The 195,193-nt window shown below is 70.2% G+C and carries 205 protein-coding genes, 1 rRNA gene, 4 pseudogenes and 1 riboswitch (1 of these 211 running past the window's edge); of the genes and pseudogenes, 99 read left to right on the forward strand and 111 right to left on the reverse strand.

Annotation, left to right across the window (positions count from 1 at the left end):
- Positions 1-379 carry the 3' portion of a class I SAM-dependent methyltransferase gene (locus ACZ5WG_RS06760; protein ID WP_468721170.1) on the forward strand. It extends 377 nt beyond the left edge of the window, so 379 of the gene's 756 nt are visible here — the last part of the coding sequence; its start codon lies beyond the left edge, outside the window; its stop codon occupies positions 377-379.
- A 164-nt stretch (positions 380-543) separates the two neighbouring features.
- Positions 544-1,053 carry a VOC family protein gene (locus ACZ5WG_RS06765; RefSeq protein WP_468721172.1) on the forward strand — a complete coding sequence of 170 codons (510 nt, stop codon included), beginning with the start codon at positions 544-546 and terminating at the stop codon, positions 1,051-1,053.
- Between the two features lie 78 nt (positions 1,054-1,131).
- Here the strand turns inward: ACZ5WG_RS06765 and ACZ5WG_RS06770 are convergent, their stop codons facing one another.
- The gene (locus ACZ5WG_RS06770; RefSeq protein WP_468721173.1) at positions 1,132-1,554 is read right to left on the reverse strand and encodes a hypothetical protein; all 423 of its coding nucleotides are present in this window, start codon (positions 1,552-1,554) and stop codon (positions 1,132-1,134) included.
- Positions 1,555-1,928: 374 nt separating this feature from the next.
- Between ACZ5WG_RS06770 and ACZ5WG_RS06775 the strand changes: the two genes are divergently transcribed.
- Positions 1,929-2,681, forward strand: a complete 753-nt coding sequence (locus ACZ5WG_RS06775; protein ID WP_468721174.1) for a hypothetical protein — start codon at positions 1,929-1,931, stop codon at positions 2,679-2,681.
- 81 nt (positions 2,682-2,762) lie between these two features.
- Here the strand turns inward: ACZ5WG_RS06775 and ACZ5WG_RS06780 are convergent, their stop codons facing one another.
- The gene (locus tag ACZ5WG_RS06780) at positions 2,763-3,188 is read right to left on the reverse strand and encodes a hypothetical protein (protein ID WP_468721175.1); all 426 of its coding nucleotides are present in this window, start codon (positions 3,186-3,188) and stop codon (positions 2,763-2,765) included.
- A 310-nt stretch (positions 3,189-3,498) separates the two neighbouring features.
- On the opposite strand from ACZ5WG_RS06780, the gene ACZ5WG_RS06785 reads away from it, so the two are divergent.
- The 5 genes from ACZ5WG_RS06785 to ACZ5WG_RS06805 all read left to right on the forward strand — a co-directional run bounded on the left by ACZ5WG_RS06785 (position 3,499) and on the right by ACZ5WG_RS06805 (position 14,169).
- On the forward strand, positions 3,499-5,832 hold the full coding sequence (locus ACZ5WG_RS06785) for an MMPL family transporter (protein WP_468721176.1): 2,334 nt from the start codon (positions 3,499-3,501) through the stop codon (positions 5,830-5,832).
- Positions 5,829-10,436, forward strand: a complete 4,608-nt coding sequence (locus ACZ5WG_RS06790) for a type I polyketide synthase (RefSeq protein ID WP_468721178.1) — start codon at positions 5,829-5,831, stop codon at positions 10,434-10,436. The genes ACZ5WG_RS06785 and ACZ5WG_RS06790 overlap by 4 nt, the downstream gene beginning before the upstream one ends.
- A gap of 11 nt (positions 10,437-10,447) precedes the next feature.
- Entirely contained in the window at positions 10,448-11,164 is a 717-nt protein-coding gene (locus tag ACZ5WG_RS06795; RefSeq protein ID WP_468721179.1) for a 4'-phosphopantetheinyl transferase family protein, read from the forward strand.
- 131 nt (positions 11,165-11,295) lie between these two features.
- Positions 11,296-13,731, forward strand: coding sequence for a SpoIIE family protein phosphatase (locus ACZ5WG_RS06800; RefSeq protein WP_468721180.1), 2,436 nt, complete (start codon positions 11,296-11,298; stop codon positions 13,729-13,731).
- Positions 13,732-13,938: 207 nt separating this feature from the next.
- The gene (locus ACZ5WG_RS06805; RefSeq protein WP_266669313.1) at positions 13,939-14,169 is read left to right on the forward strand and encodes a response regulator transcription factor; all 231 of its coding nucleotides are present in this window, start codon (positions 13,939-13,941) and stop codon (positions 14,167-14,169) included.
- 37 nt (positions 14,170-14,206) lie between these two features.
- Here ACZ5WG_RS06805 and ACZ5WG_RS06810 read toward each other — a convergent pair whose 3' ends face one another.
- Positions 14,207-15,226: a serine/threonine-protein kinase gene (locus tag ACZ5WG_RS06810; protein WP_468721182.1), complete on the reverse strand. Its 1,020-nt coding sequence runs from the start codon at positions 15,224-15,226 to the stop codon at positions 14,207-14,209.
- A 246-nt stretch (positions 15,227-15,472) separates the two neighbouring features.
- On the opposite strand from ACZ5WG_RS06810, the gene ACZ5WG_RS06815 reads away from it, so the two are divergent.
- Positions 15,473-15,895, forward strand: coding sequence for a hypothetical protein (locus ACZ5WG_RS06815; protein WP_468721183.1), 423 nt, complete (start codon positions 15,473-15,475; stop codon positions 15,893-15,895).
- Between the two features lie 73 nt (positions 15,896-15,968).
- On the opposite strand, the gene ACZ5WG_RS06820 is transcribed toward ACZ5WG_RS06815, so the two are convergent.
- Complete coding sequence (locus ACZ5WG_RS06820; RefSeq protein WP_323139609.1) at positions 15,969-16,427, reverse strand: Lrp/AsnC family transcriptional regulator; 459 nt, start codon at positions 16,425-16,427, stop codon at positions 15,969-15,971.
- 127 nt (positions 16,428-16,554) lie between these two features.
- Here ACZ5WG_RS06820 and ACZ5WG_RS06825 point away from each other — a divergent pair, with 127 nt between their 5' ends.
- From ACZ5WG_RS06825 to ACZ5WG_RS06840, 4 genes are all read left to right on the forward strand, one after another.
- Positions 16,555-17,535, forward strand: a complete 981-nt coding sequence (locus tag ACZ5WG_RS06825; protein ID WP_468721184.1) for a DMT family transporter — start codon at positions 16,555-16,557, stop codon at positions 17,533-17,535.
- A complete protein-coding gene (locus ACZ5WG_RS06830) occupies positions 17,528-18,721 on the forward strand; it encodes an amino acid aminotransferase (protein WP_468721185.1) in 1,194 nt (397 codons plus the stop codon). The genes ACZ5WG_RS06825 and ACZ5WG_RS06830 overlap by 8 nt, the downstream gene beginning before the upstream one ends.
- A 316-nt stretch (positions 18,722-19,037) precedes the next feature.
- The gene (locus ACZ5WG_RS06835; RefSeq protein WP_468721468.1) at positions 19,038-21,041 is read left to right on the forward strand and encodes a galactose-binding domain-containing protein; all 2,004 of its coding nucleotides are present in this window, start codon (positions 19,038-19,040) and stop codon (positions 21,039-21,041) included.
- A gap of 105 nt (positions 21,042-21,146) precedes the next feature.
- Entirely contained in the window at positions 21,147-21,776 is a 630-nt protein-coding gene (locus ACZ5WG_RS06840; protein ID WP_468721187.1) for a TetR/AcrR family transcriptional regulator, read from the forward strand.
- Between the two features lie 40 nt (positions 21,777-21,816).
- Here ACZ5WG_RS06840 and ACZ5WG_RS06845 read toward each other — a convergent pair whose 3' ends face one another.
- Complete coding sequence (locus ACZ5WG_RS06845) at positions 21,817-22,776, reverse strand: LysR family transcriptional regulator (RefSeq protein WP_468721188.1); 960 nt, start codon at positions 22,774-22,776, stop codon at positions 21,817-21,819.
- 177 nt (positions 22,777-22,953) lie between these two features.
- On the opposite strand from ACZ5WG_RS06845, the gene ACZ5WG_RS06850 reads away from it, so the two are divergent.
- Positions 22,954-26,433 carry a M28 family peptidase gene (locus ACZ5WG_RS06850; protein WP_468721190.1) on the forward strand — a complete coding sequence of 1,160 codons (3,480 nt, stop codon included), beginning with the start codon at positions 22,954-22,956 and terminating at the stop codon, positions 26,431-26,433.
- Between the two features lie 84 nt (positions 26,434-26,517).
- Here the strand turns inward: ACZ5WG_RS06850 and ACZ5WG_RS06855 are convergent, their stop codons facing one another.
- Positions 26,518-26,796, reverse strand: coding sequence for a hypothetical protein (locus ACZ5WG_RS06855; protein WP_468721191.1), 279 nt, complete (start codon positions 26,794-26,796; stop codon positions 26,518-26,520).
- Between the two features lie 151 nt (positions 26,797-26,947).
- Between ACZ5WG_RS06855 and ACZ5WG_RS06860 the strand changes: the two genes are divergently transcribed.
- Together ACZ5WG_RS06860 and ACZ5WG_RS06865 are read left to right on the forward strand one after the other, a co-directional pair.
- Positions 26,948-28,225, forward strand: coding sequence for a VWA domain-containing protein (locus tag ACZ5WG_RS06860; protein ID WP_468721192.1), 1,278 nt, complete (start codon positions 26,948-26,950; stop codon positions 28,223-28,225).
- Positions 28,225-29,055, forward strand: coding sequence for a hypothetical protein (locus ACZ5WG_RS06865; RefSeq protein WP_468721194.1), 831 nt, complete (start codon positions 28,225-28,227; stop codon positions 29,053-29,055). The genes ACZ5WG_RS06860 and ACZ5WG_RS06865 overlap by 1 nt, the downstream gene beginning before the upstream one ends.
- 147 nt (positions 29,056-29,202) lie before the next feature.
- On the opposite strand, the gene ACZ5WG_RS06870 is transcribed toward ACZ5WG_RS06865, so the two are convergent.
- Genes ACZ5WG_RS06870 through ACZ5WG_RS06880 form a run of 3 tightly spaced genes read right to left on the reverse strand, consistent with a single transcriptional unit; the run spans position 29,203 to position 31,906 of the window.
- The gene (locus tag ACZ5WG_RS06870) at positions 29,203-30,021 is read right to left on the reverse strand and encodes a DUF4097 family beta strand repeat-containing protein (RefSeq protein ID WP_468721196.1); all 819 of its coding nucleotides are present in this window, start codon (positions 30,019-30,021) and stop codon (positions 29,203-29,205) included.
- Entirely contained in the window at positions 30,018-30,671 is a 654-nt protein-coding gene (locus tag ACZ5WG_RS06875) for a response regulator (protein ID WP_468721197.1), read from the reverse strand. The genes ACZ5WG_RS06870 and ACZ5WG_RS06875 overlap by 4 nt, the downstream gene beginning before the upstream one ends.
- The gene (locus ACZ5WG_RS06880) at positions 30,659-31,906 is read right to left on the reverse strand and encodes a sensor histidine kinase (RefSeq protein WP_468721199.1); all 1,248 of its coding nucleotides are present in this window, start codon (positions 31,904-31,906) and stop codon (positions 30,659-30,661) included. The genes ACZ5WG_RS06875 and ACZ5WG_RS06880 overlap by 13 nt, the downstream gene beginning before the upstream one ends.
- 177 nt (positions 31,907-32,083) lie before the next feature.
- Here ACZ5WG_RS06880 and ACZ5WG_RS06885 point away from each other — a divergent pair, with 177 nt between their 5' ends.
- Complete coding sequence (locus tag ACZ5WG_RS06885; protein WP_468721200.1) at positions 32,084-32,482, forward strand: LPXTG cell wall anchor domain-containing protein; 399 nt, start codon at positions 32,084-32,086, stop codon at positions 32,480-32,482.
- 130 nt (positions 32,483-32,612) lie between these two features.
- Positions 32,613-32,885 (forward strand): hypothetical protein, encoded by a 273-nt coding sequence (locus ACZ5WG_RS06890; protein ID WP_468721201.1) that lies wholly within the window; start codon positions 32,613-32,615, stop codon positions 32,883-32,885.
- Positions 32,886-32,900: 15 nt separating this feature from the next.
- Here ACZ5WG_RS06890 and ACZ5WG_RS06895 read toward each other — a convergent pair whose 3' ends face one another.
- Positions 32,901-33,623, reverse strand: coding sequence for a DUF2278 family protein (locus tag ACZ5WG_RS06895; RefSeq protein WP_468721202.1), 723 nt, complete (start codon positions 33,621-33,623; stop codon positions 32,901-32,903).
- 84 nt (positions 33,624-33,707) lie between these two features.
- Here ACZ5WG_RS06895 and ACZ5WG_RS06900 point away from each other — a divergent pair, with 84 nt between their 5' ends.
- The 3 genes from ACZ5WG_RS06900 to ACZ5WG_RS06910 all read left to right on the forward strand — a co-directional run bounded on the left by ACZ5WG_RS06900 (position 33,708) and on the right by ACZ5WG_RS06910 (position 35,897).
- Positions 33,708-34,376, forward strand: coding sequence for a DUF6445 family protein (locus ACZ5WG_RS06900; RefSeq protein WP_468721203.1), 669 nt, complete (start codon positions 33,708-33,710; stop codon positions 34,374-34,376).
- A gap of 188 nt (positions 34,377-34,564) precedes the next feature.
- Complete coding sequence (locus tag ACZ5WG_RS06905) at positions 34,565-35,230, forward strand: molybdopterin-dependent oxidoreductase (protein ID WP_468721470.1); 666 nt, start codon at positions 34,565-34,567, stop codon at positions 35,228-35,230.
- Positions 35,214-35,897, forward strand: a complete 684-nt coding sequence (locus tag ACZ5WG_RS06910; RefSeq protein WP_468721204.1) for a cytochrome b/b6 domain-containing protein — start codon at positions 35,214-35,216, stop codon at positions 35,895-35,897. Before ACZ5WG_RS06905 ends, ACZ5WG_RS06910 begins: the two co-directional genes overlap by 17 nt.
- A 41-nt stretch (positions 35,898-35,938) precedes the next feature.
- Here ACZ5WG_RS06910 and ACZ5WG_RS06915 read toward each other — a convergent pair whose 3' ends face one another.
- The gene (locus tag ACZ5WG_RS06915) at positions 35,939-37,507 is read right to left on the reverse strand and encodes a hypothetical protein (RefSeq protein WP_468721206.1); all 1,569 of its coding nucleotides are present in this window, start codon (positions 37,505-37,507) and stop codon (positions 35,939-35,941) included.
- Positions 37,508-37,658: 151 nt separating this feature from the next.
- Positions 37,659-37,853 carry a hypothetical protein gene (locus ACZ5WG_RS06920; RefSeq protein WP_053790200.1) on the reverse strand — a complete coding sequence of 65 codons (195 nt, stop codon included), beginning with the start codon at positions 37,851-37,853 and terminating at the stop codon, positions 37,659-37,661.
- Positions 37,854-38,173: 320 nt separating this feature from the next.
- On the opposite strand from ACZ5WG_RS06920, the gene ACZ5WG_RS06925 reads away from it, so the two are divergent.
- Complete coding sequence (locus ACZ5WG_RS06925) at positions 38,174-39,130, forward strand: fibronectin type III domain-containing protein (RefSeq protein ID WP_468721208.1); 957 nt, start codon at positions 38,174-38,176, stop codon at positions 39,128-39,130.
- Between the two features lie 84 nt (positions 39,131-39,214).
- Positions 39,215-41,317, forward strand: a complete 2,103-nt coding sequence (locus tag ACZ5WG_RS06930) for an ATP-binding protein (protein WP_468721210.1) — start codon at positions 39,215-39,217, stop codon at positions 41,315-41,317.
- 144 nt (positions 41,318-41,461) lie between these two features.
- On the opposite strand, the gene ACZ5WG_RS06935 is transcribed toward ACZ5WG_RS06930, so the two are convergent.
- Positions 41,462-41,647 carry a DUF5999 family protein gene (locus ACZ5WG_RS06935; RefSeq protein ID WP_030300124.1) on the reverse strand — a complete coding sequence of 62 codons (186 nt, stop codon included), beginning with the start codon at positions 41,645-41,647 and terminating at the stop codon, positions 41,462-41,464.
- 448 nt (positions 41,648-42,095) lie between these two features.
- Here ACZ5WG_RS06935 and ACZ5WG_RS06940 point away from each other — a divergent pair, with 448 nt between their 5' ends.
- Positions 42,096-42,890, forward strand: coding sequence for an LppU/SCO3897 family protein (locus ACZ5WG_RS06940; protein WP_468721211.1), 795 nt, complete (start codon positions 42,096-42,098; stop codon positions 42,888-42,890).
- Between the two features lie 57 nt (positions 42,891-42,947).
- Here ACZ5WG_RS06940 and ACZ5WG_RS06945 read toward each other — a convergent pair whose 3' ends face one another.
- A complete protein-coding gene (locus ACZ5WG_RS06945) occupies positions 42,948-44,177 on the reverse strand; it encodes an acyl-CoA dehydrogenase family protein (protein WP_468721213.1) in 1,230 nt (409 codons plus the stop codon).
- A 191-nt stretch (positions 44,178-44,368) separates the two neighbouring features.
- Here ACZ5WG_RS06945 and ACZ5WG_RS06950 point away from each other — a divergent pair, with 191 nt between their 5' ends.
- Positions 44,369-45,013: a TetR/AcrR family transcriptional regulator gene (locus tag ACZ5WG_RS06950; protein WP_030300130.1), complete on the forward strand. Its 645-nt coding sequence runs from the start codon at positions 44,369-44,371 to the stop codon at positions 45,011-45,013.
- Between the two features lie 30 nt (positions 45,014-45,043).
- Here the strand turns inward: ACZ5WG_RS06950 and def are convergent, their stop codons facing one another.
- Entirely contained in the window at positions 45,044-45,607 is a 564-nt protein-coding gene (def, locus tag ACZ5WG_RS06955) for a peptide deformylase (RefSeq protein ID WP_468721214.1), read from the reverse strand.
- A 123-nt stretch (positions 45,608-45,730) separates the two neighbouring features.
- Here def and ACZ5WG_RS06960 point away from each other — a divergent pair, with 123 nt between their 5' ends.
- From ACZ5WG_RS06960 to ACZ5WG_RS06990, 7 genes are all read left to right on the forward strand, one after another.
- Complete coding sequence (locus ACZ5WG_RS06960; RefSeq protein WP_468721216.1) at positions 45,731-46,969, forward strand: MurT ligase domain-containing protein; 1,239 nt, start codon at positions 45,731-45,733, stop codon at positions 46,967-46,969.
- Between the two features lie 28 nt (positions 46,970-46,997).
- Positions 46,998-47,726, forward strand: coding sequence for a type 1 glutamine amidotransferase (locus ACZ5WG_RS06965; RefSeq protein WP_030158241.1), 729 nt, complete (start codon positions 46,998-47,000; stop codon positions 47,724-47,726).
- Positions 47,727-47,941: 215 nt separating this feature from the next.
- Positions 47,942-48,967 (forward strand): 6-phosphofructokinase, encoded by a 1,026-nt coding sequence (locus ACZ5WG_RS06970; protein ID WP_468721218.1) that lies wholly within the window; start codon positions 47,942-47,944, stop codon positions 48,965-48,967.
- A gap of 108 nt (positions 48,968-49,075) precedes the next feature.
- Positions 49,076-50,032 (forward strand): cytochrome c oxidase assembly protein, encoded by a 957-nt coding sequence (locus ACZ5WG_RS06975; RefSeq protein ID WP_468721219.1) that lies wholly within the window; start codon positions 49,076-49,078, stop codon positions 50,030-50,032.
- A 32-nt stretch (positions 50,033-50,064) separates the two neighbouring features.
- Positions 50,065-50,223: a hypothetical protein gene (locus tag ACZ5WG_RS06980; RefSeq protein ID WP_030300142.1), complete on the forward strand. Its 159-nt coding sequence runs from the start codon at positions 50,065-50,067 to the stop codon at positions 50,221-50,223.
- Positions 50,224-50,288: 65 nt separating this feature from the next.
- Positions 50,289-50,546: a hypothetical protein gene (locus ACZ5WG_RS06985; protein ID WP_468721220.1), complete on the forward strand. Its 258-nt coding sequence runs from the start codon at positions 50,289-50,291 to the stop codon at positions 50,544-50,546.
- A 15-nt stretch (positions 50,547-50,561) separates the two neighbouring features.
- Positions 50,562-51,272: a lysophospholipid acyltransferase family protein gene (locus ACZ5WG_RS06990; protein WP_468721221.1), complete on the forward strand. Its 711-nt coding sequence runs from the start codon at positions 50,562-50,564 to the stop codon at positions 51,270-51,272.
- Between the two features lie 75 nt (positions 51,273-51,347).
- Here the strand turns inward: ACZ5WG_RS06990 and ACZ5WG_RS06995 are convergent, their stop codons facing one another.
- The 7 genes from ACZ5WG_RS06995 to ACZ5WG_RS07025 all read right to left on the reverse strand — a co-directional run bounded on the left by ACZ5WG_RS06995 (position 51,348) and on the right by ACZ5WG_RS07025 (position 57,860).
- The gene (locus tag ACZ5WG_RS06995; RefSeq protein ID WP_468721223.1) at positions 51,348-53,012 is read right to left on the reverse strand and encodes an alpha/beta hydrolase; all 1,665 of its coding nucleotides are present in this window, start codon (positions 53,010-53,012) and stop codon (positions 51,348-51,350) included.
- A 192-nt stretch (positions 53,013-53,204) separates the two neighbouring features.
- Complete coding sequence (locus ACZ5WG_RS07000; protein ID WP_468721471.1) at positions 53,205-53,933, reverse strand: urease accessory protein UreD; 729 nt, start codon at positions 53,931-53,933, stop codon at positions 53,205-53,207.
- 131 nt (positions 53,934-54,064) lie between these two features.
- The gene (gene ureG / locus ACZ5WG_RS07005) at positions 54,065-54,760 is read right to left on the reverse strand and encodes an urease accessory protein UreG (protein ID WP_468721225.1); all 696 of its coding nucleotides are present in this window, start codon (positions 54,758-54,760) and stop codon (positions 54,065-54,067) included.
- A gap of 52 nt (positions 54,761-54,812) precedes the next feature.
- Positions 54,813-55,487: an urease accessory protein UreF gene (locus ACZ5WG_RS07010; RefSeq protein WP_468721227.1), complete on the reverse strand. Its 675-nt coding sequence runs from the start codon at positions 55,485-55,487 to the stop codon at positions 54,813-54,815.
- A gap of 30 nt (positions 55,488-55,517) precedes the next feature.
- Positions 55,518-57,239: an urease subunit alpha gene (locus tag ACZ5WG_RS07015; protein WP_468721228.1), complete on the reverse strand. Its 1,722-nt coding sequence runs from the start codon at positions 57,237-57,239 to the stop codon at positions 55,518-55,520.
- Positions 57,232-57,543 (reverse strand): urease subunit beta, encoded by a 312-nt coding sequence (locus ACZ5WG_RS07020; RefSeq protein WP_468721229.1) that lies wholly within the window; start codon positions 57,541-57,543, stop codon positions 57,232-57,234. The genes ACZ5WG_RS07015 and ACZ5WG_RS07020 overlap by 8 nt, the downstream gene beginning before the upstream one ends.
- A 14-nt stretch (positions 57,544-57,557) precedes the next feature.
- Positions 57,558-57,860, reverse strand: coding sequence for an urease subunit gamma (locus ACZ5WG_RS07025; protein WP_468721231.1), 303 nt, complete (start codon positions 57,858-57,860; stop codon positions 57,558-57,560).
- Between the two features lie 340 nt (positions 57,861-58,200).
- Here ACZ5WG_RS07025 and ACZ5WG_RS07030 point away from each other — a divergent pair, with 340 nt between their 5' ends.
- Complete coding sequence (locus ACZ5WG_RS07030; protein WP_468721233.1) at positions 58,201-58,590, forward strand: VOC family protein; 390 nt, start codon at positions 58,201-58,203, stop codon at positions 58,588-58,590.
- 7 nt (positions 58,591-58,597) lie between these two features.
- Here ACZ5WG_RS07030 and ACZ5WG_RS07035 read toward each other — a convergent pair whose 3' ends face one another.
- Positions 58,598-59,047: an ATP-binding protein gene (locus ACZ5WG_RS07035; protein ID WP_468721235.1), complete on the reverse strand. Its 450-nt coding sequence runs from the start codon at positions 59,045-59,047 to the stop codon at positions 58,598-58,600.
- A gap of 194 nt (positions 59,048-59,241) precedes the next feature.
- Between ACZ5WG_RS07035 and ACZ5WG_RS07040 the strand changes: the two genes are divergently transcribed.
- A complete protein-coding gene (locus ACZ5WG_RS07040; RefSeq protein WP_468721237.1) occupies positions 59,242-60,126 on the forward strand; it encodes a helix-turn-helix domain-containing protein in 885 nt (294 codons plus the stop codon).
- Between the two features lie 12 nt (positions 60,127-60,138).
- Complete coding sequence (locus tag ACZ5WG_RS07045; protein WP_266631458.1) at positions 60,139-60,363, forward strand: DUF397 domain-containing protein; 225 nt, start codon at positions 60,139-60,141, stop codon at positions 60,361-60,363.
- Between the two features lie 4 nt (positions 60,364-60,367).
- Here the strand turns inward: ACZ5WG_RS07045 and ACZ5WG_RS07050 are convergent, their stop codons facing one another.
- Positions 60,368-61,540, reverse strand: a complete 1,173-nt coding sequence (locus ACZ5WG_RS07050; RefSeq protein WP_468721238.1) for an 8-amino-7-oxononanoate synthase — start codon at positions 61,538-61,540, stop codon at positions 60,368-60,370.
- 156 nt (positions 61,541-61,696) lie between these two features.
- Here ACZ5WG_RS07050 and bioB point away from each other — a divergent pair, with 156 nt between their 5' ends.
- Genes bioB through bioD form a run of 3 tightly spaced genes read left to right on the forward strand, consistent with a single transcriptional unit; the run spans position 61,697 to position 64,977 of the window.
- Positions 61,697-62,950, forward strand: a complete 1,254-nt coding sequence (gene bioB, locus ACZ5WG_RS07055; protein WP_468721240.1) for a biotin synthase BioB — start codon at positions 61,697-61,699, stop codon at positions 62,948-62,950.
- On the forward strand, positions 62,943-64,256 hold the full coding sequence (locus ACZ5WG_RS07060; RefSeq protein ID WP_468721241.1) for an adenosylmethionine--8-amino-7-oxononanoate transaminase: 1,314 nt from the start codon (positions 62,943-62,945) through the stop codon (positions 64,254-64,256). Before bioB ends, ACZ5WG_RS07060 begins: the two co-directional genes overlap by 8 nt.
- Position 64,257: 1 nt before the next feature.
- Entirely contained in the window at positions 64,258-64,977 is a 720-nt protein-coding gene (gene bioD / locus ACZ5WG_RS07065; protein ID WP_468721242.1) for a dethiobiotin synthase, read from the forward strand.
- 67 nt (positions 64,978-65,044) lie between these two features.
- On the opposite strand, the gene ACZ5WG_RS07070 is transcribed toward bioD, so the two are convergent.
- On the reverse strand, positions 65,045-65,668 hold the full coding sequence (locus ACZ5WG_RS07070) for a hypothetical protein (RefSeq protein ID WP_468721244.1): 624 nt from the start codon (positions 65,666-65,668) through the stop codon (positions 65,045-65,047).
- A gap of 248 nt (positions 65,669-65,916) precedes the next feature.
- Between ACZ5WG_RS07070 and ACZ5WG_RS07075 the strand changes: the two genes are divergently transcribed.
- The gene (locus ACZ5WG_RS07075; protein WP_468721245.1) at positions 65,917-66,582 is read left to right on the forward strand and encodes a class I SAM-dependent methyltransferase; all 666 of its coding nucleotides are present in this window, start codon (positions 65,917-65,919) and stop codon (positions 66,580-66,582) included.
- 43 nt (positions 66,583-66,625) lie between these two features.
- Here the strand turns inward: ACZ5WG_RS07075 and ACZ5WG_RS07080 are convergent, their stop codons facing one another.
- Complete coding sequence (locus ACZ5WG_RS07080) at positions 66,626-67,051, reverse strand: GNAT family N-acetyltransferase (RefSeq protein ID WP_468721246.1); 426 nt, start codon at positions 67,049-67,051, stop codon at positions 66,626-66,628.
- Between the two features lie 196 nt (positions 67,052-67,247).
- Here ACZ5WG_RS07080 and ACZ5WG_RS07085 point away from each other — a divergent pair, with 196 nt between their 5' ends.
- From ACZ5WG_RS07085 to mug, 5 genes are all read left to right on the forward strand, one after another.
- Positions 67,248-68,588 carry a hemolysin family protein gene (locus tag ACZ5WG_RS07085; protein WP_468721247.1) on the forward strand — a complete coding sequence of 447 codons (1,341 nt, stop codon included), beginning with the start codon at positions 67,248-67,250 and terminating at the stop codon, positions 68,586-68,588.
- Positions 68,585-69,610: a hemolysin family protein gene (locus tag ACZ5WG_RS07090; protein ID WP_468721248.1), complete on the forward strand. Its 1,026-nt coding sequence runs from the start codon at positions 68,585-68,587 to the stop codon at positions 69,608-69,610. Before ACZ5WG_RS07085 ends, ACZ5WG_RS07090 begins: the two co-directional genes overlap by 4 nt.
- Positions 69,611-69,679: 69 nt before the next feature.
- Entirely contained in the window at positions 69,680-70,471 is a 792-nt protein-coding gene (locus ACZ5WG_RS07095) for an SGNH/GDSL hydrolase family protein (RefSeq protein ID WP_468721250.1), read from the forward strand.
- A 71-nt stretch (positions 70,472-70,542) separates the two neighbouring features.
- Positions 70,543-71,976, forward strand: a complete 1,434-nt coding sequence (gene purB / locus ACZ5WG_RS07100; RefSeq protein ID WP_468721251.1) for an adenylosuccinate lyase — start codon at positions 70,543-70,545, stop codon at positions 71,974-71,976.
- Entirely contained in the window at positions 71,973-72,515 is a 543-nt protein-coding gene (mug, locus tag ACZ5WG_RS07105; protein ID WP_468721473.1) for a G/U mismatch-specific DNA glycosylase, read from the forward strand. Before purB ends, mug begins: the two co-directional genes overlap by 4 nt.
- Before the next feature lie 223 nt (positions 72,516-72,738).
- On the opposite strand, the gene ACZ5WG_RS07110 is transcribed toward mug, so the two are convergent.
- The 3 genes from ACZ5WG_RS07110 to ACZ5WG_RS07120 are packed head-to-tail and all read right to left on the reverse strand — an operon-like array spanning position 72,739 to position 74,900.
- Positions 72,739-73,173, reverse strand: coding sequence for a hypothetical protein (locus ACZ5WG_RS07110; protein ID WP_468721253.1), 435 nt, complete (start codon positions 73,171-73,173; stop codon positions 72,739-72,741).
- 40 nt (positions 73,174-73,213) lie between these two features.
- Positions 73,214-73,963 carry an ABC transporter permease gene (locus ACZ5WG_RS07115; RefSeq protein WP_468721255.1) on the reverse strand — a complete coding sequence of 250 codons (750 nt, stop codon included), beginning with the start codon at positions 73,961-73,963 and terminating at the stop codon, positions 73,214-73,216.
- 25 nt (positions 73,964-73,988) lie between these two features.
- On the reverse strand, positions 73,989-74,900 hold the full coding sequence (locus ACZ5WG_RS07120) for an ABC transporter ATP-binding protein (RefSeq protein ID WP_468721256.1): 912 nt from the start codon (positions 74,898-74,900) through the stop codon (positions 73,989-73,991).
- A gap of 108 nt (positions 74,901-75,008) precedes the next feature.
- Between ACZ5WG_RS07120 and ACZ5WG_RS07125 the strand changes: the two genes are divergently transcribed.
- The 3 genes from ACZ5WG_RS07125 to ACZ5WG_RS07135 all read left to right on the forward strand — a co-directional run bounded on the left by ACZ5WG_RS07125 (position 75,009) and on the right by ACZ5WG_RS07135 (position 78,112).
- Entirely contained in the window at positions 75,009-76,184 is a 1,176-nt protein-coding gene (locus ACZ5WG_RS07125; RefSeq protein ID WP_468721257.1) for a sensor histidine kinase, read from the forward strand.
- 4 nt (positions 76,185-76,188) lie between these two features.
- Positions 76,189-76,839, forward strand: coding sequence for a response regulator transcription factor (locus ACZ5WG_RS07130; protein ID WP_468721258.1), 651 nt, complete (start codon positions 76,189-76,191; stop codon positions 76,837-76,839).
- A gap of 115 nt (positions 76,840-76,954) precedes the next feature.
- Positions 76,955-78,112 carry an ROK family transcriptional regulator gene (locus ACZ5WG_RS07135; RefSeq protein WP_468721260.1) on the forward strand — a complete coding sequence of 386 codons (1,158 nt, stop codon included), beginning with the start codon at positions 76,955-76,957 and terminating at the stop codon, positions 78,110-78,112.
- 228 nt (positions 78,113-78,340) lie between these two features.
- Here the strand turns inward: ACZ5WG_RS07135 and ACZ5WG_RS07140 are convergent, their stop codons facing one another.
- Positions 78,341-79,102 carry a GntR family transcriptional regulator gene (locus tag ACZ5WG_RS07140; protein ID WP_468721262.1) on the reverse strand — a complete coding sequence of 254 codons (762 nt, stop codon included), beginning with the start codon at positions 79,100-79,102 and terminating at the stop codon, positions 78,341-78,343.
- Between the two features lie 332 nt (positions 79,103-79,434).
- On the opposite strand from ACZ5WG_RS07140, the gene ACZ5WG_RS07145 reads away from it, so the two are divergent.
- The 4 genes from ACZ5WG_RS07145 to ACZ5WG_RS07160 all read left to right on the forward strand — a co-directional run bounded on the left by ACZ5WG_RS07145 (position 79,435) and on the right by ACZ5WG_RS07160 (position 85,495).
- The gene (locus tag ACZ5WG_RS07145) at positions 79,435-80,286 is read left to right on the forward strand and encodes an alpha/beta fold hydrolase (protein WP_468721263.1); all 852 of its coding nucleotides are present in this window, start codon (positions 79,435-79,437) and stop codon (positions 80,284-80,286) included.
- A gap of 106 nt (positions 80,287-80,392) precedes the next feature.
- Complete coding sequence (locus ACZ5WG_RS07150; protein WP_468721265.1) at positions 80,393-81,988, forward strand: alkaline phosphatase D family protein; 1,596 nt, start codon at positions 80,393-80,395, stop codon at positions 81,986-81,988.
- Positions 81,989-82,167: 179 nt separating this feature from the next.
- Complete coding sequence (locus tag ACZ5WG_RS07155) at positions 82,168-83,631, forward strand: GNAT family N-acetyltransferase (protein WP_468721266.1); 1,464 nt, start codon at positions 82,168-82,170, stop codon at positions 83,629-83,631.
- Between the two features lie 160 nt (positions 83,632-83,791).
- Positions 83,792-85,495: a DUF885 domain-containing protein gene (locus ACZ5WG_RS07160; RefSeq protein ID WP_468721268.1), complete on the forward strand. Its 1,704-nt coding sequence runs from the start codon at positions 83,792-83,794 to the stop codon at positions 85,493-85,495.
- Positions 85,496-85,593: 98 nt separating this feature from the next.
- Here the strand turns inward: ACZ5WG_RS07160 and ACZ5WG_RS07165 are convergent, their stop codons facing one another.
- Positions 85,594-86,121 (reverse strand): rhodanese-like domain-containing protein, encoded by a 528-nt coding sequence (locus tag ACZ5WG_RS07165; RefSeq protein WP_468721269.1) that lies wholly within the window; start codon positions 86,119-86,121, stop codon positions 85,594-85,596.
- 94 nt (positions 86,122-86,215) lie between these two features.
- Between ACZ5WG_RS07165 and ACZ5WG_RS07170 the strand changes: the two genes are divergently transcribed.
- Positions 86,216-86,662, forward strand: coding sequence for an Lrp/AsnC family transcriptional regulator (locus tag ACZ5WG_RS07170; RefSeq protein WP_053789735.1), 447 nt, complete (start codon positions 86,216-86,218; stop codon positions 86,660-86,662).
- On the opposite strand, the gene ACZ5WG_RS07175 is transcribed toward ACZ5WG_RS07170, so the two are convergent.
- From ACZ5WG_RS07175 to ACZ5WG_RS07185, 3 genes are all read right to left on the reverse strand, one after another.
- The gene (locus tag ACZ5WG_RS07175; protein ID WP_468721271.1) at positions 86,652-89,663 is read right to left on the reverse strand and encodes an AAA family ATPase; all 3,012 of its coding nucleotides are present in this window, start codon (positions 89,661-89,663) and stop codon (positions 86,652-86,654) included. The two genes, ACZ5WG_RS07170 and ACZ5WG_RS07175, sit on opposite strands and share 11 nt — an antisense overlap.
- Positions 89,660-90,826 (reverse strand): exonuclease SbcCD subunit D, encoded by a 1,167-nt coding sequence (locus ACZ5WG_RS07180; RefSeq protein WP_468721273.1) that lies wholly within the window; start codon positions 90,824-90,826, stop codon positions 89,660-89,662. Before ACZ5WG_RS07180 ends, ACZ5WG_RS07175 begins: the two co-directional genes overlap by 4 nt.
- A gap of 136 nt (positions 90,827-90,962) precedes the next feature.
- On the reverse strand, positions 90,963-91,589 hold the full coding sequence (locus tag ACZ5WG_RS07185; protein ID WP_054225047.1) for a YigZ family protein: 627 nt from the start codon (positions 91,587-91,589) through the stop codon (positions 90,963-90,965).
- A 101-nt stretch (positions 91,590-91,690) separates the two neighbouring features.
- Between ACZ5WG_RS07185 and ACZ5WG_RS07190 the strand changes: the two genes are divergently transcribed.
- On the forward strand, positions 91,691-92,095 hold the full coding sequence (locus ACZ5WG_RS07190) for a CoA-binding protein (RefSeq protein ID WP_468721275.1): 405 nt from the start codon (positions 91,691-91,693) through the stop codon (positions 92,093-92,095).
- Positions 92,096-92,114: 19 nt separating this feature from the next.
- Here the strand turns inward: ACZ5WG_RS07190 and ACZ5WG_RS07195 are convergent.
- Positions 92,115-92,640: pseudogene (locus ACZ5WG_RS07195) on the reverse strand (helix-turn-helix domain-containing protein); the annotation flags it as partial.
- Positions 92,641-92,681: 41 nt separating this feature from the next.
- Between ACZ5WG_RS07195 and ACZ5WG_RS07200 the strand changes: the two are divergent.
- The gene (locus tag ACZ5WG_RS07200; RefSeq protein WP_468721276.1) at positions 92,682-93,548 is read left to right on the forward strand and encodes an EamA family transporter; all 867 of its coding nucleotides are present in this window, start codon (positions 92,682-92,684) and stop codon (positions 93,546-93,548) included.
- A 45-nt stretch (positions 93,549-93,593) separates the two neighbouring features.
- Here ACZ5WG_RS07200 and ACZ5WG_RS07205 read toward each other — a convergent pair whose 3' ends face one another.
- Positions 93,594-94,367: an acyltransferase gene (locus ACZ5WG_RS07205; RefSeq protein WP_468721277.1), complete on the reverse strand. Its 774-nt coding sequence runs from the start codon at positions 94,365-94,367 to the stop codon at positions 93,594-93,596.
- A gap of 156 nt (positions 94,368-94,523) precedes the next feature.
- On the opposite strand from ACZ5WG_RS07205, the pseudogene ACZ5WG_RS07210 reads away from it, so the two are divergent.
- From ACZ5WG_RS07210 to ACZ5WG_RS07290, 17 genes and pseudogenes are all read left to right on the forward strand, one after another.
- Positions 94,524-94,733: pseudogene (locus tag ACZ5WG_RS07210) on the forward strand (gamma carbonic anhydrase family protein); the annotation flags it as partial.
- Positions 94,734-95,079: 346 nt separating this feature from the next.
- Positions 95,080-95,520, forward strand: a complete 441-nt coding sequence (locus tag ACZ5WG_RS07215) for a hypothetical protein (protein ID WP_468721278.1) — start codon at positions 95,080-95,082, stop codon at positions 95,518-95,520.
- 188 nt (positions 95,521-95,708) lie between these two features.
- Complete coding sequence (locus tag ACZ5WG_RS07220; protein WP_468721279.1) at positions 95,709-96,044, forward strand: WhiB family transcriptional regulator; 336 nt, start codon at positions 95,709-95,711, stop codon at positions 96,042-96,044.
- A 618-nt stretch (positions 96,045-96,662) separates the two neighbouring features.
- Positions 96,663-97,463 carry a RecB family exonuclease gene (locus tag ACZ5WG_RS07225; protein WP_468721281.1) on the forward strand — a complete coding sequence of 267 codons (801 nt, stop codon included), beginning with the start codon at positions 96,663-96,665 and terminating at the stop codon, positions 97,461-97,463.
- Complete coding sequence (locus ACZ5WG_RS07230) at positions 97,456-97,890, forward strand: hypothetical protein (RefSeq protein WP_468721282.1); 435 nt, start codon at positions 97,456-97,458, stop codon at positions 97,888-97,890. Before ACZ5WG_RS07225 ends, ACZ5WG_RS07230 begins: the two co-directional genes overlap by 8 nt.
- A gap of 88 nt (positions 97,891-97,978) precedes the next feature.
- Entirely contained in the window at positions 97,979-98,278 is a 300-nt protein-coding gene (locus tag ACZ5WG_RS07235; RefSeq protein WP_468721284.1) for a hypothetical protein, read from the forward strand.
- 20 nt (positions 98,279-98,298) lie between these two features.
- Positions 98,299-99,093, forward strand: a complete 795-nt coding sequence (locus ACZ5WG_RS07240; RefSeq protein WP_468721285.1) for a DnaB-like helicase C-terminal domain-containing protein — start codon at positions 98,299-98,301, stop codon at positions 99,091-99,093.
- Positions 99,090-99,521 (forward strand): RusA family crossover junction endodeoxyribonuclease, encoded by a 432-nt coding sequence (locus tag ACZ5WG_RS07245; protein ID WP_468721286.1) that lies wholly within the window; start codon positions 99,090-99,092, stop codon positions 99,519-99,521. The genes ACZ5WG_RS07240 and ACZ5WG_RS07245 overlap by 4 nt, the downstream gene beginning before the upstream one ends.
- Before the next feature lie 47 nt (positions 99,522-99,568).
- A pseudogene (locus ACZ5WG_RS07250) lies at positions 99,569-99,763 on the forward strand (CHC2 zinc finger domain-containing protein); the annotation flags it as partial.
- A 13-nt stretch (positions 99,764-99,776) separates the two neighbouring features.
- Positions 99,777-100,424, forward strand: coding sequence for a toprim domain-containing protein (locus ACZ5WG_RS07255; RefSeq protein WP_468721287.1), 648 nt, complete (start codon positions 99,777-99,779; stop codon positions 100,422-100,424).
- Entirely contained in the window at positions 100,421-100,660 is a 240-nt protein-coding gene (locus tag ACZ5WG_RS07260) for a hypothetical protein (RefSeq protein ID WP_468721289.1), read from the forward strand. The genes ACZ5WG_RS07255 and ACZ5WG_RS07260 overlap by 4 nt, the downstream gene beginning before the upstream one ends.
- Before the next feature lie 15 nt (positions 100,661-100,675).
- Complete coding sequence (locus ACZ5WG_RS07265) at positions 100,676-101,443, forward strand: hypothetical protein (RefSeq protein WP_468721291.1); 768 nt, start codon at positions 100,676-100,678, stop codon at positions 101,441-101,443.
- A gap of 11 nt (positions 101,444-101,454) precedes the next feature.
- Complete coding sequence (locus ACZ5WG_RS07270) at positions 101,455-102,057, forward strand: hypothetical protein (protein ID WP_136222497.1); 603 nt, start codon at positions 101,455-101,457, stop codon at positions 102,055-102,057.
- A gap of 238 nt (positions 102,058-102,295) precedes the next feature.
- Positions 102,296-102,661, forward strand: coding sequence for a DUF2493 domain-containing protein (locus ACZ5WG_RS07275; RefSeq protein ID WP_468721293.1), 366 nt, complete (start codon positions 102,296-102,298; stop codon positions 102,659-102,661).
- Entirely contained in the window at positions 102,658-102,828 is a 171-nt protein-coding gene (locus ACZ5WG_RS07280) for a hypothetical protein (RefSeq protein WP_468721295.1), read from the forward strand. Before ACZ5WG_RS07275 ends, ACZ5WG_RS07280 begins: the two co-directional genes overlap by 4 nt.
- A 249-nt stretch (positions 102,829-103,077) precedes the next feature.
- Positions 103,078-103,275, forward strand: coding sequence for a hypothetical protein (locus ACZ5WG_RS07285; RefSeq protein ID WP_468721296.1), 198 nt, complete (start codon positions 103,078-103,080; stop codon positions 103,273-103,275).
- Between the two features lie 169 nt (positions 103,276-103,444).
- Positions 103,445-104,104 carry a hypothetical protein gene (locus tag ACZ5WG_RS07290; RefSeq protein ID WP_468721298.1) on the forward strand — a complete coding sequence of 220 codons (660 nt, stop codon included), beginning with the start codon at positions 103,445-103,447 and terminating at the stop codon, positions 104,102-104,104.
- A 53-nt stretch (positions 104,105-104,157) separates the two neighbouring features.
- Here the strand turns inward: ACZ5WG_RS07290 and ACZ5WG_RS07295 are convergent, their stop codons facing one another.
- Together ACZ5WG_RS07295 and ACZ5WG_RS07300 are read right to left on the reverse strand one after the other, a co-directional pair.
- Complete coding sequence (locus ACZ5WG_RS07295; protein WP_468721299.1) at positions 104,158-104,559, reverse strand: hypothetical protein; 402 nt, start codon at positions 104,557-104,559, stop codon at positions 104,158-104,160.
- Positions 104,556-105,047, reverse strand: coding sequence for a CBS domain-containing protein (locus ACZ5WG_RS07300; RefSeq protein ID WP_468721301.1), 492 nt, complete (start codon positions 105,045-105,047; stop codon positions 104,556-104,558). Before ACZ5WG_RS07300 ends, ACZ5WG_RS07295 begins: the two co-directional genes overlap by 4 nt.
- Before the next feature lie 196 nt (positions 105,048-105,243).
- Between ACZ5WG_RS07300 and ACZ5WG_RS07305 the strand changes: the two genes are divergently transcribed.
- The 3 genes from ACZ5WG_RS07305 (at position 105,244) to ACZ5WG_RS07315 (ending at position 106,657) form a co-directional block, all read left to right on the forward strand.
- Positions 105,244-105,435, forward strand: a complete 192-nt coding sequence (locus tag ACZ5WG_RS07305; RefSeq protein ID WP_468721303.1) for a hypothetical protein — start codon at positions 105,244-105,246, stop codon at positions 105,433-105,435.
- Positions 105,436-105,562: 127 nt separating this feature from the next.
- The gene (locus ACZ5WG_RS07310) at positions 105,563-106,207 is read left to right on the forward strand and encodes a DUF2637 domain-containing protein (protein ID WP_468721305.1); all 645 of its coding nucleotides are present in this window, start codon (positions 105,563-105,565) and stop codon (positions 106,205-106,207) included.
- Positions 106,208-106,324: 117 nt separating this feature from the next.
- Positions 106,325-106,657, forward strand: a complete 333-nt coding sequence (locus ACZ5WG_RS07315) for a histone-like nucleoid-structuring protein Lsr2 (protein WP_468721306.1) — start codon at positions 106,325-106,327, stop codon at positions 106,655-106,657.
- A 461-nt stretch (positions 106,658-107,118) separates the two neighbouring features.
- Here the strand turns inward: ACZ5WG_RS07315 and ACZ5WG_RS07320 are convergent, their stop codons facing one another.
- Both ACZ5WG_RS07320 and ACZ5WG_RS07325 read right to left on the reverse strand, forming a co-directional pair.
- A complete protein-coding gene (locus ACZ5WG_RS07320) occupies positions 107,119-107,466 on the reverse strand; it encodes a hypothetical protein (RefSeq protein WP_468721307.1) in 348 nt (115 codons plus the stop codon).
- Between the two features lie 179 nt (positions 107,467-107,645).
- Positions 107,646-108,035, reverse strand: coding sequence for a hypothetical protein (locus ACZ5WG_RS07325; RefSeq protein ID WP_468721309.1), 390 nt, complete (start codon positions 108,033-108,035; stop codon positions 107,646-107,648).
- A gap of 1,179 nt (positions 108,036-109,214) precedes the next feature.
- Here ACZ5WG_RS07325 and ACZ5WG_RS07330 point away from each other — a divergent pair.
- The gene (locus ACZ5WG_RS07330) at positions 109,215-109,514 is read left to right on the forward strand and encodes a hypothetical protein (RefSeq protein WP_468721311.1); all 300 of its coding nucleotides are present in this window, start codon (positions 109,215-109,217) and stop codon (positions 109,512-109,514) included.
- 375 nt (positions 109,515-109,889) lie between these two features.
- Here the strand turns inward: ACZ5WG_RS07330 and ACZ5WG_RS07335 are convergent, their stop codons facing one another.
- From ACZ5WG_RS07335 to ACZ5WG_RS07465, 27 genes are all read right to left on the reverse strand, one after another.
- Positions 109,890-110,627: a hypothetical protein gene (locus tag ACZ5WG_RS07335; protein WP_468721312.1), complete on the reverse strand. Its 738-nt coding sequence runs from the start codon at positions 110,625-110,627 to the stop codon at positions 109,890-109,892.
- Positions 110,628-110,699: 72 nt separating this feature from the next.
- Positions 110,700-110,834 (reverse strand): hypothetical protein, encoded by a 135-nt coding sequence (locus ACZ5WG_RS07340; protein ID WP_468721314.1) that lies wholly within the window; start codon positions 110,832-110,834, stop codon positions 110,700-110,702.
- A gap of 586 nt (positions 110,835-111,420) precedes the next feature.
- Positions 111,421-111,591: a hypothetical protein gene (locus tag ACZ5WG_RS07345; RefSeq protein ID WP_468721316.1), complete on the reverse strand. Its 171-nt coding sequence runs from the start codon at positions 111,589-111,591 to the stop codon at positions 111,421-111,423.
- Between the two features lie 187 nt (positions 111,592-111,778).
- Positions 111,779-111,970: a hypothetical protein gene (locus ACZ5WG_RS07350; RefSeq protein ID WP_468721318.1), complete on the reverse strand. Its 192-nt coding sequence runs from the start codon at positions 111,968-111,970 to the stop codon at positions 111,779-111,781.
- Positions 111,971-112,064: 94 nt separating this feature from the next.
- Positions 112,065-112,913 (reverse strand): helix-turn-helix domain-containing protein, encoded by an 849-nt coding sequence (locus tag ACZ5WG_RS07355; RefSeq protein WP_468721320.1) that lies wholly within the window; start codon positions 112,911-112,913, stop codon positions 112,065-112,067.
- Between the two features lie 15 nt (positions 112,914-112,928).
- Positions 112,929-113,453: a DUF6879 family protein gene (locus ACZ5WG_RS07360; protein ID WP_136222521.1), complete on the reverse strand. Its 525-nt coding sequence runs from the start codon at positions 113,451-113,453 to the stop codon at positions 112,929-112,931.
- Complete coding sequence (locus ACZ5WG_RS07365; protein WP_468721322.1) at positions 113,428-113,667, reverse strand: hypothetical protein; 240 nt, start codon at positions 113,665-113,667, stop codon at positions 113,428-113,430. The genes ACZ5WG_RS07360 and ACZ5WG_RS07365 overlap by 26 nt, the downstream gene beginning before the upstream one ends.
- A 208-nt stretch (positions 113,668-113,875) precedes the next feature.
- Positions 113,876-114,103 (reverse strand): hypothetical protein, encoded by a 228-nt coding sequence (locus ACZ5WG_RS07370; protein ID WP_468721323.1) that lies wholly within the window; start codon positions 114,101-114,103, stop codon positions 113,876-113,878.
- Positions 114,104-114,111: 8 nt separating this feature from the next.
- Positions 114,112-114,921, reverse strand: coding sequence for an N-acetylmuramoyl-L-alanine amidase (locus ACZ5WG_RS07375; RefSeq protein WP_468721325.1), 810 nt, complete (start codon positions 114,919-114,921; stop codon positions 114,112-114,114).
- 11 nt (positions 114,922-114,932) lie between these two features.
- The gene (locus tag ACZ5WG_RS07380; RefSeq protein WP_453505532.1) at positions 114,933-115,262 is read right to left on the reverse strand and encodes a hypothetical protein; all 330 of its coding nucleotides are present in this window, start codon (positions 115,260-115,262) and stop codon (positions 114,933-114,935) included.
- Positions 115,263-115,280: 18 nt separating this feature from the next.
- Positions 115,281-115,829, reverse strand: a complete 549-nt coding sequence (locus ACZ5WG_RS07385; protein WP_468721327.1) for a hypothetical protein — start codon at positions 115,827-115,829, stop codon at positions 115,281-115,283.
- Between the two features lie 63 nt (positions 115,830-115,892).
- Positions 115,893-119,258: a LamG-like jellyroll fold domain-containing protein gene (locus ACZ5WG_RS07390; RefSeq protein WP_468721328.1), complete on the reverse strand. Its 3,366-nt coding sequence runs from the start codon at positions 119,256-119,258 to the stop codon at positions 115,893-115,895.
- 2 nt (positions 119,259-119,260) lie between these two features.
- Positions 119,261-122,440, reverse strand: a complete 3,180-nt coding sequence (locus tag ACZ5WG_RS07395) for a phage tail tape measure protein (protein WP_468721330.1) — start codon at positions 122,438-122,440, stop codon at positions 119,261-119,263.
- A gap of 127 nt (positions 122,441-122,567) precedes the next feature.
- Complete coding sequence (locus tag ACZ5WG_RS07400; RefSeq protein WP_468721331.1) at positions 122,568-122,909, reverse strand: hypothetical protein; 342 nt, start codon at positions 122,907-122,909, stop codon at positions 122,568-122,570.
- Positions 122,906-123,370: a hypothetical protein gene (locus tag ACZ5WG_RS07405; protein ID WP_468721333.1), complete on the reverse strand. Its 465-nt coding sequence runs from the start codon at positions 123,368-123,370 to the stop codon at positions 122,906-122,908. Before ACZ5WG_RS07405 ends, ACZ5WG_RS07400 begins: the two co-directional genes overlap by 4 nt.
- A gap of 60 nt (positions 123,371-123,430) precedes the next feature.
- On the reverse strand, positions 123,431-124,399 hold the full coding sequence (locus tag ACZ5WG_RS07410) for a phage tail tube protein (protein WP_468721334.1): 969 nt from the start codon (positions 124,397-124,399) through the stop codon (positions 123,431-123,433).
- The gene (locus ACZ5WG_RS07415; protein WP_168724161.1) at positions 124,399-124,563 is read right to left on the reverse strand and encodes a hypothetical protein; all 165 of its coding nucleotides are present in this window, start codon (positions 124,561-124,563) and stop codon (positions 124,399-124,401) included. The genes ACZ5WG_RS07410 and ACZ5WG_RS07415 overlap by 1 nt, the downstream gene beginning before the upstream one ends.
- A complete protein-coding gene (locus ACZ5WG_RS07420; RefSeq protein ID WP_468721336.1) occupies positions 124,563-124,943 on the reverse strand; it encodes a hypothetical protein in 381 nt (126 codons plus the stop codon). The genes ACZ5WG_RS07415 and ACZ5WG_RS07420 overlap by 1 nt, the downstream gene beginning before the upstream one ends.
- 38 nt (positions 124,944-124,981) lie before the next feature.
- Complete coding sequence (locus ACZ5WG_RS07425; protein ID WP_468721337.1) at positions 124,982-125,815, reverse strand: copper resistance CopC family protein; 834 nt, start codon at positions 125,813-125,815, stop codon at positions 124,982-124,984.
- A gap of 9 nt (positions 125,816-125,824) precedes the next feature.
- Positions 125,825-126,043, reverse strand: coding sequence for a hypothetical protein (locus ACZ5WG_RS07430; protein ID WP_468721339.1), 219 nt, complete (start codon positions 126,041-126,043; stop codon positions 125,825-125,827).
- Positions 126,044-126,106: 63 nt separating this feature from the next.
- Complete coding sequence (locus ACZ5WG_RS07435; RefSeq protein WP_468721341.1) at positions 126,107-127,291, reverse strand: phage major capsid protein; 1,185 nt, start codon at positions 127,289-127,291, stop codon at positions 126,107-126,109.
- Positions 127,292-127,308: 17 nt separating this feature from the next.
- Positions 127,309-128,004 (reverse strand): HK97 family phage prohead protease, encoded by a 696-nt coding sequence (locus tag ACZ5WG_RS07440; protein WP_468721342.1) that lies wholly within the window; start codon positions 128,002-128,004, stop codon positions 127,309-127,311.
- A complete protein-coding gene (locus ACZ5WG_RS07445; protein WP_468721474.1) occupies positions 127,988-129,277 on the reverse strand; it encodes a phage portal protein in 1,290 nt (429 codons plus the stop codon). Before ACZ5WG_RS07445 ends, ACZ5WG_RS07440 begins: the two co-directional genes overlap by 17 nt.
- Before the next feature lie 44 nt (positions 129,278-129,321).
- Positions 129,322-129,513 carry a hypothetical protein gene (locus ACZ5WG_RS07450; RefSeq protein ID WP_468721344.1) on the reverse strand — a complete coding sequence of 64 codons (192 nt, stop codon included), beginning with the start codon at positions 129,511-129,513 and terminating at the stop codon, positions 129,322-129,324.
- Between the two features lie 7 nt (positions 129,514-129,520).
- Positions 129,521-131,257 carry a terminase large subunit gene (locus ACZ5WG_RS07455; protein WP_468721345.1) on the reverse strand — a complete coding sequence of 579 codons (1,737 nt, stop codon included), beginning with the start codon at positions 131,255-131,257 and terminating at the stop codon, positions 129,521-129,523.
- A gap of 60 nt (positions 131,258-131,317) precedes the next feature.
- On the reverse strand, positions 131,318-131,650 hold the full coding sequence (locus ACZ5WG_RS07460; RefSeq protein ID WP_468721347.1) for an HNH endonuclease: 333 nt from the start codon (positions 131,648-131,650) through the stop codon (positions 131,318-131,320).
- A gap of 13 nt (positions 131,651-131,663) precedes the next feature.
- On the reverse strand, positions 131,664-131,930 hold the full coding sequence (locus ACZ5WG_RS07465) for a hypothetical protein (RefSeq protein WP_468721349.1): 267 nt from the start codon (positions 131,928-131,930) through the stop codon (positions 131,664-131,666).
- 389 nt (positions 131,931-132,319) lie between these two features.
- On the opposite strand from ACZ5WG_RS07465, the gene ACZ5WG_RS07470 reads away from it, so the two are divergent.
- Complete coding sequence (locus ACZ5WG_RS07470; protein ID WP_468721351.1) at positions 132,320-132,505, forward strand: hypothetical protein; 186 nt, start codon at positions 132,320-132,322, stop codon at positions 132,503-132,505.
- Positions 132,506-132,595: 90 nt separating this feature from the next.
- On the opposite strand, the gene ACZ5WG_RS07475 is transcribed toward ACZ5WG_RS07470, so the two are convergent.
- Positions 132,596-133,057 (reverse strand): phage terminase small subunit P27 family, encoded by a 462-nt coding sequence (locus ACZ5WG_RS07475; RefSeq protein ID WP_468721353.1) that lies wholly within the window; start codon positions 133,055-133,057, stop codon positions 132,596-132,598.
- Positions 133,058-133,447: 390 nt separating this feature from the next.
- Complete coding sequence (locus ACZ5WG_RS07480; RefSeq protein ID WP_468721475.1) at positions 133,448-133,786, reverse strand: HNH endonuclease; 339 nt, start codon at positions 133,784-133,786, stop codon at positions 133,448-133,450.
- A 458-nt stretch (positions 133,787-134,244) separates the two neighbouring features.
- Between ACZ5WG_RS07480 and ACZ5WG_RS07485 the strand changes: the two genes are divergently transcribed.
- The 4 genes from ACZ5WG_RS07485 to ACZ5WG_RS07500 all read left to right on the forward strand — a co-directional run bounded on the left by ACZ5WG_RS07485 (position 134,245) and on the right by ACZ5WG_RS07500 (position 136,259).
- Entirely contained in the window at positions 134,245-134,436 is a 192-nt protein-coding gene (locus tag ACZ5WG_RS07485; protein ID WP_136222569.1) for a hypothetical protein, read from the forward strand.
- Positions 134,433-134,555, forward strand: a complete 123-nt coding sequence (locus tag ACZ5WG_RS07490) for a hypothetical protein (RefSeq protein ID WP_468721354.1) — start codon at positions 134,433-134,435, stop codon at positions 134,553-134,555. The genes ACZ5WG_RS07485 and ACZ5WG_RS07490 overlap by 4 nt, the downstream gene beginning before the upstream one ends.
- Positions 134,556-134,613: 58 nt before the next feature.
- Positions 134,614-135,075, forward strand: coding sequence for a DNA cytosine methyltransferase (locus tag ACZ5WG_RS07495; RefSeq protein WP_468721355.1), 462 nt, complete (start codon positions 134,614-134,616; stop codon positions 135,073-135,075).
- Positions 135,076-135,611: 536 nt separating this feature from the next.
- Positions 135,612-136,259 carry a hypothetical protein gene (locus ACZ5WG_RS07500; RefSeq protein WP_468721357.1) on the forward strand — a complete coding sequence of 216 codons (648 nt, stop codon included), beginning with the start codon at positions 135,612-135,614 and terminating at the stop codon, positions 136,257-136,259.
- Between the two features lie 73 nt (positions 136,260-136,332).
- On the opposite strand, the gene ACZ5WG_RS07505 is transcribed toward ACZ5WG_RS07500, so the two are convergent.
- Positions 136,333-136,860, reverse strand: coding sequence for a hypothetical protein (locus tag ACZ5WG_RS07505; protein ID WP_468721358.1), 528 nt, complete (start codon positions 136,858-136,860; stop codon positions 136,333-136,335).
- Positions 136,853-137,854 (reverse strand): tyrosine-type recombinase/integrase, encoded by a 1,002-nt coding sequence (locus tag ACZ5WG_RS07510; protein WP_468721359.1) that lies wholly within the window; start codon positions 137,852-137,854, stop codon positions 136,853-136,855. Before ACZ5WG_RS07510 ends, ACZ5WG_RS07505 begins: the two co-directional genes overlap by 8 nt.
- 128 nt (positions 137,855-137,982) lie before the next feature.
- Between ACZ5WG_RS07510 and ACZ5WG_RS07515 the strand changes: the two are divergent.
- A pseudogene (locus ACZ5WG_RS07515) lies at positions 137,983-138,345 on the forward strand (gamma carbonic anhydrase family protein); the annotation flags it as partial.
- Positions 138,346-138,393: 48 nt separating this feature from the next.
- Here ACZ5WG_RS07515 and ACZ5WG_RS07520 read toward each other — a convergent pair.
- The 4 genes from ACZ5WG_RS07520 to ACZ5WG_RS07535 all read right to left on the reverse strand — a co-directional run bounded on the left by ACZ5WG_RS07520 (position 138,394) and on the right by ACZ5WG_RS07535 (position 142,603).
- Positions 138,394-139,041 carry a DedA family protein gene (locus tag ACZ5WG_RS07520; protein WP_468721361.1) on the reverse strand — a complete coding sequence of 216 codons (648 nt, stop codon included), beginning with the start codon at positions 139,039-139,041 and terminating at the stop codon, positions 138,394-138,396.
- Positions 139,042-139,098: 57 nt separating this feature from the next.
- The gene (locus ACZ5WG_RS07525) at positions 139,099-141,609 is read right to left on the reverse strand and encodes a beta-glucosidase (protein ID WP_468721363.1); all 2,511 of its coding nucleotides are present in this window, start codon (positions 141,607-141,609) and stop codon (positions 139,099-139,101) included.
- Between the two features lie 115 nt (positions 141,610-141,724).
- A complete protein-coding gene (locus tag ACZ5WG_RS07530; protein WP_468721364.1) occupies positions 141,725-141,925 on the reverse strand; it encodes a DUF2191 domain-containing protein in 201 nt (66 codons plus the stop codon).
- Between the two features lie 225 nt (positions 141,926-142,150).
- On the reverse strand, positions 142,151-142,603 hold the full coding sequence (locus tag ACZ5WG_RS07535) for a DUF4442 domain-containing protein (protein WP_189973593.1): 453 nt from the start codon (positions 142,601-142,603) through the stop codon (positions 142,151-142,153).
- Positions 142,604-142,699: 96 nt separating this feature from the next.
- Between ACZ5WG_RS07535 and ACZ5WG_RS07540 the strand changes: the two genes are divergently transcribed.
- Together ACZ5WG_RS07540 and ACZ5WG_RS07545 are read left to right on the forward strand one after the other, a co-directional pair.
- Complete coding sequence (locus tag ACZ5WG_RS07540; protein ID WP_468721365.1) at positions 142,700-143,728, forward strand: DUF8017 domain-containing protein; 1,029 nt, start codon at positions 142,700-142,702, stop codon at positions 143,726-143,728.
- Between the two features lie 108 nt (positions 143,729-143,836).
- Entirely contained in the window at positions 143,837-145,153 is a 1,317-nt protein-coding gene (locus ACZ5WG_RS07545) for an MFS transporter (RefSeq protein ID WP_468721366.1), read from the forward strand.
- A gap of 194 nt (positions 145,154-145,347) precedes the next feature.
- On the opposite strand, the gene ACZ5WG_RS07550 is transcribed toward ACZ5WG_RS07545, so the two are convergent.
- The 5 genes from ACZ5WG_RS07550 to ACZ5WG_RS07570 all read right to left on the reverse strand — a co-directional run bounded on the left by ACZ5WG_RS07550 (position 145,348) and on the right by ACZ5WG_RS07570 (position 149,393).
- Positions 145,348-146,139 carry a spermidine synthase gene (locus ACZ5WG_RS07550; protein WP_468721476.1) on the reverse strand — a complete coding sequence of 264 codons (792 nt, stop codon included), beginning with the start codon at positions 146,137-146,139 and terminating at the stop codon, positions 145,348-145,350.
- A 90-nt stretch (positions 146,140-146,229) separates the two neighbouring features.
- Positions 146,230-147,078 (reverse strand): patatin-like phospholipase family protein, encoded by an 849-nt coding sequence (locus ACZ5WG_RS07555; protein ID WP_468721367.1) that lies wholly within the window; start codon positions 147,076-147,078, stop codon positions 146,230-146,232.
- Between the two features lie 104 nt (positions 147,079-147,182).
- Positions 147,183-148,364: an elongation factor Tu gene (gene tuf / locus ACZ5WG_RS07560; RefSeq protein ID WP_468721368.1), complete on the reverse strand. Its 1,182-nt coding sequence runs from the start codon at positions 148,362-148,364 to the stop codon at positions 147,183-147,185.
- A 93-nt stretch (positions 148,365-148,457) separates the two neighbouring features.
- A complete protein-coding gene (locus ACZ5WG_RS07565; protein WP_468721369.1) occupies positions 148,458-148,598 on the reverse strand; it encodes a hypothetical protein in 141 nt (46 codons plus the stop codon).
- 78 nt (positions 148,599-148,676) lie between these two features.
- On the reverse strand, positions 148,677-149,393 hold the full coding sequence (locus tag ACZ5WG_RS07570) for a DNA alkylation repair protein (protein ID WP_468721371.1): 717 nt from the start codon (positions 149,391-149,393) through the stop codon (positions 148,677-148,679).
- A 49-nt stretch (positions 149,394-149,442) separates the two neighbouring features.
- Here ACZ5WG_RS07570 and ACZ5WG_RS07575 point away from each other — a divergent pair, with 49 nt between their 5' ends.
- The 5 genes from ACZ5WG_RS07575 (at position 149,443) to lnt (ending at position 153,598) form a co-directional block, all read left to right on the forward strand.
- On the forward strand, positions 149,443-150,168 hold the full coding sequence (locus ACZ5WG_RS07575) for a TVP38/TMEM64 family protein (RefSeq protein WP_468721372.1): 726 nt from the start codon (positions 149,443-149,445) through the stop codon (positions 150,166-150,168).
- 48 nt (positions 150,169-150,216) lie between these two features.
- Positions 150,217-151,095 (forward strand): undecaprenyl-diphosphate phosphatase, encoded by an 879-nt coding sequence (locus ACZ5WG_RS07580; RefSeq protein WP_468721373.1) that lies wholly within the window; start codon positions 150,217-150,219, stop codon positions 151,093-151,095.
- 124 nt (positions 151,096-151,219) lie between these two features.
- Entirely contained in the window at positions 151,220-151,396 is a 177-nt protein-coding gene (locus ACZ5WG_RS07585) for a hypothetical protein (RefSeq protein ID WP_099893904.1), read from the forward strand.
- A 69-nt stretch (positions 151,397-151,465) separates the two neighbouring features.
- Entirely contained in the window at positions 151,466-151,936 is a 471-nt protein-coding gene (locus ACZ5WG_RS07590; RefSeq protein ID WP_468721374.1) for a nuclear transport factor 2 family protein, read from the forward strand.
- A 69-nt stretch (positions 151,937-152,005) separates the two neighbouring features.
- Positions 152,006-153,598: an apolipoprotein N-acyltransferase gene (gene lnt, locus ACZ5WG_RS07595; protein ID WP_468721375.1), complete on the forward strand. Its 1,593-nt coding sequence runs from the start codon at positions 152,006-152,008 to the stop codon at positions 153,596-153,598.
- On the opposite strand, the gene ACZ5WG_RS07600 is transcribed toward lnt, so the two are convergent.
- On the reverse strand, positions 153,543-154,448 hold the full coding sequence (locus ACZ5WG_RS07600) for a Gfo/Idh/MocA family protein (protein ID WP_468721377.1): 906 nt from the start codon (positions 154,446-154,448) through the stop codon (positions 153,543-153,545). The two genes, lnt and ACZ5WG_RS07600, sit on opposite strands and share 56 nt — an antisense overlap.
- 83 nt (positions 154,449-154,531) lie before the next feature.
- Here ACZ5WG_RS07600 and ACZ5WG_RS07605 point away from each other — a divergent pair, with 83 nt between their 5' ends.
- A complete protein-coding gene (locus tag ACZ5WG_RS07605) occupies positions 154,532-155,056 on the forward strand; it encodes a DinB family protein (protein ID WP_468721379.1) in 525 nt (174 codons plus the stop codon).
- Positions 155,057-155,173: 117 nt separating this feature from the next.
- Positions 155,174-155,755, forward strand: a complete 582-nt coding sequence (locus tag ACZ5WG_RS07610; RefSeq protein WP_468721380.1) for a hypothetical protein — start codon at positions 155,174-155,176, stop codon at positions 155,753-155,755.
- Between the two features lie 5 nt (positions 155,756-155,760).
- On the opposite strand, the gene ACZ5WG_RS07615 is transcribed toward ACZ5WG_RS07610, so the two are convergent.
- From ACZ5WG_RS07615 to ACZ5WG_RS07650, 8 genes are all read right to left on the reverse strand, one after another.
- A complete protein-coding gene (locus ACZ5WG_RS07615) occupies positions 155,761-156,285 on the reverse strand; it encodes a hypothetical protein (RefSeq protein ID WP_468721381.1) in 525 nt (174 codons plus the stop codon).
- Between the two features lie 96 nt (positions 156,286-156,381).
- On the reverse strand, positions 156,382-157,050 hold the full coding sequence (locus ACZ5WG_RS07620; RefSeq protein ID WP_266673223.1) for a uracil-DNA glycosylase: 669 nt from the start codon (positions 157,048-157,050) through the stop codon (positions 156,382-156,384).
- 131 nt (positions 157,051-157,181) lie between these two features.
- On the reverse strand, positions 157,182-158,765 hold the full coding sequence (locus ACZ5WG_RS07625) for an ABC transporter substrate-binding protein (protein WP_468721383.1): 1,584 nt from the start codon (positions 158,763-158,765) through the stop codon (positions 157,182-157,184).
- Between the two features lie 152 nt (positions 158,766-158,917).
- Positions 158,918-159,688, reverse strand: a complete 771-nt coding sequence (locus ACZ5WG_RS07630) for an SDR family oxidoreductase (RefSeq protein WP_468721385.1) — start codon at positions 159,686-159,688, stop codon at positions 158,918-158,920.
- A gap of 21 nt (positions 159,689-159,709) precedes the next feature.
- Positions 159,710-160,471 carry a 3-oxoacyl-ACP reductase FabG gene (fabG, locus tag ACZ5WG_RS07635; RefSeq protein ID WP_468721387.1) on the reverse strand — a complete coding sequence of 254 codons (762 nt, stop codon included), beginning with the start codon at positions 160,469-160,471 and terminating at the stop codon, positions 159,710-159,712.
- A 179-nt stretch (positions 160,472-160,650) separates the two neighbouring features.
- Positions 160,651-161,034, reverse strand: a complete 384-nt coding sequence (locus tag ACZ5WG_RS07640) for a DUF3037 domain-containing protein (protein WP_266669160.1) — start codon at positions 161,032-161,034, stop codon at positions 160,651-160,653.
- The gene (locus ACZ5WG_RS07645) at positions 161,031-161,876 is read right to left on the reverse strand and encodes a HipA family kinase (RefSeq protein WP_468721388.1); all 846 of its coding nucleotides are present in this window, start codon (positions 161,874-161,876) and stop codon (positions 161,031-161,033) included. The genes ACZ5WG_RS07640 and ACZ5WG_RS07645 overlap by 4 nt, the downstream gene beginning before the upstream one ends.
- Before the next feature lie 18 nt (positions 161,877-161,894).
- Positions 161,895-162,509 carry a cysteine hydrolase family protein gene (locus ACZ5WG_RS07650; RefSeq protein WP_468721389.1) on the reverse strand — a complete coding sequence of 205 codons (615 nt, stop codon included), beginning with the start codon at positions 162,507-162,509 and terminating at the stop codon, positions 161,895-161,897.
- Between the two features lie 76 nt (positions 162,510-162,585).
- On the opposite strand from ACZ5WG_RS07650, the gene ACZ5WG_RS07655 reads away from it, so the two are divergent.
- Positions 162,586-163,044, forward strand: coding sequence for a pyridoxamine 5'-phosphate oxidase family protein (locus ACZ5WG_RS07655; protein WP_468721391.1), 459 nt, complete (start codon positions 162,586-162,588; stop codon positions 163,042-163,044).
- Positions 163,045-163,083: 39 nt separating this feature from the next.
- Here the strand turns inward: ACZ5WG_RS07655 and ACZ5WG_RS07660 are convergent, their stop codons facing one another.
- The gene (locus ACZ5WG_RS07660) at positions 163,084-163,986 is read right to left on the reverse strand and encodes a LysR family transcriptional regulator (protein ID WP_468721392.1); all 903 of its coding nucleotides are present in this window, start codon (positions 163,984-163,986) and stop codon (positions 163,084-163,086) included.
- Between the two features lie 74 nt (positions 163,987-164,060).
- Here ACZ5WG_RS07660 and ACZ5WG_RS07665 point away from each other — a divergent pair, with 74 nt between their 5' ends.
- On the forward strand, positions 164,061-164,993 hold the full coding sequence (locus ACZ5WG_RS07665; protein ID WP_468721393.1) for a DMT family transporter: 933 nt from the start codon (positions 164,061-164,063) through the stop codon (positions 164,991-164,993).
- 17 nt (positions 164,994-165,010) lie between these two features.
- Here the strand turns inward: ACZ5WG_RS07665 and ACZ5WG_RS07670 are convergent, their stop codons facing one another.
- From ACZ5WG_RS07670 to ACZ5WG_RS07685, 4 genes are all read right to left on the reverse strand, one after another.
- Entirely contained in the window at positions 165,011-165,445 is a 435-nt protein-coding gene (locus tag ACZ5WG_RS07670; protein WP_468721395.1) for a hypothetical protein, read from the reverse strand.
- Positions 165,445-166,740: an amidase domain-containing protein gene (locus ACZ5WG_RS07675; RefSeq protein WP_468721397.1), complete on the reverse strand. Its 1,296-nt coding sequence runs from the start codon at positions 166,738-166,740 to the stop codon at positions 165,445-165,447. The genes ACZ5WG_RS07670 and ACZ5WG_RS07675 overlap by 1 nt, the downstream gene beginning before the upstream one ends.
- Before the next feature lie 3 nt (positions 166,741-166,743).
- On the reverse strand, positions 166,744-167,067 hold the full coding sequence (locus tag ACZ5WG_RS07680) for a type VII secretion target (protein WP_468721399.1): 324 nt from the start codon (positions 167,065-167,067) through the stop codon (positions 166,744-166,746).
- A 131-nt stretch (positions 167,068-167,198) separates the two neighbouring features.
- Entirely contained in the window at positions 167,199-168,530 is a 1,332-nt protein-coding gene (locus ACZ5WG_RS07685; RefSeq protein ID WP_468721401.1) for an aminotransferase class I/II-fold pyridoxal phosphate-dependent enzyme, read from the reverse strand.
- A 37-nt stretch (positions 168,531-168,567) separates the two neighbouring features.
- Here ACZ5WG_RS07685 and ACZ5WG_RS07690 point away from each other — a divergent pair, with 37 nt between their 5' ends.
- Positions 168,568-169,269, forward strand: a complete 702-nt coding sequence (locus ACZ5WG_RS07690; protein WP_468721402.1) for a pyridoxamine 5'-phosphate oxidase family protein — start codon at positions 168,568-168,570, stop codon at positions 169,267-169,269.
- On the opposite strand, the gene ACZ5WG_RS07695 is transcribed toward ACZ5WG_RS07690, so the two are convergent.
- Together ACZ5WG_RS07695 and ACZ5WG_RS07700 are read right to left on the reverse strand one after the other, a co-directional pair.
- Positions 169,251-170,276 (reverse strand): DMT family transporter, encoded by a 1,026-nt coding sequence (locus tag ACZ5WG_RS07695; protein ID WP_468721403.1) that lies wholly within the window; start codon positions 170,274-170,276, stop codon positions 169,251-169,253. The genes ACZ5WG_RS07690 and ACZ5WG_RS07695 overlap by 19 nt on opposite strands.
- Positions 170,277-170,440: 164 nt before the next feature.
- Positions 170,441-171,412 carry an EamA family transporter gene (locus ACZ5WG_RS07700; protein ID WP_468721404.1) on the reverse strand — a complete coding sequence of 324 codons (972 nt, stop codon included), beginning with the start codon at positions 171,410-171,412 and terminating at the stop codon, positions 170,441-170,443.
- 171 nt (positions 171,413-171,583) lie between these two features.
- Between ACZ5WG_RS07700 and ACZ5WG_RS07705 the strand changes: the two genes are divergently transcribed.
- Positions 171,584-172,012, forward strand: coding sequence for a type II toxin-antitoxin system Rv0910 family toxin (locus ACZ5WG_RS07705; protein WP_468721406.1), 429 nt, complete (start codon positions 171,584-171,586; stop codon positions 172,010-172,012).
- Positions 172,013-172,097: 85 nt separating this feature from the next.
- On the opposite strand, the gene ACZ5WG_RS07710 is transcribed toward ACZ5WG_RS07705, so the two are convergent.
- Complete coding sequence (locus tag ACZ5WG_RS07710; protein ID WP_383519174.1) at positions 172,098-172,706, reverse strand: PadR family transcriptional regulator; 609 nt, start codon at positions 172,704-172,706, stop codon at positions 172,098-172,100.
- Positions 172,707-173,291: 585 nt separating this feature from the next.
- Here ACZ5WG_RS07710 and fxsT point away from each other — a divergent pair.
- Together fxsT and ACZ5WG_RS07720 are read left to right on the forward strand one after the other, a co-directional pair.
- On the forward strand, positions 173,292-175,571 hold the full coding sequence (gene fxsT, locus ACZ5WG_RS07715) for an FxSxx-COOH system tetratricopeptide repeat protein (protein WP_468721408.1): 2,280 nt from the start codon (positions 173,292-173,294) through the stop codon (positions 175,569-175,571).
- A gap of 262 nt (positions 175,572-175,833) precedes the next feature.
- Entirely contained in the window at positions 175,834-176,652 is an 819-nt protein-coding gene (locus ACZ5WG_RS07720; protein WP_468721410.1) for a PhzF family phenazine biosynthesis protein, read from the forward strand.
- A gap of 11 nt (positions 176,653-176,663) precedes the next feature.
- Here the strand turns inward: ACZ5WG_RS07720 and ACZ5WG_RS07725 are convergent, their stop codons facing one another.
- Both ACZ5WG_RS07725 and ACZ5WG_RS07730 read right to left on the reverse strand, forming a co-directional pair.
- Positions 176,664-177,461: a CPBP family intramembrane glutamic endopeptidase gene (locus tag ACZ5WG_RS07725; protein ID WP_468721412.1), complete on the reverse strand. Its 798-nt coding sequence runs from the start codon at positions 177,459-177,461 to the stop codon at positions 176,664-176,666.
- A 101-nt stretch (positions 177,462-177,562) separates the two neighbouring features.
- Positions 177,563-179,098, reverse strand: coding sequence for a glutamate-cysteine ligase family protein (locus ACZ5WG_RS07730; protein ID WP_468721413.1), 1,536 nt, complete (start codon positions 179,096-179,098; stop codon positions 177,563-177,565).
- A gap of 494 nt (positions 179,099-179,592) precedes the next feature.
- Between ACZ5WG_RS07730 and ACZ5WG_RS07735 the strand changes: the two genes are divergently transcribed.
- Both ACZ5WG_RS07735 and ACZ5WG_RS07740 read left to right on the forward strand, forming a co-directional pair.
- Positions 179,593-180,213 carry a hypothetical protein gene (locus ACZ5WG_RS07735; RefSeq protein ID WP_053789725.1) on the forward strand — a complete coding sequence of 207 codons (621 nt, stop codon included), beginning with the start codon at positions 179,593-179,595 and terminating at the stop codon, positions 180,211-180,213.
- A gap of 358 nt (positions 180,214-180,571) precedes the next feature.
- Entirely contained in the window at positions 180,572-180,778 is a 207-nt protein-coding gene (locus ACZ5WG_RS07740) for a DUF5999 family protein (RefSeq protein ID WP_030303831.1), read from the forward strand.
- A gap of 156 nt (positions 180,779-180,934) precedes the next feature.
- Here the strand turns inward: ACZ5WG_RS07740 and gcvP are convergent, their stop codons facing one another.
- The gene (gcvP, locus tag ACZ5WG_RS07745) at positions 180,935-183,820 is read right to left on the reverse strand and encodes an aminomethyl-transferring glycine dehydrogenase (RefSeq protein WP_468721415.1); all 2,886 of its coding nucleotides are present in this window, start codon (positions 183,818-183,820) and stop codon (positions 180,935-180,937) included.
- Positions 183,821-184,018: 198 nt separating this feature from the next.
- Positions 184,019-184,117: riboswitch (glycine riboswitch) on the reverse strand.
- A gap of 113 nt (positions 184,118-184,230) precedes the next feature.
- Here gcvP and ACZ5WG_RS07750 point away from each other — a divergent pair.
- A complete protein-coding gene (locus ACZ5WG_RS07750) occupies positions 184,231-184,602 on the forward strand; it encodes a PRC-barrel domain-containing protein (protein ID WP_037637096.1) in 372 nt (123 codons plus the stop codon).
- Here ACZ5WG_RS07750 and ACZ5WG_RS07755 read toward each other — a convergent pair.
- From ACZ5WG_RS07755 to rrf, 11 genes are all read right to left on the reverse strand, one after another.
- Positions 184,599-186,074, reverse strand: a complete 1,476-nt coding sequence (locus ACZ5WG_RS07755) for a DNA polymerase IV (protein ID WP_468721416.1) — start codon at positions 186,072-186,074, stop codon at positions 184,599-184,601. The two genes, ACZ5WG_RS07750 and ACZ5WG_RS07755, sit on opposite strands and share 4 nt — an antisense overlap.
- Positions 186,075-186,153: 79 nt before the next feature.
- Complete coding sequence (locus tag ACZ5WG_RS07760) at positions 186,154-186,792, reverse strand: MerR family transcriptional regulator (RefSeq protein ID WP_468721417.1); 639 nt, start codon at positions 186,790-186,792, stop codon at positions 186,154-186,156.
- A gap of 180 nt (positions 186,793-186,972) precedes the next feature.
- The gene (locus ACZ5WG_RS07765; protein WP_030009777.1) at positions 186,973-187,446 is read right to left on the reverse strand and encodes a bifunctional nuclease family protein; all 474 of its coding nucleotides are present in this window, start codon (positions 187,444-187,446) and stop codon (positions 186,973-186,975) included.
- Between the two features lie 64 nt (positions 187,447-187,510).
- Positions 187,511-188,275, reverse strand: coding sequence for a transcriptional regulator FtsR (ftsR, locus tag ACZ5WG_RS07770; RefSeq protein WP_468721418.1), 765 nt, complete (start codon positions 188,273-188,275; stop codon positions 187,511-187,513).
- A gap of 75 nt (positions 188,276-188,350) precedes the next feature.
- Positions 188,351-189,292: an FHA domain-containing protein gene (locus ACZ5WG_RS07775; RefSeq protein WP_468721477.1), complete on the reverse strand. Its 942-nt coding sequence runs from the start codon at positions 189,290-189,292 to the stop codon at positions 188,351-188,353.
- An 82-nt stretch (positions 189,293-189,374) separates the two neighbouring features.
- Positions 189,375-190,289 carry a DUF881 domain-containing protein gene (locus tag ACZ5WG_RS07780; protein WP_468721419.1) on the reverse strand — a complete coding sequence of 305 codons (915 nt, stop codon included), beginning with the start codon at positions 190,287-190,289 and terminating at the stop codon, positions 189,375-189,377.
- A complete protein-coding gene (locus ACZ5WG_RS07785; RefSeq protein ID WP_030158423.1) occupies positions 190,286-190,618 on the reverse strand; it encodes a small basic family protein in 333 nt (110 codons plus the stop codon). The genes ACZ5WG_RS07780 and ACZ5WG_RS07785 overlap by 4 nt, the downstream gene beginning before the upstream one ends.
- The gene (locus tag ACZ5WG_RS07790) at positions 190,615-191,523 is read right to left on the reverse strand and encodes a DUF881 domain-containing protein (RefSeq protein ID WP_468721420.1); all 909 of its coding nucleotides are present in this window, start codon (positions 191,521-191,523) and stop codon (positions 190,615-190,617) included. The genes ACZ5WG_RS07785 and ACZ5WG_RS07790 overlap by 4 nt, the downstream gene beginning before the upstream one ends.
- A 109-nt stretch (positions 191,524-191,632) precedes the next feature.
- Positions 191,633-194,128 (reverse strand): sugar phosphate nucleotidyltransferase, encoded by a 2,496-nt coding sequence (locus ACZ5WG_RS07795; protein WP_468721422.1) that lies wholly within the window; start codon positions 194,126-194,128, stop codon positions 191,633-191,635.
- Between the two features lie 100 nt (positions 194,129-194,228).
- Positions 194,229-194,819, reverse strand: coding sequence for a CDP-alcohol phosphatidyltransferase family protein (locus ACZ5WG_RS07800; protein WP_266631309.1), 591 nt, complete (start codon positions 194,817-194,819; stop codon positions 194,229-194,231).
- A gap of 117 nt (positions 194,820-194,936) precedes the next feature.
- Positions 194,937-195,053, reverse strand: a 5S ribosomal RNA gene (gene rrf / locus ACZ5WG_RS07805).
- Positions 195,054-195,193: the final 140 nt, after the last annotated feature.

Below are 195,193 nucleotides of genomic sequence, written 5' to 3' on the forward strand. Positions count from 1 at the left end.
CCTCGGCGCGGACGCCCTGCGGCGGACGTACGAGGAGCTGGCCGGGTGCATCCGGCCCGGCGGAGTCCTCGTCAACGGCGACCATCTGGAACCGGACTCCCCCAAGGTCCACGAGCTCGCCGTCGACATCGGCCGGCGGCGCGCCGAGCGCCAGCAGGCCCTGGCGCACGAGGACTGGGAGTCGTGGTGGTCGGGGGTGCGGGCCGACCCCGAGCTGACGCCCCTCCTCGCCGCCCGCGACCGCAGCGCCCACCCGCGGTGCGAGGGGAACGACCTGACCCTCACCGACCACCTCGCGCTGCTGCGCGAGGCGGGCTTCGAGCACGTCGGCACCGTCTGGCAGTTCGGCAACAGCCACGTGGTGGTCGCGGTCCGCTGACCCCGCCGTCCCGACCCGGCCGCCCCTGTTCTGCGTACGGACCCGGAAGCAGGCCTCCGGTGACCCGGATGGGCCCTTCGGGGCAACCGGTGCGGGGGTGCCGCGCGGCGCCGGAGCGGGCTCTGCGGGAGCGGGATATCAGTGGTCGCAGACGGCGGTCGGCGGTGACCGCCACTGTCAGGAAGGGCGGGAGCCCGGTGGCCGTCAACCCCATTCCCGAGGGATACCCGCGGGTCACGCCGTACCTCTGTACCGACGGAGCCGCAGCCGCGATCGACTTCTACGTATCCGTGCTCGGCGCGACCGAGCGGATGAGGATGCCGGCGCCCGACGGCAGGATCGGCCACGCCGAGCTGGAGCTGGGCAACTCGGTCATCATGCTCGCCGACGAGTACCCGGAGATCGGATTCCGCTCGCCCAAGACGGTGGGCGGCACGCCCGTCACCCTGCACGTGTACGTCGACGACGTCGACGCCGTCTTCGCCGAGGCCCTCTCCCGCGGCGCCACGGAGGTGTCGCCGGTCAAGGACGAGTTCTACGGCGACCGCACCGGGCAGCTCGAGGACCCCTTCGGCCACCGCTGGAACATCGCCACGCACGTGGAGGACATCCCCCCGGCGGAGATGGAGAAACGGGCGAAGGAGGCCCTGGAGTCCATGCAGGACGGTGGCTGAACCGCCGGACATGCGGACGCCGGAGAGGCTGTGGGCCTCTCCGGCGTCCGCATGTGGGGCTGTGGGGGCTGCCGGCCCTCAGTGGGCGAGCTTCGCCTTCAGGTTCTGCAGGACCTCCTGCTTGATGTCCTGTGTGGTGACGGCGCCGCCGGTGCCGGTGCCGTTCCCGCCCACGGCGGTGGCGTCGCCGGTGTTGACGGCGTCGGCGCTGGCGTTGCCGCCGCGGGCGACACCGGTGGTGACCGTGCACCCGCCCTCGCAGTTGCCGACTCCGGCGTAGGCGCCGCCGCCCCGGGCGGTACCGCCGACGGTGGTGTTGCCGGCATGGGCGTTGCCGCCGACGCCGATGCCGTCGGCGCTGTCCTGGGGGAGCGTGACGGCCTGCTGCGGGGCGGCGGTCGGCGCGGCCATCGCGGTCGCCGGCAGCGCGACACCGCCGCCGATCAGCGCCACGGAGGCTCCGGCCAGGACGATACGACGGGTCCAGAAACGCTCAGACATGAGAATTCTCCATTCGGTATCAAAAAGTTCGCATTCCGCCCCGCGGAAAGTTCCGGGATATATTCCGGCTTCGTGTTCTCCGGGGCGTTCCTCGGTGAGGGCGCACTTCAAATAAACCCTGCGGGAGAACATGCGTCACGCCACTCGAACACGTGACTTGACGCCCAGAATCGATCTTGATACCGGGAAGCGCCGGAACACGCCGCGCTTCGCCAGATCCTGCTCGCGGCATGATCCACACGCTAACGTCGGCCTCGCATAAGCCCAGGGATCCCCGGCGTCTGCACAGCACCGGGCGTATCCAACCGGCAGCCTCAGCGCCCGCCTGCTTGGCCACAGGCGAAGACCTCGCACAAGAATCCCGGAGAATTCCGATGAACGAGCGTTCCTGGACCCGTCGTATCGTGCTGACCGCGGCTTCCGTGGCACTGGCCGGCGTCGTGGCCCTGCCGGCGACCGCGATGGCCGCACCGGCATCCCCTCAGTACGGCTACGCCAGCATCACCACCGCCGCAACCGACACCGCACCGAGCGCGTGCAGGGGGCTCTGCCACGACAGCAGCAACACCGCCGCGGGCAACGGTACCTCCGGCGTGTGCGAGGGGATCTGCCACGACAGCACCAATACGGCCGTGGGCGACGGTTCCTCCGGCGTGTGCCGGGGACTGTGCGACGGCAGCACCAATACGACCGTGGGGGCCGGCGCGTTCAACGAGTGCGCGGGCCTCTGCGGCACCAGCACCAACACCGCCGTGGGTGACGGCGCCTTCAACGTGTGCAGCGGTCTGTGCCACGACGCCGTCAACACCGCCGTGAGCGGCGAGTCTCTGAGCGGCACGTTCGACGCCATGAACTCGGTCGGGCAGGGCACGCGGGCCATGGGTGACGACGACAAGGGCACGGGGGGTGACGCCAGCGCCGTCAGCGGCAACGCCATTGCCGCGATCACCACGGTCGGCGGTACCGCCACCGGCGGGAACGCCAACTCGGGTGTCGGCACCTGCATCGGCAGGTGCACCATCACCACGGGTGCCGCGACGGGCGGCGCCGCCAGTGCCGACGCCCTCAACAGCGGCAACGCAACGGCCGTGACCGGTGAGGCGACGGCCACGGGCGGCAACGGCTGACCAGCCGGAGAAGCACGAAACAGACGCCGGAGAGGCTGAGGGCCTCTCCGGCGTCTGTGGTGTGGGGTCGATTTCCTGCCCTCAATTGCCGAGCTTCTGCTTCAGGTTCTCCTTGACCTGCGCCTTGATGCTCTGCTTGTTCACCTGGCCACCCGTGCCCTTGCCGTCGCCGCCCACGGCAGTGGCGTCGCCGGTGTTGACGGCGTCGGCACTGGCGTTGCCGCCGGTGGCGTTACCCGTGCTGATCACACACTTGCCCTTGCAGTTGCCGACGCCGCTGTTCGCGTTGCCGCCGGTGGCCTCGCCGCCGACCGTGGTGTTCTCGGCGTTGGCGTCGCCGCCGGTACCGATGCCGTCGGCGCTGTCGTCCTGGACGAGGTTGACGGCCTGCTGCGGGGCGGCGGCGGGTGCGGCCATGGCGGTCGCCGGCAGGGCGATGCCACCACCGACCAGCGCAACGGAAGCTCCGGCCAGGAAGATACGACGGGTCCAAAAGCGCTCAGACATGAGAATTCTCCATTCGGGATAAGAAAAGGCTGGTAAACCGTCTCCGGGAGATCCCCGGTGAGGGCGTACTTCAAATAAACCCGAAGCGAGAACGCGCGTCACGCCACTCGAACACGTGACTTGACGCCCAGAACCGATCTTGATACAAGGCTGCGCCATGCCCGGATGAACTCCTCCGGCCCTGTACGCAGCGGCTGCTGTCAAGTAACGAATAGCCGGGGCTATGGCCCCGTCCCCCCTCCCGGCACGGTGGAAATCGACCGTCCTGCTCAAGAGCAGGAGCGAAACACCATCCGGACCGGAGCCATTCATGTCCCGTCGTGCAGGGGTCTTCGTGACCCGCCGTCCACGGCTCGTCCTCTTTGCCGCGCTCGCCTTCCTCGTGCTGTCCGCCGTGTTCGGTGCAGGGGCAACCGGCCGACTGAAGACGCAGGGGTACGACGACCCCCGATCGGAGTCCAGCCGCGCCGCCCGCGTGGCGGCAGAACACCTGGGGGCGTCCCCCAACCTGGTCGTCGTCGCGCAGGCCCGCGGCGGTTCCGTCGACGACCCGGCAGCCCGCAGCGCGGGCGAGGCCCTGACCGGACGCCTTCGTACGCAACCGCACGTGAGCGCCGTGACCTCGTACTGGACCGGCAACGCGGCGGAGCTGCGCAGCCGGGACGGCCACGCGGCGATGCTCGTCGCGCACGTGGACGGCGAGGGGGAACAGCTCGGTGCGCGGGTCAAGCAGCTGAGCAAGGAGCTCACCACCCCGACGGCCGCCACGACGGCCCTCACGGTGCACGCCGGAGGACCGGCGCTCATCGACGCCGAGCTCCAGGACCTCTCGGAGTCCGACCTGAAGCGCGCCGAGTCCGTCGTGCTGCCGGGAACCCTGATCCTGCTGGTCCTGGTGTTCGGAAGTGCGGTGGCCGCGGCTCTGCCCCTGCTCATCGGGGTGCTGGCCATCGCCGGGACGCTGCTGGTCCTGAGCGTGCTCGGCGCCGTCACCGACGTGTCCGTGTTCGCGCTGAACCTCACCACCGCGCTCGGCCTGGGGCTGGGCATCGACTACGGGCTGCTGGTCGTCTCCCGGTTCCGCGAGGAACTCGCCGACGGACACGGTCCGCGCAGCGCCGCCCTCCGCACCGTGCGTACCGCGGGCCACACGATCCTCTTCAGTGCCGCCACGGTCTCCGCCGCGCTCGCGACGCTGCTGGTGTTCCCGCCCTACTTCCTGCGCTCCTTCGCCTACGCGGGCATCGCCGTCGTGGCGATCGCCGCGGTGAGCGCCGTCACCGTGTTGCCGGCCCTGCTCGCGCTGCTCGGAAAGCGGGTGAACGCCTTGGCCGTGCCGTGGCGCCGCCGGGCCCACGCCGGCTCGGAGTCGCGCTTCTGGCGGGGGCTGGCGCAGATCGTCGTACGCCGCCCGCTGATCGCGGCGCTGCCGGTGATCGGTCTGCTCGTGGTGCTCGCGGGGCCGTTCGCACACGCCGGATTCGCCACCCCTGACGAGCGGGCGCTGCCCGTGAGCTCGTCCAGCCGTCAGACCGGGGACCTGGTGCGCGGTGCGTTCGACATGAACGGCCCGAGCGCGCTCACGGTCGTCATGACGGGTACGGCGTCCCCGCCGGCCCGGGAGGACTACGCCCGCCGGCTGTCCGCGCTCCCGCACGTCGCCCAGGTCGCGGGGCCCGAGGGCAGCTTCCGGCACGGTGCGCGGGCAGCGGTCTCCGGATCCGCCGGATCCGCGGCCGGGCCCGCGGGCGACGGCCCGGCCCAGCTCTCCGTGGTGCCGCAGGTGGACCCCCAGTCGGGGGCCGCCCAGCAGCTCGTGCACGCCGTCCGCGCGACTCCCGCCCCGGCGGGCACCGACGTCCTCGTCGGCGGACCGAGCGCGGTCCTGGTCGACGCCAAGGCCACCGTGGGAGACCGGCTTCCGCTGGCGCTCTCCCTGATCACGCTCACCACGTTCGTGCTCCTGCTCGGCTTCACGCGCAGCCTGCTGCTGCCGCTGAAGGCCATCGCGCTGAACGCCCTGAGCCTCGCGGCCGTCCTCGGCGCGATGGTGTGGGTCTTCCAGACGGGCCATCTTCAGCACCTGCTCCATTTCACGCCCGGGCCACTCAGCACGACCATGCCGGTGCTGCTGTTCTGCATCGTCTTCGGGCTCTCGGTGGACTACGAGGTGTTCGTCCTCGCGCGCATCAAGGAGGCGCACGAGGCCGGGGAGGACAACACCAGCTCGATCGTCTCGGGCATAGCCCACACGGGCGGCATCGTCACGACCGCCGGTTCCCTCCTCGCGTTCACGCTCCTGAGCTTCGGCACCTCCCAGGTCTCGCTCCTGCAGTTCTTCGGAATCGGCGCAGGCCTCGGCGTCCTCCTCGACGCCACCCTCGTACGGGGCGTCCTCGTACCGGCGCTCATGCGCCTGGCCGGCGGCCTGAACTGGTGGGCGCCATGGCCGCTCGGGCGCAGGGTGCCTCATCCGGCGGCCGTTCCCCGCCCGGCCACGGCCGACAGGGGTGACCTGCGGTCCGCACCGCCCCACCTGCCCCCGCACCCCCGCACCGCTGACTCCCACGGTGCAGAGCCCGTCCCCACCGCCCTGGTGGCCGTCCGCCCGGGGCACCACGCAAAGGAAGAAGACCCGTCATGACCGACATCGCCATCACCGGACTCGGCTGCCGCTACCCCGGCGCCCCCGACATCCGCGCCTACTGGAAGCTCCTGCTGAGCGGGGAACGCCAGTTCTCCGCCGTCCCGGCGGAGCGCTGGAACCACGGCACCTTCCACGAGCCCGACAACCCGTCGGCCCCCCATGCCGCGTACACCGACCAGGTCGCCTTCCTGGATGCCGTGGACCGTTTCGCCGCCCCGCACTACGGGGTGCCCCCCGCCCGCGCCCGGGCGATGGACCCGCAGCACCGGCTGATGCTCGACGTCACCCGCGAGGCCCTCGACGACGCGGGGCTGGGCCGTGGCGACTTCGACCGCGAGAACACCGGGGTCTTCCTCGGCATATCGGTGTCCGACTACAAGGACCTCATGGCGGCCCCCCTCCGGGTCATCGCCCTGGCCGACGAGTCACCCGCGGCGGACCACCCCGGCGGTCTCGACGCCGCCAGGGAAGAGGCAGAACGGCTCGGCACGGTCCAGAGCTTCACGCTGCCCGGGAGCCTGCTCAACATGGCGGCGGGCACGGTCAGCCGGCAGTTCGACCTCGGCGGCCCCAGTTTCGCCGTCGACGCCGCCTGCTCCGGCTCACTGGTCGCCCTCGACCAGGCGATCGCCCACCTGGGCCAGGGCACCTGCCGCATCGCCGTCGTCGGCGGCGTGTACCTCAGCCTCACCCCCGACAGCCTGGTCGGCTTCTCCAAGCTCCGCGCACTCTCCGCGACCGGTGTGTGCCGCCCGTTCGACGGGGCGGCCGACGGCTTCGTCCTCGGCGAAGGCGCCGGCGCCGTCGTCATACGGCCGCTCGCGGACGCCCTCGCCGACGGCGACCGCGTCTACGCGGTGATCAGGGGCATCGGCTCGGCCAACGACGGCGCGTCCCCCGGACCGCTGACTCCCACCCCCGAAGGCCAGCTGCGCGCCATGCACCGGGCCTACGACGACGCCGGGGTCGCCCCCTCGTCCGTGGGCTTCATCGAGGCCCACGGAACCGGCACCACCGTCGGGGACCGTGCCGAGGTGGAGGCGCTGCGCCGGCTGCGCACCGAGTTCCCCGACGACGATCCCGCACTGTGCTACCTCGGGGCGGGCAAGGCCCTCATCGGGCACTCGCTGTCCGCCGCAGGCATCGCGGGGCTGATCAAGACGGCCCTGGTCGTCCACCACCGCACGATCGTGCCGCAGCCGGAGACCGCGCCCCATCCGGACCTGGGCATCGCCGCCGCGGGCCTGCGCTTCGCCGACACCGCGCGGCCCTTTCGGGCCACGGGCACCCCGCGCCGTGCCGCCGTCAGCTCGTTCGGTTTCGGCGGCACGAACGTCCACGTGGTCCTGGAGGAGCAGCCCGCCCCTGCCGTCGGCCACCCCGCCGGACGGGCCGAGGCCACCGGACCCCAGCTCGTCCTGCTCTCGGCAGGCAACCCTGAACTGCTGGACGAGCACATCGGCGACGTTCTCGACGCACTCGACACGGCGGACCGCCCCCCGTTGGCGGCCGTGGCCCACACCCTGGGCGCACGTGAGCCCCTGACCGCCCGGCTCGCGGTCGTCGCCGCCGACACCGACGCGTTCGTCCGGCGGCTGCGCGACGCCCGTCGCCAGCTCGCCGACGGCGCCCGGGGCGACCTCGGCGACGGCGCCTTCGCCGCCGACGCTCCCCTGCCCCCCGCCCAGCGCCGCATCGCCTTCCTCTTCCCCGGGCAGGGCAGTCAGCGGCCGGGCATGATGCAGGACCTCTACGGGAGGTTCACCGGCTTCCGGGCCACCGTCGACGCACTCAGCGCCGTGGCCCGGCGGAACATCGGCTTCGACCTCACCGATCTGCTGTACGGCGAGGCCCCGGCCGGCGAGGGCGACGACCAGGAGCTCAGGCAGCGGCTCGCCGCCACCGACGTGTGTCAGCCGCTGCTCGGTACCGTCCAGATCGCCGCCACCCACCTCCTCGCCGACTGCGGCCTCGCGCCCGACCTCACCCTGGGCCACAGCGTCGGAGAGTTCGCCGCGGCCGCAGCGGCCGGAGCCCTCACCGACGAGGCCACCGTCCGGCTGCTGGGCCACCGCGGCGCAGCCCTCCGACGGGCCGAGACCGGCTCCCGGGGCGGGATGCTCGCCGTGCAGGGCGACGAGGAGACCTGCCGTCGGCTCATGGCCGGCATCGGCGACGTGTGGCTCGCGTGCTTCAACCAGCCGCGGCAGCTCGTGGTCAGCGGCTCGCTGCGGGGACTCGCCATCATGCGGCGCGCGTGTGCCGAGGCCGGTGTCGTCACGCTGCCCCTCGAGGTGTCGGGCGCCTTCCACTCGCCGCGGTTCGCCGCCGCCGACGAGGCCTTGAGCGCGTACCTCGCCGACCGGCCCCTCGGCAGTCCCGCCCTGCCGTTCGTATCGTCCGTGGACGGGGCGGTCTGCGCCGACGCCGACCGGCTGCGTGAGCTGTGGTCCCGGCACGCGTCCGCGCCGGTCCGCTTCGGCGATGCCGTCCGGACCGCCTACGACCAGGGGGCCCGCGTCTTCCTCCAGGTGACCGGCGGCAGCTCGCTGCTCACCTCGGTCCGCCGCAACCTCACCGGGCACGGCGATGTCCACGCCGTCGCCGCCGCAGAGGCGGAGCCGGACGGCGGACGCGGGTTCGTCCGGGCCCTCGCCCGGCTCGCGGTCCTGGGCGCCCCGGTCGACCCGCGCGCCCTGGTTCCCATGGAAGCCCGCCGTCTGCTGGACCTGCCGGTGGCCAGGCTCGACACCCAGTCCTACTGGGTGCGGGGCAAGCGTCCCGCACCGCAGGACACCCCCGCCGCCGTCCTCCCGCCCCGGCCCGCACCGCCCCAGGAGAACTCGATGAATGCCCCGATGCACGACCCGGTGAACGACCCGGTGAACGAACTGCTCCAGCTGGTCCGGCAGCAGGTGACGCTGCTCGGCCGCCTCACCGAGGCGCTCCCCGTGCAGCACCACGCCCCACAGGTCACCGCCCCGGCCGCGGCAGTACCCGTACCCGTGCCGGCTGCCCCGGCCAGTCCCGCCCCGGCCGACGAGGAGCCGTCAGCGGCCCCGGGTGCCGACGAGGTCACCGACGCCGTGCTCGCGCACGTGGCCCGGATCAGTGCGTTCCCGGTGAGTCATCTGCGGGGCGACCAGCTGCTGATCGACGATCTCGGCTTCGACTCGCTCATGCTGACCGATCTGTTCACCTCCCTCCATCGGCAGTGGCCGCAGTGGACGTTCGACGAGAGGGCTGCCGACCGGCCGACCGCCGGGAGAATCGCCGCGCTGATCTCGGGCGGCTCCGCGGACACCGCACCGGCGGCCGTCCCCGTACAGCGCGCCGACCACGGCGACGAAGCCCCGGCCCCGCCCCCCTGCGACCTGCCCGAGGAGCAGACGCGGATCGAGTGCTTCCCGGAGGTCACCGCCCACGGTGAGCGTTTCGCCACGCTCGCCCGGATGGGTCTGCCGAATCCGTACTTCCTCGTCCACGAGGGCGGCATCACGGACACGACCGTCGTCGACGGCCGGGAACTCGTCTCGTTCTCCAGCTACAACTACCTGGGCATGGCCACGCACCCCGAGGTGACCGGGGCGGCCAAGGAGGCGATCGCACGCTGCGGCACGTCCGTGTCCGCCAGCCGGCTGCTGTCCGGCAGCCGTCCGCTCCACCTGGAGCTCGAGAGGGAACTCGCCGGCCTGCTCGGATGCGAAGCCGCGATCACCCTGGCCAATGGGCATGCCACCAACGTCACCGTGATCGGGCACCTCGTCGGACCGGGAGACCTCGTCATCCACGACTCCCTCGCCCACGACAGCATCCTGCAGGGATGCAAGCTCTCCGGCGCGACCCGGCGTCCGTTCCCGCACAACGACGCCGCCGCACTCGACGCGGTCCTCGGCCAGGTCCGCCACCAGTACCGGCGGGTACTCGTCGTCATCGAGGGCGTGTACAGCATGGACGGCGACATCGCCGACCTGCCCGCCCTCGTCGAGGTCAAGCGCCGGCACGGCGCGCTGCTGATGATCGACGAGGCGCACAGCATCGGGACGATCGGCGCGACCGGGCGCGGCATCGGCGAGTACTGCGGCGCCGACCGCTCGGCCGTCGACCTGTGGTCGGGCACGCTCTCCAAGGCGCTGGCGAGCTGCGGCGGCTACGTCGCCGGGAGCCGCTCGGTCGTCGAGTACCTGCGCTACACCGTTCCGGGCTTCGTCTACAGCGCCGGCATGACCCCGGCCGACACCGCGGCGTCGCTGACGGCCGTGCGACTGCTGCGTGCCGAGCCGCAGCGCGTGGCGCGGCTTGCGGAGAACGCCGCGCTGTTCGTCCGCCTCGCGCGCGATGCGGGCGTCGACGTCGGGGACAGTCAGGACACCCCGGTGGTCCCGTGCATCGTCGGGGACTCGATGAAGACCCTGCGGCTCGCCGAGGCCATGTTCCAGCAGGGCATCAGCGTCAATCCCATCCTCTATCCGGCCGTACCCGAGGAAATGGCCCGGCTGCGCTTCTTCATCACCTGTGACCACACCTGCGACCAGATCCGTCACGCCGTGACCGCGCTGGGCCACGAGCTGCGGCACCTGGACCAGGCCGTGGCCGCCTGACCCCCGCTGCCATGGACACCACCTTCCCGCCGATCACGCCGGGCCACGTCCACCGATGGGGCGGAGCCGGCCTGGTCGTGGCCCACCGCCCGGGCCCGTGGCAGGCAGCGCCTGCGTCACCGCTTCTCCCGCCGCGCCTCTCACCGGCCGAACGGCGCGTGGTCCACGCGCTGCCGGCGTGGCGGCAGACCGAGTGGGTGGCCGGTCGCGTGCTCGCCAAGCGACTGGTCGCAGATGCCGTCGGCGCGCCGGCGGACGACGTGGAGATCCTCCCGCGTGACGACGGCAGTCCGTACGTCGTCGTCGGCGGCAGCCCGGTGCCGGACGTGAACGTCTCCATCAGCCACACCGCCCGGCACATCGCCGCGGCGCTCGCACCGGAACCGGTCGGAGTCGACCTGTGCGGGACGGAATCGGCGGCCGCGGTCCGCCGTGTCGGGGCCCACGTCTTCTCTCCCCCGGAACTCACCCTCATCGGTACGGACCGGCCTGATGTCCTGGCCGGAGCCTGGGCGCTCAAGGAAGCCGCGGTCAAGGCCGACCGCAGCGGCGTCTTCGGCGACGCTCCGCGCCGCATCCGCATCACCGGCCTTTGGCCTCCCGTACTCAGCGGACGGCGCCGCGCGATGCTGTGGCAGGCGGGGGACGCAGTCCTCGCCCTCGTCATCGCGCACCCCGCCCCGTCACCGAGCGTCCCGGCAGCCGCCTCCTCGCGGCCGGACGACTGAGCGCCCCCCTTGGCAGCACTGCGTTGGTGCTCATTGCCCTGCCGGATCATGCTTGTCAGTGGAGCGCCTGGCCGTGCAGGGGTTGCCGTGGGACAGCGGCAGAGGAACTAGCGAGGGCGAGATGAGCGGCGATGGAGCAACTTCCCAGCTTTCCTGGTGAGCGGCCGGAGGAAACGAACGCCTCCCTCGAGTCGGCATACACGGCCACGGCCACCATCAGCGAGCAGGGCATCGTGACGGAGTGGAGTGACGAAGCCCGTCGGCTGCTGGGGTACACGCCGTCGGAGGTCGTGGGGGTGCCCGCCGCCGACCTGCTCGCCGACGGCCCCGGGGGCGATGCGGCCCGGCTCCCGGCCGGCCGGGAGCGGTGGAGCGGCACCGTGGCACTGCGGCACCGGGACGGCCGGCGGGTGGAACTGGGACTGCTCGCGCACCCTCGGACGTCCACCGCAGGGAGCGCCCAGTGGCTCGTGGTGTCCGCCGTGCCGGGCAAGCCCGGCACACCCTGGGACGAACCGCTGCAGGAGTGGGCGTTCACCCAGTCCCCCTGCTTCCTGGCGGTCTTCGACGCGGACCTGCGGCTGGTCCGGGCGAATGCCGGCATGGAGCGCACGCTGTCCCTCACGGAAGCAGAGATGCGCGGGCTGCGGCTGCCGGAGATCGCGCCTGATCCCGTGAGCGACGAGACCGAGCGGAGGATGCGCCTCGTCCTGACGACCGGTGAGCCGCAGTACCTGGACTCCTTCGTCCGTTCCACGGGTGCGGGCACGGAGCACGGCTGGGCGACCTCGCTGGCCCCGCTGTGCGACCCGGACGGCCGGGTGCGTGCCGTGTCCTTGGCCGCGCACGAGAGGACCGCGAGCGAAGGTGACCGGCAGCGGATCCTCGTGCCGGACGTCGCGGACGCCCGCATCGGCACCACCCAGGACAACACCCGTACCGCGCAGGAGGTGGCCGACGTCGCCGTCCCCCGGCTGGCCGATTTCGCGTTCGTCGACCTGCTGGACCCTCCCCCGCGCGAGGACGAGCCGTCCGCCGGCCCCGCATCGGGGCCGGTCACCGTGTGCCGTACCGCTGTGCGGTCGGTCCTCGAAGGAAACCCGGAGTCCCAGGTCGCGGTCGGCGGGACGACCAGCTATCCGCCGCTGTCACCGCCGGCCGAGTGTCTGGCCACAGGGCGTGGCGCCGTGTACGGGCCGACCGACCCGGCCCTCGCCCAATGGGTGGCCGCGGACGAGAGGGCCGCCGCGTGGATCAGCGAGTACGGGACCCACTCCGTGATGGTGGTGCCGCTGCGGGCCGGCGGTGTCACCTTCGGCGTGGCGGTCTTCGGCCGTCACCGGCGCGGTGACCCCTTCCAGCCGGACGACCTGCGGCTGGCCGAGGAGCTCGCGACCAGGGCGGCCGTCAGCATCCACGAGGCGCGAGGGTCCTCGCGGGAGCACACCACCACGATGACCCTGCAGCGCAGCCTGCTGCCGCACACGCTGCCCACCCAGGCGGCACTGGAGATCGCCTCCCGCTATCTGCCCGCAGGTACGGCGGCCGGCCTGGGCGGCGACTGGTTCGATGTGATCCAGCTGTCCGGTGCACGGGTGGCCCTGGTCGTGGGCGACGTCGTCGGCCACGGCATCCGCGCCGCCGCCACCATGGGCCGGCTGCGCACCGCGGTCCGTACCCTGGCCGACGTCGACCTGCCGCCCGACGAGCTGCTCACCCACCTCGACGACCTCATCATCCACCTGTCCGCCGACGAGGCCGACGGGGGCGGCGTCGGGGAAGCCGCGGGAGGCATCGGCACCACGTGCCTGTACGTGGTCTACGACCCGGTCACCTGCCGCTGCACCGTCGCCCGGGCCGGCCATCCCCCGCCCGCCGTGGTCTCCCCCGACGGCTCCGTGTACCTCCTCGACGTCCCGGCCGGGCCGCCGCTGGGCCTGGGAGGCCTGCCCTTCGAGACCGTCGAGGTGGAGCTTCCCGAGGGGAGCATCCTCGCCCTTTACACCGATGGCCTGCTGCAAGCGCGCGAGCACGACATCGACGAGGCCCTGGACAACATGTTCGCGGCCCTCACCCGTCCCGCCACCACGCTGGAGACGGTGTGCGACCGCGTACTGACCGCCCTGCTGACCCACCGTCCCGATGACGACGTCGCCCTGCTCGTCGCCCGGACCCGGGCCCTGCATTCCGACAGGGTCGTCGTCTGGGACCTGTCCCCCGACCCCGCGATCGTCGCCGATGCGCGTCGGAGCACCACCGACCAGCTGGCGGCCTGGGGTCTCGAGGAGGCCTCCTTCGTCACCGAGCTCCTGGTCAGCGAGCTGGTCACCAATGCCATCCGCTACGGCGAGCCGCCCATCCAGCTGCGGCTGATCCACGAGAACAGCACCCTGATCTGCGAGGTCTCCGACACGAGCAGTACGGCCCCGCACATGCGGCGCGCCCGGACCTTCGACGAGGGAGGGCGGGGCCTGCTGCTGGTCGCCCAGCTTGCCCAGCGCTGGGGCACCCGGCACGCCCCGATCGGCAAGACCATCTGGGCCGAGCAGTCCCTCATCGGGTTCTAAGGACGCCGAGCACTCCGTGGTGGTGCGGTGTGCGCGGACGAACGGGAAGACGGGCCCTGTCACACGCCTGTGACAGTCGGCGGACACCGTCGTGAAGGTGCGGGCGCAGGATTTTAAACAGAACAAACCGGACATTCAGGTACATGTCCAACTGCTTCCGAGGGCGCGAGCAGAGATGACCGATCCGATCCGTCGGAGGGAAATCCCATGAGCCTCACCCTCACCACCCCGCAGACCGAGACCACCGCCCTGGCCCTCGCCCCCCGCGAGCAGGAGGCACTGGGCCACATCGCCGCCGGCCGCACCTACCTGCAGACGGCCCGCCACATGGGACTCTCCAAGCACACCGTCGACGCCTACCTCCGCCGCATCCGCGCCAAGCTGGGCATCAACAGCACCGCCGAACTGACCCGACTGGCCATCTCCCTCGGACTGTGACGCCCCGCCGCCACCCGCTCGCACGGAGGGCAGTCGCCTACAGCGCGCCGGGCGGGCGCGCGAAGACCGGCCGGGCCCAGAGCGGAGGATCCGGTGTCTGCACCGGGCCCTCCGCTCTGGGCCCGGCCGGCCGCGCATCCGCCCCGGACGGCGGGCCGGCGAGCTGGGGGACGCCGGTCGCGGTGGCGACGCGCAGGGCCGCGACGAATTCCAGGCAGGAGTCGTAGCGGTCCTCGGGGATCTTCGCCAGGGCCTTGGCCAGGACCTCGTCCGCGGCGGGCGGGATTCCCGGCCGCCGTTCGGTCAGGGGAGGCGGGGGGTCGTACTGGTGCGCCCACAGCAGCGCCGCATCCTCGTCGCGCTCGAAGGGCGGTCCGCCCGCGAGGGTCTCGTACACGACGCAGGCGAGGCTGTAGAGATCGCACCTGCCGTCCAGCGACCGGCCGGAGATCTGCTCCGGGGCCATGTACCCGAGCGTGCCGAGGAACTCGCCCGTCGTGGTGATTCCGGTGGCCGACCGCGCATTCTTCGTCAGTCCGAAGTCCGTGAGATAGACATGCTCGGGGTGCTCGCTGTCGGTGCCCGGGGCGATCAGGATGTTGCCGGGTTTGACGTCTCGGTGCACCAGATCGTGCTCATGGGCCGCATCGAGGGCTGACGCCACCTGCGCTGCGATGCGGACGGCGGTCGCCACGGGGAGCGGACCGTCCCGGTCCAGCATGGCCCGCAGGTCCAGGCCGGAGACGTAGCGCATGGCGAGGTACAGGACGCCGTCGGTCTCACCGGCTTCGAAGATCGGCACGATGTGCGGGTGGTCGATCGACGCGGCGACGCGCGATTCCCTGGTGAAACGGCGCCGGAAGGTTTCGTCGCGGGCGCGCTCCGGGGCGATCAGCTTGAGCGCCACCATGCGGTCCAGGTTCAGGTCCCGCGCGCAGTAGACGACGGCCATGCCGCCGCGGCCGATCATGCGCTCGACCCGGTAACCCGCGATCTGCTTCCCGATCAGGCCGGAGGGTCGGCCCGCGTAGAGGCTCAAGTCCGATGCCGTGCCCATCAGGCACCACCCTCACCCGGCCACCCGGCGACGGCTCGCCGGGGCGGCGGGCCGCTTTCCTACCGGGAATTCTATCCAGCGATCCGCACGAGCGCCCGGTCTATCAAGATCGATTCTGTGCGTCAAGCCACGCGTTCGAGTGGCGTGACGCATGTTCTCCCGTCGGGTTTATTTGAAGTACGCCCTCACCGGGGATCTCCCGGAGACGGTTTACCAGCCTTTTCTTATCCCGAATGGAGAATTCTCATGTCTGAGCGCTTTTGGACCCGTCGTATCTTCCTGGCCGGAGCTTCCGTTGCGCTGGTCGGTGGTGGCATCGCCCTGCCGGCGACCGCGATGGCCGCACCCGTCGCCGCCCCGCTGCAGGTCGTCAACCTCCCCCAGGACAGCGCCGACGGCATCGGTACCGGCGGCGACGCCAACGCCGAGAACACCACGGTCGGCGGCGAGGCCACCGGCGGCAACGCCAGCAGCGGCGTCGGCAACTGCGAGGGCGGATGCGACATCAAGACCGGCAACGCCACCGGCGGCAACGCCAGCGCCGACGCCGTCAACACCGGCGACGCCACCGCCGTAGGCGGCGACGGCAAGGGCACCGGCGGCCAGGTGAACAAGCAGGACATCAAGCTGCAGCTCAAGGAGAACCTGAAGCAGAAGCTCGGCAATTGAGGGCAGGAAACCGCCCCCGCACCGCATTCGCCGGAGAGGCCCACAGCCTCTCCGGCGTCCGCATGTCACGATGTCACGCGGGGCTCGGGTACACCCGTGACTGTTTCACGCTGCCGAATGCGAAACTCGACTCGATCGACGCGATGCCGGGGATTGCGTGGATCCGGTGGCGCACCAGGGCCTCGTACGCCTCCAGGCTCTCGATGACCACCCGGAGCAGGTAGTCGCTGCTTCCGGCCATTAGGTAGCAGTCCTGGATGTGCTCGATGACCGCGACGTGCTCCTCGAAGACCCTGACCGCTTCCTTCGTGTGCCGGTCCAGCCGTATCCGGACGAAGACGGTGATCGGCAGGCCGAAGGCGACCTGGTCGACCATGGCCGTGTAGCCGCGGATCAGGCCGGCCTCCTCCAGGCGCCGCACCCGGCGCAGGCAGGGCGACGGGGACAGCCGGACCCGGTCGGCGAGGTCCTGGTTGGACAGCCGTCCGTCGGCCTGCAACTCACGGATGATCTGCAGATCGACTGCGTCCATCACCACTCCTTGGCAGATTCTGCCTCAAACGTATGTCCGAGAGGCAGAACTGGCAATCGGCTGCCCCGGCAAAAGATCTAGCGTTGCTCCATGGCCGGATCCGGCCCCTGAGGCTGGAGGAGCCACCTTGGTCACCACGAACGCCGGGCCCGCGACGGCGCCCCCACGGGCCCGCGCCACAGGCCGTTTCGGGCTCTCCCCGCAGGCGCAGGGCACCCTGGCCCTGGTCGTGACCGTGCTGATCTGGGCCGCCTTCGCGCTCAGCGCCCGGGCCCTGAGCACCTCCTCCCTGCTGCCCGCCGACGCGGCCCTGCTGCGCTTCGGCGTCCCGCTCCTCGTCCTGGCGCCCGCACTGTGGCGTCGGCGCCGGCGGATCGCCACCGTGCGCCCGGCCGCCGCGCTCAAGATCGCCTGCGGTGCGGGGGTGCCGTTCTTCCTGGCCGCGATGTACGGCGGCTCCCTGACCTCGGCGGCGTTCGTCGGCTCGATCGTCCCCGGGATGGTCCCGCTCTTCGTCTCCGCGCTCATGGTCGCCGGCGGCCGCGGCGCGCCCCGGGGCACCCAGGCGGCCGGGCTCGGGCTGATCGCGGTCGGCGTGGTCGCCCTGGTCTGGCGCTACGTGGTCCCGCTGAACACACAGGTGCTGGCGGGCGCCGGCATCCTGCTCGTCGCCAGCGGGCTGTGGGCCCTGTACACCGTCGGACTGAAGGAGGTGGACCTCGATCCCGTCGGATCGATCGGTCTGCTGTGCCTGCCCTCGTTCGCGGTGATGGCCCTGCTGGTCCTGACCGGGGTGCTGCCCACCGGCCTGGCCTCGGCCGCGGGGAGCGACATCGCCCTGTTCCTCGTGGTGCAGGGGCTGGGCGTCGGCCTGTGCGCCGGCCTGCTGTACGCCTTCGCCATCCGCAGCCTCGGCGCGGAGCGCAGCTCCACCGTGGGCAGCCTCAGCCCGGTCGCCGTGGTCCTGCTCGCCATTCCCCTGCTCGACGAGTCACCGACCGTGGCCGTGCTCGTCGGCGTCCCCCTCATCACCGCGGGCGTCGCCCTCGCCAACCGGCGCCCCCGTACCCGCACCCGCACCCAGCCCGAGGTTCCCGTCCATGCTTGAGCTCCTCCTTCCGCCGCCCGTCGACCCGCTGTGGGACCTGACCGAGGCGTACGGCGCCGACGCGCGGCCCGAGCGCCTGAACCTCGTCCTCGGCGTCTACCGCGACCAGACGGGCGGCACCCCGGTCATGGCAGCCGTCCGCGAGGCCGAGATACGCCTGGCGGAGCGCTCCGCGTCCAAGGAGTACCGGGGGCTCTCCGGCAACACCGGCTTCAACCGGGCGATGCTGTCGCTGGTCCTGGGCTCCGGCGGGGCTGCCGAGCGGGCCGTGGCCGTCCAGACGGTCGCGGGCAGCGGCGCGCTGCGGCTGCTGGCCGATCTGATCTGCCGCACCCGGCCGGGCACGACGGTGTGGATCAGCGACCCCGCCTACGTCAACCACCGGCCCATCCTCGAGGCCGCCGGGCTGACCGTGCGGACGTACGGCTGGCTCGACGCCGAGGGCCGCTTCGACACGGCCGGCATGCTGCGCGACCTCGGGCGGGCGCGGCGCGACGACGTGGTCCTGCTCCAGGGCTGCTGCCACAACCCCACCGGGGTCGACCCCTCGGCGCAGGACTGGGAGGCGGTGGCCGAGCTGGCCGAGCGGGCCGGCTGGGTGCCGTTCGTGGACCTCGCGTACCACGGGCTCGGCGACGGCCTGGAGGCCGATCTGGCGGCCACGCGGCTGCTCGCGGAGCGGGTGCCCGAGATGCTGGTCGCCATCAGCTGTTCGAAGAACTTCGGGCTCTACAGCGACAGGACCGGCTGCGCGGTCGTGCTCGGCGCCTCGCGCCAGTCGCTGCGGCACGTGGAGACGGCCCTGCAGAACGCGGCGCGCACCCTCTACTCGATGCCGCCGGAGCACGGCGCCGCGGTGGTGACGGCGATCCTCGAGGACGACGGGCTGCGGGCCCTGTGGCGCGCGGAGCTGGACGGGATGCGGGCCCGGATCGAGGACAACCGGAAGGGCCTGACCTCCGAGCTGACCGCGCTGGGCTGGGACGCACAGGCCGATGTACTGGCGCGGCAGAAGGGGATGTTCTCCATGCTCCCCCTGACGCCACGTCAGATGCTGCGGCTGCGCAGCGGGTTCGCGATCTACGGGACGACCGCAGGGCGGATCAACATCGCCGGAATCCCGGCGCACCGCATCACCTGCCTCGCACAGGGCATCGCGGCGGTGCTCGGCGAGGGCGCCGAGTAGCGCCCGCGGACGGGTGCCGCTGCGGCCGTCATCCCGGCCGGCGGCGGCACTCCGAGCCCGGCCCCGGGCCTCCCCCGTGCACCTCGCACCACACCTGACATTCCATCAGGTCATCTGTCCCGGACTCTTGACTCTGCTCGCACCAGTCGCGATTCTCATCGCACTGCCTGCGCGGGACATGACAATTCACCGGCTCTCTCCGACGGTCTGCGTCCTCGACCGCGCCATCCACCTCCCGATGACGTGAGTGATGACCATGACCCGAGCCCCCCGCACCAGGCGCAGGCCCCTCGCGCTGCTCGCCCTGCTCTTCGCCATGGTTGCCATGGCCCTCGGCCCCGCACCCGGCGCCGCCGCGGAGGGCGAGCCCGGCTGGTGGAACCCCACCGCGCGGCCCGCGCCCGACTCCCAGATCAACGTGACGGGCGAGCCCTTCAAGGGCACCGACGCCCAGGGACAGGTACGGGGCTTCGTCGACGCCCACGACCACATCATGTCCAACGAGGGCTTCGGCGGCCGGCTCATCTGCGGCAAGGCGTTCTCCGACCTCGGGGTCGCCGACGCGCTCAAGGACTGCCCGGAGCACTACCCCGACGGCACGCTCGCGATCTTCGACTTCATCACCAAGGGCGGGGACGGCAAGCACGATCCCAACGGCTGGCCGACGTTCAAGGACTGGCCCGCCCACGACTCGCTGACACACCAGCAGAACTACTACGCCTGGATCGAGCGGGCCTGGCGCGGCGGCCAGCGCGTACTCGTCAACGACCTCGTCACCAACGGAGTGATCTGCTCGGTCTACTTCTTCAAGGACCGCAGCTGCGATGAGATGACCGCCATCCGCCTCGAGGCGCAGAAGACGTACGACATGCAGGCCTACATCGACAAGATGTACGGCGGCCCGGGCAAGGGCTGGTTCCGGATCGTCACGGACTCGGCGCAGGCCCGCGACGTCATCCAGCAGGGCAAGCTGGCCGTGGTCCTGGGCGTGGAGACCTCCGAGCCGTTCGGCTGCAAGCAGATCCTGGACGTCTCCCAGTGCAGCAAGGCGGACATCGACCGCGGCCTCGACGAGCTGTACCGGATCGGCGTCCGCAGCATGTTCCTCTGCCACAAGTTCGACAACGCCCTCTGCGGGGTCCGCTTCGACGAGGGCGCCCTGGGCACGGCGATCAACGTGGGCCAGTTCCTGTCCACCGGCACCTTCTGGAAGACCGAGCAGTGCACCGGCCCGCAGCACGACAACCCGATCGGTCTGGCGGCTGCCCCCTCGGCACAGAAGGAGCTGCCGGCGGGCGTGTCCGTCCCCTCGTACGCGGCCGGCGCGCAGTGCAACACCCGCGGTCTCACCGACCTCGGCGAGTACGCCGTGCGCGGCATGATGAAACGCAAGATGATGCTCGAAGTCGACCACATGAGCGTCAAGGCCGCGGGCCGGGCCTTCGACATCCTCGAGTCCGAGTCCTACCCCGGCGTGATCTCCTCGCACAGCTGGATGGACCTGGGCTGGACCGAGCGCCTCTACAAACTCGGCGGGTTCGCCGCCCAGTACATGAACGGCGCCGAGGGGTTCAGCGCGGAGGCCGCGCGCACGGATGCGCTGCGCGACAAGTACCACGTCGGCTACGGGTACGGCACCGACATGAACGGGGTCGGCGGCTGGCCGGGCCCACGCGGCGCAGACACCCCGAACCCGGTCAAGTACCCGTTCCGCAGCACCGACGGCGGCTCGGTCATCGACAAGCAGACCACCGGGCAGCGCACCTGGGACCTCAACACCGACGGAGCCGCGCACTACGGCCTGGTCCCCGACTGGATCGAGGACATCCGGCTCGTCGGCGGCCAGGGGGTCGTGGACGACCTCTTCAAGGGCGCCGAGTCGTACCTGCGCACCTGGGGGGCGTCCGAGCAGCACAAGGCCGGGGTGAACCTCGCCGCGGGCGCGCCCGCCTCGGCCAGCTCCGCCGAGTGGAACCCGTTCGTCAGCTATGCCCCCGGCCGGGCCGTGGACGGCAACACGAGCACCCGCTGGGCGAGCGACTGGAACGACGACCAGTGGCTCCGGATCGACCTCGGGTCCCCCGGCCTCGTCAAGCGCGTCACCCTCGACTGGGAGCGCGCGTACGGGAAGTCGTACCGGATCGAGGTCTCCACGGACGACGTGAACTGGCAGACGGTGTGGTCCACGACCTCCGGTGACGGCGGCCTGGACACGGCGCAGTTCGCCGGCGTCCCCGCCCGCTACGTACGCGTCCACGGGGTGGGGCGCGGCACGCAGTGGGGGTACTCCCTGCACGAGGCCGGCGTCTACAGCAGCTGACGGCGCCGAGGCGGCGCCGGGGCCGGGGCCGGTCGGATCGGATCGTTCGATCCGGCCGGCCCCGGCCGTCCGCCGCGGTACGCGAACGAAGGGAACCGAATCCGCATGGCACGGATGCCGTTGGCGCAGCGGCGCCGGCAGCTGACCGAGGCCGCGATCCGCGCGATGACCCGCGACGGCGTCCCCAGGACGACGACCCGGTCCATCGCCGCCGAGGCGGGCGTGTCGCTGAGCGTCTTCCACTACTGCTTCGACTCCAAGCAGGCGCTGCTCGAATCCGTCATCGAGACGATCACCGAGCACTACCTGACGGTGGTCAAGGAGGCGATCCGGCCCCGCACCACCCTCCGCGAGACCGTCCGGGCCGGCTTCCAGGCGTACTGGGACCACGTCTGCGCCCATCCCGCCGAGCACATGCTCACGTACGAGCTCACGCAGTACGCCCTGCGCGAGCCGGGGTTCGAGCATCTGGCCCGGCGGCAGTACGAGCTGTACTGCGCGACGTACGGCGAGCTCATCGAGCAGGTCCGGCTCGGCATGGAGTTCGAACTCCGCGTCCCCGTCCCCGTACTGGCCCGCTATCTGGCGGCGATGACGGACGGGCTGACCCTGAACTTCCTCGTGCTCGGCGACGCCGCCGCGGCGGCGGAGATCCTCGACATGGTCACCGACCACGTCGCGGGCCTGGTCCGCGCCGAGCGGCCCCTGCCGCACTCCGCCGGCCTCCCCGTCTGAGGGGCCGGCCCCGGCACGGCACCGGCAAGGGGGCCGGCCCTCACCCGAGGACCGGGTGGGATTCCGGGTGGGCGTTCCACCAGGTGCGGTGGAAGGCGTTGTTGTCCACGTTGGCCAGGTACGCGCCGGCCGCCGCGCGGTACAGGGTGTCCGCCTGGCCCGCGGAGACCGACGAGCGGTTCCAGGCGAGGCGGATGCGGCCCGTGATCGGGGTGCCGAGCAGCGGGCGCATCACCGTGCCCTCCACCGCGGGGGCCGTGGGCTGGGTGAGTGAGATGGCACGGCCCGCCGCCACCAGGTCGTGGCGCATCTTGCGGTCGGTGATCCGGTAGCGCAGGGAGGGGACGAAGCCGGCCTTCGCGCAGGCCTCGACCAGGGCTTCGGGGCCGCCGTCGTCGTCCTCCACCAGGGTCATCCACTGCTCGTCGGCCAGTTCGGCGAGGTCCAGGGCCTCCCGCCCCGCCAGGGGGTGCCGGGTGGACATCCGGATGCAGAACGGCTCCTTGGGCACCAGGGTCCGGGCCAGGACTCCCTGGGGCAGTGCGACCTCGTGGTCGTTCACCTCGCCGTAGACGATGACGTCGTACCGGCCCGCACCGAGCATCCGTACGAGCGCGGTCACCGAGTGCTCCACGTCCACGGTGATGTCCCGCCCGGACAGGGTCAGGTCCGTCCGCGTGAGCAGGCCGTCGATCAGGACCAGCAGGATGCAGCCGAGCCGCAGCGGGGCGTCGGGCGCCATGGCGCGGGTCTCGGCGCCGAGGGTCTCCATCTCGGTGAGCACGCGGCGCGCCTTGGCCAGGACGAACTGGCCCAGCGGAGTGGGCTCCACCCCGTGCCTGCCGCGGACGAAGAGCTCGCCGCCCGTGACCCGTTCGATCCTGCGCAGCTGCGCGGAGAGCGCGGGCTGGGAGACCCCCAGCCGGCGGGCCGCGCCGCCCAGACTGCCGGACTCCGCTATCTGGCACACGGCTTGCAGATGCCTCAACTCCAGCTGCATTCAGGCAGCTTACGCAGCGTGACCCCACGGCACCATAACGCGGGTCTTATGCACGCAGAGATGTCCCAATCTCGCCATGTCCACGCCCATACTCGGCGCGAACAGCCAGCCGCACCCCCCACACACGATCGGAGTGGACTCTTGCAGCCCACCAGATGGATGGCTTCCGTGGCGGCCATGGCGCTGACCGCGGGCCTCGCCGGCACGCTGGCCACCGCCGCGTCCGCCTCACCACAGGCCCAGTCCGCACCCTCCCCGCAGGCCAAGTCCGCCGAGCGCGCGGTCGCCGCCGCCGACGCGGCGGTCCGCAGCGGTCTCGACACCCTGGTCAACTCGCCCCAGCAGCAGTACGACCGGCGCCTGGTCACCCCCTGGGTGCAGGACCTGTACTCCGTCTCCTACGAGCGCAGCTACCGCGGCCTGCCGGTCGTCGGCGGCGACGCGGTCGTCCTCGCCGACGGCGAAGGGCACGTCCGCGCCCTCCAGTCGGCCTCCTCCACCGTGATCGACGTGGCGACCACCCCCTCCGTGACCGCGAAGGCGGCCGAGGCCACCTCGCGCGGGGAGCTGGCGAAGGTCGACCAGGTGCAGGGCAGCCGCCTCGTCGTCAGGCTCAAGGACGACAAACCGGTCCTGGCCTGGGAGACCGTCCTCTCCGGCAACACCAGGACGGCGCCCAGCAAACTGCACGTCTTCGTCGATGCCCGCACCGGCAAGGTCGTCGACCGCCACGACGAGGTCGTGGCCGGCAGCGGCACCAGCAAGTGGAACGGCCCGAACCCGCTCACCATCTCCACCACCGCCTCGGGCGGCTCGTTCTCGCTGAGCGACCCGAACCGGCCCGGGCTGAGCTGCGCGGACTACAGCACCGGCAGCGTGTTCACGAAGTCCTCCGACTCCTGGGGCACGGGCAACGCGACGTCCAAGGAAACCGGCTGCACGGACCTCATGTTCGCCGCCCAGAAGCAGTGGGACATGCTGAGCCAGTGGCTGGGCCGCAACGGCGTCAGCGGCAACGGCCGCAGCTTCCCCGGCAAGGTGGGTCTGGGCGACCTCAACGCGTACTGGGACGGCAGCTCGGTCACCATCGGGCACAACAGCGCCAACGAGTGGATCGCCGGGATCGACGTGGTGGGCCACGAGTACGGGCACGCCATCGACTCCAACACCCCCGGCGGCACCAGCGGCCAGGAGTCCGGACTCGGCGAGGCCACCGGCGACATCTTCGGCGCGCTGACCGAGGCGTACGCCAACGAGCCGGCCCCGTACGACACTCCGGACTACACCGTCGGCGAGATGATCAACCTCCAGGGCAACGGCCCGATCCGGAACATGTACAACCCGCCGGCCGTCAACAACGATCCGGCCTGCTACAGCTCCGCGATACCCGGCACCGAGGTGCACAAGGCCGCGGGTCCGCTGAACCACTGGTTCTACCTGCTGGCCGAGGGCAGCAGCCCGGGCGGCGGCAAGCCGAACAGCCCCACCTGCAACCAGTCCACGGTCACCGGCGTGGGCGTGCAGAACGCCGGCAAGATCTTCTACGGCGGCATGCTCCTCAAGACCAGCAGCATGTCCTACAAGAAGTACCGGACGGCGACCCTCAGCTCCGCCAAGTCGCTCGACCCGACGACCTGCAACCTGTTCACCAGGACCAAGGCCGCCTGGGACGCGATCAGCGTGCCCGCCCAGTCCGGCGACCCGACCTGCACCCCGAGCGGCCAGAACGACGACTTCTCGATGGCGCTGAACCCGGCGTCGGGCACCGTCCAGCAGGGCGCCTCGGTCACCACCACCGTGGCCACGAACACCACCACCGGCCAGGCGCAGCAGGTGACCCTCACGGCCACCGGCCTGCCGTCCGGGGTGACCGCCTCCTTCAACCCGGCCACCGTGCAGTCCGGCCAGTCCTCGACGCTGACCCTCTCCGCCACCTCCAACGCGGCGCCGGGGTCCTCCACCGTCACGGTCAAGGGCCAGGGCCCGAGCCTCGCGCACACCGTCGACTACACCCTGAACGTCGGCGGCACGCCGCCCCAGAACGACCCGCCCAACATCAACGTGGCCAACGTCCAGGCGCACCTGGCCCAGCTGAACACCATCGCCTCGCAGAACGGCGGCAACCGCCGGGCCGGAAGTGCCGGTTACACCCAGTCCGTGGCCTACATCAAGGGCAAGCTGCAGGCGGCCGGCTTCACCGTCACCGAGCAGAACTGCACCTCCTGCACCTACCCGTCCAACAACCTGATCGCGGACTGGCCCGGCGGACCGGCCGACCAGACCATCATGTTCGGCGCCCACCTCGACAGCGTCTCGGCGGGCCCGGGCATCAACGACAACGGCTCGGGCTCCGCGACCCTGCTGGAGAACGCGCTCGTCCTCGCGCAGAAGAACCCCACCCTGACCAAGCACGTGCGGTTCGCCTGGTGGACCGACGAGGAGCAGGGCCTGAACGGCTCGGAGTTCTACGTGGGCCGGCTCAGCAGCGCCGAGAAGGCCGCCATCAAGGGCTACTACAACTTCGACATGGTCGGCTCGCCCAACGGCGGCTACTTCATCAACAACCTCAACTCCGCCACCGCCGCACCGCTGAAGGCGTACTGGGCCTCGCTGAACCTCGCCCCCGAGGAGAACACCGAGGGCCAGGGCCGCAGTGACGACTACTCCTTCCAGCAGGGCGGCATCCCCACCTCCGGCTACGCGGCCGGAGCCAGCGCCCGCAAAACCTCGGCGCAGGCCACGAAGTGGGGCGGCACCGCGAACGCGGCGTACGACTCCTGCTACCACAGCTCCTGCGACACCACCGGCAACATCAACGCGACGGTCCTGGACCGCAGCGCCGACGGGGTCGCCTACACGATCTGGAAGCAGGCCGTCGGCGGCGACACCCCGGCGCAGGACTTCTCGATCAGCACCTCCCCGGCCGCCGGCTCCGCCGACCCGGGCGCCGGCGTCACCTCCACGGTGAACACCACCACCGTGAGCGGCAGCCCCCAGACGGTCGCCCTGTCGGTATCCGGCGCCCCGTCCGGCGTGACCGCGACGCTCAGCCCGACGTCCGTGCAGTCCGGCAGCTCCTCGACGCTCACCGTCCAGGTCGGCGCGGGCACCGCGCAGGGCACCTACACCCTGACCGTCACCGGAACCGGCACGGTCGGCCACAGCACCACCTACACGCTGACCGTCGGAGGCGGCCAGGGCACGTGCACCCCGCGCCAGGTCGTCGTCAACGGCGGCTTCGAGAGCGGCAGCAGCCCGTGGACCGCCACGGCCGGGGTCATCACCAACCAGTCCGGCCAGGTCTCGCACAGCGGCTCGTACATGGCGTGGCTGACCGGCTACGGGAGCTCCCACACGGACAGCGCCTCGCAGTCGCTGACCCTGCCCGCCGGCTGCGCCACGGCGCGGCTCGCCTTCTACCTCCACATCGACACCGACGAGGACGAGAGCGTGGTCTACGACCGGTTCACCGTCTCGGTGGGCGGCCAGACCCTGGAGACCCTGTCCAACCTGGACGCGGCCCCGGGCTACGTGCTCAAGAGCTACGACGTGTCCCGGTTCGCCGGCCAGACCGTCACCCTGAAGTTCCAGGGCGTGGAGGACCAGTCCCTCCAGACCTCCTTCGTCGTGGACGACGTCACCCTCCAGGCGAGCTGACGCCCGCCTGATCCCCTCCGGAGCGGCACGTGCCCCGGCTCCACGGCCGGGGGGCGTGCCGCTTCGCCGCGTCGCCGGCAGGCGTCAGTAGTGGCGCGGGGACATGACCTGGGGAGCGGCGTCCGGGGCCTCGAGGACGCAGCGCGGGAGGCCCGGGCCGGGTGTCGCGCGGACGGACACCGGAGTCGGCGGCTCGGTCGGCAGTTCCACCTGTACGGTGACGGGCCGGTCGTGGTGTGTGGTGCCGTGGCCGGTCTCCTTGCCGTCGACCAGGATCTCCACCTCGACGTGGTGGCCGGTCTCGACGGTGGCGCTGACGGAGTGCCCCGCATGATCGATGTGGAAATGATGACGTCGTCTCATGAGGTCGCCTCCGTCGGGGCACTGCGAACCGTCCCCCCTTCCAGCGTAACCGCGGCCGCCGCCGACAGCAGGTCGGCCACCGTGGCGCCGGGGCGGGCAGGGTTCCCCGGAGCGGTTTGGTTTGGGGGTGGATCCTCAATACGATCCGGCGATGATCACAAGAAAATGGGTGGCGGCCGGGGCCTGCGGCCTGTTGGCCACTCTGGCGGTCGGGCTCTTCCCGGCGAATGCCGTCGCCGGCGAACCGGTGGCGAAGGAGTCTCCCAAGGTCGAGCTGGTCCTCGACGTCAGCGGCTCGATGCGGGCGACCGACATCGACGGCAAGTCCCGGATGGCCGCGGCGAAGCAGGCCTTCAACGAGGTGCTGGACGCCACGCCGGACGAGGTACGGCTCGGGATACGGACCCTCGGGGCCACCTATCCCGGTGACGACCGGCAGCTCGGCTGCAAGGACACCAAGCAGCTCTACCCGGTCGGCAAGCTCGACCGGACCGAGGCGAAGACGGCGGTGGCCACCCTGGCCCCCACCGGCTGGACGCCCATCGGGCCCGCCTTGCTGGGCGCGGCCGAGGACCTCAAGGGCGGTGACGCCACCCGGCGGATCGTGCTCATCACGGACGGCGAGGACACCTGCGCCCCGCTCGACCCGTGCGAGGTGGCGCGTGACATCGCGGCCCAGGGCATCCACCTGGTCATCGACACGCTCGGGCTCGTCCCGGACGCCAAGACGCGCAACCAGCTGATCTGCATCGCCGAGGCCACGGGCGGCACCTACACCTCGGTGCAGCACACCGCCGAGCTCTCCGGCCGCGTCAAGCAGCTGGTGGACCGCGCGGCCACCCCGGTCGTCACCCCGGTGGCGACCGAGGGCGCCAAGCAGTGTGCGGGCGCCCCGCAGCTCGGCGCTGGCCTGTACACCGACCGTGAGACGTTCGGCGAGCACCGCTGGTACCGGGTGGACGTCAAGCCCGGCCAGGAGCTGCGCGCTTCGGTGAGCATCGCCGCCGACCGGGCCGTCAACAACGACTACGGCGTCCTGCTGCGTGCGACGACCGTGCACGGGCGGGAGATCGTCCGCGGCTCGGAGGCGGGCGACGGACGCACCGACATGATCTCGGCCGGTCTGCGCTATCCGAAGGCCGAGCTCGACTCCGACGCCGAGGAGGACGGCACGTCGGCAACGGAGACCGTCTGCCTGCAGATCAGCAACTCCTTCTCGGCGCCCGCCTCGGTCAAGACCACGCCGGGCCTGCCGGTCGAGCTCACCATCGACCTGGTCGACGGGCCCGACGACGCGTCCGACGCGGCGTCGTTCGGCCTCGGCCGCGGCTGGTGGCTGCTCGGCGTGCTGGTGCTCGCCGGTCTCGTCGCCGGTCTGCTGTGGGGATGGATCTCCCGCTGGCGTATCTCGGTCTGGAGGACCAACTGATGCGTACCGTACGCATACTGACCGCCGCCGCCCTCGCCGTCGGCGGTGTGCTCGGCATGGCCGGCGCGGCCGCGGCGGACACCCCGTCGGCGAGCGCGAGCCCGAGCCCCGGCGGCAAGGCGTCCGGGCCGACCGAGGCGGGCACGGCGTTCCGTACCGCCACGGCGATCCGGCCCGGCCAGCGGGCCACGGCCGACGCGTCCACCGGCGACTACCTCTACTGGGTGGTCCCGCTCGACTCGGGGCAGCGGGCCACGGTCAAGGCCACGGTGAAACTGCCCCCGACGGCGAACCGGCACGGCGCCTCGACCTGGCAGCTCGACCTCTACGACGGGCTGCGCCGCCGCCAGGCGTGCACGTACGGCACGCAGCAGGCCGCGGCGGCCAAGGAGGCCGCCACGGTCGAGCTCTCCTGCACCCTGCGCACCGTCCGCCCCGGTGCGGAGCCCTGGGCCAACGACCCGCTGCCCGGCAGCTACTACGTCCGTCTGACGGTCGTCGGCGTGGCGGAGGAGGACCTCGGTCTTCCGGTACGGGCCGAGGTCGAGGCCGTCACCCGGGACATGGGAGGCGCCTATGCGGTGGACGGCGCCCTGGCGGCGCCGCTCGTACCCGGCATCGGCAAGACCGCGCAGGCGGCCTCCGGGAGTTCGGCGAAGCCGCAGCCGGCGGCCGTCGGCGAGCCGGCCGACGGCTGGTCCGGCGGACGCTGGTCCGACCGCTGGGTCTGGACCGCGGCGGGCGGACTGCTCGGCGCCCTCGCCGGCATCTTCGGGTACTCCCTCACCCGCGGCACGGGCCGCCCCTCCCGGGTCCCGCCCCGCGCCTGACCGCCCCGGCGGCCACGGCATCCCGCCGTGGCCGCCCCTCGGGGGCAGACTCCCTGCCGCGGTCCGGCCGGACGGCTGCTCCCGGGGCTAAGCGGTCTCGGGGAAGTGGGGCACGCCCCCACGCCGCCCGGCACGGCACCTCGCCGCTCAGTAGCCCGCCTCGGCGCGGCCCGAGTCCGCCGAGACGTCCAGCCGGCCCGGCGCGGCGGGGTCGTGCATACCTGGGGCGACGTCACAGCGGCCCGTCCCGGCCCGGGCCGTGACCCGGAACCGGGTGGCCGTGGGCACGGTGAGCCGGATGTGGCCCGCGCCCGCCCGGGCGGTGACCTGTTCCGGCGGGGCGACGAAGCGGGCGACGGCCGAGCCCGCCCCGGCCCGGAGGTCGGCCTGCGCCGAGGTGAGCCCCGAGGCTTCGAGCGAGCCGGAGCCGACGCTCGCCCGCAGCGGTCCGCGCAGTGCGGTGAGCCGGAGCTGCCCGGCACCGACCTCCGCGTCGACGGCGCCGCCCAGCCCGCTGATGTCCACCGTGCCGGAGCCCGCGCTCACCTTCACCGGAATGCCGGCGGGCACGGTGACGCCCAGGTCGACCGAGCAGCCGAGGCCGGATTCCACCACGGCCCCGGCCGCCGGGCAGCGCGGCGTCAGCTTCAGGGTGTCGCCGAGCCAGCTCTCCTCGATCCTCGGAGCGGTGCGCGACCAGCGCACGTCGGCCCGGTAGACCACCTGCCGGTCGGAGCGGGGGGTGACGCGTACGTCGGCGCCGCCCGCATCGATCTCCAGGGCGGCCACCGGCCGTTCGCCGCTGCCGCCGCTCAGCGTGCCGCTCGCGGTGGACGTGTACCCCCAGACCTGCCAGGCGGCCGGGGCGACGACGAAAACGGCGCTCAGGGCCGCGGCCACGATCCACGCCACCCGCCGAGGACGCCAGCCGCCCGCGTCGCCGCTCCCGCCGCCGCCCCCGCTCACGAGGTCCCGTCCAGGAAGCGCAGCACCGCCAGCACCCGCCGGTGATCCCCGTCGGCCTGTGGCAGGTCGAGCTTGGCGAGGATGTTGTTGATGTGCTTGGCGACCGCGCTCTCGCTGATGACGAGCTGTGCCGCGATGCCCGCGTTGGAGCGCCCCTCGGCCATCAGCGAGAGCACCTCCCGCTCGCGCGGCGTCAGCCGCTCCAGCGGGTCGATGCCCCCGCCGCGCCGCAGCAGCAGCTGCGAGACGACCTGCGGGTCGAGCGCGGTGCCGCCGGCCGCGACCCGCTTGAGGGCGTCGATGAACTCCTCGACGTCGGCGACCCGCTGCTTGAGCAGGTACCCGATGCCCCCGGTCCGGCTGGCCAGCAGGTCGGCGGCGTAACGCTCCTCCACGTACTGGGAGAGCAGCAGCACCGAGGTCCCGGGCCACTGCCGGCGGATCATCAGGGCGGCGCGCACGCCCTCGTCGGTGAAACCGGGCGGCATGCGGACGTCGACCAGGGCGAGGTCGGGCCGGTGTTCGGCGACGGCGGCGAGCAGGGCCTCGGCGTCCCCCGTCTCGGCGGCCACCTCGAATCCGGCCATTTCGAGGACCTTGACCAGCCCTATTCGCAGCAGCACCGAATCCTCGGCGATCACAGCCCGCACGGCAGCTCCACAGTCACGACGGTCGGGCCCCCGAGGGGGCTGTTGATCAAGATGGTTCCGTCGACCGACCCTACGCGTTTGCGCAGGCCGACCAGCCCGGTGCCGCGGGCCGGGTCCGCGCCGCCCACCCCGTCGTCGGTGACGGTGATGCGCAGCAGGCCGGCGTCCCGGCGGGCCTCCACGCGACAGCGGGAGGCCCTGGCGTGCTTGGCGACGTTGGCGAGGGCTTCGGAGACCACGAAGTAGGCGACGGCCTCGACGGTGGGACCGGGTCGGTGCGCCAGCTCCACGGTCAGTTCGACGGGCAGGGGCGCCCGGGCCGCGATCCCGGAGAGGGCCGCATCGAGCCCCCGGTCCTCCAGGACGGCCGGATGCAGGCCTCGTACCAGGCTGTTGAGCTCCTCGATGGCCTCTTTGGCCTCGCGGTGGGCCTCGTCGATCACGGCCTTCGCCTCGGGCGGCAGGTCGGTGAGCGTGGCGCGGGCGATGCCGAGGTTCATGGCGAGGGCGACCAGACGCTGCTGGGCGCCGTCGTGCAAGTCCCTTTCGATCCGGCGGCGTTCGAGGTCGGCAGCGTCGAGGACACCGGCCCGGCTCTCGGCGAGGTCCTCGACGCGGCGCTCCAGCTCCTTGGCCCGGTTGGGTCCGAGGAGGGCGGCCGCGGCGAAGGCGTCGAGCCGGGCCAGGGCGGCGGCCAGCCAGGGGGTGACCAGCAGCAGCAGGGCGCCGAGCACGGTGACGACGTCGTAGCCCCGGGTCCAGCCCAGGTCGCGGTCCTCGACGGGCAGCAGCCACGACCAGGCGTAGGCACTTGCCCCGGCGACCCCGCACGCCCAGGCGAGGACGATCAGGGCCCCGCCGGTCCCGGCGAGCGGGCTGACCAGCAGGTGGTACCCGTACTGCCGCCAGGTCGACTCGGAGCGCAGCCGTTCGAGCAGCCCGCGGGGGCTCAGCGGCCGGTGCTCGTACGCGACGGCCGGTATCTCCCGCTCCAGCAGCTCCCGGAACCGGCTGCGCTGGAGCAGGGTGAGCAGCGGGCCGAGCAGCAGCATCACGAGCAGCCCGGCCGCCGCGCGGCCCGGCGCCGCGGCCGTGTACGTGAACGCGGCTGCGGCGGGGAGGGCCATCGGGATCGCGGCGGCGGTGAAGGCGGTGCTCCGCCAGGCCCACGCGGACCAGGGCGCATGGTCGGCGATCCAGCGTGTGGTCCGCCGCAGCGCCCCGGAAAGTCCCATGCCCGTACGGTAATCGCACTGATCAGGGCTGCTCCACCACGCTGGTGCCCGCCCGGGGGTGTAGCCAGTGCCACCCCCGGTTCGGACAGTGCCGCTACTGATTCCGGCCTGCCGCGCGGCCAGAGTGGTCGCCGTACCGGGGGACGGACCGCCGGGACCGGAAGGAGCTCCACCGCCATGACTCTCGTCGCCCCGCGCTTCCAGCCCCGCCGCATGCCCCGCCCGGCCACGCTGCTCACCGGTGCCGGGGTGGCGCTGCTGCCGTGGATGGTGGTGCTGGCCAGGACGCTGCCGCAGACCGCGGAGGTCTCGCACTGGGCCACCGCCTGGATCGGGCTGGACGCCCTGCTGGCCGCGGGCCTGACCGGTACGGGTCTGCTGCTGGGGCGCAGCGATCCGCGGGCGGCGCCGCTGGCCGCGGCGACGGCAGCGCTGCTGGTGGTGGACGTCTGGTTCGACGTGACGACCGCGGCCGGGGGCGGCGCCCGGGCGACGGCCCTGGCCCTGGCGGTGTGCGCGGAGCTGCCGCTCGCCGCGGTCTGTACGGCGGTGGCGACCCGCCGCCCGGTGCTCTAGCGTCGGAAGGGCGGGGGTGACCGATGCGTCGAGCCGGTCGCCCCCCGGAGTGCCAGCTCCACGCCGCCCCCGCCCGTGGTCCGGCGCGCCGGCGGACCACGTGCCCGACCTCGAGAGCAGGTGCATCCGCATGCGTCCGTCGGCCCGTATCCCCAGCCTCCTCGCCGGCTTCGTCCTCGCCGCCGGCGGCGCGTTCTTCGCCGCCCCGGCCGCCACCGCCGCCCCCGCCAGCATCCAGGACTGCGAGCAGTACCTCGTGCAGCACGGCAAGCAGATCACGGACGCCGTGGGGCAGGCGTGCTACGAGGGCCAGATCGGCAACCAGACCAGCTGCGCCGCGAGCCTCCAGGAGGCCGGATTCTCCGCGAACGACGCGAGCGGCGCCTGCCGCGCGGCCCGCTAAAGGCTGTCCCGTCGCTCAGGAGACCGGATGGCCGTCGGCGTCGGTGGGTTCCCTCTGGGTGGAGAACCTGGAGATGAACACGTCGAAGAGGCCGTCCGGGCGCCGGGTCAGCGTCGCCCCGTCCTGCCAGATGCCGTTGTCCGGCCACCACTGGCTGCCGTACGGGTCACCCTGGTTCTGGTGGATGTCGTGCATGCCGAGTCCCTCGCCGAAGGGCTCGCCGAAGATCAGGACCGGCCGGCCGGGCACGAGGATCGGCTCCAGCGCCTCGGAAGCCTCCAGGTAGGAGCCGGAGATCCAGGGCCGGGGAGGGTGCAGCCGGTCCAGGATGCGCTGGTACCACTGCGGTGGGTGTCCGCCGAGGAGACAGCCGGGGCGGTCCGCGAGCGCCGGGTGCCGCAGGTAGTCGAGCGCGCCCGATCCGGACGTCCGGGCGAGGTCGTGGTAACCGGGTGCGGGCGAGGCGACCGGGTCGAGCACCGAGGCGTGCAGGGTGAGGACCTTCCACTGCACGCCGGTCGTGGACTGCTTGCTGTCCACGTCGACGGCGCACGCGTAGCGGCCCGCGGGCGTGTCGACCTCCAGGTGGACGTGGAACCAGCGGCCCTGGTCGTCGGGCCGGTCGCGGAAGTGGCGGTGCAGGGTTCCGGACAGCACTCCGTAGTTTTCGAGCGGCATGCCGCCAGTGAACCACCCGGCCCGCTCGGCGACGGGCGCCCCCGGGCGTGTCCGCGTCATCTCGGCTCCCATGGAGAACACTTGACGGAACGTTGACCACCTCCGGAGCGAGCCGCACCGGGCCCGGTGGCTACGGTCCCTCCCATGCCCCTACCTCCTCCCCTCCCGGTCCTCCCGTACCGCAAGCCGACCCGCGGGCGCGACTACTGGGTACTGGACGACGTACTGCCGGATCCGGACGCCGTAAGGGAGCGCTGCCTGGCCAAGGACGACTGGACCGAGGGCTATCCGCACAAGCCCGAGAGCTGGCCGGGGCTGCGCGCCATGCCGGGTCTCGAGCCCGAAGAACTGGCCCTGGTGGAACGGCTGGTGCGCAAGTCGACCGGCGCCCCGAAGATCTGGGCCGAACGGCCCGCGGGCGGTGGCACGTTCAACCACAACTGCGTCCAGGTCGTCGGCGAGGGCGAATCCGAGCCCCGCCCGCACACCGACTCGCGGAGCCTGTGCCGCTACGCCGCCGTGCTCTACCTCAACCCGAAGGTCCCGAAGGACTGCGGGACGAGCTTCTACCGCCAGAGCCTGCCCGGCGGCGCCCTGGGCGGCAACCAGGTGATCGCACCGCACAACAACCTGGTCGACGCGCTGGGCACCCGCTTCGTGTCCCCCGACTCGTTCACCGAGGACGTACGGGTCCCCCACCGCGCCAACCGGCTGCTGCTCTACTCCGCGAACCTGATCCACAGCGCCACCGGGTACTTCGGCCAGACCCTGGAGGAGAAGCGGATGACGGCCGTCTTCTTCTGGAAGGCATAGACCGCGCGGCGGGGAAGGTGTGACGGAAGTCTGACGGACTGCCGCCGGGCCTGGTGCGGCGGCGCCGGCGGTGGTCGAATCGGCCCGTGAGCCCAGCACCCGCACCCGTACCCGCACCACCCCCACCCGGCCCCGGCCCCGACCCCGACGGCCAGGGCGCGCCGATCGGCCGCCGCCTGGTCCTCGGCATGGTCGGGCTCGGCGCGGCCGGACTGGTCGGCGCCCCGTACCTCCAGGGCGGTTTCGAGACCTTCCTCGGGGCGGCCGCCGACAAGGACCCCTCCGGCCTCACCGGCCTGCTGCCGAACGGCGGCGGGTTCCGCTACTACTCGGTGGCCGCCTCCGTCCCCCGACGCGGTCCCGAGAACTACCGGCTCACCGTCGACGGCCTGGTCGACCGCCCCATGGCGTACACCCTCGACGCGCTGCAGCAGCTCCCGCAGACCCGGGTCGTACGGGACGTCCAGTGCGTCACCGGCTGGCGGGTTCCCGGCACCCCCTTCGAGGGGGTGCCGCTGGCGCGGCTGCTCGACGCCGCCGGGGTGCGTCCCGAGGCCCGGGCGATCCGCTTCAGCTGCTTCGACGGCACGTACACCGAGAGCCTCACCCTCCCCCAGGCCCGCCGGGACGACGTCATGGTGGCGCTGCGCATGCAGGACAAGCCGCTGGCGCATTCCCACGGCGGTCCGGTCCGCCTGTACGTCGCCCCCATGTACTTCTACAAGTCGGCGAAGTGGCTCTCCGGCATCACCCTCATCCGTGACGTCGAACCCGGGTACTGGGAGCGCCTCGGCTACGACGTCGACGCCTGGGTCGGCCGGTCGAACGGACGCGACGATGCCCCCACCGTCTGAGCCCGCGCGACAGCGCCCCGGGCGGGTCCGCCGGTTCACCCGCGCCGAGCGGTGGATCCACCGGGCCACCGCCGCGCTGATGGGCCTGTGCGTCGCCTCGGCGGCCTGCCTGTACCTGCCGCCGCTCGCCGAACTCGTCGGCCGCCGCCATCTCGTCGTGACCGTCCACGTCTGGTCCGGGCTGCTGCTCGTCGTGCCGTTCCTGCTGGGGCTGTCCTCGCGGGCCTTCCGCGCCGATCTGCGGCGCCTGGGCCGGTTCGGGCGGCACGACCGGGTCTGGCTGCGGGCCGCCCTGCGGCGTGACCGGAAGGCTGTCCGGCCCGCCGGGAAGTTCAACGCCGGGCAGAAGGTGTACGCGGGCTGGCTGGCCGGGGCGGTGCTGGTGATGGCGGGCACCGGCGTGCTCATGTGGTGGACCGGCCTCGTCCCGGTCGTCCGGCGCACGGCAGCCACGTTCGTCCACGACTGGCTGGCCCTCGCCGTCGGCCTCGTGCTCGCCGGGCACATCGGCAAGGCCCTGGCCGATCCCGAGGCCCGGCGCGGGCTGCGTACGGGGTCCGTCGGCCGTGCCTGGGCCGAGCGCGAACACCCGCTGTGGCAACCCGAGCAGGCCCAGCAGGCCCAGCAGGTCGAGCAGGCCCAGCAGGTCGAGCAGGTCGAGAAGTAACCCGCGGGGCCGGCCGACGGCCCCGCGGGATTCCTCCGGTGTCAGCCGCCGTCGCGGACCGCGACGATGCCGTTGAAGACGCCTACGTACGCGGTGCCGTCGGGGCCGAGGGTGATCGGCGCCCAGTTGTTGTCGTACAGGGGCCCGGTCCCGGTCAGCTGCCGCCAGCGGCGCTCGCCGGTGCGGAAGTCCACCGCCGTCAGGTACCAGGCGTCGATCCCCCAGGCGTTGGGCTCCTTCTCGTAGAAGTAGAGCAGCCCGTTCGCTGTGGACAGCTTCGGGACGACGGAGGGCGCGCGGATGCCGCTCTGCCACACCGTGTCGCAGCCGCTGCCGTCTGCGCGGACGTCGATCCGGCTGACACCGCCGACGACCGACTTGCCGAGCAGCAGGCTGGTGAGGTTCTCGTAGCCGTAGTTGTTCTCGACGACGATGCTGTTGCCCCAGGTGATCAGGGAGTTGTCGGTGGTCGAGGCGCCGCTGCCGAACACCGGGACCTTGCAGACCAGCCGCCGGTCGGCCGGGACGTCCGCGCCCCGCCGGTAGACCAGGACGTTCATGCGGTCGTCGGCGTTGTCGGTGATGGCTACGTAGCCGTTGCCGAAGAGGTCCGGCGTGGTGCCCGAACCCTGGTTCACGGAGCCTGGTTTGGTCCCCGTGCCGCGGTCGTACGTCTGGCGCCACTGCACTTCGGGAGTGCCGTCGGCGGCGGCCCGGAAGCCGTAGAGCGCGTGGTCGGAGACGATCGACACGCCGTCCTCGGCGACCGAGAAGGAGTTCTGGATCTCCTCCCCCGGGAGCCGGATCGAGCGGATCTGCGAGGTCTGCGGATCCACGGTGCCCACGCGGCCCTGCCGTGTGACCCACCAGATGCGGCCGTTCCAGTCGGGCATCACGGAGGTGACGGGGTCGCAGGTGCCGCTGGGCCGCAGGTTGGTCCAGGTGACGCAGTCGTGCGGGACCTGGCCGGTGAGGTCCCAGTCGTCCTCGACGGCGAACGTCCAGCTGCCGTCCTGCTGTTGAGTGTGCGAGAGGCGCAGGATGTGCTGGCGGGAGTCGGCCAGGACGGCCCGGTCCTCGTTGTCGAGGTAGAAGTAGGCGCCGCCCGAGGTGTCCTTGAAGATCTTCGAGAAGTCGAGGGAGGTGATCGCCTCGACCGTCGAGGAACGCTGCGGGAGCTGGTGTTCCGCGAGTGTGGCCAGCGTACGGGGATCGAGGAGCTTGACCTTGAAGCCGGAGAAGGTGCCGCACACCGTGACCAGCCTGCCACCCGCGTCGAAGGTCGCGGTGGCGCATTCGCCGCCGAGGGCCGCGATCTTCTCGCTGGTCACCCGCGGGTTCCTGCCGAGCGGCCCGGACCAGGGGGAGGTAGCGCTGCCCCCGGCGTCGGAGTGCATGCCGCTGCGGCCGTTGGGCGCGAGGAAGGGGTGCTGGGGCGGGGCTTCGCCGGCCAGCGGGGCGGCGGTCGCGGGGGCGCCGTCGTAGTGGCTGACCAGGCGTTGGCCGGGGGCCTGGGGTATCTCCTCGGCCTGCGCCGGGGAGATCCCGTACATCGCGGTGAACACGATGAGGGCGGGGACCACGGCGCAGTTCAGCGCTCTTCGGAACATCCGGACTTCCTCCGTTCTCTTCAGTTTTATTGACAGTGCGTATGACATCGCGCCGCCGCCAGACGCTAGATCGCACTGCACGAGGAGTCCATGGAAGAGCCGGATGATTCACGAAGGCGCAACAGTCGATCAAGGCGGACCGGCCGCCGGCCTACGGGCGCAGGCCGGAGACCACCTGGGCCGTGGCCGACAGGCCGTCGTGGATGGTTGCCGCCATGCTGCTGCTCGCGAGGTAGAAGCCGAGCAGCGCGCAGACGAGGGCGTGGGAGAACTTGAGGCCGCCGCTGCGCATGAAGATCCACGCGAGGACGAGGAGCAGCACGACCACGGAGAGCGAAATCACCATCGATACCTCCTTAGGCCGCGCCATCGTGGCGCAGGAGGGGGTGCCTTCGGGCGAAACCCGTGTCCGCCGTACGGGTGTTGACCGTCCGTGACGGGCGATCGGTGCTTGACGATCTCTTCCCGGAGGGGTTCTGCGACGAGGCCGCGCAGCCGCGGGCGGGGGTCCGCCGAGAGCCTGGGCCGCTGGAACGCGAGGTGTCGGGCGCCGGCGCGACACCGCCGAGCGCGGCCCGGGCGCGCGCGGGTATTGCCCCGCCGCCCGCGCCCGTGCCATATATGTCTAGACCTTTACGAGGAAGCGGATGCCGAGGAAGGCCCCCCGTGCGACGCACCGCCCACCTGCTCGCCCTCTGCCTGGCCGCCACCGGGCTCGCCGCCTGCACCGCGGCCGACACCGCACCCCCGGCGGCCCCTGCCGGGATCACCGCGCAGGCCGGCAGCGCCACCTCCGTACATGTCATGTGGCAGGCGGCGGCTCCGGCCGACGGGGTGACCAACTACCAGGTGTTCCAGGCAGGCCGGCTGGTGCGCGAACTCCCGTCCGACAAGACGATGGTGGACATCACCGGTCTCACCCCGCAGACCGCCTACGCCTTCACCGTCCGGGCCCGGGACGCCGCCGGCAACGCCTCCGCCCCGAGCGCGTCGGCCGAAGCCACCACCCCGGCGGCCACGGCCGAGGACCGCCGGGCTCCCACCGCCCCCGCTCGCACCACGGGCCGGGCCGACGGGCCCCGGGCCGCCACCCTGTCCTGGGCTGCCGCGACCGACGACACCGGCGTGACCGCGTACGACGTCTACCAGGGAGGCGTCCGGATCCACACCGCAGGCCCCGCCGAGACCGCCACCACCCTGACCGGACTCCAGCCGGACACCGTCTACACCTTCACCGTCCGAGCCCGCGACGGCGCGGACAACTCCTCCCCCGACGGCCCGGCGGTGGACGTGACCACCCCGCCGTCCGCCGGCCAGGGTCCGGGCACCGCGCCCACCGAGTTCACCGCGACCGCCTCCCCCGGCGCCGTCACGCTGACCTGGACCGCCCCGGACACCGGCCGCCCGACCGCCGAGTACGAACTCCACGTCAACGGACGGCCCGTGACCGTCATCCAGTTCGGCGCCGGCGCGGTTCCCCCGTCCGGGGCCGCCCGGGTGGAGCACCGGCTCACGGTGACCGAGCCCGCCGGCACGCAGTGGACGCTCAAACTGCGCGCCCGGCTGCCCGACGGCAACTGGGGGGCGTTCTCCGCGGAACGGCGCATCGTACTCGTGGCATGAGGCGGACGGCGGATGCGCCGGCAACGTGACAGCAATACGGACCGAACGGCACTACCGGACAAGAAGATCGCGCACAATACATCCGTGTTCGGTGAGTACGCGTTCAACAGAAAAGAGCCGGATTCCGCGGAGGCCGACGGCGATCCCGAGCCGGCTCGCGGCGCCCTGCCGGGGAACCTGCCGCCCGACCCGGGGGGCTTCATCGGCCGGGAGGGCGAACTCGCCGCACTGCACTGCCTGTTGCGCTCCCGCAGGCTGACCACCCTCACCGGGGTGGGCGGCGTCGGCAAGTCCCGGCTCGCCCTGCAGGCCGCCACCGACCCCGAACAGGCCCGGCCCGACGGGGTCTGGTGGGTCGAGCTCTCACCGCTGCGCGACCCCGGCCTGCTCACCATGACCGTCGCCCACGCCGTCGGCCTGGCCGACCACTCCGCCCGCCCGCTCGACGAGGAGCTGTGCGCGTGGGTGGCCGACAAGGAGCTGCTCCTCATCCTCGACACCTGCGAGCACATGGTGGCCGAGTGCCGCCATCTCGTGGGCGAACTGCTCCAGTCCGCACCCGGGCTGACGGTGCTGGTCACCTCCCGGGAGCCGCTCGGCAGCACCTGCGAGAAGGTCGTCGAGGTCTGCCCGCTGCCCTGCGAGGGGCCCGAGAGCGACGCCCTCGCCCTGTTCCGTGCCCGCGCCGTGGCCGCGACCCCGCAGGCCGCGGCAGCCTTCGAGGACCCCGGACGGGCCGAGCTCGCGGCCGAGGTCTGCCGGCGCCTCGACGGGATCCCGCTGGCCCTGGAACTCGCCGGCGCCCGGCTGCGGCTGTGGACGCTGGAGCAGATGGCGCAGCGCCTCGGCGCCCGCTTCGCCGTGCTGTCCGACACACGGCCCGTGCTCCAGCCCCGGCACCGGACGATGCGGACCGCGATCGGCTGGAGCCACGAGCTGTGCGAGCCGGTGGAACGGCTGCTGTGGGCCCGGCTGTCCGTCTTCACCGGGGACTTCGACGTCGCCGCGGCCCGGGCGGTGTGCTCGGGCGGCCCGCTGCCCGCCTCCCGGGTGGAGCGGGTGCTGGCGGGGCTGGTCGCGAAGTCCGTCGTGCGGCGCAGCCAGGAGCGCGGCGCGGGCGCCCGCTACCGGATGCTGGACACGATCCGCGAGTACGGCCACGACTGGCTGACGGAGCTCGGCGAGGTGCAGACGGTCGCCGACCGGCACGCGCACTGGTACGCGGCGCTCTCCCAAGCCGCCGACCGGGGCTGGATGAGCCCGGACCAGGTCGACTGGTACCGCAGGATGACCGCCGAGCACGCGCAGCTGCGGACGGCGCTGGAGCACCTCCTGGGCGCCGACCCGGCGGCCGCGCTCGAGATGGCCGGTGCGCTGTGGTTCTTCTGGTTCTCGTGCGGGCACGTCCACGAGGGCCGGGGCTTTCTGGAACGGGCGCTGAAAACGGCCCCGGGCACGGGGGCCGCGTACGCCCAGGCCGTATGGGCCCTCGGGCTGACCGCTCTCCTCCAGGGGGACATGGACGCGGCCCGGGAGCAGGGTGCGGAGTGCACCCGTGCGGCGGCCCGGCTGGCGGATCCCGAGCCGGAGCTGCGCGCGGCCTATCTGCACGCGGTGTCGGTGCTGATGCCCGGGGATCCCGTACGGGCGCTGGAGTTGGCAGGGCCCCGGGCGCGGGCCGGCCACGGCGGCCGGACCAGCGGGCCGGGCTGGCTCCTGTGCCGGCTGGCGACCAGCTACGCCCTGTGCGACCTCGAACGCTTCGAGGAGGCCGCCGAGGAGGCGCGGCGGCTGCGCGAGGCGTGTGCGGAGCTGGGCGAGCGCTGGCTGCGGGCGTACGCGGACTACGTGCTGGCGGTCTCGGCGCTCGGGCTCGGCCACCACGGGGAGGCGGCACGCCACGTACGGGCGATGCTCTCGGGCAAGCGGCTGCTCGGCGACCGGTTCGGAATAGCGCTCGGCCTGGACGTGCTCGCGGCGGCGGTGGCGGCCCTGGGCGACGGGGAGCTCGCGGCGCGGCTGCTGGGCACCGGGCACGCCTGGTGGCGCACGGTCGGCCGGCCGCAGATGGGCTCACCCTCGCTGACGGCCCTGCGGGACCGGGGTGAGCGGCAGGCCCGCGCGGCGATCGGTGACGAGGCCTACGAGGCCGCGTTCCTGGGTGGGATGACAGCGCCCACCGGCTGAACTCCAGCCGGTGGGGCCGCGTAACGCCGGGGCTCCCGTCAGTACGGGAGGGGTCTGCCCGACGGTGTGCGCAGGTCCAGGTCTCGGGGTGCGGGCTTGGGGACGGGCTTGCGGATCAGCTGCTGGCGCATGCGGCCTCCTCGCTCAGACCAGGGCCGGGCGGCGGGGTTCCACCGCGCGGCCGTCGGGGAGCAGCTCACCGGTATCGTCGAAGATCACCAGGCCGTTGCAGAGCAGACTCCAGCCCTGTTCGGGGTGGAAGGCCACGGTGCGGGCGGCGTCGTGATCGGCGCTGTCGGCGGACGGGCAGGGGGGCTGGTGGGAGCACATGGCGCACCTCCTCGCAAAGTGGGGCGGGAGGGCCGGTGGTCACCCGGTCGAATCCGCGATCCACGGTGGCGGTGAGTATTACTGATCGCCGCCCCCGGACGGAACCCATTTCCTGGGTCCAGTTCAGGGTGTGTATGCCCGATTACCATGCGCTCATGCCCGGTATCCGGATCGTTCACCGAACGCTCCTGCCGCCCGCCGGGCGTGGCCGGCGCCGACGGACCGGGAACGCCACGGCGCACAGCTCCCGCCCACGCGGACGATCACCGGGGCGGCGCCGCCGACGCGCGCCGGAACGCCGTTCACTGCGTGCACGGGCGTGGGCAGGATCACGTTCGACGACCGCTCCTCCCGGGCCGTCGCCCGGCTGCCGCGGGAGTGAAGGCACGGGCTAGGGTGCCGTGATCACCGATCGCCCGGTGCTCACCGTCAGACCGAGGAGAGACCCGTGGCCACTCCGCCACCGCAGCACGGCGCCGGCCCGTACCACCCGCGCACCCCGCAGCAGGGCAGCCCCTACGCCCCGTACCACCCGCGCACCCCGCAGCAGGGCGGCCCCTACGCCCCGTACACGATGCCGCAGCAGGCGGCGGGCCCGTACGGCCACCACCCGCTGCCGCAGGCCGCGTACGGCTGCCGCCTGTGCGGGGGCCTGCCGGCCGCGCCGGCCACCGTACGCGGGCACCAGGGCATGCTCGTGCTGATGCGGTTCCTGCGCCAGGAGGGGCCGTTCTGCCGCGACTGCGGACTCGCCACCTACCGCAGGATGTCCGCGGACACCCTCTGGCAGGGCTGGTGGGGCCCGCTGTCCTTCTTCATCACCCCCGTCACCCTGCTGCTGAACCTCGGGCCGCGGGCGGCCTTCCTCAGGCTCGCTCCCCCGACGGGCGGCTTCCGGCCCGCACTGGAGCCGGGCAAGCCGCTGTTGCGCCGTCCGTTGGCGCTGGTCTTCCTCGCGGTGATCGTGCTCATCGCCCTGACGCCGCCCACGCTCGTGCTGATCGGGCTGACGGCCGGGGACGAGAAGCCGCCCGCGCTGATCACGGGGCAGTGCGTGCGCAACGAGGGCGACTGGCACGACGAGAAGCTGCTGACCACGGACTGCGGCTCGGCGAACGCCGAGTACCGGGCCACCCGGCCGGCGGACGCCCCCGGCGGCACCTGTGCCCCGCGCGACTTCCTCGCGTCCCTGAAGTACAGCGCCGACGGGAAGACGCTGACCTGTCTGACGCCTCTGCGCTGACGGGCCGGCGCCCCGGACACCGCGAGGTGTCCGGGGCGCCACCGATACGGCCCCGCGCTAGCGGATCGGCATCTGGGAGATCGTGCGGGCGATCACCAGGCGCTGGATCTCGCTGGTGCCCTCGAAGATCGTGTAGATCGCGCTGTCACGGTGCATGCGCTCCACCGGGTACTCGCGGGTGAAGCCGTTGCCGCCGAGGATCTGGACCGCCTGGGCGGTGACCTTCTTGGCGACCTCGCTCGCGAACAGCTTCGACATCGAGCCCTCCGCCGAGGTGAAGGGCTTGCCCGCGACCGCCATCCAGGAGGCCCGCCACACCAGCAGCCGGGCCGCGTCGATGGAGGTCCGCATGTCGGCGAGCTGGAAGGCGACGCCCTGGTTGTCGATGATCGGGCGGCCGAACTGCGTACGGGTCTTGGCGTAGTCGAGGGCGACCTCGTACGCGGCGCGCGCGGTGCCGACGGCCATGGCGCCGACCGCCGGGCGGGAGGCCTCGAAGGTGGCCATGGCCGCGTTCTTCACGCGCTCGCCGCCGCCCGCCCTGGCCCGCTCGTGGGCCCGCGCGAGGCGCTCGTCCAGCTTGTCCTTGCCGCCGAGCAGGCAGGAGCCGGGCACGCGCACGTCCTCCAGGACCACCTCGGCGGTGTGCGAGGCGCGGATGCCGTGCTTCTTGAACTTCTGGCCCTGGGACAGGCCCGGGGTGTTCGGCGGCACGATGAAGGAGGCGTGGCCCTTCGTGCCGAGCTCCGGGTCGACGACGGCGACGACGATGTGGACGTTGGCGATGCCGCCGTTGGTCGCCCACGTCTTGGTGCCGTTGAGCACCCACTCGTCCTTGGCCTGGTCGTAGACCGCTCGGGTCCGCATCGAGCCGACGTCGGATCCGGCGTCCGGCTCGGAGGAGCAGAAGGCGGCGACCTTCACGTCGTCCGGGGTGCCGTACATCTGCGGGATCCAGGTGCCGATCTGCTCCTCGGTGCCGTTGGCGACGACGCCGATGGCGGCGAGCCCGGTGCCCACGATCGACAGGGCGATGCCCGCGTCGCCCCAGAACAGCTCTTCCATCGCCATCGGGATGCCGAGGCCGGTAGGGTCGAAGAACTGCTGGGCGTAGAAGTCGAGCGAGTAGATGCCGACCTTCGCGGCCTCCTGGATGACGGGCCACGGAGTCTCTTCGCGCTCGTCCCATTCCGCGGCTGCGGGCCGGATCACGTCGGCCGCGAAGCCGTGGATCCAGTCCTGTACCTGCTTCTGGTCGTCATTGAGCTCCATGGTGAACTCCGCCATGTCCCCTCCAGCTGTGCATCCACCAGCGCGTTACTAGCGGTAACCCTTACGGTGGCCACAGTCTGTTACCGACGAGTAAGGCTGTCAAGCAGAGTCGTCCGCGGTACAGCCGATTCCTTCGCGAGGGTGTGCGGGGTGTTACGTTGCGTGGGCGTCACGCACCATCGCAAGGGCGGGGAGAGAAACACGTCATGGAGACCACTCAGCAGGCCGGCGAACCGGGAGCGGCCGAGCGCCGCAGGCGGGAGCTGCTCGAAGCGGCCGACCGGGTCGTCCTCCGGGACGGCCCCAAGGCTTCCATGAATGCCATCGCGGCGGAGGCCGGCATCACCAAGCCGATCCTCTACCGGCACTTCGGCGACAAGGCGGGGCTCTACCAGGCCCTCGCCGTGCGGCACACCGACGCCCTGCTCGACTCGCTGCGGGCCGCGCTCGACGCCCCGGCCGAGCGCCGCAGCCGGGTGGAGTCCACCCTCGACACCTATCTCACGGCCATCGAGGCCCGCCCGCAGGTGTACCGGTTCCTGATGCACCCGGCCGAGGACTCACACGCCGCCGAGCGCGGCTTCGACGTGGGCCTGCACTCGGCCCCGCTGCTGCGCCGGCTCGGCGAGGAGCTCGCGCAGGTGATCGGCGAGCGCGTGGACCTCGGTCCCGGCGGCGAACGCCTGGCCCGCATCTGGGGCCACGGCATCGTCGGCATGATGCACGCGGCCGGCGACTGGTGGCTCGGCGAGCGCCCGTGCGAGCGTGCGGAGTTGGTCACCGGACTCACCGACCTGCTGTGGGGCCGGCTGGCCACGGCCGGCAACCGCCTGGACGGTCCCGGCTTCTAGGGAGCGGGCTCCCCGGCCGGGGAGCCCGGTTCAGTTCTGCGCGGCCGCCCCGGCCCGCGCGCCCCACGGAGCCTTGCGGATCGCCCGCCGCAGCCGCCGGGCGCGCAGCCCGGTGACCCGGTCCGCATAGACCGTGCCGTCGAGGTGGTCGCACTCGTGCTGCAGGCAGCGGGCGAAGAACCCGGTGCCGGTGATCCGTACGGGCGCGCCGTCGGAGGTGATCCCTTCGACGACCGCGCGGTCGTACCGGACCGTGCCCGCCTCCAGACCCGGCAGCGACAGGCAGCCCTCCGGGCCGCGGAACTCGTCCCCGTCGGCCTCCACCAGCCGCGGGTTGACGATGTGCCCGACGTGGCGCACGTCCTCGTCGTCGGGGCAGTCGTACACGAACACCCGCTGTCCGACGCCGATCTGGTTCGCGGCGAGGCCGACGCCCTCGGCGGCGTACATCGTCGCGAACATGTCCTCGATGAGCCGGTCGAGGGCCGGGCCGAATGCGGTGACCTCCGCGCAGGCCGAGTGGAGCACCGGATCGCCCAGCAGGCTCATGGTGCGGACGAGGCCGGTGGTACCGGGAATGGGGCGCTGTCGCATGGCCGTAAGGGTACGACGGGCGAATATATGAGGAGATCTGCGGCGCCCTGGGGGCGCCGCGGTCAAGGCCCCGGCCGGTACTGGATAGGCTGGGGCCGACCGACGCAAGGAGGACAAGGGACGATGGCAGGCAACACAGAGCCGCTTTCGCCGCGGGCCAAGCTGGCCGTGACGGCGGGCAAGGCCGCGGCGGCGGTGTCGCGGGCCGCGGGACGCGGAAGCGGATCGGTGATCGGTGGCAAGGTCGCACTCAGACTCGACCCCGATCTCCTCGGAGCGCTCGCGCAGCATCTCGACGTCGTCCTCGTCTCCGCGACGAACGGCAAGACCACGACGACCCGGCTGATCGCCGAGGCCCTGCGGGCCAGCGGTCCGGTCGTGTCCAACGCCCTCGGCGCCAACATGCCGGCCGGCATCACCTCCGCCCTCGCGGGCGGCTCGGACGCCAAGTACGGCGTCATCGAGGTGGACGAGAAGTACCTCGCCGGGGTGGCCCGGGACGTCACCCCCAAGGTGATCGCCCTGCTGAACCTCTCCCGCGACCAGCTGGACCGCGCCGCCGAGACGCGCATGCTCGCGGAGAAGTGGCGCGAGGGGCTCCAGGGCTCCAAGGCCGTCATCGTCGCGAACTGCGACGACCCGCTCATCGTGTGGTCGGCCTCCTCCTCGCAGAACGTGGTGTGGGTCGCCGCCGGCCAGGAGTGGAAGGACGACGCCTGGTCGTGCCCCTCCTGCGGTGGCGTCATGCAGCGCCCCGGCGACGACTGGTTCTGCGGCGAGTGCGGCTTCCGGCGCCCCACCCCGAGCTGGGTGCTGTCCGGGGACCACGTGCTGGACCCGCACGGCTCGGCCTGGCCGATCCACCTCCAGCTGCCCGGCCGCGCCAACAAGGCGAACGCCGCCACCTCGGCCGCCGTGGCCGCCGTGTTCGGCGTCCCGCCGCAGGTCGCGCTGGAGCGGATGTACCAGGTGCAGGCCGTCGCCGGCCGCTACGACGTGGTCGACTTCCAGGGGCGTGAGCTGCGGCTGCTGCTCGCCAAGAACCCGGCGGGCTGGCTCGAAACGTTTTCGCTGATCGACCCGCCGCCGACCCCGGTGATCCTTTCGGTGAACGCGCGCGGCGCCGACGGCACCGACACCTCCTGGCTGTGGGACGTGGACTACCCGCGCCTGGCGGGCCACCCGATCTTCGTGATCGGCGACCGCAAGCTGGACCTGGCCGTCCGTCTCGAGGTCGCGGGCCTGGACTTCCGGGTGTGCGAGACCCTCGACGAGGCCGTGCAGCTGGCGCCGCCCGGGCAGATCGAGCTGATCGCCAACTACACCGCCTTCCAGGACGTGCGCCGCCGCGTCGGCAACTAGTACTCATACCTCCAGAGGACACAAGAGCATGAGCGACAACAGCCTGCGTCTGGTGTGGGTCTACCCCGACCTGCTGAGCACGTACGGAGACCAGGGCAACGCCCTCGTGGTGGAGCGCCGGGCGCGCCAGCGCGGCCTGGACGTGCAGCGCGTGGACGTGCGCAGCGACCAGCCCATCCCCACCTCGGGCGACATCTACCTGATCGGCGGCGGTGAGGACCGGCCGCAGCGGCTCGCCGCGGAGCGCCTGCTGCGCGACGGCGGTCTGGAGCGGGCCGTCTCGAACGGGGCGATCGTCTTCTCCGTCTGCGCCGGCTACCAGATCCTCGGCAACGAGTTCGTCAACGACATGGGCGAGCGCCAGGAGGGCCTGGGCCTGCTCGACGTGGTCACCGTGCGCGGCGAGGGCGAGCGGTGCGTCGGCGACGTCCTCGCCGACATCGACCCGCGCCTGAACCTGCCGCAGCTGACGGGCTTCGAGAACCACCAGGGCGTCACGCACCTCGGCCCGACCGCGAGGCCCTTCGCCCGCACCCGTCTGGGCCGTGGCAACGGCACGGGCGACGGCACCGAGGGCGCCTACAACGACACGGTCTTCGGCACCTACATGCACGGCCCCGTGATGGCCCGCAACCCGCAGATCGCGGACCTGCTGCTGAAGCTGGCCCTCGACGTGAACGCGCTGCCGCCCATCGACGACCGGTGGTACGAGGCGCTGCGCGCCGAGCGCATCGCCGCCGCGACGCAGCCCGCGTAGCGCCGCGCGGTCCGCTCATCGGGGCGGCCCCGCAATCATGTGTTCGGCCCGGTTTTCCCTTGGGGGAACCGGGCCGACGTGGTTTCGTATGACGAGTACGACCAGCATGTGGAGGATGGTTCAGTCCACCTCTCCACCGCTTGTAGGGTGGCCGTAGTTCCAACCGGACGACGTGGTCCGGTCGTCGGCCCACGTTGCAAAGGTCTGTTCCTGCCATGCGCATTGGTGTGCTCACTTCCGGTGGCGACTGCCCCGGTCTCAACGCCGTCATCCGCTCCGTCGTGCACCGCGCCGTCGTCGACCACGGCGATGAAGTGATCGGCTTCCACGACGGCTGGAAGGGCCTGCTGGAGGCGGACTACCGCAAGCTCGACCTCGACGCCGTCGCCGGCATCCTCGCCCGCGGCGGCACCATCCTCGGCTCCTCCCGGGTACAGCCCGCGCACCTGCGCGACGGCGTCGAGCGGGCCCGCGGGCACGTCGCCGACCTCGGCCTGGACGCCATCATCCCGATCGGCGGCGAGGGCACCCTGAAGGCCGCGAACCTGCTCTCGCAGGCCGGTCTGCCGATCGTCGGCGTCCCGAAGACCATCGACAACGACATCGCCTCGACGGACGTCACCTTCGGCTTCGACACCGCCGTCGGGGTCGCCACCGAGGCCCTGGACCGGCTGAAGACCACCGCCGAGTCCCACCAGCGCGTAATGGTCGTGGAGGTCATGGGCCGCCACACCGGCTGGATCGCCCTGCACTCGGGCATGGCGGCCGGCGCGCACGCGATCGTGGTCCCGGAGCGCCCCTTCGACATCGACGAGCTGACGGCGATCGTCGGCGAGCGCTTCTCCGCGGGCAAGCGGTTCGCGATCGTCGTGGTCGCCGAGGGCGCCAAGCCGCGCGCCGGCTCCATGGACTTCCAGGACGGCGGCACCGACCAGTACGGCCACGAGCGCTTCGCCGGCATCGGCAACCTGCTCGCGGTCGAGCTGGAGAGGCGGCTGGGCAAGGAGGCCCGCCCGGTCATCCTGGGCCACGTCCAGCGCGGCGGTACGCCCACCGCGTACGACCGGGTCCTGGCCACCCGCTTCGGCTGGCACGCGGTCGAGGCGGCGCACCGCGGCGAGTTCGGGATGCTGACCGCCCTGCGCGGCACCGAGATCGAGATGGTCCCGCTCGCCGACGCCGTGCAGACCCTCAAGACGGTCCCGGCGGAGCGGTACGACGAGGCGCAGAACGTTCTGTGATGTTTCCCCCCTTCTACGCGTCACTCCTTTAAGGGGTGCCCCCGGACGATTTCGCGTCCGGGGGCGGCACTACTGTGGTGGGGCACCACAGGTCAAGGGAGTGAACAGATGGATCACAGCGGTCACGGCATGGACATGGACATGGACCTGCCGCCGTTCACTCTCGGGCGCGGGCTGGAGTTCTCCTTCGACGCCTTCTTCCTGATCGGCTCGCTCGTGGGCCTCGGCCTGTACCTGTGGGGTGTGGTGCGGCTGCGCCGGCGCGGGGACGCCTGGCCGCTGGGCCGGACCATCGCCTTCACCGCCGGCGTGCTGAGCATCGCCCTCATGATGTGCACCAAGCTGAACGACTACGGCATGGTCATGTTCAGCGTGCACATGGTCCAGCACATGGTCATCAGCATGCTCTCGCCGATCCTGCTGCTGCTGGGCGCACCGGTCACGCTGGCGCTGCGAGCGCTGCCGCCCGCCGCCCGCGGCCGCAAGGGACCGCGCGAGCTGCTGCTGATGCTGCTGCACAGCCGCTACATGAAGGTGATCACCCACCCGGTGTTCACCATCCCGATGTTCATCGCGAGCCTCTACGCGCTCTACTTCACGCCGCTCTTCGACTTCCTCATGGAGAGCAAGCCCGGGCACATCGGCATGATGGTGCACTTCCTGGCCGTCGGCCTGATCTTCTTCTGGCCGATCATGGGTGTGGACCCGGGCCCGCACCGCCCCGGCTACGTGATGCGGATGCTGGAGCTCTTCGCCGGCATGCCGTTCCACGCCTTCTTCGGCATCGCCGTGATGATGGCGAGCGAGCCGATGATCAAGACGTACGCGAACCCGCCGGCCTCCCTCGGCATCGACCCGCTGATCGACCAGCAGTGGGGCGGCGGCATCGCCTGGGCCTTCAGCGAGATCCCGTCGGTGCTGGTGCTGATCGCGCTGGTCTACCAGTGGTACCACTCCGAGCAGCGGGCGGCGAAGCGCGCGGACCGGGCTGCGGACCGCGACGGCGACCAGGAGCTGGAGGCGTACAACTCCTATCTCGCCTCGCTCCAAGCGCGTGGCCAGTAGCGGAGGAGCACCTTCGCGGGCGACCATGGGGCATGACCGGATCCGTTAAGGCGATGGCCGTCATGACCTTCGCCGCTCTGGTGGCCGTCGCCACGTACTCCGTGGCCCTCGGCAGCAACGGCTGGCTGTGGTTCGCCTGGGTGGTCCTCGGCCTGCTGACCGCCGGCATGGCGGCGTCCCGCAAGACGTGAACCGGCGCACCCGCACCACCTGCCCCTCCTTAGGGCAAAAAAGTGCACCCCTGCTCGGATTCCTCATGACCGTGTCGGTCACCCTCCGGTTCGCCGGTCTCGCAGGCGCCGACCGGACCGTCCACGTCACCGCGCTGGTGCCGGTGTTCGGGGCGGTCGGCCTGCTGACCGCGCCCGTGGCCGTACTGCTGGTCCTCAGCCTGGCCCTGAGCCTGTCGCAGGCCGGGCTGCCGGCCGCCGTGGTCCTGTGCCGGCTGGTCGGATTCTGGTTCGTCATGCCCATCTCGCACCGTGTACGGCACACTGACCTGACGCCCAGGTGAAGGGAAAACGCCCCGGTGTTCTACCACTTGCTCAAGCACGTGCTGCTCGGTCCGCTGCTGCGGCTGCTGTTCCGCCCGCGCATCGAGGGACTGGAGAACATCCCGCCGGAAGGGGCCGCGATCATCGCGGGCAACCACCTGTCCTTCTCCGACCACTTCCTGATGCCCGCCATCCTCAAACGCCGGATCACGTTCCTCGCGAAGGCGGAGTACTTCACGGGTCCCGGGGTGAAGGGGCGGCTGACCGCGTTCTTCTTCCGCAGTGCCGGGCAGATCCCGGTGGACCGGTCGGGCAAGGATGCCGGCCAGGCCGCGCTGCGCGAGGGGCTCGGGGTACTGGCCAAGGGCGAGCTGCTGGGCATCTACCCCGAGGGCACCCGCTCCCACGACGGGCGGCTGTACAAGGGCAAGGTGGGCGTGGCCGCGATGGCGCTCGGGGCCGGGGTACCGGTCGTACCGTGCGCGATGGTCGGCACCTTCGAGATCCAGCCGCCCGGGCAGAAGATCCCGAACATCCGGCGCGTGACGATCCGCTTCGGCCGGCCGCTGGACTTCTCGCGGTACGCGGGGCTGGAGGGCGAGCGGGCCGTACTGCGGGCCGTCACCGACGAGATCATGTACGCCGTCCTCGAGCTGTCCGGCCAGGAGTACGTCGACCGGTACGCAGCCGAGGTCAAGGCGGAGGAGGAGGAAGCGCGGAAGAAGGCCCGGCGCAAGACGCGCTGAGCCTTCTCCCGTGCCGTGCCGGCCGTGCCGTGTTGTGCCGGCCGTGCTCAGTACTGCTTCATGCCACCGCAGCCCTTAGCGGACGGCGGGCAGTTCCTCCAGCGCCGGCAGGGCCGGCGCCGGGGCCGTCGCGAGCGACTTCGCGGTGGCCGGGGCCGGGGCGACCGGAGTGGCGTGCGGACCGCACTTCACGTCCGCGGAGTCGACCTTGCCCTCGAGCAGGTAGGCGTCCACCCGGGTGTTGATGCAGGGGTTCACCAGGCTGGTGACACCGTGCGAGCCGGCGTTCTGCTCGGTGATCAGGCGCGAGCCGGCGAGGCGGCGGTGCAGCTCGACGCCACCCTCGTACGGCGTGGCGGCGTCACGCTCGGACTGGACGATCAGGACCGGGGCCAGGCCGTGCTTGGCGCCGACCTCGATCGGCTTGCTCTGCTTGGACTTCCAGGTCGCGCAGGGCAGGTTCATCCACGCGTTGGACCAGGTCAGGAACGGGTACTTCTCGTGCAGCTTGCTGTTGTCCCGGTCCCACTTGGTCCAGCTGGTCGGCCACTTGGCGTCGGCGCACTCGACCGCGGTGTACACCGCGTTGCCGTTCTCCGAGGTGATGTTGCCCTTGATGTCGGACATGTCCGGGGAGATCGCCTCGATCAGCGGCTTCTCGTCACCGGCCACGTACGCGCTGAACGCCTGCGCGACGGGCACCCAGGAGGAGTCGTAGTACGGGGCGCCCTGGAAGAAGCCGATGAGCTCGGCCGGGCCGACGACCCCGCCGAGCGGGTTGGCCTTGGCCTTGGCGCGCAGCTCCTGCCACTTGGCCTCGACCTTGGCGCGGGTGTCTCCGATGTGGAAGACGTTGTCGTTCTTGGCGACCCAGTCCTGCCAGTCGTTCCAGCGCATCTGGAAGGCGACGTCCTGCTCGAGGTTCGCCTCGTACCAGATGTTCTCCTGCGCCGGGTTGACGACGCTGTCGACGATCATGCGGCGCACGTGGGTCGGGAAGAGGGTCGCGTAGACCCCGCCGATGTAGGTGCCGTAGGAGACGCCGATGAAGTTCAGCTTCTTCTCGCCGAGGGCGGCGCGGATGACGTCCAGGTCACGCGCGATGTTCGGCGTGGTCATGTACGGCAGCATGTCGCCGCTGCGTTCCTTGCAGCCGTCCGCGTACTCCGCGGCGAGCTTGCGCTGGGCGTTCTTGTCGGCCTTGGTGTCCGGGACCGGGTCGGCCTTGGGAGCCTTGACGAACTCCTGCGGGTCGATGCAGGAGATGGGCGCCGAGTGGCCGACACCGCGGGGGTCGAAGCCCACGAAGTCGTACGCCTTGGCGGTGTTCACCCAGAGCGGGGACTTGGTGGTGACCCGGCGCGGGAAGCGCATGCCGGAACCGCCCGGGCCGCCCGGGTTGTAGAGCAGCGCGCCCTGGCGCTCCTGCTTGGTGCCGGTGCTGACGGCGCGGTCGACCGCGAGGTCGATCGTCTTGCCGAACGGCTTCGCGTAGTCGAGCGGGACCTTGACCCAGCCACACTGGATCGGGGCCTCGAAGCCCCAGTCGGCGGGGCAGTCCTTCCACTCGACCCCGGTGGCGGCGGCGCGGGCCGCGGCGAGCTGGACGCCCAGCGCCTCCGGAAGCGGGGTGTTCTGGGTGGACGAAGCCGCGGCGGCCGGCGGTGCCAGCAGCAGGCTCGCGGCCAGCGCTCCGGTGATCAGAGTGGCAGCGCTCCCCAGCGCTGCAGTGCGTATCACGTGGTTGTTCCCCCTGCGTCAGGCCCGGCCGGAGGAGGCCGGGTTGGTCGGGTGCAGTCGGTCTCTGCAGGTGGATCCTTTCGTCTGACCTACACCTGACAACAGACCGAGGTCGTGTTCTTTGCCAACCCGATAACCGGAAAGGCGTGTACCGCTGAGCGGTGTCGCATTCGTCCCAGGTTTGCCCAGCAGTTACCAGCCGTAGGTGCGCCACGCCGCGTCGAGTACCTCGCGCAGCCGCAACGCGTCCGGTGCCAGAGCCGTCACGAGGACGGCGGGACCGGCCAGCGGCGTGACGGCCGCGAACTCTCCGAGCACCGCGGCGGCCGGCGGCGACACGGCGAATGCCGGGTCCACAACCAGGAGCTGACCGAGCGCCCGGTGGCCCGCCAGCCCCGCCGGCCCGTCCCAGCCGCCGGGCGCTCCCGGACCGCAGGCCAGCTCCTGGTCCAGCAGCGGGACGCCGCCGCGGGTCACGGCGAGCCTGCTGCGCAGCAGGCCCGGCTCCTCCCCCGTCCGGCCCAGCACCTGCTCCTCGCGCAGCAGCAGCCGCGCCGTGGGGGCGAGTTCGGCCCGGGTGTGCACCAGCAGGTGGCTGCCGCGCACGGAGACCAGCGGCTCCGGCAGCCACCGTACGGCCGCGTCCTCGGCGAGGGTCAGCCGTACGTCGTACCGCGCGGGCTCACCACCGCGGCCGGGCAGTGCCAGGGTGGCGGCCGCCGAGGCCAGGGCGAGGCGGGCCCCGGGGCCGGCGGCGGCCTCCACCGTGAGGTGGTCCCCGCCCAGCGGGGCGCTCATCGCGCCGACCAGCATCACACCGGCCTCGGCGGCCGTGCCCCGGGTGCGGCGCAGCGCGAGCGGTCCCTCACCGGCCAGCAGCGGCAGGGCGGTACCGCCGCGGCCGTCGGCGACCGCGGAGATCCGGGCGGTGGCCCGTACGCCGGCCGGAGCAAGGGCGGGCCCGACAGGAGCGGGCGCGGCGGAAGCAGGCGGGGCAGGGGCCGGAGCCGGGGCCGGCGGGGCGGCGGGAGGCGCGGGGGCCACCGTGGGGCTCACCGCGCGGCCCAGGCGGCGATCCGCTCACGCACCCATGCGGCCACCGGCGCCACGCCGTCCTCCGCGCGCAGCGACTGGAAGGCGACGGGGAGTGCGCCGCGTTGCTCGGCGGCGTCGCGGGCCATCCGGTCCAGGTCGGAGCCCACGTAGGGGGCGAGGTCGGTCTTGTTGACGACGAGCAGGTCGGCGGTGGTGACGCCGGGGCCGCCCTTGCGCGGGATGTCGTCGCCGCCCGCCACGTCGATGACGAAGATCTGGGCGTCGACGAGGCCGCGGGAGAAGGTGGCGGTGAGGTTGTCGCCGCCGGACTCGACGAGGATCAGGTCGAGCGGGGCGGTCTGCCGGTGGGCTTCCTCCAGCTCCTCGACCGCCTCCAGATTGGCGGAGATGTCGTCGCGGATGGCGGTGTGCGGGCAGGCACCGGTCTCCACCGCGCTGATCCGCTCGGGCGGCAGAACGGCCTCGCGGAGCAGGAATTCGGCGTCCTCCCGCGTGTAGATGTCGTTGGTGACGACGGCCATGGACAGTTCGGTGCGCAGGGCGCGGCAGAGGGCGGCGACGGTGGCCGTCTTGCCGGAGCCGACGGGTCCGCCGAGGCCGATCCGCAGGGCGCGGCGCGAGCCGTCCGGCCGTACCGGCTCGGCGCTGTGGGTGTGGCGCTGGGGATAGGTCACGCCGTGGTCGAGGTGCATCGGGGTCTCCGGGGGGAATCGTGGAGGTGGTCGGGAAGCAGTGGGGAACCGGTCACGAGGCGAAGAGCCGTACCGGCCAGTCGGCATGGCTCTCCGCCGCGATGTCCAGCAGCGGCGAGGAGGCCGCGGGCAGCGCGTCCGGGCCCTCCGACCGCGCCCGGTGCGCGGCCTGCGCGGCCTGGGCGGCGACGGCGTCGAGCTCGGGGGCGAGGCGGGCCAGGACCCCGCTCGCCTCGAAGGGGTCCAGGCCGAGCAGCCGCACGGTCGCGGTCGCCGGTCCGCCGACGCTCTCGTACGCCGCCACGTGCGCGGCATCCAGCGGCCCGAGCCCGGCCGCCCGGGCGGTGAGCCCGAGCACCACCGGCTGGTGCGCCCCGCGCGGGAAGGCCGCGGCGAGCGCGTCGAGTTCGGCGGCGGGCCAGGTGGCCCGGGCGGCCCGCAGCAGCTGCCGCCCCAGCCGCCGGGTCGCGGTGCGCAGCGCGGGCGACGGGGTGCGGGCATCGGCGGCCGTGTCGAGGACGGCCGGGTCGAGTCCGAGGGCTGCGGCCGCCGCGAGTGCGGCGGCGACCAGTCCGGCCGTGTGCAGCCGGCCGCGGCAGAACTCCTCGAGGGTGGCGGCGTCGTGGATCCGGCCGGCCTTGCAGGCGGCCTCGGCCCCGCCCGAGTGGGCGTGCCCGCCGGCCGGGAAGCGGCCGTCGGCGAGCACGAGCAGTGCGGCGAGGCTCATCGGGCTGCGCCCGTCGGAAGAGGCCTCATGTCAGAAGAGGAAGTAGCGCTGGGCCATGGGCAGTTCCGCCGCGGGCGCCGGCTCCACGGCCTCCCCGTCGATGGAGACCGTGAAGGTGTCGGCGTCGACCTCGACCCTCGGCATGGCGTCGTTGTTGCGCATGTCCGCCTTGCTGACCTTGCGGGTGCTCTCGATGGCCACGAACTGCTTGCCGAGTCCGAGCCGTTCGGGCAGCGCGTCGTCGAGGGCGGCCTGCGCGGTGAAGTTGACCGAGTTCAGCCCGGGAGCCCGGCCGTGGCCGCCGAACATCGGGCGGGGCAACACCGGCTGCGGGGTGGGGATGGAGGCGTTCGCATCACCCATCTGGGCGTACGCGATCTGGCCACCCTTGATGACCACTTCGGGCTTCACCCCGAAGAAGGCCGGCGTCCACAGCACCAGGTCGGCGAGCTTGCCGGTCTCCACCGAGCCGACCTCCCGCGCGAGGCCCTGGGCCACGGCGGGGTTGATCGTGTACTTCGCGACGTAGCGGCGGGCACGGTGGTTGTCCGCGGGTCCGTCGCCTGGCAGGAAGCCGCGCCGCTTCTTCATCACGTGGGCGGTCTGCCAGGTGCGCAGCACGACCTCGCCGACGCGGCCCATGGCCTGGGCGTCGGAGGAGATGATGGAGATGGCGCCGAGGTCGTGCAGGACGTCCTCGGCGGCGATGGTCGAGGGCCGGATCCGGGACTCGGCGAAGGCGAGGTCCTCGGGGACGGCCGGGTTGAGGTGGTGGCAGACCATCAGCATGTCGAGGTGTTCGTCGATGGTGTTGACGGTGTGCGGCCGGGTCGGGTTGGTGGAGCTGGGCAGGATGTTCGGCTCGGAGACCACGGTGATGATGTCGGGTGCGTGCCCGCCGCCGGCGCCCTCGGTGTGGTACGAGTGGATGGTCCGCCCGGCGATGGCGGCGAGCGTGTCGCCGACGAATCCGGCTTCGTTCAGGGTGTCGGTGTGGATGGCGACCTGGGCGCCGGTCTCGTCGCAGACGCTCAGGCAGGCGTCGATGACGGCGGGGGTGGACCCCCAGTCCTCGTGGATCTTGAACCCGAGGGCGCCGCCGCGCAGCTGGGAGTGCATGGCCTCGCGGGACATGGTGTTGCCCTTGCCCAGCAGGCCGATGTTGACGGGGTAGGACTCCAGGGCCGCGAACATCCGGGCGAGGTGCCAGGGGCCGGGGGTGACGGTGGTGGCCTTGGTGCCCTCGGCGGGTCCGGTGCCGCCGCCGACGAGGGTGGTGATGCCGGAGGCCAGGGCCTCGTCGACGACGGTCGGGGAGATGAAGTGCACGTGCGCGTCGATGGCGCCCGCGGTGACGATCTTCCCGTTGCCCGCGATGATCTCGGTCTCGGGGCCGATCACGAGTGCCGGATCCACCCCGTCCATCGTGTCGGGGTTGCCGGCCTTGCCGATGCCGCAGATGCGGCCGTCGCGGATGCCGATGTCGGCCTTGACGATGCCCCAGTGGTCGAGGACGACGACTCCGGTGATCACGGTGTCGGGGGCGCCCTCGGCGCGGGTGGTCCGGGCTTGGCCCATGGACTCGCGGATCACCTTGCCGCCGCCGAACACGGCCTCGTCGCCGGAGCGTCCGGGGCCGCCGCTGAGATCCTGCTCGATCTCGACGAAGAGGTCGGTGTCCGCGAGCCGGATCCGGTCGCCGGCGGTCGGTCCGAAGAGGTCGGCGTACGCCCTGCGGTCGAGCTCAGCCATCGAGCGGCCCTCCGGTCTCGCCGCGCAGGCCCGGTACGCTCCGCAGCCCGCCCAGCGGTACGAGTTCCACGGCGACCGGGATGCCCGGCTCGAAGCGCACGGCGGTGCCGGCGGCGATGTTGAGCCGCAGGCCGCGGGCGGCCCGGCGGTCGAAGTCGAGGCCGGGGTTGGCCTCGGCGAAGTGGTAGTGGGAGCCGACCTGGACGGGCCGGTCGGCGGCGTTGAGCACGGTGAGGCGGGTGACGGGACGGCCCTCGTTGAGGCGCACCGGGCCGTCCCCGTGGACGATTTCGCCGGGGATCATGCGGGTACTCCCCTTCAGACGATCGGGTCGTGGACGGTGACGAGCTTGGTGCCGTCCGGGAAGGTCGCCTCGACCTGGACGTCGTGGAGCATCTCGGGGATCCCCTCCATCACCTCGGCGCGGCCGAGCACGGTGCGGCCGGAGGCCATGAGCTCGGCCACGGTCCGCCCGTCGCGGGCCCCTTCGAGGATGTGCGAGGTGATCAGGGCGACCGCTTCGGGGTGGTTGAGGAGGACCCCGCGCGCCCTGCGCTTCTCGGCCACGTCGGCGGCCACGTGGATGAGCAGTCGTTCCTGCTCGTGCGGTGTCAGTTGCACTCGTAACTCACCAAGCTTCCAGGACAAGATCGAAGTCGCGCCGGGCCGACCCTAGCGACCTTCAACGCTTTGTTGACCTGCGCATATCCGAGCCAAGCATGTCTTGCCCAACGCAGAGAGAGGCTTTCCGTCCCGAGCACCGCCGTTTTACCCGCGGATGGGTGATCATTGACGGAACACCGTGGCCCGCCACGCTAGGCGTCGTGTTTTTCCGCCGCGTTAACCCACGTTTCGGGCAGGCACCCGGTTCAACTCCCGGGCCGCCCAAAACCGGTTCCGTATACGGCCCGGACCGACGGCCTCCCGGCCACCGCCGCAGGACCCGCCCCAGAGGAGATGCATGTTCGTCAACCCGGTCCGCCACATCACCTTCGACTCGCTCGAGCCCTACAAGACCGCCGAGTTCTGGTCCGCCGTGACCGGCTTCCCCATCCACCCGGACGACGAGGAGGGCGACGACGAGATCCTGCTGGACCCGGCGCAGCCCGGGGTCCCGGGTCTGCTGTTCATCCGCGTACCGGACGCCAAATCCGTCAAGAACCGGGTCCACCTGGACATCCAGCCGCCCACCGGCACCCGGGACGAGACCGTCGAGCGGCTCATCGGGCTCGGGGCGGAGCTGGTCGACGACCGGCGCCGGGAGGACGGCTCCGGCTGGGCCGTGCTCGCCGATCCGGAGGGCAACGAGCTGTGCATCGAGCGCAGCGCCGCGGAGCGCGGGCAGGGCTGAGCGCGGCTCAACAGCCGGTGACGCTCTTCGCGGGAGCCCCGACGGGCCAGGGCAGGGCGATCCAGACGGTCTTGCCGCCGTCCTCGGTGGGGCTGACGGAGAGCCGGCCGCCCGCTTCGGCGGTGAGCCAGCGGATGATCACCATTCCCCGGCCGTTGTCCTGCTGGACGGCGGCCGGGAGGCGCTTGGGCCAGCGCGGGTGACTGTCGGTCACCCCGACGCGGAGCCACTCCCCGCGTTCGAGGCGGACGTCCACGGTGAAGGTGGGCGACTGCCCGAAGGTGTGCTGCACGGCGTTGGTGGCGAGCTCCGAGACGATCAGCCGGACACTGTCGGCGGTGTCGGCCTCGTCGGGCAGTCCCCATTCGCCGAGCACGTCCGCGACGTAGCGGCGGGCGGTGGCGACCGAGGCGGGATCGCTCGGCAGAGTGACGGATGCTTCCTGGTGATCTGCCATGGCGACGGTCCCTTTCCCACCGGGGCGAAACCCCGGATCTGTGCTGGACGCCAGAGTGCCACCCATCGTCCCGCCGGTGCTGCCGTTCCCCCAAGATATGCATATATCTGTCGCTCAATGCAGTGAACTCTGCTACGGAAGAGCGTATTTGGACGGCAGACTGGTGCGAGCTGTGCCGGTGGAAGGAGGCGGGTATGCAGCACGGTCCCGCGGTGCGTCGGCGCAAGCTCGGCGAGGAACTGCGCGCGCTGCGCGACCGGACCGGACTCACCAGTGGTGAGGCGGCCCGGATCGCAGGGTGGCACCAGTCGAAAATCAGCCGCATCGAAACAGGGCGCAGTGGCGTGAAACCGGAGGACATCCGCCTCCTCCTCGATGTCTACGCCGAGGTTGTCAGCCCCGAACAGCGGGCGCTGCTGGAGGCCCTGTCGGCCTCGGCGGCGGGCCCCGGGCCGGGCGGGGACACCGGGCGCGGCCGCCAGTGGTGGCACGACTACCGGGGGCTGCTGCCGCAGGAGTACCGGGATTTCATCAGCCTGGAGGCGGGCGCCCGCTCGGCCCGTACGGTCGAACTCTCCGTGGTGCCCGGCCTGCTGCAGACCCCGGAGTACGCCCGGGCGGTGACCCGGGCCGCGCTCGGCGGGCTGCCGGAGCCCAAGGTCGACGCGCTGGTCGACGTACGGCTGGCCCGGCAGTCGGTGCTGCGGGCCGATCCCCCGCTGGAGCTGAGCGCCGTACTGGACGAGGCGGTGCTGCGGCGGCAGATCGGCGGCCCCGGGGTGATGGCAGCGCAATTGCGACATCTGATGCAGGTGGCCCGGCTGCCCCAAGTGCGGTTGCAGGTACTTCCGTTCAGTGTGGGGGGTCATCTCGGCCTGACCGGACCGTTCGTTATTTTCTCATTTCCGAACATCGCCGATCTGGATGTGGTGGTACTCGACCATTTGACGAGTAGCCTCTATCTGGAGCGGAAGGAAGACCTCGAGGCGTACAGCGCCGCATTCCGCACCATCCAGGCGCACGCCCTCCCGCCCCAGGACTCGTCGGATCTCATCAGCTCACTCGCTGACGACGCGTAAGGAGGCACCCCCGTGTCCGCAACCCCCCTCTCCACCAGCGGACTTCTGATCAGCGCGCGGTGGCGGCGGAGCAGCCGCAGCACCGGAATGAACAACTGCGTGGAAACGGCCGTCCTCAGTGGCAGCGGCCTGCTGGCCGTCCGCGACTCCAAGCGGACGGACGGCCCGGCCGTGCTCTTCACCGGGCCGGCCTGGGACGGCTTCCTCGCATCTGTACGGGCGGACGTGCTCGCGTGACGCCCTAGCGGTCCGTGGCTCCGGCCGGGGCGGTCCCCAGGATCGTCTCGACGGCCCGGTCGATCTCGTCCCCCGTGAGATCGGCCCGTGCGGTCAGCCGCAGCCGGGAGATGCCGTCCGGCACCGACGGCGGACGGAAGCATCCCACGGACAGACCTGCCTCGCGGCAGTCGGCGGCCCAGCGCAGTGCCGCCGAAGCCGACGGGGCCCGTACCGACACCACGGCCGCGTCCGGCCGGGCCGCGGTCAGGCCGGACGCGGTGAGCCGCCCGTACAGCCGGTCGGCCACCTCGCGGGCCCGGCCGGCGCGCTCCGGTTCCCGCTGGAGCAGGCGCAGGCTCGCCAGCGCCGCACCCGCGGCGGCCGGTGCCAGCCCGGTGTCGAAGATGAAGGTCCGCGCCGTGTTGACGAGGTGCCGGATCACCTTGGCCGGGCCCAGCACCGCTCCGCCCTGGCTGCCCAGGGACTTCGAGAGCGTGAGGGTGGCGACCACCCCCGGCTCGCCCGCGAGTCCGGCCGCGTGCAGGGCTCCGCGGCCGCCCTCCCCCAGTACGCCCAGCCCGTGGGCATCGTCCACGACCAGGGCCGCGCCCTCCTCCCGGCAGGCGGCCGCGTACGCGGCGAGCGGAGCGGCGTCTCCGTCCACGGAGAACACCGAGTCGCTGACCAGCAGCGCCCTGCCCTCGTGCGTGGCGAGCGTCTTGCGCGCGGCCTCCGGGTCGGAGTGCGGGATCACCTCGGTATCGGCACGCGAGAGCCGGCAGCCGTCGACGATCGAGGCGTGGTTGCCGGCGTCGGACACGACCAGGGTGCCCCGGCCGCTGAGCGCGGTGACGGCCGCCAGATTGGCGGCGTACCCGGAGGACAGGACGAGCGCGGCCTCGAACCCGCAGAAGGCCGCGAGCTCCCGCTCGAGCTCCGCATGGAGCTCGGTCGTACCGGTCACCAGGCGTGATCCAGTGGCCCCGGCGCCCCACCGTTCGGCCGCCTCGTGCGCGCCGCGCACGGTCTCGGGGTGCCGGGACAGGCCGAGGTAGTCGTTGCTCGCGAGGTCCAGCAGCGGTGAGGAGGCCGGGCGGGGGCGCAGCGTCCGGACGAGCCCGGCCTTCTCACGGGCCCGCTCCGCGTCGTCGATCCAGGCGAACACGTCATCGGGCTCGGGGCTGTGCTGGGGCATCGGCGGATCCTCGTGTTTTGTCGGCTGTCCACAGGCGTGCATGACCCTAACGGCCGTCACCCGAGTGCCAGGTGTGGCGATACACACACTCCGTTCCGGCCATGTTGTGCGATCTCTCCTTGGCCGGGAGTGCTCGTGTGGTCCAGGATCGGCGTCATGGACCTGCTGAACACCCTGGTGGACAAGGGGCTGCGGCGCGAGCTGCCGACCCGCGAAGAGGCGCTCGCCGTACTGGCGACCTCTGACGACGAACTGCTCGACGTGGTGGCCGCGGCCGGCAAGGTGCGCCGCCAGTGGTTCGGGCGTCGGGTCAAGCTGAACTACCTGGTCAACCTGAAGTCCGGGCTCTGCCCGGAGGACTGCTCCTACTGTTCCCAGCGGCTGGGATCGAAGGCGGAGATCCTCAAGTACACGTGGCTGAAGCCGGAGGAGGCCTCCCAGGCCGCCGCGGCCGGTGTGGCGGGCGGCGCCAAGCGCGTGTGCCTGGTCGCGAGCGGGCGCGGGCCGACGGACCGCGACGTGGAGCGGGTCGGCAAGACGATCGAGGCGATCAAGGAGCAGAACGAGGGCGTCGAGGTGTGCGCATGCCTCGGCCTGCTCTCGGACGGCCAGGCCGAGCGCCTGAAGGACGCGGGCGCCGACGCCTACAACCACAACCTCAACACGTCCGAGGCCACGTACGGCCAGATCACCAAGACCCATACCTACGCGGACCGGGTCGACACGGTACAGAAGGCGCACGCGGCCGGCCTGTCCGCCTGCTCCGGCCTCATCGCGGGCATGGGCGAGAGCGACGAGGACCTGGTCGACGTCGTCTTCTCGCTGCGCGAGCTGGACCCGGACTCGGTGCCCGTCAACTTCCTGATCCCGTTCGAGGGCACCCCGCTGGCCAAGGAGTGGAACCTCACCCCGCAGCGCTGCCTCCGGATCCTGGCGATGGTGCGGTTCGTCTGCCCCGACATCGAGGTCCGGCTCGCGGGCGGGCGCGAGGTGCACCTGCGCACCATGCAGCCGCTGGCGCTCCAGCTGGTGAACTCGATCTTCCTCGGCGACTACCTCACCAGTGAGGGCCAGGCCGGCCAGGCCGACCTCGACATGATCGCGGACGCCGGCTTCGAGGTGGAGGGCGCCGGTACGACGACCCTCCCGGCGCACCGCGCGGACGCGGTGGCCACGGCCGCCGCGGCCCACGGTCCGTGCGGCTCGTCGGCGGCCGAGGCGGGCTGCGGCTCGGCGTGCGGCGGCTGCTCGGGCCACGAGCACGAGGCCGTCCCGGCCCGGGCGGCGGCCCAGGCATCGGCGCAGACGTCGGTGCAGGCGCCGGCTCAGGCTTCGGCGGGCGAGGTCCGCTCGGACCTGGTGGCAGTCCGCCGCCGGGGCGCGGGAACGGACCTCGCGCCCAATGCCTGACCAGCACCACGCGATGCCGGCCGGGGAACTGCTCGCGCTGGACCGGCAGCACGTCTGGCACCCGTACGGCCCCATGCCCGGGCGGCAGGAGCCGCTGGTCGTCTCCTCCGCCTCGGGCGTCCGGCTGCGGCTGGCCGAGCCCTCCCAGGGACAGGACGAGCTGGTCGACGGCATGTCCTCCTGGTGGTCGGCGATCCACGGCTACAACCACCCGGTGCTGAACGAGGCCGTGACCGACCAGCTCGGCCGGATGTCGCACGTGATGTTCGGCGGGCTCACCCACGAGCCCGCCGTCCGGCTGGCCTCCCGGCTGGTCGAGATCACCCCGCCCGGCCTGGAGCACGTCTTCCTCGCCGACTCGGGCTCGGTCTCGGTCGAGGTCGCGGTGAAGATGTGCCTCCAGTACTGGCGTTCCATCGGCCGGACCGGCAAGACCAGGCTGCTGACCTGGCGCGGCGGCTACCACGGGGACACGTGGACGCCGATGGCGGTCTGCGACCCCGAGGGCGGCATGCACGAGCTCTGGTCGGGGATCCTCCCGCGCCAGTTGTTCGCCGACGTGCCGCCGAGCGGCTTCGACGCGCCCGTGGACCCCGCGTACGTCGACCACCTGCGCTCCCTGCTCTCCGCGCATGCGGACGAGCTGGCCGCGGTGATCGTGGAACCGGTGGTCCAGGGCGCGGGCGGCATGCGCTTCCACAACCCGGGCTACCTGCGGGTGCTGCGCGAACTGTGCGACGAGTACGACGTCCTGCTCATCCTGGACGAGATCGCGACGGGCTTCGGCCGCACCGGCGCCCTGTTCGCGGCGGACCACGCGGGGATGACCCCGGACGTGATGTGCCTCGGCAAGTCCCTGACCGGCGGCTACCTCACGCTGGCGGCCACCTTGTGCACGGAGCGGGTGGCGGACGGGATCTCCCGGGGCGCCGTCCCGGTCCTCGCGCACGGGCCGACGTTCATGGGCAACCCGCTCGCCACGGCGGTGGCGCTGGCCTCGATCGACCTGCTGCTCGGCCAGGACTGGCAGCGTGAGGTCAAGCGCATCGAGGCGGGTCTCGTCGAGGGCCTTGCCCCGGCGCGGGACCTGCCCGGTGTCCGGGACGTACGCGTCCTGGGCGCGATCGGCGTGGTCCAGCTGACCCACGAGGTCGACGTGGCCGCGGCGACGCGGGCGGCGGTCCGCGAAGGCGTGTGGGTGCGCCCGTTCAGGGACCTGATCTACGTGATGCCGCCGTTCGTCACGGGCGACGGCGACGTGGCCCGCATCTGCCGCGCGGTGTGCGCGGCGGCGGCGGAGGGCTGACATGACGGTACTCGTGGTCTCGGGCACGGGCACGGAGATCGGCAAGACGGTGGTCACGTCGGCGATCGCTGCGGCCGCGGTCGCGGCGGGCCGCTCGGTGGCGGTCCTCAAGCCCGCGCAGACCGGCGTGGACGCGACCGAGCCGGGCGACGCGGCGGAAGCGGTCCGCCTGGCCGGACCCACGGTCACGGCGGTGGAACTGGCCCGCTATCCGGAGCCGTTGGCCCCCGGCACGGCGGCCCGGCGCGCGGGCCTGCCCACGGTCTCGCCGAGCGCCGTCGCGGAGGCGGCGAGCCGGCTCGCCCGGTCCCACGACCTGGTCCTGGTGGAGGGCGCGGGCGGCCTCCTGGTCCGCTTCGACGAGGCGGGCCACACGCTGGCCGATGCGGCCCGCCTCCTCGGCGCCCCGGTGCTGGTGGTCGCCCCGGCGGCCCTCGGCACCCTCAACTCCACGACCCTGACGGCCGAGGCCCTCCGGGCCCGGGAGCTGGAGGCCATGGGCGTGGTGATCGGCAGCTGGCCGGCCGAGCCGGACCTGGCCTGCCGCTGCAACCTGGCGGATCTCCCGTCGTCCTCGGGGCTCCCGCTGCTGGGCGCCGTCCCGGAGGCCTCGGGGTCCCTGTCCCCGGAGTCCTTCCGTACGGCGGCCCCCACCTGGCTGTCCCCCGCCCTCGCGGGCACCTGGTCCCCGGAGTCGTTCCTGACGACCTGGCAGCCCTGATCCCGGACTTGGACCCCATCGGCCCGGCGGCGCCACCCGGCCCGCCGGGCTCGTGTCCGCGGTGCGTTCAGTGGCCGCCGCGGGGCTCTTTGCAGCCGCCCTCCATGTAGACCCCGTGGGCCTTCACGCTCATCGGCGGTGCCAAATGGCCCGTCACACACGGCCCGCTCTCCGGAATCGACAGGACGAAGGAGAGGTTGCCCGTGCTCGATGCGTACACGTCTCCGGTCTCCGGCTTGTAGCCCATCGCGGTCAGGAGCCCGCTGAGCTCCTGCGTCGACTTCGGTGCGCCCTTCCCGTCGGAGCCGTCCAGCGCCTTCTTGATGCGCGCGGCGTGCGCGTCGCCGCGGCACTTGGTCGCGGGCGTGAGCGTGGCCTCGTTCTTGTACGCGTGGTTCTCCGCGTACTTGCGCGCCGCGGGGTCCGTGGGCAGTTCACCCGGCGTGGCCGACCCTGCCGGGGCCGCACTCGCCTCGCCCTCGCACAGCTCGGCCACCTCGGGGAAGAGCTTGTCGTGGCGGGCCACCGCGGCGGCCGCCTGGGCGGCGTAGTCCGGGGTCTGGCCGGTTGACGGCACCGGGGACGGGTCCGCGGCCGCGCCGCTCCCGGCCACCGTGGTGCCGCAGGCGGTCAGTGCGAGCAGTCCTGCGGCGAGCAGCACGGCGCCGACGGGGGTGGTACGGGATGTCACTGGGTCTCCACTTTCCCTGGGCTGCCCCAACGGGCGGGGCGGATCCCCCGATTGTCCCCACCGCAGGTCCCGGGCTCCTGAGTAGGCGTACTCAATCCGCATGCGGATTGTCGTCCCCGACGCGCACCACGGCGGGGCCGCGGCAGGCGGTCCCGCGCCCGCCGGCGCCGGTTTTGCGGGCCGCCCGGACGGGGAACACAGCCCGGCAGGGCAACCGCACCCGCCGACACCCGCCCCGGAGGCCCGCCATGGCCACACCGCACCGAGACCCGGACTCCGTCGACCACCCGCTCTTCGCCCGGTTCTACGCCCGGTTCAGCACCACCGCCGACTCCCGTGGAGGTGTCGCCGCCCTCCGCGGCGAGCTCCTGCACGGGGTGTCCGGCCGGGTCATCGAGATCGGCGCCGGCAACGGCCTCAACTTCGCCCACTACCCACGCGCCGTCTCCGAGGTCGTCGCCATCGAACCGGAACGGAGACTGCGCCGGCTCGCGGCCGACGCCGCCCTGCGCGCCGAGGTGCCCGTCGACGTCGTGCCGGGTGTCGCCGAGGCCCTCCCGGTCAAGAGCGAGGCCTTCGACGCCGCCGTCGCCTCCCTCGTGCTGTGCACCGTACGGGACCTGCCCCGCTCGCTCGCGGAGCTCCACCGGGTGCTGCGCCCCGACGCCGAGCTCCGCTTCTTCGAGCACGGCCGGGCGCCCGGCCGCGGCATGGCCGCCGTCCAGCGCACGCTGGACCGGACCGTGTGGCCCCACCTCTTCGGCGGGTGCCACACCTCCCGGGATCCGGCCGCTGCGATCGAGGCCGCCGGCTTCCGGGTCGTCTCGTACCGCAGTTTCCGGCTGCCCGAGCGCGGACCGGCGTTCCCCACCTCGTACTGCGTGATCGGTTCGGCCCGCCGCGGTCGCGGGTAGGGGGTGTCCGGCGCCCGGCGGGCCCGGCCCGGGCGGCCGGGCCTCAGCCGCCCAGCGGCTTGACCCAGCGTGTCCAGGCGTCCTGGCGGTGGTACCCGGCCGCGTCCCACGCCCCGTGCGCCCGCTCGTTGCGGTCCAGCACCATCGCGTCCGCGCGCCGTCCGCCGAGCGCCTCGAAGCGCTCCTCCGCGGCGGCGAGCAGCGCCGATCCGATGCCCTGGCGGCGGTGTGCCGGATGGACCGCGAGCCGGTAGAGGTGGCAGCGCCAGCCGTCGAAGCCGGCGATCACGGTGCCGACCAGTTCGCCTTCGCGCCGGGCGAGCAGCAGGGCGTGCGGATCGCGGGCGTGGAGCTGCTCGACCCCGGCGAGGTCGTCACTGATACTCGTTCCCTCGGCAGCGGTCTTCCAGAAGTCGAGCACGGCGGTCAGATCGGTGACCGACGCAGGACCGATGTGAAGATCGCTCATGTCCGGATCCCATCATCCGGGTGCGCTCCGCCAAATGAATGATCCGATCTCTTTGCCCGTCCTTTACCCTTGTGGACGGCAAGCCGACCGACCTGATCGAAAGGTGTGAGCGTCCGCCCATGGGCGAGCCCCCCAGTACCCGACACCGCGCGATAGACCTCCTCCTGGCTGATCATGGAACGGAGGTGACCGACCGATGACCGAAGTGCTCCTGCTCCTCGTGGCGCTGCTGCTCTGCCTTGCCTGCGGAGTCTTCGTCGCGGCCGAGTTCTCGCTGACCACCGTCGAGCGCAGCGAGCTCGACCAAGCCGTCGAGCGCGGCGAGCGCGGGGCCGAGAGCGCCCTGGCGGCCGTGCGCAGCCTGACGTTCCAGCTTTCCGGCGCCCAGCTCGGCATCACCGTGACCGGCCTGGTCATCGGCATGATCTCCAAGCCGTCGATCGCCGCTCTGCTCCAGGGCCCCTTCGAGGCCATGGGACTGTCGGCCGGCGCCGCCTCCTCCACCGCCCTGATCCTCGGCACGGTGCTGTCGACCGTCGTCCTGATGGTCGTCGGCGAGCTGGTGCCCAAGAACTGGGCGATCTCCTCCCCGCTGGCCATCGCCAAGCGGGTGGCCACCATGCAGCGGATCTTCAGCCGCTCCTTCCGGCCGTTCATCAGCCATCTGAACAGCACGGCGAACCACATGGTCCGCCGGTTCGGCATGGAACCGGCCGAGGAACTGGCCTCCGCGCGCACCCCGCAGGAGCTGGTGGCGCTGGCCAGGCACTCCGCCAAGGCGGGCGCGCTGGAGAAGGACACCGCCGAGCTGTTCGTGCGGACCCTGAACCTGGCCGACCTGACCGCGGAGAACGTCATGACCCCGCGCGTCCAGGTCACCGCCCTCGACGTGCAGACCACCGCCGAGGACGTGGCGAACGCGACGCTGGCGACCGGCCTGTCCCGCTTCCCGGTCTACCGGGGCAGCCTCGACACCGTCGTCGGCACGGTCCACATCAAGGACGTGCTCGCGCTGCACGCCGAGGAACGGCACCGCCGGCCCGTCTCCCAGCTGCTGCGCCAACCGCTGCTGGTGCCGGAGTCGCTCACCGTGGACCGGTTGCTGGACCTGCTGTCCGGCCGCCAGACGATGGCCGTGGTGATCGACGAGTACGGCGGCACGGCCGGCGTGGTCACCCTCGAGGACATCGTCGAGGAGGTCGTCGGCGAGGTGCGCGACGAGCACGACCCGCACGAGACCGCGGACCTGGCCCCGGCCGGTACGGACGCCGCCGGGCGCCGCCTCTACTCCGCCGACGGCGCCGCGCGCACCGACCAGCTGGAGCGGATCGGACTGCGCGTGCCGGACGGCCCGTACGAGACGCTGGCCGGGCTGATAGCGACCGAGCTGGGCCGTATCCCGGCCGTCGGCGACAGCATGGAGCTGGGCGGCTGGCGGATCGACGTGGTGGACGCCAGCGGCCGGCGGGCGGCGCGGGTGCTGCTGCACGCGCCCGTCGAGCCGTCTCAGGACAAGGGTGGGGAGGGAGCGCGATGACGGTGCTCCAACTGCTGATCGGCCTGGCGACCCTGGTCGTCAACGCCTTCTTCGTCGGCGCCGAGTTCGCGCTGATCTCGGTGCGGCGCAGCCAGATCGAGCCGTACGCCGAGCAGGGCGACCGGCGGGCCCGCGCAGTGCTGTGGGGCCTGGAGCACGTGTCGGCGCTGATGGCGGCGGCGCAGCTCGGCATCACGCTGTGCACCCTGGTCCTGGGTGTGGTGGCCGAGCCGGCCATCGCACACCTGCTGACCCCGCTGTTCGAACTGTTCGGGGTGCCGTCCGGGCTGACGCACGCGATCTCGTTCGTGGTGGCGCTGGCGCTGGCGACGTACCTGCACATGCTCTTCGGCGAGATGCTGCCGAAGAACGTGGCCCTGTCCGAGCCGGTGCGCACCGCGCTGCTGCTCGGCCCGCCGCTGGTGACCCTGGCCCGGGCACTGAAGCCGGTGATCTTCGCGATCAACGCCTTCGCCAACCTCCTGCTGCGGCTGCTGCGGGTGGACGTGAAGGACGAGGTCTCGGCGACCTTCTCGGACGACGAGCTGGCGCGGATCGTGCGGGACTCCAGCGAGGCGGGGCTGATCGACGACCGGGCGAGCGAGCGGCTGCACGACGCCCTCGAGCTGGGCCGGCGGCCGGTCACCGATGTGGTGCTGCCGCTGGACGCGGTCGTGGTGGCCCGGGAGGGCATCACGCCCGCCGGACTCGAGCGGCTGTCGGCCGAGTCCGGGTACTCCCGCTTCCCGGTGATCGGCGCCCAGGCCAAGATCCTCGGATACCTGCACGTCAAGGACGCCCTGGACGCGGACGGACCGGAGCGGGACCAGCCGTTCGCGGTGTCCGTGCTGCGCCCGATCGCCCAGGTGCGGGCCGAGACCCCGTTGGACGACGTGCTGACCGCGATGCGGCGCAGCCGGACGCACCTGGCGGCGGTCATGGGCTCGGGCGGGGCGATGACGGGCCTGGTCACGATGGAGGACGTGCTGCGCGAGCTGTTCGGCAGGCCGGCCTCCGCCTGACGCGGCTGCCACCGCGGTGGTGCCCCGGCTCTCCGGGTCCGGGGTACCACGCGGTAACATCGCTGCGCCATGGAGATGAATGCGCCTTACACCAGTTTCGTCGCGGTCGGTGACTCCTTCACCGAGGGCATGTCAGACCTGCTGCCCAACGGCTCGTACCGGGGCTGGGCCGATCTGCTGGCCGCCCGCCTCGCGGCGCGCGAGCCCGGCTTCCGGTACGCGAACCTCGCGGTCCGCGGGAAGCTGATCGGGCAGATCGCCGAGGACCAGGCCCCGGTCGCGGCGGCGATGCGCGCCGATGTGGTGACCCTGGTGGGAGGCCTGAACGACGCCCTGCGGCCGAAGGTCGACATGGGCCGGGTGCGCGGGCACCTGGAGGAGGCCGTGGGGCTGCTGGCGCCCACGTGCAAAACGCTGGTGCTCATGCGCTCCCCGGGGCGCAACGGGCCGGTGATGGACCGCTTCCGGCCGCGCATGGAGGAGCTCTTCGCCGTCATCGAAGAGCTGGCCGCCCGACACGGGGCCCTGGTCGTGGACCTGTACGGGGCCGGCGTGCTGGCCGACCCCCGCATGTGGGACGTGGACCGGCTGCACCTGACGGCCGAGGGCCACCGCCGGGTGGCGGAAGCGGTATGGCAGACGCTGGGACTGCCTCCCGAGCAGGACTGGCGCGCCGAGCTCCCGCCCGCGGTGCCCCCGGGCTGGGCCCTGCGCCGCTCCCAGGACCTGAGCTTCGCGCGGCAGCACCTGCTGCCCTGGGTCGGCCGCCGGCTGACGGGCCGCTCCTCGGGGGACGGCCGCCCGGCCAAGCGCCCGGAGCTGCTGCCGTACGAGGCGGCCGCGGGCGAGCGGCTCTCGTAGCAAGGCACAATCCGGGGCGGGGTCGCGACCTGCGTAAACGCACAGCTGCGGCCCAAGTAGAATCCCTACACGTGACAGCCAAGCCCCGCATCCCCAATGTCCTGGCCGGCCGCTACGCCTCCGCGGAGCTCGCCGTCCTGTGGTCCCCCGAGTACAAGGTGACGCTGGAGCGGCGGCTGTGGCTCGCCGTGCTCCGCGCCCAGAAGGACCTCGGCATCGACGTCCCGGACGCCGCCCTCGCCGACTACGAGCGTGTCCTGGAGACGGTCGACCTCGCCTCCATCGCCGAGCGCGAGAAGGTCACCCGGCACGACGTGAAGGCCCGCATCGAGGAGTTCAACGCCCTCGCCGGCCACGAGCACGTCCACAAGGGCATGACCTCCCGCGACCTCACCGAGAACGTCGAGCAGCTGCAGATCCGGCTCTCGCTGGAGCTGGCCCGCGACCGCACGGTCGCCGTCCTCGCCCGTCTCGGCAAACTGGCCGGCGAGCACGCCGAGCTGGTCATGGCCGGCCGCTCCCACAACGTCGCCGCACAGGCGACGACCCTGGGCAAGCGCTTCGCCACCGCGGCCGACGAGCTGCTGGTCGCCTACGACCGCCTGGAGAACCTGCTGGGCCGCTACCCGCTGCGCGGGATCAAGGGCCCGGTCGGCACCGCCCAGGACATGCTCGACCTGCTCGGCGGCGACGCCGCCAAGCTCGCCGACCTGGAGCAGCGGATCGCCGCCCACCTCGGCTTCGCCCAGGCCTTCACCTCGGTCGGCCAGGTCTACCCGCGCTCGCTCGACTACGACGTGGTCACGGCCCTGGTCCAGCTGGCCGCCGCCCCCTCGTCGATCGCGAAGACGATCCGCCTGATGGCCGGCCACGAGCTGGTCACCGAGGGCTTCAAGCCGGGCCAGGTCGGCTCCTCCGCGATGCCGCACAAGATGAACACCCGCTCCTGCGAGCGCGTCAACGGCCTGATGGTCATCCTGCGCGGCTACGCCTCGATGACCGGCGAGCTGGCCGGCGACCAGTGGAACGAGGGCGACGTGTCCTGCTCCGTGGTCCGCCGGGTGGCGCTGCCCGACGCGTTCTTCGCGTTCGACGGCCTGCTGGAGACCTTCCTGACGGTCCTCGACGAGTTCGGCGCCTTCCCGGCGGTCGTGGCCCGCGAGCTGGACCGCTACCTGCCGTTCCTCGCGACCACCAAGGTCCTCATGGGCGCGGTGCGGGCGGGTGTCGGCCGCGAGGCCGCCCACGAGGTCATCAAGGAGCACGCGGTGGCCTCCGCGCTCGCCATGCGCGAGCAGGGTGCCGAGCGCAACGAGCTGCTGGACAAGCTGGCCGCCGACGAGCGGATGCCGCTGGACCGGGCCCAGCTCGACGCCCTGATGGCCGACAAGCTGTCCTTCACGGGCGCCGCCGGTGACCAGGTCGCCGCGGTGGTCTCCCGTATCGAGGCGATCGCCAAGCAGCACCCGGAGGCCGCCGGGTACGCGCCGGGGTCGATCCTCTGACTCCCGAGGAGCTGAGCGCCGCCCGTGACCGCGTCATCCCGGACGTGGTCGCGGGCGGTCTGCGCGTGCTGTTCTGCGGGATCAACCCGGGTCTCCTCTCCGCCGCGACGGGCCATCACTTCGCCCGCCCCGGCAACCGCTTCTGGCCCGTCCTGCACCTGTCGGGCTTCACCCCGCGCCGCTTCGCCCCGGCGGAGCAGGAGGAGCTGCTGACCTACCGGCTCGGCATCACCAACGTCGTCGCCCGTGCCACGGCCCGGGCCGACGAGCTGAGCGCCGAGGAGTTCCGCGAGGGCGGCCGCATCCTGACCGCCAAGGTGGAACAACTGCGCCCGCAATGGCTGGCGGTCGTCGGGGTCACCGCCTACCGCACGGCTTTCGGCGAGCGGAAGGCCCAGATCGGCCCCCAGGACCGGACCATCGGCTCCACCCGCATCTGGGCGCTCCCCAACCCCAGCGGCCTCAACGCCCACTGGACGGCGGAGTCCATGGCCCAGGAGTACGCCCGCCTTCGCGTGGCCGCCGAGGCAATCCCGTAGGGACTGTCGTCGAAGGGGCGTCGGCCTCCCGAAGGGCGGGGCCGACAGGGCCTGGTGCGTGCGGTCGCAAGGCGGAGGAGGGAAGCGGCACGGTGGGGGCACCTCCCAGCGGTAGCCGGGGGATGCCGGTGACCGACGACACGCGGCGACCGTGCGTGCCGGGCCCCGCCGGCCTGGGGGCACCTCCCAGCGGTAGCTGGGGGAGGTACTTTGGCGACACGATCTATGGCGGGTCGATCACGGTCACCGCGGCCATCAGCTGCGGTGAGTGGTCGGCCCCCCACCGGGCCTCGTAGACGGCGACCCAGCGGTCCCCGGCCCGCCACAGGTGCAGGTGGTCGCTCGTGTCCCCGATCTCCTGCCACGGCTGCGCCACCTCCCCGGACTCCGCCCGCAGCTTCAGGCTGTCGAGCGTGAACCGGTCGGGCTTCCCCCACCGCTCCTCCAGCCGCTGGCTCAGGGCCTCGTACTCGGCGGATACCTGGTCCTCGTGTGCCAGGCGGTCGGCCGCGTCCTCGTCCCCGTACCACCGGCTCCCGCCCAGCTCGGCGAGGTGGTAGCCGGGCCCGCTGGTGCCCACTTCGGACCTGCCCCGGACTTCGGGGAAGTCACGCGTCCGGAGCCGGTCGATCGTGTCGAGATGCTCTGCCGTGGTCATGCCGTCAGTATCCCGGGACCCACTGACAACTGGCTCGGCGTCACGCATCCCGCCGGCGCACCGCCGTCCAGCCGCCGGCCACCGCGGTCAGCGCCCACAGCGCCAGCACCCCGAGGCCGCTCCAGGGGCCGAGGCGACCGGCGGAGTCCAGGTGCATGACGAGCTGCCCCGCCTGGTCCGGCAGGAACTCGGCCGCACCGCCGGCAGCCTGGCCGATGATGAACGGAGCCATGACGACGAAGGGTATGAGCACACTCAGCACGACCGCCGCACTGCGCAGCACCGCAGTCAGCCCGGCCGCGAGCAGGGTCATGAGCATGAGGTACACACCGCTGCCGAACACGGCGCGCAGGACGCCCGGATCGCCCAGCGAAAGCGCGTACCGGCCCATCGGCGCCTGACCCAGGACGAAGGTGAGGAGGCCCGTGACCTGGCCGACGATGAAGGCGAGTGCGCCCACGACTGCGATCTTCGACAGGTAGAAGCGGGTACGGTTCGCCACCGCGGTCAGCGAGATGCGCAAGGCGCCGTTGTGGAACTCGGCGGACAGCGCGCTCGCCCCGAACGCGAAGGCCGCTATCTGGCCGAAGTTGATGCCGTAGAAGGCCCCGAGGAGCGGATCGTCCCCCATGCTGCCGGCTTCGGCCTGGCCTGTCGCCGCGGCTGCCAGCAGCTGGATCCCCACCGTCGCGGCGAAGACGGCGATCAGCGACCCGAATGTGCCGCGCAGGGACCGTATCTTGATCCATTCCGAGCGCATGACGGGGACTGTGGGCAGAGCAGTGCTCATGGCGAGCCTCCTGAGTCAGGGGAAGTCAGTGGGTGGCGGCGAACTGGGCGTGGTCGGCAGTGAGGTCGAGGTAGGCCTCCTCCAGTGAGGCGCGTTCGTCGGAGAGTTCCAGCACGGGGATGCCCTCACGGGCTGCCATGCCGCCGACCTGCTCGGCCCGTATGCCGTTCACGGTCCAGCGCCCGTCGTCGGCTGTCGCCATTTCGAAGCCGTCCCGGGCCAGGGCCGCCCGTAGCCGGACCGGGTCGGAGGTGCGCAGGCGCACCTTCGGGGTGCTGCGCGCTTCGATGAACTCCTCCATGGAGGAGTCGGCGAGCAGCCTGCCCCGACCGAGCACGACCAGGTGGTCGGCGAGCGCCGCGGTCTCGGACATCAGATGACTCGAAACGAGCACCGTGCGGCCCTCGGCCGCGAGGCTCCGCATCAGCTCGCGGATCCAGATGATGCCTTCGGGGTCGAGGCCGTTGGCCGGCTCGTCCAGCAGCAGCACCTCGGGATCGCCCAGCAGCGCGGCGGCGATCCCGAGGCGTTGACGCATGCCGAGCGAGAAGGTCTTGATCCGCCGCCCGGCCGCCGGGGCGATGCCTGCCTGCTCCAGTACCTCGTCGACCCGGCGCACGGAGATGCGGTTGGCGGCGGCGAGGAGGCGCAGGTGGTCCCGGGCGGTGCGCCCGCCGTGGGCTGCCTGTGCGTCCAGGAGCGCGCCGACCCGGTGGAGCGGTTCGGGGAAATCGGTGAACCGCGCGCCGCCGATGGTGGCCGTCCCCGAGGTGACCCTGTCCAGGCCCAGCAGCAGCCGCATCGTGGTGGACTTCCCGGCTCCGTTGGGGCCGAGGAATCCGGTGACCCGGCCGGGCAGTACGTCGAAGGTGAGGTGGTCCACGGCCCGGTTGCGGCCGTATTCCTTGGTCAGTTCCCGGATCTCGATGCTGTTCATGGCTCAAGACTCGCCGCCCGGCCCACCCCCTTCCCTCCCCCGTGCGAGGGTGCCGTCTCCCCCACGTGGGGGAGACGCGCCCGGGCCACGCACTGCCACGATGGGGGCATGTTCCGACTGCTCCGTGCCCCGCTCCAACCGGTGACCTACTCACGCTGGTTGCATCTGTGCGTGCCCATGCTGCTGCTGGCCCTGTGGATGTTCATAAAGCCTGCGTGGCCGTGGATGCCGTTGGTCATCGTCATACCGTTCGGCCTGGTGCCGTGGGTGCGGCTGGCGGAGGGGCTGCAGGCGCAGTTCCTGCTCACGCCGTACGACCGCGGCAACCCCGACAGCGGCATCTGTGCCGCGCCGTCGGCGCGGTGGGGCGACCGGTGGCGGACGCTGCTGTGGCTCGAGACACGCCTCGTCATCGCGCTCGCCGCCATGGCCGCGACCGTGTGTCTCCCGGTGATGACGGTCGAACTGATCGCGGCGGCGCTCGGACACCCGCTCGACTCGGACCTCATGATCCCCTTCGCTCCTCCGCGTTGGGCCGCCGCACTCCTCGTTCCGGTGCCTCTGGTCCTTCTCATCGTCACCGTGGTGCTGCTGGGCGAGCTGGTCACCTCGGTCGCGCGCCGGTTGCTGGGGCCTTCGGCCGCCGAGCGGCTCACCGCCCTGGAGGCCCGCACCGAGCAGCTGTTGGAGCGGACCCGCATCGCGCGGGAGTTGCACGACTCGATCGGGCACGCCCTGACGGTGGCCGTGGTGCAGGCGGGGGCGGCCCGGGCCGCCGGCGACCCGGAGTTCACCGACCGGGCTCTGGGCGCGATCGAGGAGACGGGCCGGGCGGCGCTGGAGGATCTGGAACGGGTCCTGCTGATCCTGCGGGAGTCGCCGCAGCCCGTCTCGCAGCGGCCGACGCTGGCTGAGGCCGACCGGCTGCTGGAGTCGGCCCGCGCCTCGGGGGCGGAGGTGGACGCGCAACTGACCGGGCGGCTGGAGCAGTTGCCGGGCCCGGTCACCCGGGAGGGTTACCGCATCCTGCAGGAGGCGCTCACGAACGTGCTGCGGCACTGCGGTCCGGTGCCGGTGCGGGTCCGGGTGGAGCTGGCCGTCGGGAGGCTGGACATGGAGGTCACGAACCCGCTTCCTGAGGGGCCCACCGTCACGGCCGGCGGCGGGAGCGGGCTGCGGGGCATGCGGGAGCGGGCCGCACTCCTCGGCGGGGAGGCCGAGACCGGGCCGTTCGAGGGCGGTTGGAGAGTGCGCGCTCGGCTTCCGCTGGAGCGAATACGCTGACCGGATGCCGGTTACCGTTCTGCTCGTCGATGACGAACCCCTGGTGCGTGCGGGTCTGCGTGCCGTCCTGGATGCCCAGCCCGACATCGAAGTGGTGGGTGAGGCGGCCGACGGGGCCTCCGTCGTCCCGCTCGTCCGGCAGCTGAGGCCGGACGTGGTGGCGATGGACGTGCGGATGCCGCTGCTCGACGGGATCGAGGCGACCCGGGCGGTGCTGCGGACCGTGGACTCCCCGCCGAAGATCCTCGTGGTGACCACCTTCGAGAACGACGAGTACGTGTACCAGGCCCTGCGGGCCGGGGCGGACGGGTTCCTGCTGAAGCGGGCCCGTCCCTCCGAGATCGTGCACGCGGTACGGCTCGTGGCGGAGGGCGAGACGCTGCTGTTCCCCGCGGCCGTGCGGGCCCTCGCAGCGGAGTACGGGAACCGGCAGGCGCGGGCGGCGCTGGAGCGCGCTGCGCTGACCGAGCGGGAGGAGGCGGTACTGCGGCTGATGGCCCGAGGGCTGACGAACGTCGAGATCGCCCGCGAACTGATCGTCGGCACGGAGACGGTGAAATCCCATGTGAGCGCGATTCTGGGCAAGCTGGGGGCACGGGACCGGACCCAGGCCGTGATCGCCGCGTACGAGTCGGGATTCGTCGCCCCGGCGTGAGTCGCCCGGCCTTAAGGGAACAGCCGGTTCCGGCCGATGGGGGGCTGGTTCTCGCCCCGGCCCCGGGGGCGCAGTACCATCCGGCAGACAAGCTCGCTAGCTGGGAGGACACACGTTGGGGCAGCTGACCGGCGGGGATCCCTCTCTGCTCCGGCGGATCAATTCGGCCGTGGTGCTGCGTGCGCTGCGCGCGGCCCAATCGCCGACGCTCACCGACCTCACCCGGGTGACCGGGCTGTCCCGGCCGACCGTCGAAGGCGTGGTCGAAGGGCTGATCGGGACCGGGCTCGTCGTCGAGGCGGGCGCGGAGGAGGGTGCGCGGCGCCAGGGGCGGCCCGCCAGGCGCTACCGGTTCCGGGCCGAGGCGGGGCACCTCCTCGGCATCGAGATCGGGGCGCACCGGGTTGCGGTGCTGCTGTCCGGGCTGGACGGGCGGGTGATCGGCGCCGGCACCAAGGATGTCGCCGAGACGGCGTCCGCCGACGAGCGGCTCGAGCGGGTGCGGGCGGCTGTGGCCGATCTGCTGCGGCGGGCCGGCGTACCGCGGGACTCCCTCCGGGCGGTCGGCGTCGGCAGCCCCGGCATCGTGGAGGCGGACGGCACCGTACGCCTCGGCACGGCCCTGCCCGGCTGGACCGGGCTGCCGCTCGGCGAGCGGCTGCGGCGCTCGTTCCGCTGTCCGGTACAGGTGGAGAACGACGCCAATGCGGCCGCGGTCGCCGAGCACTGGAAGGGCGCCGCGCAGGACACCGACGACATGGTGTTCGTGATGGCGGGGCTCAGCCCGGGGGCGGGTTCCCTGATCGGGGGCCGACTGCACCGCGGGTTCGGCGGGGCGGCAGGAGAGATCGGCGCGCTGCACCTGCTGGGCCGCGACGTCACGCCCGAGAAGCTGCTGTCCACGACCGGTGAACCGCTGCATCCGCTGGACGAGCAGGCGGTGGCCGAGGTGTTCGCCATGGCCAAGCGGGGCGACGAGCAGGCCGTGGCCGCGGTGGAGCGCTTCATCCAGCGGCTGGTGCACGATGTGGCGGCGCTGGTGCTGGCCATGGATCCGGAGCTGGTCGTGGTCGGCGGGTGGGCGGCCGGCCTGAACGGGGTGCTGGATCCCCTGCGCCGGGAGCTGGAGCGCTACTGCCTGCGCCCGCCGCGCGTGGCGCAGTCCCTGCTCGGCGAGGCCGCGGTGGCCACCGGAGCCCTGCGCCTGGCGCTGGACCACGTGGAGGAAGAGCTCTTCGCGGTGGAGAAGACGGTCACGACCCGCCGCCGCTGACCGCGGCCCGGCAGGCTTCCGCGGCCGCCGCCAGGAGGGCACTGTGCCTCCGCAGGCCTGGCCGCCCGGGCCACCGGTCCGGCGCCGGGCGCGGTGCGGGCGGCTCCGGCGGCAGGCGCCTGGAGATGTCCCGGCCCACCGCCGCGGGCCGCACATGCGGTCGTCCGGGAACGCCGAACGGCCCTGTTCCGGTTGGTGCCGGGGCAGGGCCGTTCGGGGACGCGGGGGTCAGGAGGCGACGCGGGCTTCGTGGGTGATCTCCACGTCTCCCGTGTCGCCGAAGGTCAGGCGGCAGGTGTCCGCGCGGTACGTGGCGACCGAGACGGCGGCCGTTCCCGCGGCGGTGAAGTAGCGGGTGGTGACCACGAGCACCGGGGCGCCCGGCAGCCGGTCCAGTTCCTTGGCGTCGTCGGCACGCGCCGAGCCGAGTTCCACCGAGCGGTCCTGGCCGTCCAGGGCGAGCCGCTGGAGCTCGCGCAGCACGGCGCGGGCCCGGGCGGGTCCGGCCGGGGCGTCGATGGCGGAGAGGCCGGGCACGGAGGCGGCCGGCACGTACAGCAGCTCGGCGGCGACGGCCTGGCCGTGGGAGACCCGGGTCCGGCGCACGGTGTGCACGGGCTGGTCGCCGGCGGCGCCGAGGAGCTTCAGGACGGCGGCGGACGGCAGGATGGCCTCGGCCACGTCCACGATCTCCCAGCCGTCGGCGCTCTCGCCGGGCCAGTTGTGCCCCGTGCTGCCGACGGCCACGCCGACCCGCGGCGGGGCGACGGTGGTGCCGACGCCGCGGCGGCGCTGCAGGCGGCCTTCGAGTTCGAGCTGCTCCAGGGCCTGCCGCAGGGTCGCCCGGGCGACTCCGAAGCGGGCGGCGAGGTCACGCTCGTTCGGCAGGACCTCGCCTACGGAGAAGTCGCGGTCGAGCGCCTCGCTGAGGACGGTCTTGAGGTGCCAGTACTTCGGCTCCGGCACCGTTTCGAGCTGCGTGGTCCCCACCCTGACTCCTCCTGCCATCGCTGCAATCGCCGTGTTCCAGCGGCAGTTCCGCGCCTTTGTTTATTAAAGGTTCCTGCACTATCCCTGCGACGATAGGACGGCACACCCCCTTGGTCAAGACCAATCCTCACCCCTTTACCGGGCAGATCGGGCATACGTATCAAGCCGTTCATGCGATGTTCTCGCTCGCTCCGGCACTCACGCCGACACGCACGCCGACAGATACGCCGACACGCACCGGAGGCTTGTCGCATCGGGCTACCGGGCGGTAATCATGGCCTTAGTCATTACTGACAGCCTGTCTCACACGCGTCCACCCGACGAGGAGCAGCATGACCGCCACGGTCTCCTTCCCGATCGAATCGCCGCTGGGCCCCCGCACCACCACCGTCGCCTACGAGCGCAAGGGCGCCGGCGCGCCCCTTCTCCTGCTGCACGGCATCGGCCACCACCTCCAGGCCTGGCACCCGGTGATCGACATCCTGGCCGCCGAGCACGACGTGATCGCCGTCGACCTGCCCGGCTTCGGCGTCTCGGCGCCCCTGCCTGAGGGGGTTCCGTACGACCTGGGAACCTTCGTCCCCGCACTCGGCGCGCTCTGCTCGGCCCTCGGCGTCGAGCGCCCGCACGTCGTCGGCAACTCCCTCGGCGGCCTCCTCGCGCTCGAGATGGGCCGCAGCAACCTGGTCCGCTCGGTCACCGCGCTCTCGCCCGCCGGTTTCTGGACCGAGACCGAACGCAAGTACGCGTTCGCCACCCTCCGCGCGATGCGCGTCGGCGCGCTCACGCTGCCCCACTCCACCCTGGAGCGTCTCGCGCGCAGCGCCGCCGGCCGGGCCGCGCTGACCGGCACCATCTACGCCCACCCGGCCCGCCGTTCACCGGAGGCCGTGGTCGCCGAGACGCTCGCCCTGCGCGAGGCCACCGGCTTCGACGAGACCCTGGCCGCGGGCCGCTCCGTACGGTTCACCTCGGACGTGCCCGGCCTGCCGGTCACCATCGCCTGGGGCTCCCGCGACCGGCTGCTCCTGCCGCGCCAGGGCGTACGCGCCAAGCGCGCGGTGCCCGACGCCCGGCTGATCCGGCTCCGCGGATGCGGTCACGTCCCGATGAACGACGACCCGGCTCTGGTCTCCCGTGTGGTTCTGGACACTGTGCGGGCCACAACCAGCCAGGTGGGCTGAGCGGCTGACGGCTGTTCATCCACGGTTCGGTTGCGCGACGCGGGCGGGCCGGTGTGCAGCGGCACACTGGTCCGACCCGTCCCCGCCGGCCCCTGGAGACGCTCCGATGGCACCGATTCCGCACTCCCGACGGTCCCTGCTCGGCGGTTCACTCGCCGTGCCGGTTGGCCTCGCCCTGTCCGGCGCGCTGGCCGCGCCCGCGCTCGCCGCGCCCACCACCGCTGCGGCGTTCACCCGCTCCGGGCGCCCGAGCGCGCCGTGGGGCACCCAGTCCGGTGAGATCACCGCGCACTCGGCCAGCGTCTGGACGCGCTCCGACCGGCCGGCCCGGATGTACGTCGAGACCTCCCCGAGCGAGTCGTTCCGCTACGGCGTCCGGCGCCACGGCGGTCCGTTCCTGGGCCCCGCCACCGACTTCACCGGCACCACCACCCTGCGCGACCTCCCGCCCGGGCAGCAGATCCACTACCGGGTGGTCCTGGCCGACCCCGACGACCCGCGCCGCACCGGCGAGCCGGTCCGCGGCACCTTCCGGACCACCCCGGTCTCCCGCCGACACGACGTGCGCTTCCTGTGGTCGGGGGACCTCGCGGGCCAGGGCTGGGGCATCAACCCGGACCTCGGCGGCTACCGCGTCTTCGACGAGATGCGGCAGCGCGACCCCGACTTCTTCCTCTTCAGCGGGGACACGATCTACGCCGACGGGCCGATCCAGGCCGCCGTCCCGCTGCGCGACGGCAGCATCTGGCGCAACATCACCACCCAGGAGAAGGCGAAGGTCGCCGAGACCCTCGACGAGTTCCGCGGGAACTTCCGCTACAACCTGCTCGATCGCAACCTGCGCGACTTCAACGCCCAGGTGCCGGTCCTCGCCCAGTGGGACGACCACGAGGTGCGCAACAACTGGTACCCCGGCCAGGTGATCGACGACCCCCGCTACGCCGTGCGGGACGTCGACACGCTCGCCGGCCGCGCCCGCCAGGCCTTCGGCGAGTACTTCCCCGTCACCGACCTCCGCGGCGGCCGCGCCGAGGGCCGGATGTACCGGGTGATGCGGTACGGGCCGCTGCTCGACGTCTTCGTCCTCGACATGCGCACCTACCGCGACGCCAACTCCCCCGGCCGCCAGACCGTGGACCCGATCGGCATCCTCGGCCAAGAGCAGCTGGCCTGGATCAAGCGCGAGCTGTCGCGCTCCCGCGCCACCTGGAAGGTCATCGCCGCCGACATGCCGCTGGGCATCGTCGTACCCGACGGGACCATGAACTTCGAGGCCGTCGCCCAGGGCGACCCGGGCGCCCCGCTCGGCCGCGAGCTGCAGATCGCCGAACTCCTGCGCCACATCAAGCACCAGCGCATCACGGGCACCCTCTGGCTCACCGCCGATGTCCACTACACGGCTGCGAATCACTACGCCCCCGAGCGGGCCGCCTTCACCGACTTCGCGCCGTTCTGGGAGTTCGTCTCCGGCCCCGTCGGTGCGGGCGGGTTCCCCGCCGGCAAGCTGGACGCCACCTTCGGGCCCGAGACCGCGTACGTCCAGTCGGCCCCGCTCGCCAACATGTCACCGTCCGAGAACCCCCCTTACTACGGGGAGGTCGACATCGACGGCGAGAGCGGGGAGCTCACCGTCCGGTTGCGCCGCCAGGGCGGCGGCGTACTCTTCACCACGACGCTCCGGCCCGGGCGCGTGGGCCAGTAGGACTGCAGGCGCGGGGGCCGGCGCGATCCCGGCTCCCGCGATCCCGGCTCCCGCGATCCCGGCTCCCGCGATCCCTCAATCCCGCCGGAAAACAGGGCGAAATCGACCAGACGGATACTTAACCAGTCGGTCACAGATCGTTCGTGATCACGCAACACCCCTGCGCCACAGTGGCATGCATGACTGAACGCATCCACACCGCCGCACACCGCCACCACCGTCACCACTGGCGCCGCGACATCGTCGAACTGGCCGCACTGTTCTGCGCCGTCGCGGTCGCCGACGGCATCGCCAATCTCGTCGTGCACGGCCCGAAGGGCCCGATCCTGCTCGTCGCCTCGGCCGTCGCGCTCCTGGTCACCGCGGCGTTCCACACCTGGTGGGCACGCCGCCACAGCCATGCGCCGCCGCCGCTCAGTACGGCACCGTCCGATACCGCCCCCGGCGCGGTCCGGGTCGGGGCGCAGTCCGGGTCCGCGCCGGAGTCCGCACCGGAGACCGCGACCGGCGCCACCGCCTCCCTGTGGCGGATGCGGACGACCGTACGGGACGAGCCCGGCAGCCTCGCCGCCGTGTGCACCGCACTCGCCCAGCACGGCGTCGACATCCTGACCCTGCAGACCCACCCGCTCCCCGAGGGCGGCACCGTCGACGAGTTCCTGCTGCGCTCCCCGCAGCAGCTGGCCGCCGCCGACCTCACCCGCGCCATCGCCGGCGCCGGCGGCCACAGCACCTGGATCGAGCGCGCCGACGCGCACGACCTGGTCGACACCCCGACCCGCGTCCTGGGCCTGGCCACCCGCACCGCCCTAGACGCCGCCGAGCTGCCCCTCGCGCTGCGCCAGCTGCTCGGCCGCTGCACCATCCACTCGATCCCGGCCACCACCCTCTCCGGCCGCCCCAACGCGGCCGCCCACGCCCCGGTCGAGGGCGTCCTGGAGTCGACGGCGATGCGCCTGCGCGACCCCTCGGGCGGTGCCATCACCGTGGAGCGCCCCTACCTGCCCTTCACCCCGACCGAGTTCGCCCGGGCCCGCGCCCTCGTCGAGCTCGACACCCGGCTCGGCCCGCGCGTCCCGCGCAGCCAGGACGTGCTGACCCTGCCCGAGGGCAACGAGATCACCGTGCGCCGCGCCGACGGGGCCGACCGCGCCGCCGCCCGCGCGATGCACGACCGCTGCTCCGAGCGCACCCTGGGCCTGCGCTACCACGGGCCCGTCGCCGACGCCGACCGCTACCTCGGCCACCTGCTGAGCCCCCGCTTCGGCCGCACCCTCGCCGCCACCACCGCCTCCGGCAAGCTCGTCGCCCTCGGCCACCTGCTGTGGGACGGGGACGAGACCGAGGTCGCGCTCCTGATCGAGGACGACTGGCAGCGCCGCGGCATCGGCTCCGAGCTGCTGCGCCGCCTGATCGCGATGGCCGTCGAGACCGGCTGCGACAGCGTGTACGCCGTCACCCAGGCCGCCAACACCGGCATGGTCGCGGCCATGCGCGGCCTCGGCCTCCCGCTCGACTACCAGATCGAGGAGGGCACCCTGGTGATCACGGCCCGGCTGGACGCCACGCCGGTCGTCTCCCGGGTCCCCTACGAACTGCCCCGCGCGCAGCACCCGTACGGGCAACAGAACCACTCCCACTGAACCCAGCCCAGCTGGATCCGGCCGGGTGGCGTGAAGTCGCCCCCGGGCGGACCGGCTCGGCGGTGCGGAGCAGGGGCCCGGTCCGCCGCTCCCGCGCACGTCAGCAGGCTGACAGCGAACGGTGATGACGCGGGGCGGTCCGCCGTACGAAGATGGCCGCATGTCAGAGACCCTTCGCAGCGACAGCGCCTCCCGGCTGCCCCGCCAGGTCGCCGACGCATATGTCGACGACCTCATCGCCATCGATCCGATCACGGGCACCTATCTCGGTGTCGCCGCGAGCTCCAGCCGGCTCCCGGACTTCTCCCCGGCCGGCCGTGCGGCCGCCGCCGACCTGTCCCGCTCCACCCTCGCCCGCCTCGAAGCCGCCGAGCGGCTGCCCGGCGCGGACAGCGACGCCGAGCGCCGCTGCGCCCGCCTGCTGCGCGAGCGCCTCACCGCCGAACTCGCCGTGTACGAGGCGGACGAGGACCTGCGGGCCGTCAGCAACATCCACTCGCCCGCACACTCCGTCCGCGACGTCTTCGCCCTCACCCCGGCCGACACGGACGAGGACTGGACGGCGATCGCCGAGCGGCTGCGGGCGGTCCCGGCCGCCCTCGCCGGCTACCGCGAGAGCCTCGGACTCGGCCTGGACCGCGGCCTGTACGGGGGCCCGCGCGCCACCGAGACCTTCATCGGCCAGCTCACCACCTGGGTGGGCGAGGACGGCGACGGCGAGGGCTTCTTCGGCGAATTCGCGTCCCGCGGCCCGGAGTCGCTGCGCTCCGGGCTGGAGGAGGCGGCCGCCGGGGCGACCGCAGCCCTCGCCGGGCTCCGCGACTGGATGCGCGACGTGTACGCACCCGCGGTCGCCGACGCCCCGGACCCGGTGGGCCGCGAGCGCTACGCCCGCTGGTCGCGGTACTTCAACGGCACGGACCTGGACCTGGACGAGGCGTACGCCTACGGCTGGTCGGAATACCACCGCCTCCTCGCCGAGATGAAGGCCGAGGCGGCCAAGATCCTGCCGGGCGCGGGTCCTTGGGAGGCGCTGAAGCACCTCGACGAGCACGGCACCCACATCGAGGGCGTCGAGGAGGTCCAGGCCTGGCTGCAGGGCATCATGGACGAGGCCATCGAGAACCTCGACGGCACGCACTTCGAGCTCGCCGAGCGCGTGAAGCGGGTCGAGTCCATGATCGCCCCGCCGGGCGGTGCGGCGGCCCCGTACTACACCAACCCCTCGGAGGACTTCTCCCGCCCGGGGCGCACCTGGCTGCCGACGATGGGCCAGACCCGCTTTCCGGTGTACGACCTGGTCTCCACCTGGTACCACGAGGGCGTTCCGGGCCACCACCTCCAGCTCGCGCAGTGGACGCACGTCGCGGACCGGCTCTCCCGCTACCAGGCCAGCGTCGGCCTCGTCAGCGCCAACGTCGAGGGCTGGGCGCTGTACGCGGAGCGCCTGATGGACGAGCTGGGCTACCTCAAGGACGCCGAGCAGCGCCTGGGCTACCTGGACTGCCAGATGATGCGCGCCGCGCGGGTCATCGTGGACATCGGCATGCACCTGGGCCTCGAGATCCCGGCGGATTCGCCGTTCCACCCGGGCGAGCGCTGGACGGTGGACCTGGCGCAGGAGTTCTTCGGCCTGCACAACGGCCGGCCGGCGGACTTCATCGAGAGCGAGCTGACCCGCTACCTGTCGATGCCGGGACAGGCGATCGGCTACAAGCTGGGCGAGCGGGCCTGGCTGCTCGGGCGGGACAACGCCCGCGCCGCGCACGGCGACTCCTTCGACCTGAAGGCGTGGCACATGGCGGCGCTGTCGCAGGGCTCCCTCGGCCTGGACGACCTGGTGGACGAGCTGTCGAAGCTCTGACCGACGGCAGACGGCAGACAGCAGACATGCGTACGGCCGCCCGCTCCCCCTGCGAGGGAGCGGGCGGCCGTACGGCGCTTCGGCGCGGGATCGGTGCGTCAGCAGCCGCAGTCGTCGGAGTCGGTCGGCGCGGTCAGCGGGTCCGCCTCGGCGCGCTGCTCGCTGCCCTGCCAGGTCTCGACCTCGAAGCCCTCGCGGATCCAGTACTCGATGCCGCCGAGCATCTCCTTGACCTGGAAGCCGAGCTGGGCCAGGGCGAGGGCGGAGCGGGCGCCTCCGTTGCAGCCGGGGCCCCAGCAGTACGTGACCACGGGAAGGCTCTTGTCGAGGAGCTGCTCGGCCTGCCCGGGGATCAGGGCGGTCGGCAGGTGGACCGCGCCGGGCACGTGGGCCTGGTCCCAGGCCGGGGTGGAGCGGGAGTCGACCAGCTGGAAACCGAGCTCGGCGCCCTGCTCGCGGTGGGCCGTGAAGGCGGCGGCGACATCGGACACGTCCGCGTGGAAGGCGAGGCTCGCGGCGAAGTAGGCGGCGGCCGCGGCCGGCGTGGCCGGGGGCACCCGGAGCACGGGGTTGGCGGCGGGAGCGGGAGCGGCGGCCGGGGCGTCGGTGTTCTGTGTCGTCGTCATGGCTCAGAATCTACGAGCCGCTGATGATCTCGGGAAGTGCCATTCCCCGGCCTTCCTCTTGTTCGGCCGGGGATTTCCCTGCTACATCTGCTCCATGACCGACTATTCCCCTGACGCCACCGACTGGCGCATCCTGACGGCCCTCCAGGAGGACGGGCGGGCCAGCTTCGCCGAGCTCGCTCGCGCCGTGTCCATGTCCGCGAGTGCGGTCACCGAGCGGGTGCGCCGCCTGGAGGAGGCGGGCGTGATCACCGGGTACACCGCCGTGGTGGACCCGGAGAAGCTGGGCAAGTCGATCCTGGCGCTGGTCCGGCTGCGCTATCCGCACGGCAACTACAAGCCGTTCCACGATCTGCTGGAGGCCACCCCGGAGATCCTGGAGGCCCATCACGTCACGGGCGACGACTGCTTCGTGCTCAAGGTCGCCGCCCGCTCGATGGGGCATCTGGAGGAGGTCGCGGGCCGGATCGCGGGCCTCGGCGCCGTCACCACCAGCATCGTGTACTCCTCGCCGCTGTCCCGCCGCCCGCTCAGTCCGTGAGGGCCGCGGTGCGGTGGCGCACCACGGAGCCGCCGCGCTGTTTGACGATCTCCAGCTGCGCCTGCACCCGGGTCCGCAGGTCGGCGACGTGGCTCACGATGCCGACGCTGCGGTCCCGTTCGCGCAGCGAGTCCAGGACGTCGAGCACCTCGTCGAGCGCCTGGTCGTCGAGGCTGCCGAAGCCCTCGTCGATGAAGAGGGTGTCCAGGCGCATGCCGCCCGCCTCGTCGGTGACCACGTCGGCCAGGCCGAGGGCCAGGGCGAGCGAGGCGAAGAAGGTCTCGCCGCCCGACAGCGTGGCGGTGTCCCGCTCGCTGCCGGTCCAGGCGTCCACCACGTGCAGCCCGAGGCCGGAACGCCCCCGTCCGCTCGCCTTGGCGTCGGAGTGGACGAGCGTGTAGCGGCCGCCGGACATCCGCAGCAGCCGCACCGTCGCGGCGGCGGCGACCTGCTCCAGGCGGGCGGCCAGGACGTACGCCTCCAGCCGCATCTTGCGCTCGTTGTCGGCGGAGGTGCCGGCGGTGAGCCCGGCCAGCCGGGCCACCCGGTCGTAGGCCTCGCGCAGCGGACCGAGCGCCCGCAGCTCCTGCTCCGCCTGCCGGGAGAGCCGGTCCAGCTCCGTGCAGCGAACCCGGGCCGCATCCACGGCGGACCCTGCCGTACGAAGCTTCGCCGCGGCCCGGGCTTCGTACGCCTCGGCGGCATCCGGCGCGGCCGGGGGCAGCGTCGCGGCGGCGGCGGTGTCGGTCTCGCCGAGGCGGTCCGCCAGCATGGCCTCCTCCGCCTGCCAGGCGTCCAGCCTCCGCTGGAGCGCGGTGCGTTCGTAGTCCGGGAGCACCGCGTCGGCGGCGGCCTCGACGGTGTCGAACCCGGCCTTGAAGGCGGCGTCGGCGAGCTGGGCGTCGGCCTCCTTCAGCCGGGCCGCGGTGTCCTCGGCCCGGCGCAGCGTGGCGGCCGCCCTGGTGACCATCCGTACCCGCTCCTCCAGGAGCCTGGCGCGCGCGGCGACCGTGGGCGCATCCCCCCGGACGAGGGCCAGCTCGGCCTCCAGTTTGGCCTGTTCCTGATCCAGGGAGTCGCGCAGGGTGGCCCGGGCGGCGGACCGGCGCTCGGAGTCGAGCCGGTCGGAGCTGCGTGCGGCGTGCTCGCGCTCGGCGCGGGCCAGCCGCTCCCGGGCGGCGTGCAGTCCGGCGGCCGCGGCGTGGGCGGCGGCGTGCCGGGAGCTCAGGTCCGAGGTCAGCGCGAGGAGTTCACCGGTGGTGGCCTCCCCCGCGGCGGCCGCGGCCTCGGCGCGGGCCTCCTGGACGGCGGCGAGTTTCCGCTCGACGGCGGCTCTGCGCTCCTCGGCCTGCTCGTAGCGGGCATGGGCGGCGTCCTCGGCGGCCCGGTCCACGTGCCCGGGGGCCGGGCGCGCCGGAGCGGGGTGCTCCGCCGATCCGCACACCGTGCACGCCTCGCCCGCCACCAGCGCCTCGGCGAGCTCGGCGGCGATCCCGCGCAGACGGGCTTCCTTGAGCTCCAGCCAGCGCTCCCGGGCGGCGGTCGACTCCTCGCGTACGGAGAGCAGTTCGCCCCCGGCGCGCTGCGCATCGCCGTCCAGCGCATCCCGGCGCTGGGATGCGGTCAGGTGCATCCGGGCCGGCTCCAGCCGGCCCGCGAGCTGCTCGGCCAGCGTCGCGGCCTGCTGGGCGGCGTCCACCCGCTCCGCCAGCGCGGTCCGGGTGGCCTGCCAGCGGTCGAGCCAGTCGGCGGACTCCCGCAGCTGCTCCTCGGCGTCGCGGGCCTCCCGCTCCAGGGTGGCCCGCTCGCGGCCGATCTCGGCGCTGCGCTGCTCGGACCGCTGGGCGGCGCCGAGCGCGCCGAGGTCCTCGCGCAGCCGCTGCTCCACGGCGGACAGCTGCTCGGTGCCCGCCTCGGCGAGGGCCGGCGGGAGCTCCGCGCGGGCGGCCGCCTCCGCGTGGGCGGCGGACAGGTGGGCCGCGGACGCGGCTCCGCGCAGTTCCAGGGCGGGGGCCACCAGGGCGCCCCGGCGGGCCCGGTCCAGCAGGGCGCGTACGCGGCCCCGCTCGGGCTCCGCCTCGGCGAGCAGGGCGGCCCGGCGGGCCGTCTCGGCATGCCGGCGCTGGAGGCGGTCCAGCTCCCGTGCCTCCTCGGCGGCCCGCCGGGCGGCGGCGTGCCGGCCCTCGACGGCGGCCAGTGCGTACTCGGCGACGGTCAGCCGCTCCCGGGCCGCACAGCGTGCGACGGCCGCCCAGGCCCGGATCGCCCCGGCCAGCCCGGGATCGCCGGGCTGGTGCCCGGGCAGCGGCCAGGCCCGCAGGTCGGCGCTGTCCCCGGCGGCCTGGGCGAGCCGCTGGGCGGTGCCGAGCACCTTCTCGTCGCCTGCGCGCACCTTGGCCTCGGCGGTACGGCGGCGCTCGGCGAGCAGGGTCTCGACGGCGGCGAAGCGGCGGGTGTCGAAGAGCCGGCCCAGCAGTCGGCCCCGCGCCACCTCGTCGGCCCGCAGGAACTTGGCGAACTCGCCCTGCGGCAGGAGCACGACCTGGCAGAACTGCTCGCGGCTCATGCCGAGCAGCTGCTCGGTCTCCTCACCGATCTCCTGGTGGGAACGGCTGAGCGCGAGCCAGCGTTCCCCGTCGTACTCGCGCAGCCAGCTCTGTGCCTTGTCCTTGGTGGTGCCGGTGCCGCGCTTCTTCGGCCGGTCCTGTTCGGGACGCCGGGTGATCTCCAGGCGCCGCCCGCCCGCGGTGAGTTCGAGGGTGACCTCGGTCGGCGTCCCGGCGTCGGCGTGGTCGCTGCGCAGGCTGGTGCCGGGGGCCTGGCGGGGGCCGGGCACCGAGCCGTACAGGGCGTAGCAGACGGCGTCGAGGACGGAGGTCTTGCCCGCGCCGGTGGGGCCGTGGAGCAGGAAGATCCCGGCTCCGGAGAGCGCGTCGAAGTCGATCTCCTGGGGTTCGGCGAAGGGCCCGAACGCGGTGATCCTGAGCCGGTGCAGCCTCATCGGTGGGTCTCCTGCCGGCCGTCGCCCGCCCTTACGTCCTCGAAGGCAGCCTGCAGCACGGCCCGTTCGGCCTCGTCGGCGACGCCGCCGCCGCGCACATGGGCGACGAAGTCCTCGGCGATCTCCTGGTCGCTGCGCCCCTTGAGTCGCTGGGCGTACGAGGTTCCGCCGTCGTCCTCGCGGCCCTCGGGGTCGAAGGCGAGGCTGAGGGTGTGCGGGAAGCGGGCGGCGAGCCGGGCCATGGGGTCCTCGGGCCGGACCGGGTCGGTGAGGGTGGCCTCGATCCAGGAGTCCTCGTACGCGGTGTACGACGTCTCCTCCAGCAGCTCCTCGAGCCGCCCCCGGATCCGGGCGAGCGGCCGCGGCACGGGGGTGTCGACGCGCTCGGCGGTGATCTCGCCGGCCGCGCCGAGTTCGACCAGCCACATGCTCTTGCGGTGGTCGGCCTCGGAGAAGGAGTAGGCGAGCGGGGAACCGGAGTAGCGGACCCGTTCGTTGATCGTCTGGCAGCCGTGGAGGTGGCCGAGGGCGACGTAGTCCACCCCGTCGAAGACGGTGGCGGGCACGGCCTCGACCCCGCCGACGGCGATGTCGCGCTCGCTGTCACTGGCCAGCCCGCCGGTGACGAAGGCGTGGGCGAGGACGACGGAGCGGGTGCCGGGGGCGCGGGCGGCGAGGTCGGCCCGGACCAGGTCCATGGCCGCGCCCAGCACGGCCTCGTGGCTCACCTTCTCCGCGCCGAACCGGTCCTTCACCAGGGCGGGCTCCAGGTACGGGAGTCCGTACAGCGCCACCTCACCGTGTACGTCGGCCAGCACCACGGGGTCGGCGCAGTTCTCGGGGTCGGTCCGCAGGTGGATCCCGGCCCGGCCGATCAGCCCGGCGCCGACACCGAGCCGGCGGGCGGAGTCGTGGTTCCCGGAGATCATCACCGTGGGCACGCCGAGGTCGGCGAGCCGGTGCAGGGCCCGGTCGTACAGCTCGACGGCGGGCAGCGGGGGCACGGCCCGGTCGTAGACGTCGCCGGCGACGAGGACGGCGTCGACCTCGTGCTCGCGGACGGTCTCGACCAGGTGGTCGATGAAGTCGGCCTGGGCCCCGAGCAGGTTCACGCGGTGGAAGGACCGGCCGAGGTGCCAGTCGGAGGTGTGCAGGAGCCTCACTCGCCGGCCCCGCCGGACGTCTCGCCGCACATGTTTCTTCCGTCCCCCTGGTCGTCCCGGTCGTCTCCCGCTCGCTGAGCCCTTCTACGCTAACCCGTCACCGGTGCCCCCAGGACTCGTCCGCGCATGCTCGTCCTCAGGACGCGTACGTCTCCCCGCCGAGGGTGAGGGTGGCGCTGCCCGCCGTACTGTCGGCGAGCCAGGCCTCGAAGGCGGGGAGGTCCGCCTCGGGCAGGGCGACCTCGATCTCGACCGCGGCCCCGTAGCGCAGGTCCACCACGGTCCGGCCCGTGGAGCGCAGGTCGTTCTGGGTCTTGCCGGCCCGTTGGTGGTCGACGGTGACGGTGGCCAGCCGGTAGCGGCGGCGGGTGAGCGTGCCGAGCTCGTCGAGGGCCTCGCCGACCACGCCGCCGTAGGCCCGGATCAGGCCGCCGGCGCCCAGCTTGACGCCGCCGTAATAGCGCGTGACCACGGCCACCGCGTACCGGATGTCGCGCCGCATCAGCATCTGCAGCATGGGCACCCCGGCGGTGCCGCCGGGCTCGCCGTCGTCGCTGGCCTTCTGCACGGAGGCGTCGGCCCCGATGACGTAGGCGAAGCAGTTGTGCGTGGCGGTGGGGTGCTCCTTGCGGATGCGCGCGATGAACTCCTGCGCCTCCTGCTCGGTCGCGGCGGGCGCGAGCGAGCACAGGAAGCGCGAGCGGTTGATCTCGGACTCGTGCACGCCCTCGCGGGCCACCGTCACGTACTGGTCTGACTTCACCGCTCCACCCTACGGGGAATCGGACATGTGTCCTTTCGGTTGATCACGGGTGCGGGCCGGAGCACCGGACCGCATCCGGAAGGCAACAGGAGGCGGCACCCGTGTACGGCGACCCGGCAACCATCCGCAAGATCCTCACCGAGCTCGGCGACACCTGGGCCGTGGTGGGCCTGTCCAACAACGAGGACCGCGCGGCCTACGGCGTGGCCCGCACGCTCCAGCGGTTCGGCAAGCGGGTGGTCCCCGTGCACCCGAAGGCGGAGACGGTGCACGGCGAGCAGGGCTACGCCTCGCTCGAGGAGATCCCGTTCAAGGTGGACGTGGTGGACGTCTTCGTGAACAGCGCGCTCGCCGGGGCGGTCGCCGACGAGGCCGTGGCCGTCGGTGCACAGGCCGTCTGGTTCCAGCTGGGCGTGATCGACGAGGAGGCCTTCGCCCGCACGCGCGGGGCCGGCCTGGACATGGTGATGGACCGCTGCCCCGCCATCGAGATCCCGGCGCTGTAGCCGGCCGCCGCACGTCGACGGGCGGGATCGAGACGGCCAGGGTCGTCTCCACCGGGAACGGGCCGTCGTTGCGGTAGGCGTGCGGGAGGTTCGCCTCTAAGGTGACGGCGCCGCCCGCCGGCACCGTGTACTGCTCGCCGGCGACGACGAGCGTCAGCTCCCCGGCCGTGACGTGCAGCATCTCGAAGGTGCCGGACGGGTGCGGGTCGGACTCCGTCCCGTCGCCCGGCTCGAGCCGGTAGCTCCACATCTCCACCGGCCCGCGCCGGTCGTCGCCGGTCGTCGCCGAGCAGCATGCTGGCGCCGCTGCCCGTGCCGGTGGACCACATGCGCACCCCCTGCCCCGGCAGCACGACGTGGACCCGCGGGGTCCGGTCGTGGTCGAGCAGGGTGGTGACGCTCACGCCCAGGGCGTCGGCCAGCTCGACCGTGGTGCCGACGCTGGGGTTCATCCGGGCCTGCTCGATCTGGATGATCATGCCGCGGCTGACTCCTGCACGGGCTGCCGGCGCATCCAGGGTGAAACCGCGCTCGGTGCTCCACACTGCACTCCACCGATTACTGCGCTGTACTGCGAGGCCCTGTCATGACCGCACTCTTCGCCTTGGCCAGCGCCGTGCTGTGGGGCCTCGCCGACTTCGGCGGCGGGCTTCTGACCCGCCGGCTGCCGGCGCTCACGGTGGTCGTGGTCTCGCAGATCCTCGCCGTCGTCGCGCTCGGCGCGGTCGTCCTGGGCACCGGGGCCTGGCGGGCGGCCGGGCCGCAGCTGTGGTTCGCGGTCGCCGCGGGCCTGGTCGGGCCGGTCGCCATGCTCAGCTTCTACAAGGCCCTGGCCCTCGGGCCGATGGGCATGGTCTCGCCGCTCGGCTCGCTCGGGGTGGTCGTGCCCGTCGCGGCGGGGCTGGCCCTGGGCGAACGGCCCGGGCCCGGCCGGTTCGCCGGGATCGCGGTGGCCGTCGTGGGCATCGTCCTCGCGGGCGGCCCGGAGCTGCGCGGTGCGCCCGTACAGCGGCAGGCGGTGCTGCTCACCCTGGTCGCCGCCTTCGGGTTCGGCTCGGTGATGGCGCTGATCGCGCACGCCTCCGCCGGCATCACCGGTCTGTTCCTCGCCCTGTTCGTCCAGCGGGTCACCAACGTGGCCGCGGGCGGCACCGCCCTGTGGGCCCGGACCCGGCGCGGCGCCCCGGCCCTCCCGGCCGGCGCGAGCCCGCGGATCCTGTGGGGGCTGCTGCCGACGCTGGCCTTCGTAGGCCTCGCGGACGTCGCGGCGAACGGCACGTACTCCATCGCCGCCCAGCACGGCCCGATGACCGTGGCCGCCGTGCTCTCCTCGCTCTACCCGGTGATCACCGCGCTCGCCGCCTTCGTCGTGCTGAAGGAACGGCTGCGGACCGTCCAGGCGGCCGGCGCCGGCCTGGCCCTCGCCGGCACGATCCTGCTGGCGGCCGGCTAGGCCGCGTCTTCCGGGCCAGGGCCAGGCCCCGGACCAGGACCAGGGTCAGGCGGGTTCCGCGGCCGCGTCGGCCGAGCCCTGCTCGGCCTCCACCAGCTGCGCCACCGCGCGCAGCTGCTCCGGCGTCATCCCGTCCGGGATCGGTACGGGCGCCGGGGTCCGCAGCGGCGGCTGCCAGCCCGTCTCCGGCTGCCACCGGCGGACGATCCGCGCGGGCGCCCCGGCCACCACGGCGTGGTCCGGCACCTCGCCGCGTACGACGGCCCCCGCGGCCACCACCACGTTGCGCCCCAGCCGCGCCCCCGGCAGGATCACCGCGCCCGTGCCGAGCCAGCAGCCGGGGCCTATCTCCACCGGTGCGCTGCGCGGCCACTGCTTGCCGACGGGCTCGTGCGGATCGTCGTAGCTGTGGTTGGTGGAGGTGATGTAGACCCCTGGCCCGCAGAACGTGTCGTCACCGATGGTGATCCGGGTGTCGGCGATGACGTGGGTGTCCCGGCCGAGCACCACGCCGTTGCCGAGGACCAGCACCGGCTCGGTACCGAGGTCGAGGCCGGGCATCATCCCGGCGGTCAGCGTGACCTGCTCGGCGATGATGCAGTGCTCGCCGAGGCGGATCCACGGCTCCCCGAACACCGTGCCCTGGGGGAAGGCGAGCCGGGTGCCGTGCCCGATCGCGCCGAACCGCAGCCGCCCGGGGGTCTGCGCGGTGACCGCGCCGGCCTGCTGCATCCAGCGCCAGCCGGCGTGGACCGCGCGGTTGGCGAGTCTGCGGCGCAGGGCCGTCAGGGATGAGAACGTGTTCTGGTTCTTCGGCACCGGGCCACCGTAACGCGCAGAGTGCCCCGAGCGCGCCGTGATCTTCACCCCATCGCCGGTCGCGCGGGTCACGTGCCCTAACGTGCCGGTAGGGCGACACGGCAGGGCACGGCAGACACGGCCCGACAGGGCAGGCACAGGACTGAGGAAGAGAACATGACGTATCAGGCGGACCAGGGCCGGGCACTCGTCGCGGGCCTGGGCGGCAAGAACCCGCAGATCGACCCCGCGGCCTTCACCGCGCCCACCTCGGTCGTGATCGGCGAGGTCACGATGGCCCCGGGCGCGAGCATCTGGTACTCGGCGGTGCTGCGCGCCGACTGCGGCCCGATCTCGCTCGGCGCGGACAGCAATGTGCAGGACAACTAGGATTTGCCGTCTGACCTGCGGAAACGCGGCTCTTATGCACCAAAGCTAGCCACCCCCGCAAGACTCGTCAAGGCATGTTCGAACACCTACATTCGAACACGTTTACGAATTAAGTGGAGGGTGACAATCCAGAATGTGAAAGGGTTGTACGCAACTTGGAATCAATCCCCTCTACGTGCGTATACTCAGATTGAACATAGATGCGGTGGCGTACCGGCTAGCTTCATTGACAGCTTCCAACTCCGCCGCTCGCGTCGTGTACCCCGTCTGAGAGGCAGTACCCATGCCGGCCCCCCGCCAGCTCCCCAGTAGCGATGTCCTTAGGGCACACCGCCGCGCGAACATGTCCTACGAGCAGATCGCCGAGATGTACGGCGTCACCAAGGGCGCGGTCTACTGGCAGCTTCGGGACTCGGGGCAGACGAAGAAGCGCCCCGATCACAAGCGGTTCATCCCGTGGAAGGTCAAAACCGAGCATGCGCATGCTCGCCCCGTGATGATGCTGCGCCTACTGAGCCGCCGGGAAAGCGGGGATGAGACGATCCCGGACGTGAAGGTCCGGATGCTCACGAAGTGGCTGGGCGAGGTACGGGAAGCCGACGTGGTTGTCTGCTACGACCGCAGCATGCCCCCGAATCCGGCTTCTCCGAGTACGGGTGGCTTCTACTACTCGAAGCGCCGTCCCGAGGACGGCGACAACATCATTCGCTTCGACCCTGAAGGCGAGAAGCAGTCGGCAGCCGACGCGCCGAAGATACTCGACTCCCCCACCACGGGGCAGTAGTTGACCTAGAGGCCGTCCTATCGATCGATAGGACGGCCTTTCTGTTTCCCTGAAGCTAGTATTTGACACCGCCAGGCGCGCGGAGGGAAGATGGACCTGTCAGCGAGGGGGCCACAGAGAACCGGCGGAATGCCGAGGCGTGACCACACCTAGCGGTCAGAAATACCCCGGCAAAGTAAGGCGGACTCTTGAGCATTCCTTGCGAGGTAAATCCCGAAGCCTGGTTCTCCGAAAGTGCCTCCGATGTGGCCCAGGCCAAGGAGGCGTGCGGCTTCTGCCCGGTTCGCACCGAGTGCGCCGAATTGGGCGAGGACGAGGAGTTCGGTATTTGGGGTGGACTGTCCCCTGATGATCGAATAGCCGCTAAGCGGTTCCGGCTGATCCTTCTCGAAGAAACGATCAATTCCCGAATCAGGATCATGCAGGAAGAAGGTACGTCGATCTCCGCCATGGCGCGCGAACTCGGCCTGCCTCGTAAGACCTTGGCTGATCGGCTTCGCCGCATGTCTGGGCTCGCCGCCTAATGATCAATAGCGAAAACGGCAACCCGGGACGCGCCCGCCTACTCGCCGGTTTACTTGAGGAGATCACAAAGCGGTCACAGATTGATCGGGGTTCAACCAATCTGTGCAGGTGGGGTGAAGGTCCAGTTACAGTCTTTATGTCGCCCTAACGGCCAGTGAGGCGCAAGGGTGGATCATGCGCGGAAGGAATGGCTCGGGAATCCCATGCTGACGGACAGTTCAACCGGGATCGACCTCAATGACGCTGGGGTGGACCTTCAGGAAGTTGATCTCCTCTGGGATATCCCCCAGGTGCTGACGCTTGCGCGAGTGCGGTACGCCAACGGAACCCGATACGAGTTCGCCTACTGTCGCAACAATGCGGAAGAGTGGGATTTCGAGGTAGCCCGAGAAATGGTCCCTCATGACGCCGTCCCGCTTCAGGGCTGGCCGAGCGACACTCTCGGATGCGGCCACAAGGACGAGATCACCTCGGCCTGTTGGGTATCTCTTAGGTAGTCACCACAGCTTCATACAACGAAGGGGCAGCTCACCGGCTGCCCCTTCGCTTTACCCTGAACCTAGCATTTGGAGAGATCGGCTTAGGTGAGCGTACGCGAAGCCATAACCCATCGGTCCGTGTCGCAGTACACCGCCTTCGTGCGGTGCGGTGAGGCGTACCGGCTAGAGAAGGTCGCCAGGGCACCGCAGAACCAAGCAGCATGGTTCATCCAAGGGACGGCCTACCACGAAGCCGTAGAGAAGTGGGAGCGCTCCAATCGGCGCTACGGCCCCGACAAGCTCGCCGAGTGGTTCGAGGAGGCCTGGGAACGCGACATTGCCGCCGCCCTGGCGGTCGAGCCCGATACTTCCCGATGGCTCACCGGGGGGACGACGAAGCCTGAGACCGACATTAAGAACCGCCGCAAGCGCGGACGTGATCAGGTAGAAGCCTACTTCGAATACGCATTAGAGGCCCCAGAGCGGATCTGGGAGCCAGTGGACGGCATGCCGGCCATCGAGCTTCCATTCACGCTCAACCTCGGCGGTGTCGAGATCCGCGGGTTCATTGATCAGGTAGTCGAATACCCCGACGGTCACCTTCGAGTACGGGACCTGAAGACCGGAACGCGACTTCCTGACACAGCCTTTCAGCTAGCCATCTACGACCACGCCCTAGACGACCTTTTCGGCGTGAAGCCTGGTTTCGGGGACTACTTCATGGCGAAGAACAACGCCCCGACCGAGCCGAAGAATCTTCAGGACTACTCGCGAGAGAAAGTCACTCGATGGTTCCGCAATATGGATAAGGCCGTTCGTCTCGGCCTGTTCCTTCCCAACCCTGGCGACGCGTGCCGTACCTGCACGGTACGGCGATTCTGCGACTTCAACGGAGTCGACGCACGCCAATACCCTTATGAGGAGAGTGTGAATGCCTGAGATCAGCGTGACCATGAAGGCCCACTCCGGCCATGACGCTTCGTGGGTCGTGGTGAAGGCGGAGAGTCTGACTGAGCTTGTGGACGTGCTCGACGGATACGGCCGCTCTGGAGTGTCCGCCCTCATCGGCGAGGCCGTCACTGCGCTGCGGGCCGAGGAGATCCTTGGCGCCCAGCTCGGGGCTCGGCCGGTGACTCACCCTGGCCAGTACGACAACGCCCCCCACAACGGCGCCCAGGGCGCCGCCCAGGCGCCCCCCGCTCCCTCTGCCGGCCCGACCCCCTACGGCAACGCACCGACGTGCCCGCACGGTACGAAGCGCTTCCTGGAGAAGCCCTACAAGAACAAGCCGGGCACCTGGAAGGCCTGGGCCTGCCCTGCACCGCAGGGCACCCCGGACGCGTGCAGCCTCGAATTCATTCGTTAGCTCCGAAACTAGTATTTGGAGCGGCAGGGGCGCGACTGCTGACCAACGCGCACCCCACCCGTTTAAACCCGCCGAGGGAGACACAGCCATGCCCACTCTGACCGCCGCAACTGCCGCGCGAGACAACGCTATTGCCCAGGTTGACGCGAACGCCGACGCTGCGTGGAAGAGCTACGCGCTCGGCTTCATCGCTGAACTGTCGGGCCGACTGGACCAGTTCACCACCGACGACCTGTGGGACGCCGGACTCGTCAAGCCCCGCGAACCGCGCGCCCTCGGCCCCGTGATGCGCCGGGCCGCGAAGCGCGGACTCATCACGACTACCGGTGACTTCCGAGCCAGCCGATACCGCAACTGCGCCCCGCTTCCTGTCTGGTCCGCCGCTTAAGAGCCTTCCAGGGAGCGCCCTTGTATACGATCGTTCGAGCTAAAGGCGATGCCGGGAAGACCGGCGAGCCTCTGCCTACCGTCTTCAAGACCTTTGCCGCGAACACAGTCCACTTTCGGCGAGGACAGTTCACCATCGTCTCCGCGGCCCCCGGAGTCGGTAAGTCGGCCCTGAGCATGGCACTTGCTCTTCATTCCCGCGTGCCGGCCTTCTACTTCAGCGCGGACACCGACCCGCAAACCATGTTCGTTCGCTGCGCCGCGAACGTCTCGGGTTGGTCGACCAGAGACATCGAAAACGCGATGGAGCACGGCAGAACGAACGCCGTTGAAGCGCAGCTAGACGGCCTCGATCATCTGCGGTGGGACTTCACCGCGTCGCTCACGATTGACGACCTCGAAGGCGAGCTGAAGGCCTTCGCGGCCACATACGGAGCCTGGCCCGAACTCATCATCGTGGACAACATCTCCAACGTCGTGCCGGACGCCGAGAGTGACAGCAATTCCTATGTCGCCCTCGAAAAGGTCTGCGAGTACCTTCACGAACTCGCGAGGACGACCAGCGCATGCGTCATCGCTCTGCACCATGTGAAGGGCGACAGCAACGACGGCAACCAGCCCGTGCCCCTGTCTCAGATCAAGGGACAGATCGGCCGCGTACCGGAAATGATCCTCACTCTTCACCGGATCGGCGACGACTCCTCTCGGCAGATGGGGGTTTCCGTGGTGAAGAACAGAACCGGTAAGGCCGACGCTTCCGGCGCGATGATTCTCTATCTCGATGCCGACATGGAACGAATGCGACTCGCCGGATGAGCGCCCTTGTCGAAATCGACGTTACGGGCGTTCCGGCCCCCCAGGGCAGTAAGAGGCACGTCGGGAACGGCGTGATGCTGGAAAGCTCGAAGAAGGTCAAGCCGTGGCGGACCGCCGTTGCGACCGAGACGAAGGGGCACACCTTCGAGGCCTGGCCGTTCGTGACCGTAGCCGTGTGGTTCCGCCTGAAGCGGCCGAAGAGCCACTTCCGCACGGGGCGGTTTGCGCACCTCCTGAAGGACACTGCACCCGCGTACCCGGCCCAGTACCCCGACCTGGACAAGCTGTGTCGGAGCACCCTCGATGCCCTTCGCATGGGCGGTGCGTTCAAGGATGACGCCCAGGTGGTCAAGCTCCACGCGTACAAGGTCTATGCCGGCCAGGGGGAAGAACCCGGCGCCCTGATTCGGGTTGCGTCCGCTCTTTGATTCCGCCACCCGCGCGAAACTAGTATTTGGAGCATAAGGGAGGGCGGATGGAAAAGCCCCCGATCTCGGAAGTTCTAGAGCACTACGGAGCGAGTGACGTTCCGGAAGGTAGCCGCTTCCGAAAGATGAAGTGCCCGTTCCACGAAGACCGAAATGCCTCGGCTTCCGTGTGCACCGAGGAAAACCGCTTCCGGTGCTTCGCTTGCGATATCTCGGGCGACAGCTTCGACGTTATCGCAGACCAGGAAGGATGCCGTGACTTCTCTTGTACCCGAACCTGCGCTGAAAAACTTCTTGGAGGAAGCTACGGCGCGGTATCAGGCGGCGCTAAAGAACAGTACCGACGCCGGGGCGTATTTGAGGAGTCGCGGCCTGTCCGAGGCCAGCGCAGCATCCTTCAGGCTGGGATACGTCGAAAGCCCCTTGCCGGGGCATGAGGTAGCCCGCGGAATGCTCGCCGTCCCGTACCTCACCCGCGCTGGGGTCGCCAGTGTGCGGTTCCGGCGCCTGGGCGACGGGGACGGCCCGAAGTACCGGAGCGTCCCGGGTGACCCACCTCGGATCTTCAACGCGAACGCCCTGCTGGTGCCCTCGGACCATATCGCCATCTGTGAAGGCGAGTTCGATGCGATAGCGGCGAACGAGGCCGGCATACCAGCCGTGGGCATCGCGGGGGTGAGCGCATGGAAGCCGTACTTCGCGCGGTGCTTCAAGGGGTACCGGGCCGTCTACATCCTCGCGGACCAAGACGACAAGGGGCAGGGGATGGAGTTCGCCGAGAAGGTCGCCGAGCAGATCAAAAACGCCCGAATATCCCCGATGCCCACCGGGCACGACGTGAACTCGTACGTCCTCGAAAACGGCGCCAACGCGCTTCTTGAACGACTGGAGATCAAGCGATGACTTCCGAGGAACTGGCCAACTATGTAACCGACTTCATCGGCGAGTGCCGTTCCCGAATCCTCGGGATTGGGGCAGAGCAGTACGACGAAGGTGACGGCCAGAAGTTCGAGCGGATGCCCCTGCATGAGCTGATCCGGTACGCCCGGGAAGAGGCCCAAGACCTGGCCGTGTACGCGGCCATGGTCGACATCCGCCTGTCTCGCCTCGAAGCCGCTCTTAATGCGGCCGATAACTAGTATTTGGAGCCGCATTTGAAGCGCATTGTCGTCCTGTCGGACATGCAGATTCCCTACCACGACAAGCGGGCCGTTCGGAACGTCCTCGGCTTCCTCGCCGAGTACAAGCCGGACGAGATAGCCAGTGTGGGCGATGAAGTCGACTTCCCCCAGATCAGCCGATGGACCCGCGGAATGGCCGGTGAGTACAAGGGAGACCTTCAGGCGCACTGCGATGCGGGCAAGCGCGTCTTGGCCGGCCTTCGGACCGTACACGACGGACCGATTCACGTAAGCCGCTCGAACCACATGGACCGCCCGCTTACCTACGTCCGGACACGCGCCCCCGGCCTTATGGGCCTGAAGGCCCTCGAAGTGCCCTCACTCCTCGACTTCGAGAAGTACGGCATCACCTACCACGAAGAGCCATACGAGATTGCCCCCGGCTGGCTTCTCGCCCACGGCGACGAAGGCGGAAGTTCTCGCGCCCCTGGGGGAACAGCGCTCGCTCTCGCACGTCGGTGGGGCTACTCCGTGGTGTGCGGCCATACACACAAACTCGGCATCCAGCACGAACACATGACCGTGAACTCTCGACTCGTCCGAGAGCGGTTCGGCTTCGAAGTTGGAAACCTAATGGACTTCAAGTCTGCCGGATACCTGAAGGCAGGTTCCGGCAACTGGAATCAGGGCTTCGGAATCCTCTACGTCGACAAGGGCCGCGTAACCCCGGCCCCCATCTTCATCAAGCCGAACGGAACCTTCGTGGTCGAAGGCCGAACGTACGGCGCCAAGACCGCCTAGGAGACTCGCAGATGATTGACTGGACGAAGTACACGAAGATCGCCGAGGGTGTGGCCCGCAAGCTCGCAGACGAGTACCCCGGCATCGATGCCGAGGACATTCGGCAGCAGATCCTTCTTCACGTCTGGGAGAAGCGCAGCACGTACGAGGCCGCCGCCTATCCGGACGGCCAGCTTCGGAACAACTTCCGGAAGATCGGCGTGAGCTATGCCGGCCGTGAGCGCTACGCGTACATCTACCACTCGGCAGAGTACGTTTACACGTCCTCGGAGATTCGACAGCTCTTCGAACGGGCCTTCTTCCAGCCGGAGTTGTGGGAGAAGGCTCCCACGCGGGATGACGGGGTCTCCGTCGCAGCAGGGGGCATCGTCGTTGCCCTGTGGGACCTCGACCGCGCTTACAGCGCTCTCGCGCCCCTCGATGCTGCCGTGATCGCGAAGCGGTACGAGCGTGGGGACGCACTTTCCCCTGCCGAGACCATGCGGCTTTCCCGCGCCATCGACAAGATCGCCCGAAGCCTGAACAACGGCGTGGTGAAGCGCCAGAACGAAGCGAAGGCGCACGGCGCCAACAACCGAGGTCAGACCGTGAACGCCGATTTCGCCCCGGCCTGAAACTAGCATTTGAAACCGCCACCTCCGGCGCCAGATACTACGAACGAAAGCGGACGGGGGCCGGTGAATTGGCCCGGCCCCCGCCGTCCACGCCCCGAGGAGTCCCCTTGAAGCACACCGTTTCCGTACTTCTGCTCACCGCCCTTCTGTCCGTCGTTCTGGTCGCGGGCGCCCCGGATGCGGCTTGCTCGACCCCCTCCGGCCCGCCCGCCCTGGCGAAGCCGGACGCGCCCCAGTCTTGAAGATCCTCGTCACCGGTTCCCGGGATTGGGCCAACGCCGAAATTCTCGAGCGCGCAGTCTTCCGAGTCCTCTACGAGACGAAGACCACGTACCGCGAAGCCGTCCTGATCCACGGAGCATGCCCGACGGGCGCCGATGCCCTGGCCGCCCGATACGCAACCGCCATGGGCATGCGGGTGCTCGCGTTCCCCGCACAGTGGGACAGGTGGGGGAAGAGCGCGGGCTACATCCGCAACGTCGAAATGGTCGACCTCGAACCTGACATCTGCCTCGCCTTCATTCGCAACGGAAGCCGCGGGGCGTCCATGACCGCCGATCTCGCCGAGAGGGCGGGAGTCGAAACCCGGAGGTTTCTTTCATGAGTCCGTACCGCAGGGCCGCCGCCCAGACGGCCAGCCTGATCACTGCCGCCGAGATGCTGCACACCTACTTCTCCGCGCTGAAGGCCGCAGGCTTCACCGACGGCCAGGCCCTCACCCTCGTACGCGACGCCCAGGCCAACGCGCTCGGGTCGGATCACGGCCGGTGAGGGGGCCGGGGGCCGATGGCCCCCGCCAGGGGCCGGCTGGTAGTCTCGACCGCGTTCCTTCCCCTTCTCTCGCTGACACGGTGAAGGATGGAACAGACGGCCCCCGCTTCGGCGGGGGCCGTTTTCGTATGCCCTGAACCTGGCATTGAACATCCCGCGTTTAAACGTTGCATCGCGTTCCAAATACTAGTATCGTTCCCTTCGTCAGCGAGAAGCGGGCCAGCTGGGCCCGACGTAAGGGGAGAAGCAATGAACGACCTTGTAAAGGTGACCGCCTACCACAACCAGTACGACCGCGAGCTTCGCTTTCTCGGCGCGGCCGTGGTGGGCTCTCGCGTAGCTCGGGATTTCGAGGAGTACGACGCGATCGTGAACTACTTCCGCTCCATTGCGGATACCGACTACATCACCACGCGCCCTGCCGTAGACCTCTACGACCGCGACTGACCCGCCAGACGCAAGCGGCCCCTTCGGGGGCCGTTTTTCGTTTGCCATGAACCTAGGTTTGAACCTACATCGTTTAAACGTTGACGCGTACTCCAAATACTAGTAACGTCTCCCCTGTCAGCGAGAACGGCGGCCGGATCAGCCGGCCACCGTAGTAAGGGGAAACATCATGCGAGAGATCACCCGCGAAGAGTGGCTTCACCTGGCGATCGAGGCCCTTCGCCCGGAGTTCGAGAAGATCGAGTTTCCGCTTCCCGAGAAGATCCACGTCTCGGTTGGCTTCGGCTACGGCGCGAAGCGAGAGTCCGCGACGATCCTCGGTCAGTGCTGGTCGAGTCTCGCGAGCGAGGACGGCGTGAACCACCTGTTCATCTCGCCCGAACTGCGCGACGAAGCCCGCGTCCTGGACGTACTGATTCACGAACTGGTCCACGCGGCCGACGACTGCAAGAGCGGCCACAAGGGCGACTTCGCGAAGGCCGCGAAGGCCCTCGGCCTCACCGGCAAGATGACCGCCACGGTGGCCACCCCGGAACTGACGGAGACGCTCCGGGAGCTCGCCAAGTCCCTCGGCTCGTACGCGCACGCCACCCTGTACCCGATGGGCCGCCCGGTCCGCCCGAAGCCCGAGGACAAGCCGGAGGAGTCCCCCGAAGAGCCCGAGGACACCCCGGTTCACTCGGGACCGAAGAAGCAGGGCACGCGCATGATCAAGGTGCAGTGCTCTACCGCGTGCAAGTGCGGCGGATACGTGGTCCGCACCACGGCGAAGTGGATCGAGGTAGGAATGCCCATCTGCCCCGCCGGTACGGTCATGGCGATTGCCTGATAGCCGGTCAACGGCCCTCTTCGGGGGGCCGTTTTGTGTTTCGTCGCTCGCCCTTAGGCCATGGTGAGCCTGCTTACCAGGTCGACAAAGATGAAGTAGTACGCGGCTGCCATACACAACATCTTGCCCCAGAAAAACAACCACGAAGGCAGATTGATGACGGCCTTGGCCTGCCCGGCCTCGCCATCGTTAAGCCTTGCGGCTGGCTCCTTGGAGCGCGCCCACAGGTACCAAGCGACAGTTTTGTACAGGTATTGAACCAGGTCACAGCTGAGTGAGGCTGCAAGAAGAATTAGCGCCCACAACTCATCTTCTGTCAGCTTTATGCCGGACGCTGTAAGGCCACCGGCGAGAAGCCATACGATGCCAATCCCTGCCAGGGCAAGGCTCCTGGAGATTTCGCTAGCCTTGTCGCTCGCATCGTAGTAGGCGGTCCGGGCGTCCACCAGTTTCATAGCGCGTCCTCCCCGGTGAACTTCGGACCCGTGTCGTCGGTCTCCCGTCCTCGGCGCTTCCACAATTCTCGCAGGAAGCCTACCGAAGCTGCGTCAGAAAGATGCCGAGCTACATCCGCCTCCGTCACTAGGCCGACCAGTCCCCCTGAATCGACCACAGGAAGTTTACGTACCCCGTGCTCGATCATTGTTGCAGCTACGCTATCCACGTCGGAGTCACCCTTGACCGTTGGATAGTGTGCGTCAGCTACTTTCTTTACCTTGTGGGTAAATCCAGGCAAACGGTGGTACAACTCTTGCAGAGCCATCTTCTGAGTAATGACGCCGACATAGGCGCCCCCTTGCTCCACGACGAGCACTAGGCCAACGTCGTTCGCGAGCATCAGCTCCACAACTCGGTCCACAGATTCGCCCGCGTCGATGGTAACGGTTCGCTCAGGAGGAATTGACGCCTCCGAGGCGTGGACAATCTCGCCAGCTGTAGCCATCTCCCACCAGCCTCTTAACCCGTTTGGGTCCAGCCCTCCAACTCCAAGCTAACTCGGTCCCGTTCTCCTCGCACGTCGACCCCCGGTCAGGGCGAGCGCGGGGAAGGTCGCCAATTGCCGCTTGCTCCAAATACTAGTAACGTTCCCCTTGTCAGCGAGAGGGGCCGGAAACTCTGGCCCGGCGAAAGGGGAAGCCATGCTTCACAAGTTCATCATCCTCGACGGTGGCGCCGATATCGAGTGCCAGAAGTGCGGAAAGGCTGCCGATCGGGGGCCGTCCGAGCTGATCGAAGAATGCCCGGCGCGGCTCGTATGTGCATGGCACGCGGCTTGCAGCCAGGACCCGAAGGAAGCGCACCGCTTCAAGTGGGTGAAGGTCGAGGTGTAGCGGGAAGGGCGCCCCGGATGGGGCGCCCTTTTCGCATCCAATCCAAGCTATAACTTGAAACTGATCCGCTCCCAGTGCTAGGTTCCCAATGTCAGCGAGAAACGGCCTTCGGGCCGGAAGGGGAACCATGCACAGAACCGATAGGGCCGCCGCCAGCGTCGTTGCGGGCATCGCGGCGGGCGCCTTCACGCTCTCGTACGAAGCTCTTCGGAGCGTGTACCTGGGGAGCGACGGAAACCACAGCCTGAGCCCCATATACCCGCTCATCGTGGAAGGGTTCGTAACGGTCGCCGTATGGGTGGCCTACCGCCTTCGCGACTTCGGATGGAAGGCCACGGCCTACCCCTGGACGCTGGCCGGAGTGTTCTTCGCTTACAGCCTCTGGTCTAACTCCCTGCCGGACACGGTCCCGGGCCCGGTAATCCGCGGAGTGCCCTCCCTGGCCGTACCCCTGGCCGTCCACCTGTTCACGCACCTCCTGAAGAAGCGTGAGCCCATGCCGGCCGAGTCCTTCGAGCTGGTCGTCGAGGACGACGAAGAGCCCCTGCCGGAAGAGCCGTGGGAGTTCTGGGAGCTTCCGCCGGTTCAGCGCCCGATCTTCGCGGCTGAGGGCGGGAAGGCGCCTAGCGTGAACGTGTCCACGGACTCCAGCGCCGTGATTCGCGCCTGGGCTCGCCAGAAGGGCTACGACGTGAAGTCGACCGGACGCATCCCCGAAGAGGTCCTGAAGGCGTACGCGAAGGCGCATGGCGGGGAACTGGTCTCCCCGTGAAGTTGGGGCGGTGCATGACGGGTACCCCGTCCTCACGCCGAGCAGAATCACTTGTGGCTGTCGCTGCCACGCTGATAAGAAGTCCGAGTAACCGAATTCCCGAAGAAGGAAAACACCATGGCCCAGAAGGTCGAAGTAACCCTGATTGACGACCTCGACGGTTCCGAGGCCACTCAGACCGTCGTGTTCGCCCTCGACGGGAAGACGTACGAGATCGACCTGAGCGACGGCAACGCCGAGAAGCTGCGCGGGGACCTGGCCCCGTTCCTCGGGGCGGCCCGTAAGACCTCTGGGGGCCGCACGGGGACCCGCCGCATGGGGTCTGCCAAGCCTTCCGAAGACACGGCCGCGATCCGGTCGTGGGCGAAGGCCCAGGGCTTGGTGGTGAACGACCGAGGCCGGGTGCCGGCCGACATCAAGCAGGCGTACGCGAACGCTCACTCCGCCTAGCTCGTCCGCGACCAGCGCAACCACGGCCCCCGCTTCGGCGGGGGCCGTCGTCGTTCACCACCACTCCGCCAATCCGGCTGCGGCCAGGAAAAGCGCAGCTGTTGCTACCAGGAGAAACGCTGCCCTGCGACGGTGCAGCCTGATCTTCTCAGGCAACTCCCTCGCCCCCCGGTCCGCGTCAAGTTCGTGACCGTGGTCTCTCACGACCTCGGCACGAATCCGCTGGGAGGCCTCCCATCCCAGTGCGAGGCACGCGGCAGTCAAGAAGGCACACGCGAGGAATGCGAAGCGAAGAACACCATGGTCACGAAAGACGGTATCGGCCAAGTCCCCCGCACCGAACAGCCCGAGACCGGCAAGGCCGGCCCCCATGTAGGTGAGCCGCGTGATCTCGTAGTCGGCCTGATTCTTCAGATGGCCCCAAGTCCCCTGACGCATGGCTCACCTCCGATCCCACAAGCCTAGGGCGCGCCGTTCCAGAAGCTGTTGGCGACTGCTAGATAGCTCTTCGCGAAGCTTGCTAGCTCATCCGTCGACATTTCCTCTTCGCCGTGATCGTGTCGTGCGAACGCTCCAACGGCAACAATTTCGACGTATAGCCCGATGGCAGCCTGGGGCGGCTCGAAGCCGCCAAGCCTTACCAGTGGGTGGTTCTCATCCATTGCTGCTTGGTGTAGAAGGTACAGCGCCTTTTCCAGCGTTGGCTGAATCTCGGCGATCCGAGCACCTTCGTAACCGGCGCGGCCCCACTCCCCGCTGAGTACACCGTGCGCGATGTCGGTCCAGCCCCTCACGGGGTCTTCTGTCATGTCGAGTCCCCCTCTGTTGGGGATGGCGTGGACTCGGCGGCTTGCCGCCTACTCCAAGGATGTGACCGGACCCGTTGCACGGCAACTCACGTCAACCGAGCAATGCTTGACGCCTCAATTAGTCGGTGGTCAGCGAGAAGGCCCCCGCCGAAGCGGGGGCCTTCTCGCACTCGGAACGTTTAGCAATCCCGACTGCCGATGTGTACCGATTGGGCTGCAACCTGGTAGGACTGGACCCATTTCCGCGGTTGGATGCACCAGTAATAGCTCGGCCCGGCGGCATTCGGATGCTTAACCGTCAGCTTGGCGGCGCCGTACCCGCGGGCGTTCACCACAGCCACGGGGTAGATCGCCCGAGAGAACGGCTGCGGGCTCGTAGTACTTTGCCCGAACATGCCGATGATGCGGGCGGTATTGAAGTTCGTGCCGTTGTAGACGCACACGAAGCCGGTCGGGCACCCGTACAGGGGTGGCAGCACGGCGTGGGCCGGCACTGCTGCGGTGGCCGGAACGGCCGTGGCAAGGGCGAGCACGGCAAGCAGGCGGGCAATGCAGCGTCGGCGGCGCATAGCTCCTCCTAAGGGTGGGCGTGCGTATCCCCGAGACGAAGAGTGAAGGGTTCGGCGATCCGCCTTCCGCGGCCGGACGGGAGTAAGAACCGTTGCAGCGGGTCAGCGACCGAATCCGCCTCCACCGTAGGCGTCCCTCAGGGTCTCCGCATGTCATAGCGGTGAGCCAGCCCGCACACGCTGCCATCCCGGCAGGTCACGCGCCCCCGCGCCCGCCCGTATCTCACATTGGGAAGCTGTGTAAACGGGTAGGCTTGATCACTCCAAGTCTAGCTTGCGCGTCTAGTTTCAATACTAGTAACGTCGCGTCCCTCGGCTCCGGCCGGGAGTCGCAGCTAGACGGCCTCACGGGTGGCACCGAGGGGAGACGACATGCCAAGGGAGAGCGGTCCCAGGAAACCGCCCTGCGGCCCCGTGGTGACGACACGGGGAGTCCAGGCAGTCAGCGGTAGGAGAACGGCTCCGCTTCACCAAAAGTCCGACCCCGTTAGCCCCGGGCGGTAGAGAACGAGAGGCTTACCGAGTAGACAGGCATGTCGGGTGAAGGTGGACCCGGACCGGCGCTCCCGCAGAGGGGGCGAGTAAGCGACGCTCTGACCTTCTACACATCCCGGTCCCACGGCGCGGCCAATTCCCGCAATGCCGGTCCTGAAAGCGAGAGCCCCGACGGGCGTACCGAGGTACGTAAGTCGTCTCCTAGGTCCCCTCTTGAAGTGAGCAACCTCCAGCAATGGGGGGCCTATTGCTTACTTCAAGGGGGGGTCCAACCCGCTCCCGCCCGCTCAGGGCACCCGAGGCATGGGGTAACGCAAAGACGAAAGACAACAACAACCGCCCACCCACCGGAGCGGCTAGACAGTGATTCCAAATACTAGTAACGTCTCCCTTGTCAGCGAGAGAGCAGAGGAAGGGCGACACAGTGGCAAAGGTGCAGCGGACTCCAGAAGGGTTGGCAAAGGCCATCGAAGCCCAGGGCTTCAAGGTTGAGCGGCGGAATCACGGTTGGCTGCGCTGGCCGAACGATCCACTGAAGCCCGCCGAATGGATTAGCCGCAACACCGGGGGTCGGGGTCAGCGAAACAATCTGGCGGTAGCAAAGCGGTTCGGGGCTCTGTAGCCTCGCCGGGGGCCGGGAGACCGGCCCCCTTCACCGTGTCAGCGAGAGAGAAGGTTTAAACCATGCAGGAATACCAGGCCATCATTCGTGTCCGTCATGAGGGCCTCGACCTGGCCGTGTCGGATGCGGCACTCGACAGGGTGACCGGTGCGCTGGTCGACTATGGCGCTACGGCGCAGTTCTGGCCGGGCGTGAGCGAGTGGACCATGACCGTTCGGGTGCCTACGTTGTGGGACGTGGCGGCCTATGCCGGCCGAGCCGTTCGGACCGCTTACTTCGAGGCTGGCCACGGCGTCAAGGTCGTGCGAGTGGACGCGTGGAACGTGGACGAGTGGGAGCAGGCCAAGGGGCTGGGCGAGTAGGACTGGGGCCGGGAGACCGGCCCTTTCGCTTTCCCTGAAGCTAGTATTTGGAATCTCGTTTAAACGCTGCTACTGTCTTCCTTGTCAGCGAGAAACGGCCTCGAAACCGGGGCCGGATGAAGGGAAGAGCAATGGCTGTATCGCTCCGTAAGGGCATTCACCGATGGGTCTACTTCTGCGAGGAGAGCGTGACCTTCTGCCGCTGCTGCGGAACGATCCTCGACCTGGGGGCCTCGCCCGCTAGCGACTTCTGCACCGTCCTGCATGACGCGCACTGCGTGTGTGACCGCTGCCGACAGCTGATCAACGGTTAGCCTGAGAACATGAGAGAAGGGGCGCCCACGGGGCGCCCCTTCTTCGTTCCTCACGCTGCGCTCACTCGGCACCCGCGGCCTTCAACCGCTGATCCAGCTCCACCATGCGCCGCACGTCCGGCCGAGGGTGGCGCCACTGGTTCTGAGGCACCTCGACCGCCTTCGCCGGACAAGCCGCCAGGAAGGCCGAGAACTGGTCGTCACACCATGGGGGCACCCAGGCCCCGGAACGGCAGAGAAACACCGCGTCGAAGACCACACTCGGCGCCTGGCCGTCGTCAATGGTCATGCTCACGGGGATCAGGGGCCGCTCAGCCGGCCGGGTCATGGACTCGCGCCACGGGGGGAAGTGCACGAAGACCTGAGAGCCGTTCCAGTAGTGCGCCAGAAGCCAGTTCTCGGCACTGATCGGCCCCCGCTGCTGCCAGTCCTCGAAGGTCCGGTGATTGAGCTGATAGCCGCAGTCATGGTGCGCGTCGTAGAGGTGGACCGATTCCCAGGGCCCCTCTCCCCCCAGGTTGGAAGGGAACACCTGACCCGCCCAGGCGTTCGAGTCGGCATAGAACACCCTCGCCTTCGGCGCGATGCGAAAGCGGTCCCAGAAACCCTCGAACCCCTCGCAGAAGGGCAAGGGAGCACCAGCCCCGAGGAACGCCCGGATACGACGGAGCCAGATCACCTCGACGTGCGTCACGTCCTCGGCCACCGGCCACGCGTACAGGTCGGCGTGCTCACCCACGGGGCCGCCTGCCGTCGGCGTCGAGAAGAAGAAGTCCCAGTCCACAACCAGGAGATGCATGGTCCGAACCTAACGAAGGGGGGAGCCCCCCGGCCGTAGCCGGGGGACTCCCTTCGGGGGATGAGCGGTTGATCAGTGGCCCGGGGAGCCCGAGCCGCCCTGCTGGTCGCCGTCCTCGATGTCCGTGTTGCTGGACCCGTGGCCGCCGTTGTCGTCCTCGTCACCCTTGGGGGTAGCCTTGCGGGTGAGTGCTTCCTTGAGCGTCATGGCTTTCGCCTCTCTCAAGACACGACCGAGGGCCTGTCCCACGGCCGTCGTGCACTTGCCACCCGCCCCGGTCACGGGCCCTTCCAAAGCAACGTGACCGGGGCGGGCTCTAGCCCCGCCTCCTGCGTCTCACGGGGTGACGTGGGGCCCGGGAGATCGGATCGGCTCTCCAGCAGGAAGCGGGAATCTGGGGGCGCCCTAACGGGCGCTGAAGGCCGCGGCGAGCACTAGGCCCATGCCGGCCGAGATTGCGAAGACGAACAGGGACCGCGCGGCGCGCTTCACCATCGCCGGATCGGCTCCTTCGTCCCCCCAGCGCATCGGGGGCAGGCGACCTTGAACGTCCAGCGGCAGAACACGCATCCTGCGAAACCGCAGCAGTCGGGGCACCAGATGCCCCGGGTGTCGGCACAGATCCCGCAGATGGTCCCGTTCTCGGTCATCCACTCAACGACGTTGGGACGCCCCAACGCGTAGGGGTACCCCGTGCGGCCCGCCCGAGGCTTCTCCTTCGCCTGTACCGGCAGCTCCGGGCCGCAACACCGAGGGGTCATCCGCGGCCCCTGGTTCACATCCACGGGAGGAGTCACAGCCACCGCCCGATCGAGCCGTGTTCGGCAACCCGCCGGTTGTCTTCCTTGACCTTCCGTCGGAGCCACGCGAACAGGGGGCTGTCCTCCTCGGCCGGCCTTTCGTGCTGCGGCTCCACTGTGTCGACCGTGTCCGCCGGGGCGAGCGCTTCGGGCTGCTCGGTCACTGCGCCCTCCAATCCGAAAACCGCCGGTGAGGATGGCGGCGCAGCTGGTCGTTCATGTTGGCGAGCGTCACCGCGTCCCCGGCCGTTCGGGCGCGCCCTCGCTTCCAGTCGAAGAGGGTGCAGTGCGGGCACCCCGGGACCGGGGTCGGCTCCAGCGGCGAAACCGTTGCGGTTGTGGTGGTAGTGCTCACAGAAGCCCCCGCAAGCCCGTTTCAACGCGCTCGAGAATTTTCTTCGGCGGGTTGGCGAGATAGCCGGACCTCGGCACCCAGTCGGGGGCGAGGTTCCAGAAGCCGCCCATCTCGATCAGGGCCGCCAGTTCCTCGGCGTCGCGCTCGACGGCGCTCAGAACCCGTTCCGCTCTTGTCTCACTCGCCATGGTTCGCCCGCTCCTCGTAGCTGCGCTCCGTGAGGAAGACGCTACGGACGGGGCACAGTTGGGCTCCACGAAGTTCTACGAGATTCCACGCGAGTTAGCCGAGGGCGCCGATCGCTTCGGTGATCAGGGCGCGGGCCGGGCCGCCGTAAACGGCCATCTCGGACAGCATCTCGAACGCCTTGACGTACTGCGCCATCTCTGACGGCGCGGTGAGGTTCACAGCGGCGGTCAGCGTCTCGACCTGGGCCTGTTCCGTGTCGTAGATGGAGAACGTCTCCAGCGGCCACATTTCCCGGTCATCCGTGAACGGCACGATGCCGAGGGACACCGCGGGCAGCGACATGACCGACAACAGGTGTCCGAGCTGACCCGCCATGACCTCGGCACCGCCCATGCGGTGCCGCAGGACGGCTTCTTCAACCAGGATCGCGAACCGGTGGTCCCCGTGGCGGAGTACGCGCGCCCTCTTCATGCGGGCCGCGACGGCTTCGGCTACGTCGTTCGGCGTCTGCCGGAATGCAGTGATTGCAGAGAGCAGTGCGGTTGCATACTCCGGGGTCTGAAGCAGACCGGGCACGACGTTGGAGCAGTAGACGCGGAACGAGCGCGTGCGCTCGTAGAGGGGCACGTACGACTCCTGGAGTCGTCGCAGCCCTGTGCGCTGTAGGCGCTTCCACTCGACGTACGCGTTCTGAGCGGACCGCGAGGCAGCGATCAGGTCCGCTGCCTCGTCGGGAACGCCGCAGATGGTGCACCATTCGCGGATGTCGGCATCGGACGGCGGGGTCGTTGCGTTCTCCAGCCGAGACGCCTTCGAGGGGTACCAGCCGGCGCGTTCCGCCACGTCCTTCGCCAACAGTCCAGAGTCCAGGCGGATGTTCTTGAGACGCTTTGCGAGTGCCTCACGGGCCGCCTGGACACTGGACGATGGGGATTGGGCCATCGGTGCTGTCGCGCCTCAGATGGTGTACTGGTCGTGCGGGATCGCCCGATCCCAGACGGCCTCGAAGGCCGTCGCACACAGCTTGGCCACCTCGGGCCGCTCGTCCACTTCATCCCCGAGGTAGACACCCTCGCCGGAGAAGTAGCCGAACCTCACCACCTGGTCGTCAAAGACCCAGAAGTCGTTTCCGGGCAGGGCGATGTCCGACGCGTTCCGGCGCGGAAGCCAACGGATGTCCTCACCAGCGGCCACGTTCGTGAACGTGCCGTCGTAGAGGTACCGCGTGTACTCGCTGACAGGCTCCGAGACGATCCGTGCGCGACGGATGACGACCCCCCGGGCGACGGATTCCGCCACCATGTCGAGCCACGGGCGCCACCAGGACGCCCGGTCGTTCGGGTTGTGCCGATGGCCGGCCTTCCACGCGGCTACGCGGGGAGCTTCGTCGGGATCGTCGTAGCTGTCGCGCATCTCAAGATGCACGGCGGACCGCTGGCAGGCAGCAAGCAGTTCACTAAACGGGGGCGCCGCTTGCGGCATCGAAAGCCTCCTTGATGATGGCGGCCATACGGATGGGGATCCGAATGACACCCTCGCTGTCGGGGATCGGGCCAGCCTCCCGGCACTTGGCCAACGTGGCTTCGTCCGGCAACCAGCCCTGCAACACGACCTCTTGCTTCTCTACATCCGCCCAGGCCGTCGGGCAGTTCGCTCCGTCGGTGTTCGGATCTTTCGCGATGAACCGTAGCGACATGACGCCCTCCCGGCGCAAACGACTTCCACGGACTTCTACGGATCGACCCTCACGACGGGTGGGGATCACGTCAAGGGTGCAGTTTCAGTCACGGGATTGAAAGGGCCCTGGCGGGTTCGAGGCGGTCCCCCGCGGAGACGTGTAAACGCCCCGCAGAACGACGAAAGCCCCCCACGCCCAGAGGGCGCGGGGGTTCGTTGTGCGGGTGCTACTGGTCGGCGAGACCGGAGTGAACCGGCGACGGGGTCAGGAGAGCGTCACGGGTCTTCGCGTCCTCGACGCGCTGAACGACCTCACCGCCGACCAGACCGAGGACGGCCGCGACGACAGCCAGGACCTGAGGCTGCGGTACGTCGACGCCGTACGCGGCGACCAGACCGAGGACGGCGACGGCCAGGGCGTAGACGCGGGCCGGCTGAGACTTGAGGGACTTCATGATGATCCTTACTTGCCGTAGGCGAGAGTGAGCAGGTAGGCGTAGCCCTTCGGGCCGATGGCCACATCCCAGGTCGAGCCCTTGGCCGCAAACTGCGGGTACTTCCGGTGGAAGATGCCCACCGACTCCTGAGTCTTCGGGCCGTAGTTGTCCGACTCGGCGACGCTCTTGTTCATGAACCCGGCCGCCTTCAGGGCCCGCTGAAGCGGCTTCGCCGAGGGGGAAGCGCTGTTCGGCCGCAGGCCCTGCGGGAAGGACGGACGGGTGTCCGGCTGCACCGGATCAGCCGGCTTGCCCATGAGTGCGTTTACACGCGACAGGAAGTAGTCCCAGGGGAAGTTGGGGCCGGGGTCGGTGTGGTCGGTCTGGCCGTACGCGGCGGACACGTCACGGTGACCGACGATGCCCTTCCGGCCGGCCTTCAGCTCGGCCGCGGTGAGCTTGACCGCCGGAATGCCGTGCTTCTGGCACCAACCGGCGACGACCTGGGCGGCCTGTTCGAGGACGCCCTTCGAGTACTGGTCGAGCCACTCTTCGCGGGTCTGCCGCGCGTATCCGGCGAGCTCGATTCCCAGGCCGTCGGAGTTGGCGCCGGGCGCGTGCCAGGCTCGGTCTCCGTCGGCGACGCACCGCACCGCAGAGTTGTTGTCAACGCATACGTGCGCACTGGCCTTGCTCGATGCGTCCATGGTCGAGAACCAATGAGCCACATTCTCCGCAGTCATGGGGCCCTCGGGGGCCTCCATGTCGTGAATGACGACCACGCGGATAGGGATGGTACGGCCCTGGCCGTACCACTTCGCCTGAACGAATTCCATTGCAGGTGTCCTTACTCCGCCACCGGGGCGGTTCGAAAGAGAGAAACAAGTTCCTGATGCTGGGCCGTGACGATGGCCTTCAGGTCTGCGATAGCGGCCTGTCCAGTGACAAGCTCGGAAAGGTGCCGATTCTCAGCTTCGAGGCGAGCGACACGGCCGCTTAGTTCTTCAAGTTGCGCTTCGAGCCGATCGGCTCGGGCCTTCTGTGCCTCGGCTTCGCCCTTCCAAATCTCGGCCGTTGCGTTGTCGACCGAGGAGCGGACGCGCACGTATGCGGCGCCGAGTGCGCCGAGTGCTGCGAGAGCACCGAAGGCCCACCCGGCAATGCCGAGGAGGTCCACGGGTGTTTCCCCTACTGATTAGTTGCCGAGCCAGCGAAATTCCATCCCAGTGACACGCTGGCCGGAGTCGAGAGTCAGAGATGCGCCGCTGTTCTGCATGGCGAAAAGCTCGAAGTACTCACCGGCCAGACAGTTCAGCTCGAAGGTGCGGGTAATGAACGTCTGGGCCCCGTTCACGGCCGCAAGATGAATCGTGCTCATCGTGCTACCGCCCGCCGCGTTGCCGTTGGAGTTCTTTCGGAAGTTCAGCTGCCGGTACCCAGTTGAGTTCGAGGGGAACCGCCCATAGAACGTAACGAGATACTGGCCTGTCGTATTGATGGTCACTCGGCTGATGTCCGCCGAAGTCGAGTGCATCGAGTCGGTGTCCCAGCTTTCAGTATCGAAAGTGACCAGCGTCGAAGTGCCGCTTGCGCAGGGGATACCGGTTGCTGTGTAGACACCGCATCGCGGGGGGTTCATAAGGAAGTCGAGCGGGGTCTTCGTGGCAGCAGTCAGCTTTGAAGCCGTGACCTTCTCGCCTGCGAGAAAACTTTGAGTGGCGGGAACAGTGCCCATGCCGGCCATGTCTCCAAGGGGTAAGCACACCAAAAGGGCGCCCCTTAGGGCGCCCTCTGGTGTCGTCGTCTACTAGTAGGCCAGGACCGAAGTTCGGTCGAGCCGCCCCAACGTGGGATCTTCGAGAACCCAAACGTCGGAGTTTTCGGCCGGAGATAGGGAGAGCGTCGTGTCCCAGTCCAGGGTTCCGCCGTCCACGGAAACATCCGTGGCGACGGCCTCGACGTAGTAGTCAAGGCTGGAATCCGGAGCCTGCGAAGGCAGATCAGACAGTGTGATTCGGTCGCCGATCTCGACGCCCAGGACCAGCAAGAACAGATCCGGGGAAGTGGTCGCCTTAAGCGTCACCGAATCGCACCGCACGACGGGGTTCGAGTAGTGGTTCAGCAGCGTGTAGGCCGCATCCTGAACTTCACTGTCCGAAGTGACCCGAAGCTCAATGCTCTTCGACTTGCGCCCGTACGCGCTGATCGACGCTGGATCCTTCAGCACGCCTTCAATGCCGTTGGTCCGCTTGTACGCGATTTCGTTGATGATCCGGTCTTCGTCCATCTCGAACTGAAGGCCAGGCTCGTACGGCAGGCCGAGACTGTCGCTCAGTACGTACCGCACAACGGCGCCCTGGCGCCGATCCCGGTTGTGGTAGGTCAGCCGACCGTCACCATCCATGAAGATGTATCCGGATGCGTCCTCCGCGGCCCTTTGCAGTTCTTCGAGTGCGCTAGCGCCCGAAGACCAGTCCGGACCCTGCACGGCACTCTTCGCTGCATCGAACGCTGTCTCGCCCTGATAGTTCGCCATGTTGGATATGCGCTCGATGCGCGTCTTCTCGTCCTCAGAGAAGACCGAGCCGCCGTAGTCGCCGAGCTTCCAGAAGCTGGAAATCTCGCTTGACGACAACTGCCTGTCCCACAGGGCCAGATGCCCATAACGGCCGTTCGCGTACTCCGCGTAGATGCTGCCGGCCTGGGCCCCGGCAAGGGAGGCCCAACGCATGTCGCGGACGTCGGGGTTCATCACGGATCCGAGGTCGCTCTTAATGTCCAGAGACCCGTTAATCCAGATGGATGTATACCCGTCCTTCACCGTGACGACCACGAATGACGGCTTCGAAGACGACAGCGAGGCGTTCGAAGTTGCGGACGATATGCCTTCCCCGAAACGCATGCTCGCAATGATCTTGCCGGACGAGTTGAGCTGTACCTTCAGGCCGTCGTTTCCGTTGTCCGCCCAAGATCGGAACATTGTCGACGTGAGCCCCGTGGACGGGTAGACAGGCTGACACCAGAATGCGACCGACAGTTGACTGTCGAGCGGATAGATCCGCCCTCCGTTGTCGCAGATGTCAACGACGGTTCCCTGATCACTGGCGACATTCGCCAGGCTGTAGCACGTCGTTGCGTCCTTGCGAACGATGGACTCAGCCCCCAGGAGCGGAGTACCGCCGCCGTACTTCGAAGGAACCAGTCTTGCGGGCTGCAAGTCGTTGGCGAGATTCTCAAGCCTGGCCGCTCCGACAGGATCGCCGAGAGTCCAGTACCCGAGCGGATTCGTGGTCAGAACCTGAGACTGCAAAGCGGCCCGGATGTCGGTGTTCGAGAGAACGGAGAAGCCGTCAACGGCAGAAACGTCCACTGTGGCCGTGAGCCCCTCGGAGGTTACCGGCCATTTCTCTATATACCCGTGGAAGATCGAGCCCCCCGGGTTCCACTCCGACAGAGTGTTGCCCGCTTCGATTTGGATCTCATCGAGGTAGAACGCGGCGCCGTAGTCCCCGCCCTGTGAACCCACTGAGAGACCGGCCCACACGGCGTTGGCGGGTGCTACAGCCGTAAGGGGCGGAAGGGCTTCCCAGGCGCCCGGAAGGCTGTCGTCCACTGCAGGGCCCGAAGCCGACGCGTTCGCCGCTCCAGTCCAGCGCCACCCGCTCGAAGCGCCGTCCTTGTAGTCGGGCACCACGTCACCGATGACCGCGTGACAGGCGTCCGCATACCACTTCGTTCCGTTGGCCCCGACGAAGGACACTCCAACCCGGTCAATGGTCTGACCGGCGGTGGCCGTGTAGGTGCCGGTGAGGCGAACCCAGGTGTCCGGCGCAGGAAGCGGGTTGATCGGGTTGACCTTCAGCGTTGTGGTGCCACTCCGCCAAGCAAGCTGACCGGCCGTGATCCCCGATGCGGGAATCTTGACCCACACCCCGAAGGCAACCTTCTGCCCCGCCGTGGCGGGCTCCATGGTCCAGGTCGTGCCGGCCGAGCCGCCCTCGGTTATGTGCGTGTGCTCGACGCACGCCGCACCCGCGTAGAAGTCGGTCGTGACCCGCGCTCGAGTCAGGTTGGATGCCGAGCCGTAAAGCTGCGTGTCACCTAGGCCAGCCTCCAACCCGGGATTGAGGGCCAGGTTCCCCCTGGTCCCCATCAAGGCCAGGGGCGCGCTGTTGGCGCTCTGTTGGATGAACCCGCCGTCAGCGTCGTACCAGCGGAAGGTACTGATCAGATTCACGTCTCGGGAGGTGCCTGCGAGGCGGACGCACCCTGACACCGTGTAGGTGCTGCCCGCGCTCACGCGGGCCAGGCCGACAGGCGAACCCCCGGACGCGTAGCCGCAGCGCACGCCGCTCGCGTAGTCGGCCGTCCCGTTGTTGCCTGTCGTGATCTTGACCGCTCCAGCACCGCTCTTCGCCACCGGCGCCCACACGTTGGAGGTGCCGGGGCTGTGCGATGTCGAGAAGAACATCGACGTGCGGCTGATGTCTCCGCCCGTGCTGACGTCTTTAGGGGCCAGGTTCGCGGTACGTACCCGCACGCGACGGCGGGGGACAACGTTCGGGTAGTAGGGCTGAGCCTTGAACCACTCCGCCCGCTCCGCGGAAACGATGAGCGGGCCGGTCCCCTTCCCCTCGGGGTAGGTGTCCGCGTAGATGTAGAGCGTGGCCGTGGCAGTGCCGGCCGGAGGTGTCTCTTCATGCGTGTAAACGGCCGGAGAGGTGTCAGCCACGAAGCGCGTGCCGGTGAGGAACTGAAGCGTCGCCCCACCCGCGTCCACCCACTTCACCGCGAAGTAGCAGGACACGGGCTTACCGTTCGTGTAAACGGTCCGGGACATGACTCTTCGCTGTCCGTCGTCGTCAACTGCGCCGAGGCTGATTTGCGACATGACCGTGTTGTTATTGCGGTCCGTCATGTCGAAGGTGTAAACGCCGGAGAATGCGGTGAGGAGGTTCCTTCCCGCCTTCCTCTTACCAGGGGTGAAGCGCCCATCCGAGTTATCAAGGGACAGTGAAAGGGTTCCGGCCTCGATGCGGTCGAGCTCTGTGTTTCGCCCGCGCTTGACCTGGAACCCCTTCACATAGTCACTAACGTCCGTCCACGAATAGGACGAAGAGAAGGGGCCACCGTCAAAGGCAACCTCGACGGTAACCTTGGGAATCATCGCCATGCTTAGAATCCCGTCCTTCCTCCGTTTCGCTTTCCGTTGCGAACGATCTCGTCTCGAATGGTGGTAGCAATCGACCGCGCTAGGGCCTTCTCGGCTGTCACGTTGCCCTGAACCGTCACATGGACGGTCGGGGCGCCCTGAGGCGGTCTTGCACTGGCTATAGACCTGTTAGCAAGGCTGCCCGTAGGGCGGCGCACACCAATTGACCCTCGGTCCCAGTCGAATTTGCGGCCTAGGCCCCAGACCCCCCTACCTGCGCCGATGCCGATGATTTTGCCCAGGAAGGTGATGTACTTGCCTGTGCTGATAATTTTCATCGCCTTGTTGAGCTCATCGACCATGGTCTTCGCCATGGTCTGAATCGACTTAGCCAGGGCCTTGTCTTGCGCCTTCAAGCCCGCGATGACGCTGTTAGCCGCCTCGATGCCAGCGTCGTAGTAGTTGCCGGAAACGAACTTGCCCAGGTTCTTCGACTGACTGCCGATCGCCGAGTAGGTCGAGTTCAGTTCCGTGATCTGGCCCGCGCCCGCATTGAGAAGGGCCTGTGCCATCTGGCCGCCCTCTGCGGGGCCGGCCTGGGCAATCTCGCTGATGATGCCTGGCCCGAGGCCACGCTTCGCGAGAGTCTGAAGGTTCTTCCGGAAGTTGGTGATCGCCTTCAGCTTGCCCTTAAGGCGGGCGATAACCGCGTTCGCCGAGTTGTCCCCGTACTGGCCGCTGTCGAGAACACCCATGAAGGCGCCGAAGCTATTCGCCTTATCCGTAACAGACGAGGCCATGTCAGCCTTCGCCTTCTTCAGGTCTGCCAACTTTTCGTTAGCCGCGGTGATCCGCTCCTGAATGTTCTCTCGCGCCTTCGCGAGGAACAGGAGGGTTTTGTTCTGCCGCGAGATGTAGTCGTGCAGAACATCGGAGGCGCCCTTCGTCATCTCCTTCGCGTTGAAGGCCTTCGTGACAAGTTCATGGAGCTTCTTCGTTGTCGCCTCGATGCTCTTCGAACCGCCGGTCATGCCCTTAACGAGGCCCTCGGTAATCCACTTACCAATCTCCGCCATGACGCGGGAAGGCGAGTGAATGCCCAGGGCCTTCTTAATCGGTCCGGGGATCTGGTCCACGATGGCGCGGGCCGCGCTCATGACCGCGCCGAGGCTGCCGCGGATGCCGTTGACGAGACCCTGAATGATGTTCCGGCCGATACCCGTCAGGGTGCCGGCCAGGCCCGACAAGGCGCCCGAGACATGCCCCGGGATCTCTCGCACCACACTGACAACGGAACTGACCTTGTCCCTGACCGACGAATAGAGAGACTGGAACCCGGAGACGAAGAAGTTCTTCACCGAGCTAACGGCAGATGACGCCGCAGAGCGAAGGTTCGCCATCGCTCCGGAGAAGAAGCCGATGATTCCGTTCACGATGGAATTGAAGACAGACTTGATCAGATTCCACTGCAAGCGCCAAAGGCCCACGAAGGCGTCAAGGGCTAGCTTAAGAACGAGCTTGATCGTGTTCATCACGGCGCTGAAGATTCCAGCGATAACGTCCCAGACACCGGAAAAGATCTGCTTGACGCCCGTCCAGGCCTTCGACCAGTTTCCGGTGAAGATGCCGATAAATACGTTGTAGAGACCCTGGATCACCGACAGCACGCCAGATATGACCTGCCAAATGGCGTCCCAGGCACCCCTGACGTACTGGAGAATCGTTTCTCCAAACATCTGCCAAAGGAACTGCACAACGGTGACGAAGGTCTGTATCGCAACCTTGATGAAGTCGAGATACGTCATGAAGGTCTGCCAGAGCTGAACGAGAACAGGCTGTGCCTTCAGCCAGAGCTCTTGGAAGATCGGCATGAGTGTTGTTCTGAAGAACAACACGAACTGCTGAAGGGCAGGGCCGACGATTGCCCAAATACCCGAGAGCTTCGCAGTCAGCTGGTCGAGCGCGGTACGCGCCGCGCCGGTCTCGAAACTCGTCCTGATCTTCTGGCCGACAATTTGCAGGCCCTGCACGAACGGGCCGACTACGGTCCCAATCGCCTGAAAGGCGGGGGCTAGCTTCTGCCCGAGGCCCTCGAACGACATGATCGCCGAGGCCGCAGCATTCGTGAAGCCCATTTCGAGCTTGCGTTTAAACCCTTCGACCTTCGCCGCCGCATTGTTGTGCATCGTGTCGGCCATCTGCTGGGCCGCGCCCTTGACGTTGCCGAGGGACTGCACTGCGGTCGAAGTGTTCAGGGCGAATAGCGAATCACCAAGGTCTTCAGCCTTCGTGCCAAATAGTGCGACAGCAGCAGCATTGCGCTTTACCGGATCCTCAGTGTTTCGCAGCTTTTCAAGGACCAGACCGAGGCCCTGTTCCGCATCGGCGCCGCCCTTGGCGATCTTTGCCGTCATCTCCTCGGCGCTAAGACCGAGTTCCTCGTACCCCTTGGCCGAGGTAGTCGAAGCGTCGATTGCCCGAATGCTGAATTCCTTCAGCGCGTCGGCGACAAAGTCGGCATCTCGCGCGCCGGCCTTCAGACCCTGGGAAAGAAGACCAACGGCCTTCGGTCCGTCGAGACCGAGGCGATGCAAGGGGGCGCCATATTCGTTCAGGGTGTCAAGGAAGTCCTCGCCCTTGTCAACGCCATTCGTGAAGCCCGCGGCCACTACATCAAGCGCTTCGTCCGCGCTCTTCGCAAGGCCGTTTCTCATCAGGTTCGAGACGGCCTTTGTCGTGCCGCCTATCTCCTGGTCCATGACCTCGGATATCGTCGCCACCTTCGTGGCGATGGGCTTGAAGTCGACGGCGTTGACGCTCATGTTGAGGTCTTGGGAAACACGCCGAACGATCTCGCCCGTTTCCGCAGTCGACTCCCCGAAGCCGCCCACGTAGAGCTGTCCGGCGAGCTTGCCGGCCTGCTCCGCGTCCTTGCCCGAGAGGCCCATCGAAGCGGCCAGCTTGGCCCGGTTGTGGATCTCGTCCAAGCCCTTTGAGAACGCCAGGAGACCGGCCAGGGGAAGGGCGGCGAGGACGGCCGCCCCCATGCCGGCCATGGCGCCCTTGAAGCGCCCCATCTTTCCGCCCATGGCGTCGAACTGGCCGCCTGCATCCTGGGATGCGTCGGCGAGTCCGTCAATTGCCTGTTCCGCCGAGGACGCGTTACCAGTGATGACGACGCGGAGCGTTCTCGAATCGCCCATTAGTAAGACTCCCGGCTAGCGTTGTATTCGTTCATGTAGTCGCAGAAGGCGCGATATTCGGCCGCCGTCATGCGTCGGACTTCGCCGGGAGTCATGCGGTAGAACCGGCAGAACGCGGCCCGATCTCTTAGGCGTTCTGCTTTTCGTCGTTTCCCGGGCCGTCCTGGGAACCGACCAGTTCGAGGGCGGATACGCGGACGTTGCGCGCATCCTCAAGAGAGAAACCGGGCTTCTCGGATCGCTGAGTGATCCAGATGAGAGCCTTAAGGGCCTTCGTGGGTATCTTGGTTTCGAGTTCCGGGCGGCCCTTCTCGTCCAGAACCTTCTTTCCATCCGGGCCAATCACCGGCCGAGGCGAAAGAACGTCGTAGATTGCGGCGCCCACAACCTCTTCGAAGTCTTCGAGATCGCCGATCGTCAGAACGTCGGGGTCGACACGAAGGGAAACGGTTTCGCTAGAGTTGCTCATTCTGGAAATGCCTCCGACATTAGGCGTTCGATTTTGTCCATGTACTCTTGGATGAGCTGCGGGCCCTTCTCCCGGATGGACGGGTGAAGGAAGTAGCCAGGGCCGCCGTTCCATCCGTCGAATTGGTTTCCTCGCCATGGGCGGAAACCCCGGGCGACGTTGCCCTTCCGAGTGAGCTTCTTTGCGCCGAACTCGGCGCCCAGGGCATAGGGCTTGCGCGCACTGCCCATCCGGATTGCCGAATAGTTCTGCGTCTTCGTGGCGCGAAGAGATTCGGCCGCGGATCTCTGTTGGCGCGATAGGCCGGAAGCCTTCGACTTGGCCGCAGCGGTCAGCTTGTCGGCGACATCGAAGTTCGCCTGTTTGACCTCGTCGCGTACGCCGTCGGCGCCAGCACGCGCGAGAGCGCGGGTGAACTGGGCTAGGCCATCGACATTTCCGTAAATGCCTTCAGTGGGCATAGCCCAGCCCCCAAATGCTATGTTCCCAATACTAGTTACTGGGCAAAAAAAGAGAGACCCTTACTGAAGGGCCTTGTACGTGATCGTGACTGCCGATGCAGTTCCGTCGGTCAGCGCGATTCCGGAAAGGTCGTGCTCGACCACTTCGAGGCCGCCCACGTTGACCGGGCCTTCATCGAACCGGGCGAACGGCATCTGTACCTTGAACTGGGAACCGTCCGGCCCATCCCAAAGAACCGTGATGTCGGCGACCGCCCCACTCGCGATGGCCGAAGCGACGCGGTTGATCTGGGCAGTGCCGCTGAACTCGCCCTTGATGGACCACTCGTACTTGCGAAGATCCGACTCCAGCGGTTCGCCCTTCTTGCCGCTGCTGCGGATGAAGTAGCGGTCATCCTTCAGGCCGTTACTGGCCTTCAGGGAGAAGTCAGAGATTTCGAAGGCAGACCCACCAACGGTGACGGTGCCGCCGCCGAAGCTGAAGAGCTTCGTATTGGCGACATAGGTAGGCGTCGCCAGGGCGTACGCGCCGCTGCCGGCCCCGATGCTCTCCTTGGCGAAGTCCAGGCCCACGGAGAGCTTCAGAAGCTCGTCAACCGCGTTCGAGAGCTCCCATTCCTTGACCTTGCCGCCCTCGTACGTGAAGGGCACCTTCGTGCCGGTGTTGTCCACGCGGCCTACCTGGGCCGTGAAGCTCTTGCCGTTCAGGTCGCCCACGGTCGCGGTGTGCGTGATGAAGCCACCTGTGGGGGCGCCCGAGCTGATGCCGCCCATCATGTGCTTAAGCCAGAAGTCGAAGCCGCCGGAGAGCACTTCCATCTTGACATCACCTTCGGCACCCTTCGGGTTGGGTGCGAAGCGGTCGCTCCGCAGCACGCGGGTACCGGCGCGGATCGCCTCGGAATCGATCCTCTCGTACTTGCCTTCAATGCCTTCGTCGGTGAACTCGAAGAACTTCGCGGGGGTTACGGCCGTGCCGTATGTGCTCTCGTCCGCGACACCGAAGAATGAATCATGAATCGTGGGCATTACTTGGCTATCTCCTTCTTCGCCTTGACTTCCTGCCACCCCTGGCGAAGTAGTGCCTGGGCTACGTCCTCGGCGACCTCGATCGGGTCGCCCTTCTCAGCGGTGACGCCCAGCGAGGGAACCTCGACCGCTGAATATGGGCCGTTGTATGCAACGGTCTTCACTAGAGCCTCGCCTTCACGCGAACAACCGCCTCGAACTGGCCTTCATAGACCTGATCCGACGGGAAGCTAGAGAGCTTCTTAGGGATGAAGTCCGACGTGACGACGGACTGAATGCCGAGGGTGGGCGCCGCCTTCATCCCGTCCTCGATTCCGGCGGCCATGCGCTGAAGCTCTGACTCGACCTCTTCGGCCGTTCCGGCCGAGAGTTGGCAGTTCACAATCACGCTGACCTCGAAGACTTCGTCTCGGCTTCGGTTGGTCACCCACTGGGAATCCGGCCACTGCACCTCACCCACGAAGACCCACCTACGCTCGGGGTTCCGCATCGGGTAGCCCCAGGTGACTTGGTAGCCGGCCAGGGCGGGAAGAGCCTTGATCATGTCCCGCAGTGCAGCCTTCACCGCGAACGCTTGAGTGCTCACCTCGAAGCCCCCAACACGTCATAGAAGATGCGGTACTTGTAGCGGCTGAGAGTGGCGTCGACCTCGGGAATGCCTGTCTCGTAGCCGTTTCGCCCGGGGGTGGCCAACGTGAAGTTGCCGCCCTCGGCTGCGACGAAGGCCGTGGCCCGGTCCGGGATGCCGGACCGCTCGGCTGTCAGGACTGAGCGAAGCCGCAGCAGTCCCGCACGCTTCGCGTCCTCGGGGACCTGGGGAAGGCCATAGGTGAAGGTCACGGTGTACCTGTCGCCGTCCGCCAGGTCGTACGGGGCCCGCACTGAGCCCGAGGGGCCCACGGTCCAGCCTGCTACGTCCACGGCGCCTGAAGGGCCGCAGACGGCCTTCACGGCGAGCAAGTCGAAGGCGCCCAGGAACAGGGTCGGGGTGTCGTCCGCCTCGACCTCGACACGGGCCGCCCTCGGCACAAAGCTGCGACCTGTGATCCGCTCGAACTCGTCTTCAACTACCTCCCGGTAGTGCCTCAGTTCGGCAGTGGGGAAGCGCTCGGGGTCGGCTAGGTCCATGTCGGATCCGCGGGCTTCGGGCAGGGTGAACAGGAAGCCGCCGACCACCTCGAAGGTGGTTCGGTCCGTGGCCGTAGTGCCGGCCACCCACGCCACCGTGTAAACGCCCTCCGGCAGGGCCGGAAGGCTGGCCGTCCACTCGCCCCCCGAGCTGGTCGCGTCACCCGTGTAAACGGTCGCGCCCGCAGCGTCCCGCACGGTCACCGACACGGCAGGAACGATCATCACGGACTCGTCATCCAGGAAGAGGTGCCGCAGCGTGACGGCCCTACCGCTCAGAAACCGCACAGCGCCCCCTTACGCAGACTTCCGCGGCCTACCGGGGCCGCGCTTCTCGGGGGCCGCAGCGGCGGCCGTCTCGCGCGTCTCCGCCGCGTTCTCGGCCACGGCTTCCGCGCGCTTGTCATTGATCAGCGAGAGAGCGAGTCCCGTAGGAAGCTCGACCTCGTCACCGACAGAGGGGAACGGCTTGTTGTCGAGAAGCCCCGAACCGTCCTCGAGAATTTTGATCTTCATAGCCTCAACTCCTAGAGGGGATGACCGAGGGGGCCGCCCCGATGGGCGGCCCCCTCAAGCCGCTTACGCGGTGACGGTCAGGGCCTTCACGGAAGCCAGGTCGAAGAGGTCGCCGCTGCCCCTCCAAGTGACCTTGAAAGCGACCACGTCACGGTCATAGCCGTACTCGTCCGAGCGGACGACGCGGAGCGACTTCGCCTGTCGGATCAGGTACTTCGACGGGTCGCCGTAGACCAGGACCTTCGCGCCAGCACCAGAGGTGACGACGTTCGGATCAGTCATGATCGGCGTGCCAAGGATGGTGTCCGGGGCGCCTGCGGTGAGAGCCGGCTGCCAGATGTAGTTGCCCGTGCTGTCCTTCAGCTTGCGAAGGCCCTGTACGGCCTGATCCGAGGTCATGAAGACCGCGTTCCGGCGGTACGGCTTCAGGATCGAGTGCTGAAGATCGATCAGGTTGTCAGTGGTGACACCGGCCAGGTTGGCCGCGTTGACGCCGCCGGTGGCGCGGGTCATCCAGCCCCACGGCTTGCCGGTGCCGTTGCCGACCAGGAGGTCAGCCATCACCTTGTCGGCGACAGCCTCGCCCGCGTCCTCGGCGAGGATGCCGAGAATGTCGAGCTGCGAGTCATCGACAATTTCCTGAGTGGCTTCCACGATGACGCCGTACTTGTAGGCGCCGATGTTGGTCTTGGTCCAAGAGCCGTCGCTCTTGCCGTAGGCCGTGTTCTCGGAGACCTGGGCAGCGGTCGGCCGGCCGTTCTTCACCGGGTACTCGATCGTCTCGCCGGAGCCCGTGGTGAGGGTCCGGGCCTTCGAGAAGAAGTCCGAACGCACACGCATGGCCTCGATGACCTGGGCCACGAACGAAGTCGCGAACGTGTTACCGGCGTTGGCCGCGCTGCCGCTGGTCGCGGCGCGAAGGTCGAAGTCGACGCCCGGCATGTCGCCGCGTGCGACCGCGCGGAGCTCGGCCGCCTCGTCGCGGTCGCCCTGGCGGGCCTCGGGGGTGCCAGGCAGCACCAGGCCGCCCGCTCGCGCGGCCAGTGAACGAACCTCGGCCTCGCGCTCGCCCCGCTCGACGGCCTCTCGGGCCTCGGCCTCCAGGGCGCGAACGTCAACGTCGATCCGCTCGACGCGGGTCCGCTTCTCGGCCTCGGAGAGGGACGTGTCAGCCTCGACGGAGCGAAGCTCATTGATCAGGCCAGCACGCTGTTCGAGCGCGGCCTTCGCCGCAGCGGCGAAATCCATATTGGGTACTCCAAATACTAGGTTCGAGGCAAAAAAAGAGGCGACAGGGCAGCCAGGGCCGCCACCGGATCGGTGGGGAGCCCGTACCGGGGAAAGGCGGTTCGCGCTTCGCTCAGCGCCGACACTTCGCCGGCCCGGATAGCGGCCCGGATCGCCTCGGGCGAATCCAGCCGCGCCGCAGAAAGCCCGCGCCGCTCCGCCAGGAGCTGGAGAGCGCGGGAGCCGACACCAGAGGTGGAGTCGGCGTATGCCGGGTAGGTCACCGGCGAGACATCAAAGAGAGCGATCCTCTGAAGGGTCCGCAGCGGGAAGCCGTCGTCATCCTCGGCCCAGGAATCGCCTTCGGGGCCAGCAGTCTTGAAGCCGAAGCTCGACTGACTTACGTCGCCCCGCTCCATGGCGGTTGCCAGGTCACGCGCATACGTCGTGTCCGGCATGTCGACTTCGTAGTGAAGGCCGTCCGAGTCCTCGGAGAGCCGTAGCGTTCCGCTACGGTTCCGGCCGAGAATCAGATTCGGGTCATGGTTGAACAGGGCCCGAATGTCGTCCCGCCCGATGCTGTCCGACGTGGCGCCCTGGGCGACACGCTCACGGAAGCCGCCGAGGTTCTGAGACCGTGCGTCCCACTTCAGCGCGTAGCCGTAGAAGTTGAACTTCCCGCCCTCGCTGCGAACTTCGAACTCTGTAGGGACAGCCCTACGTTCCATCTCCATTGCTCTTCCCCTGATCCGTTACGTTCGGGTCCTGTTGTGCGTTCGGGTCCGCGGTGGGATCAGCGGGAGGAATCGGGGGCACCGGGGGTGCGGCGCCGGCCTCGGGCTTCTGTTCCTTCTCGGCCTTGTCTTCGTCGCCGACGACAGCCAGGTTCAGGGGGCGGTAGTACCGCTCTCCCAGCTTCTTCGGGAGCGGCCCGAGGTCTTCCATTGCGCGAATCTCGTTCGCGCTCAGGAAGCCGTTGTTCAGCGCCGTCTGATACGACTCGTACCGGTCCTTCGTCTTAGCCCGAAGCCGAGCGTCAACGTTGAAGCGGATGTACTGGAGACCGGGCAGGAGGAACGTTGAAACGGCCTGTTCGATGCGCACGATCCAGGGCATGAGCGTCTGGTCTACGAAGAACTTGTTCTGTTCCTCAATGCCGGTTCCCCAGGTCGAGCTAACAGAGCTGTCGACCAGGTATGCGGGCACTCGATACAGAAGGGCGATCTCCGCCTTCTGGAACCGACGCGTCTCCAGAAACTGAGCCTGTTCCGGAGAGAGCGTGATCGGCTTGAACTGGGCGCCACCGGTAAGGACTCCCACGCTGTGAGAGTTCTTCACCCCAGCGTGCGTCTTCCGGAACATGTCCCGGAGAAGCCGGGCTTCGTCCGGGCGCGGAGTTCCCGGGTGCTCGATGACACCCGCCATCGTCGTTCCCTGCTCGAAGAAGCGGGAGCCAAACTCCTCTGCCGTAAGCCCGAGGCCGATCGCCTCCCGGGCCACGTCGACAGGCGACAGGCCGCGGCTCGACCCCGGCAGGGTGAAGGCGGGAATGTGCAGGATCTCGGTCCGGTCAAAGACGCCCTGAACGGCGCCCTGGTCGTCCGACACCTCATAGCGGTTATCCCCTAGGGGGCCGTCGAGAATGGTCACGTACTGCGGATGAACGCAGTACAGGGCCGACACCTCGCCCCGCTCATTCCGGAGCGTGTAGAGGAAGGCGTTACCGTCCGTCAGAAGGCTGATGATCACCCGATGCCAGAAGTCATAAGACGTCTGGAACGGGTTCGGCTGCCGAATCCAGCGCGGGGACCGCATCGGGTCGAAGGATTCCTTCCGGCCCCCGATCTTCGTGTAGTGGTCCAGCGGGAGGGATGCGACCGCATCACCAATCAGCGACTGACAGGCGTAGACCGCGACCATCTGAAGGCTGTTCCGGCGAGACACCTTCCGCCCCGAGGCGGTACGGACGCTAGAAACCTCGACATCCCGTTCCCAACTGCCCGCCATGCCGGACACAGCGGCTCGAAGCTCACCGATGCGTGTAAACAGGCTCACTGCCGCTTGCCCCCGTCCGCCGCGTAACCGATCAGCCCGAGGCACACGGCCACCGCGAAATGCCCGAGAGGGCGCGCAACGTCATAGGCGGCCACGGCAACGAAGCCGAGACTGCCCACCTGAAAGACGTTCGGGACAAGCGAATTAGCGACCGACCGGAGGGAGCGGCCCAGGTTGGGCCGATCCATGAATCTCCTAATCGTCGTCTTCTAGGAAGAAGTCCCTCTGCCGATTGGCAGGGGTAAGAAGCGCTTCCAGGTCCGAATCTGAATACTCTTCGTTGAAGTTCACGAAGGTCACATGAACCTCTTCATCGGCCGGTAGGGCCGTGAGGAAGAAGGCGTTAGCCAAAGCCGCGATACCGTCGATCTTCTCGCCCGACTTCGCCTTACTCGGCTTCACCAAACCGTCACCGGTAACGTCAAGCTCGACATTGTCCGCCATCCAACGAAGCACCGGATGCCCGCCGTGGTGCAGCTCCCGGCCCGCTAGAGCCGACTCAATCGCCTTCGAGGGATCGTTCAGCCGGGCCGCACTCTGCGGCACCTTCACCGCCGAAAGGCCCTGCTCCTCAAGCTCGTTCACAAGCTGAGTCGCATTCCACGGGTCGTAGCCGAAGAACCGGATACGGAACTCTTCAGCATCCTTCGCGATGTGTCGGAAGATGGCCTTGAAGTCGGTAGTCGGACCCTCGGTCACCGACAGGAAGCCTTCGCGCTCCCAAACCTCGAAGCTCGACCTCATGGCGCTTCGCTTCTCGACAGCCGGCCGAGGCACCCAGAAGTGCGGAAGCACTGTCCACCCCTCGGCGTCCGGATCCGTAGGACTGCCAGGGAACAGAAGCACCCAGGCGTTGAAGTCACCCGTCGCCGCCAGGTCAATACCGGCGTAACAGGGGCGGCCTCGAAGGGCTTCACGGGTCACCTTCAGCGATCCGTTCTCGTCCCAAAGGTGCATGTCCAACCAGCGGTTGGCCTGCGACACCCACTGATTCAGGCGGAACACGCGGAAGCTGTTTTGCGCCGTGGGCTTCTCCGCCGCTTCCATGGCTTCGGCCCGCAAGTTGTTGATGTTCAGGAAGGAGCCGAGGGCGGGATTCGCCAGGTACCAGCCCGTCCCCTTCGGGTACTCCGCCGAGGGCGGCTTGCCTTCGTCTTTCCAGTCCCAGTCATCCGGAACGTTCCGCGCGAACACGAAACGGGCGGGGTCTAGGTTCTGCTCCTCCCGAACACGAAGCGAGTGTTCGTGCTCTTCCAGAGCGAAGGCCGCAGTGCGGTATGCGGCCGTTGTCGCCGCAATCATGATGGGCTGTCGACGGGTACCGAAACCCTGGCGCATCGAGTCCCAAAGGTGTCGGTCCTTCTGCGTCAGAACCTCATCGAACAGAACCATGCTCGGGTTGGTTCCGAGGGCGCCCGCAGCATCACCAGGGAGCACCTGATAGAAGCTGTTGGTCTTGCGGTCGATGATGCGCTTCTTCGAGTCGATGATTTCGAGCCGCTTATTCAGGACCGGGTTCAGCTCGACCATGCGCTTCGCCGTGTTGTAGACCAGGCCGGCCTGGTCGCGGTCGACCGCGACGGAATAGACTTCGGCGGACTCCTCGAAGTCGCCGACCAGGCCGAGAAGCGCGAAGGCCGAAAGGAGTTCGCTCTTCCCGTTCTTGCGGGCCATCTCCAGCCACGCAATCCGGTACTGACGAACGTATTCCTCGTACTGGTCGTCAAACATCATCGTGCCGAAGAGCGGTCGAACGATCTCGTTCTTCTGCCACTCATCGAGAATGAACGGGGCGCCGGCGTGGCGCCCCTTCGTGTGCACGATCAGCTTTTCAATGAAGTTGACCGCGTGAGCCGCGCGCTTTTCGTCGTAGTAGAAGAAGCCTTCACGCGGATCGATGGGGCCAAAGGGGGAGCGGATAATCTCGCTCACGCTCACCCCCTAGTCGCCGGTCACTTCACGAAGGAAAGACCAGTTATCGGGGGTGAACGGTCACACTCGATTCCCCTTCGAGGAATTGCAGCCGAGGTGTGCGGCCTGGCAATTGCTGAAGACATGCCCCGGCGTGCCAGGGCCGTGCGACAGAGGAACGATGTGGTCGAGCGACTTACTGAGTGGCTTCGGAAACCTAATCACTCGGTCAATAGGCTGTCCGCAGAGCTGACAAACCCAGCCATCGCGATTGAACACCTTCGCTCGACTCACCGTCTCGTAGGGGACGCCCCACTCTTCGCAACGGCGCTTCACCGCATACTCGCGGCGCGACAGCCACCCTGCCGGCCTTCGTCGGCGTCGCTTCTTGACGCCAGAAACGGCGTTGCCCATCGGGTTACTCCTGCTAAATCTCAGTCGGGTACAGCCGGGCACTCTCGGCCGTGGTCTCACTGACCACCACCGTGCCCGCGTAGTCGAGAGTTCGTGAGTTCAGAACACGGCCGGGATTCAGGGCCGCATAAAGAGCGACCTTCGCGTTCATGTACGCCTTTGCCACGTTGTCGATCTCGGCCGATCGCGAGACCTCTTCAGAGAAGGGGAAGGTTTCGCTCTGGATGTCCTCGGCGAAGAAGAATGTGTAGGACCGCGAAGCGGCTGTTACCTGAGTCAAGACGAACCCGTTCGAAGGAAGCGTGTAAACGTATTGGGTGCGCGGCAGGATTGGAGCCTGCCTAACGTCTCATTGGATCTTTGATCCAGTGATCGCTGGCATACGTGACTGCGACTAGGGGCGCTACTCCTGGCTGTTGCAAGACGCTGGCAATGCTTGCCCGCCGCCGAGCACTCGCCCCCTGCTCCGCAGCCCTAGCAGGGCTGACCTGGCATTTTGCGCGGAGGTGCGATGCGTTGCCAGTGCTGGAAGTAACCGACCGAGACGCACAGCTCCCCCGCTCATATCGCTGGGACATACGCGCCCGCAGGTTTGGTCATATGCTGATGGGCGGATGCTCCGGAGCTCCATCTATGAGTCGCTTCTAGGAAGTTCAGAGAAGAGGGTCGATGGACGACAACAGCACTACGGAGCGGCGGAGTACCGATAAGAAGCGCAGACTGCAACGGTTCCGCCGATGGCTCCGCCAGTGGCCGAGCGGCAAAACCCTGGCGCGGCGGGCGGCGCTCGGTCTTGCCTATGCCCTGGGAACCCTGCCCATCAGCTTGCTCATGCATTGGCTCAACAGCCGCTAAGAAGGGGGGCACCCACGGACCGCGACGCCCTACGCGGGTCAACATGGGTGCTCAACCCCAGACCCCTAGACGGGGCATTGAATGCCCCGTCTAGCTCAGGAGAGAGAGAACCTGAGCGTCGGGGCCGTCCTCGGAGTCCGGCGCCACAGAAAGGCGCGTGCGGTCCGAGGGAGACAAGCCGAAGCGAGAACCAAACTTGATCATCAGGTCAGCCGCGTCTCGCATGACCTGGGCCGCCGGGTTCTTGACCAACCCGCCGTCTCTGCCGGCCACCAGGGCGCCGTACTCGGCCATGGCAGCCCGAGCCTGATCGAAGGTGGCCCACGACTCGCAGTAGGCGACCAGGTAGGCCCGGTCAACCCTCGTAAGCAAGCCCAGGCGATCCAGCTCCGGGACGATGCGGCCCCACTCGGCGAGAGCCTCGCCCTTCAGGTCTGCGGGCGGCCGAGGGGCGCCCCTGGTGGGCGCCGGTTCGCTGCCAGTGAGCTTCTTCTTCGAAGGGTTCCCCTTCAGCTCGACCAGCCTCGAAGGCGTCGGGGGCGGTCCGGGCATGTCTGCCACCTCTCTCGGTCTGGAATTCCCTTCTCTGGGAAACGTGTCGTCAATTCGCGCGGAGCCATCCGCGCTGATCAGGAGCCTAGGCCGTTGCACGCTCCGGAATCCGAGGCCATCCGAATTCCCACGAACTCAGGCGAACCCCCGCGCGCTCACAGAGAGGGAAGGCGGCGGGTGCGGAGAAGGCGCCCGGGATCCTTTCGGACCCCCCTTCCCCCTGTGAGACAGATCCGGACGGCTGATCTAGCGGCTTGTCAAGGCTGTATCTAGTGAGCCGTGCAGTCTGGGACTGGGGCAGGCGTGCCGGCCGAGCGGGAAAGCTCGACCGTTGACGGCCTGGCGGTGTTTGGCTTGGAGGGGGGTGCACCCTTTGGGAATGAGCGGGATCTAGTACCGCTTTCCCTTCCGGTAATCGTTCTCTCTTCGTGTATTGCATTGACGACAGAGAACACGAACGTTATCTAGTGTGTTCGATCCACCTTCCTTCAATGGAAGGATGTGGTCGCCTGTCAGGTCATTGCTTGTACCGCAGAAAGAACAGTAGGGCTGAAGCCTTACGGCTTCTGCTCTTACCTTCTGCCACTGGTAGTCGTAGCGTCCACGCGTGCGCGTGTTCTTGCTCGGGTGCTTACGCCTGCCCCTGCTATTGCCTGCGGCATTGGCAGTGCTGGCACATAGAGTGCAGGGCACCCCGAGGGGGTGCAGTCTTTTGTGACGGGGGCACATGCTGTACGGCACGGGGTACCCCCTTTCAGAGGGGGGCACCCTCTTCTATTGGGGCGCCGGTGGGCGCCCTTCTCAGTAGGGATAGACCTGTTAGAAGCCATGGCCTGTAAGCCATGGCGTTGAAGTAGTACCTCTATATAGGGGCGCCCTGAGAGGGGCGCCCTTCTGCTGCTCGCTCTTATCGCTCGCAGCTCTCCAGCGGCCTTGGCCGCTGCTGTGATCCCCCGATCCCCCCGGCCCTCGCTCGCTCCGCTCCCTCAGGCCGACCCCCTTACCCCCTTTGGGAGACGTAGACCTGTTGCCCTGGCCGATCCCTCACGGGACGGCCTCTGACCTGGGCAGCCTTGCAACCGCCAGGGCAGCGAAGCTAGGTTTTGGAACACCAGCAGAACGGCGCCGATGGGCGCCTTTTCTCGGGCTGGAAACTAGCATTTGGAATGCCTGGGAAAGGTGCCGCTGTGACTCTGCTTAAGGCCCTTCAGATGATCTCCCCGTTCGAAGGGATGCCCTACTACGAAACCGCCGTGGCGCAACTCCACGTAGCGGGGTGCAAGGGGAAGCGCGAGCTTCACGGGGCCGCCTACCGCATCCGCAACGCATTCTCCGCCTATCAGTACGCCATCGACTACGGAAAGACTGACGCCGAATGAATCTCCTTGCGCTGATCTTCTACACGATCTACTACACGGGACTCTTCGCCTTCGTCTACTGCGTGACTCGGATACTCATGAGTTCGGCGTGCGGAGAGGCCGAGAACGACTGTGAGTAAGGGCCTTCCTTCGGCCCCTCGAATACTGGAGCTGTGCGCCGGTTATGGCGGGGTCGGGATGGCCGTTGAAGCTCTCACCGGGGGCCGCGTTACGTGGGTGGCAGACAACGACCCCAACAAGGCGAAAATCCTCGCCCGGAGGTTCCCCGGGGTGCCGAACCTCGGGGACATCACGCTCATTGACTGGGCAACGCTGGCAGATCAAGGCGTAGACATTCTGACGGCCGGTTTTCCGTGCCAGGACATTTCGAATGCGGGGAAACGGGTTGGTATCGAAGGCTCCCGCTCGGGAATCTGGGCGAACGTCGCCGAGGCCGTACGCGCGCTTCGACCGAAGCTCGTCTTCCTGGAAAACGTCGGAGCAATACGAAGCCGAGGACTCGACCGCGTACTCGGGGACCTGGCCGCGTGCGGGTATGACGCGCAATGGACGTGCTATCGAGCGTCCGCCGCTGGTGCCCCCCACCACAGGGATAGGTGGTTTTGCGTTGCAGCTCCTTCCGACTCCCACCGCCGCTGACGGCCGCCGAGGACCGGACTATGCGAAGGCTGGCCGGCCTGGGGCAGGGGGCGACGATCTCGTAACCGCCATGGCCCGACTCTGGCCCCGAGACAAGAGCGAAAAGCTGTTCAAGACCCCTACCGCGAACTTGTCGCGCAACGGGGCTCCCCAGCACCCCGCGAAGCGCAAACAGGGCGGCCACGGGCCGACCCTCGAAGATGAGACTTGCTTCCTGCTGAACGTCGAGCCTGGGGCCGCTTACGGGGGCGACTTCTCGCCCCCGGAGTGGTGGGGCGACTTCGCCCCGGCCGTACGGCGTTGGGAAGTACTCACCGGCCAACCTGCGCCCGTTCCAGTGGAGTTCGGGCCCCGCGGTGGCCTTCGTCTGGCCCCCCGCTTTGCCGAGTGGCTCATGGGCATCGTGAGCGGATGGATCACGAAGGTTGAAGGTCTCGACAGGGGCGCACAGCTGAAGGCCATCGGTGATGGAGTCGTTCCGCAACAGGCGTTCGCCGCCTTCGCTCACCTACTGGGCGAGATGGAGAGGGGGAGTCGTGAAGGCCTCGGCGACGCTGCCTAGCGAGGAGATGGCCAGGGCCGTCTACAACGCGCACGCCTTCCTTCCGGCCCGTTCCATGGTGAAGACCGCGCGGCTGCACCTCTCCCCCGCCGGCCTCCGGGCCACCGGGACAGACGGATACGCCATAGGCCAGGACACAGCCCCTTTGGAGGACTACGAAGGCCCCCGTGAAGGCGTCACGCTGCACGTCGGCCGAGAGGCCCTGGCGGACCTTGACACCGCAGGCAGGAAGGACAAGAAGGGCTTCGGCCGCTTCGAGATCAGCACCGGTGACGGCCTGATTTTCCGGCCCGGCAACAACGACACCCCTACGGCCGCCCAGGACGCTTCGGCCCAGGCCGACGAGCGGGTGTGGGAGATGCTGGACAGCCTGTTTACACGCCTCGAAGGGCGGCCCCTGGCCGTGCCCGAGGTGGTCGCGTTCGACCCGGCCCTACTGGCCCGCTTCTCGAAGGTGAAGGCCCCGAAGGGGAAGGACGGTCTAGGACGCGCGCTAGACGTGCTGATCTTCGACTCGAAGGAACCGATCCTCTGCCGCATCGGCCCCACCTTCCGGGGCGTGATCATGCCTATCGACAGGGACGTTCACGCCGAGAACGTCGGGCCCGACGGCCTTTGGTGAGGCACCGAGAGCGGACATAGAAGAACCCCCCGACCCTTCTGGGCGGGGGGTTCTTCTGTTGCGCGCCCGTGGGCTACTTCTCGCCCTGGTGGTGCGCCACATAAGCGGCCAGTGCTTCGCGGAATCGGCGGCCATCGTCGTTACCCGGGACCTTGATGCGTTGCGGATTCAGGGCCAAGACAGCCGCTCGGGCTTGTTCCTCGCCCTTCCCTCCCTCGACGGCGCGCGTGAGCGCGGCCACGGCCAGGACCACCTTTTCCGACAGCTCTGTCGTCCCGATCAGGGGCCGTGCAGCTTCGAGTAGCTCCGCCTGGGTCGCGCCCCCGCTATCCTCGGGCGCCGGAGCCGCTTCCGCCCGGGGCTTGAGAAGGTCAGGGTTCCAATCCTCGATCGGGATGACCCCATGCGCGCTGCGGCCACCCTTCCGGGGTGCCGGGGTAGTCACCTTCACGGTCGTACCCAGTTCATAGAGCTCGAAGAGCGGTCCGGCATGCTCCGGGCAGAGATCCACGGTCTTCGACTCATTCCAGATGATCGTGAACTCCTGCACGTCGTCTGACGTACCGCACACGTCGCACCGGCTGATCAGTTCCTTAGCCACGGCCCACCGCCCTTCTCTCGCCCAGGTCCACGATCTTACCGGGGTCGAGATCGGCGGTCAGGAACGGTTTGCCCTTGATCATGTATGCATACCGTTGGCGCTCGATGTCCAGGCCCAGGTATCGCTCCGTGGTGCTCACTTCCTTGTGATTCAAGGCGGCTTGAACGATCCGAAGCGCGTTGTCGTGGCCGTGTTCCCTGGCGTCCTCGTAGAGGATGCGAGCGAAGGACCGGCGCAGGGTATGCCATGCGTCCCCCGGGTCAAGCTCGATGCCCGCGGCTTCCGCCACGTCTTTGATGATCACATGGGGATGACTGATCATGGCTTCGGGATTCAGGACGCGTTCAGGGTTGTGCACCTGGGCATGACCAGGCATGAACATGGGCCGGAGGCACACCGGAAAGAGGTAGTGCGACCGCTTCAGCGTCCCCACGGCTTCCGTGTAGTGGGTGAGCCATACCCGAAGCTCTCGTTCGAGGTCGAGCGAGAGCGGTACCGTCACCTCTTCGTCAGTCTTGGGCAGGTAGACGTAAAGCTCTTCCTTCTGGAATGCCACGTCACGGACCCGCATCCGAAGGGCCTCAGAGATGCGAAGGCCGGTGTTCGCGATGAAGGCGATCAAGGCCCTATCGCGGGGGAAGGTCGCAGCATCGAGCAAGCGGCGAAGCTCATCCCGGGTCATCCGGTAGCGGTTGCGGTTGCTCTGCGTGGACTTCTCGCGGAGCCCCTCCGTGAGCTGGTCCACGGTGCGAAGGGTCCATTCGCGCCGCTCGCAGAATCGCAGGAAGCTGCGCATGTTCACGCGGTAATTCGCCAGGGTCGTACTGCCGGCCGTGTCGGCGAGGCCGCCCGGCCCATAGAAGAAATCTTCGATGTGCTGGCTTCGCAGGGTGCTTACGTGGCAGTCGCCGACGCGCTCGACGAAGCGCCGGTACAGGCTCCGCAGGTAGTACGGCGGCCGAGTCGACTTCGACTGTGCCGTTCGGTGGTCCACGTACTCCTGCGTGGCGATACTAAGTTTTGGTGTAACCGGCCTAGCCATCCCAAACCTACCTTTCGGGGCGTCCATGGACCGCCGCAGGGCAAGTCTGATCAGCGCCTTTCGAGGGATCCTAGCATTTGGAAACTAGAGTTCAGGACAACTGCACGCTCCACGTCGACCCCGGGTTCCCGGTCTCGATCGGCGAGCGCGTGTCCATCGGGCACAACGCCGTGGTGCACGGCTGCACCGTCGAGGACGACTGCCTCATCGGCATGGGCGCCACGGTCCTGAACGGTGCGGTGATCGGTGCCGGTTCGCTGGTGGCCGCGCAGGCGCTGGTCCCGCAGGGCATGGTGGTCCCGCCCGGTTCGCTGGTCGCGGGCGTGCCGGCCAAGGTGCGGCGCGAGCTGACCGACGAGGAGCGCGAGGGCATCAAGGTCAACGCCCTGATGTACGCGGACCTGGCCAAGCAGCACCGGGCCGCCGTCCAGCCCCCGCAGTAGCCCTACGCACGCCCGCGGCCGGAGGGCATCCGGCCGCGCGGCGGTCCGCTACTCGGCTGCGGCCGTCTCCGCCGCGGCCGTCCCCGACGCGGCAGCCGCCTTCTTCATGCGGCTGCGGAGCACCAGCGTCACCGTGAGGCCGATCAGCAGCGCCAGCACCAGCGCCACCCAGGAGAAGCCCTTCAGCCAGGGCTCCGCGACGATGCCGATCGAGTAGATGACGGCGGTGGTACCGCCGGCCCAGAGGATGCCGCCGAGGATGTTCGCGACCAGGAACCGCCAGTACGGCATGTGCAGCACGCCGGCCAGCGGGCCGGCGAAGATCCGCAGCAGCGCCACGAACCGCCCGAAGAAGACGGCCCACATGCCCCACTTGTCGAAGGCGCGCTCCGCCTGGGCCACGTGCTCCGGCCCGAAGTGCCTGGGGAAGCGCCGGCCGAGCCGGTCCAGCAGCGGCTTGCCGCCCCTGCGCCCGATCGCGTAGCCGATCGAGTCGCCGACGATCGCCCCGGTGGACGCGCAGATCCCCAGGACCACGGGGTCGATCTCGCCGTGCTGCGAAGCCAGCAGCGCCGAGCTGACCAGGATGATCTCCCCCGGCAGCGGGATGCCGAGGCTCTCCAGCCCGATGACCAGACCCACCAGGAGATAGATGCTGACCGCCGGAATCGTCTCCAGCCATTCCTGGATGTGCACCGGTACGTCCTCCCGTATCGCGGCGGCGCGTCCCCTGTGACACGCCGAACGGGCAGCCTATCTGCTGTTGACCACAGCCTTTGCCGTCAGGTGGAGTTCGCGGGAGGAACGGCCCGCGAACACTTCACGACGGCCTGAACCCAGCACCCAGGCGTGCCGTTCGGGATCCCAGGAGGACAGCGCGCGGGCGTCGACGTCGAGGACCACCTGCTGCGCCTCGCCCGGCTCCAGGGTGAGCCGCCGGTAGCCGGCCAGCGCGCGCACCGGCTGGTCGAGCTTCAGCTCCGCGGAGGGGCCGATGTACACCTGGGCCACCTCGGTGCCCTTGCGGCGCCCGGTGTTGCGGACCGTGAACTGCACGCGCAGCCCGCCGCGCTCCGGCCGGACGCTCAGCTTCTCGTACTCCCACGTCGTGTACGAGAGCCCGTACCCGAACGGGAACAGCGGCGCCACCTGCTGCGCGTCGTACCAGCGGTGCCCGACGTGGATGCCCTCGCCGTACTCCTGCCGGCCGCCCACCCCCGGATAGCGCAGGGGGTCGCCGGCGACCGGGGTCGCCTGCTCGTCGGCCGGGAAGGTCTGGGTGAGCCGGCCGCCCGGGTCCACGTCGCCGAAGAGGATGTCAGCGGTGGCTGCGGCCCCCTCCTGGCCCGGGTAGTACATCTGGAGGACCGCTCCGGTACGGGAGAGCCACGGCATGGTCGTGCTGGAAGAGGTGTTGAGCACGACCGTGGTGCGGGGGTTCGCGGCGGCGACCGCCTCGATCAGCCGCGCCTGCCCGCCCGGCAGGGCCAGCGAGGTCCGGTCGCTGCCCTCGGTGGCGTCCTCGTAGGCGAACAGCACGACGCTGCGCGCCTGCGCGGCGGTCTTCACGGCCTCGGCGAGGTCGGCGGCCCGGGTGGCCTTCGTGGTGTGCCGCAGCCGGAACCGCTGGCCCTTGTCCCCGCCCTCGGCGAAGACGGCGAGCCGGTGGGTGCCGGCCGTCAGGGCGAGGGTGCGGCGGCGGACGGCGAGCCCGTCGGGCGCCCTGCCGAGGAGTCCTCCGGCGAAGTACTCGGCCACGCCCTGCCGGACGGGGAACAGCTCCTCGCCGTCGAGGCGCACACTCGGCCGCTTCCCGGTGTAGTGGACGAGCAGCGTCCACTCGTCGTCCGCAGCGAGCGTGAACTCGCCCTCGTGGCTCCAGCTCCGCCCGGCGTCCGCCCTCCGGTCGTCGAGGTCGGCGGCCGGGGTGAGCAGCTTCGCCGGGAGCGGGCGGCCGTACAGGTCCTCGCCGAGGGCGTGGCGCACCGTACTGCCGTTCCCGGCGCGCTGCCGGATCGCGTCGAGCGGGGAGAGCGCCTTGTCGGGGACCACGTGCGCGCTGCCCCCGCCGCTGACGAAGGGCACCTGCCCGGTGGGTCCGATCACGGCGATCGAGCGGGCCGCGGCGCCGGTCAGCGGCAGGGTGGCGTGCTCGTTGTGCAGCAGCACCGCACCCGCGGTGGCGACCCGGCGGGCGACCCGGGCCCCGGCGGCGGCGTCACGGGCGGGCCGGGCCGGCGGGTGCGCCGCCAGCAGTCCGAAGCGGTCCATGGTGGCCAGGATCCGGCGTACGGCGAGGTCCACGGCGTCCTCGCGGACGGAGCCGCCGCGCACGGCCTCCTGGAGGGGGCCGCCGAAGTGGGTGCCGCCGGGCATCTCCATGTCGAGACCGGCGCCGATGGCGGCGACGGTGCTGTGGGCCGCGTCCCAGTCGGACATCACCCAGCCGCCGAACCCCCAGCGCCCGCGTAGCAGTTCGTCGAGCAGCGGTTTGTTCTCGCAGGCGTACGTGCCGTTGACCTTGTTGTACGCGCCCATCACCGCGCCCGCGCCGGCGACGACGGCGGCCTCGAAGCCCCGCAGCTCCGTCTCGTGCAGGGTCTGTTCGGCGGCCACGACGTCGACGGTGTCGCGGCTCTGCTCCTGGTTGCCCAGGGCGAAGTGCTTGACGGTGGCGATGAGCCCTTCGTCCTGGATGCCGCGGACCATCTCCGCGACGAGGTCCGCCGTGAGTCTCGGGTCCTCGGCGAAGGTTTCGAAGTTCCGCCCGGCGTAGGGGGTGCGGATCAGGTTGGCCATCGGGGACAGCAGCACGTCCTGGCCGAGCGCCCGGCCCTCGCTGCCGATGACCCTGCCGTACTCGCGGGCCAGCACCGGGTCGAAGGCGGAGGCCAGCATCACGGGCGCCGGCAGTGCGGTGGCCGGTGTGGCGACCCGTACGCCGGCCGGCCCGTCGGCGAGCCGCAGCGCCGGGATGCCGAGGCGCGGCACACCGGGCAGGTACCCGGCCTGGCCGAGCGGGGCGGGGTCCCGGCCGCCGTGCAGCAGGGTGGTCTTCTCCTCGAGAGTGAGCCGCTCCAGGAGGGCTTCGATCCGGGCGGTGCTGCCGGGCCGGGCCTCGGCCGGGGTGGCCGCTGCAGTCGCCGGGGCCGTACGGGGGACCGCGCCGGGCGGCACCGCGGCCACGCAGCCGCCCGTTCCCAGGGCGACCCCCATCGCCCCGAGCAGCCGCATCGCGCAGCGTCTGGACACGGCCTCGCTCATGGCGCTCCCTGCGGCTGCGGTCGGCGGGAGCGGCCCGCGCCGGACCGCTCCCGCGCCCACTGTGCGCCGCCGGCCCTCCCGGGTCCGCTCAGACGCGCCACCGCTGCGCCGAGGTTCAGCCCTGCGGCGGCGGTTCCAGCGCGTCGGCCTCGCGGCGCGGCCCGTCCTGTGCCCGGACGCGCACCTCGGTGCGGTGCCCGCGCGCGATGTAGTCCCGTACGACGGCCTCCACCGCGTCCTGGGGCGAACCGATCCCGGCGAGGACCATCACCTCCACCACGAGCTCGGCGTCGAGACTGATGTCGACCTTGGCCACGGCCACCTCCTGATCGTCGGACGCGGACTCCAGCGTCCCCCGCGCCCCACCGCAGCCGAAGGCGACTCCCCGGCTCCGGGCGCGAACCGATCCGTTCCGGCCGCGCTGCGCTGTGCTGCGCGGCGCACACGGAGCACCCGGCGCCGGCCGGAAACACGGAACCCGCCCGAGGACGACGGTTCTCCCTCGTCCTCGGGCGGGTCCTCGACCGGCGGCGTGGCCGGACTACGCGTTCGGGCGCAGCGTCCAGACGACGGTCATCTCGCCCGTCACGGCCTCGTCCTCGCGCTGGATGGCGATGGTGACGGGGAACTCCGGGCGGCCGCCCGCGTCGAGTTCGGCGACGACCTCGGCGGCCGGGCGGCCGAGGGTGGCGGTGGCCGTCACGACGCCCTTGGCGAGCTTCTTGTAGCCGATCTCGGCCTTCACGGCGAGGGGTACGGCGCGCGAGAGCTGGTCGCCGAAGGCGGCCAGGACGATCGCGCCGCTCGCGGACTCGGCGAGGGTGAACATGGCGCCGGCGTGCGGGCCGCCCACGTGGTTGTGGTAGTCGGGCTGGTCCGGGAGCCGGACGACCGCGCGCTCGGGGGTGGTCTCCAGGAACTGGAGGTTCAGGGTCCGGGCCATCGGCACCGTCGCGGCGAGCAGTTCGCCCACGTTCATCTGATCTGCGCTCATGGAACTCGATGTTACCCACGAGTAGATGCGCTTGGCCAGACCTCTCACGGGGGCGGACGTGGCTCCTTGCAGCCGCTCCCACTATCGTTACCGGCCATGTGGCCAGGACAGCAGCAGCCGCCCGGGGGACAGCAGAACCCTCAGGACGCGCATCAGAACCCGTACCAGCAGCAGCCGGGACAGCCGGGACAGCAGCCGAACCCGTACCAGCAGCAGCCCGGCTACGGATACCCGCAGGCGGGCTACCAGACGCCCCCGCCGGTGCAGCCGTGGGGCCAGCCCCAGCAGGCCGTGCCGCCGCAGGGCGGCGGCGGGAGCCCGTACGCGACCAAGACCGTGGCCATCGTCGCGGCGGCCGCGGTCGTCGTGGCGGCGGCCGCCACCGGCGCGTTCGTCCTGACCCGGGACGACAAGAAGAACGACGAGGCCGACAACAAGCCCGCCGCCGCCTCCTCGGCCCCGGCCACCTCCGAGGCCCCGGCCTCGCCCGGCGCCAACCCGCGCGCCGGCGGCGACGTCAAGCCGGTGATCCCGGGCTGGAAGGTCGTCGTCAACCCCAAGTACGGCACCGCCTTCGACGTCCCGCCGGAGTGGAACGTCTCGAGCGCCGGCGTCATCGCCGGCTTCGAGGACGCGGTCAAGAACGACGGCAAGCCGGTCGTCAGCTTCTCCGCGCCGGCCTTCCTCAAGGAGGACTGGTGCAAGGTCGACTCCAACAAGGACGGCCGTGAGGAGTCGACCGAGCTCGCCGGCACCGGCACCAAGGGCGGCCAGGGCGCCAAGGACACCGCCGAGGCCGTGAAGAACGAGGCCGGCAACTGGGCGTTCGCGGCGTTCGCGCAGAAGGCGCCGAAGGGCACCGTCAAGGTCTCGGAGCCCAAGGAGTACACCACCTCCTCCGGCCTCAAGGGGCACATGGCGACCGCCACGGCCACCGGCGTGCCCAAGGAGAACAAGTGCTCCTCGGACGGCAAGTCGATCGCGTTCAGCTTCAAGACCGCGAACGGTGACTTCTCCAGCTGGGTCCTCTTCGCCGCCTCGGGCGTCCAGGGCGAGGTCCCCCAGGAGACGATGGACAAGATCCTCAGCTCGGTGCGCCTGAACGGCACCGCAGGCAACAGCTGACGCACAGCTCACACATCACAGGTCCCCCTGTGCGCACCGTCCGTTCGACCCCGCGCCCCGGGCCGTAATCCGTTTGGATTCTCGGCCCGGGGCGTGGATAGTCCGGGGGTGAGTTCTCCCCCCACCGCCCCGCCCCGTACGACCGCACACCGCCGCCGGCCCGCCTGGGCCGGCCGCAACTACACCCTGCTGACGGGTGCCGCGGTCGTGACGAACCTCGGCAGCCACGGAGCTCTCATCGCGTCGGCCTTCGCCGTCCTGGAGGCGGGCGGGTCCGGCGGGGACGTCGGCCTGGTGGCGGCGGCCCGCACGCTCCCGCTCGTCCTCTTCCTGCTCATCGGCGGCGCCCTCGCCGACCGGATGCCGCGCCACCGCGTGATGGTCACGGCCAACGCCCTCAACTGCGTCTCGCAGGCGGCCTTCGCCGTGCTCGTCCTGACCGGGCATCCGCAGCTGTGGCAGATGATGCTGCTCACCGCGCTCTGCGGAACCGGTACCGCCTTCTTCAACCCGGCCGCCGAGGGCATGCTGCTCTCCAGCGTCTCCGGCGAGCACGCCAACCGCGCCTTCGCGCTCTTCCGGATGGCCATGAACGGAGCCGGCATAGGCGGGGCGGCGCTCGGCGGGGCCATGATCGCCGCGATCGGCCCCGGCTGGGTCCTGGCCGTGGACGCCGCCGCGTTCGCACTGGCCGGAGCCCTCCGCGCCTTCCTGGACGTCAGCCACGTCCCCGACCGGGCCGCGGGGGGCGGCCTGCTGGCGGACCTGCGCGAGGGCTGGGTGGAGTTCCGGACCCGGCCCTGGCTGTGGAGCATCGTGCTCCAGTTCTCCGTGGTCGTCGCAGTCGTCGGTGCGGCCGAGGCGGTCTACGGTCCGCTCGTCGCCCGCGACCAGCTGGGCGGGCCCGCCCCCTGGGGCCTGGCACTGGGCTTCTTCGGCATCGGCACCATCGCCGGGGCCGTCCTGATGATGGTGTGGAAACCGCGCCGGCTGCTGCTGGTCGGCACCCTGTGCGTGTTCCCGCTGGCGCTGCCGTCGGCGGGACTGGCGGTCCCGCTGCCGGTGTGGGGCCTGTGCACGGTGATGTTCGTCAGCGGCACGGCCATCGAGGTGTTCGGCGTGAACTGGATGACGACCATGCACCAGGAGATCCCGGAGGAGAAGTTCTCCCGCGTCTCCGCGTACGACTGGTTCGGCTCGGTGTCGATGCTCCCGCTGGCCACCGCCGTGGCCGGCCCGGTCGAGTCGGCCTTCGGCCGCACCTCCGCCCTGTGGGGCTGCGCCACGCTGGTCGTGCTGGGCACCGCGGCGGTCCTCTTCGTCCCGGACGTGCGCCGGCTGACCCGCAAGCCCTCGCCCCCGAAGGCCTCCTCGATCCCGGCCGCCGCCGCTCCCGACCCGGCAGCCGCGACCACCGGGGGTTAGGGCGTGTCCGGCGGACCAGGGCCGGACACCCCAAGGGCTGTCCCGTAATCCCCGGTGGATCAGCGCGCGGCGTCAGATGCGGTGCATCGCAAGGCGGAGGAGCGTCCTCACACTGGCTGTATCCGGGCGTTCCGACAACGCGGCGAGGCGCCGTAGCTGTCGTGGTGCGCCCGCCGGGGATTACGGGACAGCCCTTAGCCCAGGCTGAACGCACCCTCCGGCGGCTCCGGCGAGGCAACGGCATCCGCGTCCCCGACCGGCACCGCCCCCTTCATGAACCGGGCCAGGGCCGCCCCCTCCTCGACCCGCGCGGGAAACGCGTCCGCCGCGCAGAGCCGTGACAGCGCTGCCAGCGGCAGCTCCGCGTCCGAGGCGAGCAGCACCGCGTTCCCGAACCGCCGCCCGCGCAGCACACCCGGCTCCGCGACGAGCGCGAGCTCTGCGAACACCGCCCCGAAATTGGCTAGCTGGGCCCGCAGGAAGCCGAACGGCGCCCCGTCGGCCAGGTTCGCCGCGTAGAGCCCGCCCGGCCGCAGCACCCGGGCCGCCTCCCGCGCGTACTCCACGGAGGTCAGCTGCGCCGGCACCCGCGAACCGCCGAACACGTCCGCGACCAGTACGTCCGCGCTGTCGGCGGCCGCTCCCTCGAGCCAGGCCCGTGCATCGGCGGCGTGCACCGTGACACCCGACCCGGCCGGCAGCGGCAGGTGCTCCGCGACCAGCTCCACCAGAGCGGCGTCGAACTCCACCACCGCCTGCCGGGAGCCCGGCCGGGTCGCCGCCGCGTACCGGGGCAGCGTCAGCGCGCCGCCGCCGAGGTGCAGCACGTCCAGCGCAGTCCCGGGCTGCGCCACGCAGTCCAGGACGTGCGCGAGCCGGCGTACGTACTCGAACTCCAGGTACTCGGGATCGTCGAGGTCCACGTACGACTGCGGTGCGCCGTCGACGGTCAGCAGCCAGGCCCGCTCCCGGTCCACGTCCGGCATCAGTTTGGCGGTGCCCTGGCCCACGTCCCGGACGACCGGGATCTGTTCGTCGCTCACCGCACCATTGTCCGGTGTCCGGCAAGCGGTACGTCAGGCCGCCCAGACGGCGGCCGCCTCGGCCGCGTGCTCCGCCGCCTGCGCGAGCCCGGCCCGCGCCGCCGGGTCCCGCCGCGCCGGGTCGAGGACGTTGCGCCCGAAGGCCTTGCGGGCCTGCGCGGACGGGGTGATCAGCAGCACCTGCGCCCCCGCCGCCCGCAGCCGCGCCGCCTGGGCGGCCGGTGAGGGCACGAGCCCGGATCCGAGCGCCAGCGGCGCGAGGATCACCACCCGCGCACAGCCGGAGGCGAGGTCGGCATTGGTCGCCGACCGGATCCCGCCGTCGATGAACCGGCGTCCGCCCACGGTGACCGGCGGCCACACCCCGGGCACCGCGCAGCTCGCCGAGACCGCGTCGACCAGCCCGGCCCCGCTCTCCCGGTCGAAGGCCGCGAGCTCGCCGGTGAGCGCGTCGACGGCGGTGACGACGAGCCTGCGCTCGGGCCACTCGTGCGAGACGAGCCGGGCCTCCAGCACCTTGCGCCGCTCCGCCTCCCCGCCGGTGTCGGCGGCCAGAGCGAGGGCGCCGACCCGCCTGCGGTAGCTCTCCGGGTCCCGCGAGCGCACCATCGCGACGGCGTACCGGGCGACGAGCCCCGCCCCGAGCCGGGCCACGGCCTCTCCGGCGGGGTCGCCGAGCTGGCGTTCGTACAGCTCCCGGGGGGTGAGCAGCCCGGAGGTGAGCTGGGCGCCCACCACCGAGCCCGCCGAGGTGCCGACGACGAGCTCGGCGGCGGTCAGGTCCACGCCCGCCCGTGCGAGCCCGTAGAGGATCCCGGACTCCCAGCCGATGCCGGTGAGTCCCCCGCCGCCCAGAACCAGTGCCGTACCGCCGCCGCCCATCCCGGCCCACCCCTTCTTCGCATGCCCGTGGTGACGGCAGTCTGGCGCAGCCGGACCGCCGCCACCACGGCAGGGCGTCAGCATCGACGCCACTACGGGGCGATTCAGTCGAGCACGGCCGTGACCGTCCCCGCGCCGACGGTCCGCCCGCCCTCACGGATCGCGAAGCCGAGCCCCGCCTCCAGCGGCACGTCCCGTCCGAGCTCGACGGTCATCGCGACCGTGTCGCCGGGCCGGGCCTGCCCCGCCCCGCCCAGGTCCACGTCCCCCACCACGTCGGCGGTGCGGATGTAGAACTGCGGCCGGTACCCGGACGCCACCGGTGTCGTACGCCCGCCCTCCCGCGCGGACAGCACGTACACCTGCGCGGTGAAGCGGCGCCTGGGGACGACGCTCCCGGGCGCGGCGACCACCTGCCCGCGGCGCACTCCGTCCCGCGGCACCCCGCGCAGCAGCAGCGCGACGTTGTCCCCGGCCTCGGCGGACTCCATCGGCTTGCCGAAGGTCTCCAGGCCGGTCACCACGGTCTCGGCGGGCTCGCCGTCGCCGCCGAGGACGCTCACCCGGTCGCCCATGCGGACGCTGCCGCGCTCGACGGCGCCGGTCACGACCGTCCCGCGTCCGGTGATGGTCAGGACGTTCTCCACCGGCAGCAGGAACGGCGCGTCCGTGTAGCGCACCGGCATCGGCACGTACGTGTCCACGGCGTCGAGCAGCGCCTCGATCGCCCCGGTCCAGCGCGGGTCGCCCTCCAGCGCGCCGAGTCCGGAGACCCGTACGACCGGTGCGGCGTCCCCGCCGTATCCGTTGGCGGTGAGCAGCTCGCGGACCTCGAGCTCGACCAGGTCGGTGAGCTCGGGGTCCCCGGCGTCGGCCTTGTTGAGCGCGACGACGATGTGGTCGACGCCGACTTGCCGGGCGAGGAGCACGTGCTCGGCGGTCTGTGGCATGACCCCGTCGAGCGCGGAGACGACGAGGATCGCCCCGTCGAGCTGCGCGGCACCGGTGACCATGTTCTTGACGTAGTCGGCGTGCCCGGGCATGTCCACGTGGGCGTAGTGCCGGGTGTCGGTCTCGTACTCGACGTGCGTGAGGTTGATGGTGATGCCGCGCCGGGCCTCCTCCGGGGCCCGGTCGATCCGGTCGAACGGCACGAAGGAGGCGCCGCCGCGCTCGGCGAGGACTTTGGTGATGGCGGCGGTGAGGGTGGTCTTGCCGTGGTCGACGTGACCCATGGTGCCGATGTTGAGGTGCGGCTTGGTGCGCACGAAGGCCGTCTTGGCCATGATGTCTTCCCGAGTGCTTCCGAAGCTGGAGACGGGACCCCTGGAGCGAACCGACCCTCCCCCTGTGGGGTCCGCCGGACGATCCGGGAAGGGTCAGCTTCGTGCGCCGTCGAATGCGGCGAAGGCAGTTGCCTCGAAGAATTCGAGGGCCTCGATCGCCTCGAAGGGGAAAGCGGCAGCCTTCGGCGCGTCCGCGACTGCGGACGGCGCTGCGGGGAAGGCGTACCGGGACATGCCCCAGATCCTGCCGGACCGCCCCCGCCGCGTCGAACGAATTACCGCGCGGACAGGGGGTGTCCGGCGGGTCAGGCCCTATAGGTTCTTGATCGCCTCGCGCACCGACAGCGGGGAAAGGCGTTCCCGTTCCGCCGCTACGAAGGCGCGGACCGCCTCCGGGTCCGTCTTCGCGTACTCGCGCAGCGCCCAGCCGATGGCCTTGCGGATGAAGAAGTCCGGGTGCCCGCCCTGGCGGCGGCAGTACGCGAAGAGCCGCCCGGTGTCCGTCGCGGACTTGTAGCGGAGCTGGTGGAGGAGGGCGGTGCGGGCGAGCCAGAGGTCCTCGTCCCCGATCCACTGGTCCGTGACGGCCGTGAGCGTCCGGTCGGCGGCCACGAGCGGGCCGACCGCGTGGGCCGCGAGGTGGTCGACGGTGTCCCACCACGGGACGGTGACGATCAGCTGCCGGACCACCGGCAGGAAGCCGGAGGAGCACACCCGGACGTGCCGGATCAGATAGTCCACCGCGAAGTAGTGGTACTCGCGCTCCGGGAGCTCCCAGCACCTCAGCACGAGCGCCGCCACGTCCGCCTCCGCCGGCTTCGGGGTCTGCGCGGTCACGGCTTTCGACAGCTCGCGCCGCAGCGGGGTGCGGATGCCGAGGAAGGGCGCGACGTCCTTCATGTACGCGGCCATGGACCGGGCCTGCGCCGGGTCGGCGGCCGCCCCGTACGTCGTGGTGAGGCGGTCGAGGAGGGTGTCCGCGAGGGCGCTGCACGGGACCTTCGGGGGTCGCTGGTCGTTCGGCCGCATGAGGCCCAGATTACGGCGCGACGCCGCATTGGTCGGCTAGTCTCCCGGGATGTCCCTCCTCCTCGCGCCGTGGACCCGGCTGTCGCTGCTCGTCGTGCTGCTGCTGGCGGCCGGCGTGTGCGTCGTGCTGTACGAACCCCAGCGCATCCTGTCGGAGGGCTGGCCCCCGGGTCTGCCGGTGGGCGCGGCGGTCCTGCTGTTCGCGGCAGCGTACGGGGTGGCCACGGCGGCCCTGGTTCCGCGCCCGCTGCTCAACCTGGCGGCGGGGGCCGTCTTCGGCATCCCGTTCGGCCTGGCCGCGGCGGTCGGCGGCTCCGTCATCGGCGCCGGGATCTCCTTCGGGCTGGGCCGGATGATGGGCCGGGACGCCGTACGGCCGCTGCTGCGCGGCCGCTGGCTGCAGGCGGCCGACGACCAGCTGGCCCGGCACGGCTTCCGCTCGATGCTGGCGGTCCGCATCTTCCCGGGCCTGCCGTTCGCGGTCGCCAACTACTGCGCCGCCGTGTCCCGCTGCGGCTGGCTGCCCTTCCTCTTCGCGACCGCGATCGGCGTCGTCCCGAACACGGCCGCGTACGTGGTCGCGGGCGCGAGCGCCTCCTCGCCGGACTCCCCCGCCTTCCTCGCCTCCTTCGGCTTCATCGCCGTCTCCGCGGTGGCGGCCGCGGTCGTCGGGTGGCGCAAACGGCACCGGCTGGCGCCCGTGCCGGTGCGTGAAACATACGATCATGCGCCCCAGCACCCCCCTGTGGTCAGCGCCGCTCCCCACGGGCCCTAGCATCGGACCCGAACTGCCCGACGATCACAAGGACGAGCGCACCCCGACATGAGCTGGTTCGAATCCCTAATCCTCGGTCTCGTCCAGGGGCTTACGGAGTTCCTCCCGATCTCCTCCAGCGCCCACCTCCGGCTGACCGCGGCATTCGCCGGCTGGCAGGACCCGGGCGCGGCCTTCACCGCGATCACGCAGATCGGCACCGAGGCCGCCGTGCTGATCTATTTCCGCAAGGACATCGCGCGGATCATCTCCACCTGGTTCCGCTCCCTGTTCACGAAGGCGCTGCGCTCGGAGCAGGACGCCAAGATGGGGTGGCTGGTGATCGTCGGGTCGATCCCGATCGGCGTCCTCGGCCTGGCGTTCAAGGACCAGATCACCGGACCGGCCCGTGATCTTCGGCTGACCGCCACCACCCTGATCGTGATGGGCGTCGTACTCGGCATCGCGGACCGGCTGGCCGCCCGCGACGAGGAGGGGGGCCGGCACCGCGCCATCCGCGAGCGCAAGACGCTCAAGGAACTCGGCGTCAAGGACGGCCTGATCTTCGGACTCTGCCAGGCGATGGCCCTGATCCCGGGCGTCTCCCGCTCCGGTGCGACGATCTCCGGCGGTCTGCTGCTGGGCTTCACGCGTGAGGCGGCCGCCCGCTACTCGTTCCTCCTCGCCATCCCGGCCGTGCTGGCCTCGGGTGCGTTCGAGATCAAGGACGTGGTCGAGAGCCCGGGTCACATCACCTGGGGGCCGACGATCTTCGCCACGGTCATCGCGTTCTTCGTGGGCTACGCCGTCATCGCGTGGTTCATGAAGTTCATCTCCAGCAAGAGCTTCATGCCCTTCGTGGTCTACCGGATCGCCCTGGGCATCGCGCTGTTCGTACTGATAGGCATGGGTGTGCTCAGCCCCTTCGCCGCCGAGTCGGCCGGCTGAGAGCGCTGCCGCTCACCGCTTCGCGTGAACCGGAGGCCGCTCGGGAACGTTCCCGGGCGGCCTCCGCGTCGTTGTGCCTGAAGAGACCTGAAGAGACCGGAAGGCAAGCAGCAGGGGGTGTCCCATGGGTCGAGTGGTGCTGGAGCGGTTTCCGGCCGGAAGTCCGAGGGGAAGCTGGCCCGCCGAGGAGTACGCAGCCGAGCGGATGCGCGAGGGCGTGCCGGCCGAAGTGGTGATGGACCTGGCCACCGACGCGTTCCTCGTCGTGGTCCGGCAGCGGGAGGCGCATTCCGGTCACTGATCGCCCGCGCGGAGATCCGGTGCGCGCACGCCCCTTGGCCTCGCCGCCCCGCACCCCCACACTGACCCGATGACGCAGCGTGTGGACCTCGCCACGGTCATGGACCGGCTGGCGATCGACGAGGTGGTCACGGGGTACGCGGTGGCCGTGGACGACGGCGACTGGGCGGCGTACCGGGCGCTGTTCACTTCCGCCGGACGGGCCGACTACAGCTCGGCGGGCGGGATCGAGGGCCCCGCCGCCGAGGTCGCGGACTGGCTCGCGGAGACCATGAAGCTGTTCCCGGTGCGCCAGCACCTCATCGTCAACCGGCTGATCCGGCTGGAGGACCTCGGCGGCTCCCCCGGCGACCGCGCCGAGGTGCGCGCCGACTTCCTCAACCCGATGCGGCTGGCCGGCGAGGAGTTCGACGGGTCGGTGACCGCGCCGAACTTCGTCGCCGCCGGCCGCTACACCTTCGATCTCGCCCGCACCGCCCGCGACGGCTGGCGGCTCACCCGCGTCACCGTGCACGAGAAATGGCGGCACGTGTCCGCGTAGACCGTCTCCGGACCCTGCTCGAACGGCCGCCCGGGCGGCCTTGTTCCACACTGGAAGCGGAGGCGCGTCATGCTCTCGAAGCGGACCCGGTGCTGGCGTGCGGCGGCCGCGGCCGCCGCCGGGGCGCTGGCCTGCCTCGCCTTCCCCGCCCCCGCGCTCTGGTGGTTCGCCTACGTCGCCCTCGTGCCCTGGATGCTGCTGCTGAGGTCGGCGCCGACCGGGCGGCGCGCCGCCCTGGAGGGCTGGCTCGGCGGCGCCGGCTTCATCGTCGCGGTCCACCACTGGCTGCTGCCCAGCCTGCACGTGTTCCTGCTGCCGCTGGCGGCCCTGCTGGGGCTGCTCTGGATCCCCTGGGCCCTACTGGTGCGGGAGTTCCTCGGCGGGGTCCCGGATCCGGGCCGGGCGACGGCCGCGCTGTTCCTCGTGCCGGCGGGCTGGCTGCTGTCGGAGCTGGCCCGGTCCTGGCAGGGGCTGGGCGGGCCGTGGGGGCTGCTGGGGGCCAGCCAGTGGCAGGTGGCGCCCGCACTGCGGCTCGCCTCGGTGGGCGGGGTGTGGCTGGTGAGCCTGCTGGTGGTGGCGGTGAACTGCGGGCTGGTGCTGCTGATCGCGGTGCCGGGCGCCCGGGTCCCGGCGGTGGCCGGGATGACGGGGTGCGCGGTGCTGACCGGGGTGGTGTGGCTGTGGGTGCCGCGGCCCGAGGTGTCGGGCACCCTCCGCGTGGCCGTCGTACAGCCGGGCCTGGTGGCGGACGGCCCGGACAGCACCGACCTCCGGTTCGCCGCCGGGGAGCGGCTGACGCGGACGCTGGCCGGGCAGCCGGTGGACCTGGTGGTGTGGGGCGAGAGCAGCGTCGGGGCGGACCTGGCGGCGCGCCCGGACCTGGCCCGGCGGCTGGCCTCGCTCTCCGCCGAGGTCGGCGCCCCGCTGCTGGTCAACGTCGACGCCCGGCGTCCGCCGGGCCCGGCTGCGGCGCCGGCCGCCACGGCGGCCGCCCTGCCCGACGGCGGCATCTACAAGAGCTCCGTCCTCGTCGGCCCCCACGGGCCGACCGGCGACCGGTACGACAAGATGCGCCTGGTCCCCTTCGGCGAGTACATACCGGCCCGGTCCCTGCTCGGCTGGGCCACATCGGTCGGCAAGGCCGCCGGCGAGGACCGCCGGCGCGGCGAGAGCCCGGTGCTGATGCACCTGCCGGGGCGGCCCGGTGTGCGGTTCGGCCCGCTGGTCTGCTTCGAGTCGGCCTTCCCCGACATGAGCCGCCGCCTGACCCGCGACGGGGCCGCCCTGCTGATCGCCCAGTCGGCCACGTCGAGCTTCCAGCACAGCTGGGCGCCGGCCCAGCACGCCTCGCTCGCCGCCGTGCGCGCCGCCGAGAACGGCCGCCCCGTGGTGCACGCCACCCTCACCGGGATCAGCGAGGTGCACGGCCCCTCGGGCGAGCGGATCGGCCCGGCGCTGGCGACCTCGGAGCGCGCGGCGCAGGTGTACGAGGTCCCGCTCGCCGGCGGCACGACGTTCTACGTCCGCTTCGGGGACTGGCCCGTGGGGGCCGCCCTCGCGCTGCTGGCGGCGTACTGCACGCTCGAAGGCGCCCGGTCGCTCGGGCTCAGGAAGCCTGCTCCAGAGCCGACGACACCACCTGCTCGCACAGCTCGTGGGTGAGCAGCGCGTCGCGGGCACTGACCGTCCTGCCCGCCGCGACGGACTCCAGGAAGGCGTCCACGGCCTGCTCGATGCCGCGCTGGCGGGCGACCGGCACCCAGTCCCCGCGGCGCCGAACGGTCGGCTGGCCCCGGTGGTCGATGATCTCGGCGAGGTTGACGACCTGCCGCTTGGTTTCCTGCCCGGACACCTCGAGGATCTCCTCGTTTGAGCCGGACAGCCGGTTCATGATGCCGAGCGCGGTGAAGCCGGCGCCGGACAGCTGCAGGACGACCTGGTGCATCAGCCCGTCGCGCACCTGGGCCCGGACGTCGATGTGGTCGCTCTCGCCGGGCAGCAGGAAGCGCAGGGTGTCGACGACGTGGATGAAGTCGTCGAGGACGAAGGTCCGGGGGTCCTCGGGCAGCCCGATCCGGTTCTTCTGCATGACGATCAGGTCGCGAGGGTGGTCGGCGCACTGCACGTAGCCGGGCGCGTGGCGGCGGTTGAAGCCGACGGCGAGCGACACCCCGCGCTCCTCGGCCAGTTCCACCAGCCGCCGTGATTCCCCGAGCTCGTAGGCGAGCGGCTTGTCCACGTACGTCGGCACGTCCGCTTCGAGCAGCCGTGTCACGATCTCGGGGTGAACGGCCGTCGGGGCGTGCACGAATGCCGCGTCGAGGCCTTCGGCCAGCAGCCCGTCGAGGTCGGTGTGCCGTCGTCCGGCCGGGATGTGGTGCACCTCCCCGATCCGTTCCAGTGTGGCCGGAGTACGGGTCTGCAGGTGCAGCTCGACGCCCGGGCGGGCGGTGAGGACGGGCAGGTACGCCTTCTGGGCGATGTCGCCGAGTCCGATGACGCCGACCTTCACCGGGAACCTCCAGGTTGATCCATACGGGACTTCCGCAGCTTAATCCCTGGTGGCGGGGCCTGCGTTCGCCGAGGATGTCGACCATGACCACCATCACCGGATCCCACCGCACCGAGCCCTCCACCACCGCGAACGAGCGGGAGATGCTGGACGGCTGGCTCGACTACCACCGTGCCACCCTCGCCTGGAAGTGCGAGGGGCTCGGGGACGAGCAGCTGCGCCGCGCCGCGCTCGCCCCCTCCGAACTGAGCCTGCTGGGCCTCGTACGGCACATGGCGGAGGTGGAGCGGTACTGGTTCCGGGAGATCATGCTGGGCGAGGACCTCCCCGAGCTGTACTGCACGCGGGAGAACCCGGACGGGGACTTCCAGTTCGGCGCCGGCGACACCGGGGCCGAGGCCGAGCAGACCTGGCAGACCGAGGTCGAGCTGGCGCGCCGGGCCGCGGCGGGCCGTTCGCTGGACCTGCTGTCGGATCCCGGGAGCCACCACCGCGGCGAGACGTTCAGCCTGCGCTGGGTCTACACCCACATGATCGAGGAATACGCGCGCCACAACGGGCACGCGGACCTGCTGCGCGAGCAGATCGACGGCGCCACGGGCGACTGAGGCCCTCCGGTGCGAGCGGGTGCCGGGCCGGTGTCCGGCGGATGTCCGTCACCCGTGCGGGGTCAATATCGGCTCCGGGTTTTCGCAACGGGGTCCTCGCACAGCAGAGTTGCGCGAGTGCATCCAACGCGAACCACGACAAAGCTGCTGCTCGGAGTCGCCTGTGCCGTCTCGGCCGTCTCCGGCTGCGTGAATGTGACCCCCGCCCCGATGCAGCCAGCGGCCGCCCCCGGCACCACGGGGGCGCCGCCTCAGTACGAGCAGCGCGGCGGACCGGGGGCCGCGCCGGTGGCGGTCCAGGCGCCCGCCCTGGAGGCGCTGAAGGCCGTACCGGGGCAGTCCGCGCAGCCGGCGGCATCCGCCGCGGGCCGGCGGGCCGCGCCCCGCAGCGCGGCGGTTCCGGCGGTTCCGGCGGTTCCGGCGGTTCCGGCGGTTCCGGCGGGCGCGGCGCCCGGGGCGCCCCCACAGGGCGTCCCGCCGGTGCCGGACATCCCGGAGCCGCACCGGCCCGCTGCACGCCGCTCAGCGGGCGAGGGGGGCCGTACGGACCCGTCGGGGCCGGACGCGCAGGTGCCGCGCCGGCTGGTGAAGGAGCTGCCGGTCCGGCCCGCCGACGTGTGCGCGCTGGGCCGCCGGCACGGCCGCTGGCACCCGGACAGCCCGGAGGCCCGCATCTGCGCGGGCGTACACGGCGACTGAGCGCACTACGGGTACTGCTCCGGGAACGGCCGGGGCCCCCTGCCCGGTTCCGCGGCCAGGCGCCGCTCCAACCGGGCGATGGCGGCCCGTACGCCGTTCCCGTACCCGTCGTCGGCCAGGGCCCCGGTGGCGGCCCGGGCCCGGGCCAGGTGCACCCGCGCCGCCTCGGGCCGCTGGAGTTTGACGTAGTCGGCGGCCAGGCTGAGGTGCAGCGACGGGTAGAACACGCGCACGGCGGGATGCGGCTCGTGCTGCGCGGGCAGCCCGTCCCGCGGCCCCGTGCCCAGCCCGTCGGCGGCGGTCAGGGCCCGCAGGTCCCAGGCCAGTTCGTCGGCGGGGTCGTCCTGGGCGTCGGCCATGTAGTGCGCGAGCGTGCACCGGTGGAGGCAGTCCCCGTCCTCGGCGATCTCGTTCCAGATCTCGCCGAGGCGGTTGCGGGCCTCCTCGCGGTCACCGGCGTGCAGCAGGATGACGGCCTGGCCGATCCTGGTCATGACGGCGTCCTCCGACGCCTCCTGCTGCTCCGTCACGGCGGCCTCCGGCTTGCTCTGCCAGACCTGCTCCGGCCTGGTTCGTCACGACGCTAACGGCAGGCACCGGCAATGGCGCCGAGGCGCGGTGGGGCGTCAGCCCAGGTCCGGGATCCGCCAGTCGATCGGCTCATGGCCCTGCGCGGCGACGGCCTCGTTGATCTGCGTGAAGGGCCGGGAGCCGAAGAACTTCTTGGCCGACAGAGGGGAGGGGTGGGCGCCCTTGACGACCGCGTGCCGCTCCTCGTCGATGAGCGGGAGCTTCTTCTGGGCGTAGGCGCCCCACAGCACGAAGACGGCCGGGTCGGGGCGGTCGGCCACCGCGCGGATCACCGCGTCGGTGAACTTCTCCCAGCCCTTGCCCTTGTGCGAGTTGGGCTCGGCCTCGCGGACGGTGAGCACCGCGTTGAGCAGCAGGACGCCCTGTTCGGCCCACGGCATCAGGTAGCCGTTGTCCGGGACGGGCGTGCCCAGCTCCGCGTGCATCTCCTTGTAGATGTTGCGCAGCGAGGGCGGGGTCTTGACCCCGGGCTGCACGGAGAAGCAGAGGCCGTGGCCCTGGCCGGCGCCGTGGTAGGGGTCCTGGCCGAGGACGAGGACCTTCACCTTGTCGAAGGGAGTGGCCTCCAGGGCGGCGAAGACCTGCTCTCGGGGCGGGTAGACCGGCCCGTTCGCCCGCTCCTTCTCGACGAACTCGGTGAGCTCTTTGAAGTAGGGCTGGTCCAGCTCGTCGCCGAGGACGGGGAGCCAGGACTCGGGCAGCATCTGGGTCACGTCTACAACCTCCGGTACAAGTTCGCGCAACTGCGTGGTGCAACAGCTCAGAACCTACCGGGGGCCACTGACAACACCTGTGCCGCGGGTGCCCGAGGGCGCCCGCGGCACAGGTCGGCCGGCTACCAGCTGGTCTTGCGGTACAGCTCCCACATCTGGAAGACGGTCTGCGGGTCGAGCGCCCGCTCGGCACCGGCGATGTCCTCACGGGCCGCCACGTACAGCTTGCCCTGCCACAGCGGCAGCAGCCGGACGTCGTCGGCGAAGATCTGCTGGGCCTGCTCGAACTCGCGGACGCCGGCTGCGCGGTCGCTCTCGCGGCGGGACTTGGGCAGCAGGTCGGTGAGGATCTCGGCGGGCTCGTACGGGGTGCCGACCGCGTTGTCCTTGCCGACGAACGGCGCGATGAAGTTGTCCGGGTCCGGGAAGTCGGGGAACCAGCCGCGGCCGAAGACCGGGTACTCGCCGTTCTTGTAGCCGACCTGGAACACCTTCCAGGGCTGGCCCCGCAGGGTGACCTTGAAGAGGTTGCTCTCGTCCAGCTGGCGCTTGAGCTCGGTGAACTCGTCGGCGGTGGAGGCACCGTAGCGGTCGGTGGTGTACCAGAAGGTCAGCTCCACCGGCTGGGTGATCCCGGCGTCCTTGAGGATCTTCTGCGCCTTCTTGACGTCTCCCTGGCCGTATTTGTCGTAGAACGGCGTCTTGTGGCCCACGACCCCCTTGGGGACCATCGAGTACAGCGGCTCGGCGGTGCCCTGGTAGACCTTGGAGACGATCGCGCCGCGGTCGATGACCTGGGCGATCGCCTGGCGCACCGGCAGCTTGGCGACCTGCGGGTCCTTGGGGTTGAAGACCAGGTAGCGGATCTCGGCGCCGACGTTCTCGACGACCTGGACGCCCTGCGCGTGCGCGGCGGGGGTCTGCAGGTCCTTGATCTCAGGGGCCGACAGACCGCGGTAGGTGGCGTCGATCTCCTTGTCCTTGAGCGCGGCGACCATCTTGGTGGAGTCCGCGAAGTAGCGGATGGTCACGCCGTCGTTACGCCGGTTCGCGAAGCCGTTGTAGGTCCCGTTCTTGCCGAGGACCGCCTCGCTGCCTTCCTTGTACGAGTCGAGCACGAACGGGCCGGAGCCGGTGACCTTGCCGTCCTCCCGCACCTTGTCGGCCGGGTAGTCCTTGGGGGCGACCAGCGAGGCGGCCGGCGAGCCGAGGACGAAGGGGAAGGTGGCGTCCGGGGTCTTCAGGTGGAAGACGACCGTCAGCGCGTCCGGGGTCTCGATCTTGTCCAGGCTGCCGAACAGGCCCTGCGGACCGGTCTGGGAGTTGATCGTCCGGATCCGGTCGAGCGAGTGCTTGACGGCCTTGGCGTCGAGCGCCTCGCCGTTGGAGAACTTCAGCCCCTTCTTCAGGGTGCACCGGTACGACTCGTTCGCCGCGTCGGTGAACTCGCAGTTCTGGGCGGCGTCGGGCTGGGGCTTGGTGGAGCCCGTGGGGAACGCCAGCAAGGTCTGGTAGACGTTCCGGTACAGCTCCCAGGAGCCGTCCCAGGCGGCGGCGGGATCGAGGGTGCTCGGGGCGCTCGTCGTGCCGACGACGATCCTCTTCGCGGCGTCACTGCTGTCGTCCGAAAGCAGACCGCATCCGGCGAGCAGGGATATGGACGCAAGGGCCGCAGTGATCTGCAGGCATCTGGTCCGGATGAACACGTGCACGCTCCTCGATCAGCCAGGGGTGCGGCAGACCCTACCGCAGTGCAACACAAATCCAATGGGCAGGTTTCATGTGACACTTGACCGATTTCGTGCATATTAGGTACGCATTTGCCTCCCCTGAGGAGGCAAATGCGTCCGATTATCGATCAGTGGACTCCGGCATTGAGGAACATTCCCCCGTCAACGACCAGAGTTTGCCCCGTGATCCATTCCGCTTGTGCAGATGTAAGAAAAGCCGCAGCCCCGCCGATGTCCTCCGGGAGCCCGAGCCGGCCGAGCGGGTAGGCGGCGGCGGCCTCCTGCTCCCGGCCCTCGTAGAGCGCCTGCGCGAACTTCGTCTTGACCACCGCGGGGGCGATCGCGTTCACGCGGACCCCGGGCGCCATCTCGTGGGCGAGCTGGAGGGTGAGGTTGACCATGGCGGCCTTGCTCATCCCGTACGCGCCGATGAAGGGCGAGGCGGAGACGCCGGCGATGGACGCGATGTTCACGATCGCACCGCCGTTGTCCTTCTGCCAGGCGTGCCAGGTCCGCTGGGCGAAGCCGAGCGCCGAGATCACATTGGTCTCGAAGACCTTGCGCGCGACGCCGAGGTCCAGGTCCGCGATCGGACCGAAGACCGGGTTGGTGCCCGCGTTGTTGATCAGGAAGTCCACCCGCCCGAAGGCCTCCATCGTCCGCTCGACCGCGACGGCCTGGTGGGCCTCGTCGTGCGCCTTGCCGGCGACCCCGATCACCCGGTCCGCACCGAGCGCCTCGACGGCCTCCTTGAGGGCGTCCTCGTTGCGCCCCGTGATGCACACCCGGTCACCGCGGGCGACGAGCACCTCGGCGATGCCGTAGCCGATGCCCCGGCTCGCACCGGTGATCAGAGCGACCTTGCCGCTGTCCGCTGCGTTCGTGCTGCTGTTCGTCATGGATCTGCGCCCTGTCTCTCGTCAGTTGAGCGGGCCGCCGGCCACGTACATGACCTGGCCGGAGACGAAGCCGGCGGCCTCGCCCGTGAAGAAGGCGATCGCGTTGGCGATGTCGTCCGGGCGGCCGACGCGCTGGACGGGGATCTGCGAGGCCGCGCCGGCCTGCAGCTCCTCGAAGCCCACCCCCATGCGGGCGGCCGTCTGGGCGGTCATCTCCGTGACGATGAAGCCGGGGGCGACGGCGTTGGCGGTGACGCCGAACTTGCCGAGCTCGATGGCCAGGGTCTTGGTGAAGCCCTGCAGGCCGGCCTTGGCCGCCGAGTAGTTGACCTGGCCCCGGTTGCCCAGCGCCGAGCTGCTGGAGAGGTTGACGATGCGGCCGAACTTGGCCTCGACCATGTACTTCTGACAGGCCTTCGACATCAGGAACGCACCGCGCAGGTGGACGTTCATGACGGTGTCCCAGTCGTTCTCGCTCATCTTGAAGAGCAGGTTGTCGCGCAGTACACCCGCGTTGTTGACCAGGATGGTCGGGGCGCCCAGGGCACTCGCGACGCGCTCGACGGCCGCCTCCACCTGCGCCGCGTCGGAGACGTCGCAGCCGACCGCCAGGGCCTTGCCGCCGGCCGCCGTGATCGTCTCGACGGTGTCCTTGCAGGCCGCCTCGTCGAGATCGAGCACGGCGACCGCCCGGCCTTCGGCGGCCAGACGCACGGCGGTGGCCGCGCCGATGCCCCGGGCCGCCCCGGTCACGATCGCGACGCGCTGCTCGGTGGTGGACATGGTGGATCTCCTCGCGCTCGGAATCCTCATCAGCGGCTCCTCATCGGTGAGCAACCGCTTAGTAGCTTCAGCTGAGGAGACGCTAGGAGCCCTGGCACCCGGTGTCAACGGCACCCGGCCCCAGGGCTCCTCACGTCACGATGACCGCCGTACGGATCGTCGGACGGCCGCCGTACGTATCAGCGCACCAGCAGGTCCAGCAGCCTCTCCACCTCGGCCTCCGGGTCGGCCGTCAGGCCGGTGTGCACCGGACCGGGCTGCACCACCGTGCTGCGCGGGGCGATCAGCCAGCGGAACCTGCGGCCCGCGTCGTCGCCCGCCGCCTGGCCTGCCCACTCGCCGCCGGTGCACACACCCTCGACCCCGTGCAGGGCGGCGCGTACGCCGGCCACGTCGGCCTCCGGGTCCAGCACGAGGAGCTTGGCCTCGTCCAGGTGGGTGCGCGCGGCCACGTACGAGCGCGCCCGGCAGTAGACGATCACGCCGGCGTTGAAGCACTCGCCGCGCTCCATCCGGGGCACCACGCGCACCAGCGCGTACTCGAACACGTCCCGCTTGGTCACTCGCTGTCGCTCTTCTTCTTGGTCTTGTGGGGCCATTCGGTCAGATGGTCGGTCAGCCACCCGGGCGGCTTGGAGGGGGCCTTCACCTCGGCCTCCATCGAGATCCTCTCGTGGATCGTGGCCGCGCGCGGCAGCAGCACCTCCACGTAGGCGCGGCGCACCGCGTCGGTGGAGTCGAAGCCCGGCTCGTCGACCAGCCACTCGTCGGGCACGTCGGCGACGACCTCCTCGAGCAGCTCCCGCGTCACCAGGGGCGCGAGCGCGGCGGCGGCCGCTGCGATGTCCGGGCCGACGGGGGCCAGGACGTGGTCGGAGGCGTTGTACGGCTTGGCCGCGGCGCTCTCGGCAGTGGGCCAGTTGTGGTGCCAGATCATGGTGGCGCCGTGGTCGATGAGCCACAGGTCCCCGTGCCAGACCAGCATGTTCGGGTTGCGCCAGGACCGGTCGACGTTGTTGATCAGCGCGTCGAACCAGACCACGCGCCCCGCCTCGGCGGGGTCCACCTGGTACGCGAGCGGGTCGAAGCCGATCGACCCGGGCAGGTAGTCCATCCCGAGGTTGAGTCCGCCGCTGGCCTTCAGCAGCTCCTGGACCTCCTGGTCGGGTTCGCCGAGCCCGATCACGGGGTCGAGCTGCATCTGCACCAGCCGCGGGACGCGCAGGCCGAGGCGCTGCGCCAGGCGCCCGCAGACGACTTCGGCGACCAGGGTCTTGCGGCCCTGGCCGGCTCCGGTGAATTTCATGACGTAGGTACCGAGGTCGTCGGCCTCGACGATCCCCGGGAGCGAGCCGCCCTCACGCAAAGGCGTGACGTAACGGGTCGCGATCACTTCGGACAGCATCCGCCCAGGTTACGGGGGTCAGCCTGCGGGAGCCCACTGCGCGAGGAGGGCTTCGGCCGTGGTGACGGTCGCGACGAGTGCCAGGCAGTTGCGGATCACCTCGGCCGTGTACGCGGCGGGCACCCCCGCAATGGCGTCGGACGGCACCACCACCCGGTAGCCGAGGTTGACGGCGTCGAAGACGGTGTTCGGGATCGCAATGTTCGAGGAGACCCCCGCGACGACGAGGGTGTGGATGCCGAGGTTGCGCAGGAGGGCGTCCACGTCGGTGCCGGCGATCGGCGAGAGCCCGTGCAGCCGGCGGACCACCAGGTCGTTCTCGGCCACCTCGATCGGGGCTGCCACCTCCACCGCCCGGCTCCCGGACAGCTGGCGGACGGGCAGCTTCCCGGCGGCCCGGAACAGCCGCGCATTGCTGTTGGCCGCCAGCCCGTCCGGCCGCCGCTCGGCGATCGCGTGCAGCACCTGCACTCCGGCCCCGTGCGCGGCGTCGACCAGCGCGGCCACCCGTCCCAGCATCCCGGAGTCCCGGGCCTCCTTCGCCAGCTCGGGCAGGGCGCTCTCCTCGCCGACGACGCCGCTTTGGCACTCGACGGTGAGCAGCGCGGTGGTGGCGGGATCGAGTTCCGGCATGGCTCCCCCTGGCGTGACGACCATCGATCCCGCATGATTCCTGACACACAGTCAGATGTGAAGGGGTGCGGGACGGATGGACGGGACACAGCGGCGGGGCCGCCGCATCATGATGACCGACACCGAAGTGGACGCCTTCCTGCGCGAGCAGCGCACCTGCCGCGTGGCGACCGTCTCCCCGGACGGCCGCCCGCACGTGGGCGCGCTGTGGTTCGCCTGGGACGGCAGTTCGCTGTGGCTGTACTCGATCACGCGCAGCCGCCGCTGGTCCGACCTGCGCAAGGACCCGCGGATCTCGGTGGTCGTGGACGCGGGCGAGGCGTACGACGAACTGCGCGGGGTCGAACTCTCCGGCAACGCCGTCTTCGTGGGTGAGGCTCCGCGTACGGGCGAGCCCTGCCCGGAGCTGGCCGAGGCGGAACGGCTGTTTCCGGCGAAGAACTTCCGTCTCGAGGAAATGCCGCACGACGGCCGCCACGCGTGGATCCGCCTCACCCCGGAGTCGATCGTCACCTGGGACTTCCGCAAGCTCTGACGCCGGGGCGCTGCAGTGCTCCGCGCCTTGCTCAGCGCTCTAGAGCACCGCGGCAGCGGCCTGCTGCAAGGCCTCGACGGCGGCCCGGATCGAGGGCCGCCGGTCGGCGTCCGCCCGCCAGACGACGTACACGTGGCGGCGGACCGAGTCGCTCACGGGCAGCAGCCGGACCCCGGACGGCACCGGGCCCCGCCCGAGCCGGGGCGCCACGCACACCCCGAGCCCGGCCTCCACGAAGGCCAGCTGGGTGTGGTGCTCCTCGGCGATGTGCGCGATGCGCGGCTCGATGCCGGTGCCGCGCAGCGTGTACACGAGCCACTCGTGGCAGAACTGGCCCTCGTTCCAGGAGATCCAGTCGTCGTCGGCGAATTCGGAGAGGGAGATCCGGTCGCGGCCGGCCAGCCGGTGCCCGGCCGGCACGGCGATGTCGCAGGAGTCCTCGAGCAGGTGCGCGCGGGTGAGCTCGGCGGGCACCGGCATCCGCTTGTTGTGCCAGTCGATGGCCAGCGCCAGGTCGAGGTCGCCGCGTACGACGGCCGCCATGCTGTCCTCGGGCTCCTGCTCCCGTACCAGGGGCCGCAGTTCGGGGTGCCCGGCGCGCAGGGCGGTCAGCGCCCGGGGCAGCAGCCCGCGCATGGCGGTCGGGAAGGCGCCGATCCGCAGCTCGCCGACGGCGCAGCCCCGCTGGGCCTCCACATCGGCCTGGGCGAGCTCCACCTGGGAGATGATCCGGGCCGCGTGATCGGCGAGCAGCCGGCCCGCGTCCGTGAGCCGGACCCCGCGGCCGTTCTTGGCCAGCAGCGGCTGGCCGACCTCCCGCTCCAGCTTGGCCATCTGCTGGGAGACGGCGGAGGTGGTGACGTGGAGTCCGTCGGCCGCGCCGCTGACCGAACCGTGGCGGGCGAGGGCGTCGAGGGTACGCAGGCGCTCCAGGTTCAACATGTAAGCAATGCTACGCCTTCACCTTGAAGAAGTCTCGCTTGTCCTACGCTGTCGAGCGGAGCAGAGTACTCCGCATGAGCGCACCCGCCACCCCTCGCCCCACTCTCTCCCCGCCGGTCGCCCCCACCCGGGCCCGGCGCGTCGACTGGCGGCTCCGCTTCGTGCTCCTCTCGGTGGTCTGGGGCTTCAGTTTCCTGCTGATCAAGGTGGGCACGGAGGCGTACGCCCCGTTCCAGGTCGCGCTCGGCCGGGTGCTGTCCGGTGCGCTGGCACTGCTGGCCGTGCTCGTGGTCCGCCGCGAGCCGCTCCCCCGGGGCCGCCGCACCTGGGCGCACCTGGCCGTGGCGGCGCTCCTGCTCAACACCGCCCCGTTCTCGCTCTTCTCGTACGCCGAGCTGAGCATCCCGTCGAGCCTGGCCGGGATCTGCAACGCCACCTCGCCGCTGTGGGGCATGGCCCTGTCGGTGGTGGCCCTGTCCGAGGACCGCCCGACGCGCCGCCGCTTCGCCGGCCTGGGCCTGGGCTTCCTCGGCGTCCTGACGGTCCTCGGCGCCTGGCAGGGCTTCTCGGGCATCGACGCCAAGGGCACCGCGCTCGCCCTGCTCGCTTCGCTCTGCTACCCGATCGGCTGGATCTACGTCCGGCGCACGCTGGCCTCGGTCCCGGGCTCGCCGGTGGCGCTGACCGGCGCCCAGCTGATGCTCTCCACGCTCCAACTACTGCTGGTCAGCGCCGCGTTCACCTCGGCCCCCGCCTCGTTCCCGCTCTGGCCGACCCTGTCGGTGATCGCGCTGGGCGCCCTGGGCACGGGGATGGCCCTGCAGATGCAGTACGGCCTGGTGGCGGAGGTCGGCCCGACCACGGCCCAGATGGTCACGTACTTCATCCCGGTCATCGCCACCACCGCGGGCGTCCTGCTCCTCGGCGAACAGCTCCACTGGAACACCCCGGTGGGCGCGGCGATCGTCCTGGCCGGAGCGGCGCTGACCCAAACGCGGCGCCGCTAGGCGGGCGGCGCGCCCACCTAACCGCAGTCGCCGAGGATCGGCCCCGAACCGTCGGGCGTGTTGGTGGTCCACAGCATGAACAGCTCCAGCAGGATCGCCACGACGTTGAGCATCGCGACGACGAAGGCCAGGAGCCCCGGCCAGGTGTCCCAGATCCGGACCCCGCAACGCCGCCGGATCCACCGGGCGAGCAGCAGGCAGACGACCATGGCCGACAGCCCGAGGACCGGACCCGCCCACGCGAAGACGTACTCCACCTTCGGGAAGGGCATGTGCCGACAGGCCGCCTGCTGCCGGTGCACCCATGCCATGTCGATGTCCTCGACGTGCAATGAGGAGAGCACGCCGAGCACGGCCACGACCGGCACGAGCAATGCCGTGATCACCATGCCGGGCGTGACCGGGCGGCCTCGCGAGGCAGCGGGCGAGGCGGCGGCGGAAGAGATGTCCATCAGTACCAATTCGGGTGGGGTCGGACGATGTGGATGCGCTGCTCGCCATGGTTCCGGGTGGCAACGTGCTCGCGGCTGTCCAGACTCACGTTCTGGAACGAGCTGGTGTGCTGGCTCAACTTGACGTCGCCGTCAGGGGTCACCGAGGTCACCACGGCAGCGTGGTAGATCTCCCCCGGTGGTTCGTCCGGGTCGGGAGCGATCTGCTCGTAGAAGATCACGTCGCCGGGACGTGCGTCCGATCGCGTGACCTCCTCACCGCCGTTGTGCAGGAGAAAGCCGTGCAGGTCTTTGGCCAGGCCCCACGAGCGGGAGTGGTAGAACCGGCGGTCGATCCTGTCCACCCCCACACCGCTCTCCCGCCCCCAGGTGTTGTCCCCGCCGGGCCCAAGCCAGAAGTCGAACTTCTTCTGCATCCCGCCGGCCTCCAGGGCCGACGATGTGAAATTGGCGCAGTTGTTCTTGAAATCGAGGTCGTCCTTCTTGTCCCAGTGGTCGAGTGCGTACCGCACCATCTCGACCCGGTCGATCTTGCCGTCGGGCCCGCGGAGTTCGCGCCCGACCTCGGGCGGCAGGCCCTTGAGGTCGGCGAGGGTCACGGGGTCGGCCCGCATGAGGTCCTTCTGCTGCTGCGGGGTCAGGCCGTCCCACCAGGCGCGCTGGAGGTGCGGGTCCTTCCCCACCGGGATGTCCGCCCTGAGCATGTCGAATTCGATGTGGGACGCCTCGACCAGGATCTCGTTGTGCGCCTGTGAGGTGTCGGCGACATTGATGGTCGTCGCCAGCTTGTCCAGCTCGGCGGAGGCTTTCCCGTCCGCCTGAGAAGCCTCGCGCAGGGCTTCCTCTATCAGCGCGTTGACCTCCGAGATGTGCCCCAGTTCCTTGGTGTAGGCGTCGCGCACGTTCTGCGGGACGTTCGGGCCGACGGGTGCGGCGCCCGTGTACGCGCCCACGGCGCGGCCGTCCTCGATGCTCAGCCCGTGCTCCCTCGCCAGCTCGGCCGCGTGGAAGAGGGTGCGCTGCGCGAAGCCCATGGAATGAGCCAGGGCGTCGAGGACCATGGCCACGCCCTTCATGATGTCGCCGCCGGACTCCAGACGGTCGGCGAGGTCCTCCAGGCGCTTGCCGGCCTGCTTGCCGGTGGCGTCGGCCCAGTGGTCATCGAGCGGCTTCTTGCCCTGCGCGCGGATGTCCTCGCAGGCGGAAGAGGAGCGCCGGGCAAGGTCGACCCAGTCGTCCGCGGCCTTCTGCCACTGGTCCACGCGGCAGTCGTACAGGTCGTGATAGGCGACCACGGGTCAGTTCCTCCCGAAGTCGGCGAGGCCGTGCCGGAGCCTGCTGAACGCGTCCTTCGCCTGGGCGTCGGTGGTGTCGTAGGCGTTGGCCGTGGTGTGGAGGTTGTCGGCCATGGTGTTCATCTGCTTCCCCAGGTCGACCATGTGGTCCTCCCACGCGGTCGCACACCGCTTCAACGCCCCCGCGGAGGCCCATCCGTGGTGCCCATCGGCTGCAGTGTCGCTCGAATCGAGGGACTTGCGGAGGTTCTCCAGCGCCTTCTCGGCGGCCGAGTCGGCACCTCCCGCGCTTTGCCGCACGTAGTGCGTCTTGATGTCTATGTCCACGCAGTCCCCCCTGAATTGTTCCCGAACAGCCTAACTTCGCTCATACGTGCGTTTCCGTCAGCAACACGGCGAGACTTCGGGTCCGGGCGGAAGAGGCGGCGGCCGGGGACGGTCCTGCGCGGACGGGTGCGTCAGTCGAAGCGGCCGCCCGTCGTACGGCGGACCGACGCGGCCACTGCCGCCGCCAGCCCCGGTACCTCGCCCGGCCGCACGGCCGACACCGTGATCCGTACGCCCGGCCCCGACTCCACCCGGAACCGGCTGCCCGGGGCCACTGCCCAGCCCGCGGCCAGCATCCGCGTCACCGCCCCCGTCTCGTCGGCGACGGGCACCCATACGTTCATCCCGGTGCGCCCGTGGGCCCGTACGCCCCGCTCCCGCAGGGCCGTGACCAGCCCGTCCCGCCGCTCCCCGTAGGAGCGCGCGACCGCCGCCCGGTCCACCGCGCCAGAGGTCCACAGCTCGACCACCGTGTACTGGAGCAGCCGGCTCACCCACCCCGGGCCGAGCCGCTGTCGCCCGCGCACCCGGTCCAGGGTCACGGCGTCGCCGGTCAGCACCGCCAGCCGCAGGTCGGGCCCGTACGCCTTCGCCGTGGACCGCACCAGCGCCCAGTGCCGGGTCACCCCGCCCAGCGAGTGCAGCGGCAGGTCCACGATGGCGTGCCCGTGGTCGTCGTCGACCACCAGCACGTCCGGGTACCGCGCCAGCACGCCGCGCAGCTCCGCCGCCCGGTCCGCGCCGACCGCCGCCCCGGTCGGGTTCTGCGCCCGCGCCGTCACCAGCAGCGCCCGCGCGCCCTCCGCGAGGACCCGTTCCACCGACGAGACGACAGGCCCGTCGTCGTCCACCGCCACCGGCACCACGCGCAGACCCAGCGCCGCCGCCAGGTCCAGCACGCTCCCCCACCCCGGGTCCTCGATGGCCACCGCGTCCCCCGGCCGCAGATGTGCGGCCAGGACCCGCTCGATCCCGTCCAGCGCGCCCGAGGTCACCCCCACCGGCCCGGCGGGCACCCCGTCCGCGTCGAGGTCGGCCCGGGCCAGCCGCTGCAAGTCCGGTACCACCGGGTCGTCCCCGTACAGCGTCGGCGCCTGCGCGTACCGGCGCGCGGCCTCGGCCAGGGCCCCGTCCAACGAGGGCAGCAACCGTACGTCCGGATTCCCCGAGGCGACGTCCCGCGCACCCGGCGGCACCGCCATCCTCAGTTCGTCGCGCGGCGCACTCGCCGGCCGCCCCCGCACCCGGCTGCCGCGCCGCCCGTCGGTCTCGATGACCCCGCGCTCGCGCAGCGTCCGGTACGCGGCGGCCACGGTGTTCGGGTTCACCCCGAGCACCCCTGCGAGCTCCCGCATCGGCGGCAGCAGCGTTCCCGGCGCGAGCGCGCCCGATCCGACGCCCGCTTCGACACTGGCCGCGATATCCGATGCGCGGCGCCCGGTAATCCGATACTCTCCTAGCACAAAGCCAAGTATGCACTAATACAACGGAGCGCGCATCATGACCGCCACGACCGACACGCAAGAGATGCCCGAGACGAACGGGACGGCCGGCGGCTACGAGCCCACCGACCGCACCGTCCCGAGCCGCTCCCGCGAGCGGGCGCGCTACGACCACGAGACGGTCCACTCGATACTCGACCAGGCCTACGTCTGCCACCTCGGCTTCGTCCGCGACGGCGCGCCGGTGGTCCTGCCCACGCTCTACGGCCGGGTCGGCGAGACCCTGTACGTCCACGGCTCGACCGGCTCGCGCCCGCTGCTCGCCGCCGGCCAGGCCGACCCGGGGCTGCCCGTCTGCCTGACCGTGACGCACGTGGACGGCCTGGTGCTGGCCCGGTCGGCCTTCCACCACTCGATCAACTACCGCTCGGTGATCGTGCACGGCACCGCGTACCAGGTGACCGACGAGGACGAGCGCCGGATGGCCCTGGACGCCCTCGTCGACCACGTGGTGCCGGGCCGCTCGGCCGACTCCCGGCCCGCCAACGCGAAGGAGCTCGCCGCCACCGCGGTGATCCGCCTGGACCTGAACGAGGTGTCGGCGAAGCTCCGCACCGGCGGCCCCAACGACGAGCCCGAGGACATGGACCTGCCCTACTGGTCGGGCGTGGTCCCGGTCGCGCCGGTCCACGGGACCCCGATCCCGGCCGACGACCTGGCCCCCGGGATCGCCACCCCGGACTACCTCGCCGCGCTCTGAGCCTCTCGGGGCTCTTGGGGCCCGGGGGTCTCACGGGCGTCACTGGTCTCATGGGTCTCACTGGTCTCACGGGCGGGCCGGACCACCGGCCCGCCCGCCGGCCTTCGCGCCTCGGCCGCGATCAACGCACCCACCGCGGTCAGCAGCAGTACGGTGCCCAGCACCACGACGCCGGTCAGCCGCTCACCGAGTACCAGCACGGCGATCACCGCCGCACTGACCGGCTCGATCAGCATGATCACGGACACCGTCGCGGCCCGCACCGCGGCGGCTCCGGTGAAGTACAGCGCGTACGCCAGGGCCGTCGGCACGGTGGCCACGTACACCAGCAACCAGAGCACCCGCCCGAGTTCGGCGGTGTGCGGCACCAGCCCCTCCGCCGCCGCGAGCGGCAGCAGGCACACCGTGCCCACCGCGACCGACCAGGTGGTGGTGACCAGCGGGTCCCCGCCCGCCCCGCGCCGCCCCAGCGAGCGGGCCCGCAGTGTCATCGCGGCGTACCCGGCGGCCGACAGCAGGGCCCAGCCGACGCCGGCCGGCCGCACCTCGCCGCCCCCCGCGCCCAGGACCAGCACGGCGAGCCCGGCGAGCGCCCCGACGACGGCGGCCACCCCGCCCCGGCCGAGCCGCTCGCCCATCCAGTGCCGCGCCCCGAGCGCGATCAGCACCGGCCCGGCGCCCAGGGTCACCACGGTCCCGACCGCGAGGCCGGTCTCCCGTACGGCGGCGAAGTACGCGGCCTGGAACAGGGTGAACATCAGCCCCGTCGCGATCAGCGAGGCCACCGAGGGCCGCGCCGCCCGCCGCGGGCCCCGGGGCCGGCGTACGGCGAGCACCCCCAGCAGCACCACCAGCCCGCCGGCGCACCGCCAGAACGACAGGGCGAGCGGGCCGAGGTCACTGGCCAGGAAGAGGAGGGAGGCGGCCGCCCCGGCGGTGCCCCAGGCGGCTCCGGCGACGACGAGGTACAGCAGACTGCGCCCGGAGGCGGGCGAAAGAGTCGACACGAGTGTGCTCCGCGCATGCGTGAAGGATGAAAGGGAAGGTCATCGCTTCGCGGGCAGCGCGGACCCGCCCGGGAACTCCCCGGGCCGGGTCTTCGTCACGAGGGGCAGCTGCCCGCGGCTACGCGGCGGGAGGCGGAAGCACGGTCGAATGCATGATCGCCACCCTAGGCCGTCATCGTCTCGCGGTCCAGAACAGCCGATTCCGGATCAGCCGCTCCCGGCGGGGTGGGCCGCGAGGACTGGGCGATGAAGGCCCCGCCGAGCACCAGCGCACCACCGACGATCTGCGGGGTCGAGAGGTACTCGCCCAGCAGGATCCAGGCGAGGACAGTCGCCACGACCGCCTCCAGACAGGCCACGACGCCGGCCACCTGCGGCGAGAGCTTGCGCACCGAGACCACACCGGTCAGGTACGCGAAGACCGTCGCGATCAGCACCACCCAGCCGAGCAGCACCCACGCGGGCACCGTCAGGTCCCCCATCGCGGCCTGCCCGCCCAGCAGCTGCCAGTCGATCTTCCACGGCCGGGCGATCAGCGTCATCACCAGCGCGCCGACGATCATGCCGTACGCGATCACCCCGAGCGGGTCGGGCACGTCGTCGCCGACGGCGCCGTCGGCACCGTGGTCCGCGAACACGAAGTAGAAGGCCTGGCAGCAGGCGGCGGCGAGGCCGAGCAGCACTCCGAGCAGGTCCAGGCTCAGCCCTGACCAGATCTCGACGACACAGGCCAGTCCCACGACGGCCACGGCCGCGCCGACGGCGGCGGCCCGGGTCACCGGCTTGCGCTGCACGAAGCGGATCCAGCCGAGCAGCAGCGCCGGGCCGAGGTACTCCAGGAGCAGGGCCACGCCGACCGGGATCCGGGACAGGGAGGCGAAGTAGAAGGCCTGCACGCCCGCGACGCCGACGAGCCCGAAGCCGGCGAGCAGCAGGGGTTTGCGCAGCAGGAGGCCGCGGTGCCGCCAGGCCAGCGGGGACAGCACCAGCGCCGCCCCGGCCACCCTGAGCCAGACCATGTGCAGCGGGTCCAGACCCGCCTCGATCAGCGGCTTCGCCGCCACACCCGAACCACCGAACGCGAACGCCGAGACGAGCGCGAGGCCCAGTCCGGCGTTTCTCCCTGACGCTTGCATCCGGCCATCATGACAGGGCCGGTCAGCACCGTCACAGGTGTGACACCTGTTGAGACGCATCCGAGACCCACCGTGACCGGGCCGGCCATTTCTGACAGGTCGTCAGTATTGAATGTTCCGCCCACCGGGGCTACGTTCCGCCGCACGTACCCGACGAGAAGGGGTGGTCGCATGGCCGAAGTCACCGCGGAATCACGCATCGAGGCGTCCGCCGCGCAGCTCTGGGCCCAGCTGACGGACTGGGCGGCGTACGGGCAGTGGAGCATGACCCACACCAATTTCCCGAAGGGCGGCCCCGAGACGCTCGCGGTCGGCGCCACCTTCGAGGAGAACATGAAGATGATGGGCTTCCCGGCCGAGGTCGCGTGGACGGTCTCGGAGCTGGAGACCGAGCGCGTCTTCGCCATCACCGGCAAGGGCCCGATGGGCGTGGCCATCCTCACCCGGTACACCCTGATCCCGGACGGCGGGGCCACCACGGTCCGCATCGACGGGGAGTTCAACGGGGCCGCCGTCTCCCTGATGGCGGGCAAGCTCAAGGACTCGGCCACCGCCGCCCTGAACGAATCGCTCCGCAAGCTCGCCGGCCTGGTCGCCTGACCCCGCCCCCCGGCCGGTACGCAGGTACGGCGGCGCGCCCCGCGAGAGGACTCGCGGGGCGCGCCGTTTTCGTCGGCCGGCCGGCTCAGTGCTCGTCGGCCAGGATCAGGTAGAGCTTCTTGCGGGCGTCGTTGATGACCGCGAGCGCCTTCTCGCGCTGCTCGGGCGAGCCGGTCTTGAAGACCTGGCCGAAGGCCTCGAACAGGCCGATTCCGGCCGTCCGGACCTCGTGCATCGCCTCGAAGTCGAACCCGCGCCCGGCCTCGGCCCAGGGGGCCTCGGGGGCCGATTCGGCCTCGGTGCGGCCGGCGTCGGTGAGCGTGAACAGCTTCTTGCCGCCCTCGCTCTCGCTGGTGATGAGCCCCTCGTCCTCGAGCAGCTGCAGGGTCGGGTAGACCGAGCCCGGGCTGGGCTTCCAGGCCCCGCCGCTGCGCTCGCCGATCTCCTGGATCATCTCGTAGCCGTGCATCGGCCGGTCCTTGAGCAGCGCCAGGATCGAGGCGCGCACGTCTCCCCGCCGGGCCCGGCCGCGCGGTCCGCCACGTCCGCCGCGCCCGCCGAAGGGGCCGCCGCCGAAGGGCGGTCCGAACGGTCCGAAGGCGCCGCGCCGCCCCTGGAACTCCTCCCGACGATCGGGCCCGCAGTGGCCGTGGCCCCGTCCGTGCTCGTGTTCGTGCTGTCCGTGTGAACGCATGACTGCGCTCCTTTCGTCTTCCGCTTCTCGCTATCGCTCTTGCGATACGTCAACTATCACTGACCCATCGCGATGCGTCAACGATATATCGGAAACTCATAACGAACACGCCCCTGACCAGGCCGGTCGAGTGTCCTGTCTCATCGGACCTTGACCGGTCTCACCGAAGTTCGACGACCACCCTGTTCGTCTCATCGAAGCTTGATCACCGCTAGGAGTCTCTTTCGGATCTCGGCGCGGCCTGGCCCCTCGGCGCTGGCAAGCCAGGTTGTGGGGTGCACGGCAGTTCCGGGGACGGCGTGTGGTGGCGTGGCGCATCCTTGGGCCATCGGCATCGTGGGGGATGGGGGCGGTGTGGGTAGTGGCAGGCGTGCGCGGGTGGGTTCGGTCGTCAGCGGGGCGGGGGCGGCGGCGACGTTCGCGTTGGGGGTAGTGACGAACTACGCGACGAACGCCGCGCCAGGGTGGGCGTCTCATCCGTGGGTGGTGTGGTCGGCCTTTGGTGTGCTGGCGGTCGGTGCGCTGGTGTTGGAGCTGGTCGGCCGCCGCTTGGACACCGCAGGGACGGTGGGGGGTGGGGGGCCGGTGAGGTTGGTGGCGCTGGAGCGGCTCCGCGCCGGCGGCATGGCTTCGCTGCGCGCGCCCCATGGGTCTGGTCCCGTCCGCGGCCGTGACGGCGAACTCGATTCTCTTCGGCGGCTGCTGGCCCGGCCACAGGGGAGGTACGCCGTGGTGTGCGGGGTGGGTGGAATCGGCAAGACCACCCTGGCCTCCGCCCTGGCCGACATCGCGAGCGCTGAAGGCCGGGCCGTGTTCTGGATCCGCTGGCGCGACGAGGAGGAGCTGGCCGAGCAGATGACCCGCACCGCGCTGGCCTGTGGCCTTCCCGAAGCCCGGCTCGAAGAAGCGCGGGCCGGACGAGCCGGACTGCCGGATCTGGTGTGGGAGCAGCTGGAGCAGACCGACAAGTGGCTCCTGGTCCTCGACAACATCGACACCCCACAGGCCGTCGGCCCACATGGGGAGGACGTGGCGTCCTACCGGGGGTGGATCCGGCCGGGTAGGAGGGGCCTGCTGCTGGTCACCAGCCGCAACACCGACCCCGTGGTGTGGGGCATTCAGGCCGTCCTGCGCCGCGTCGTCCCGCTGGAGCCCGCCGCCGGCGGCCAGGTGCTCTGCGACGCTGCCCCTTACGCAGGAAACACCGAGGAGGCTGGGGCGCTCGCGGACCGGCTGGGCGGCCTGCCGCTCGCCCTCCACGCCGTCGGCCGCTACCTGTCCGCCCCCGGCAGCCGCCACCGCACCTTCACCGCCTATAACACCGCCCTCGAGACACAGCTGGGCACGCTGCTCGGCGCCACGCAACCCCAGGCGAGCGAGCCAGCCGTCGCACGGACCCTGATCCGCCACACCTGGGAGCTGTCACTGGACGAACTCGCCACCGACGGCAACCCCCTCGCACGGCCGGCACTGCGGCTGCTGTCCCTTCTGGCACCAGCCCCCATCCCCGTCTTCCTCCTCACCCCGGCACTGGTCACCGAGGCCACCGGGCAACCGACCGGCGAGATCGAGGTGGAGGCCGCGCTCAACGGCCTCCATACCTACGGACTCGTTGACACGCCCACACGCCGAGGCGGACAACCCGTCCTCGGACAGATCGTTCTGCACCCCCTCGTACGCGAGATCACCGCTCACACCCACACCACCGAATCCACCGAGCCCAACCGCTACCAGCAGGCCCTCACCGGCCGCCTGATCCAGGCAGCCCAAGGGATGATGAGTGCCAGGACCGCCGACTGGGACACGGCCCGCCTCCTCGCCCCGCACCTCCTCGCCGCCGCAACGCACACCACCAACCAGCACAACCGTCGCCTCGCCGATGCCGTCGATCGCATCAGCCAGTCCCTCACGAAAGCGGGCGACTACGGCAGCGCGCTACAGCTGCAGCAGGCAGCGCACTCGATCACCTCCCGCTCCCTCGGCTCCGACCACCCCGAAACGCTGACCAGCCGCAGCCACCTCGCCGACGCGCTCGACCTATTTGGCCGGCACCAGGAGGCAGCCGACCTCCACCACCAGGTCCACGCCACCCGCGAACGCGTCCTCGGCGCCGACCATCCCGACACCCTGATCAGCCGCAGCCACCTGGCCAACGCGCTGGACCACCTCGGCCGGCACCAAGAGGCAGCAGACCACCACCGACAGATCCTCGCCGCCCGCGAACGTGTCCTCGGCACGGACCAGATTCCCACCGTCCACACCCGCAACAACCTCGGCCTCGCGCTCGGCTACCTCGGCCACCGCCAAGAAGCAGCAGACCTCCACCGACAGGCTCTCTCCGGCTACGAACGCCTCCTCGGAGCTGACCACCCCAACACCCTGAACAGCCGTAACAACCTCGCGCTCGCGCTCGATGACCTGGGTCAGCACCAAGACGCAGCGGATCTCCACCGACAGGTCCTCAGCGCCTACGAACGCGTCCTCGGCCCCGATCACCCCGACACCCTGCACAGTCGCGACAACCTCGGACTGGCACTCGACCACCTCGGCCAGCACCGAGACGCAGCAGATCTCCACCAGCACGTCCTCAGCGCCTACGAACGCATCCTTGGTCCCGACCACCCCAGCACCTTGACCAGCCGCAGCAACCTCGGCCTCGCGCTCCACCACCTCGGCCAGCACCGACAAGCAGCAGACCACCATCAACACGTCCTCACCACCCGCGAACGCGTCCTCGGACCCGACCACCCCCACACCCTGCACAGTCACGACTACCTCGCGGCAGCCCTGCGTGCTGCGGGGCGCACCAGCACAAGGTTGCGTTCGGGGAGACGGCTTCGGTTCTTCGGGGCCAGGCGCACTTGAGGGGTCGACGCGATCGTGGCTGCGCGGTGCTCGGCCGGCTCATGCACGGGTCCTACGACAACGGGCACGTCTCCTGCCTGGGTCTGGCCCGCGGGAGACGGCGGACGGTTCAGGTCGACGACTGGCCCCTGCAAGCGGCGGCCCCGCGCGAGACAGGGATGCCGAAGACTGATCACCGACGGCGTCCACTGCGGCCGAGGCTGGGCCAGTCATCCCGGATTGGCCTTTGCCGACGATCAAGAACCGGGCCTACGGTCGCTCCATGCGCCTGCGAATCGTCGATGCCTTCACCGACCGCCCCTTCCGCGGCAACCCCGCCGGGGTCCTGCTCCTCGACGGGGAGTTCCCCCCGGACGCCTGGCTCCAGCAGGTCGCCACCGAGGTCAACCTGTCCGAGACCGCGTTCGCCCGCCCGCTGCCGCCCGGCGGGGACGCCGACTGGGCCCTGCGCTGGTTCACCCCGTCCGCGGAAGTCGACATGTGCGGCCACGCCACGCTGGCCACGGCGCACGTGATCGCGACGAGCGGCCTGGCCACGGGGCTGATCCGGTTCTCCGCGCGGTGCGGCATCCTCACGGCCGCGACCGCGGAGGACGGCACGATCACGATGGACTTCCCGACGTCCTCGCTGACACCGGTGGACGCGGACCCCGCCGTACGGAGCGCCCTGCGCGCCGAGATCAGGTCCGTCCACGACACGTCCGAGCACATCGGCGACCTGGTCGTCGAGCTGGCGGACGAACGCGCCGTACGCGAGCTCACCCCCGACATCGCAGCCCTGCGCGGCTACTCCCGCCGCGGGGTGATCGTCACCGCGGCCGCCGAGGACCCGTCCCGCGGGTACGACTTCGTCTCCCGCGGCTTCTTCCCGGCCTTCGGGATCGACGAGGACCCGGTCACGGGTAGCGCCCACACCGCGCTCGCCCCGTTCTGGGCCTCCCGCCTGGGCCGCACCTCGCTCGTCGGACTCCAGGGCGGGGCGCGCACCGGCCTCGTCCGGGTCCGCCTGGCGGGCGACCGTACGCTCCTCACCGGCAACGCGGTCACGGTCGTCGACGGCGAACTGCTCGCCCGCCCCTGACCGGCGTCGGCCTAGGGGGTCGGCAGCCAGCCCACCTTGCCCGCGAGCAGTGCGTACCCGCCGAAGGCCACGATGTCGAGCAGTGCGTGTGCGACGACGAGCGGACCCACCCGCCCCCAGCGCCGGTAGGCCAGGACGAAGACGACGCCCATCACCATGTTGCCGAGGAAGCCGCCGATGCCCTGGTAGAGGTGGTACGAGCCGCGCAGCACCGCACTGGCCAGCAGCGCGGCGGTCGGCGACCAGCCCAGCTGATCGAGTCGGCGCAGCAGGTAGGCCAGCACGATGACCTCCTCCACCACGGAGTTCTGCACCGCGGAGAGGATCAGCACGGGGAACTTCCACCACACGTCCGGCAGCGCCTCCGGCACCACCGTGAGGTTGAAGCCGCTCGCCCGCGCCGCCAGGTAGAAGGCCAGCCCCGCGCTCCCGATCCCGGCCGCGACCAGGGCTCCGCGCCCCAGGTCCCAGCCCGGCCGGGTCCGGTCGAAGCCCAGCACCCGCAGCCCCGGTGCGCCCTCCCGGGTCAGCAGGTGGGCCACCAGCAGCACCGGCACCAGCGCCGTGCCGATGCCGAACAGCTGCCAGGCCAGGTCCAGCCAGGGCCGGCCGGGGGCGTACGAGCCGTTGAGCGTGGCGGCCTGGTCCTTGAGGCCGCCCGGCTTGGTCAGCGAGCCGATGAAGCTGATCAGCGAGGAGAAGGCGCTCGCCCCCAGCGACAGCGCCAGCACGAGCAGCGTCTCGGTGCGCAGGACCCCCCGCCCGTCCTCGTGCAACGCCTTGACCACCGGCTCCGGCTCCGCCCGCACGTCCGACTCCGTCCCGCCGTTCCGCTGCTGTCCACCCCATACTGCCTCCTCGGCAGGGCGGGGCGGATCACCGGACCCGGAACGTGTGCAGGGCGACCGGTTCAGCGCCGGACCGGCACCGGGGCGCTCACCTCCTCGTCCACCAGGCCGACGGGCCAGGTGTGCACGGGATCGCCCTTGTGCATCAGCTCGCTGTAGCGCCGGGTGATCGCGGCCAGCGCCGCGTCCCGCTCCATCCCTGACGCGAGTGCCCGGTGGTAGGTGTCAACCTGCCAGGTCGCCCCGTTGACCCGCCGCTGGCAGCGCTCCTCGATGATGCCGAGGTAGTGGTCCCGGTCGGCGGGCTCGATGCCCCAGGCGTCCAGGCCGGCCGCCGCCATCGGCAGCAGTTCGTCCAGGACCAGCCGTACGGCGGACACGCCGGCCAGGCCGCCGCCCCGGCCCCGGCGCGGCCAGCGCAGCCGCGCGTCGATCCCGTACCGGCAGGCCGCGTCGAAGTTGGCCTCCGCCTCGGCGAACGGCAGCCGGGTCCACACCGGCCGCTGCTCGTCGGCGAGCGTGCGGACGAGCCCGTAGTAGAAGGCGGCGTTCGCCACGACGTCGGCGACCGTCGGCCCGGCCGGCAGCACCCGGTTCTCCACCCGCAGGTGCGGCATCCCGTCGGCGACCCCGTACACGGGCCGGTTCCACCGGTAGACCGTGCCGTTGTGCAGCACCAGTTCCTGCAGGCTCGGCACCCCGCCCTCGGCGAGCACGCGCAGCGGCTCCTCCTCGTCGCAGATGGGCAGCAGGGCCGGGAAGTAGCGGACGTTCTCCGCGAAGAGCTCGTACGCCGACTCCACCCAGCGCTCCCCGAACCAGGTCCGCGGCCGCACCCCCTGGGCCTGGAGCTCGGGCGGCCGGGTGTCGGTGGCCTGGGTGAACAGCGGCGGCCGCGACTCCCGCCACAGCTCACGCCCGAACAGGAACGGCGAGTTGGCACCCACGGCTATCTGCACGGCGGTCACCGCCTGCGCCGCGTTCCACACGTCGGCGAACCGGGCCGGCGTCACCTGCAGATGCAGCTGTACGGAAGTGCAGGCGGCCTCCGGCACGATCGACCCGGTGCTCCACGTGAGCCGCTCGACCCCGTCGATGTCGAGCATGAAGTCCTCGCCGCGCATCATGAGGATCTGCTCGTTCAGCAGCGAGTAGCGGTCCACCGCCGAGAGGTTCGCGGTGACCAGGTCGGAGCGGGTGATCGTCGGCAGGATGCCGATCATCACCACCCCGGCGTCGATCTCCGCGGCCTGCCGGTGGGCATAGCCGAGCCCTGCACTCAGTTCCTCGGCGAGCTGGTCGAATACCCGGCCGCCGAGCCGGTGCGGAAGGACGTTCACCTCCAGGTTGAACATTCCGAGTTCGGTCTGGAAATCGGGGCTCGCAATCCGCTCCAGAACCTGGGCATTCACCATTCTCGGCAACCCGTCTGCACCCGCGAGATTCAGCTCGATCTCCAGCCCCATCATGTTCTTTGGCCGGTCGAACCTCTTCTCCGCCAGAAGCCGCTCCAGTCCCTCCAGACACTCGTGAAGCTTCCTCCGGTACTTCTGCCGATCGGACAGGTCGAATCCGCCCGCCACGACCTTCTCCCCCATCGAAGCGTCCCTCCTCGAGTGGGCCTGGCCTGTGCCACCCAGGCGCGCGTGTACGGTCGATGATGCCCCGACGGCGTGATCGATAACGCCGAGGGGGCGTGCGTGGCGGGGAGCGCGCGCCGGTTTGGCCGAAGGGCGCTATGGCACATTCACTTGGCAAGACACCGTATGCAAATTCCGCATGCGTTTTGCCGGTTCCGCATAATGGACGCTTTCCAGCCGAGCCCCCGTCCGGTAACCTCCGAGGTCAGCGCGACATGTTCGCGCGCAACCGGCATGAATGCCATGTCAGCGGGACCGGTAAGCGCCTTGTCGGCAATAGGCGGGACAGCTAGCCGAAACACTGCGTGAACACATGTCGTATAAACTCCGCAAACGAGGCAGAGAGTTGGCGCGCGGCCATTGCCCCTCAGCCCCCCTCTGGCCCCAGAATGCGACAGCGCCGTCCGCACCTGCCCCGATCCACAGGTCTCCCAAGTGAGAGGCGACCCACCATGCCGCTGCATGTCCCTCCGGCTCCCGCGCCCGCCCTGCGCAGCGTCCTCGCGGCACTCGGTTCCCCCACCGCCGTCCACGAGGCGCACACTCCGGCCCTGCGCGCGCTGCAGGGTCCGATGACCGCCGAACTGCCGCTTCCGGTCCACGTCCTCGACCGGTTGAACATCTCGGAGCTGGCTGCGGGGGGCCGTCCGCCCCGTACCCGGCTGACCGCCTGGCGGTTCCTGATCCGCAGCGGCGACCGGTACGTCGCCGCCGCGGACACCCGGCTGACGCCGGACGGCTGGGCCTTCTCCCATTTCTTCGAGGGCCCGTATGTCGCGGCCACCGAACGCGCCCTGCGCCAGGCGGAATCCCTCGGCAAGAGCTACCAGCCGCGGCTGCTCTCCGTACCGGAGCTGTACATGCTGACGCTGTGGCTGCACGGGGCGGTCGGCGCCGATGCCTCCGCCGGGCTGCCGGCCGCCGCGGATCTCCTGGTGCCACTGGCGCCGGCCCCGCCCGGCATCGCCGCGTACCGGCCGCACCCGGTGTCCGAGCTGCTGCCCGTGATGACCCACCGGCTCGCTCCGCCGAGTCCGCCGCTCCCGCCGTCGCTGGCCGCACCGGCCGCCTGACCCGGGGCCCGAGCAGGTCCCGAGCCGAGCCCGAGCCGGGCCGGGGCATGGTCCGAGCTGCGTCCGGGCATGGTCTGAGCTGGCCCGTTGCGGGGCCGGTGACCCGTACGACCCATTCGGTCTAGCCCACTCGGGTCACCTGCGAACCACCCGAAATGACAGGGGAGTTGGGTTGAACCGCCCGCACGAGTGATGCGTCATCAATCTATGAGGACAGCTGCCGGGAAATCCCTGCGGACTCAAGTCCGGGGGGCAACACTGGGACCCTGACCAAACCATGACGTTGATACGGGGGGCGGCCATGAACAACGCATCGAGCCGCAGCACACAGACCACATCGCAGCGAAAGAACGCATCCATGTGCCAGCACCAGCCAGCGTGCCCGTCAGCCGACTCCGCCGACCGGGAGGCCGCCAAGCCCGTGGCCAACCACCCGGAACAGGGCTGGAGCCTGCTGTGCAACGGCGTCCTGCTCTTCGAGGACACCGGTGAGCTGCTGCCGGACGGCCAGATCATCGCCCCGCACCGCCCGCTCGCTGCGGCGCAGGTGATGAAAGCGGCCTAGTCCGACGACAGCACGGAGTGAACGGAACGGAACAGAACAGAACGCAGAGGGGCCGGCCCGGGAATCATTCTCCCGGACCGGCCCCTTCGTCATGCCGTCATGTCATACGAATATGTCATGTCACCGAACGGACACGGTGTCGTAGTGCCGTACGGCTCAGTTGTCGTACTCGTCCAGCGGCGGGCAGGAGCACACCAGGTTGCGGTCGCCGAAGGCACCGTCGATACGGCGTACCGGCGGCCAGTACTTCTCGGCTGCCGTGACCCCGCCGGGGAAGACGGCCTCGTCTCGGCTGTACGGGTGGTTCCACTCGCCGCCCAGCGCCGCCGCCGTGTGCGGGGAGTTGGCCAGCGGGTTGTCGTCCACCGGCCACTCGCCGCCCGCGACCCGCTCGATCTCGGCGCGGATGGCGATCATCGCGTCGCAGAAGCGGTCGATCTCGGCGAGGTCCTCGGACTCCGTCGGCTCGATCATGAGCGTCCCGGCCACCGGGAAGGACATGGTCGGCGCGTGGAACCCGTAGTCGATCAGACGCTTGGCGATGTCGTCGATGCTCACGCCGGTCGCCTTCGACAGCGGGCGCATGTCGATGATGCACTCGTGCGCGACCAGGTTGCCCGGGCCGGTGTAGAGCACCGGGTAGTGCGGCTCCAGGCGCTTGGCGATGTAGTTCGCACCGAGCACCGCCACCTGGGTGGCGCGCTTGAGGCCCTCGCCGCCCATGAGGCGCACGTACGACCACGAGATCGGCAGGATGCCGGCCGAGCCCCACGGCGCCGCCGAGATCGGGCCGACGCCCGTCTCCGGGCCCGCGGTGGGCTGGAGCGGGTGGTTCGGCAGGTACGGGGCAAGGTGCGCCCGGACGCCGACCGGGCCGACGCCCGGGCCGCCGCCGCCGTGCGGGATGCAGAAGGTCTTGTGCAGGTTCAGGTGCGAGACGTCGCCGCCGAAGTGACCCGGCTTGGCCAGGCCCACCAGGGCGTTGAGGTTGGCGCCGTCCACGTAGACCTGGCCGCCGGCGTCGTGCACCTGGGCGCAGATGTCGGCGACGTGCTCCTCGAACACACCGTGCGTCGAGGGGTACGTGATCATCAGCACGGCGAGCTCGTCGCGGTACTGCTCGATCTTGGCGCGCAGGTCGGCCGCGTCCACCTCGCCGTCGTCGGCGGTCTTGACGACGACGACCTTCATGCCGGCCATCACGGCGCTGGCGGCGTTGGTGCCGTGCGCGGAGGACGGGATGAGGCAGACGGTGCGCTGCTCGTCGCCGTTCGCCCGGTGGTAGGCCCGGACGGCCAGCAGGCCGGCGAGCTCACCCTGGGAGCCGGCGTTGGGCTGGATGGAGACCTTGTCGTAGCCGGTGACCTCGCAGAGACGTTCCTCCAGCTCCGAGATGAGCGTGAGGTACCCCTCGGCCTGCTCGACCGGGGCGAACGGGTGCAGCTGGCCGAATTCCGGCCAGGTGACCGACTCCATCTCGGTGGTCGCGTTGAGCTTCATGGTGCAGGAGCCCAGCGGGATCATGCCGCGGTCCAGCGCGTAGTCCTTGTCCGCCAGCTTGCGCAGGTAGCGCAGCATCGCGGTCTCGCTGCGGTGCTGGTGGAAGACCGGGTGCGCCAGGTAGTCGTCCGAGCGCAGCAGGCCCTCGGGCAGGGCGTCGGCGGTGGTCCCGTCGAGGGCCTCGATGTCGGCGCTCACGCCGAAGGCGGCCCAGACGGCCTCGACGCCGGCGCGCAGGGTGGTCTCGTCGCAGGAGACGGAGACGTGGTCCGCGTCGACCTGGAACAGGTTGACCCCGCCCTTGCGGGCGGCGGCGGCGACCTCGGCGGCCTTGCCGGGCACCCGGGCGGTGAGGGTGTCGAAGTACGCGCCGTGCACGAGCTCGACCCCGCCGGCCGTCAGACCGGCGGCGAGCAGGGCCGCGTAGCGGTGCGTACGGCGGGCGATCGTCCGCAGGCCGTCCGGACCGTGGTAGACCGCGTACATGCCGGCCATGACGGCGAGCAGCACCTGCGCGGTGCAGATGTTGCTGGTGGCCTTCTCCCGGCGGATGTGCTGCTCACGGGTCTGCAGCGCCAGGCGGTACGCCTTGTTGCCGTCCGCGTCCACGGAGACGCCGACGAGGCGGCCCGGCAGCGAGCGGGCGTGCTTGTCCTGGACGGCCATGTAGCCTGCGTGCGGGCCACCGAAGCCCATCGGGACGCCGAAGCGCTGGGTGGTGCCGACTGCGATGTCCGCGCCGAGCGCGCCCGGGGAGGTCAGCAGGGTCAGGGCGAGCAGGTCGGCGGCGACGGCGACGATCGCGCCGAGGCCGTGCGCCTGGTCGATGACCGGCTTGATGTCCCGTACGGCACCGGAGGCGCCCGGGTACTGGAGCAGCACGCCGTAGACGCCGCGCTCGGCGATCTCGGCCGGGATGCCCCCGGACAGGTCGGCGACGACGATCTCGATGCCGATCGGCTCGGCGCGGGTCTCGATCACGGCGATGGTCTGCGGCAGCGCGTCGGCGTCGACGAGGAAGATGTTCCCCTTGGACTTGCCCACGCGGCGGGCCAGCGTCATGGCCTCGGCCGCGGCGGTGCCCTCGTCGAGCAGGGAGGCGCCGGAGGTCGGCAGGCCGGTGAGGTCCGCGACGACGGTCTGGAAGTTGAGGAGCGCCTCGAGGCGGCCCTGCGAGATCTCCGGCTGGTAGGGCGTGTACGCCGTGTACCAGGCCGGGTTCTCCATGACGTTGCGCAGGATCACCGGCGGCGTGAAGGTCCCGTAGTAGCCGAGGCCGATCATCGGCGTCAGGACCTGGTTGCGGTCGGCGAGCGAACGCAGCTCGGCCAGCACCTCGGCCTCGGTCAGCGCCTCGGGCAGGTTCAGCGCCTCGGCGCTCTTGATCACATCCGGTACCGCGGCGGCGGTCAGTTCGTCCAGCGAGCCGTAGCCCACATGGGCGAGCATCTTCGCCTGCGCCTCGGCGTCCGGGCCGATGTGGCGCTGCTCGAAGGGGATCCCTCGCTCCAGCTGGGAGAGCGGAATGCGGTTGGCGGTCATGTACGGAGGCCTCCTGGGTCGTACGACCTGCGAGGGGCACCACGGCGCGGGCACCCGGACGGCCTCCCCCTCTGTCATCTCAACCTGAGAGCTTCACCGGAGTCGCGGGGATGGCCCGCGGATTCCGGCTTTCACCGTCGGTGAGGGGAGGAACCGGCACTGCGCACCCGGTACCTGCCCCTGCTTTCCAGAGTGGCCTCGTCACGTGCGGTACGTATGCCTGAGAGATTCCGGGGAGGATTTGCTCCTTCGGCGCCTCCGTCATGCTCACTCGGAGGACTCTCCCGCACAGGGTCAACAGCCGTCACCCAGCCTACCAGCGAGGTTCCCGGCCCTCCCTCGAGTGGCCCCCACTCCGGAAATGCACTTTTGTAGTCGTTACGGAGGAGTTGCGACCATATGGAGGGACCGTGCAGACCGACATCGATCCGCGCAGCCTGATCGGCCGCAAGGCGTTCGACCGCAACGGAACCAAGATCGGCACCGTCGACGAGGTCTACCTCGACGATGCCACGGGCGTGCCCGAGTGGGCCGCCGTCCGGACGGGCCTGTTCAGCCGGGACGCGTTCGTCCCGCTGGAACCGAGCGAGGTGGTCGACGACACCCTGCGGGTCCCCTTCGAGCGCTCCCTGATCAAGGACGCCCCGGACTTCGGAGTCGGCCGCCACCTCTCCCCCGAACAGGAGCTGCAGCTCTACCACCACTACGGACTGGACGTCTCCCTCCCGTCGGACATCCAGCGCGACTTCGGCCGCCTGGCGAACGGCGACGACACCCCCTAAGCGGCCTCGGGCGGTACGGATTCCCCTACGAGGGGCAGCGGATCGGACGGCTCCAGCTCGGGGTCGTCCACCCGGAAGGTGCGCACCCGGCCCGGTGGCGATCCGGGCCGCTCGAACCGCACGGTCACCCTCCCGACCCCGCTGCCCTGCACCCACCCGGGCCCGTACACGGCATGCCGTACGTCGCTCCCGGCCGCCCAGCGGCGTTCCCGGGCGGGCTCCGGCTCCCCGGACGGCTCCGCAGCCCCGGGGGCCTCTGCAGGCCCACCAGACCCTGCCGGACCTGCCTGGCCACCGGACCCGACCGGCCCGCCCGCCCCGGCGGCCTCCGCAGCGCCGTCCGGCTCGGCTGCCCCGCCCTCGGCGGCGGCCTCCGCAGCAGCCTCCGCGGCCTCAGCGGCCATGGACTGCGCGAACAGGTCCTCCTGGGTGTAGTCCGCCAGCCCGGTCACACCGACCCCCAGCAGCCGCACCCCGCCCGTGGTGTCCACCGCCTCCAGCAGCCGCGCCGCGGCCTCCCGCACCACCGCAGGGTCGTCGGTGGGCCCCCGCAGCGTCTCGGAGCGCGTCAGGGTCGAGAAGTCGTACCGCCGCACCTTCAGCACGATCGTGCGCCCGGAGTGCCCCGAGTCCCGCAGCCGGTGCACACACCGGTCCGCGAGCCGCTGCACCTCGTTGCGGATCCGCACCCGGTCGTGCAGGTCCACGTCGAAGGTGTCCTCGACCGACACGGACTTCGCATCGCGCTCAGCGACCACCGGCCGGTCGTCCAGCCCCAGCGCCATCCGGTACAGGCCGACCCCGTGCGAGCGCCCGACCATCCGGACCAGCTCGTCCTCGCCGGCCTCGGCGAGCTCCCCCACGGTGGTGATCCCGGCCCGCCGCAGGTGCTCCCCGGTGGCCGGCCCCACCCCCGGCAGGGTCCGTACCGACATCGGCGCGAGCAGGGCCCGCTCCGTGCCCGGCTCGATCAACAGCAGCCCGTCCGGCTTGGCCTCCTCCGAGGCCACCTTCGCCAGCATCTTCGACCCCGCGAGCCCCACCGACCCACTGAGCCCGGTCGCCGCCAGGATGTCCGCCCGCAGCCGCTGTCCCGTCTCCAGGGCGGATTCCGCGTCGAAGGCAGTGCCACCCGCCTCCAGGTCCACGAAGGCCTCGTCCAGGCTGAGCGGCTCCACGAGCGGCGACAGCTCCCGCAGCAGCGCCATGACCACCTCGCTGACCGCCCGGTACAGGCTGAAGCGCGGGATCAGGCAGGCGCCGTTCGGGCAGAGCCGCCGCGCCTGGGCCATCGGCATCGCCGAGTGCACCCCGAAGCGCCGCGCCTCGTAGGAAGCGGTGGCGACCACCCCGCGCGGGCCGAGCCCGCCGACGATCACGGCCTTGCCGCGCAGGCTCGGCTTCGATGCCTGCTCCACGGATGCGTAGAAGGCGTCCATGTCCAGATGCAGGATGGTCGGCGCGGCTCTCACAGCCCCGATGCTGCCCTACGCCACTGACAATCGGCCGGGGCCGGGCCCGGCGCCTTCGCGGCCGGGCCGGGGACCGGTCTCAGCCGGCCCGGTTGCGCCGGGCGGCGAGCTCGTCCGTCGGGTTGTGGCCGACCACGGTCTCGCCGGTGTCGACCCGCTCGCCGTGCAGCTGCGACAGCGCGTTCTCGACATCGCGCCAGACCACGCCCACGGCGATGCCGAAGATGCCCTGCCCGCCCTGGAGCAGGCTCACGACCTGGTCCGGCGAGGTGCACTCGTACACGGTGGCGCCGTCGCTCATCAGCGTCATGCGCTCGAGGTCCGCGAAACCGCGGTCCCGCAGGTGCTGGACCGTGGTCCGGATGTTCTGCAGCGCCACACCGGTGTCGAGGAAGCGCTTGACGATCTTGAGGACGACGACGTCCCGGAAGCTGTACAGGCGCTGCGTGCCCGACCCGTACGCGGGGCGCACCGTGGGCTCCACCAGCCCGGTCCGCGCCCAGTAGTCGAGCTGCCGGTACGTGATGCCCGCCGCGGCGCACGCCGTCGGACCCCGGTAGCCGACTTGTTCGGGTGCCGGGTCCGCGCCGGCCGCTGCGACCGTGGCCGCCTCCGGCTGACGGCGCGCGGAACCTGCCGCGCTGCCGTGGAGCGGGTACGGCCCACCGTCACTCCGCACGGGGATGCCCCCGGTCGTACCGTCGCCCGTGACTCTCACGCCGACCCTCCGTCCTTGACCTGCCCCCTCGAAGGTAGGCAGTCACCAGGGGTGCGTCAACGATCGCCACACTCGGCACGCCGAGTGATAATCACCCTGAGAGTGGTTTCCCGTGCCCCATTTCGGGGAAAGGTTAACCGAATGGGCTGACACTCCCTATGGACGGGCGCGGTCGGCGGCTCATTGTGGCCCGGTGCCGAAGTCCTCCGGAGAGATCTGGTCGAGGAACTCGCGGAACTTCTCCACCTCGTCCTCCTGCTCGTCCGGAATGGCGATTCCGGCGTCGTCGAGCACGCCGTCGCTGCCGTAGATCGGCGTCCCCGTACGCAGGGCCAGCGCTATGGCGTCGGAGGGCCGCGCGCTCACCTCGACCCCGCTGGCGAAGACGAGCTCCGCGTAGAAGACGCCCTCCCGCAGATCCGTGATCCGGACCTCGGTGAGCTCCTCGCCGATCGCCTCCAGCACGTCCTTGAACAGGTCGTGCGTCAGCGGCCGGGCAGGGGCCATGCCCTGCTGCGCGAAGGCAATGGCGGTCGCCTCCCCTGGTCCGATCCAGATGGGGAGGTACCGGTCGCCTCCCACTTCACGCAGGAGCACGATCGGTTGGTTGGAGGGCATTTCCACCCGGACACCCACAACGTCGAGCTCGTTCACACAGCAACCCTAGGACCTGCCCGGCAGGTTTGGGTAGTCGGGCCCCCCTCGAAGATCCCCGGGGTCAGTGCAGACGGACCCCGAGAGCCGTCTGCACCAAGGCCTCGTGGAGCCGTACGGAGAGCCCCGCGAGCTCTTTCATGGTGGCCTCGGCATGCGCCCTGGTCTGCGGGTTGCGGTGCCGCCGCAGCGGTGCCACGACCTGCTCCACCAGCCCCGCCTCCCGGTCCGCGGCGGCCTTCATGGCCCGCAGGTGCCGGGGCTCCAGCCCGAACCGGCCCAGATCCGCCACCAGGCGGGCCACGGTGACCGCCTCGGCGTCGAATCCGCCGCCGGGAGCCTCACCGATCAGCCCGTACGACTCCCATTCGGCCAGCTGCGCCTCGTCCACCTCGGCCGAGGCGATCAGCTCGGCGCGGCCCACCCGGGCCGCGGTCGGCCGCTCCCGGCCCACCTCGCCGTAGACGGCGGAAGGGCTGGCCGGATCGACGGAATCCCCGTGCGCCGTGGGCGACGGGATACGGATCTGCTCGCCGCGGGCGAGCGCGTCCAGCTGTTCGCGGATGACCTTCAACGGCAGGTAGTGGTCCCGCTGCAGACGCAGGATGCGAGCAAGCCGCTCGACGTCCTCCGTGCTGAACTTGCGGTATCCGGAGGGTGTGCGCCGGGGCTCGACGAGCCCCTCCGCCTCCAGGAAGCGAATCTTCGAGATCGTGACTTCGGGGAACTCGTCGCGCAGCATGGTGAGCACCGTGCCGATGCTCACCAGCCGCCCGGGCGCGCCGGCGGTGCCTCTCTTCGAGGCGCCGCCGGTGGGGGTACGCAGCATGGGACCTTCCCTCTGGGGATCCCCCCGGACGGAGTCCGGAGGTGGGGGTCCCCCCGGGCGGAGCCCAGGGGGCGGTCAGACGCCCCGCAGGCTCGCGTAGAAGACCATCCGGTACTTGCCGATCTGCACCTCGTCGCCGTTGTGCAGGGCGACCGAGTCGATCGGCTCACGGTTGACGTACGTGCCGTTGAGGCTGCCCACGTCGGCGACGGTGAAGCCGCCCTCCTGGCTCCTGCGGAACTCGACATGCCGCCGGGAGACCGTGACGTCGTCCAGGAAGATGTCGCTCTGCGGGTGCCGGCCCGCCGTGGTCAGCTCACCGTCCAGCAGGAAGCGGCTGCCGGAGTTCGGGCCGCGCCGCACGATCAGCAGGGCGGAACCCGGAGGCAGAGCTTCCACCGCGGCCTGGGCCTCGGGGGACAGCGAGGACGACACGTGCTGTTGTCCGGACACCTCGGCCTCGTAGGCCTCGAGGCCCGAGATCGAGATGGTGGACGTGGTCTCCGAGGCACGCTCCGGCGTCAGGCCCGCCCGCAGCGGCGCGCCGCAGTTGGAGCAGAACCGGCTGGCCGCATCGCTGCGGTGTCCGCACCTGCTGCAAACCTGCTCGGCCGACATGGACGGCTCCTCGCGCCGCGGCTGCCCCGCGGAGGCATTGGTGGCATACGGGTCGGGGGAAAACCCTCCACCCGAACTTGAGGTTGATGGTTCACCGAAACCTATGCGTCCGGAACCTGCAGGGTCAACAGACGACGCGCCCGGCGCGCCCGAAACATCACCCGCGCCGGCGACCTCGTCACGGAAGAGCGGCCGGTCGCCCTGCCCTTCCACCTCTCCCTGCCCCGCGCGGTGCCTCGCTGCACCGTCCTCGCGGTTCTTCTTTCCGAACAACTTCTCAAACAACTTCACGGGCGATTCCCCTTGAACGAAACAGACCCGCCCGTGGGGCAGGACGAACTCCGAATGCACACACCTGCCGACCCGGACATTCTCACAACGTCCGTAACCACCAGACAGTTTCCACCACGCACCACGACTTCAGTGCGCCGACCCCCCGCAGGCATCAGCCCGCGTGAGCCCGTCCGCTCCCCGTCCCACATCACGACGATGACGACCGAGCGTAGTCAGGCTGCTTCGCAGCCCGCAAGGCATCCACAACGATCTTCGCCGACCGTGTGACGGCGACGGTGGCCTGTTCCTTCTCCAGCGTCTGCACGACACCGCCGGGAATGTTCAGAGCAGGCTCCAGATCCTGTGCCTTGCCGATCACCTTGAACTCATAAGGCTGTGTGATCTTCTTACCGTCGATCCCGATCCCGCCGCCCGCGTCCGAGAAGAACGAGCCCGCCACGATGCGCACGCCGTTGATCTGGATCGCCTCGGCCCCGGCCGCCCGCAGCTCCTGGAGGGTGTCCAGCAGCTGGTCCGACTGCACCTGGCCCTTGGGATCGGTGATCTTCAGCGTGATGCCCGGCCCCTGCGCTGCCACCGTACCGGCCAGGATCCCGAGTTGGCGCTCCTTCTCGATGGTCTGCCGCCGGGCCTCTTCGGCCTGGTTGGAGCTGCTCTCCAACTCCTTGCGCTGGTCCTCCAGCTGCTGCTTCTCGTCCTCCAGGCGCTTGGTCCGCCCGTCGAGCTCGTCGAGGATCCGTACGAGGTCCTCCTGGCGGGCCCCGCGCAGCGCACTGGAGTCGCTGTTCGACCGCACCTGGATGGCCAGGCCCAGCCCGAGGACGAACAGGAGGAGCGCCACGATCAGTTGGGCCCGGCTCACCCGCGGCGGCCACAGCCCCTCCGCCAGCCGCTGGCGGCCGGTCTGCGCCGGCTCGGCGGCCTTGTCTATGGCGGCCGCCTCGGATGCGGTGGTTCCGGTGGATTCGTCGGGCCGAGCCGGCTGGGCCGGCTGCGCCGGCTGCGCCTCGCGCTGGGCGCCCTCTTCGGGCTGGTCCTGCGGCGGCAGCTCCGAGCCCATCGGCTCCTCGGGCGGGTTGTCGTTCGTACTCATCGGCCTCACGCCCGGAACACGTGCCGGCGGATGGCCGCGGCGTTGGAGAAGATGCGGATGCCGAGGACCACGACCACACCCGTCGACAGCTGCGAGCCGACGCCCAGCTTGTCACCGAGGAAGACGATCAGCGCCGCCACGACCACGTTCGACAGGAACGACACCACGAAGACCTTGTCCACGAAGATGCCGTCCAGCATCGCGCGCAAGCCCCCGAACACCGCGTCCAGCGCCGCCACCACGGCGATCGGCAGATAAGGCTCCACGACGGCCGGCACTTCGGGCCGGACCAGAAGTCCGACCACCACTCCGGCCACCAGGCCCAGTACCGCGATCACGATGCACCCTTCTTCGGCTCTTCTGCTGTAGCTGTACGTACGGTCAGGCTCGACGCGGCCGGCAGCCGCAGCTCGTCCGCGGGAGACAAGGTGTAGCGGATCCCGTAGTTCTCCTGCAGCGCGTGCAGGTACTGGCCGTCCGCGGAGTCCTGGAACGCGGTCCCGAGCCGCTTCTTGTCCCCCACCGCCAGCACCTCGTACGGCGGTACCAGCGGCCTGTTGTCGACCAGTATCGCGTCACCCGCGGCCCTGATCGCCGACAGCGCCGTCAGCCGCTGCCCGTTGATCGAGATGGCCTCGGCCCCGGACTGCCAGAGCCCGTTGACGATCTTCTGCATGTCCCGGTCCCGGAGCCGGCCGGTGTCCGAGAACCCGGTGTTCTCGCGCGGCTTGCCACCGCCGCCCGACGAGGAGCCCTTGGCGTCGTCCACGACCAGCTTGACCCCCGGACCGCGGACCTCCGTGGCACCGGCCAGCAGTGCCACGAGCTGACCCTGGTCGCCGCCGTGCTGTTTGAGCGCCTCACGCTGGCGGCCCACGACGTTCGCCCGCAACCGCTCGATGTCCCGCTCCAGGCCGTCCGCGCGCTCGTCGGCCCGCTGCACCCGGTCGATCAGCTCCTGCCGCTCCTTGGCCAGGACCGGCGCGGCTATCCGCGCCTGGGCAGCACCCAGCGTGACGACCATGGCGGCGAGCACGAGCCCGGCGGCGAGCGCCAGCTTGGCCTTGAGGGTGCGCGGCAGGCCCGCCGTGCCCTCCGCCTCACGCCGGGCAGACGCTTCTGCATAGCCCTCGTCGAGACTGTGGTCCATCACGTGCGTCAGCAGCGACATGGATGCGTCCGGGCGCGCGGGAGGCGCCGGCGCCGAACTCCGGTTGTGGGGCGGCTGCGACATGCCGCTCATCGTCGCATGTCGGCGCCGCCCGCACCGAATGCGCCCGTCCGGTGGACAGGGAGCAAGGCGCTCCTCACCCGGCCCACCGGACTGCGCTGGTCCGCAACGTCTCCGGCGCTCAGTGCCCGGCGCCGTCCACCACGCCCGCCCACTCGTCCAGCAGCGCCTGCGCGGACACGTCGTCGGGACCCTCGGCCCACAGGTGCGTGACCGCCTCCGCCGGGTCCGGCAGGACCAGCGCCCACCGCCCGTCGGCCTCGACCACCCGCACACCGTCGGTGGTGTCCACCTGCCGGTCCCCGGCCGCCTCCACGACCCGCCGCATCACGAGCCCCTTCACCGCCCACGGGGTCGGTACGTCCCGCTTGAGTACATGGGCTCGCGGTATCCGCGCATCGATCTGACTCAGCGTGAGCTGCGTCCGTGCCACCAGACCGATCAGCTGGACGAAGGCCGCCGACCCGTCGAACACGCTGCTGAACTCCGGGACGATGTATCCGCCCCGGCCGTCCCCGCCGAAGATCGTGTTCTCCGCCCGGCCCACCCGCGTCAGGTCGTCGGGCGAGGTCGTCGTCCACTCCACCTGCGTCCCGTGGTACGCCGCGACCTGTTCGGCGATACGGGTCGTGGTCACCGGCAGCGCCACCTTGCCGCTGCGCTTCTCGGCGGCCACGAGGTCCAGCATCACCAAAAGCGCCCGGTCGTCCTCGATGATCCGCCCGCGCTCGTCCACCAGTGAGATCCGCTCTCCCACCGGGTCGAACCGCACCCCGAACGCGGCCCGCGCCGAGGCCACGATCTCCCCGAGCCGCACCAGCCCGGCCCGCCGGGACTCCGCGGTCTCCGTCGGCCTGGACTCGTCGAGCCCCGGGTTGATCGTCAGCGCGTCCACCTCCAGCCGGCCCAGCAGGCTCGGCAGAACGAGCCCGGCACTGCCGTTGGAGGCGTCCACGACCACCTTGAGCCCGGAATCGGCGACGCCGGTCGTGTCCACCCGGCGCAGCAGGGAACCCGTATAGGCGTCGAAGACACTGCCCGGGAACTGGAGGTCGCCGATCTCGCCCGGGAACGCCCGCCGGTACTCCTGCCGCGCGTACACCCGGTCCAGCTTGCGCTGCTGCTGGAGCGAGAGGTCCGCTCCCCGCTCGTCCAGGAACACGATGTCGACCGAGTCCGGCACCCCGGGCGAGGTCCGCACCACGATCCCGCCCGCGGTACCCCGCGCGGTCTGCTGCCGCGCCACCGGCAGCGGTACGTTCTCCAGGTCGCGCACGTTGATCGCGCTGCACTGCAGCGCCGAGATCACTGCCCGCTTGAGCGCTCTCGCGCCGCGGGAGTGGTCTCGGGCCGTGGTGACCGTCGCCCCCTTCTTCAGGGTCGTCGCGTACGCGCCGGCGAGCCGGACCACCAGCTCGGGGGTGATCTCCACGTTCAGGATCCCGGAGACTCCGCGGGTGCCGAAGAGGTGTGCCTGCCCGCGGGACTCCCAGATCACCGACGTGTTGACGAAGGCGCCGGCCTCGATCGTCTTGAAGGGGTAGACCCGCACGTTCCCCTGAATGATCGATTCCTCACCGACCAGACACTCGTCACCGATGACGGCCCCGTCCTCGATCCGGGCGGCCCGCATGATGTCGGTGTTCTTGCCGATGACGCAGCCGCGCAGATTGCTGTGCTGCCCGATGTAGACGTTGTCGTGGATGACGGCCCGGTGCAGGAAGGCCCCGCTCTTCACGACGACGTTGGACCCGACGATCGTGTGCTCGCGGATCTCCACACCGGCCTCGACCTTGGCGTAGTCACCGATGTACAGCGGCCCGCGGAGCACGGCGTCGGGGCTCACCTCGGCGCCTTCGGCGATCCACACTCCGGGCGAGATCTCGAAGCCGTCCATCTCGACCTGGACCTTGCCCTCGAGTACGTCGGCCTGCGCCTTGACGTAGCTCTCGTGGGTGCCGACGTCCTCCCAGTAGCCCTCGGCCACATAGCCGTAGATCGGCTTGCCTTCCTTCATCAGCTGCGGGAAGACATCGCCGGACCAGTCGACCGGAACATCCGGGTCCACGTAGTTGAAGACCTCGGGCTCCATGACGTAGATACCGGTGTTGACGGTGTCCGAGAACACCTGGCCCCACGTCGGCTTTTCGAGGAAGCGCTCGACCTTTCCTTCCTCGTCCACGATGGTGATGCCGAATTCCAGCGGGTTCGGCACCCGGGTCAGGCACACCGTGACGAGTGCGCCCTTCTGTTTGTGGAAGCGGATGAGGTCGGTGAGGTCGAAGTCGGTGAGTGCATCGCCGGAAATGACGAGGAAAGCGTCGTCCTTCAGGGCCTCCTCGGCATTCTTCACACTGCCGGCAGTGCCGAGTGGCTTCTCCTCGTTGGCATAGGTGAGCTCCATTCCGAGCTCCTCGCCGTCACCGAAGTAGTTCTTGACGAGTGACGCCAGGAACTGGACGGTAACAACGGTCTCACTGAGCCCATGCCGCTTGAGCAGCCTGAGCACGTGCTCCATGATCGGCCGGTTGACCACCGGCAGGAGCGGCTTGGGCATGCTCGAGGTCATGGGGCGAAGACGAGTGCCTTCGCCACCGGCCATCACGACGGCCTTCATGTCGGAAGAGTCCTCCTTGAGAGACGACGTTCTCGCCGACCTCACCCGTCCCGGACGGTGACTTCGCAACTCTTCCGCGTCAGCCGGGCGCCGAGCGAGCTCAATCGGCCGCGGCGTCCGCCTTCACGAGCCGGCGGACCTGCACCACGTAAAGGATTCCTGCCCACCAGTAGAGGGTTGTACCCCATCCGGCGAACGCCCATCCGAAAACTGCCCCCATCCAGGCCAACCAACCCGTACCGTCACTGAGCAACAGCAGAGGGAAGGCGTACATCAGGTTGAAGGTCGCGGCCTTGCCGAGGAAGTTGACCTGCGGCGGCGGATAGCCGTGCCGGCGCAGGATCCAGACCATGACCAGCAGCATCAGCTCACGGGCGATCAGCGCCCCGGTGAGCCACAGCGGCAGAATGTCTCGATAGGTCAGGCCGAAGAGCGTGGAGAGGATGTACAGCCGGTCCGCGGCCGGATCCAGCAGTCGGCCCAGGCTGCTGATCTGATTCCAGCGCCGTGCCAGCTTCCCGTCGAGGTAGTCGCTGACCCCGCTGAGCATGAGGACCGCCAAGGCCCAACCGTCGTGCTCCTCCAGAATCAGCCAGAGGAACAGGGGCACGCCGACGAGGCGAGCCATGCTCAGGATGTTCGGAATGGTGAAAATTCGGTCCGTCTGAACCCGAGTCTCCTGGACCTCCACCCGGGGGCCTCCACTGTTGAACGTACGAACGATGCCTCATGACCCTACAGGAAGCTGCACCGGCCCTGAACGCAGAAAAGCCCCGCACCATAAGGTGCGGGGCTTTCTACAATGATTGTTCGGCGGCGTCCTACTCTCCCACAGGGTCCCCCCTGCAGTACCATCGGCGCTGAAAGGCTTAGCTTCCGGGTTCGGAATGTAACCGGGCGTTTCCCTAACGCTATGACCACCGAAACACTATGAAATTTGAACGCTGGCATGAACACAGCTGTTCGTTATTTCAGAACTAACACAGTGGACGCGAGCAACTGAGGACAAGCCCTCGGCCTATTAGTACCAGTCAGCTCCACCCGTTACCGGGCTTCCACATCTGG

The sequence above is a fragment of the Streptomyces sp. NPDC032745 genome, assembly GCF_055579465.1.

Bases quoted from the DNA above. Each gene is read 5' to 3' on its own strand.
- ACZ5WG_RS06770 (WP_468721173.1), bottom strand. From the start codon at position 1,554: ATGTCTGAGCGTTTCTGGACCCGTCGTATCGTCCTGGCCGGAGCCTCC.
- ACZ5WG_RS06775 (WP_468721174.1), top strand. From the start codon at position 1,929: ATGAACGAGCGTTCCTGGACCCGTCGTATCGTGCTGACCGCGGCTTCC.
- ACZ5WG_RS06780 (WP_468721175.1), bottom strand. From the start codon at position 3,188: ATGTCTGAGCGCTTTTGGACCCGTCGTATCTTCCTGGCCGGAGCTTCC.
- ACZ5WG_RS06785 (WP_468721176.1), top strand. From the start codon at position 3,499: ATGTCCCGTCGTGCAGGGGTCTTCGTGACCCGCCGTCCACGGCTCGTC.
- ACZ5WG_RS06790 (WP_468721178.1), top strand. From the start codon at position 5,829: ATGACCGACATCGCCATCACCGGACTCGGCTGCCGCTACCCCGGCGCC.
- ACZ5WG_RS06795 (WP_468721179.1), top strand. From the start codon at position 10,448: ATGGACACCACCTTCCCGCCGATCACGCCGGGCCACGTCCACCGATGG.
- ACZ5WG_RS06800 (WP_468721180.1), top strand. From the start codon at position 11,296: ATGGAGCAACTTCCCAGCTTTCCTGGTGAGCGGCCGGAGGAAACGAAC.
- ACZ5WG_RS06805 (WP_266669313.1), top strand. From the start codon at position 13,939: ATGAGCCTCACCCTCACCACCCCGCAGACCGAGACCACCGCCCTGGCC.
- ACZ5WG_RS06810 (WP_468721182.1), bottom strand. From the start codon at position 15,226: ATGGGCACGGCATCGGACTTGAGCCTCTACGCGGGCCGACCCTCCGGC.
- ACZ5WG_RS06815 (WP_468721183.1), top strand. From the start codon at position 15,473: ATGTCTGAGCGCTTTTGGACCCGTCGTATCTTCCTGGCCGGAGCTTCC.
- ACZ5WG_RS06820 (WP_323139609.1), bottom strand. From the start codon at position 16,427: ATGGACGCAGTCGATCTGCAGATCATCCGTGAGTTGCAGGCCGACGGA.
- ACZ5WG_RS06830 (WP_468721185.1), top strand. From the start codon at position 17,528: ATGCTTGAGCTCCTCCTTCCGCCGCCCGTCGACCCGCTGTGGGACCTG.
- ACZ5WG_RS06835 (WP_468721468.1), top strand. From the start codon at position 19,038: ATGGTTGCCATGGCCCTCGGCCCCGCACCCGGCGCCGCCGCGGAGGGC.
- ACZ5WG_RS06840 (WP_468721187.1), top strand. From the start codon at position 21,147: ATGGCACGGATGCCGTTGGCGCAGCGGCGCCGGCAGCTGACCGAGGCC.
- ACZ5WG_RS06845 (WP_468721188.1), bottom strand. From the start codon at position 22,776: ATGCAGCTGGAGTTGAGGCATCTGCAAGCCGTGTGCCAGATAGCGGAG.
- ACZ5WG_RS06850 (WP_468721190.1), top strand. From the start codon at position 22,954: ATGGCGCTGACCGCGGGCCTCGCCGGCACGCTGGCCACCGCCGCGTCC.
- ACZ5WG_RS06855 (WP_468721191.1), bottom strand. From the start codon at position 26,796: ATGAGACGACGTCATCATTTCCACATCGATCATGCGGGGCACTCCGTC.
- ACZ5WG_RS06860 (WP_468721192.1), top strand. From the start codon at position 26,948: ATGATCACAAGAAAATGGGTGGCGGCCGGGGCCTGCGGCCTGTTGGCC.
- ACZ5WG_RS06865 (WP_468721194.1), top strand. From the start codon at position 28,225: ATGCGTACCGTACGCATACTGACCGCCGCCGCCCTCGCCGTCGGCGGT.
- ACZ5WG_RS06880 (WP_468721199.1), bottom strand. From the start codon at position 31,906: ATGGGACTTTCCGGGGCGCTGCGGCGGACCACACGCTGGATCGCCGAC.
- ACZ5WG_RS06885 (WP_468721200.1), top strand. From the start codon at position 32,084: ATGACTCTCGTCGCCCCGCGCTTCCAGCCCCGCCGCATGCCCCGCCCG.
- ACZ5WG_RS06890 (WP_468721201.1), top strand. From the start codon at position 32,613: ATGCGTCCGTCGGCCCGTATCCCCAGCCTCCTCGCCGGCTTCGTCCTC.
- ACZ5WG_RS06895 (WP_468721202.1), bottom strand. From the start codon at position 33,623: ATGACGCGGACACGCCCGGGGGCGCCCGTCGCCGAGCGGGCCGGGTGG.
- ACZ5WG_RS06900 (WP_468721203.1), top strand. From the start codon at position 33,708: ATGCCCCTACCTCCTCCCCTCCCGGTCCTCCCGTACCGCAAGCCGACC.
- ACZ5WG_RS06905 (WP_468721470.1), top strand. From the start codon at position 34,565: ATGGTCGGGCTCGGCGCGGCCGGACTGGTCGGCGCCCCGTACCTCCAG.
- ACZ5WG_RS06910 (WP_468721204.1), top strand. From the start codon at position 35,214: ATGCCCCCACCGTCTGAGCCCGCGCGACAGCGCCCCGGGCGGGTCCGC.
- ACZ5WG_RS06915 (WP_468721206.1), bottom strand. From the start codon at position 37,507: ATGTTCCGAAGAGCGCTGAACTGCGCCGTGGTCCCCGCCCTCATCGTG.
- ACZ5WG_RS06920 (WP_053790200.1), bottom strand. From the start codon at position 37,853: ATGGTGATTTCGCTCTCCGTGGTCGTGCTGCTCCTCGTCCTCGCGTGG.
- ACZ5WG_RS06935 (WP_030300124.1), bottom strand. From the start codon at position 41,647: ATGTGCTCCCACCAGCCCCCCTGCCCGTCCGCCGACAGCGCCGATCAC.
- ACZ5WG_RS06945 (WP_468721213.1), bottom strand. From the start codon at position 44,177: ATGGCGGAGTTCACCATGGAGCTCAATGACGACCAGAAGCAGGTACAG.
- ACZ5WG_RS06950 (WP_030300130.1), top strand. From the start codon at position 44,369: ATGGAGACCACTCAGCAGGCCGGCGAACCGGGAGCGGCCGAGCGCCGC.
- def (WP_468721214.1), bottom strand. From the start codon at position 45,607: ATGCGACAGCGCCCCATTCCCGGTACCACCGGCCTCGTCCGCACCATG.
- ACZ5WG_RS06960 (WP_468721216.1), top strand. From the start codon at position 45,731: ATGGCAGGCAACACAGAGCCGCTTTCGCCGCGGGCCAAGCTGGCCGTG.
- ACZ5WG_RS06965 (WP_030158241.1), top strand. From the start codon at position 46,998: ATGAGCGACAACAGCCTGCGTCTGGTGTGGGTCTACCCCGACCTGCTG.
- ACZ5WG_RS06970 (WP_468721218.1), top strand. From the start codon at position 47,942: ATGCGCATTGGTGTGCTCACTTCCGGTGGCGACTGCCCCGGTCTCAAC.
- ACZ5WG_RS06975 (WP_468721219.1), top strand. From the start codon at position 49,076: ATGGATCACAGCGGTCACGGCATGGACATGGACATGGACCTGCCGCCG.
- ACZ5WG_RS06980 (WP_030300142.1), top strand. From the start codon at position 50,065: ATGACCGGATCCGTTAAGGCGATGGCCGTCATGACCTTCGCCGCTCTG.
- ACZ5WG_RS06985 (WP_468721220.1), top strand. From the start codon at position 50,289: ATGACCGTGTCGGTCACCCTCCGGTTCGCCGGTCTCGCAGGCGCCGAC.
- ureG (WP_468721225.1), bottom strand. From the start codon at position 54,760: ATGCACCTCGACCACGGCGTGACCTATCCCCAGCGCCACACCCACAGC.
- ACZ5WG_RS07010 (WP_468721227.1), bottom strand. From the start codon at position 55,487: ATGAGCCTCGCCGCACTGCTCGTGCTCGCCGACGGCCGCTTCCCGGCC.
- ACZ5WG_RS07015 (WP_468721228.1), bottom strand. From the start codon at position 57,239: ATGGCTGAGCTCGACCGCAGGGCGTACGCCGACCTCTTCGGACCGACC.
- ACZ5WG_RS07020 (WP_468721229.1), bottom strand. From the start codon at position 57,543: ATGATCCCCGGCGAAATCGTCCACGGGGACGGCCCGGTGCGCCTCAAC.
- ACZ5WG_RS07030 (WP_468721233.1), top strand. From the start codon at position 58,201: ATGTTCGTCAACCCGGTCCGCCACATCACCTTCGACTCGCTCGAGCCC.
- ACZ5WG_RS07035 (WP_468721235.1), bottom strand. From the start codon at position 59,047: ATGGCAGATCACCAGGAAGCATCCGTCACTCTGCCGAGCGATCCCGCC.
- ACZ5WG_RS07040 (WP_468721237.1), top strand. From the start codon at position 59,242: ATGCAGCACGGTCCCGCGGTGCGTCGGCGCAAGCTCGGCGAGGAACTG.
- ACZ5WG_RS07050 (WP_468721238.1), bottom strand. From the start codon at position 61,540: ATGCCCCAGCACAGCCCCGAGCCCGATGACGTGTTCGCCTGGATCGAC.
- bioB (WP_468721240.1), top strand. From the start codon at position 61,697: ATGGACCTGCTGAACACCCTGGTGGACAAGGGGCTGCGGCGCGAGCTG.
- ACZ5WG_RS07060 (WP_468721241.1), top strand. From the start codon at position 62,943: ATGCCTGACCAGCACCACGCGATGCCGGCCGGGGAACTGCTCGCGCTG.
- bioD (WP_468721242.1), top strand. From the start codon at position 64,258: ATGACGGTACTCGTGGTCTCGGGCACGGGCACGGAGATCGGCAAGACG.
- ACZ5WG_RS07075 (WP_468721245.1), top strand. From the start codon at position 65,917: ATGGCCACACCGCACCGAGACCCGGACTCCGTCGACCACCCGCTCTTC.
- ACZ5WG_RS07080 (WP_468721246.1), bottom strand. From the start codon at position 67,051: ATGAGCGATCTTCACATCGGTCCTGCGTCGGTCACCGATCTGACCGCC.
- ACZ5WG_RS07085 (WP_468721247.1), top strand. From the start codon at position 67,248: ATGACCGAAGTGCTCCTGCTCCTCGTGGCGCTGCTGCTCTGCCTTGCC.
- ACZ5WG_RS07090 (WP_468721248.1), top strand. From the start codon at position 68,585: ATGACGGTGCTCCAACTGCTGATCGGCCTGGCGACCCTGGTCGTCAAC.
- ACZ5WG_RS07095 (WP_468721250.1), top strand. From the start codon at position 69,680: ATGGAGATGAATGCGCCTTACACCAGTTTCGTCGCGGTCGGTGACTCC.
- ACZ5WG_RS07110 (WP_468721253.1), bottom strand. From the start codon at position 73,173: ATGACCACGGCAGAGCATCTCGACACGATCGACCGGCTCCGGACGCGT.
- ACZ5WG_RS07115 (WP_468721255.1), bottom strand. From the start codon at position 73,963: ATGAGCACTGCTCTGCCCACAGTCCCCGTCATGCGCTCGGAATGGATC.
- ACZ5WG_RS07120 (WP_468721256.1), bottom strand. From the start codon at position 74,900: ATGAACAGCATCGAGATCCGGGAACTGACCAAGGAATACGGCCGCAAC.
- ACZ5WG_RS07125 (WP_468721257.1), top strand. From the start codon at position 75,009: ATGTTCCGACTGCTCCGTGCCCCGCTCCAACCGGTGACCTACTCACGC.
- ACZ5WG_RS07130 (WP_468721258.1), top strand. From the start codon at position 76,189: ATGCCGGTTACCGTTCTGCTCGTCGATGACGAACCCCTGGTGCGTGCG.
- ACZ5WG_RS07145 (WP_468721263.1), top strand. From the start codon at position 79,435: ATGACCGCCACGGTCTCCTTCCCGATCGAATCGCCGCTGGGCCCCCGC.
- ACZ5WG_RS07150 (WP_468721265.1), top strand. From the start codon at position 80,393: ATGGCACCGATTCCGCACTCCCGACGGTCCCTGCTCGGCGGTTCACTC.
- ACZ5WG_RS07155 (WP_468721266.1), top strand. From the start codon at position 82,168: ATGACTGAACGCATCCACACCGCCGCACACCGCCACCACCGTCACCAC.
- ACZ5WG_RS07160 (WP_468721268.1), top strand. From the start codon at position 83,792: ATGTCAGAGACCCTTCGCAGCGACAGCGCCTCCCGGCTGCCCCGCCAG.
- ACZ5WG_RS07165 (WP_468721269.1), bottom strand. From the start codon at position 86,121: ATGACGACGACACAGAACACCGACGCCCCGGCCGCCGCTCCCGCTCCC.
- ACZ5WG_RS07170 (WP_053789735.1), top strand. From the start codon at position 86,216: ATGACCGACTATTCCCCTGACGCCACCGACTGGCGCATCCTGACGGCC.
- ACZ5WG_RS07175 (WP_468721271.1), bottom strand. From the start codon at position 89,663: ATGAGGCTGCACCGGCTCAGGATCACCGCGTTCGGGCCCTTCGCCGAA.
- ACZ5WG_RS07200 (WP_468721276.1), top strand. From the start codon at position 92,682: ATGACCGCACTCTTCGCCTTGGCCAGCGCCGTGCTGTGGGGCCTCGCC.
- ACZ5WG_RS07215 (WP_468721278.1), top strand. From the start codon at position 95,080: ATGTCCTACGAGCAGATCGCCGAGATGTACGGCGTCACCAAGGGCGCG.
- ACZ5WG_RS07230 (WP_468721282.1), top strand. From the start codon at position 97,456: ATGCCTGAGATCAGCGTGACCATGAAGGCCCACTCCGGCCATGACGCT.
- ACZ5WG_RS07235 (WP_468721284.1), top strand. From the start codon at position 97,979: ATGCCCACTCTGACCGCCGCAACTGCCGCGCGAGACAACGCTATTGCC.
- ACZ5WG_RS07245 (WP_468721286.1), top strand. From the start codon at position 99,090: ATGAGCGCCCTTGTCGAAATCGACGTTACGGGCGTTCCGGCCCCCCAG.
- ACZ5WG_RS07260 (WP_468721289.1), top strand. From the start codon at position 100,421: ATGACTTCCGAGGAACTGGCCAACTATGTAACCGACTTCATCGGCGAG.
- ACZ5WG_RS07270 (WP_136222497.1), top strand. From the start codon at position 101,455: ATGATTGACTGGACGAAGTACACGAAGATCGCCGAGGGTGTGGCCCGC.
- ACZ5WG_RS07280 (WP_468721295.1), top strand. From the start codon at position 102,658: ATGAGTCCGTACCGCAGGGCCGCCGCCCAGACGGCCAGCCTGATCACT.
- ACZ5WG_RS07285 (WP_468721296.1), top strand. From the start codon at position 103,078: ATGAACGACCTTGTAAAGGTGACCGCCTACCACAACCAGTACGACCGC.
- ACZ5WG_RS07290 (WP_468721298.1), top strand. From the start codon at position 103,445: ATGCGAGAGATCACCCGCGAAGAGTGGCTTCACCTGGCGATCGAGGCC.
- ACZ5WG_RS07295 (WP_468721299.1), bottom strand. From the start codon at position 104,559: ATGAAACTGGTGGACGCCCGGACCGCCTACTACGATGCGAGCGACAAG.
- ACZ5WG_RS07300 (WP_468721301.1), bottom strand. From the start codon at position 105,047: ATGGCTACAGCTGGCGAGATTGTCCACGCCTCGGAGGCGTCAATTCCT.
- ACZ5WG_RS07305 (WP_468721303.1), top strand. From the start codon at position 105,244: ATGCTTCACAAGTTCATCATCCTCGACGGTGGCGCCGATATCGAGTGC.
- ACZ5WG_RS07310 (WP_468721305.1), top strand. From the start codon at position 105,563: ATGCACAGAACCGATAGGGCCGCCGCCAGCGTCGTTGCGGGCATCGCG.
- ACZ5WG_RS07315 (WP_468721306.1), top strand. From the start codon at position 106,325: ATGGCCCAGAAGGTCGAAGTAACCCTGATTGACGACCTCGACGGTTCC.
- ACZ5WG_RS07320 (WP_468721307.1), bottom strand. From the start codon at position 107,466: ATGACAGAAGACCCCGTGAGGGGCTGGACCGACATCGCGCACGGTGTA.
- ACZ5WG_RS07325 (WP_468721309.1), bottom strand. From the start codon at position 108,035: ATGCGCCGCCGACGCTGCATTGCCCGCCTGCTTGCCGTGCTCGCCCTT.
- ACZ5WG_RS07330 (WP_468721311.1), top strand. From the start codon at position 109,215: ATGCAGGAATACCAGGCCATCATTCGTGTCCGTCATGAGGGCCTCGAC.
- ACZ5WG_RS07335 (WP_468721312.1), bottom strand. From the start codon at position 110,627: ATGCATCTCCTGGTTGTGGACTGGGACTTCTTCTTCTCGACGCCGACG.
- ACZ5WG_RS07340 (WP_468721314.1), bottom strand. From the start codon at position 110,834: ATGACGCTCAAGGAAGCACTCACCCGCAAGGCTACCCCCAAGGGTGAC.
- ACZ5WG_RS07350 (WP_468721318.1), bottom strand. From the start codon at position 111,970: ATGGCGAGTGAGACAAGAGCGGAACGGGTTCTGAGCGCCGTCGAGCGC.
- ACZ5WG_RS07355 (WP_468721320.1), bottom strand. From the start codon at position 112,913: ATGGCCCAATCCCCATCGTCCAGTGTCCAGGCGGCCCGTGAGGCACTC.
- ACZ5WG_RS07360 (WP_136222521.1), bottom strand. From the start codon at position 113,453: ATGCCGCAAGCGGCGCCCCCGTTTAGTGAACTGCTTGCTGCCTGCCAG.
- ACZ5WG_RS07365 (WP_468721322.1), bottom strand. From the start codon at position 113,667: ATGTCGCTACGGTTCATCGCGAAAGATCCGAACACCGACGGAGCGAAC.
- ACZ5WG_RS07370 (WP_468721323.1), bottom strand. From the start codon at position 114,103: ATGAAGTCCCTCAAGTCTCAGCCGGCCCGCGTCTACGCCCTGGCCGTC.
- ACZ5WG_RS07375 (WP_468721325.1), bottom strand. From the start codon at position 114,921: ATGGAATTCGTTCAGGCGAAGTGGTACGGCCAGGGCCGTACCATCCCT.
- ACZ5WG_RS07385 (WP_468721327.1), bottom strand. From the start codon at position 115,829: ATGGCCGGCATGGGCACTGTTCCCGCCACTCAAAGTTTTCTCGCAGGC.
- ACZ5WG_RS07390 (WP_468721328.1), bottom strand. From the start codon at position 119,258: ATGGCGATGATTCCCAAGGTTACCGTCGAGGTTGCCTTTGACGGTGGC.
- ACZ5WG_RS07395 (WP_468721330.1), bottom strand. From the start codon at position 122,440: ATGGGCGATTCGAGAACGCTCCGCGTCGTCATCACTGGTAACGCGTCC.
- ACZ5WG_RS07400 (WP_468721331.1), bottom strand. From the start codon at position 122,909: ATGAGCAACTCTAGCGAAACCGTTTCCCTTCGTGTCGACCCCGACGTT.
- ACZ5WG_RS07405 (WP_468721333.1), bottom strand. From the start codon at position 123,370: ATGCCCACTGAAGGCATTTACGGAAATGTCGATGGCCTAGCCCAGTTC.
- ACZ5WG_RS07410 (WP_468721334.1), bottom strand. From the start codon at position 124,399: ATGCCCACGATTCATGATTCATTCTTCGGTGTCGCGGACGAGAGCACA.
- ACZ5WG_RS07420 (WP_468721336.1), bottom strand. From the start codon at position 124,943: ATGATCAAGGCTCTTCCCGCCCTGGCCGGCTACCAAGTCACCTGGGGC.
- ACZ5WG_RS07430 (WP_468721339.1), bottom strand. From the start codon at position 126,043: ATGAAGATCAAAATTCTCGAGGACGGTTCGGGGCTTCTCGACAACAAG.
- ACZ5WG_RS07435 (WP_468721341.1), bottom strand. From the start codon at position 127,291: ATGGATTTCGCCGCTGCGGCGAAGGCCGCGCTCGAACAGCGTGCTGGC.
- ACZ5WG_RS07440 (WP_468721342.1), bottom strand. From the start codon at position 128,004: ATGGAGATGGAACGTAGGGCTGTCCCTACAGAGTTCGAAGTTCGCAGC.
- ACZ5WG_RS07445 (WP_468721474.1), bottom strand. From the start codon at position 129,277: ATGGCGGGCAGTTGGGAACGGGATGTCGAGGTTTCTAGCGTCCGTACC.
- ACZ5WG_RS07450 (WP_468721344.1), bottom strand. From the start codon at position 129,513: ATGGATCGGCCCAACCTGGGCCGCTCCCTCCGGTCGGTCGCTAATTCG.
- ACZ5WG_RS07460 (WP_468721347.1), bottom strand. From the start codon at position 131,650: ATGGGCAACGCCGTTTCTGGCGTCAAGAAGCGACGCCGACGAAGGCCG.
- ACZ5WG_RS07470 (WP_468721351.1), top strand. From the start codon at position 132,320: ATGGACGACAACAGCACTACGGAGCGGCGGAGTACCGATAAGAAGCGC.
- ACZ5WG_RS07475 (WP_468721353.1), bottom strand. From the start codon at position 133,057: ATGCCCGGACCGCCCCCGACGCCTTCGAGGCTGGTCGAGCTGAAGGGG.
- ACZ5WG_RS07480 (WP_468721475.1), bottom strand. From the start codon at position 133,786: ATGTGCCCCCGTCACAAAAGACTGCACCCCCTCGGGGTGCCCTGCACT.
- ACZ5WG_RS07490 (WP_468721354.1), top strand. From the start codon at position 134,433: ATGAATCTCCTTGCGCTGATCTTCTACACGATCTACTACACGGGACTC.
- ACZ5WG_RS07495 (WP_468721355.1), top strand. From the start codon at position 134,614: ATGGCCGTTGAAGCTCTCACCGGGGGCCGCGTTACGTGGGTGGCAGAC.
- ACZ5WG_RS07525 (WP_468721363.1), bottom strand. From the start codon at position 141,609: ATGAGCGAGGCCGTGTCCAGACGCTGCGCGATGCGGCTGCTCGGGGCG.
- ACZ5WG_RS07535 (WP_189973593.1), bottom strand. From the start codon at position 142,603: ATGAGCGCAGATCAGATGAACGTGGGCGAACTGCTCGCCGCGACGGTG.
- ACZ5WG_RS07540 (WP_468721365.1), top strand. From the start codon at position 142,700: ATGTGGCCAGGACAGCAGCAGCCGCCCGGGGGACAGCAGAACCCTCAG.
- ACZ5WG_RS07550 (WP_468721476.1), bottom strand. From the start codon at position 146,139: ATGCCGGACGTGGACCGGGAGCGGGCCTGGCTGCTGACCGTCGACGGC.
- ACZ5WG_RS07555 (WP_468721367.1), bottom strand. From the start codon at position 147,078: ATGGGCGGCGGCGGTACGGCACTGGTTCTGGGCGGCGGGGGACTCACC.
- tuf (WP_468721368.1), bottom strand. From the start codon at position 148,364: ATGGCCAAGACGGCCTTCGTGCGCACCAAGCCGCACCTCAACATCGGC.
- ACZ5WG_RS07565 (WP_468721369.1), bottom strand. From the start codon at position 148,598: ATGTCCCGGTACGCCTTCCCCGCAGCGCCGTCCGCAGTCGCGGACGCG.
- ACZ5WG_RS07570 (WP_468721371.1), bottom strand. From the start codon at position 149,393: ATGCGGCCGAACGACCAGCGACCCCCGAAGGTCCCGTGCAGCGCCCTC.
- ACZ5WG_RS07575 (WP_468721372.1), top strand. From the start codon at position 149,443: ATGTCCCTCCTCCTCGCGCCGTGGACCCGGCTGTCGCTGCTCGTCGTG.
- ACZ5WG_RS07580 (WP_468721373.1), top strand. From the start codon at position 150,217: ATGAGCTGGTTCGAATCCCTAATCCTCGGTCTCGTCCAGGGGCTTACG.
- ACZ5WG_RS07585 (WP_099893904.1), top strand. From the start codon at position 151,220: ATGGGTCGAGTGGTGCTGGAGCGGTTTCCGGCCGGAAGTCCGAGGGGA.
- ACZ5WG_RS07590 (WP_468721374.1), top strand. From the start codon at position 151,466: ATGACGCAGCGTGTGGACCTCGCCACGGTCATGGACCGGCTGGCGATC.
- lnt (WP_468721375.1), top strand. From the start codon at position 152,006: ATGCTCTCGAAGCGGACCCGGTGCTGGCGTGCGGCGGCCGCGGCCGCC.
- ACZ5WG_RS07605 (WP_468721379.1), top strand. From the start codon at position 154,532: ATGACCACCATCACCGGATCCCACCGCACCGAGCCCTCCACCACCGCG.
- ACZ5WG_RS07620 (WP_266673223.1), bottom strand. From the start codon at position 157,050: ATGCTGCCCGAGTCCTGGCTCCCCGTCCTCGGCGACGAGCTGGACCAG.
- ACZ5WG_RS07630 (WP_468721385.1), bottom strand. From the start codon at position 159,688: ATGACGAACAGCAGCACGAACGCAGCGGACAGCGGCAAGGTCGCTCTG.
- fabG (WP_468721387.1), bottom strand. From the start codon at position 160,471: ATGTCCACCACCGAGCAGCGCGTCGCGATCGTGACCGGGGCGGCCCGG.
- ACZ5WG_RS07645 (WP_468721388.1), bottom strand. From the start codon at position 161,876: ATGCTGTCCGAAGTGATCGCGACCCGTTACGTCACGCCTTTGCGTGAG.
- ACZ5WG_RS07650 (WP_468721389.1), bottom strand. From the start codon at position 162,509: ATGCCGGAACTCGATCCCGCCACCACCGCGCTGCTCACCGTCGAGTGC.
- ACZ5WG_RS07655 (WP_468721391.1), top strand. From the start codon at position 162,586: ATGGACGGGACACAGCGGCGGGGCCGCCGCATCATGATGACCGACACC.
- ACZ5WG_RS07660 (WP_468721392.1), bottom strand. From the start codon at position 163,986: ATGTTGAACCTGGAGCGCCTGCGTACCCTCGACGCCCTCGCCCGCCAC.
- ACZ5WG_RS07665 (WP_468721393.1), top strand. From the start codon at position 164,061: ATGAGCGCACCCGCCACCCCTCGCCCCACTCTCTCCCCGCCGGTCGCC.
- ACZ5WG_RS07670 (WP_468721395.1), bottom strand. From the start codon at position 165,445: ATGGACATCTCTTCCGCCGCCGCCTCGCCCGCTGCCTCGCGAGGCCGC.
- ACZ5WG_RS07690 (WP_468721402.1), top strand. From the start codon at position 168,568: ATGACCGCCACGACCGACACGCAAGAGATGCCCGAGACGAACGGGACG.
- ACZ5WG_RS07700 (WP_468721404.1), bottom strand. From the start codon at position 171,412: ATGCAAGCGTCAGGGAGAAACGCCGGACTGGGCCTCGCGCTCGTCTCG.
- ACZ5WG_RS07705 (WP_468721406.1), top strand. From the start codon at position 171,584: ATGGCCGAAGTCACCGCGGAATCACGCATCGAGGCGTCCGCCGCGCAG.
- ACZ5WG_RS07710 (WP_383519174.1), bottom strand. From the start codon at position 172,706: ATGCGTTCACACGGACAGCACGAACACGAGCACGGACGGGGCCACGGC.
- ACZ5WG_RS07720 (WP_468721410.1), top strand. From the start codon at position 175,834: ATGCGCCTGCGAATCGTCGATGCCTTCACCGACCGCCCCTTCCGCGGC.
- ACZ5WG_RS07730 (WP_468721413.1), bottom strand. From the start codon at position 179,098: ATGGGGGAGAAGGTCGTGGCGGGCGGATTCGACCTGTCCGATCGGCAG.
- ACZ5WG_RS07735 (WP_053789725.1), top strand. From the start codon at position 179,593: ATGCCGCTGCATGTCCCTCCGGCTCCCGCGCCCGCCCTGCGCAGCGTC.
- ACZ5WG_RS07740 (WP_030303831.1), top strand. From the start codon at position 180,572: ATGTGCCAGCACCAGCCAGCGTGCCCGTCAGCCGACTCCGCCGACCGG.
- gcvP (WP_468721415.1), bottom strand. From the start codon at position 183,820: ATGACCGCCAACCGCATTCCGCTCTCCCAGCTGGAGCGAGGGATCCCC.
- ftsR (WP_468721418.1), bottom strand. From the start codon at position 188,275: ATGCTGCGTACCCCCACCGGCGGCGCCTCGAAGAGAGGCACCGCCGGC.
- ACZ5WG_RS07790 (WP_468721420.1), bottom strand. From the start codon at position 191,523: ATGAGCGGCATGTCGCAGCCGCCCCACAACCGGAGTTCGGCGCCGGCG.
- ACZ5WG_RS07795 (WP_468721422.1), bottom strand. From the start codon at position 194,128: ATGAAGGCCGTCGTGATGGCCGGTGGCGAAGGCACTCGTCTTCGCCCC.